The organism is Novosphingobium sp. BAM6 (assembly GCF_057784955.1).
Genome location: NZ_JBYNTR010000002.1, coordinates 113221 through 341498 on the forward strand (window position 1 = coordinate 113221; position 228278 = coordinate 341498).

The following is a 228278-nucleotide window of genomic DNA, read 5'->3' on the forward strand; positions in this document are numbered from 1 at the left end:
CGACGATCAGGATGCCGGGATGATCCCGCGCGGCACCCGCCACCGCCAGCACGTTGTCGATCGACATCGACACGTCGGCAAGCGCCACGGAGAACACTGCGGCGCCGAAACTCCTGGATGCGGGAAGGCCGGAATGCTCGTCGCCCTCCACTTCGGGAGAGCCTGCCGAGCCCTGCGCACGGGTTTCGCGATACATCTTCCAGGCAACCCACAGCAGCAGCAGGCCCCCTGCGAAGACCAGCCCAACGATACCGAGCAACCAGGTGACGATCAGGGCAAAGCCGATGCGCATCACCAGCGCGGCGAGCACCCCGATGGTGATGACCTTGCGGCGCTGGTCGGCAGGAAGGCCCGCCGCAAGGGCACCGACGACGATCGCATTGTCGCCCGCCAGCACCACGTCGATCATCAGCACCTGCACGAAGGCAGACAGCGCGGCGGGCGATCCAAGGTTCGAGAAATCGCTGACGATATGCTGCCAGATCTCCGCCGGGCCACCCATCGCGGGGGCCGAGGCGGAAGCTGTTGCTGCCAGTAACGTCAGGATGCTCATGTCCGGGATCGCCCCCTTTTTCTGGTTCCGGCGACGAACCCTTACTGGTTCATCGTCGAGAAGAAGTCCTCGTTGGTCTTGGAGTCCTTCATCTTGTCGAGCAGGAACTCCATCGCATCGACGGTGCCCATCTGCATGAGAATGCGGCGCAGCACCCACATCTTGGTGAGCTGGTCCTTCGGGACGAGCAACTCTTCCTTGCGGGTGCCCGACTTGCCGACGTCGAGCGCCGGGAAGATGCGCTTGTCCGCCACCTTGCGGTCAAGGACGATTTCCGAGTTACCGGTGCCCTTGAACTCTTCGAAAATGACCTCGTCCATGCGGCTGCCGGTGTCGATCAGGGCCGTGGCGATGATCGAGAGCGAACCGCCCTCCTCAATGTTGCGCGCCGCACCGAAGAAGCGCTTGGGGCGCTGCAGGGCGTTGGCGTCGACACCGCCGGTCAGCACCTTGCCCGACGAGGGGACGACAGTGTTGTAGGCGCGGCCCAGACGGGTGATCGAGTCGAGCAGGATCACCACGTCGCGCTTGTGCTCGACAAGGCGCTTGGCCTTCTCGATCACCATTTCGGCGACCTGGACGTGACGCTGCGCAGGCTCGTCGAAGGTCGAGGAAATGACCTCGCCCTTCACGCTGCGCTGCATGTCGGTGACTTCCTCGGGGCGTTCGTCGACCAGCAGGACGAGCAGGAACACCTCGGGGTGATTGTCGGTGATCGCCTTGGCGATGTTCTGGAGCAGAACCGTTTTACCGGTGCGCGGCGGCGCGACGATCAACGCGCGCTGGCCCTTGCCTTGCGGCGAGATGAGATCGATCACGCGGCTCGACTTGTCCTTGACCGTGGGGTCGAGGTTGTCGAGCTTGAGGCGCTGATCGGGATAGAGCGGCGTCAGGTTGTCGAAGTTGACACGGTGGCGCACCGCATCGGGATCATCGAAGTTGACGCTCTGCAGCTTGGTGATGGCAAAGTAGCGCTCGCCCTCCTTGGGGGCGCGGATCTCGCCTTCCACGGTATCGCCGGTGCGCAGGCCCCATTTGCGGACCTGGTTGGGTGAGACATAGATGTCATCGGGACCGGCGAGATAGTTCGCTTCCGGGTTGCGCAGGAAGCCGAAGCCATCGGTCAGCACTTCGATCGTGCCCTGCCCGATGATTTCCTCGCCGTCCTCGGCCACTTCCTTGAGGATCGCGAAAATCAGATCCTGACGGCGCAGCGTCGAGGCGCTTTCGACGCCCATGTCTTCGGCCATTTCGACCAGTTCGGCCGACGACTTCTTCTTGAGTTCTTTGAGATGCATTGTTCGTGTGTCTTGTTTTTATTCCGGGATGGAAGAGGTTTCGGCCGACAATTTTTGAAAAGCGGATTTTCGTAAAACGCGAAGGATCGAAAGGCTTGGGGAAAGCGGATCCGGGTGGCGTTCCGGGTTCCCGTGGAACCCATTGCCGGACATGCTCCAGATAGGCGTGCCGGTGCCTTTGGTCAACGGATGATCTTCGGACGGAGGCCGGACCGGGACAGGGTGAGTCTGCCTGACCACGCAGCCCGAACAGGGTCACAGAGTTCCAGATACGAAAAGGCGCGCGGAAGGCCAGCTCCCCCCGCGCGCCTTTTCTCGGCCCTTATCTCGGCAAAGTCGCTTGTTCAGAAAGGTTTGACGACCACCAGCACGACGATCAGCACCGCCGCGATGCTCGGCACTTCGTTCAGCATGCGCAGCGCCTTGCCCGACAGCGGACGCTCGCCGCGCGCCAGCTTCTTCGCATAGCCGACCAGCCAGCCATGATAGCCCGAGAGCAGCAGCACCAGCAGGAGCTTGGCGTGGAGCCACGGCGCCATCCAGAATCCCATCGCGGTTGCCAGCAGCACCCCGAACACCCAGACCGCGATCAGCGAAGGCGTCAGGATGATCGTGCGCAGCTTGGCCTCGCGATCGATCCAACGCGCTTCCTCGGGCGAACCGGGCTCGGCCTCCTGATGGTAGACGAAATAGCGCGGCAGCATGAACAGGCCCGCCATCCAGAAGATCACGAAGATGATGTGACCCGCCTTCAGCCACGGGTAGATCGACTGCAGAAACTCCATGAAACATCCCTTGGGCGCGGCCGCGCCTCTCTGGTCCAGCCCTTTTCGGGCCCCTTACGTCCTGTAACCCTGACCTTTCCTGAACGTTGCCGCTCGGGTCAAGGCGCATTCAATCCACGCTGCGCACCACATCGAGCAACCGCTGAACGTGCTCGATCGGGGTGAACTGGCCGATGCCATGGCCCAGATTGAACACGTGGGGACGATCGGCGAAGGCATCGAGCACGCGGCGGGCTTCCAGCTCCAGCGACGCGCCGCCCGCCAGCAGCACCAGCGGATCGAGATTGCCCTGCACGGGAAGGCCTTGGGGCAGTTCGCGTGCGGCCCACACCGGGTCTATCGTCTCGTCGATCCCTACGGCATCGACTCCGGTCTCGCGGGCATAGGCGAGGAGTTTCTCGCCCGCACCCTTGGGGAAGCCGATTACTGGCACGCCGGGATGGCGGCGGTGAATCTCGGCGGCGATCCGCGCGTTGGGGGCGATGACCCAGCGCTCGAATTCGGACGGCGCGAGAGTCCCGGCCCAGCTGTCGAACAGTTGCACCGCTTCGGCGCCTGCGGCGATCTGGCCGGAGAGATACTCGATCGTTACCTCGGTGATGGCATCGATGATCGCCTGGAACGCCTGCGGATCGCGCCAGGCCATCGCCCGCGTTTCTGCCTGATCCCGACTCCCTTCGCCTGCGACCATATACGTCGCGACCGTCCAGGGACTTCCCGCAAAGCCCAGCATCGTCACCCCACCCGGAAGGTTGGCGACGACGCGCTTCACGGTGTCATAGATCGGAGAGAGTCTCTCGGGCACGGCGGTCAGCGAGGACAGCGCGTGATCGACCAGCTTGGGCGAGAGCTTGGGGCCTTCACCGGCGAGGAATTCCAGCCCCTGCCCCATCGCATAAGGCACGATCAGGATGTCGGAAAACAGGATCGCGCCGTCAAAGCCGAAACGGCGGATCGGCTGCAGGGTGATTTCGGCGGCGGCGGCTGAATCATAGACCAGCGCCAGGAAGCCGCCCTTCTCGGCCCGAAGCGCGCGATATTCGGGCAGATAGCGCCCTGCCTGACGCATGAGCCACACCGGGCGGCGGCGGATATTTTCGCCGCGCAGGGCGTTCAGGAGAGGTCCGGGCATCGCGTTTCGGGTCCGATCAAAAAAAATAAGAGATTCTTGAATTAAGGATTCAGGAGTTGTTGGGCCTGTGGAAATCGGGGATTGCCGGTCCTTGCCCGATTTGTCCCGGAATGAACAGGCTGACTCCGTTTTGCGACTCTCCATGGAGTCAGAGTCAAAGCAAAGTTATGAGTCTTATCCCCAGCCTGTGGGGAGAGTCCTGGGCCTGTCCAAAAGCCGTCGGGGGAATCGGTGGGTACGGGGATGGAATCGTGGTTGCGAGTTGTCACCGGTTCTATCCCGTGGTTTATGCCGCCCTCTATCCACAGCCCTTCCCACAGCACCCGGTACTCCCTGACACATGGCGCGTTTTCACCTGCATCTGCTTTCGGACTCCACTGGCGAGACGCTGGAAATGATCGCCAAGGCGGCGCTGGCGCAGTTCGATGACAGCGATGTCCTGCGCCATTTCTGGCCGATGGTGCGCTCGCAGCAGCACCTCGATCGGATCATGGGCGAGATCGCCGCGAACCCCGGCCTCGTGTTCTTCACGCTGGTCAACGAGGAGACGCGCGGGCGGCTGGAGGCGCGCTGTCAGGCGCTGGGCCTGCCCGCCATCGCCGTGCTCGATGGCGTGACCGATGCGCTGGAGGCCCTGCTCGGGCAGGAAGCCAAGGGTCGCCCCGGTCGCCAGCACCAGCTGGACGAGGCCTATTTCGCGCGCGTCGATGCAATCCAGTTCACCATCGCCCATGACGACGGCATCGCGTGGGAAGACTGGGAGGAGTGCGACATCGTGCTCGCGGGCGTTTCGCGCACGTCCAAGACGCCGACCTCGATCTATCTTGCCAATCGCGGGTACAAGGTCGCGAACATTCCCATCGTGGTGGAAAGTCCGCCGCCGCCTTCGCTGTTCGGGCTGAAACGCCCGCTCGTCGTCGGGCTGACCACCGCGTCGGAGCGGCTGATCCAGATCCGTCGCAACCGCCTGCTCTCGCTCAGCCAGTCGCCCGATACCGACTATGTGCAGGTCGAGATGGTCGAGCAGGAACTGAAGTACGCGCGGCGCATGTTCGCGGACAATTCCTGGCCGGTGATCGACGTCTCGCGCCGCTCCATCGAGGAGACGGCGGCGGCGATCATCAACCTCTATAACGAGCGCCGCGCGGCGGGTGCGCAGGGCCAGACCGGCCCGAAACCGATTTGAGGGAGGCAATGACTATGCTGATCCTTGCCTCGCAAAGCGCCTCGCGCCGCGCCATGCTCGAAGCCGCCGGTATCGCGCACGAGCCGATCCCTGCGCATATCGACGAACGCGCGCTGGAGGCCGGCCTCGGCGATGCGCCGCCCGAAGAGATCGCCCTCGCCCTCGCCCGCGCCAAGGCGCAGGCGATCAGCGCGCAAGCTGAGGGCCGCCTCGTGCTCGGCAGCGACAGTCTGGTCGAATGCGAAGGCCGCCGTTTCGACAAGCCGGGCAGCCGCGAAGGCGCCGCCGAGCATCTGCGCTTCTTCTCCGGCAAGGTCATGCGCCTGCACAGCGCGGCGGCGCTGGTGCGCGACGGCAATGTGGTGTGGGAAGCGCCCGCGCGCGCCGACCTGCATGTCGCGCCGCTGAGCGAGGCGTTCATCGAGAGCTATCTCGATGCCGAATGGCCCGCCATTTCCGGGTGCGTCGGCTGTTTCCGCATCGAGGCGCGCGGCGTGCAGCTGTTCGAGCGCATCGAAGGCGACTATTTCACGATCCTGGGCATGCCGCTGCTTAAAGTGCAGGCGGCGTTGCGCCAGCTGGGAGATCTCGACGCGTGACCGATACCGCCACCATTCCTTATGCAGAAGTGATCGGCGATCCGATCGCGCAGTCGAAATCGCCCGCGATCCACAATTTCTGGCTGGGCAAGCTTGGCCTCGAAGGGCGCTACGACCACTGCCTCGTCCATGTCGACGATCTGGGCGACTATATCGCGCGCCGCCGGGCCGATCCGCTGTGGCGCGGGTGCAATGTAACGATGCCGCACAAGCAGCTGGTGCTGCCGATGATGGACCGGCTCGATCCGCTGGCCGAGCGTATCGGCGCGGTGAACACCGTGGTGCGCGAGGCCGACGGCTCGCTGACCGGCTACAACACCGACGCTTCGGGGTTTCTGGAGCCGCTGCGGCCCCGGCTGGCCGAGACGCACCTGTTCCGCATGGCGCGGGTGATCGGCACCGGCGGCGCCGCACGGGCGATCGTTGCGGGACTGACGGCGGAGGGCTTCGTCGTGGTGCTGGCGGGGCGCGAGGCCGAGCGCGCGCAGGAACTGCTCGCCGAGGTCGCGCTGGGTGACGACCACCACGCCATCGCCACCGAACATTTCGCCACGCCCACCGATTTCGCCTTCGACGACCGCGAGCAATTGTTCGATCTGGTGGTGAACGCCAGCGCGCTGGGCATGACCGGCCAGCCGCCGCTGCCGTTCGACTTCAGCCACGCGCCGCCGAACAGCGTCGTCTACGACATCGTCACCAGCCCGCTCGACACCCAGTTCCTGAAGGCCGCGCGGGCGGCCGGGTTCGAGACGATCGACGGCCTCTCGATGCTGATCGGGCAGGCGGACGAGGCCTTCGCGCGCTTCTTCGGCGCTCGCCCGCCGCGCGAGCACGACGCCGACCTGCGCCGCCTGATCCTGTCGTAAGGAGGCGGGCGTGCCGCAAAAGCGCCCCGTGATTTTGGGCCTGACCGGCTCGATCGGCATGGGCAAGTCGACCGTGGCGAGGATGCTGCGCGAGCTTGGCGTGCCGGTGTTCGATGCCGATGCAGCCGTGCATGTCCTGCAAGGACCGGGCGGCGCGCTGCTGCCCGCCATCGAGGCGGCGTTTCCCGGCACCACCGGACCCGATGGGCTCGACCGCGCGAAGATGGGCACGGCGGTGTTCGGCGATCCGCAGGCGATGGCGCGGCTGGAGGGGATCGTCCATCCCGCCGTGGCGACCTTGCGCGCGGCCTTCCTGCGCGATCATGCCGAAGCGCCGCTGGTGGTGATGGATATCCCGCTGCTCTATGAAAAGGGCTACGAAAAGACGCTCGATGCGGTCGCGGTGGTCTCTGCCCCCGCCCAGATGCAGCGCGCCCGCGTGCTGGCTCGCCCCGGCATGAGCGAGGCGAAATTCGAGGCGATTCTGGCACTTCAGGTGCCCGACGCGGAAAAGCGCGCGCGCGCCGACCATGTGATCGATACCGGCACCACGCTTGAGCAGACCCGCGATCAGGTGGATGCCATCGTGAAGAGGATAAGCGGAGATTATTAATCCCCGTCCGGCCCTTGCACGAAAGCGTCATGAGGCAGATATGAAGAGGAATGCGAGAGATTATCTTTGACACCGAGACGACTGGATTCGACCCCAAGAGCGGGGACCGGATGGTCGAGATCGGCTGTATCGAGATGATCAACCGGGTGCCCTCGGGCGCCACCTATCACGCCTATTTCAACCCCGAACGCGGCATGCCGGCAGAGGCCGAGGCGGTGCACGGCCTGTCCGATGCCTTCCTGGCCGACAAGCCGCTGTTTTCGGCCTGCGCGCAGGATTTCCTCGATTTCATCGGCGATGCGCCGATGGTCGCGCACAACGCCGGGTTCGATTTCAACTTCATCAATGCCGAGCTGGCGCTCTGCGGTCTCGAGGCGGTCTCGCGCGACCGTATGGTCGATACCGTGGCGCTGGCCAAGCAGCGCCATCCCGGCGCCAAGCTGTCGCTCGATGCGCTGTGTACGCGCTACGGCATCGATCGCAGCCACCGCACCAAGCACGGCGCGCTGCTCGACGCCGAACTGCTCGCGCAGGTCTATGTCGAGCTGCGCGGCGGGCGCCAGATCGGCCTTGGCCTTGTGGCCGAGGCACACGAAATCGTGGCGGAAACCAAGGTCCTCGTCCGAAAGGACCGTCCCTTCCGCCAGCCGCGTCCCCACGCGGCCACTGCCGAGGAACTCGCCACCCATGCGGCGTTTCTGAAGACAGTCGATGCCCCGCTCTGGGGTGAGGGATAACGCCAAGAAGAGGAGCAATTGCCCATGGATATCCGCGTTTCCGGTCATCAGGTCGAAACTGGCGAGGCCCTGCAGGTCTACGCAAGCGAACGTCTCGATGCGATTATCGCGAAGTATTTCAACCGGGCCCTCTCGTCGCACGTCACCTTCGGGCGTGCGCCGGCCGGCGCATTTCGATGCGACATCATCATGCACGTGATGCAGAACCTGGTGCTCAAGGCCACCGGTTCCGCGCAGGACGCGCACCCCGCGCTCGATCAGGCGGCGGAAAAGATCGACAAGCAGCTGCGCCGCTACAAGCGCCGCCTCAAGGACCGCAGCGAGCAGGCTCAACACGCCGCCGCAGTGGAGGAAGCCGCCTACATCATCTTCGAGGAACAGCAGCACCACGAGAACGACGACGAGCCGGAGCAGGAAGCGCCGGTGGTGATCGCCGAAACCCGCGTGGATATCCCCGAAGCCACCGTTTCGGACGCGGTGATGATGCTCGACCTGCGGCACACCAATGCGCTGTTCTTCAAAAACGCTGGAACGGGACGCCATAATATGGTTTACCGCCGCGGCGACGGTTCGATCGGCTGGGTGGAGCCGCACTGACGCTGAGCGTGCGCCATCGGCCCTGCCTCCAGGGTTGATACTTCAACGGCGGACAACGCAGGAGCCCCGGTTCAGCCGGGGCTCATCTGCATTTGACCACGGGGGCGGTCACGGACCAGATCAGTACTTATACAATGAACCATCTTTTCACCCTGCTGCCCGAAGCCGTGACCACGGTAAGCGCGGACAGCAAGCCGATCATTCTGGGGCGCCTCGCCGATCTTTTCGCGCAGGTCTACGATCTCGACCGCGAGACCGTGCTGGCCCACCTGTTCGAGCGCGAGGCGCTGGGCAGCACCGGCTTCGGCCGCCGAATCGCCATTCCCCACGCCCGCATTCCCGGCCTCCAGCGTCCGGTTGCCGGGTTCGTCCGTCTGGAAGCTGCCGTCGATTTCGAGGCGGCGGACGGCCAGCCGGTCGATCTGGTGTTCGGCCTGCTCTCGCCCGATGGCGCTGGCGCCGTCCACCTCCACGCCCTCGCGGCGATCTCGCGCATGATGCGTGACGAGCGCATGCACGAAACCCTGATGGCGGCGCCCAGCGCGGAAGCTGTCTACAGCCTGCTGAGCAACGTCATCGAGCGCGATGCAGCCTGACGACAGTATCGCGAGCCCTTTGTCCAGCAAGGGGGCATCCAGCGGGGCGCAGACACATTGGCGGGCGCTGGAAGCGCTCTATCACTCGGCCCCGATCAACCGCCTGTTCCGCTCTTCGCTGGCGATCCACGAAGAAGGCGAGGCGACGATCTCGTTCGAGGTCGGCCCCGAGGTGTTCCATGCCGCAGGCGCCGCGCACGGCACCATCTATTTCAAGATGCTCGACGATGCGGCGTTCTATGCCGCCAATACCCTCGTCACCGACCGTTTCCTGCTGACCACTTCGTTCAACCTGCACTTCTCCGCTCCGGTGCGTGAGGGGCGGGTGACGGCGCATGGCCGCTGGATCAGTGGGCGCCGCCGTGTGCTGGTGGCGGAATCGCGGCTGGTCGATGCAAGCGGTGAGGAGATCGGGCGCGGCACCGGCACGTTCATGCGTTCGCGCATGGCGCTTTCGGGGCTGGCCGGATACGGCTCGCCCGCGTCCGTTCCCGCCTCCGTACCCGACGAAGGGTAACGCATCCGCCATGGACCAGCGTCTGCCCGCCCATCTCGAAGTCGCTGCACTGATTCGCCGCACGCAGGCCGCCGGGGGATTCGCGATGGTGCTCGCCAAGGGTGAGGCGGACGCCGGAACAATTCTCGTGACGATACAGGAACGTGGCGGTCCGGCCCGTCTCTACGAACGGATGCCGCGCCTCGATGGCACCCGTGGATGGGACTGTTCGCGGGTGCAGGACGCTGAGAACCCATTCGAATTTACCGAGTACCTCGACCGGCGAAAGGCGCAGGATCGCGACCTGTGGATCGTCGAACTGGATGTCGCAGGGGGCGAACGACTCCTCGTGGAAGGCTGACCCGGTGGGTTGACTTGGCTTTCGCGGGCTGGCAACGGCGCGCTCTCGTTGAAGCGAATGCGGCTTTCGGGGCAGATCGGCCCGGTGAGTTAGCACGCAGACGGGGGATCGTCGGCAGGCCGAACGGGTCATATGCTTTCCGCGGGGGGAGCATCCGTTCCAGGGCCTGTGTCTGACCGGTTCACCGCTCTTGAACAAGGCTCGATGAAGAGCAAACTGGTTTGGGCGGGCGCATGTGCCCGTTCCGCGATGGTCCTTGTGACCCTCCTGAGCGCCCTGGGATCGGGCGCGGTAGCCTCGGTGGTGGCACCCGGGCAGACCGAACAGAATCCCGTGGCCTTCGTGTCGCAGCCTGTCGTCCAGCCGCTTCCCAATGCCGAAGCGAGTGCCGGGCCTGACGCCGCAGACGACGATGCAGACATCGGGGCCGACCCTGTTTCTACCGATGCTTCGGACCAGAGCGCTTCCTCGCTCTCCGAACTGGTGTCCGACGTTGCCGACAATGCGGGCAAGATCGACCGCAACATGAAGTGCCTGGCAGGCGCCGTCTATTTCGAGGCGCGCGGCGAGACGCTGGAAGGTCAGCTGGCCGTGGCCCGTGTTATCGTAAACCGCACCAGCTCGGGTCGGTTCCCGACAAGTTACTGCGGCGTGGTGCTCCAGCCCTCGCAGTTCTCGTTCGTGCGCCACCACAGCCTGCCGCATATCGACACGTCGTCGGACACCTGGAGCCGCGCTGTCGCCATCGCGCGCATCGCCGATCAGGGCACCTGGAAGAGCGCCGCCAAGGGCGCGCTGTTCTTCCACGCGACCAGCGTTTCGCCGCGCTGGGGCCTGACGAAGCTGGCCCAGGTCGACAACCACATCTTCTATCGCTGAGATAACTGGCGCTGAAATAGAAGCGGGCGCGATAAAAAGGGCGCGGACGGTTTCAAAGCCGATCCGCGCCCTTTCGTGTTTCTTTCAATCCCGCAGTTCCACCCAGACCGGCGTGTGATCGCTGGACTTCTCTCGCCCGCGGTATTCCTTGTCGACGCCGCAGGCGACCAGCCGGTCGGCCAGTTCGGGTGACAGCAGGGCGTGATCGATGCGGAAGCCGTGATCGCGCTGCCAGGCCCCGGCCTGATAGTCCCAGAACGTCCACACCCCGCCCTGCGGCGCATGGGTGGCCACCGCATCGGTCCAGCCATCGCCGAGCAGGCGGTAATAGGCATCGCGCGATTCCGGCTGCATCAGCGCGTCCGAGGCCATCGCGGCGGGTGCCCACACATCGGCATCGGTCGGGATCACGTTGTAGTCGCCGGTGACGATCGCGGGCACTTCTTCGGCCGCGATCTCGGCCATGCGCGCGCGCAGCCGCTCCATCCAGCGCAGCTTGTAGTCGAACTTCGGCCCCGGCACCGGATTGCCGTTGGGCAGGTAGATGCACGCGACGCGAACCCCGAACACGTCCGCCTCCAGATAGCGCGAATGCAGATCCTCGGGGTCACCCTCCAGCCCGCGCCGCACTTCGACCGGCTGTTCGCCGTCGGCCAGGATCGCGACGCCGTTGAAGCCCTTCTGGCCGTGCCACAGCGCCTTGTAGCCGAGCTTCTCGAACTCCTCGATCGGGAAGCCCTCGTCCTGCGTCTTGATCTCCTGCAGGCAGGCGACGGAAGGGCGGGTTTCCTCCAGCCATTCGAGCAGGCGGGGCAGACGGGCCTTGATCCCGTTGATGTTGAATGTGGCAATCTTCATGATGCGCCTTGTCGGGAGTGAGCCCCCCTGTCGTCAAGAGCGCGGCCCTGTCCCCTGCACGCTTTCGTCTCGACATATCCCGTCGCCACAGATACCAATATCGGATCAATCAAATACCAATGACGGGGGCGAGTGGCATTATGCGAAAGTCGGGATCGTTTCGAACGAAGAGTCTGCTGGCAACCGGCGCTGCGGCGCTGCTGATCGCAGTCCCAGCGCTTGCTGCACCGGCGACCGCACCGGGCCTGTTCCCCACCCCGCAATCGCTGCGCCTGACCGGGCCGGACATCGCGTTGGGTGACAGCGTGACGATCGTCGCGCCCAAGGGCACCGATGCCTCCAGCCTCGATCTCGTGCGGCAGGTGCTGACGCAGGCGGGCGTGGCGCATGTCCGCATCGCCGCCGGCATGGGCAAGAGCGTACGGGGCGTGCAGGTCGTGCTCGGCACGGCGGACACGCCGCTGGTCGCCCATGCGCTTGCCCGGACCGGCGCCAGCGTGCCCGACCACGCCGAAGCCTATGCCCTCGCCAGCAAGGCCGATGAGAGCGGCGCGCTGATCGTGCTGGCGGGCAAGGATACAGACGGCCTCTATCACGCGGCGCAGAGCTTGCGGCAGCTGGTGGCGAAAGACAGCATCGCCTCGCTGACCATTGCGGACTACCCCGCCATGCCGGTGCGCGGCACCATCGAGGGCTTCTATGGCAAGCCGTGGACCATGGCGCAGCGCGAGGCGCACATCGCCTTCCTCGCCCGGTTCAAGGCCAATACTTATATCTACAGCCCGAAGGACGACACTTACGCCCGCGATCACTGGCGCGATCCCTACCCCGCCGAAACGCTCGATGCGCTTTCCAAGGTGGTCGACGTTGCCAACCGCGAGCATGTGAACTTCGTCTACGCGATCTCGCCCGGCCCTTCGGTGTGTTACAGCGATCCGGCGGACCTCGCCGCGATCCGCACCAAGTTCGGCGCGCTGCGGGCACGCGGCGTGCGCAGCTTCTACGTCGCCTTCGACGATATCGAATACACCAAGTGGAACTGCAAGGGCGACGAGGCGAAGTTCGGTGCGCCGGGCGAAGCGGCTGCGGGCAAGGCGCAGGCCAGCCTGCTGAACGCGGTGCAGGCGGACATCACCGCAGATGATACGCATACCGGCCGCCACGGCGCGCTGATCATGGTGCCGACCGAATACTACAACGCCACTGTCTCGCCCTACAAGACGGCGCTGGGCGAAGCGCTCGATCCGCGCGTGGTGGTGCAGTGGACGGGGACCGACGTGGTGCCCTCCTCGATCTCGGTGTCCGATGCCAAGGCCGCGACCAAGGCCTTCGGGCGCAAGACGCTGCTCTGGGACAACTATCCGGTGAACGACTATGGCGAATCCGCCGGCCGTCTGCTGATGGCGCCCTACGATCGCCGACAGGCGGGGCTCTCCAGCGAACTGGAAGGCGTTGTCGCCAACCCGATGAATCAGGAAGTGTCGAGCCGTCCCGCCGTCGCGGGGCTGCTGGCTTTCGCCTGGAACGACAGTGCCTACGATGCGCAGCGCACCTGGCGCGCCGCCGCACGCGACATGGCGAGCGGCGATGCTGCGACCACGCAGGCGCTGCTGACCTTCTTCGACACCCAGCACCTCGCACCGACCTTCGGGCACCAGCCCTGGCAGCCGCAGGCGCCGGTGCTCGCTGCGAAGGTCGATGCGGTGCGCGATGCGCTGGCGAGCGGTGACGTGGCTGCGGCGCGCGCGGCGCTCGCCCGTCTCGGCAAGGCCGCCGATGCCCTTGCGGCGGCACCCGATCGCATCCGTGCCGGCGTTCCCGGCGAGACCGGGCGCGGGTTCGTGGCGGAAGCTGCGCCCTGGCTCGATGCGACGGCGCTCTGGGGCCGTTCGCTGCGCCTGACGGTCGATGGCCTGAATGCCGCGTTGGAGGACAGCGAGGCCGCGCCGCGTGACTTTGCAGAGGCGAAGGCGCTGGCGGACAAGGCCGCCGCGATCCAGTCGATCCCCGGCGCGACGCGTATCGGCGGGCCGATCAAGGTCGCCGATGGGGTGCTCGATACCTTTGTGGCCGATGCGCCGGGGCTGGTCTGGCAAGGCCCGGCACCAGCGACAAAGCCCTGAGGCACAAACGAAAAGGGCCGGAAGACGAACTTCCGGCCCTTCTCGTATTCAGCGCTATTCTGCTGGCGATCAGATCGCGAAGCTCGATCCGCAGCCGCACCCGGCAGAGGCATTCGGATTCTCGACCCGGAATGCCGCGCCGCCCAGCGATTCGACGTAATCGACCACGCAGCCGCTCACCAGATCGAGGCTGACCTGATCGACCACCAGCGAGACGCCATCGGTTTGCGTCACCGAATCGTCGGCATCGGCGGCGTCCGCCAGCCCGAAGCGGTACTGGAAGCCCGAGCAGCCGCCCCCTTCGACGGCAAGGCGCAGGATCGCGGGCTTGCCCTGCTTCGCGGCGATGGCGGCAACCCGCGCGGCGGCAGAGGGGCTGAGCGTGAGAGCGGTGGTATCCATGATCCGAATGTAGGCGCGCCGCCCTTCTGCGACAAGGTGGAGGAAGGGCGCGCGCGGATAATCAGGAGGTCTGGATATAGGAGCGCATCGCCTCGGCTTCGGATTCCACTTTCTCGATGCGGTACTTCACCAGATCGCCGATCGACACGAAGGCGACCATGGTTCCGCCCTCCACCACCGGCAGATGGCGGATGCGCCGCCGCGTCATCAGCGCCAGCGCGCTCATCACCGGGGTATCGGGCTCGGCAGTGACGGGTGGCGCGGTCATCACATCGCCCACGCGCATTGCCAGCATCGAAGGGCCGAATTCGCGCAGGCGATAGATCACGTCGCGTTCGGAGAAGATGCCGACAAGCTCGTCGCCGTCCATCACCGGCAAGGCGCCGATGCGCCGCTCGGCCAGAAGCCCGGCGGCTTCGCTGACAGGGGTGGATACATCGCAGCGCACGACATCGCCGCGTCCTTCGATCAGACGTCCGATCGTCATTTCGACTCTCCCTCTTTTGTGTGTTGGAGGCTTTGCTCGTTGGGGGGAGGGTATCAAAGCGCAAAGCCGCCGTCACGCGGGGTTTATCCGGCTCTAGCCCCCCTCTAGCCTCTTCTAGCCCCTCTCTAGCCTGCCTTTGCCTCCTCTCTGTCGGCACGGGGGACTTGCGCGATCGCTTGCAAGCGCACAGATGATTTCACGTGAAACATCGCTCGTCCCTGCTCCGGAATCCCCAGAAGGCGGCGCTCGCCTGGGCGCGCTATCGTCGGGTCATGGCGTGGATGATGGCCGTCACGGTGCTGCTGGTGATCGGCATGATCGTCCATCTTTGGCGCGGTAACGGACTGATTTCCGTGCATTTCTATATCGCGGCAGCGCTGGGACTGGGCCTGTCGATGCTGCTCGCCTCGGCCCTGATGGGGCTGGCGTTCCTGTCCAGCAGCAGCGGTCATGACGATGTGGCAGGCGGTACGCAAACCGGCGAGGACGCGGTCACGCCTCCGGAGGAGTAAGCCGGAAATCCGCGACCGGCTCGCCGCCGATCAGGTGCTCCTGAATGATACGCTCCAGCACGGTTTCGGTGCAGGAATGATACCAGACATTGTCGGGCCAGACGACCGCGACAGGCCCCGCAGCGCAGATCCGCAGGCAGTCCGCCTTGGTGCGCGCGACCCCGCCCTTCCCGTCCAGCTTGAGCTGTTTCAGGCGCTTTTTCAGGTACTTCCACGATGCTGCACCAGTCGCGGGAGAGCAGCACTCGCCCTTCTGCGGCTCGGCACAGATAAAGATCTGCCGCTGGACAGTCGGCCCGCCGATCTTCGCGAAAGCGGCCTGCGCCTTTTCGACCTGACGATCCCCGACCGACATCGACAACCCTTCCCGTCAGCCCTTCTTGCCAACGATCCGCGCGATTTCGGCAGCAACGAGTCGCTCGACCAGCGGCGGCAGGTTCTTGTCGAGCCATTCCGCCAGCATCGGGCGCAGCAGGTCGCGCGTGAGCCCTTCCAGCGAGGTTTCGCCCGAGCGCACGATCTGCGGCGACGCGCCGGGTTCCGCCAGCATGGCCAGCGCCGCCAGCGACTCGCGCATCGATGCCCGCGCACCGGGAGGAATCAGGCCGTTTTCCGTCGCTTCATCATCCTCGTCATCGGAGATGAACGCGGCACTGGCGGCAAGATCCAGCACGTCTTCGGGATCGGGCACAACGGGAGCGGACTGCGCCGGGGCCGTTGTTGCAGGCGCTTCCGGGGTGAACGGTTCGCTGCGCGACCGGGTCGAGCGTGTACCGGTGCGATTGTCGCGGGCGATCACCTGCTTGATCGATTCGAGAATATCCTCGACGCTGGGTTCACCCGGCTGACGCATCGTTACCTAAATCCCCTGAGACAGGCACAATCCCGCCCACAGCCCCAATTGTGACTGACCTGAAGCGGGAGCGCAAGGCCGGAAGGGCTCAGTGCGGCCCCATGGTCGTATCGTTGCCGTCGGGATTGTCGGCATCGAGATCGTAGGCCTGCGCCCTCTCTGCCGAGATGTTGCCGTCCTGGATCGGGGTATCGACCGTGCGGGTGGACTGCGCCTCGGGCGCGGGATCGTTGCCCCAGTCGGACATCTTGGCCTTTACCCGCCGATAATTGATCTCGGGATCATAGAGCACGCCGCCATCCAGATTCAGATCGCGTGCCTCCGCATGGCCCATGGCCGCCAGCAGGGTGAAGCCTGCGACGTAGGCATCGCGCCGCGCGGTGACCAGCGAGACCTGTGCGTTCAGGTACTCCTGCTCGGCATTCAGGATATCCAGGATCGTGCGGTTGCCCACGCTGTTTTCGGCCCGCACGCCTTCAAGGCTGAGCTTGGCGGCGTCGACCGCGACTTGCGACGTGCCGATAAGGTCGTTCGCAGCCTTCCACGAGGAATAGGCGGAGCGGACCTGTGCGATGACTTGGCGCTCTGCAGCGATTTCGGTTTCCATCGTCTCCTGCGCCGTGGCCTGCGCCTGTCGTCGCTTGGCGGCGGGAAGGCCGCCCTGGAAGATCGGCAGGTTGATCTGCACGCCTGCCTGTGCGCTCGTCTCGGTCTGTGAATAGAGACTGGGCAGCGCACCGCCGAGAGTGCCGAAATAGTCGTTGTATCCCCCTTGCGCGAACAGGTTCACCGTCGGCAGGCGTCCCGCTCCGGCGACGTCGATGTCTTTTTCGGATGCCTTGGTACGCTCGCGCGCGGCAATGAGATCAGGGTTGTCGTCGAGCGCGATGCGCACGGCATCGTCGGGCGAGGTCGGAAGACCGGGAAGCGGCGGCGGGGGCACGAGATCGACCGGCGCCTTGCCGACCAGCTGGATATAGCTCTCGCGCGCATTGGTAAGTGTTGCCTCGGCATTGCGGACCTCGCCCTGCGCCTGTGCAAGGCGCGATTGCGACTGGGCAACGTCGGTGCGGGTCAGATCGCCGATCTGGAAACGATCGCTGGTGGCGTTGAGGTTCACTTCCAGAACGTGGACATTCTGCCGGTTGAGCGCGACCACGGCCTCACCCCGGATCACGTCCATGTAGGCCGAGACCACATTGGAAAACAGTGAGCTTTCACTGCCGCGCAAGTCCGCCTGCCCGGCATCGACACGGATCTTCGCCGCCTTGACGCTGTTCTTCACCGCGCCGCCCGAATAGATCGGCTGGCCGATCGTTCCGGTTGCTGCCAACGCGCGTTCCGGGCTGGTATAGGAATTGGCGCTGCGCTTGACGAACTCGGTGTAGGTTGCCGTCGCGCTGGCGTTGGGCAGGCCCGAGGAGCGGGCGATGGGAACATTCTCATCCACTCCGCGCTGTTGGGCGCGGGCGGATTCGAGCGTGGGGTTTGTCTGGTAGGCCGTCACGAGCGCATCGCGCAGGGTATCGGCTCTTGCCGCTGAAATACCGGCAAGCCCCGTCAGACATCCCCCCACGATGAGCCCGGCGCGCCATGCGAACCGGGCCATAAACTTAGAAACTCCAGCGCTTGGGTGCAGCAAATTCGGGAAGAGTGGGAATCCCCATTTCCGCCAGTTGCTGCAGGGAAACCACGCCGTTGACCTTGGTGCCGGTGGCGATACGGCTGACGCCGCGCACCATCAGGCCGCAGGATACACGGCCACCTTCGGCGATATGTGCGGTGAGTACGTCGGGCAGCACTTCGATGGCGCCATCAATGACGACGAGCGTGAAGTCAGCCGGGCCAGCGATCGAGGCCAGAGCGTCAGGCGCGACAACATCAAGCGAGCCCACCAGCGGACGCAGCAGCGCCGCAAGATAACCATTGGCATCGCCGATAAGGAGAGCCTTGTCGGCCTTCGTCGGTCGGCCATCGGCGATCAGGCGGGCATGGACCAGCGGGGCGGCAAGCATGCGACCGTTACCGAGCGGCAAGGCGCGATCGATATAGGCGACATTGCGCAGGTCTGCCGGGACGAAATCCTCGCGTGCGACCGAGGCCATCGCCTCCAGCACCCAGGGCTCGTTCACGCCGCTGGTACGCAGCTGACTGACGATCATCGCGCGGCGGGCGGTATCGGATGCGGTGGACCGGGTTTCGGTCAGGGTCATGGTGGAAACTTCCTTCCAGGCTTACGTACCCGGGAGCCCCTATCTCCGGCTTTGCAGTTCATCGGGGCTCGCGCACGTTCGGACGAGAATATAGGCCGCCTTCTATGCCAAGCGGAGGACAAGGCCAAGGGGTTTGCCGCGACGCTTGTCGATGCCGGTCAGCGGTTTGCCGATCCTGCAAGCGCAGTTGTGTTCGGCACACGAAGGACTGCGAAAATGCGATTTTGCGCTGGGCAGCAAGTGCCCCTAAGGGGAGGCGTGGCAAGAGACGCAAAATTGCGCAAAGGGAGCCCCGTCCATGACCGAAATGGTGACCATCCGCGAAAGCGACCTGATCGAGAGCGTTGCCGACGCGCTCCAGTACATCAGCTACTTCCATCCGATGGATTATATCCGCGCACTCGGCGACGCTTATGAGGCCGAACAGGGCCCCGCCGCGCGCGATGCCATCGCCCAGATCCTGACCAACAGCCGGATGTGCGCCGAGGGGCACCGTCCGCTCTGTCAGGACACCGGCATCGTCAATGTGTTCATCGAATGGGGCCAGAACTGCCGCCTTGAATCCGATCGCTCGCTTCAGGAAGTGGTCGATGAAGGCGTGCGCCGCGCTTATGGCAATGCCGAGAACAAGCTGCGTGCCTCCGTGCTGGCCGACCCGGCGTTCACGCGTCGCAACACCAAGGACAACACGCCCTCGGTGCTGTCGGTCACGATGGTTCCGGGCTCGAAGATCTCGGTCGACGTTGCGGCCAAGGGCGGCGGCAGCGAGGCCAAGTCGAAGTTCAAGATGATGAATCCCAGCGATTCGATCGTCGACTGGGTGATCGAGATGCTGCCGCAGATGGGCGCCGGCTGGTGTCCGCCGGGCATGCTGGGCATCGGCATCGGTGGCACGGCCGAGCACTGCGTCAAGCTGGCCAAGCAGAGCCTGATGGAGCCGATCGACATGGCCCAGTTGAAGGCCCGTGGTCCGCAGAACGACATCGAGGCGCTGCGTATCGAGATCTTCGACAAGGTCAACGCGATGGGCATCGGCGCGCAGGGTCTTGGCGGCCTTGCCACGATCCTCGACGTCAAGATCCTCGACTGGCCGTGCCATGCCGCGAACAAGCCGGTGGCGATGATCCCGAACTGCGCGGCAACCCGCCACGCGCACTTCACGCTGGATGGTTCGGGCCCGAGCTACCTCGAAACGCCGAAGCTGGACGAGTGGCCCAAGGTCGAATGGAAGCCCAGCAAGGAAGCGATCCGTGTCGATCTCGATACGCTGTCGCCCGAGCAGGTGCAGGGCTGGAAGCAGGGCGATCGCCTGCTGCTGAACGGCAAGATGCTGACCGGCCGCGATGCTGCGCACAAGCGTATCCAGGACATGCTGGCCAAGGGCGAGGAACTGCCCGTCGATTTCAAGGGCCGCGTGATCTATTACGTTGGCCCGGTCGATCCGGTGCGTGATGAGGTCGTAGGCCCTGCAGGTCCGACCACCGCGACGCGCATGGACAAGTTCTCGGACACGATGCTTGACCTTGGCCTGCTGGCCAGCATCGGCAAGTCCGAGCGCGGACCGGCGGCGACGGAATCGATTGCCAAGCACAAGTCGGCTTATCTGATGGCCGTGGGCGGTGCTGCCTATCTGGTCAGCCGCGCGATCAAGGAAGCCAAGGTCCTTGCCTTCGAGGATCTGGGCATGGAGGCCATCTACGAGTTCACGGTGGAAGATATGCCGGTGACAGTGGCGGTCGATTCCGAGGGCCAGAACGTCCACCAGCTCGCGCCGCTGGTGTGGAAGGAAAAGATCGCCAAGGAGCATCTGCTTCCGGCCTGATCTGCTCAACGGACAGATTCAAAAAGGCGCCGCGCGGCAAGGTTCGCGCGGCGCCTTTTTCGTGGCGCATTCGATGGGTGTCGTCCTGCTTCGACGAGCGTGCTGGCCTTCACCGCAAGGCACGCTAGTCTGTCATCAATGAGATCATCCCTTCTGCAACCGCGCGTTCCGGCGCGGGCCGTTCTTGGATCGCTGGCTGCGCTCTGGGCCTGCTACTTCGTGCTGGCGACCGCGCGCGGCGCGCTGGTCGGCCTTGATCTCGACTGGCCGATCGTGTCGCGACGGCTGACGATCTGCATCCTTTCGGCGATGGTCATGGCGGTGTCCTGGCCGCTGCTCCAGATGATCGAACGGCGTTCATGGACATTCCGGCTGACGGCAGTGCTGGCAGGTGCGCTGCCGCTCTCTTTCGCGCTGGCGCTGATCAACGACACGATCTTCTCCGATCTCGAAACGATAACGGAGCCTCCTGCCGGGACGGTGAGCGTCGGTGAGGACGGCAAGATTCGCATCACGCGAGATGATGGCGGGAACATCCTTGTCGATATTCCCGAAGCTACTCCGCCAGCCCCTCCGGCACCTCCCGCTCCGGTTCCGGGGGCGGAGCCCACCGCCATGCCTGCCTCGCCCCAGGCGCCACAAATCACCATTCATTCGGGCGGGGGTGAAGACGAGAAGGCGCGGATCGGTCGCGCCGTTTCGCTGGTGGACACCTCGCTGGGACGATACTTTCTGATCCTCGCCTGGGCAGCGCTCTATTTCGCGCTGGCCAAGGCCGAGGAAGCCCGCGCGGCGGAACGGCGCGAAGGGGAGTATCGCAGAGCTGCCGAGGCGGCGGAACTGCGGAGTTTACGCTATCAGGTCAATCCGCATTTCCTGTTCAACACACTCAATTCCCTGTCTGCGCTGGTAATGACCGGGCGGCATGAGGATGCGGAGACGATGATCCAGTCGCTCTCCAGCTTCTACCGGCATACGCTTTCCGGCGATCCCACCGGTGATATTTCGCTCAGCGAGGAGATCGAACTGCAACAGCTTTATCTGAAGATCGAGGGGGTTCGTTTTCCCAACCGCCTGCGCGCGGCGATTGCGGTTGACGCTGAAGCGGCAGGCGTAAAAGTGCCGGGCATGATCCTGCAACCGCTGGTCGAGAACTCGGTGAAGTATGGCGTTGCCGCGACGCAGCGTCCGGTCACGATCAGCATCCGTGCGCAGCGAAAGGGCGATATGCTCGAAGTGGTGGTTGAGGATGACGGTCCGGACAAGAGCGAGACGACGCCTGTGCTGGGCGTGGCGGGCTGCGGGATCGGTCTTGCCAACGTGCGTGACCGGCTGCGGGCGCGGTTTGGCGGACGCGCCAGTCTGTCTCACGGCGACCGTGCCGGGGGTGGCTATGCCACGATCTTGACGATACCCATGGGCGATGCTGGCAGTGACGCAGGATGGCTGTCGCTGGATGGGGGGAGAGCATGAGCGATATCGAAGGAAACGCGCCGCTGCGTACATTGATCGTCGATGACGAACCTTTGGCGGTGGAGCGTATGCAGGTGATCTGCTCGCGCCTTCCGGCTCTGGCGGTGGTTGGCACGGCCAGCGATGGGGAAGCTGCATTGCGGCTGATCGATGCGCTGGGGCCTGATCTGGTGCTTCTGGACCTGACGATGCCCGAGACCGACGGACTGACCGTAGCGCGTCGTCTGGCCGACCGAGTGGCTTCGCCCGCGGTCATCTTCGTGACGGCACACGATGAGTTCGCGGTGGAGGCCTTCGATCTCGATGCGGTGGACTATGTGCTCAAGCCCGTGGCGCCGGATCGTCTGGAGCGAGCTGTGGGGCGGGTGCGAGGCCGCCGGATCGAGCGCCCTGCCCTCGTCGATGCCTGGCTTTCGGAGTTCTGGGTGCCGCATCGCTCGGAACTGGTCCGCATTCCGGTTAGCGATGTGGTGCGGATCGACGCCGAGCGCGATTACGTCAAGCTCCATGTTCGGGACCAGAGCTATCTGCTGCTCCAGACGATCACCAGTATAGAGCAGCGGCTGGATCCGGAGCGGTTCATCCGCATCCACCGCAGCTGCATTCTGCGCCGGGATTGTGTGACAGGGCTGGTCCACGAAGGTCTGGGCGTCTGGTCCGTGGAAACGGCCGATGGCGAAACCCTGAGGATTGGCCGGACCTATCTTCCTGCCGTCAAAAAAATGGCGGGTCGCTGATCCGGTTTCCCGGTCGGCGCCCGCCAGTCGGTCACGCTTTTCTCTTTTGGGACGCGGGTGAAGGGAGTCATCCGCCGAGGCGGGTATCGCTGACGATGGCGGCCATCTGGTCTTTCGCCTTGGAGCGGGCGTCGTGATAGCACTGGACCGCACCGGGTGCGCGAAGGATCGTGCCAGTCACGACCTTATTGTAGTCGCAGGCCTTGCGGGCAGCGGCATTCAGGCGCTTTTCCAACGCGACCTGCCCTTGCTGGGTCGAAAGGTCGAGGTCGCTATAGTGTACGAGCACCTGCTCGGCATGGGCGCTTGAGGAGGCAGCGAAAAGACCGCCGGTCAGGGCAAGGCTGAGAGCGGCGGCGGCGAACTGGGTCTTGAACATCGGGCTTCTCCTTGAGGGAGCCGTCTGTTTCCGGACCCTTTTGTCCGCAGCGGCTCGATGAGGTTGTTCTGCAACGACCCGCGATTCGATTCATCCGAAGGTCGACTTGCGCGCACGGTGGATCGACGAAGGAAAAGCGCTGCCGACGAGCGACATCTGCCATCGACGAACAGCGTCGGTTGCCATCGACGGAGCGAGGTGCTCATGTTCGAGAAAACGATATAAGGCTGGCTTGGTCCGATGATCCTGATGCTCGTGTTCTGTCTTGGCATCGTCAATTTCGCGGCCCACAAGGCCGTGATCGAAAGTGGTCATCCGATGATTGCGCAGGCTCCATGGTATTTTCAGCCGTTGGGCGGCAAGCTCAGCCTGCTGGTCGAGTTCGCAATGCTGTGGGGAGCCATGGTCATGGCGGTGAGCGGATCGGTTGGCTGGGCTCTTGTATACCTCGGATACTCGGGGATGAATGCCGTGGCCGCCTGGTTACTCGTCAGCGGGCGGCTCTGATGGGGAACCCTGTGGCATGCCCCCGGTTGTTCCGGGCAGCGACAATTGGATGACGGCGAAAGGAGAAGGCGGCGTGGGGGGCACCCGGGTCTGGCTGGTTTGTAATCCGGATAGCGGCAGCAATGACGAGGCGGCGATCGAACAGCTTTGCGAGGACTTTGCTGCCGCAGGGTTCCACGTGGAACGTCTGGTGCGGTTTCCGGTCGAGGATGCACCCTCACCTTCGCAACTGGACGATGCCGATGTGGATCTGCTGGCCGTATTTACCGGTGACGGTACGATTCATGCTGCCGTCGCTGCGGCTTCGGGCTGGTCCGGCGCTGTACTGGTGTTGCCCGGCGGCACAATGAATATGCTGTCCAAGCGCCAGCATGGCGATGTCGATGCGAAGACGATCCTTTCACGCCTCCGCCCCGGTGATGTCACCTGTACCCGGCCCAGTGTGATCCGCTCGCGACATGGCGTGGCGCTTACCGGCGTGCTGGCAGGGCCGGGAACGGTCTGGAACGAAGTGCGCGAGGCCATGCGTGCGAAGGATTTCGTCGAGTTTCTGTCCACGACCAGGCAGGCGATCAGTTGGTCGGCAAACGGGCCGAAAGTTCGCTGCGCCGAGGTCGACGGCGGGCGTGAGGAAGGCTATGCCGCCATCACCGTGGCGCCGCAGGACGAAGGCTTGCAGGCCAACGGCTATTATGCGGAATCGCTTGCGGACTATGCAGGACAGGGCATCGCCCTGCTCAATCGCGATTTCCGTGACGGTCCGCATGACGATCTGGGCACGCACCGGCGTGTCCGTCTGACCTGCCCCGATGGCGAGCCTATGGGCCTGTTGCTGGATGGGGAGCCGTTCGACGGTGCCGCCGAAGAGGAATTCGAGATGACTGCCTGTGACGTCGATCTGGTGATGACCAAGGATGGTTGAGATGCCCTCCCCCCCGATCCGACTGTTTCATATCAGCGATATTCACTTCGGCCTTGAAGATACCCGCGCGCTGGCGTTCGTCGAGAAGGCGATCGCGCGCGAGAAGCCCGATGCGGTGGCGATAACCGGCGATCTCACCATGCGCGCACGCCATCGCGAATTTCGCGATGCAACGGCGTGGATCGGTTCGCTCGACGTGCCGGTGACGGTCGAGGTGGGCAACCACGACATTCCCTACTTCAATTTGTACGAGCGTTTCTTCGATCCCTACAAGCGCTTCCATGCGATCGAGCGGATGTTGGAAGTGCAGCTCGATCTTCCGGGCCTAGCCATCGTGCCGCTCAAGACCACGACGCGGGCGCAATGGCAGCGCTTTCCCTGGTCGAACGGTTGCGTGACCGACAAGGCTCTTGCCGAGACGCTGGCGGCGATCGATGCACTACCCAAGGGTACGCGCGTACTGGTTGCCGCGCACCATCCTCTACCCGAACGGCGCAAGCGTGATGGCAAGCTGCTGACGATCAACGGGACCAAGGCGATGGAAGCGCTCGCCTCGCGCAAGGTCATGGGGATTATGACAGGGCACATTCACGACCCCTTCGACCTTGTCGAACAGACCCTCGCGGGCCCCTTGCGCATGATTGGTGCCGGCACGCTGTCGAAACGTATCCGCTCGACGCCGCCCAGCTTCAACGAGATCGTGATTGAGGGCGATGCGATCCGGGTGATCGTGCGCAATCTTGAGGATGTGGATACGCGTGCGATGCAGATCGACGACGTGCCCGAGAACGCCTTGCCCCCGCGCGAACCAGGAGAACCGGTTTCGGGCGTGGCGACGGTGCCGCTGGTCGATCCGCCGGTACACTGACCAGCGGATGCGTCGCTTTCAGGCGCGGTCCATCTTGGCGGCGTAAATCAGGCGACCCTCGCCCAGATGGGCGAATGCCTGCGCGATCTGGCTGTCACCCACGGCAAGGCAGCCCTCGCTGCGCCCCAGCTTGCCATGCGTGTCGATCATGTCCGGTTCGGCATACCAGGCGCCATGCACCACGATTGCGCGCGACAAGGCATTGCTGTTGGTCGGATCGAGCCCGATCAGGCGCTGCGAATGGCCGTGCTGTCCGGAATAATAGGCCCCTGTCAGGTAGGCGCCTTCGCTGCTGGCATTGGAACCGGGCTGGTTCGAGAAGCGTTGAAGCCATCCGGAGTGTGCAGGATCCGAGCCGGAGCCGTGCGAGACCAGAAGCGAGGTCGTGGTGCCTGCTTCAAGGTCGACCAGATGGAAGCGCGGATCGGACGAGGATGAGGCGAAGTCTACAACGCCGATTCGGTCGCGCTTGAATGTGTCGCCATGCCGGTCGAGTGCGCCAAGCGCGGCGGACATCAGCATCGGGCGAATGCCCGAGGCGCGGATGGCGTCGGCATGCTCGATCGCCTGTGCCTTCACCGCCGGTGTCGGTACGGGACGGCGGCGGGTCGACAGGGCCTGGACAGCGCTGGAGGAACTCGCGGCCATGACCGTGGCCGCGACGATGAAATTGCGTCGGGTAAGAATCATATGGCGTCCCTAATGCCACGAGTGATCGACAAGGTCTTGGCCAATCGCGCCCATCCGACCACAAGCTGTTGACGTGCGGCGAACTGCGCGCATGTCGGGAAGGAGGATCGCAGAGCAGCGATGACGATCACGCGAAACCGTCCGGCCAATGCCGATACCTATCGCGGCGCCGTATCTTCGGCGGTGCGCGCCCTGCAACGCACGCACGGATTGTCGGACGGTGAATTTGCCGAGCGGATCGGTTGTTCGCCGGGTACGATTCGCAACGTTCGTTCCGAGCAGACCAGCCTCGATCCTGTGCTGCTGCTGCGGCTGGAGCAGGAGTTTGGCCCCGGCGCCATCGATCCGGTGCTTCGTCTGGCGCAAGTGCGGGCCTATCCCCTGCCCACTTCGATGACCAAGCAGGACCCGGTGCTGGCCGTTGTCGAGGCGCTGCACCGGATCATCGAAGTCCACGCGATCGATGGTAACAGCAAGGCGCGGATCACCCCTGCGGAACTGCGCCGCATCATAGTCGAACTGCGCCATGGTCGCGCTGCGCTGGATACGCTGATCGCGCGGGCAGACGGGAGCGGCAGCGGATGATACCTTCGCTTCTTTCGCTTCCCCGGCCGGGCGATGCTGCCAGAGCCTTGCTGGTGCGCCGGGTGCGCGCGGTGTTTAACGATGCTGCGCGCGGGGAAACGCCGGTAGTACCCTCACCCGATGCGCTGTTCGCGGAAGGAACGCCGATCCGGCAGGTTCATGGCGATGTCGTGGCGATGATGGTGGGCGGCATGTCTGCGCTCCTGCTTCAGATGCTTCATCCGGCGGCATTGCAGGGTGTGCTCGATCATTCCGATTTTCGCCATGACATGGCCGGGCGGCTGCGTCGCACCGCGCGGTTTATCGCGCAGACGACCTATGGCCCACGCGAAGAAGCCGAGCAGGCCATTGCCCGCGTCAATCTGATTCACCAACGGATTCAAGGTACTTTGCCGGATGGGCGTTCTTATTCCGCTACGCAGCCGCGCGTACTGGCGTGGGTTCACTTGGCCGAGGCGACGAGTTTCCTGGCCGCCTACCGCCGCTATGCCGATCCCGAAATGAGCGGGGTGGCACAGGACAGCTACCTTGCCCAGTTCGCCGAAGTGGCGCGTCGTCTGGGCGCCGATCCGGTGCCGGACAGCCGCACCGAGGCGGCGGTTCTGCTCACCGAGATGCGCGGCGATCTGGTGGGCAGCGCACAGGCGCAGGAGGTGGCGCAATTCGTATTGCAGGGATCGCGCCGGACAGTTGGCGGTGCGGTTCAGAATCTGTTGGGCGCGGCAGCCATCGACCTGCTGCCACCCTTTGCCGCACCGATGCTCGGGCTCAGTTCAGGGGGGGCTCGTCGCTTGCCGGCCCTTGCTGTGACACAGGCTATGGCGGAGACTGTGCGCTGGGCTTTTGCCGGAGCACGCAGAGCCGGAACGTGAGAAAGGCCGCCTCCTCTTATGAGGGAAGCGGCCTTTTCATTGGCTCGTCCTGGGGTCAGTAGTCGTGATCGACCGAGCCGAGGCCGTTGATCTGCGTGCGCAGCGTGGTGGGCTTGCGGGTAAGCCGCAGCGAGCCAACACCGTTGATCTCGACATCGACGAGGTTGCTGGCGCCGACGGCGACGTCCCCTGCCCCCGACATGCGGATCACCGCGTCCTCGCTGTCGACACCTTCCAGATCGAGATCGCCTGCGCCGTTCGAGGTCACATACATCTGGCGAACCTTGCCGCTGGCATCGAGGTCGATCGCGCCGTTGGCCTTGAGGTCGAGGCGATCCTGATCGAGGCCGTGGAGGGTGACATCACCCGGCGCTTCGAGATCGAGACCGGCAATCTGCGGCGCGGTGATCGTCACCTTGATGCCGTGGTGGAAGTGGCGGGCGTTGTCGGTGCCATCGGTCTTTAGGCGACCGTTGTCCCACACGAGGTGATCGACGAGCGAGGCCGGGCCGCTGACGGTCATCTGTGCCTTGTCGCCGCGAACGAAGTGCAGTTCCACAGGCACTTCCATGGCGATCTGCTGACCGGGCTGGACCGCGAAAGTGCGGACGTGCTGCGGGCCGTGGTCTGCCTTGTCGTCGTCATCGAAGTTGAAGTGCCAGCCCTTCCCGTCCTGAAAGGCCTGGCGAACCTCCTTGCCGCCGATGATCCAGGCGCTGCCAATGGCGAGGATCGAGAGGATCACGCCGCTGACGAAGACGATGAGCAGTTTCCTGAGCATGGTATGTCTCCTTGTTCCGTCGTTCTTACGCGTCGGCGTGAATGGCGGGCTCGATCACCCGGTAGTGCAGGCGACCGAACCACATGAGGGCATTGACGATCCAGATGCTGACCAGCGTGAGCAGCGCACCGGCTGCCACCGCCGCGCTCATCAGGCCAAGCCCGAAGAGGATCGCGGTGAAGATGCCGCCGGGAAAGCCGCTGAACGGCCCGGCGATCATGATGAAGCCCCCGGCGATGAAGATCGCGACGGTTGCCACGAACAGGCCGAACATAACGCCGATCACCGGCAGCACGATCGGCAGCAGGATCAGGATGTCGATCGTGGCCAGGCCCATGAAGGCGATGATCGCGGTCCAGGCGGAAGACGGCGTGCGTCCGGCTTCCCAGTTCCGAATACCCGCTTCCAGACGCAGTTCGCGGGCGAGGCGCGAGGGATTGCCCAGTGCTTCGGCGACTTCCGCTTCGGAGCGCCCATCGGCGTTGCCCGCCTCGAAATGCGCTTCGTAGTCGGCGACGATCTCGGCGATGTCCTCGGAAGGCATGCCCTTGAGGCCCGCCTTCAGGCGCTTGATGAACTCGTTACGCGTCATGGCTGTCCTCCCCTGAACTGGCGGTCGCGGGCATGGGCTCTGCCTCGGCGGCGAGCAGGCTTTCGACGGCGGCGGTGAACCCGCGCCATTCGCTGACCTGTTCGTCGAGGCGGACCCGGCCGGTCTCGGTGATGCGATAGTACTTACGAGGCGGGCCCGAAGGCGATTCCTCAAGGTACGTGACCACGAGGCCCTCGGATTGCATGCGGCGCATCAGCGGGTAGATGGTGCCCTCCCCCATGTCGACCGCGGCAGCCATGCGGCTGGCGATCTCGTAGGCGTAGCTGTCACCCCGCGAAAGCAGCGCGAGCACGCAAAGCCCGAGCACCCCTTTCTTAAGCTGGATTTCGATTTCCGACATCGATCTGTCTCCTGTCGATGGCGACTGTCTATAACAAGCTACTGTGTGTTGCAAGATACCTTGTTTAAGAAAGTACATTGCCATCACAGGTAGCTTGCATTGATCTATCAATGCCCATGGTTTTCAGGTGCTTGCCGTTGACAGATGTGTCGCTTGGGGCACTTATGAAAATTGAATACGCAAAGCGTGGGGGCGGAGAGCGACCAGATGGACGACAGCGAAAGCGCTTTATCTCGCCGATTCGGCAACTTCTCCGGTGTCGAGTCGCGACTGACGCTTAGTCTTTCGGGGACGAATCTGGAGCGGGCAGGCGATTATAATCAGCGCATCGTCCTGCAAGCGATCCGTCTGGCGGGGGAGACGACCCGCGTGGAACTCGCCGGGATAACCGGACTTACGGCGCCGACGATTGCCAATATCACCCGCCGACTGGCCGAGACGGGCCTCGTGCGACCCGGGGGACGCCTCCAAGGGAAACGTGGCCAACCCGCCAAGCGGATCGTCATCGTTCCGGAAGGGGCTTTTGCGATCGGTCTCAATATCGATCGCGACCATATTTCGTTGGCGGCGGTCGATCTGGCGGGACAGGTCAGGTTTCGCCATACGCTGGAAATCCCGTTCGCCCTCCCCGATGCTGTGGCAGCGCATGTGGCCGCAGTGCTGCCGGAGCTGATGATGTCCGCAGGCATCGCCTCAGAACGCGTTCTGGGCGTGGGTATCGCCCTGCCCGACGATCTCGGGCGCATTGCCCTGCCCCATCGTCCACAAGGGTATGAAGCGTGGGATGGACTCGATCTTCAGGCGCTGTTCGCACAGGCGCTTCCCTGGCCGCTCTATCTCGACAACGATGCTGCTGCCGCTGCGCTGGGAGAATTGCATCTGGGCGACGGCATCGCCCTGCCCGGTTTCTTCTATCTGCTGATCAGTGCAGGTCTTGGCGGTGGTCTGGTGATCGACAAGAGCTATGTGCGCGGTGCGGATTCACGCTCGGGCGAGATCTGGGCGATGCCCGATACCTCGGCTGGTCCTGATGCCGTCGTGCAGGACACCGTTTCCCTGCTGGCTCTCTACGAGCGACTGGAGGCCGCAGGGTTTCCGGTGGACCATCCTGCGGCGCTTGCTGTGATCTCGGCGGAAGCGGAGCCGGTGATCGAAAAGTGGCTGGACGATGCTGCGCGTGTGCTCACCGCACCGCTGATCGCTGTGAACTGCCTCATAAACCCGTCTGCGGTATTGATCGGGGGGAGGCTGCCGGGGGTCTTGGCGGACGGGCTGGTAGAGCGTTTGTCGGCAGGTCTTGTCGATGCCAGAATTCCAGCGGTGGCCCCGGTCCAACGTGCGCGGATGGCGGATGATGCACCCGCCGTCGGTGCTGCCATGATCCCGTTTCTGGATCAGCTGCTCGCTTCGGAATCGATCCTGATGCAAGCCGGGCGCTGACGGGCGGGCAAGCCAGAGGCCTTCTGTCCGCCCGTTTGTGCCGGTGATCAGATCATCGTTTCGGGGCGCACGGCGCGATCGAAGGTTGCTTCGTCAACGTAACCCAGTTCCAGCGCTGCCTCGCGCAGGGTCTGTCCCGTCTCGTGGGCATGCTTGGCGATCTTGGCGGCCTTGTCGTAGCCGATCTCGGGTGCCAAGGCCGTCACCAGCATCAGCGATCGCTCGACCAGTTCGGCGATGCGCTTGCGGTTTGGTTCGATGCCATCGACGCAGCGCGTGGCGAAGCTGTCCATGCCGGTTGCCAGCAGGTGGATCGAGCGGATCACCGCTGCGCCGATCAGCGGCTTGAAGACGTTAAGCTCGAACGCGCCCTGAAGCCCGCCTACGGTCGCGGCCTGATGGTTGCCGATCACTTGCGCTGCAACCATCGTCAGCATCTCGCACTGGGTGGGATTGACCTTGCCCGGCATGATCGAACTGCCCGGCTCGTTGGCAGGCAGGTCCAGTTCGCCAAGGCCGGAGCGCGGCCCGGAGCCCAGCAGGCGGACGTCGTTGGCGATCTTGGTCAGGGAGACGGCCAGCGTTGCCAGAGTTCCGGCCAGTTGGACCAGCGCATCGTTGCTGGCGAGGGCCTCGAACTTGTTGGGCGCTGTCTCGAACGGGAGGCCGGTCTGCTCGGCTAGATGTTTGGCCGTAGCTTCGGCAAAGCCGGGCGATGCGTTGAGCCCGGTGCCGACCGCCGTACCGCCCTGCGCAAGCTTCAGCACGCCTTTACGCGCATCGAGCAGGCGTTCGTGCGCATAGTCCAACTGCTGGACGTAGCCCGAGAACTCTTGCGCCAGCGTCAGCGGCGTTGCGTCCTGAAGGTGCGTGCGACCGATCTTGACGATATCGCCCCACGCCTCGACCTTGCGCTGCAATGAGGCGCGCAGAACATCGAGTGCAGGGATCAGGATACGGTCGATCTCGACGGCGGCGGCGACATGCAGCGCGGTCGGGAAGCTGTCGTTCGAGGACTGGCCCTTGTTGACGTGATCGTTGGGGTGGACCGGGCTCTTGCCGCCGCGGGTGCCCGAAAGGATTTCGTTGGCGCGGCCTGCGATCACCTCGTTGACGTTCATGTTGCTCTGGGTGCCGCTGCCGGTCTGCCAGATGACGAGCGGGAACTGATCGTCGAGCGTGCCGTCGATCACTTCGCCTGCGGCCTGCTCGATGGCGCCTGCCAGACTGGGATCGAGGCCGTGCTCGCGGTTCACCCAGGCAGCGGCGCGCTTCACGTGGGCAAGGGCGTGGACGATGGCGATTGGCATGCGCTCGGTATCGCCGAAGGGAAAGTTCTCGATGCTGCGCTGGGTCTGTGCGCCCCAGTAGGCGGTGGCGGGAACGTCGATTTCGCCGATGCTGTCCGATTCGCGGCGGGTCTGCATGATCTGGTGTGCCTTTCTCTCCGGTTTGAGAGAACACATGGGGCATTGGCCGGATGATGCAAGCTTATTGAGATTGAGTTGCAGTTGAAAAATATGCCCCGGACCTTGCGATCCGGGGCAGTCGGGAGAAGCCGTCGGGAAACGAGCAGGAAGGGAGTGCGATCAGAAGACCGTGCGTACGACCATGGCGACGCGGCGATCGGTCTCGGTCCAGCTGTAGCGCGGCTTGAGATCGGGATCGCCCACGCGCAGGTATGTCTTCGAGGCGAGCAGGTTGGTGCCTTGCAGACCGATCTTGAAGTGCTTGCCGACCGAGACGAGGAATGAGGCGTCCAACTGGCCGTAAGCGTCCGACCACACCGGATAATTGATGTTCGCTGCTGAGGTCGTAAGCAGGTAGGACGAGCGCCAGTTGTAGGCGAGGCGCGCCGAAACACCGTATTTTTCGTAAATACCGGCAAGGTTGTACGAATACTTGGACATGCCTTCGAGTGGCAGCGTGAGCCCGGCATTCGTGGTCTGGTTCGAATCGAACACGTTGACGGCGGTGTTCTTGCCGCCGGTCGAATCGACGTAAGTGAAGTTGCCCGAGAAACCGAGGCCACTCAGCGCGCCGGGCAGGAAATCGAAGAACTGGGTATAGGCCAGTTCGCCACCCTTGATCGAACCGTGCGAACCGTTGGTCTGCTGCGTAACGTCGAACGTCAGCGTCTGGCCGTTGCTGGTGTACTGCTGCTCCACCAGACCGGAATAGATGTAGTCCTTGATGCCCTTGTAGAACAGGCCGAGCGTCAGGCTGTTCGAGCGTCCGTAGTAATACTCGAAGCTGAGATCGACCTGGTTGGCGCGGGTCGGCTTGAGGTTGGGATTGCCTGCCGTGCCGGTGAACGCCGTGGAGCGTCCGCCAATGCCGGTGCCGTTGGGCGTGCCGGTCTCGTCGAACGAGAAGTTCAGCGTGGTGTAAGGGTTCAGCTGGGTGAAGCTGGGGCGGGAAATCGCCTTGGACAAGGCGAGGCGGATCTGCAGGTTGTCGCTGGCGAAATAGCGCAGGTTCAGGCTGGGCAGAACGTCGGTATAAGATGTGCCGCCTGTTGTCTGAAGATCGCCGAGCGAGCCCGACGCGAAGGCCACAGCAGCGTTGTAGTCCGAGCAGTCGGTCGCCGTGCAGGTCGTGGTGATCGCGCCGATCGCGGCAGCGGAGCCGAGCGACTTCGCTTCGGTATGGACCACGCGCACGCCCAGATTACCGTCGAACCGCCCGATCGGGCTCTTGTCCGCACCGAAGCGGAGCAGCGCGTATCCGGCCCAGGTCTTTTGCGACTGGTCGTTGATGCCGCCGCCCGATGCCGCCGACTGGCTGAGATCGGAGCTGAGAGGCGACCAGCCCCAGCCGTTCGTCTCCGTGCCGCCCAGCTGCTGATAGGCATAGGCCGTGCCCTGCGTCACCAGCGAGGCAGCGGGGAACCACAGGCCGCTGGTGGGATTGGCGACGTTGCCACGGAAGAAGTTGTTGTAGGTGATGAACGAGGACATGTTGGGCAGATTGGCATTCTGCGTGCCGCCCGCAGGCCCCGTCTGGTTCAGATAGACCTCATTGCCCGGCAGCCAGTACTGCGCGGACAGGATGCTCCAGTTGTAGCCGGTCTGGCGAGTGACGGCGCTTTGGTCGGTCCAGCGCGCGCCGACTTTGAAGGATTTGAAGAAACCACCGTCGTCGAACTTGTATTCGATATCGGCGCGGCCCGAATATTCGTGGGCCTCGTTGTCCTCAAGGTGATCCATGGCCGCCGCCCACCAGTTTGCCGACTTGTCGGCAAAGCTCTGCGAGGCATCGGTGGGCGTGATCGAGAGGTACGGGTTGTTGCCCGAGAAATCGAAGTCGAACGTCGCCGGCACCGAAACGCCGGTGAACACAGTCATCGAATAGACCTTTGCGGTCGATTTGATGTAATCGAGATCGGCGCTGACGGTCCAGTGGTCGTCGGCCTCCCACTTGGCGTTCAGCGAATAGTCCTGCGTCTTCTTGGTCTGGCTGCCTGCGCGGGTGTCCATGTTGAGTTGACGATTCTCGACTGTGCCCGAGACCAGTTCACCGGCCGAGCCGAACTGATAGCTGGAATTGTCGGTTTCCGGCTGGGAGAAATCGCCGACGGCATATTCCAGATCGTGCGGCGTGGCCTTCGAGATCAGGGCTTCGCCGGTCAGCGTCAGGTTGCTGGCGGGTTTCCACTGCACCGAGGCGTCGAATGCGGTGCGTTTCTGCTGCCAGTCGATCCGGCGATAGCCCATCGAATTGGGAATATAGACGGTGTCGCCCGCAGAAAGGCCATCCTGAGCGGCGCCCAGCGTTTCCGGCACATAGCGCCCGGCCGAAATGGAGTCGGTGCGGTTGCCGATGTTGCTGATCGAGTACGACACCAGCACGCCGATTTCGCCGAGCGGCGTATCCCAGCGATCGCTGAGCAGCGCGTTGCCCGACTTGAAGCTCTTCTTGTAGAGGTCGGCATAGTTGATATCGCCCGAGAAGGCGGCGACGAAGCCGGGAGCGTCGAAGGGTTTGCGGGTACGCAGGTTGATGGTGCCGCCGATACCGCCTTCGATCATGTCCGCCGAGGGGTTCTTGTAGACGTCCACGCCCGAAAGCAGGTCGGCCGAGATGTCCTCGAACGAAAGCGCGCGGCCATTCGCAGCGGAGAAGACGTCGCGCCCGTTCAGCTCCGAGCGCACGAAGGACAGGCCGCGAATGAACACGCCGCCGCCTTCACCTGACAAGCGCGCGGGATCGCGGTTGTCGCTAGTGCGCTGGAGCGTGACGCCGGGTACGCGCTGGAGCGCTTCGGAAACCGAACGGTCGGGCAGGGCGCCGATGTCCTGCGCGGTGATCGAATCGACCACCACCTCGGCATCGCGCTTGCGGGCGCGGGCGCCTTGCAGCGAAGCGCGGATACCGGTGACGACGATCGCGCCATTGGTATCCATGGCGGTATCGGAATCGGGCAGGACGCCGTCCGTGGCAGTGGCGCCGGTCTGTACGCTTGCTGCGACATCGGCGGCGGGCGCCGCAGCAGATGCGCCGGTCGGCGTTGTCGTGGTTTGCGCCCAGCCAGTGCCGGGCAGCGCGCAGGCGATCAATGCCGATGCAGAAACGCCTGCACGCAGCAGATCGCGATTTTCAAGTCCCGCGAATCCACGGCACGCACGATGGAAAAAGCTCATGTCATCCCCTCCTCAAACGGTCGCTTTTGCAACGCACAATTTTGATAGCGCTATCACAAAAGAACCTGCGTTTCCTGGGCCTGATGCTTACAAAAGTGCCCAAGTCAACGAACGGAGCCCTAACATCCCGTCAGGTCGTCTGCAACACGATTTGTAATGCGCTAACATTATTAGCGCCATTGCGTTGTCAATGTAACGTCTGCGTTGCGTGCAGGCGCATGTGAAGAGGGGCTGATCGACGGATCAAGGCTGGCGGGAAAGCGCGGTTTCGATGGCGGCCTGAACGATCGGCACCATGCGTGCATAGCCTGCGGAAAGCGGGTGTACGCCGTCGCGCGTGAGGCCTTGCTGCATCAGCCCGTCGGGGGCGGCGAGGGCGGGGACGTAGTCTGCAAAGGCATAGCCGCGTGTCTTTGCCAGCGCTGCGAGTCGGGCGTTGATAGCGCGCAGTTCGGCTGGCTTTCGCTGCGCAACATTGTCGCGTTGCGTGGCGGTGTCGGTGACGGGTAGGATCGAGCACAGCACAACCGCGATGCCATGCGCGCGGGCAATGTCGGCCATCGCCGCGATGTTCGAGACGATACCGTCCGTGCTCTCCACCTGCAGGAATCCGGTCACATCGTTCACGCCGCCCAGGATTACGACGGCGTGGGGACGCAGGGCGACTACATCCTGCGTGAAGCGGACCAGCATCTGGGCCGTCACCTGGCTGCCGATGCCCCGGTTGATGTAAGGCTTGCCGGGGAAGAAACGCGCAAGATCCCAAAGGTCGGTGATAGAATCGCCGATGAAGACCACCCGCTGTTCACCCTTGGAGGGTGGGGGCAGGGCGGCATCGGCGGCCGCGTAGATATAGCGTTCGCCGAAGTCCTGCATCATCGAGGGAACCAGTTTCTGGCGAAACGGACCGAGCCAGGGACCCCATTCGCGGTCTTCCTGTACGGTGCGCCGTTCAGGGCTCGACTGATAAGGGGCAGGCGTCTGCGCGCGGGCGGGAACGGTGGTAAAGGCCACTGCGGTTGCCAGTAGCACGACCGCAGAGACTTTCGCCGCGCGCAGACGAGGCTTCATGCCGCGAAGATTCCGTGGCGTTTGCCGAAGGCATGGAACAGGTCGGGCCAGATCGAGGCGGGCACATCCTTGCCAAGCCTTGCACCGAAGCCATGGCCGCCCTTGTCGAAGCCATGGAACTCGGCGGAGCGCTGTGTGGCGAGAAGGGCACTGTACATCGCCAGGCTGTTGCCGATAGGGACAAGGCCATCGTCGCTCGAGGCGGTGAGGAAGACGGGAGGCGTATCGGCCGTCACCCGGTTCTCGACCGACCCCATGTCGCGCAGCGCTTTGCCCGCGCCCTTGCCTAGCAGCGCGTCGCGAGATCCGATGTGAGTGAACGGTGCAGAGAGGCTGACCACCGGATAGATCATGCCCGCCAGATCGGGTCGGGCCGAGAGCGTGTCGGCAGCGTCGACGGGGGCATAGACCTTCTCGTCGAAACGCGTGGCGATGCTGCCCGCCAGATGCCCGCCTGCGGAGAATCCCAGCACCGAAATGCGCTTGGGATCGAGGCCGAAATCGGTGGCCTTGCTGCGCACCAGCCTGACTGCGCGCTGGGCATCCTGCAAAGGCACCGTCGCGCGATTGGCCCAGCCTTCGCCGGGCAGGCGGTACGAAAGGATGAAGCAGGTGACGCCGCGCTCGGTCAGCCAGCGGGCCTGCTCTTCGCCCTCGTTGTCCCAGGCGAGAAACTCATAACCGCCGCCCGGTAGCAGGATCACTGCCGAGCCGTCGCGATAGGCGGGCTGGCGCACCGCGAGCGCAGGCGTGGTCACGCCGGTCAGCCAGCGATCGTCGAAATCGGCGTTCTTTGACTGCTGGTGCCATTGGAGGGGCGGCATCGTGGCAGGCGCGCCGGGGGCCTTGCCGGGCCAGAGCGGCAGGGTTGGCCCGGATGTCGAGATCGCGGTGGGGCCAGCCTTGGCCGCTTGCGTGCGCAGGGTCGCGGCAAGGCCGAGCGCGGTGATGCCGCCCAGCAGCGTGCGGCGCGAGGTTGTCGTGTCGGTCATGGTTTTTCCCCTCAGTCAGGGCAGACGGCGCCGGCAGGATCGGTGCCGAGTTTCAGATCGGAAATGACGATGGCATAGCGCCCTTGCGCGGTCAGCGTGAAGGGGCGGCTGATTCCGGCAAGGTCGGTGCCATGCGCGGCAAAGCACTTGAGTGGCACTTTCAGGTGCGCCCAGGTTCCCGGCTTTGCCGTTACTCCGTCTATCCGAACCGCGCCCGAGCCCAGCGCGAGCGTGACCGGACCGGTAGCGGCTTCGTCCACGCGATAGGTCAGATCGACGTTGAGATCGGCATTCGCCTCGCGCTGGAGCATGAGCGTCGGGCCGTAGACTTCGGCCTTGCCCGCGCCGCTCCACGTCAATTGGACGGCGCCTTCCTGCCTGCTGGGGCTGTCGACAAGGCGCTGCGAGACCGTGTCGGACGTCTGCAGCGTGAAGGGCTTGGCGGCGCTGCCATTGGCGATGAACACGCTGGTGTTGGTGGCGCTGGCGTCGATCCCGGCGACTTCGCTGAGCGTCCCGACATGCGCACCCTCGGCATAAGTCAGGCCGTAGCCCAGCGGAAACAGCGGATCGTATCCGGTCATGCCTTTGTTGAGCACGAATTGCGCTGCCGTCTTTGGCCACGAGAAGGAGAGCGTGCCGTGGAAATCGGTCTTGCCGCCAATCAGCATGTCGGCCACGCCTTCGCCTTCCGAACCGGGGAACCATGCCGCGACGAAAGCGTCGGACTGGTTCAGTTCCGGGTTCACCCAAAGCGGACGACCGGAGAGGAACACCGAGACGGTAGGAATTCCTTGGTCCTTCAACTTCTTGAGAAGCGCCAGCGCCTTCTTGTCACCGGGCTGGAATTCCAGCGTGCGCACGTCGCCGCGCAGTTCGGCATAAGGCTCTTCCCCGAAGACCACGATCGCGACGTCGGGCTTTGCCGTGAAGCTGCCATCGGGGGACAGCACGGCCTTGCCGCCGCCTGCTTTCAGCGCGCTGGCGATTCCGGCGTAGATCGAGGTAGCGCCGGGGAAGTCGGCATTGGTGTTGCCGTCACCCTGCCACGACAGCGTCCACCCTCCGGACTGGCGACCGATATCGTCCGCCGCATCGCCTGCGACGAGTACGGTGGCGCTGGTCTTGATTGGCAGAACGCCTTCGTTCTTGAGCAGCACGAGGCTCTCGCGCACCGCCTGCCGGGCGATGGTGCGGTGCTGCGCTGAACCCATTTCCTGCGGTTTGTCCTCAAAGGGACGTGCCTTGTCGAAGAGGCCGAGCTTGAACTTCACGCGCAGGATGCGGCGCACGGCATCGTCGATGCGCGTCATCGGAATCTTGCCCGATTGTGCATCGGCCAGCGTCGAATCGAAAAGCCCCTTCCAGCTGTCGGGCGCCATTGCCATGTCGAGTCCGGCGTTGAATGTCGCGGCGCAGTCGGTCGCGGTGCAGCCGGGCACTTGTGCATGGCCGTTCCAGTCGCCGACGACGAAGCCGTCGAAGTGCATCCGGCCCTTCAGCACGTCGGTGAGCAACGCCTTGTTGCCGTGCATCTTCACGCCGTTCCAGCTGGAGAACGAGGCCATCACGGTCATCGTCCCGGCATCGACGGCAGCGGGGTAGCCCGCATCGTGAATACGGATCAGCGTGGCCTCGTTGACACGGGTGTCACCCTGATCGATGCCGTCATGCGTGCCGCCATCGCCAAGGAAGTGCTTGACGCTGGCGGCGACGTGCCCCGCCTGCACCGTGGTCTTGCTGCCGGGTGTGCCCTGCAGACCCTCGACCATCGGCCCGGCGTAGCTGGCGACAAGCGCAGGGTCTTCGGAATAGCCCTCATAGGCGCGGCCCCAGCGTTCGTCCTGAGGCACGGCGAGGGTCGGGCCGAAAGCCCAGTCGATGCCCGAAGCCGCAGTTTCCGCGCCCGTCGCGGCACCGATCTGGCGCATCAGCGCCGGATCGTGCATCGCGCCAAGGCCGACATTGTGCGGGAAGAGCGTGGCGCCCACCACATTGCTGTTGCCGTGGACGGCATCAATGCCGAACATCATCGGAATCGCGACATGCCCGGCGCGCGGCTCCATCGCCACGGCATTGAAGGCGCGCGCCGTCTTCACCCAGGCGGCTGCGGGCGAGCGATCCGGCGCATTGAGCGGGGGGGAATTGCCGCCTGCAAGGATCGAGCCGAGCGGATAAGTGCGCAGGTCATCGGGCTTGATCGAGGCGGTATCGGCCTGGATCATCTGGCCGATCTTTTCGCGAAGGCTCATGCGCTTCATCAGCGCGGTGATCTTTGCCTCGGTCGCAGGGTCGACAAGGCCGGGGCTTTTGGCGATGGGCCAGAGTTGGGGATGAACGGGTGTTGCATCCAGTACAGCGGCAGGTGTATCGAGGGTGTTCTGGGCCATGGCGACGCTGGCGCATCCGCACAGCGCGGCCACCGAGATCACGCGGGAAATCCGCTTCATTCAATCCTCCCCTTTATTCTTGTCGTACAATAGGCCATTACAAATGGTGGCGCTACCATAAATTGTCGTGCGATGTGTCGGCACCGCTATTCGCAAGGCTGGCGGTCATGCTAGGGTTGCGGGATGCCCGATACCCTCCGTAAGCCCAGAACAAGTCGCTCCCGCCAGACTGGCGCGCCCACCATCAGCGATGTGGCGGCGCTGGCAGGCGTGTCGATGATGACGGTATCGCGGGTGATCAATGCCGACGCCAAGGTGCGCCAGTCCACGCGAGAGAAGGTGAACGCGGCGATCGCCGAGTTGAACTATGCCCCCAACCGCGCGGCGCGCAGTCTGGCAGGCGCGGCGCAGATGCGGATCGGACTGCTCTATTCCAACCCGTCCGAGGCGTTCCTGAGTGCTTTCATCGTCGGTTCGCTGGAAGAGGCGAGCCGTTCGGATGCGCAGATCGTCGTGCGCAAGCTGGAGGACGGCGAAGATCCCGGCCATGCCACCGAGCGGATGATCGCGGGCGGTGTCGACGGGGTGGTGCTGCCGCCGCCGCTATGCGAAGCGCCCGAGGTACTGGTGGTGCTGCGCAAGGCGGGCGTACCGACGGTTGCCGTTACCACCGCGCGGCCGGAGGATGGCGTGGCGGCGGTTATGATCGACGATCACACCGCTGCGCGCGAAATGACGGCACACCTCATCGGCCTTGGCCATCAGCGCATCGGTTTCATCCTTGGCCACCCGGATCTGACTGCCAGCGGCGAGCGTCTAATCGGCTATCGCGAAGCGCTGGAATCGGCCGGCATCGCGTTTGATGAGGCGCTGGTTGCACAGGGGTACTTCACATATCGCTCGGGGCTGGATGCCGCCGAAGCGTTGCTTTCGCTGGACAATGCGCCGTCCGCGATCTTCGCCAGCAACGATGACATGGCTGCCGCCACTGTCGCCATCGCCCATCGCCGCGGGCTCGACGTTCCGGGCGACCTTACCGTCTGCGGTTTCGACGATGTGGCGCTGGCCACGACGATCTGGCCGGAGTTGACCACAATCCAGCAGCCGATCGCAGAAATGAGCCGTTGTGCGGTGGAACTGCTGGTCTCCCTGCTGCGCAACAAGCGGACTTCGGAGATCGGCACACACCGGATCAAACTCGATCACACGCTGGTGCGTCGCCAGTCCGATGCCGCGCCACGTCGTCGCCCCTCGCTGCGCGTGCCGGGATAGGCTTTCAGGCCGCGCGAATCCGCATCGTGATCGTCAGCGTCTCACCTGGCGCGAGCGGGGCAGGGGGCTGGCGATTGACCGCATCGGGCATGGTTGTCTGCGGCTCGGCGCAGAAGAAGTCGCGTCCGGGTGGGACGAACAGGTGCAGAAAGGGCGTGCCTTCGCCTTCGAGGATCAGGTCGCCATCGTCGCGCTGGATGATGAGCGTGCCATCCCAGCCCGCATAACAGTGGTCGACCAGATCGGGACGTTCGAGCTCGGCACCGGCCTGCCAGTCACCCAGGGCATCGGCGGGAGCAGGATCGGTCGGCAGCATTTCATCGTCGGAGAGCCAGACCTGCCCTGCGGCGAAGCGGATGCCGTTTACGTCGTTGCGGTCGAACCATGGGTGGAATCCCAGCGCGGCGGGCATGGTGTGGCGATCAGTATTGGTGATCGCGAGGCACGCTTCCAGCCCGTCGTCCAGCAACGTGAATGTCTGCGTCAGTGCGAATGACCAGCCCCACTGGGCATCGGCTTCATGGACATGGTGCAGCGTGATCGAGGATTCGTTCTGCGCGCCCAGCGTCCAGTTGTGCAGCCATGCCGTGCCATGGAGCGGATGCGCGTGATCGGGATGGTTCGGGGCGAGGTGATAGGCCGCCCCGTTCCACGTGAAACGTCCATGGGCAATGCGGTTAACGTACGGGGCGAGCGGAATGCAGGCGCTGTCGAGCGGTTCGGTACTGCCTTGCGGCATCGCGCGCAGCACCGGTCGGTCACGCTGCTCCAGCGCGCGGATCATGCCGCCGTGCCGGGTATCGACGTCCAGCAACCACTCACCCCGTGTCAGTTTCATGGTTATCCCTGCATCTCTTCGAGTTCGCGACCGCGCGTTTCTGTCACGAAGGCGCGGACGAAGACAAATGAAACCGCTGCCGACAGGGCATAGAACACATAGGTCGGCGCAAGACCGGGGCTGACGGCGAGGATCGGGAAGCTGACCGAGATCGCTGCGTTGGCGATCCACTGTGCAAAGCCTGCAACGGCAAGAGCAGAGCCCCGGATCTGGTTGGGGAACATCTCACCCAGCATGACCCACATCACCGGGCCCCAGCTCATGTTGAAGAACACGACATAGAGGTTGGCCGCGATCAGCGCGATCAGGCCTACATGGCCGGGTAGCGAGACGGCACCGGCGGCATCGGTGACAGCGGTTGAGAAAGCCCAGGCGACCGTGCCCAGCGTCACCGCCATGCCCGCCGAGCCGATCAGCAGCAGCGGGCGACGGCCCACCTTGTCCACCAGCGCGACCGTCAGCAGACAGGCGCCGATGGAAAGCGCGCCCGACAGGATGTTGATCTGGAGGGCATAGTCCTCGGTAAAGCCCACGGCCTGCCACAGCGTTGCGCCATAGTAGAACACCACGTTGATGCCGACGAACTGCTGGAACACCGCAAGGCCGATACCGACCCACACGATCGGGCGAATGCGGCCTTTCGTGCGGTCGATCAGGTCGGACAGGCGCGGGCGATGGTGGTCTGCGGCCAGCGAGGCGCGGATTTCAGCTACCTTGCGGGTGGCTTCCTCCGGGCCGAACAGGCGGGTGAGGACGCCATGGGCCTGCTCCTCGTGGCGTCGGGCGACGAGGTAGCGCGGGCTTTCGGGAATGGTCAGCAGCGCGAGGAAGTAGATCGCCGCCGGGATCGCCTGAAGCCAGAACATCCAGCGCCACGCGGGCAGGTTCAGCCACAAAGCGGCGGTCGAACTACCGGCGGTATGTGCCAGCACGTAGTTGGCCAGGAACGCACCGGTCAACCCGGTGATGATCATGACCTGCTGGATCGAGGACAGCCGCCCGCGAATACCGGCGGGCACCATCTCGGAAATGTAGACCGGCGACGTCACGCTGGCCGCGCCGACGCCAAGGCCACCGACGATGCGGGCAAGGATGAACACAACCGAACTTCCGGCAGCACCCGCAACCAGCGCGGAGATCAGGAACAGCACGGCGGCCAGCATCATCGTGCCGCGTCGCCCGATCACGTCGGACAGGCGCCCGGCCCCGAAGGCGCCGATCGAGGAGCCGACAAGGATTGCGCCGACATTGATGCCGACGCCCAGCGCGCCAAGATCGAAGGCGGACTCCAGCCCCTTCTGCGTGCCGTTGATAACGCCCGAATCGTATCCGAACATGAAGCCGCCGATGGTCGCGACGGCCACCACCAGTGCGATCAGGCGCATGTTGATCGCAGCGCTTCGGTCGAGCGCGAAGTCGTGGGGGGAGGCCACCTGAAACGTGGGCATTCCTGACATCCTTTCCTGGCGGGCGGGGATTGTCGTTGATGGTTCCCCCGCTCCGCACGTTCATGAGTTGCCCGGTTCGGACCCCGGCGCCGGGTCTGGTCGGTAATCAGGTATTGGCAGGCGTCACGGGCTGGCCGGGAATCGCGACCGGGAAGGTGAAGAGATCGCCTGCCAGCGGCTGCGCGGCAAGTTCCGCGTCCGAGAGGCCCTGTCGCGCGGTCGTGGCATAGGCTGTACGCCGTTCTGCCCCGCCCAGAGCGATCTTGGTCACGTTCGCCACCGGCAGGCGGACTTCGTCCGTCAGCGCACCATCGGCATCGAAGCGCCGCGCGGCCCAACCTCCGTAAAAGCCCAGCCAGACCCCGCCTTCGGCATCGCAGGTGGCGCCGTCGGGCCAGCCCCAGTCGGCTCTGTCCTCCCCGTTGAAGTCGAGGAAAACCACGCCTTCACCGATGTTTCCGTCGTCGCTCACGGCATAGCGGATCACCTGTTTGCCCAGCGTGTCGACGTGGTAGAGCCATGTCCCGCAAGGCGAGATCGCAGGTCCGTTGGTGATGGCAACGGGCGTGATCCCGCTCTCGCGGACCTCGCCCTTGTCGAGCACGTAGACCCGGCCGGTCTCGCCGCCTTCCAGATTGTCCATGGTGCCGAACCACAGACGCCCTTCAGGATCGGTCGCGGCATCGTTGAGGCGGTTGTCGGGCAGGTCCACATCGACCTTGCCGATCGGTTCGAAGCTGCGGGCTTCCGGGCGGAAGCGATGCGGGCCGCTCTTGAGCCCCGCGATCAGCCCTTCGCCAGTACTGGGTAGCACCCAGCCGATATGTTCGGGCGCGGCCCAGTCCTCAAGCGCACCGCTGACCGGGTCGAGGCGGAACACCGTCTGGCGCTTGATGTCGACGAACCACAGCGCATCCTCGATCCAGACCGGGCCTTCGCCCAGTTCCATGCCGAGCGCGCGGAGATGTTGTGCGTCCATCAGCGCCACCCCGCATCGACGAACCAGTCGTGCCCTGTACACAGGCGCGCGCCGTCGGAGCTGAGGAACAGCACCAGCGCGGCGACGTCCGCCGGTACGAGGCGCCCTGGAAGGCACTGGGCGGCCACGATTTCCGCTTCGCCTTCGGGGGTGTACCACTTTTCCTGTCGCGGGGTCTTCACGTTGCCCGGCACCACCGTATTGACGCGGATGTTGTCGCGCCCGAGATCGCGGGCAAGGCTGCGGGTGAGGCCCGAGATCGCCGCCTTGGCCGTCTGGTAAAGCACCAGTTCGGGCAGCGCGAGGTGCCAGCTGATCGAGCCGAAATTGACGATCACGCCGCCGCCGGCCTCGCGCATGGCCGGGACGACGGCTTGCGATGCGAAGAACTGGTGGCGCAGGTTCACGTTCATGCGCTCTTCCCAGAACGCGGGCGTGACCTCTTCCACGGTGTGGCGATCGTCGTTGGCGGCGTTGTTCACCAGCACGTCGATCCCGCCTAGGTCCGCAATGATCGACTGGAGCGCGCCGGTGAGCGCGTCCACATCGGTCAGGTCAAGCCGGTGATATACCGGGGCATGGCGTGCGCCCGGTGAAAGGCGCTGCACAAGATCGGCACCTTCCTCGTCCTGAATGTCGACGAAGGCGACACGCGAACCCTGCGCGATGAAGCCCTCGACAAGGCCCGCACCGATGCCGGTGGCGCCGCCGGTCACGATCACGCGGCGGTCCTGAAGGTCGGGATAGATCGCAGCCAGCGGCGCGGTGGATGTGCTCTGGAGCATGGTCTGGGGTATTCCGGTCACGCCGGGAGAAGGCCGCGGCGTGCAAGGTTGGCGAAAAGGGCGGAGAGGCCGAACGTCCAGGCGGGCGCGTCCTTCGAGGTTGCGACCGTGTTGGTCAGCGTGCCGAGGCGCTGGCTGGAAATGGTGACGACATCGCCCGGCTTGTGGGTGAAACCACGGCCCGGCTCGTCGCGGTCCTGCGTGGGCGCGAACAGGGTGCCGCAGAACAGCGCGAAACCGTCAGGGTACTGGTGCTCGCTCATCGTCTGGCGCAGCAGATCCTCGGGATCGCGGCTGATTTCGCGCATCGTGCTGGCGCCTTCGAGACGATAGCCGTCGGTGCCTGCGACCGTCATGGCGACGTCCGCCGAGCGCACATCGTCCATCGTGTAGCCTGTGTCGAACAGGCGGATGAACGGGCCGAGCGAGCAGGACGCGTTGTTGTCCTTGGCCTTGCCCAGCAACAGCGCCGAGCGCCCTTCGAAATCGCGCAGGTTCACGTCATTGCCCAGCGTCGCACCGACCGCGCGGCCATCCGGCCCGGCGATCAGCACCACTTCGGGCTCGGGGTTGTTCCAGGTGGAGTCCGAACGCACGCCGATCATGGCGCCCTGGCCGACAGTGGAAAGCACCGGAGACTTGGTGAAGACTTCGGCATCTGGCCCGATCGCGACTTCGAGATACTGCGACCACAGGCCTTCCTCGATCAGCGTGTCCTTCAGCGCCTGCGCCTCGGGCGAGCCGGGAACCACCGAGCGCACGGAGCCGCCGAGCGCTTCCTCGATCCGGGTGCGCAGTTCTGCGGCCTTCGTGTAATCGCCGCGCGCGCGTTCCTCGATCACGCGTTCGAGCGCGGAGACGGCGAACGTCACGCCACAGGCCTTGACGCATTGCAGATCGACAGGGCTGAGCAGGCGGGCGGGATCGAGGACGTCGATCTCTCCCAGCAGCGTACCGCCGGAGATCGTGCCGAGCGCTACCAGCGCGGCAATGGTAGGCGCCACATGCGCCATGTCGTGGACGAGGCCATCGCGAATCAGGATCGGAGAGGGGCCTTCATCGCTTTCATAGCGCCCCAGAAATGTCCCCTGCCGCCAGTCTTCGGGCAGGCCCAGAACGGCGCCCGGATTATTTTTTGTCACTGCTATTCCCCTCCACAGGTGTTAGCGTTATCTCTCGGCTTCGACACGGCGTCAAGATACGACTCATCAAGAGACGATCAACGCTTGCGGGCATGGGCAGAGGGGGAAAGTGCGAATGGCGCGCTGGCGGGATACCGCGAGAGGGATGCAAAGGCCGGTCGGGCTGGCGTTGATGGCGCTTGCCACCGCTTTGTTGCCGATGCCTGTCCTGGCGGATGCCGTTCCCTATACCTGGTCGAACGTGCGCGTAGGTGGTGGCGGCTTCACGCCGGGGGTAATTTTCAGCCCGGTCAAGAAGGGACTGGCCTATCTGCGTAGCGATATGGGCGGGGCCTATCGCTGGGATGCGCGGGGCCAGCGCTGGATACCGTTACAGGACGGCGTCGCCATCGGCAGCTACATGGGCATCGAGAGCATCGCCGCCGATCCGGTCGATGTCGGAACCGTCTATCTGGCGGCGGGTATGGGTGTGGGTCAGCCTGCCGCGATCTTTCGTTCTACCGACTACGGCACGCACTGGCGCGTGACGCCGGTGCCGTTTCGCATGGGCGGCAACGAGAATGGGCGCGGCCTTGGCGAGCGGTTGGCGATTGACCCGCATGACCACGCGCACCTGCTGTTCGGCTCACGCCATCAGGGGCTCTGGGAAAGCCGCGATGCGGGGGCACACTGGGAAGAAGTGCCGGCGTTTCCGCTGAAAGGGCTTGGTTTGCCGACACGGCGCAGGGAAACCCATGGCGGGTTGTCGTTCGTAATATTCGACCCGCAGGTGAAAGGGCGGATCTTCGTCGGCAATGCCGATCCTGGCGGACATCATCTCTATCGCTCTGATGATGGCGGAGCGCATTGGCGCGCCGTCACCGGAGGCCCTGATGCGGGGTTGCTGGCCGCCAAAGCGGCACTTGGCCGCGATGGGGTGCTGACAGTGACATTGTGCGACGGCATCGGCCCGAACGGGATCAGCCGTGGCGCGGTCTGGCGTTACGACCCGCGAGGGAACCGATGGCGCGATGTCACCCCGATCAAGGGCGCAAATGCTCCCAAGGGGGGCTATATGGGCGTGTCTGTCGCCGCCTCCGACCCCGCGACCATCGCAGTCAGCACGGTTGATCGCGGCGATCCGGTGGATACCGTCTGGCTCAGCCATGACGCAGGCGTGCATTGGGACGAACTGTGGCGCCGCTCGGAACGCGATGTCTCGGTAACGCCCTTCCTCGATTTCGACGGCAAGGCCAATTTCGGGCACTGGATCGCAGGGTTTGCCATCGACCCGTTCGATGCGAACCACGCCGCCTATGTGACCGGGGCGACGGTTTACGCGACAAACGAATTGCAGCACGGCGGCACCCTGCACTGGGCGCCGTGGACGCAAGGGATCGAGCAGACTGCGGTCATCACGCTAGTCAGCCCTGCGGGTGGAGCGCATCTGGTCTCCGGCTTCGGGGATATCGGCGGTTTCCGGCACGACGACTTTGCAAAGTCGCCGCCGCACATGCATCTGAACCCGTTCCTCGCGAACACCAACACGCTGGACTATGCAGGGCGAGCGCCGCTGGTGATGGTGCGCAGCGGGAATATCCATGCGCCGGTGGTCCCCGATACCTCGCTGGCATGGTCTGCCGATGGCGGCGGTTCGTGGACCCCGCTGCATGTGCCTCTCGGGCGCTCGCATGCCGATGGCTCGCCGCTGCCCGAGCAGACCGGCGATGCCGCGATTACGGTTTCCGCGGATGGATCGACGTTCCTTGTCGAACGCGATGTGCCGCAACTGACCCGTGATCGCGGCAACCACTGGCAGGCGATATCGGGCCTGCCGAGCCGCGCCCGCGTTACGGCCGACAAGCAGGACGCCGCGCGTTTCTATGCGCTGGACTTTGCAGCGAATCGGGTAGTGCGCAGCGATGATGGCGGGGCGCATTTCCACCCACTGGCCTCGGGTGGGTTGCCGTCCGATCTGTCTCCCGCGCACCAGCCCAATCGCGAGGCGCCACCGCCTATTCTCGCCGAGCCAGGACGGGCGGGCGCCCTGTGGCTGCTGCTGGATGGTGTGCTGTGGCACTCGACCAACTTCGGCGAGAGCTGGGTACGAACCGGCGGTGCGCTCACGGTCGAGCGCTACGGCTTGGGCAAAGCGTCTGCGGGCGCGCAAGGCCCTGCACTTTACGCGCTGGGTACGCTGGACGGCCTACGCGGGGTCTGGCGATCGCTGGACGGGGGCGCGACATGGCAGCGCATCAACGATGACGATCACCAGTGGGGCTTGCGCATCCGCATGCTGACCGGCGATCCGCGCCTGTTCGGACGGGTCTACATCGCAACGGACGGGCGGGGAATCGTAGCTGGCGATCCGAAGGGAGAGGGGCAATGAAGTTTCGGCATGTCGCCTGTTCGGCGGCACTCATGGTGCTTGCGCAGCCTGCGCTGGCGGACACGCAAATCCCGCGCATCGAGACGCGCGCCGATGGTCACCATGCGCTGATCGTCGATGGCAAGCCGTTCTTGATGCTGGGCGCTCAGGCGAATAATTCCAGCAACTATCCCGCGATGCTGAATGCGGTGTGGCCGGTGCTGGACGCGATCCACGCGAACACGCTGGAGATCCCCATCGCCTGGGAGCAGGTTGAGCCGGTCGAGGGGCAGTTCGATTTCGCCTATCTCCAGACCCTGCTCGATGCGGCGCGGGCGCATGACAAGCGTGTGGTGCTGCTGTGGTTCGGCACCTGGAAGAACACCAGCCCCAGCTATACGCCGGCCTGGGTCAAGCTGGACAACAAACGCTTCCCGCGCATGAAGGCGCCCGATGGTTCGGACCATTATGTGCTGAGCCCGCTGTCCGACGAGACACTGGCGGCGGACAGTCGCGCGTTCGTGAAGGTGATGGAATATCTGCGCGATCACGATCCGCAGAACACCGTCATCATGGTCCAGCCCGAGAACGAGACCGGATCGTACCGTGTGCCGCGCGACTATTCGGCCAAGGGCAACGCGCTGTTCGCGCAGGCGATTCCCGCAGCGCTTGCGAAGAAGACCGGCAAGTCGGGCACCTGGGAACAGGCGTTCGGCAAGCAGGCGCCGCGCGCATTCAACACTTGGTACGTCGCGCGCTTCGTCGATCAGGTGGCGGCAGCGGGCAAGGCGGTGAAGCCGCTGCCGATGTATGTGAATGCGGCGCTGGCCGGTCCCTCCAACGTGCCAGACCCCACCGGCGTCGCCAGCGGCGGTCCACAGTGGGACGTGCTCGACATCTGGAAGACTGCGGCGCCCTCGATCGACCTTGCCGCGCCCGACATCTATGACCGCACCTCCGGCAACGTCGTCCAGTATCTGGACAAGTATGACCGCCCCGACAATGCGCTGATGGTGCCGGAGATCGGCAACGCGCGTGAGTTCGCGCGGTTCTTCTGGCCCACCATCGGGCGCGGCGGCATTGGTTTCTCACCCTTCGGCATGGATGACACCGGCTATTTCAACTATCCGCTGGGGGCGACGGCGCTCGACAAGGAGACGCTTGACGCTTTCGCGCTGCCCTATGCCACACTCGCCTCGATCCTGCCCGACTGGGGGCGGATCGCCGCCAGTCGCCCGACTTGGGGCGCGGCGAAGCCCGATGACGGTTCACCGCAATCGGTGACGCTGGGCAAGTGGACTATCACCGCAAGCTGGGGCCAGTGGCAGTTCGGCGAGAAGGACTGGACCTGGATCAAGTCCGAGCCGCCGCCATGGGCGAGCCAGCCGATTGGCGGCGTCGCCGTCGCGCAGCTTTCGGACAACCAGTACCTCGTCATGGGCGATCATGTGCGCGTCAATTTCTCGGCAACGAAGGGTGAGAAGAATGGCATGGTCGTCGCGGTCGAGGAAGGCACCTTCCGCGATGGCCGCTGGGTGACGAGCCGCGTGTGGAACGGCGATCAGACCGACTACGGCATCAACCTAATCGACCGCCCGCAGGTGCTGCGGATCACCACGGGTTTCTATTCGGGCAACAGGCCCTGAACGGGCAGGGGATACAGACAACATGAAACATATCGCAATTGCGGTCCTGATGGCGGGCAGTGCGCTGACGGCAACACCGGCGCTGGCGGCTCCGGCAGGGGTGAGCAAGGTTCCCGGCGGCGTAGTCGTCACGCCGGCAAGCGGACCTTCCGATCGCGTCGAGGTGACGCTGCACGGCGACGGCATCTTCCACGTCGTTGCTCACCCGCGCGGGCTTGCCGTGCCGGAGCAGAACGCCAGCCTGATGGCGCCCAATCCGCCGCAGGCCGGGGCCTATACCGTGCGCGAGGCTGCAGGCTTGGTGACGATCCGCGCGGCGAGGGCCAGTGCCGTGATCGACACCAAGACCGGGCAGGTTCGTTTCCTCGATGCGGCAGGCAAGCCGATGCTGGCGGAATCCGCGCCCACTGCGTTCACGGCCACAAAGGCGGACGGTACGCCTTACGTCACTGTCTCGCAGCAGTTCAACCGTGGGACGGACGAGGGGCTCTACGGCCTCGGTCAGCACCAGCAGGCGGTGATGGACTATAACGGGCAGGACGTGCAGCTCGCCCAGCACAACATGGATATCGGCCTGCCGTTCCTCGTCTCCACCCGTAATTACGGGCTGCTCTGGGATAACGAGAGCATCACCCGCTTCGGCAATCCGGCGCCCTACAAGCTGGTGGGCGACACCGGCGGGATGACCGTCACCAGCGGTGGAAAGCCGGGCTTCACAGCGCAGTATTTCCTCGATGGCAAGGAGGTTGTGAACCGTCAGGAAGCGACGATCGACTACCAGTTCCTGGACGATCAGGCGAAATGGCCGGAGGCCGCCAAGGCCCGTACCGAGGCCTCCAGTCAGGGCCAGAACACCGCGGGCAACGCCGTGCAGACGCAGGCGGTGGAATGGAACGGCGATCTGCACCCGGACAAGACTGGGGTGCACAAGTTCCAGCTTTACGGGTCGAGCTATTACAAGGTCTATGTCGATGGCAAGCTGGTGCTCGATCGCTGGCGGCAGAACTGGAACCCGTGGTACGCCGATTTCGACGTGCCGATGGTGGCGGGCAAGCCCGTCCATCTGAAGATCGAATGGGACCCCAACGCCGGTTACATGGCGCTGCTCCACAACGATCCGCTACCCGAGGCGGATCGCCATTCGGTGTGGTTCACCAGCGATGTCGCGCGCGACAAGGACTACTGGTTCGTCGCCGCAAAAGATATGGACGGGGTTGTCGCAGGCTATCGCCAGCTGACCGGCAAGGCCGAGATGATGCCCAAGTGGGTCTATGGCTTCTGGCAGTCGCGCCAGCGCTACGACACACAGGCCGAACTGCTGAACGTCGTCTCCGAGTATCGCAAGCGGGACTATCCGCTCGACAACATCGTGCTCGACTGGCGCTACTGGAAGGACGATTCCTGGGGCAGCCACGAATTCGACAAGAGCCGTTTCCCCGATGCCGCTGCAATGGTGAAGCAGGTGCATGACGAACACGCCGAGATCATGATCTCGGTCTGGCCCAAGTTCTATCCCACCACCGACAACTTCAAGGAGTTGGACGCTGCGGGCGCGATCTTTCACGGCAACCTGCGTCAGGGCAACAAGGACTGGGTGGGAGAGGGCTTCCTCAACACCTTCTACGACCCCTATTCGGTCAAGGGGCGCGAAATCTTCTGGAATCAGATTGAGGACAGGTTGGGCAAAAAGGGCTTCGATGCCTGGTGGGCCGATGCCAGCGAGCCCGACATGCATTCCAACCTTTCGATTACCAAGCGGATCGACACCATGGGGCCGACCGCGATTGGCCCCGCGGCGGAGTTCTTCAACTCGTTCCCGCTGGAAAACGCGCGCGCCTTCTACGAAGGCTGGAGCCGGTTCAAGCCTGACGTGCGCCCGTTCCTGCTGACCCGCTCGGGCTTCGGCGGCCTTCAGCGCTATGGCGCGGCGGTATGGTCGGGCGACGTGGCGACGCGCTGGTACGATCTGCACGCGCAGATTTCGGCGGGCGTGAACACGGCGATGTCGGGGCTGCCCAACTGGACGCACGATATCGGCGGCTTCTCGGTCGAACTGCGGTTTGCCGAGACGAGCCCGAAGCCCGAAGACCTAGCAGAATGGCGTGAGCTCAATCTGCGCTGGTTCCAGTTCGGGGCGTTCAGTCCGATTTTCCGCAGTCACGGTGAGCAGCCCTGGCGTGAGATTTACGAGATCGCGCCCGAAGGTTCGCCCATGCTTGCCTCGATGGTGTGGTACGACAAGCTGCGCTATCGCCTGATGCCCTACATCTACACGCTGGGCGCGGACGCTTACGAGAAGGACGGCTCGATCATGCGCGGGCTGGTGATGGACTTCCCGCAGGACGCCAGAGCCCGCACCGCCAATGACGAGTACCTGTTCGGCAAGGCTTTCCTCGTCGCCCCGGTCAGCACCTACAAGGCGCGCGAGCGTTCGGTCTGGCTGCCGGGCAAGGGTGTGACCTGGTACGATTTCGAGAGCGGCAAGACCTATGCGGGCGGTCAGGATGTGACCGTGGTAGCGCCCGCCGAGCGGATGCCGCTGTTCGTACGGGCAGGCTCGATCGTACCGATGGGGCCGGTGATGCAGTACACCGACGAGAAGCTCGACGCGCCGGTGACGCTGGTGATCTATACCGGCGCGAGTGGAGCGACCTCGCTCTACGAGGACGATGGCCGTTCGGAAGCTTACAAGTCCGGCGCGTTCAGCCGGATGCCGATCGCTTATGACGATGTCAGCGGCACGGTCACGCTCGGTACGCGTGAAGGCAAGGGCTATGCCGGGATGCCGGCGACCCGCACCGTGCGGGTGAAGTGGCTGCGGCCCGGTCAGTCGGTGGCCGAAGAGACCAGCTTTGATACCGAAGCGGTGTGGAATGGCCAGTCGCTGACGATCCGGCGTCTCGCTAAGTAGGTACGACAGACGGATTGCCCTGCCCGACCGATGGGCGGGGCAACCTGCCGCGCTCCCGCTGCGTTGCGTTGACAAGACAACGCACGGTCCCGACATCGTCGTCGAGGGGCCTTGGGATGAGGCGGAAGAGATACGATGGATAACAAGGCCCCGAGCCTATCTGTGGGGGTGAAGCCGAAACGGGGCACGCAACTGTCCGGTTCGATCGCCATTTCCCGCGTCATCTGCATTCTCGGCATCGTCTACGTTCACGCCTGGACCGGGCTGTATGGCTGGCAGCTGGAAAGCCTCAACCATTCCTCTCAAGGCTTCCTGCGGTGGGGGCTGATTGACCTTCTGGGGCGCAGCTCGGTGCCCTTGCTCAGCGTGATCTCCGGCTGGCTGGTCGGGCCTTCGTTCGCCCGTAGAGGCCTGCGTACGTTCTATGCAGGCAAGGCGCGCGCGATTGTCCTGCCGATGGTGGCGTGGAATGCGCTGGCGATCGTATTCGTATCGGGCGCGGCCGCGCTCCATCTGATCGAAGCACCGCTGCCGACCACAGTTCTATGGACTCTCAACGAGCTTCTATGCCTGTTCAAGCCGTCTGACATCAACGTGCAGATGCCTTTTTTGCGCGATCTGTTTCTGTGCATGTTGGCTGTGCCGTTGCTTTCGCGACTGCCGGACCGTGTGCTGATCGGCATCGCAGTGGTTGTCGCGGCATGGAGTATTTCGACTATTTCCATACCCCTGCTGCTGCGCCCCTCGATCCTGATGTTCTTCATCATCGGGCTGTTGATCCGCCGCCACGATCTGGCGGAACGGATCGCGCGCGCGCCGGTCGTGTTCGCGGCAGGCGGCTATCTGGTGATGGCCGCGACGGAACTCTGGCTGGAAATGGCAGGTTCCGGCACGTTCATGAGCCGTCCGGCACCGTCCGCCGCGCTCGACCTGATGATGCGCGTGGCCACTGCAAACATGTTCTGGGTTCTGGCCTGGAGGCTGGCAGGTAGCCGTTTCGCACCCGTCCTGCTACGGATCGAGCCCTACATGTTCCTGCTGTTTTGCGCGCATCTTATCATGATCTGGCTGGGCGGCCCCTTGATTGGCAAGCTGACCGGGCCGATGGGCTCGCCGCTCTATCCGGTCCTGTTGCTGGCCCAACCCCTGATCGTGCTGGGCGCAAGCGTGATCCTGGGCAAGGCGTTGCTGGGGGTGTCTCCGGCAGCGGCAAGACTGCTGAGCGGAGGGCGGCTGCATCGCGAACGACAGCCGCGCCTCCGCGAGCAGGCGGCCTGATTACACCAGGCCGGGGCCTTCGATCTTTACGACCGGAACGATCCCTAGCCCCTGTGGCAGATGCAGCGTCAACCCGGCGTTGGTGCGGTGATGCGGCACCGGCGCACCCGTCATCAGCGAGACGTGGCGAACCTCGCCTTGCGCGCGATTCTGACCGAGCGAAGCGATAGTGATCGGTCCTGCAGGCGGCTTCAGGAAGAAGGCGTAAAGCGCGCCGTCATGCGTGGTGAAGCGCACATCCTGTGAGGAGAAGCCTTTGAAGCTGCCCTCGCTCATCATGCCGCTGGGCATGGCAGTCGGCCCTTCGCCGTAGACGCGCCAGGGGCGCGAACCGAAGACAGCCTCGCCATTCAGCGCCATCCACGCGGTGATTTCGTCGAGTATTTTCTCCTCCTCGGCATCGTGGGTGCCGTCGCCCCGCAGCGGGACCGAAAGCAGCAGGTTGCCGTTTTTGGAGATCACGTCGGCCAGTCGCTGGAGTACGGCTTCGGCACCCACATAGCTTTTCTGGGTAAAGCGGGCGCGGTTGTAGAACCAGTCGCCGATGCAGGTGTCGGTCTGCCAGGGTTCGTCCCAGAGATGGTCGGTAAAGCCGCGCTCGACATCCTGCACGAGACCGAACCGGGCCTCCGGCTTCAACTGCTTGGCGGTGAGCACCACGTCGATCTTGCCATGCCATTCGAGCGAGCGGTTGTAGTAGTCCGCCGCTGCGGCAAGGCCATAGTTGCCGAAGGGTAGCCCGACATCGTCGAAATAGCAGAAGTCCGGCTTGTACTTCGAAACGAGGTCCATCTGGCGCAGCAGCCACTGGCGAGCGAAGCGCTCGTCGCCGGGCGGGGCGGTTTCGATCCACTGGCCGTCGTTCTTGTCATGCCACTGGCCCATCGCCGCCATTGTCTCGATGCCTTCGGGGGCGACCATGTGTGGGCCGGTATAGAGTTCCTGCGGGTCGAGGCCTTCCCACCACTTGCCCTTGCCGTCAGCTTTGGTCAGCCGGAATGCGTCGTAGCGTTCGCCTTTGCGCGGACCTTCCGGATCGTAGCCATAGGCGGTCTGATACCAGTGCCAACTGTGCGAGATATGGTTGGATACGCCGAACCGAAGCCCGGCATTGCGCGCGACCTTCTCCCAGGTGCCGACGATATCTCGGCCCGGGCCTACCCGCATGGCATTCCAGGCATGGTGCGAGGAATCGAAGCAGTCGAGATTGTCGTGGTGGCAGGCAAGGCTGACGAAATACTTGGCGCCCGCTTTCACATAGCGCTGCATCAGGCTGGCCGGGTCCCAGTTTTCGGCCTTCCAGGTGTTCTGGATGTCCATCATCCCGGTGTCTGCCGGGTGGCCGTAATGCTTCAGGTGATGATCGTAGACCGGATGCCCCTGCATGTAGAGGAAGCGGCCGTACCAGTCGCCCTGCTCCGGCTGTGCCTGTGGGCCCCAGTGCGCCCAGATGCCGAACTTGGCATCGCGGAACCAGTCCGGATAGCGATAGTTGGCGACAAGCGAATTCCAGGTCGGCTCGACCGGGCCAGTGGTGACCACCGGGTTTTGGCGATTTTCCGCAAAGGCTTTCGCGGAAAGACCGGAGGCCACGGCGCCTGTCATCGTGCGCCCCATGAACTGCCGCCGGCTACCTGCATGAAAGACCATTGCTGTCGTCCTCACCCCTGTTATGGTATCGCTATCACTAGCCGTGGGAAAGTCGGCAGGCAAGGGAGGGAATGATGGGGCATTCGCGTCGTCAGGCAATCGGAATCGGACTTGCTGGCTTGGGCACAGTTGCGCTGCCGACAGAAGTTTCCGCAAAGCGCGTGGCCGATGGGGCATCTGGCTTGACGACTTGCGCCGCTCCACCAGTCCAATGGGCCAAAGGCTTCGAGGGGCAGCGCCGTGCCGATCTTGGCAATGGCACTTACCTCAATCCGATTTTGTCCGGAGATCGTCCGGATCCCAACATCCTGAAGGATGGCGAAGACTACTACGCCACCTTTTCCAGTTTCCTGTGGTATCCTGCTGTCGTCATCTGGCATTCGCGCGATCTGGTGAACTGGGTGCCGATCGGTCCGGCGCTGGAAAAGCCGATCGGATCTGTCTGGGCACTGGACATAGCCAAACACGATGACCGCTATTTCATATATATTCCGACGCTTGGCGCGCCGGATGGCAAGGGCAATCCGTTTCGGATTCATGTCATCCACGCTGAGTCGATGCATGGCCCCTGGAGCGATCCAGTTGATCTCGGGATCGAAGGCTTTGCCATTGATCCGGGGCATGTGGTCGGCGAGGATGGGAAACGCTATCTGTTTGTGAATGGTGGCAGGCGCGTGGCGCTGACGGCGGATGGACTGGCGACGGTGGGGCCGCTGGAACAGGTCTACGATGGCTGGCCGATCCCGGACGACTGGGTGATCGAGGCTACCGCGCTGGAAGGCCCCAAGCTGTTGCGCCGGGACGGCTGGTTTTACATGTTCTCGGGTGAGGGCGGCACGGCGGGACCGCCGACCAGTCACATGGTCATCGTTGCGCGCTCACGGTCCATAGATGGACCATGGGAAAATTGCCCCCACAATCCGATCGTGCGCACGGCCTCGCGTGAGGAGCCATGGTGGTCGCGCGGGCATGCGACCGCTGTGGAGGGGCCGGACGGGCGCTGGTGGCTGGTGTATCACGGCTATGAGCACGGCTTTCGCACGCTCGGGCGACAGATGCTGCTCGAACCGATGGAGTGGACTGTCGATGGCTGGCCGCGTGCGCTGGGTGGCACACTCGACCGTGCCCTTTCCAAGCCGCTTTCCGTTGGCGCCGGGGCATCGGCCCTGCCGCTTTCGACCGATTTCGCGCATCCCGAATTCGGCGCCCGGCTGACCTTCTTCGACCCGCAGCCGGGATATCTGGATCGGGTTTTCTTGGGGGACGGCCTGACGCTGCGGGGACAGGGTAAAGGCCCCGCCGACAGTTCGCCGCTTGGCCTGATCGCTGGCGAACGCAGCTATGAAATGATCGTGGACATCGAATTGCTCGACGAGGCGCAAGGCGGTGTTCTGCTGTTTTACGACAGCAAACTGTTCTGCGGTATCGGGGCCGAAGGCGACATACTCCATGCCTACAAGCACGGTGTGGTTCAGGAGTATCCTTCAGCGGGTGCGGGCGTGGGGCGCAGGCTTTCCCTGAAGCTGCAGAACGATGAAAATGTCGTGACGTTCTGGATCAGCCCGGATCGCAAGACCTGGCGCAAGATCGTCAGCTATGAAGTCTCGGGTTACAATCACAATATGGGCGACGGTTTTTTCAGTCTCCGCCCTGCCCTGTTCGCGAGCGGCGAAGGTCGCGTGCGGTTTCGCGACCTTGCTTTTCGTGCCGTTGATATGGGTTAGGCGCCGAAGAACTTCTCGAACTTGAGGTCGATGCGCAGGCCGAGCACGACGGTCGAGGGGACATTCTTCGTCGACTTGGGGGCATAGATCGGGTCTGGGTTCAGAACCCACTGCAGGTTGGGCATGATCCGCAGGCCGGGAAGTGCCGCGAAGCCGTAGTTGATTTCGCCCACGATCTCGTCGGCATGGGGAGCGCCTGTGCCGCCGGCCTTGGCGCGCACGTCGCGCAGGTGGTCGATCTCCTGATCGCTGAAATGCGTGTTGGAAACGAGGAAGTCGATGGTGTCCTCGTCTCGACCGATGAAGGTGCCGGTCTTGACGAGGCCGGCGGAGGCGAACCAGTCGATCTGCTGGATATTGCCCACGTTCCAGTACGCGCGGGCGAAGACCGCAAGGTTGCGCTTGCTGTTGCCTGCCGCGCGCGAAACCGTCTGATCCACAAGCCCGTAGATGCCTACGCGATTTCCGCCGAGCTTCTTCGCAGCCGTGCCGGTCCCCGTGTAGGATTCGCCTTGTGCATTGTAGTAGGGGCTGCTGCCACCATCGGTGTTGAGGTAGAAGCCGACCTTGTAGTTGTGCGGCAGGCGTTCGTCCTTGAACGTCGTTTCATGACCGACCTCGCCACCGATCAGCCAGCCGGAGCCTTTGCCGAGAGAGAAGTCGAGCCCATCCTTGCCCTTGAGGTTCAGATCGTTGTTGTACTCGAAGGCACCAGCCTCGACATAGCCGTGCGCGCCGATCTTGTACTTGGCACGCGCCCCCCACGATGAGTTGGGATAGGCGGTGATGCCGATATCGCTGATCGGCCCGTAGGTGGTCAGGCAACTGGCATTGGTCATGAAGTTGCAGTTGAGCGATGAGTTATTGAAGTAGCTGTTGAGCGCCATACGGCCCGCAGCGATGTTCAGGCGGCCGAAGTCATGCTCGATGTTGAACTGCGTCAGTCGCGGGCCGGAGACCGGGCGCCATGTCTGCTGGAAGCTGATCGAGTTGCCGACCACGTCGCGGGCCAGATTCTCGCCGGTGAACCAGGCACCCTGAATATGCAGCTTGGTGTTCGACCAGCCAACCAGCTTGTCGAGGTCGAGGTCCGCACCGCCGCTGACCCAGTGCGATTCGCGAAAGCCCTGACGTTCGCCGCCCACCGGATTGCCCGCGAGATTCTCGACGATGTTGAGGTTCAGCGCCACACCATCGGCCTTGAGATCGCGCAGGGCCTTGCCGATGGCGTTATGCTTGCGCCAGTCCGCCAGCGGATCGTTCGAGGACGCGGTGGTGACTGTCGGCGTCGGCTTCTGGACAGGGGGCTGGGCCGGGGGGGCAACCTGCGCGGCGGTGTCGGAAGCGGCAGCGGTAATGGCGACCTGTGCGGTCGGCACCGCGAGCGGAAGGCTCATCGGCATGGGGGACTCTCCTTGGGGGGCTTCGCCTCGACGGACGAAAGCTCGTGGTGGGAGGCCGGGATTTGCGGCGCCCGGCCTCTGGTCATGTCAAATCAGATATTGGGTTCAGGCGATGCCGAGACGGGCGCGAAGGCCCTTCGTGCCGACAGCCTCGGCAAGGACGCGCTCGTCCAGCTTGCCTTCCCACTTGGCGATCACGATCGTCGCCAGCGCATTGCCTACGAGATTCACGAACGTCAGGCCCTCGGCGAGGATACGGTGGATGCCAAGGATCAGGGCAATGCTGGCCACGGGGATGGCCCCGGTCGTGCTGAGCGTCGCTGCGAGGACCACGAATGCGGCTCCCGCTACGCCGGCAGCACCCTTGGACGTGATCAGCAGCACGGCGATCAGACCGAGTTCGTGCCAGAAGGTCAGGTGCGTATTGGTCGCCTGCGCCAGGAATACGGCGACGGTGGTGAGATAGAGGCATGTGCCGTCGAGGTTGAAGGAGTAACCGGCAGGCACGACAAAACCGACGACGCTTTCCTCGCAGCCCAGCGCACGCATCTTCTGGATTACACGCGGCAACACGGTCTCGGTCGAGGTGGTCGCGGCAACGATGACGATCTCGTCCCAGATGTAGCCGAGCAGGCGCCACAGGCTGACCCCGCACCACCAGGCGACGGCACCGAAGACAACGGCGGTAAACGCCGCGCAGACCACGAAGAATTCAAGAATAAGCTCGCCCAGCGACAGCAGCGAAGCCGCGCCGAACTGGCCGATGGTGAAAGCGATCGCACCGAATGCACCAAGCGGCGCGAAATACATGATGTAGCCGATGATGCGGAACAGCGCCTGCGACGCGCTTTCGATCACATCGACAACCGGCTTCGAGCGCTGGCCTCCTGCAGCCAGCGCGATGCCGAACAGGACCGAGATGAACAGCACTTGCAAGACGTGCCCGTCAGTAAAGGAGCTGGCGAAGGTCTTGGGGATGATGCTCATCAGGTAGCCCGAGACCGATTCGGAATGGGCGGTGCTGACGTAGGACTTGATCGAGGCGGTATCGATGGTGCTGGCATCGATGTTCATGCCGGCACCGGGCTGCCAGAGGTCGACGCCGATCAGGCCGACGATCAACGCGAGGATCGTGATGGCCTCGAAATAGATCAGCGACTTGAGTGCGACACGACCGACGCTGCGCATGTCGTTCATGCCGGCCACGCCGTGAACCACTGTCACGAAGATGATCGGCCCGATCATCATGCGGATGAGGTTGATAAAGGCATCGCCCAGCGGTTTCATCGAGACTGCGACATGCGGGGCGATAAGGCCGAGCACGATCCCGATCACGGTTCCGGCAAGAACCTGGAACCACAACTGCCCGAATATGCCGAAACGGCGGGTTGCAGTTGGGCTGGTGGAAATGCCCGAGGGCGAAGTGCCTGTCATCTTGCTCCTGTCCCGTATGGATGAGGAACCGCGGGCTGCCTCACCGGTTTCACGCCTTCGAAAATGTGTGGCGTTTGTCGTATTTCGTTCAGAAAAACGGATTGATAGCCGGAACAGCGCGCAGCCCGGCAACTTGCGCTGTCGGGAACCTTTCCTGTCCTCAATCCCGGTACGACCCGTGGACTCGCGGTGCGTTTTGCGCGCCGTCGGCTAGGATCCGTGATCCTTTGATTGTCCGTAGACCTGCGCAGACATGATTAAGCAAAGTGGTTTTGGGTACAGCCTATAAGCTAAGGCGAAATGTGCATTTGCACACTTTGACTTGGCGCAGGGTTATAGAAGCCTTTGGACAAACAAAAAACGGGCCCGCAATTGCGAGCCCGCTTCTTGAATTTCCGACAGTTCCGATCAGCCGACGAAGGCGCGCTCGATCACGAAATCGCCGGGCTTGGCGTTCGATCCCTCGACGAAGCCCATCTTTTCCAGATCGGCGGAGAGGTCGCGAATCATGTCCATGCTGCCGCACAGCATGATGCGGTCGGTAGCTGGATCGAGCTTCGCTTCACCGTCGAGTCCCTCGAACAGGCGACCGCTCTCGATCAGGGCGCCGATACGACCCGAGGTGTGGAATTCCTCACGCGTGACGGTGGGCACGTAGCGAAGCTGCTGGGCTGCTTCCTCGCTGACCAGCGGATCTTCCGAAAGACGGCCTTCCAGATCTTCGCGATAGGCAAGGTCGCTGACGCGGCGCACGCAGTGAACGATCACTACCTGCTCGAAGTATTCGTACACGTCCGGATCGCGTGCCAGCGACATCCATGGCGCCAAGCCCGTGCCGGTGCCGAGCATGAACAGGCGCTTGCCCGGCAGCAGGGCGTCGGTGACGAGCGTGCCGGTGGGCTTACGGCCGAGGTACATCTGGTCGCCCGGCTGGATTTTCTGCAGGCGCGAGGTCAGCGGGCCGTCCTCGACCTTGATCGAGAGGAACTCCAGTTCCTCGGCCCAGGCCGGGCTGGCGATCGAGTAGGCGCGCAGCAGGGGCTTCTTGCCACCTTCGCCGGGCAGGCCGATCATCACGAACTCGCCCGAGCGGAAACGGAACGAGGCCGGGCGCGAAATCTTGAAGCTGAAGAGATGTTCGTTCCAGTGCGTGACCGAAAGCACTTCTTCGACCGACAGCGCGGTGGTGGGTTCGAGACCGGTTACGGCTGCGGTCTCCTGCTGTTCACTCATGACAAACCATTCCTCAGAAAAATCGCGGGGGCAGCGTTTCATCCTCATCCGGCCGATGCGTGAAGCACTGACTGGATGCGGTGATCGTCCGGACGGGCGCAAGGCTGGAAAAATACCGCGCCGCACGAACGGACCCGGGTTCAAGCCCGGACTTTATCGCAGTGTCCCTTGGCCGAACTCGCGCCGCAGGGCAAGCGACTGTGCGCTTACGCGACCGATACATTTGCTTTCGAGGGGTAAAATACGACTTGAGAATGGTTCGCGATAACCTTGTGGGCTATTGTCGAATCGGGGAAGACAGGCGGCCCATGATCGCGGCAACATAGGCCCGGGTTTCGGCGATGTTCGGTACGCCGCCAGCCTGCTGAACCCGCCCCGGACCGGCATTGTAGGCCGCCAATGCCTTTTCGACGTTGCCGTGAAAGCGATCGAGCTGGAGGCGCAGATAGCGCGCACCGCCTTCGAGATTGGCCGCAGGATCGTTCGCATCGATGCCCATCTGCCGTGCGGTGCCGGGCATCAGCTGGGCAAGTCCGCGTGCGCCGACACGGGAGACGGCGCTCTCGTTCCAGCGGCTTTCCTGCCAGACGACAGCTTCGAGAAGGCTGGGGCTGATGTCGTACTTGACGGCGAGTTGGGCAATGCGCTGATGCCAGCGCGTCGGGCCGACCGGATCGCCAGCGATGGTCAGAGATTCCGTGTTAAGCGGAACCTCGTCTGCGAAATTGAGGCTATCGTCCACTTCGGCGATGCCGTTGCCGTCCTGATCGATTGGCGGCTCGGCCGTGCCGGACGGGGCTCCGGCGATCCAGGTATAGCCCGCGGGACCGATCTGCATCACGTCGGCCTGCGCCGAAATAGGGCACAGCGCGATGAGGGGCAGCGATAGCCCCAGCGATGTCGATCCCATTCTCAACGCAGGTCCCCCCGGATGCCCGTATGTGCGCTTTTATCGTATCGCATCACTGTGCTCAATTGTGAGTCGTCCACAGCGCAAGCGCCTCAGTCCAGCTTGAGAGCGGTGGTGATTGATCGCCAGGGCACCAGCTTGAAATTCTGCGCATCGGGCGCATTGTCACCGTCCTGTGCGACAAACACGCCGCCGGGAAATCCGGGGCCGAAATCTCCGGCCATGGCCTCGATGCCGTCGGTGTCGCTGGTGCCGTCGATTGGCCCACCGTTAATCCGGAACCGACCGGCGAGGTGGCCAGTCTTTGCATCGAACACCGCGTAGGCGTTATCGCCCTGACTGGAGGCCAGCAGCCATGTTCGCGGTCCCTCGTGGACGATGGCGAGACCTTCGACGTCTGCAGCCAGTTCGTCCACCGGTCCGACCTTTGCGAAAGCTCTGGGTGAGAGCGTATTGGCCTTCAGATTCACTTGCCAGATGCCCACATCCTCTTCGGCGAGGTAAAGGGTATGAGTGGTATCGTCGATTACGCAGCCTTCGGATTGCGTGGCCACCTTCACGCTGCGCAGGTATTCTGGAACGATCCGCCCGGCCTTCTCGATCAGCCGGTTTTCGGCAACTTCCCCGCTCTTCAGCACGACATAGGCACGGGCAAGTTCGTCTGGCGCCAATGCGCTGCCCATGCAGAAGCCATACGCTTCTGCCGGTCCATGGCTGGGTGGAAGGAAGGGTTCGCTGCCAAGTGCGGTCAGTTTCGCGCGGAGGCCATCCAGCGCGAACAGCGCGACGCGCGGGTTGGCCTTGTCCGTGCGATCGCTGGCGGCGGCCAGAATCAGGTTCGAGCCATCGACGCGGCGCACGGTGCGAAGATCGACGTTGTTCAGAGCACCTGCTGCGATGAAGTCATGGACCGCACCGTCGAGGCCGTAGACGTAAAGGCCTGCCTTCTTGTCAGTGCCGAGGATCAGGCTTTTTGCCGGATCGGTCGGGTTGCGCCAGATCGCCGGATCGTCGGCGGCATCGGTGTTGGGGGTGCCTACGGGGCTGGTTTCGATCGTCGCTGCCACGTCTGCCGCAGGATAGCGAGGGGCGGGGAGCGTCCCGGTCGTGGCGCAACCGCCAAGCAGGAGGACGGCAGGAAGAAGGGCCGGGAGCATTGCTCCCGACCCCTGCTTCAGACCTCCGACGATCATCGCGAGAGGCGCCTTCATCAGAACGTCGCCCGCACGCCGACCTTGTAGGTCGGGCCGTACTTCTCGAACTGCAGCAGACGCTGGCCGCCCGCGTAGTTCTGGTAGGCGAAGTATTTGGCGTTGTTGATGTTGATGACGTCGAAAGTCAGGCGCACGCCCTTGGTCACTTCGATCTTGCCCGAGAAATCGAGCTGGAAATGATTGTCGACCATGCGGTCTTCCTCGGCGCTGTCGCCCACCTCGTCGAGGTATTTGTCGCGATAGGTGCCGGCGAGACGCAGATCGAGCGGCCCCTTGTCGTAGCCGAGCACGACATTGAAGGTGTTGCGGGCCGACGAAGGCAGGGTGATGTTGCGCGCAACGCCATCATCGTCGAACAGCGTGCCCTTCGAGTAGGTGTAGGTGTAGTTCAACTGGGTCAGAAAGCCATCGAACGGAGCCGGAAGCATCGTATAGGCCTGGCTGTAGCTGGCCTCGAAGCCCGCCACGGTCGCCTTGCTGGCGTTCTCCGGGATACGAAGCTCTTCATAGCTCACACCATCGACCACGGCTTCGTCGCCGGTGTAGTAGCGAGTGACGATGTAGTCATCGATCGACTTGTAGAAGCCCGAGAAGGTCAGCGCGCCGTTGCCGGTGAAGTACCATTCGATGCCTGCGTCGAGGTTCCACGCCTGATAGGGCTTGAGGTAGGGGTTGCCGAATTCGGCTTCGCGATCTTCGTTGACGGTGTAGCGCGGCGCCAGGTCCGAAAGGTTCGGACGCATCAGGCTTTTGTAGCCCGCGAGACGCGCGACGATGTTGCCTTGCGGGGAATAGCGGATCGTCAGGCTGGGCAGCCAGTTGGTATAGTTGCGGGTGTAGCGGACCTGTTCGATCGGCGGCAGATCGTAACTGTCGTCATCGGTGACGAGGTTGCCGGTCAATTCGTTGTGGGTGCGCTCCATGCGCAGGCCGCCGATGACGCGAAGCGCGTCGGAGTCCCAGCGGGCGAGGGCATAGGCAGCGGTGATGTTCTCGACCGCGCTGTAATCGCTCGAATTCGAATCGACGGTCGAGCCGTACTCGTCGATTTCCAGCGTATCGCCGTAAGCTGTCATGAAGTCGCGACCGGCGGACTTTGCCAGAACCGGACCGAGGCTGATGCCGTTCAGGCGATAGGTCTGCGTGCCGAGGTAGTCCTCCATGGTGTAATCGACATCGCCAGCCTCATACGTGGTGATGGTCGCATCGTAGGATTTCTTGCGCCAGCGCTGCTTGGCACCGACCTGGATGGTGAAATCGCCCTTGTCGGTCGCAAACGTGCGGCCAAGGTCGGCCTTCAGGGCATATTCGCGATCCCGGCTGTCCGACAGGGTGGTGACGTCGGTCTTGTCGAACGTGTAGTTTGCGGGGTTGTTGACCGCATCCGCGCCGCTGGTGAGCGTATAGGTCGGGATACGGCGGTTGGCGTAATCCCAGTTTACGGCAACACCGTCGTTCTCGAACTTGCTTTCGAAGGCGATGGGATCGATCGAACCGTGCTCTTCCTCGCTCGACTTGCTGTAGCTGGCGAGCCATTTGAAGGTCCACACACCGGTATCGGTGTCGCCACCCAGCACGTAGGACTGAATACGCTGGCGCTCGAAGCGGTCCTTGAGGTCGCGCGTCACCTTGATCTCGCCGTCGGCATCGTCGAACAGGGCGGAGGTGTCGGTGCCGCTGGTCGGTGCCTCGTCGAACTCGAAAGAGGTGCGACGGCGATACTCATGATCGTCGAACTGCGCCCAGTTGCCGCGCAGGTATACCTTGGTGGTGTCGCTGGCACGCCAGTCGAACGAAAGCGCGCCGTTGATGCGCGTGCGCTCCACGTCGTAGTCACGATATTCGACGGTTGGGGTGTAGGCGACGCCGTCGTTGCTGACATCCCAGTTGTCGGCCTCGATATTGTCGGTCTCGAACTTGCGCTTGTAGTAGCTGACCGAACCGGCAACGCCGAAGTTATCGCCGAGCTTCTTGGTGAAGTCCAGGCTGCCCTTGGGTGTGATCTTGCCCGAATAGTCGTTGTAGCTGCCCTCAAGATTGACCGAGTAGGTGTCTTTCTTGCGATCGAAGGCGCTGACGGTCTTGATCTCAACCGAGCCGCCTATGGCGTCTGCGTCCATGTCGGGAGTGAGCGACTTCTTCACCTCGATTGATTCGATGGTGTCCGACGAGACGACGTCGAGGGCAACCGACCGTACGTCCGATTCGGGGGCAGGCACCCGCACGCCGTTCAGCGAGGTCGAGTTCAGGCTGGGATCTAGGCCACGGATCGAGACGAAGCGGCCTTCGCCCTGATCGTTGAGAATATTGACGCCGGGCAGTCGGCGCAGTGATTCGGCAACGTTCTGGTCGGGAAATTCGCCGACGGCATCGCGGGTGAGCACATCGGAAACGCCGTCCGCCGCCTTCTTGCGCGACAGCGAGCTTGCCTGCGTGGCAGCCTGGCCGACGACGAGAATGTCCGCATTGCCAATGCCGGTGAGCGACAGGCTGGCGTCGACCTTGCCGGTCTGCGGAACGGTGATCGTGCGGGTGATAGGTTCTGCGCCGACGTAAGTGGCCTGCAACGTATAGGTTCCGGCCGGAACCTCACCGAAAATGAAATGACCGGCGCGGTCGGTCTGGGCGGAGCGATCGAGTTCGACGATGCGGACGGTGGCGGCTTCGAGCGGACGGGTGCCGGTCGAATCGGCGATGTTGCCAGCAACCTCTCCGGCATGAGCGATAGTGGCGAACGATGCGCTGGCCATCAGGCCCGCGAGAAGGCGGAGAGAGGTTTTCATGCTTGCAGCCCCTGTTGCAACAATGCGGTTGGGGGCGCCTTAGGTGGAATGTGTGACGGTAAATCGTGACTTTGATGTCAATTCAATGACGATGCGAGTGTGCAACAGTTTCGGTATCCGCCTGACGCTATGGAGTTCTCCATCGGAAAAGCTGTGCAATTCCGTTATATTCTTATGCGTTCCGAGAAAATCAAAAGAGCGTCATCCGGCTTGATGGGGGCACAGGAGCCCTGTCATGGCGTTGATAATATGTCATGAAATCGGGCGAAACTTCGGTCGCACGCAACAAGATCCGCTCAGGTGCGAAAATCACCTGATCGTTACCAAATCACCAAGTCTGGAAGAGAGATGGTGCTGCTGGGGAGGATTGAACTCCCGACCTCACCCTTACCAAGGGTGCGCTCTACCACTGAGCTACAGCAGCGTCCGGCGGGGGACCGTTTGGTGCCCGGGACAGGGGCGCGCTAATGTCTGCGTCCGAGGGGATTGTCAAGGGCGGGTTGCACATTGTTTTGCATCGCGCCACATCGGGCAAGCCATGACCGATGAAAACCCCGCTCAAGAACCCCTTTCAAGATCGACGCGCGTGCCCGAAAGTCGCGAGGATCGCCTCGCCGCCAAGCTTCGCGAAAATCTTCGCCGTCGCAAGGTGCAGGCACGCGCCTTGCAGACCGAACCGGCATCGGGCGATGCGTCTGGTGCGACACAGGGCGCCGAACAAAGCGAATCGGGCGCTCTTTCCAAACCGGCCGTCTAAAGCTAGGGCCTGTCGCTCGGCGCGGTTTCTTCGCGTCGGCAACGTATCATGACCGTCCCGCGCGCCTCCATCGGGACATCGCGCGGCCCAATCTGCAGGAGTCCGTCGCCTTGCCACGCCTGATCCTCGTTCGCCACGGCCAGAGCCAGTGGAACCTCGAGAACCGCTTCACCGGCTGGTGGGATGTCGACCTTACGGAAAAGGGCGAGGCGGAAGCCCGCGCGGCGGGTGAACTGCTAAAGGCGAAGGGCATCGCGCCGACGGTGGCGTTCACCTCGCTCCAGACCCGCGCGATCAAGACGCTGCACCTGGCGCTGGAAGCGGCCGGTCTGCTGTGGATTCCGGAAACCAAGGACTGGCGCCTGAACGAGCGTCACTATGGTGGGCTTACCGGCCTCGACAAGGCGGAAACCGCCGCCAAGCACGGCGACGAGCAGGTCAAGATCTGGCGTCGCAGCTTCGACACCCCGCCGCCGGTCATGGAAGCGGGCAGCACCTTCGATCTCTCCACCGATCCGCGCTACGAAGGCATCGACGTGCCGATGACGGAAAGCCTCAAGGACACCATCGCGCGCGTTCTGCCGTATTACGAAGGCTCGATCGTGCCGCACCTGAAGGCAGGCGCTACGGTGCTGGTTGCGGCGCACGGCAATTCGCTGCGCGCGCTGGTGAAGCACCTTTCGGGAATCTCGGATGACGAGATCACCGGCCTCGAAATCCCGACCGGCCAGCCGATCGTCTACGATCTCGACAGCGATCTGGCCGTGCTCGACCGCTACTATCTCTCGGAGCGTTGATCTCGTGACCACTCCCGTTGTCCCCCCGGTTGCCATCATCATGGGCAGCCAGTCGGACTGGCCGACGATGCAGCGTGCGGCCCACATGCTCGATGGGCTTGGCATCGCCTATGACGCGCGCATCGTCTCGGCCCACCGCACGCCCGACCGTCTGGTCGAGTTCGCCAAGGGCGCCGATGCGGAAGGCTTCAAGGTCATCATCGCCGGTGCCGGTGGCGCGGCGCACCTACCGGGCATGGTCGCGGCGATGACGCACCTGCCGGTGCTGGGTGTGCCGGTGCAGAGCAAGGCGCTGTCCGGTCAGGACAGTCTGCTGTCCATTGTCCAGATGCCTGCGGGAATTCCTGTTGGCACGCTGGCGATCGGTGAAGCGGGCGCCGCCAATGCCGGTCTGCTCGCCGCCGCCATCCTTGCGACCAGCGATGCTGATCTGGCGGAGCGCCTGAAGGCGTTTCGCGAAGAGCAGACCGCCAGCGTTGCCCAGCGTCCCTCCTGATCTGAAAAGCGCCTCGAACCTGACATGATTGCTCCCGGCGAAACCATCGGCATTCTCGGCGGCGGCCAGCTTGGCCGGATGATCGCGATAGCTGCCGCCCGTCTCGGCTATCGCTGCCACATCTATGCGCCAGAGCCCGATTCCATCGCGGCCGAAGTCAGCGCTGCCTTCACCTGTGCCGCTTGGGACGATGCCGAGGCGCTGGCGAAGTTCGCAGCGGATTGTGCAGTCGTAACCTACGAGTTCGAGAATGTGCCGGTGGCGCCGCTCGCCGCGCTGGGCGATGTGCCGCTGCTGCCGAATACCCGAGCGCTGGAAACCGCGCAGGACCGCTTGTCGGAAAAGCGTTTCGTCACCGAACTGGGCGGTACGCCCGCGCCGTTCGTGCCGGTCGATTCGCAGGCAGAGTTGATGTCGGCGATTGCCACGATTGGCGCGCCGGGTATCCTAAAGACCCGGCGGGACGGCTATGATGGCAAGGGCCAGTGGCGGATCATGGCGCCGGGCGATGCCGAGGGGCTCGATCTGCCGGATCAAGCGCTGATCTATGAAGGCTTCGTCACCTTCTTCGCCGAGTTTTCGGTGATCGTGTGCCGTGCGGCGGATGGCGAGGTGCGGTTCTACGAATCGGCGCTCAACGTTCATGAGCAGGGCATTCTGGCGACCAGCACGGTGCCGACGCCGCAGGATATCCTCTGGCAGATTCCCGAAGCGCGCGCTCTCGCTGCCAAGGTGGCCGAAGCGCTCGATTATGTTGGTGTCCTCACGCTCGAATTCTTCGCGACCGAGAATGGTCCGGTGTTCAACGAGATGGCGCCGCGCGTCCACAATGCGGGGCACTGGACCATCGAAGGGGCGCTGTCTTGCCAGTTCGAGAACCACGTCCGCGCGATCTGCGGCCTGCCGCTCGGCGATCCGGGGCTGGTCACGCGCGGTGCCGTGATGCGCAACCTGATCGGCGACGACGCGCATGACTGGGCAGCGATCCTGTCCGACCCGGCGAACCATCTGCATCTCTATGGCAAGGCGGCAGCGCGCCCCGGTCGCAAGATGGGGCACGTCACCCGGCTGGTGCTGGACTAATTTTTCTTATCCACAGCAGCTCAACATAATGGCAACAGTTTTAGCATCTAGTGTGGCTAAACTGACTCTTGCTTTGGGCCCATGTCAGGATTCTAAGTGAACAATGGCTCCTAGATCGCCTCATAGTTTGACATCAATCGTTGCCGTTGGCCTCAACGGTGAAATTGGCGTGCAGAATCGTTTGCCCTGGCGCTTGCGATCCGACCTGAGATTTTTCAAGAAAACCACTCTAGATAACATCGTGATTATGGGGAGGAAAACATTTGCCTCTGTCGGAGGATGCTTCAAAGGACGAGAAAATATCGTCCTTTCCCATCAAGATCATCTCTTCGATGAGCATGCTGGTTGTCATCAGGCTTGGAGTATTGAAGACGCTCTGAAATTGCGAAAAGGCATTGGTGATAAAGAGGCATTTGTCATTGGTGGCGCGCAAACTTATTTGGCGTTTTCACCATATGTTGATCGCTATCTGGTTACGATCGTTAACGGTGATTTTCCACAGGCTGATGCGTTCTTCGACCCGAGCGTCATAGGTCAACTGGAAGATTGGGACCTACGTGAAATTTGCGTTGATAGGGTTGAGGCAGAGGGGGCTGACGAGTTCGATTTTAAGGTCATCGAATTGCGCCACAAGCGGCCTTGTGAGATCGCTAAGAATCGAAGCTGCGTGGTTGGTGATCGCAAGGTGGGCAGTGCCCAATGGCCACACCAAGGCGGCACTAGATCAGCGCTGGACCAGATTCTTACTTTGGCTTAGCGCCTTTTTTTGTGATTCGCCTCGATAACCGCCAGCCCGTCTCCCATGCCCTTCACGGTGCCGTTCTGGCGCTGGGTAATTTCGACGGGTTCCATGCCGGGCATCAGGCGGTGGTGGGTGAGGCGGTGCGCTGGGCGCGCGAGCTTGGCCGTCCGGCCATTGTCGCCACTTTCGATCCACATCCCGTCCGCCTGTTCCAACCCGATGCGCCGCCGTTTCGCCTGACCACGCTGGAGCAGCGGCAGGACATGTTCCTGGCGGCGGGCGCCACCGCGATGCTCGTGCTCCATTTCGACCGTGCGATGGCGGGAATGGCTGCCGAAGAGTGGGTTCGCGAACTTCTTGGCAAGCAGCTTGGCGCGGTCGGCGTGGTGACGGGGGAGGATTTCACCTTCGGGCGTGGCCGCACCGGCAGTCCTGCGCTGCTTCAGAGCGTCGGCGCCGAGTTCGGTCTGTCCGCCCGCACGGTCGGCCCGGTGCGCGACGAGGAGGGCGTGATCTCCTCCAGCCGCGTGCGCCATGCGCTTCAGTTGGGAGACTGCCAGGCGGCGATGCGTCTGCTGACCCGGCCTTTTGCGGTGCGCGGCGTCGTGCAGCACGGGGCCAAGCTCGGGCGCTCGATCGGCTTCCCGACGGCCAACCTTGAAATGGAGCGCTACCTGCGTCCGCGCTACGGCATCTATGCGGTCAAGGGACGCCTGCCCGATGGGCGGGTGCTGCCCGGCGCGGCGAATCTCGGGATTCGTCCCACTATCGAGCCGCCCATCGAACTGCTGGAACCCTACTTCTTCGATTTCTCCGGCGATCTCTATGGGCAGGAGATCGAGGTGGAGTTCCACCACTTCCTGCGCCCCGAAGCCAAGTTCGATTCGCTCGATGCCCTGATCGCGCAGATCGGGCGGGACTGCGAACAGGCGCGCGACCTGCTGGGCCTGGCGCGGCCGGTCTCGGGTTTCTGACCGAAAACCGGCGATGCGGACGCTGCGAGGACGCTAAGCGCTCTTCCAACAGTCCCGCAATTGCTCTAGTGCCCGCCGGTCATGACCGAGCAGCGCGATTTCAGACCGACCGTCTTCCTTCCGAAGACCGATTTCCCCATGAAGGCCGGGCTTCCCCAGAAGGAGCCGGGTATTCTGGCGCGCTGGCAGGCGGACGACATTTACGCCAAGACGCGTGAGGCCCGCGCCGGTCGCGAACAGTTCATCCTTCATGATGGCCCGCCCTACGCCAATGGCGACATGCACATCGGCCATGCGCTGAACCACATCCTCAAGGACATGGTCGCCCGCACGCAGACGCTGCTGGGCAAGGATGCGCCCTACGTTCCCGGCTGGGACTGCCACGGCCTGCCCATCGAGTGGAAGGTCGAGGAAGAGTACCGCAAGAAGAAGCGCAACAAGGACGAGGTTCCGGCCGAGGAATTCCGCGCCGAATGCCGCGCCTATGCCGCGAACTGGGTGAACGTCCAGCGCGAGCAGTTGAAGCGCCTCGGCGTCAACGGCAACTGGGACAAGCCGTACCTGACGATGGACCCGGAAGCGGAAGGCACCATCGTTGGCGAACTGCTGAAATTCGCCGAAAGCGGCCAGCTCTATCGCGGCGCCAAGCCGGTGATGTGGTCGCCGGTCGAGAAGACCGCGCTGGCCGAGGCCGAAGTCGAGTATGAGGACATCACCTCGACCCAGATCGACGTGGCGTTCGAGATCGTTGAATCGGCCGTGCCCGAACTGGTCGGCGCCCATGCGGTGATCTGGACGACGACGCCTTGGACGATCCCGACCAATCAGGCGCTCGCCTATGGGCCTGACGTTGAGTACGTCTTGGTAAACTGCGGCGGAGACCGTGCCAAGTATCTGGTCGCTCGGGATCTGGCTGATGCGTTTGTCGCAAGAACGGCTCAGCAGCTTCCTGGCGATTATTTTTACAGGGATGAGGCTGAAGTCACGATACATGGCTCCGACCTTGCCGGAACCATCGCTCGCCATCCGATGCACGCACTCGGCGGGTTCTTCGCCGAGCCGCGTCCGCTGCTCGCTGGCGATTTCGTCACCACCGACAGCGGCACCGGCCTCGTCCACATGGCGCCCGACCATGGCGAGGACGATTTCGAACTGTGCAAGGCCAACGGCATCGGCCCCAAGTTCGTGGTCGAGGCGGACGGCAAGTACCGCGAGGACTGGCTGTGGCTGGCGGGGCAGGGCTCGGTCATCAACCCCAAGTTCAACGCGCCTGACGGCCCGATCTGCTCGGACCTGCGTGAAACCGGCGCGCTGCTGGCGGCTTCGGCGGACTACAAGCATTCCTATCCGCACTCGTGGCGCTCCAAGGCCAAGGTGATCTATCGCTGCACGCCGCAGTGGTTCGTGCCGATGGACAAGGACATCGCGGGCCAGACCCTGCGCGGCAAGGCGATGACTGCCATCGCCGAGACGCGCTTCGTCCCCGAAAAGGGCCGCAACCGCATCGGCGCGATGGTCGAAGGGCGTCCCGACTGGGTGCTTTCGCGCCAGCGCGCATGGGGCGTGCCGATCACGCTGTTCGTCGATCGCAAGTCGGGCGAGTACCTCGTCGACAAGGCGGTGAACGCCCGGATCGTCGCGGCGGTGCGTGAAGGCGGCGTCGATGCCTGGTCCGATGCCCGCGCGCAGGAATATCTCGGCGAGGCTTACGATGCCGAGCAATTCGAACGCGTTACCGACATTCTCGACGTGTGGTTCGATTCCGGTTCGACCCATGCCTTCGTGCTCGAATCGGGCAAGTGGCCCGAACTGCTGCGCCCCGAAGGCTATGAAGGCCCGCACGCGGATCTCTATCTCGAAGGGTCCGACCAGCATCGCGGCTGGTTCCAGTCCTCGCTGCTGGAAGCCTGCGCGACGCGTGGACATGCGCCGTACAAGGCGGTGCTGACCCACGGCTTCACCATGGATTCCAAGGGCATGAAGATGTCCAAGTCGCTGGGGAACACCATCAGCCCGCTGAAGGTGATGGAGACCAACGGCGCCGACATCATCCGCCTCTGGGCGCTCTCGGTGGACTTCACCGAAGATCACCGCATCGGCGACGAGATTTTGAAAGGCGTTGCGGATCAATACCGTAAGCTGCGCAACACGTTCCGCTACCTCTTGGGCGCGCTGGACGGGTACAACGCGACGGAGACGGTACAGAACGCAGCCGAGATGCCCGAACTGGAGCGCTACGTGCTCTCGCTGCTGGGCAAGCTCGACGCGACGCTGAAGGCGGCGGTCGCCGACTACGATTTCAACACCTACGTCCGCGCGCTGCTCGATTTCTGCAACGAGGATCTCTCGGCGTTCTTCTTCGATATCCGCAAGGACTGCCTCTACTGCGACGCGCCCGGCGATCCGACGCGCCGAGCCTATCGCACCGTGCTGGACATTCTGTTCCAGGCACTGGTGCGTTATGCTGCACCGGTGATCGTGTTCACCGCCGAGGAAGTCTGGCAGAGCCGTTACCCCGATGCCGAGAGCGTTCACCTGCTTGAATGGCCGGAAGTCCCGGCGGTCGAGGCTGAAACTGCATGCTGGGATGCCCTGCGCGCGCTGCGCCAGCAGGCGACCGAGGCGATCGAGCCGCTGCGCCGCGAGAAGACCGTTCGCTCCAGTCTGGAAGCCGAAGTCACCGTGCCGGAGGCCGCCATTCCGGCAGGCTTCGACGAGGCGCAACTGGCCGAACTGTTCATCACCGCGAAAGTCCATCGTGGGCAGGGCGAGGCCGTGACTGTCACCCCCTCGCATGACCACAAGTGCGGCCGCTGCTGGCGCCACCTCCCCGAAGTTTCGGAAGATGGTACGCTGTGCGGCCGCTGCGAGGATGCCGTGGCGCTGTTCGACGGTGAGGTTCAAGCGTGAGTACGGTTCGCAATCCCTGGCCACGCCGCCTGATCGGACTGGCCTTTGCCGCCGTGGTCTTTGCCGCCGATCAGGGGCTGAAAGGCTGGCTGGTTAATGGCCTGCAGCTGCGCGAAAAGGGCGTGATCGATCTTTTGCCGATCTTCGACTTCCGTTTCACGCAGAATCCCGGCGTCTCGCTGGGGCTGTTCACGGCAGGTTCGATGGAAGGACGTTGGGCGCTGGTGGCGATGACTGCCGCTATCGCCGGCTTCGTGTTCATCTGGCTGCTGCGTGAAAAGCGTCTGTTCGAGATTCTGGCACTGGGCGGCGTGCTTGGCGGCGCGCTGGGTAATATCCGCGACCGTTTCACGCTGGGCTACGTCATCGATTATGCTGACCTGCACTTTGGCGAGTGGCGCCCGTTCCTGATCTTCAACCTTGCCGACGTCGCGATCACGCTCGGTGTCCTGTTTATCCTTGCCCGATCCCTTCTTTCGCGCGACAAGCCCGAAGATGTCGCGGTCGATCCCGCCCCGGAGAGTTGATTTGATGCCGATGAAGAAAGTCGTTGCCCTCCTCGCCGTCGCTGGCGGTGCGTTGCTCGTGTCGGGCTGCGGCAACACCAGCATGTTCAACCACGCCGGACCTGACGAATTTGCCGTGCAGCGCCAGGCGCCGCTGGTGATTCCGCCTGATTTCGCAATCGCACCGCCGAAGCAGGGCCAGCCTCGCCCTGCCGATGATTCGGTGCAGCAGCAGACGCTGAATGCGCTGTTCGGCGGTTCGCAGCCGCGCAGTTCGATCGAATCCAATGCGCTGAGCATGGCCGGTTCCGCCGATCCGGCGATCCGTTCGACGGTGGGCGATCCCAACACCTACACGGTTGCCAAGGACCGCGTAACTCAGCAGATTCTCGCGGCGCCGGAAGGCGATGGCCGTGATGCGCAGACTGCCGTGGGTGGCTGATAGACAGCCGTTCATGTGCTGACAGAGATGAAAAGGCCGGGGCATCGCTCCGGCCTTTTTCGTTATTGATGACGAGGCTCACGGCCTAATCATAACAATATGGTATGGACTGGCCAGTTACTGGCGCTTCGCTGCCGCGCCGCAGAAGCGTATCCTGTTTTCCGAACCAACCGGAAGGCGAGCCATGTCCAGCGTTTCTCTATCGACAGCCCCCACCAATGCCGTTGCCACGGTGTCGCTGAGCGGCACGTTGCAACAGAAGCTCGAGGCCGCTGCTGCTGCCGGGTACGATGGCGTCGAGATCTTCGAGAACGACCTGATCGCCGCGCCGCAGCGCCCCGCCGAGATCAAACGCATGCTCGACGATCTTGGCCTTGCCTGCATGCTCTACCAGCCGTTCCGTGATTTCGAGGGTATGCCGGGTGACATGCGCGCCCGCGCGTTCGACCGCGCAGAGCGCAAGTTCGACCTGATGGGCGAACTCGACTGCGACCGTATCCTCGTCTGCTCAAACTGTTCGCCGCATTCTTCAGGTGACGTGAACCAGATCGTCGCCGACTTTCGCGAACTGGGCGAACGCGCGCAGGCACGCGGCATTCGCGTGGGTTACGAGGCGCTGGCCTGGGGGCGGCACATCAACGATCACCGGCAGGTCTGGGACATCGTGAGCCAGGTCGATCACCCGGCGATCGGCATCATTCTCGACAGCTTCCACTCGCTGTCGCGCCGCATCCCGAGCGAGAGCATCGCGCAGATCCGCGGCGACAAGATCGTCTTCGTCCAGCTGGCCGACGCGCCGGTGCTGGACATGGACCTGCTCTACTGGAGCCGCCATTTCCGCAATCTGCCGGGGCAGGGCGGGCTCGACGTCACCACTTTCGTCGCCGAAATCCTCAAGACCGGCTACGACGGCCCACTCTCGCTGGAAATCTTCAACGACCGCTTCCGTTCGGCTTCGACGCGCATGGTGGCGCAGGACGGGCATCGCTCGCTGGAATATATCCGTGACGCGGCGCTGCGCCTCAATGGCCAGCCGACGACGATGCCCGCTCCTCAGGCTCCGCTGAAGGCGGAGTTCGTCGAATTCGCGGTGGCGCCCGCCGACAGCGCACGGCTTGGCGATACGCTGGGCTCGCTGGGGTTCCGCCATGCCGGGACGCACCGCACCAAGAAGGTCACGCGCTGGAAGCAGGGCAACGTCAATCTCGTCGTCAATGCCGAAGAGAAGGGCTTTGCGCGCTCCTACCGCATTGTCCACGGTCCTTCGATCTGCGCGATCGGCGTTCGGGTGGCGGATGCGCAGGCCGTGATGGACCGGGCGGCGGCGCTCGGGATCAAGGCCTACAGCCCCGAAGGACGCCCCGGCAGGATGGCAATGCCTGCGCTGCGAGGTGTTGGCGGGAGCCTTGTCTATCTGGTCGAGGACAGCGGCGCGGAAGCGCTGTGGGCCCACGAGTTTGCGGCAGTGGCAGAGGCAGGCGATCTGTCTGCGCCCGATGCCGTGCGCGAAATCGACCATCTGGGTGCGGTGGTCCACGGCGATGAGTTCCTGTCGTGGCAGCTCTATTGGCGCGCGCTGTTCGGGTTGGAAGGCCGCGACGCGCAGGACGTGATCGATCCTTCGGGCCTTGTCAGCAGCCAGGCCTTCCAGTCGCCCGATGGCGCCTTCCGCGTCACCATCAACGGCACCGATGCCCGTGAGACGCTTTCGGCGCGGTTCCTGGCGCAGGGCATGGGCGGCGGCTTCCAGCATGTCGCCTTCGCGTGCGAAGACATCGCGGCAGCCTCGGCAGCGATGCGGGACAAGGCGGCGTCGCTGCTGGAGATTCCGGCGAACTACTATGGCGATCTGGTGGCGCGCTTCGGTTTCGACGATGCGAAGATCGAGACCATGGTCGAGGGCAATCTCCTCTACGACGAGGATGCTGCGGGAGCGCCCTATCGCCAGTTCTACAGCCGCGCTTTCGACAAGCTGTTCTTCTTCGAGTTCGTCGAGCGCGAGAACGGCTATGGCGGCTACGGCGCGCCCAATGCGGGTATTCGTCTGGCGGCCCAGACCCGGCACCGCGACCCGGAGCCGATCAGGGACTGAGCTGCGTTTCAGCCGAACAATGAAAAAAGGCCCGACGCCATCGCGTCGGGCCTTTTTTCATTGGGTTGGAGAGGTGGCCTGCGTGTTAGCTGCGCCTGGTGGCTGTCACCAGCGCGCAGCAGATGCCGGACGCTACGGCAGGCACGGCAAAGACCGCGAAGATCGTCGCGAGAGGCACCTTCTCGGCCAGCATGTAGCCGCCCAGCATCGGGCCGATTACGGCACCGATACGACCGATGCCCATCGCCCAGCCAAGGCCGGTGCTGCGGACCTGTGCGGGGTAGAACTGGGCCGCGAGCGGGTAGACGCCGTTGAAACCGCCCTGCACGAACACGCCGATCAGGAAGGCGATGAAGAGCGTCTCGGCCAGCGGCATCGAATAGGCGCCGAACACCACCAATGCGCCTGCGGAACACAGCAGGTAGCCGAAGATCGAGCGGCCGAGGTCCAGCTTCGAGCCGACGAGACCGATCGAGGTGATGCCCAGGAACGCGCCGACGTTGTAGATCGCACCGGCATAGATCGCTTGCGTTTCGGGCAGGCCCGCCTCGATCGCCAGCTTGGGAATCCAGCTGATGACGAAATAGAGCGTCATGAAGCCGAAGATCGTCGCTGCCCACAGCAGCGAGGTGCCGAGCATGCGGCCTTCGCCCACGACGCCACGTAGGCCCGCACTCCCCTTGGTGGCAGTCTTGCGCTCTGGCAGGGCGTCCAGCGGCGCGCCGCCGATGCGGGTCAGGATCGCGTTGGCCTGCTCCAGCGCGCCCTTGGGCTGGCGGGCCAGCAGGAAGTCGAGCGATTCGGGCAGGAAGAAGATCACCAGCGGCAGCGAGCACAGGCACAGGGCAGCAGCGCCCAGCAGCATCGCCTGCCAGCCGTGCGTGGCCAGCTGTCCGGCAACGATGAACCCGGTGAGCGTCGCGCCGATCGGATAGCCGGCCTGCAGGAAGCCGACCGCAAACGTGCGGTGCTTGGCAGGGGCATATTCGGCGGTGAGCGCGGCCATGCTGGCCAGCACCGTGCCGATGCCGACGCCCACCACGAAGCGCGAGACGATCAGTTCGGTGATCGATCCGGCGATTGCGGAGCCGAACATCGCGATGGTCATCGTCAGCATCGCGGCAAGAATCAGGCGGCGGCGGCCGAACTTGTCGGCCAGCGGCGCGATCAGCAACCCGCCCGCGGCCATCCCGGCGAGGCTGGCGCTGAACACCACGCCGAGCCGGTCGGGCGTGACCTGCCAGTCCTTGGAGAGCGCAGGCGCGATATAGGACAGGATCAGCACGTCCATGCCGTCTAGCATGTTGAGAATGAAGCAGATCGCCACGACCAGAATCTGGAGGCGCGACCAGCCGTCGGTACGTTGCTGCGCGGCCTCGTCGACCGTCACATAAGGCCGCACCGATACGGTGCCGGCTGGGGAATAAGTGGCCATGTCACGCCTCTCCAGTATCGCGCGTGTTCGCGTCCGTTCGCCCGGGACCCTCCGGGAATGCTGTAAGGTTCCGTACCGGATGGTTCATTTCCAGCCCTTCCGGGGCGCTTATGCATACCGTTAAGTTATGGCAACCCTGTTCCAGCCCGCATTTCGGTCCGTGGACGTGGCACGTTGAGCAATATTGTACGCGCAATTTCCTCGAAGGTCTCCCCAATCATCGGCCGTGCCGCGTCGAGATTGCGCGAGATGTAGACCGGCAACGACTGGGTTTGGGCCTGCGGCTGCGGCTGCGACTGCGGCTGGGCGATCTCGAGGAAGCGCACATCGGCGGCATGGCCCTGCATCGCGGTGAAGCTGTCTACCAGCGCGATGCCCATACCGTTGGCGACGAAAGCCACGGCTGTTTCGGCAAAGCGTACGTATGTCGCCACATCGAGCGTCTCGCCTGCCGCCTCGTACATCGCAGCGATGATCTGGCCGTGGGGCGTGTCCTGCCGGAACGACTGGATGCGTTCGCCCCGCAGGTCTGCCAGTTCGACGACCTGTCGGTCCGCCAACGGGTGATCGGATGGCACCGCGCAGACCATGCGGCCATGGCCGATCCGGCTCGACAGGATGCTGGGGTGATCGATGGGAAACACCGTCAGCGCATAGTCGCCGCGCTGGAGCACCAGCCAGTCGTGCGCCTGCTCTACCGAGAGGATGTCGAACTGGATTTGCAGTGCAGGGTAGTTCGCGGTCAGACGCGCGAGCATGCGCGGAAGCACCGAGTGCCCGAGCGAGGGCGAGGCGCCCACCCGGAACGTGCGGTCCGCGCCTTTTCCCAGCCGGGAAATCACATGGTCGAGATCGCTAATGCCTTTGTAGACATGCTCGATTTCCTCGAACAGCACACTGGCCTCGCGGGTTGGGACGATGCGGCCACGGGTGCGGTCAAACAGGCGGAACTGGAGGCGGTCTTCCATATGCGCGAGCATGCGGCTGAGGCCGGGCTGCGATGTGCCCAGCATCTTGGCAGCGCCGCTGATGGTCTTGGCGATCATCACCGCGCGGAAGATTTCGATCTGTCGGATCGTCAGCATGGTTCCGGCTAGCACTTCGTGAGGCATGCGCCAATCGGCCGGTTTGCCCAGTCTGGCAGGGGTGGGTTAGGAGGCCTCTATCCGGCAGTTAGAGATGGGTTAGACATGCGCGAGATTTCAGTGGCCATTGCCGGGTTCGGGCGGGTCGGACGGCAGATCGGCGAACTGTTGCTGGCCCGTCGCGAACGCTATCGGGCGGTATATGGCGCGGATGTCCGGCTGGTCGCAGCCTGCGGATCGCGGGCGGGTCTGACCTCTTCAGAGGGGCTGGAAGTAGCCGATTTCGGTCGTTTCGAGGCTGGGCGGCACGGACCCGATTTTCTTCTGTCCGCTGGTCCCGATGTGTTGATCGAGGCTGGGCCGAGCGATTTCGTGACGGGCGGTCCGGCACTGGAATACCTTGAGGTGGCTCTGACGGCGGGGGTGGATGCGGTGGTCGTCTCGAAAGGTGCGCTGGTTCATTCCGGCCCGCAGTTACGCGCGATTTCAGAAAGTTCCGGCGCTTGCCTGAAGATCAGCGGAGCGACGGCGGCAGCCTTGCCGACGATCGACCTGATCGAGACCGGATTGCTCGGCTGCCGGGTTCTGGCGCTGGAGGGGGTACTCAACGCAACCACGAACTATCTGCTCAACGCCATGATTTCGCGGGGAATCGAGTATGCCGAGGCCTTGGCGGAGGCACAGGCGGGTGGCTTTGCCGAGGCCGACCCCGCCCGCGATGTCGAGGGGTGGGATACGGCCTGCAAGCTGCTGATTCTGGGCAACTTCGGCCTCGGAGCAGAGCTTGCGATGCGCGATATCGACGTTTCCGGTATCCAGCACGTGACGGCGGCGCAGGTACGGGAGTGGCGCGATTCCGGGCTCGTCCCGCGTCTTGTGGGCATGTTGAAGACGACAGAGACGGGGTACAAGGCGACTGTAGGCGTCAGAACCTACGCCAATGACGATCCGTTCGCGCATATCGCCGGAAAGACCAAGGCGCTGCGCGTCACCACCGATGCCATGGGCGAGATCGTCACCATGGGAGGGGGCGTCGAACCGATGGCGACGGCCAGCGCCGCGCTCAAGGACCTGGAACTGTTGCTGGCTCGTCCGCGCTTCTGAGGGCGTTTGCGGGACGCTCGCTTATCTGGCAGATTGGTCAGCGCGTGAGGTGTTTCTCTGGCAACACGAGGGGGCTGATCCGGCGTTGCCTTAAGTGTGACGAAACGCGTGGATTGCGTGACAATTTGCTACAGGGTCGAAATCCGCGGGCTACACCGCTCCGTCAGCTTGGCGAAGATGGTGTGCCACAGTTCAGGATTCCCCGCGCCCCGATGGAATTGCATCGATGGGCTCCACACCCGGCTTTTGCCGGTGGCGTCAGCGATCTTCCCGTCCTCCTTGTGCCGGTCGGCCCCGTGGCTGCTGGAATTCCGGGTTCCGGGTAGCCTGCCTGCCTCCGTGCGCGAGCCTGCGGCATGAGCGCGTCGCGTGCCCTGCTATATGCTCGTACCGGGGTGCTGGCCTTGTGCTGTGCCAGCTTGTGCGCCGCAGGCGGCCGGTGGGCGGTGGAGAACCCCGATGGCATGGGGGCGCCGGTTCTCAAGGTTCTGGCTAAGGTGCCGGGATTCGTCGTCGACACGATCGGCGATCTGCTTCGCAATCCCTTCGATGAATCGCTGACGCCCGATGCCTTCGCGGGCAGGCATGACTATGATCCCGTGCCCGACCATACGGGCCACGGGATCGATGGTCTGGTCATGCGTCGCGATCTTTCCGGCCCCACGCCACTGCCGGGCTGGCGCCTGCTTATCGGTATTTTCGAGATGCAGGGCAAACCGGGATACGCCGTGCTGGCGGTTTCGCCGCAGATGGCGATAGAGCGGGTCTGGCCGATCGACGGGGCGATGCTGGTCAAGCGCCACCTTTCGGTGGGGCAGGCGCCGTTCCCGCATGGCTTTGCGGTTTTGTCCGACGGTTCGATGGTGCTCGGTTTCGACAGCCAGTTGCTGCCGGTGCGCTTCAATGCCTGCGGCCAGTCCATGTGGATCGGTGACGAGCGCCTTACCCATGCGATCAACCCGACCGACGACAATCGCTTCGCCTGGAGCATCGGTGCGGAGGACGACATCCGCAAGATCGACCTCGCTACCGGGCATACCGTGCGCGACATCACGGTGGAGGCGATCCGCAAGGCGAACCCAGATCTCACCGTGTTCGAGATGCGCCGGGTCGATGATAACGCGCTGGGACAGAACCCGCGCGGTGATGCCGGTCGCTATTACCACGACGCGTTCCACACCAACGATGCCGAGCCGTTGCCCGCTGCCTATGCCAAGGCTTTCCCCGGGTTCCGGGCGGGCGATCTGCTGGTCAGCATGCGTTCGCTCAATCTGGTGATGGTGGTCGATCCGGCGACGTTGAAAGTGAAATGGCACGCCAATGACGTGACCTTGCGCCAGCACGATCCGGACTGGGAGCCCGACGGCACGATCACCGTGTTCGACAACCAGAACGGTCGCCAGTCGACCCGGATCGTCCGTTTCGATCCGCGCAATCCTGACAGCGATCACAATTATGCGGTGGCGCTGGCCGGTGGTCCGCTCGATTTCTATTCGCGCATTCGCGGCAAGCACCAGAGCCTGCCCGATGGCGGCATGCTGATCACCAGTTCCGAACAGGGCCGGATCTTCGAGACCGATGCGCAAAGGCGCATTGCAATGGAGATGCTGGTTCACGATCCCGAACAGCCGGGCCAGAACTTCGTGGTTTCCGAAGCCCGCTGGTTCCCGACCGATTCTCCCATCTTGCACAAGGTGCTGTCATGTCCCGCGAAACCTTCTTCCGCTTCGTAGTTCCCGGCCTTCTCGCAGCGTCGCTGATCGCCAGTCCGGCGCAGGCCTATGTCGGCCCCGGATCGGGGCTGGGTGCCATCGGCGTGGTGTTCGGCGTGATTGGCACGGTGTTCCTCAGCCTCGTCTCGCTGGTGTGGTATCCGCTCAAGCGCGGTTATCGCCGGGTGCGCGGCGCGCTTTCGCGGATTCGCGGCGCGGCCGAGTGAGCGCGCTAGCGACGATCGATACAACCGCCTGGTTGATCGCGGCAGGGCTGTGCTGCGTGGCAAGCGAGGTGTTTTCCCGCCTGCCGATCCTGCCGGTGACGATGGGCATGGCCGGGCATGGGCGCGCGGCGGGAAAGATGCTGCTCTCGCGCCGGATTTCCGAGCACTGGAAAGAGCGCATGGCACCTGTCTACGCGCGCCGGATGGGCGCTTCCACACTGGTTCTGGCGGGCTGGTTCGTGCTCTTCGCAGCGCTTATCTCGCTGATACTGCTGGCAGGCGAGTGGCTGCATCCCGGCCTGACCATGCGGCTGGAGAGCGGCGTGGGCCTGCTTTTCGCGCTGGCCGTCTCCAGTCTTTATCTGCTTGTCCGCAAGTACGTCTCGCGATGAAGGATAGCGCTGCGTGAACCCCGGTGTCGATTACAGCCTTGCCGATCGCCCTGCTCCACCGCATGGCGCTGGGCGTCCCGGCACTGGCGGAACTGACCTTCGACCTTGACCAGAAGCTGTCGGGCGGCGCGGAAAAGGCGAAGCGCGCGCAACTGGGCGAGCATGTGTTCGTGACCGGCCTTGCCCGCGCGGGGACCACGGTGCTGATGCGCGCGATCCATCAGGGGGGGGGCTTCCGGTCGCTGACCTATCGTGACATGCCGTTCCCGCTGGCACCCAACCTGTGGGCGAAAGTCTCGGCGCGCTGGCGGCAGGAACAGGTCGGTGCGCCCCCGCGCGAGCGCGCCCACGGCGATCGTATCCTGACCGGTGTGGACAGCCCCGAAGCGCTGGATGAGGTGTTCTGGCGCATGGAGTGCGGCAGCGACTATATTCGCCGCGATGCGCTGGTTCCCCATCGGGTCGAGCAGCGCACGATCGAGCGGTTTCGGGCCTATGTCGCAGCCGTGATCGCATCGGGCAGCGAGGGGCAGCATCGCTATCTGTCGAAGAACAACAACAATGTCCTGCGCCTGCCGGTCCTGATCGAGGCGTTTCCCCGCGCCAGCGTGGTCATTCCGTTCCGCGATCCCGCTAGCCACGCCGCCTCACTGTGGCGACAGCACCGGCACTTTACCGCGATGCAGGCCGAGAATCCTTTCGTGCGTCGCTACATGAACTGGCTGGTCCACCGTGAGTTCGGCAGTGGGCACCGTCCTTTCCGCTTTGGCGATCGACTGCCCGAAGATCTTACGCCTGATCAGCCAGACTACTGGCTGGAGATATGGATGCGAGTCCATGCGGCCCTGGTCGAACAGGCGAGCGGGCAGATGGTCTTCGTCTGTTACGAGGATCTCTGCAGCGATCCGGCGGTGTGGCAGGGCATTTCGCAGCGGCTGGGACTCGGGACGGGACGGCCTGACTTCTCGGTGAGCACGGTGCCGGTCGATCTGCTGTTCGATCCGGCACGTCTGGCCAGGGCCTGCGCGCTCTATGCCGATATGCGCGAGTGGGTGGTCTGATTCAGTCGCTGCGGCGCGCGCTGGTGATGGCGCTGCCTGCCGAGCCCGCCATGATGAGCGCGATTGCCAGCCATTGGAGGGGGCGCAGCACTTCGCCCAGCACCACGAAGCCGACCAGAGCGGCAACGGCAGGCGCGGTTGAAAGCAGGATGCCCACGACATGCGCGGGCAGGCGGTGCAGTGCCTCGATCTCCAGCGAATAGGGCACGGCGCTCGACAATACGGCAACGCCAAGCGCCACGGCGAGAATCCACGGCGCGAACAGCAGTGGACCTGCGGTCGCCAAGGCCAGCGGCATGGCCATCAGTGTGGCGACCACCATGCCCCAGGCCACAGCATCGCCGCGCAGTGTGCTCGACACGCGCTTGCCGAAGACGATGTAGAGCGCCCAAGATGTGGCAGCACCCAGAGCGAACAGGACGCCCAGCGGATCGAGTCGGGCATCGGTGTGCAGGGGCAGCAACAATACGAGCCCGCCGCCTGCCGCGATCAGCCACAGCACGTCGCGCATCGAGCGCGACCGGCTCAGCACCACGGCCAGCGGGCCGAGCACTTCGAGGCCCACGGCGATGCCGATGGGAAGCCGGGCAATGGCCTGATAGATCAGCACGTTCATGCCGCCCAGCATCACGCCGTAGCCGAGCAATGCGGGCAGGATCGCGCGCGGTGGCGGCCGTCGCCAGGGACGGCGCAGCGCCATCAGCACGATCAGGGCGAGCAGGGCGCGAAGGCCCGTCGCACCGAAGGCGCCGATGGCTGGAAACAGATGCTTGGCAAAGGCCGCACCGGCATTCTGCGCGGTTAGCGAGAGCATGATCGCGCCCGCCCCGATCATCGTGGTACGGGTATGGGAGATTTCGGGGCGGGCAGGGTCGGTCATCGCCGCCCCGCTTACAATGCGGCGAGGTTGCGGGATATGGAGATTTCAGGCGTCAGCGGTCCGACAGCCCCTTGAACTCGGCCAAGCGGATGGCTTGGCCGTTCGTCGGAGTCATCGTCACGCGGATCTGGGTGACGGTGCGGGCCGGGAAAGTCAGGCGCGTGACGCCGTTCGCCAGTGGGGTCGCCTTGCCAAGCGGGTGCCAGGCGCCGTTCTTGGCATCGCGATACTCCAGCGAGGCATCGGCAGGTGCGGCATAGCCCTTGCCATCGTCGAAGAAGGCGAGTTCGGCCGCCGACAGCGTAACCCGCTTGCCGAAGTCTACCGCATACCATTGTGGCGCGGTGCCGGGGGCGGAGTTCCAGCCATTGGGCAGTTCGGGGAAGAACCAGAGCCGCCCGTCGATGGCATCGTGCAGGTTCTCAGGCTCGGTGCCGCTCGATGCGCTGGCGAGAGGATACTGGCCGCGCACCAGTTGCACGGCGCGGTCGATCTCGCCTGCCACTGGCGGGGCAGCCTTGCGGGCGAGCGGGACTTCGATCCGGGCCAGCGCATCGCGGTGCGCGACCTCGCGACCGTCGACAGTCACGGTCAGGCCCTTGCGGCCATAGTGACCGCCGTCAGCATCCCAGGCTACACCTACCAGATGGCCGTGATAGGGTACATCGATCACCCGGAACCAGCCGAGAGCCTGCGGATCGGTGGCGTCGGGCAGCAGCGGATTCACCTCCAGCACATCGTCGGCGCGCGGGCGGATGCCGACAAGGCCGGACAGGATCAGGTCGTTGTAGCCGGAGTGAAAATAGTGATGGCTGCGCGCAAGACCGACGATGGGCTTGCCGGTGGCCGGATCGTAGTCCTCCTCCAGATCCAGCCGGTCGCCCTGATAGTGCAGCGCGGTGTACTGGCGCAGCAGGTCCATGAACGTGCTGCGCGTGACCGGGCCGTGGTCATGATAGTGGTCGAGCAGATTGATCATGCCCTCCAGCACCTGCGTCGTCTGATAGGGCCAGACCGGGCCGTTCCACTGGCATTCGCGGTCCGGCCCGTCGTAGCGGTACTGGCGCATGTAGTATTCGTAATTGGCTTCTGCCGTGCGCATGCCGTGCTCGCCCGCCAGAGATTTCGGGTCGAGCAGATGGCTCCAGGCGGCGGCGTGCGTAGCATCGTCGGGCGCGAGGTCGAACATCCACGGCAGATAGCCGACCAGTTCACGGTTGCGGATGAAGTCCCAGTAATGGACGTGTGCGTTGTCCACCTGAAACCGGTCGGTGTAATGGCCGAACCTGGGGTTCCACAGGTCCGCATTCATGCGCGCGGCGAGGCCCCTGGCCTCGGCGTCGTACTGTTTTTCGAGCGCAGGCTTTCCCGCGAGCGCCGCGATCTGGGCAATCGCGCGGGCATTGGCAGCCATGTAGCTGTTGATCGAGGGGCGGAACGCCTGCCCGCCGGTAAAACCGTCCTTGCCGCCCGAAGTGTCGATCGAGGAGACAGTATATTCGGTCGCATCGAGCAGTGGCTCGACCCAGTAGAGCCGCTTGGACCAGTCGTAGTGATCCTCCCAGAGCCCCTGAATATGGCGCATCACGGCAAGGTGCTGCGTGACAGCCGCCTTGTCGCCATCGACGAGGTACTTCTGCCAGACCGAATCGGCCATGTAGTCCGAGAAGTGGCGGTCGTTGCCGCCTTCGTACATGAAATCGACGTAGTTGCTCACGAAGCGGCGATCGCGCAGCCAGCGGCCTTCGGTGATGTGAAAGCCGCTCGCATCATTGAGGCTGGCATAAGGCTCGCGCTGCCAGGGCACATCGTCGGCGAACTCGGTGGTGACATAGCCCTTCTCGCCCAGATCGCGCTGGTGGGCGCGATAGATCTGCCAGCGATAGTAATAGACCGCGTCGATTTTCGGGTCGGCGGATTCGAAGAAGGGGATGCGGTTCACATACCACGCGGCGTCGTTGCCGAAGCGTTCGCGGGCGATCTTTTGGATATCGAGGCCGGGCGCCGTGGTGATCGCCAGCGAAGCAGTCGTTCTGGCAGCATCGGCAGTAAGCGTCGTGAAAGCGCCGATCAGCGCGGAACCGGCCAGCAGCAGGGCCAGGGTGGGGCGGATCATCGGCGTCTCTCTCCTCGCGATCGGAGCGCGCTGGCGAGGCCGCGCCTCCTCTTCTTGAAACAGGGCGGCGGCCGCTCTCGTCCGGGCCCCAGGTCGACACAGTCGATACCCGAAGCGAGAGCGGCCGCCGGTGCCGCCATCCCATCCTGACGACGGGAGGCAGCGGGGTCATGTCCTAGGCGATCAAGTGCCTGATTGTATTTCACTCCGACAAATAAACTGTCGTTTTCAAGTGTGGATGGTCGCTGTCCTTTCGATCAGTGGCCCATCCGTCACTGGAACGTAAAGCGTGCGCCGATGGCGAAGGTGCGCGGGACCAGCGTGTTGCCGAGGTTCGTGGTGTCCTGGCTGCCCGCATCGCCGAACTTGTAGTAGCTCTGCTGCTTGGTCTTGGTCAGGTTCACCGCATCGAAGGTGATCGCGACATCCTTGATGACGTTATAGGTCAGCTGGAAGTCGAGATTGCCGGTCGAGCGATACCACACGCCGATCGGGTTCGCGAACAGGCGCGCCTCGTTGTTGTGCAGGAAGCCCTTGCGCCAGACATAGGAGAGGCGGGCGCTGATCGGGCCGTGATCGTAGGCCAGCGTCGCATTGTAGGAGAACTTCGAGACGTTGAAGAACTGCGAGTGCGAGTAGGACGTCGGAGTGCCGTTCTCGTCGAAAGTGTCGGGGATCGTCTGGTCCGAATCGAGCACCGTCGCACTGCCCTGGAAGCCGAGGCCATCGAGCAGACCGGGCAGATAGGTCGGGAAGTAGGTCAGGCCCACTTCGACGCCCTTGAGCCAGCCGCTCGACGCGTTGGCCGGACGGGTGATCGAGAAGTAGTCCGTCTCGCCGGCCTTGATGCCGTTGTCGGGGATGTATTCGAACGAGGTGATCGGCACCACCAGCCCGGAGATGTTGCGCTTGAAGCCGGTGACAGTGATTGCGCTGTTGCGGTCGAAGTACCATTCCAGCGCCACGTCGAAGTTCTTCGAGTGCGTGGGCTGCAGGTTCGCCGTACCTGCCGAACCGCTGCCGTAGCCCACGTTGGTGAGATCGCCGGTCAGCGAATAGGTCGGGTTCACGTCGCCGAAGTTCGGGCGGCGTAGCGTCTCGCCGTAATTGAAGCGCAGGCGTAGGTTCGGCATGATCTCGTAGCGCGCCGTGAAGCTGGGCAGGAACTTGCTCGACCCGCGCGACACGCCGGTATGGGCATAGTTGTCGTACCGGTTATAGAAGTCGTAGTCGGTATCGATATCGACGTAGCGGACACCGGCTTCCAGATCGAGCGGACGCCCGAAGATCGTCAGCTGCGCGTCGGCCAGCAGGTAGGCCGACATCGTGATCTCTTCGATGTTGAAGGTCTTGTTCAAGGCGAGGCTACCCGAGGTGGGCAGGCCGTAAAGACCACGTACCATGTCGGCGTTCTTGTAGAGCCAGTTGCCATCCACGTTGATCCAGCTGCGCGGCAGGTCGCCCTCGCCCTTGAAGTAGCCGGAGTTGGTGAACGTCGCTTCATCGGGAAGGCCCGAAAGGCTGGTGGCGACAAGCGGTGCGTTCGCATCGCCGGTACGCATGTAGCTTGCAGCCTTGCGGTCATCGACGCGCAGCCCCGCCTTGATGCGGCGCAGGAAGCCTTCGTCCCAGCCGTAATAACCGTCGAGCGTGCCTGTCAGCGCATTGCCCTTGTCGCGGTTGGCGTTGTCGTAAAGCTGCGCGACGTTCCAGGTGCTGGCCTGGGTCAGCAGCGAATCGTCGTTGAAGTGCCACGAGGGGATGCCGCCGCCGTTGTTGAAATCAACATTGATCTGGTCGGCTACGCGGTCGGTGCGCATGGCGATGAACGAGGAACTGACCGTGCTGGTCTGGTAGGCGAGATCGGCAGTGATCTTGCCCTGACCGCCGCCCACGTCCCACTGGCCGTTCAGGCCGTAGACCCAGCTGTCGGTCTTCGTCTTGGTGAAGTCAGCCGAGTTGAAGCCATAGACGTCGTTCGCCGTGCGCGACTTCACAATGTTGGTGCCATCATACAGCTCGACCGGCTGAGGGTCGGCCCAGTAGTCGACGAAGCTGAAGCTCATGTCGTTGTAGGTCTGGCCACGGAAGCCGGTGTAGAACGCCTCAGCGGTGTAGACCGAGCTGGAATTCGGTGCCCATTGCAGCGCCACGTTGAAAGCCGGGCGCGTGCGCTTGCCATAAAGGTCGTTCGCGAACACGGCATCGCGCGACAGGTAATACGGGGTATCGACGCCTTGGAGATCGAGCGTGGAGCCCGGTGCGCTGGGAAGGCCTGCATTGAGGCCCGGCGACCAGTTCTCGTTATTGTTGCCGGGGAAGATGCGCTCCAGTGGCGCGTAAGGCGAACCGGCCGGAGGAGTCTCGGTAGCGAATGGCACCAGTGCGCCAGCGGTGGCGCTTTCGGTGCGGTACTTGGTACGGGCGTAGCTGCCGTTCACGAGAATACCGATATCGCCGATGGGGGTTTCCCAGCGATCCGAGACGAGCAGCGCGACGTTCGGGTTGTAGGTGTCGGCCACCTCGTCATAGATGCCGCGTACGAGACCCGAGATGGCGAGGCCCTTGAAGTCGAACGGGCGACGGGTCTTGACGTCGATCTGGCCGGCAAGGCCGGTTTCGAGCTGGTCTGCGGAGCGGGTCTTGTAGACGTCGACCTGCTTGACGAGGTTCGCGGAGATGTCCTGCAGCGCAAAGCTCTGACCGGTCGAGGTGAAGATGTTGCGGCCGTTCATCGTCGTCACCGCATCGGGCAGACCGCGAATGGTGACGGTCGCCGCCTCGCCGCTGGCGCGGTCGGTGATCTGGATGCCGGTCACGCGCTGGAGCGCTTCGACGACGTTGTTGTCGGGCAGCTTGCCGACGTCCTCGGCGACGACCGAATCGACGATCTGGATCGAGTTCTTGCGCACGTTGAGCGCGCCCACGATCGAGGCGCGAACGCCGGTGACGATGATCTCGCCCGCCTGCTCGGCCTGTGCCGAAGTCGCCTGAACGTTGCCGGTGGCGGCAGCGTCGGTATCGGAACTGGCCGGTGTGGCGGCGGTGTCCTGCGCGTGCGCAACGCCCGCGAGGCTGAGTGCAATGACCGATGCGGTGCAGAATGCAAATGGCTTGAGCGCCATGGTCCAACCCTCCCAAGTTTTGGGGCTGGCCGATACCATGCCCCTCGTGATTACTCCGGCTAATTATTTGTCGGAGTTATTTCACGCAAGAGGAAATGTACGCTGGACTGCAAAAAGCTCTCAGCTTTGTTGCAGGAAAGTCGCAAACTGCGATTTCCTGCAACAATTGTCAGACATATTCGCGGTTAATCGGCCTGCCACTGCGCTGCCGGGCTGTTCGCCGCCGCCAGTGTGACGCCGGTCTTGCTCGCGGCCAGCGCGAGTCCTTCGTGCCCTTCGCAGACGAATCGCACTGCGTTTCTGCCGTTCCCGGCAACCCGACGGAAGCGCCCTGCTGCCGGATTGGCGGCGACGCTGGCGAGCGGAACGAGCTTCACCGCGCCACCGACGTCTGCGGCCAGAACATGGTCGCGCAGCAGGATCGGCGAGAGATGGACGGTGCCGTCCCCTGCATCGAGGCTGCGGAACTGGGTGTTGGGCAGTGGCGCCGCACCGACGATCAGATCGGTGCCCTGATGCGCGAGGTAAGCGCCCCCTCTACCGCTTGCGCCGCTGGCTGAAAGGAAGCGTTCGGGCATCGGGCCGTTGCCGACCGGTACACCGAAATCAGGCATGCCATCGGGCTTGAAATAGAGCCGCTGGACGCGGGTGTGGCGGTTGGGATCGAACAGCGGATCGCCTTCGATCTTTTCATAGTCGCGCCCGTGGTAGACGAGCATGGTGCGGCCTTCGAGATCGGTGGTGAAACTGTTGTGCCCGGGGCCGTAGACGCCGGTTTCCGGGCAGGTGACGAAGACCGGCTCGGGCGATTTTGTCCAGTTGGCAGCGTCCATCAGGTTCGCGTCCGCCTGTGCCCAGAGCAGACCGAGGCAATAGCGCGCATCGGTGGCGGAGGCGGAATAGCTGATGAAGACCCGCCCCTGATGTTCGAGGAAGGATGGTGCCTCGTTCACCTTGTAGCCCCGGATTTCCCAGGGCAGCGTCGGCACTGTCAGGCGAACCGGCTTGGCGGCCAGCGTCAGGGCAGAGGCCATGGGCGCAAGATAGAGGTTGGAGTTCGTCTCGATCCCCGGTTCGCGCTGGGCCCAGCAGAAATAGCGGGTGCCGCGATGGACGAAGCTGGTCGAATCGAGGTTGAAGCTGTCCCACGGCGCCTTGAACTCGCCCAGAACCGACCAGTTGCCGGTCATCGGGTCCGGTCCGTCGCAGATCACTGCATAGGTGCGGATGCGGAACACGTCCTCGCCGCCGCCGCTCGGGCCCGCTGCGAAATACATCGTCCAGTGCCCGTCGACGAGGTGAAGTTCGGGCGCCCAGATGAAGCCCGACATCGGCCCGCTGGCGGCATGGCGCCACAGCACGCGCTCTTCGGCGTCGTACAGGCCTTCGAGCGTGCGGGCACGGCGCAGCACGAGGCGGTCGTATTCGGGGACCGAGCCGGTGAGGTAGTACCAGCCGTCGGTATGGCGGAAGACCTGCGCATCGGCCCGGTTCTTCACCACCGGGTTGTCGATGTCGGGGGCAGCCAGTGCGGGCTGGTGGGCTGGTCCGGTGCTGCCGATGACTGTCTTGCCGCTTCCCGTGCAGGCGATGGGCAGCAGGGCGGTGCCGGCGGCGAAATGGCGGCGCGTCAGGGTGAATGCCATGTTTCGTCCTCTTCCATGTCGGGAGTGCCTGCCGGTGCTTGGGGGCAGGTCGTAAGCCAAAAAGGACGCATCACCCGCTTCGGGGGAACCGGGCGATGCGCCGTCAGGTGGGTTCGGTAATGAGGTCAGTATTGGGCGACAGGCCAGCCGTCGGCGCCCCAGATCAGCGGCGCGATGCGCAGCGTGGGAGCGCCCTCGTGCTGCTTGTCGTAGGCGTGATAGACGAGGTAGGTCGTGCCGTCGGTATCGGTGAAAGCGCCGGGATGGCCGGGGCCGCGAAAGCGCCCCTTCTCCTTCAGGTCGGCGCGGACGAGCACGGTGCCGCCGCCTTCCTGCGCCTTGCTGCCATCCTTGCCAAGGTACGGCCCGGTGATGCTGCGCGAGCGCGAGATCACTGTGTAATAAGTGCTGTTCACGCCCTTGCAGCAGTAATCGAACGAGGTCAGCAGGTAGTACCAGCCGCCGTGCGGGAGGATGAACGGGGCCTCGATCGCGTCGGGCGCGCCTGCGGGAACCGGGCGGCGCGCCAGCGAGATCGGCTTGGCACCTGGTGCGGGCTTACCGGTCTTCGGATCGAGCCTGAACAGCTTGATCCCGGTCCAGAAGCTGCCGAGGGTCAGCCACTGGCCGCCTTGCGCATCCTTGACGAAGTTCGGGTCGATGGCGTTGAAATCGTCTGTCTCGGTCGACATCACGACAAGGCCGTGGTCGGTCCAGTGATAGTTCGCGGCTGACCGGTCGAGCGTCGGGCTGGTGGCAAGGCCCACGGCCGAGCGGTTCGAACCAAAGGTCGAGACCGCGTAGTACAGCCGGTATTCGCCGTTCTCGTAGGAGATGTCGGGCGCCCAGATGCCTTCGGTGCCGGGCACGGCCTTGGTCGCCCAGTCGGGCAGCGTGTCGAACACCGGCCCCGCATCGACCCAGTGGACGAGATCGGTCGAGGTCTTCTCGCCGATGTAGCGCCCGATGGTGTTGTAGACGTGGTAGGTCTGGCCTTCGCGGATGATGACCGGATCGTGGACCGGGGTGATCGCGCCGGTCAGCCGGTCGTTCAGCGTGGCCGTGCCCTCGGGGGCCTGCGCGCCGCCCGACGCGGGAAGCGCCAACGCGATCAGGGCTGCGGTGCAGACGGCCCGCAGTGTATTCCTACCGATCATGATCATTCTCTCCCTGAAGCGTGGCTTCGTCAGCTGGCCGACCAGGCTGCAACCAGCGCAGCGGCGCGTTCTCCGACCACCTCGGCGCTGTCACCCGGCTTGTAGAGGCTGCCCCCTACGCCGATACCGAACACGCCTGCCGCGCGGAACTCGGCGACATTGGCCGGACCGACGCCGCCGACCGCCCAGACGCGGCAGTCACGCGGCAGCACTTCGCGCACCGCCTTCACATAGCCGCTGCCCAGTACCGAGCCGGGAAACAGCTTGAGATCGCGCGCGCCCGCGCCGACAGCCGCGAAGGCCTCGGTCGGGGTGAGGAAGCCGGGCAACACGTCCATGCCGCGCTCTAGCGAGCGGGCGATGACGGCGGGATCGGTATTGGGCGAAACCATGAAGGTGCCGCCTGCATCGGCCAGTTCGTCGGCCAGCGTCGGGCTGGTCACGGTGCCACCGCCGATCGCCGCGCGGTCTCCCAGCGCAGCGACCATCGCGGCGATCGAGCCCGCTGGATCGGGCGAATTGAACGGCACCTCGATCAGCCGCACGCCTGCGGCGACCAGTGCCTCGCCAATGGCAACGGCCTCTTCGGTACGCACGCCGCGCAGGATGGCGACCACGGGGACGGCGCCTTGTGCCAGAACCTCGTTGACGGTCAGGGCCTTGGTCATTGGGAATCTCCTGAAACGGTGTTGCGGGCCTCGTTTTGAGCCGCATGCGCCTGCGCGATGCGAAGGCCTGCAAGAACGGCGGCATCGCCCTCGATGGTAGTTGCGCCCAATCCCTGCGCCGCCAGCGCGCGCTCGTAAAGCCCGGTGAGTTTCGGATCGCCGATCAGCACCATATCGGCAGCGCTTCCGGTCTGGCTGGCGATCTCGCCGCCGATCAGGACGCCGGAAAGATAGCCGCGCGACCATTCGCTCGACCGGCCATCGAGCATGCGCGCGGCGCGCGCCTCGAACAGCGCGCCGATCGCCGGTTCGGCGGCGCGTTCCAGCCCGCGCGCAAAGCCCTCGTCGAACGAGCCGCTGCCCGCATCGTCACCGCCCATCGTCGAATGACCGGAGAGCAGCGCGAAGGTCTCGCCGGTAGGGCAGGTGCGATAGCCGGTGATAGTGCCATCGACCAGTTCCACCCACTTGGTGTGCGTGCCCGGCAGCACGATCAGGTGGCGGCCCTTGCCGAGTTCGGGGGCAAGCGCGATGGCGCCGAAGACCTGCGTCTCCTCGCCGCGCATGACTTCGGGCACGCCTTGCGCCGAACGCCACGAAAGGCCGGGTAGAACCGCCACCGGCATGCCCGCCACATCGAGTTCGGTGCGCGAGGCGAGCCAGCCGTCCAGATCCACCGGACAGGGTGCATAGCCCGCCGCGACGAGTGCGCGCGGGGTGCCTGCCATGCCGCAGATCAGCACGTCCGAGATCGGCGCTTGCGCCGCCCAGACAGAGAGCCGCTCGGCCAGCGCGGCGCGCGCACTGGCCGGATCGAGCGTGCCGACGCCGGGGCCGTCCACCCGCGCCACCACCTCTCCTGCCGTATCGAGGCGGAAGAGACGCAGGCGGGTGGTGCCCCAATCGCCGACAACAGCGGTAGCGGGGGCAGTAGCAGGCAGCGTGCTCATCGCAGCGTCAGCACCACGACCGACTTCGCAGGCAGCGTAACCACCAGCTTGCCGCCCTCAAGGCGCGCGCCCGAGAACGCGGCGGGCTTGATCGCCTCGGGCGCCTCGAAGGTATTGTGCGCGTTCATCGCGGCGGCGGTCAGGATCGTGCCGTCGACGCCGCTGGCGTTCACGCCATCCAGCGCGATCGTCACGGTGTTGGGCTGGTTGGGATCAAGGTTCGACAGCGCGACGTGGATCAGGCCGTCCTTGGCCTTCACCGCCGAGCCGCTGACGGCAGGCATCGTGAACTTGCCGGCGGCATAGTTCGGCCCATCGATCTTGATCGGCAGCACGGTCGCGTCCTGCCACGGCTTGTACATGTCATAGACCCAGTAGGTCGGGGTCTTCACCATTTTCGAGCCGTCGGTCAGGATCATCGCCTGCAGCACGTTCACCATCTGGGCGATGGCGCTCATGCGCACGCGGTCGGCGTGCTTGGCGAACACGTCGAGCGTGGTGGAGGCGACCAGTGCGTCACGCAGGGTGTTCTGCTGGCGCAGGAAGCCGGGATGCGTGCCCGGATCCTGTGCGAACCAGGTGCCCCATTCGTCCACTGCCAGCATCACGCGCTTGGCGGGGTCGTACTTGTCCATGATCGCCGAGTGCTTGGCGATCAGTTCGTCGATGTGCTCGGCGTTCCACAGGGTGTCGGCCCAGTCCGCTTCGGTGAAGTTGATCGGGTCGGCATGCGGCGGCCAGCCGCCACCGGGCAGCGTGTAATAGTGCAGCGAAAGCCCGTCGACCTTGTCGCCGGCGATCCGCATCATCGTGTCGGTCCAGTTGTAGTCGTCGACATTGGCGCCGGACGCGATCTTGAGCGTCTTGGTGCCGTCCGGAACCTTGACGAAAGTAGCGTAGCGGCGCGTCTCGTCGGCGGCGAATTCAGGACGCATGCTGCCGCCGCAGCCCCACAGTTCGTTGCCGATGCCGAAATAGGCGAGTTTGTACGGCGCCTTGTGGCCGTTCTTGCCGCGCTCGTCCGCCAGCGATCCGGCAGGCGCGGTCATGTATTCCACCCATTCGGCCATTTCGCGCGGGGCGGCATCGCCGACGTTGCCCGAGACATAGGCGTCCGCGCCGACCTGACGCAGCAGCTCGAAGTATTCGTCGGTGCCCACGGTGTTGGGTTCGGTCACGCCGCCCCAGTGGGTGTTGACCTTGACCGGACGGGTGTTCTGCGGGCCGACGCCTTCACGCCAGTGGTACTCGTCGGCGAAGCAGCCGCCGGGCCAGCGGATCACCGGCACCTGCAGTTCGCGCAGCGCCGAGACGACATCGTTGCGGAAGCCGTTGGTGTTGGGGATCTTGCTGCCCTTGCCGACCCACAGGCCGCCGTAGATGCCGTTGCCGAGATGCTCGGCGAACTGCGTGAAGATCTCCTTGTGGTACTCCGGCCCCGGATGCGCGGCGTCGAGCGTCGCGGTCGTCGGCGTGTCGCCGGTATCAGCCTGGATCGGCGCCGCCAGCGCCGATCCGGCCATGAGCAGCGCGAGGCCGGCGCGGCGCAGGTTGCGGGTGATTGTCGTCATTGTCTGCCCCCTCCCAGGGAATTGTGTGCTGGGGTACGTCGTGTTCAGTCGTGGAATTCTTCCACCGCGATCCGCTTGCCGCGCAGGAATGCATCGGCGACGAGGCGGAACGGGTCGAGGTCGACATCGCTGCGGCCACCCCGGATCAGGTTGGCAAAGCGCGCGTAGAGGCCCGGATATTCCAGATCCTCGGCATGCTGCACACCCGAAGGCAGGGTCAGCACCGCGCCGCCATTGGCGAGCTTAAGCAGCCCGGCGTCGGTCTCCACCTCGATGTCCCACGATTGCGGGCCGGTCTGGCGCCAGTCGAGGTCCATGTGGATCGGCGCACCGGCGGTGTCGCGGAAGTGGATGTCGGCAGCGATCGGTGCGGCACGGTTGGCAGGCAGGCTGAGCGTTGCCGACTGCAGGAACACCGGGCGCGGCATGATGTGCGTCAGGATCGAGAGCGCATTGATGCCCGGATCGAACACGCCGAGACCACCCGGCTCCCAGATCCAGTCCTGCCCCGGATGCCACACGCGCACGTCCTCGCGCCAGGCGATCCGCACCGTGTCGATGCGGCGCTCGGCCAGCCAGGCCTTGGCAGGCGCGACACCGGCGGCAAAGCGCGAGTGCCACGAGGCGAACAGGGTGACGCCGGTCTTTTCGGCGAGGGCGTTCAGCGCCATCACTTCGGAGAGCGTGGCGCCCGGGGGCTTTTCCAGGAACGTGTGGACGCCTGCGCGCAGCGCCTGCGCGGCCAGATCGTAGCGGACCTGCGGCGGCGTGCAGAGCGCCACCGCATCGAACGCCGGACCTTCGGCCAGCAGCGTGTCGAAGTCCTTGAAGTGTGCGACCGTGCCGGGGCCCGGATCGCGCGGGCTGACCGTGGCGGCCAGCGAGAAGGCCGAATTACCGGCGATCGCGGGCAGATGCTGGTCGCGCGCGATCTTGCCGATGCCAACGACGGCGATGCGGATCGGATCCATGGCTCAGAGCGCCTTCACGACGACGGTGTGCTCTGCGGCACGGGCCAGCGGGCTGGCGAGCGGTAGGGTGAAGGGCGCAGCCGAAATCTCGAACACGTCGCCTTCCTGCGTTGCGATGCCGTCGCTGAACGAGAGAGTGGCCGTGCCGAAGAAGTGGACATGGACGTCACCGGCGCGGCGGAACAGGTCGTACTTGAAGTGATGATGTTCCAGGTTGGCGAAGGTGTGCGACATGTTCGCCTCGCCCGACAGAAACGGCTTTTTCCACAGCGTCTCGCCGTTGCGGACGATCTTGCTGGTACCCTCGATGGCGGCAGGCGGTGTGCCGATCAGCAGCTCGGGGCCAAGCGCGGCCTGACGCAGCTTCGAGTGGGCGAGCCAGAGGTAGTTGTGGCGCTCGGTCACATGGTCCGAGAACTCGTTGGCGAGCGCGAGGCCGAGGCGATAGGGGGTGCCGTCTTCGCCGATCAGGTAGATACCGGCCAGTTCCGGCTCCTCGCCGCCGTCCTTGGCGAACGCAGGCATGGTGAGCGTCTCGCCGGGGCCGACGAGCTGCGAGCCGTCGCCCTTGTAGAACCATTCCGGCTGCTGGCCGACTTCGCCGGATGCGGGCTTGCCGCCTTCGAGACCTTCGAGGAACATGCGCATCGAATCGGTGACATGGGCACCGGTTTCGGCAGCCGAAGCGGCGGCCTTGTGCATCTTGTCGCGACCTTCGGCCGAGCCGAGGTGGGTCAGGCCGGTGCCGGTCAGCAGCACGTGGGCCGCGTCAGCATGGTCGATGGGAGCGAGCAGGTTGCCTGCGGCCAGCTCGGCGGCAATGTCGACCGCCTCGCCTGCTTCGCAAGCCGAAGCCGCTTCGGCCAGGGTCTGCCCAGCAGCGATGGCGGCAAGCGCCAGTTCGCGGATCGAGGCAGGGGCCTTGAGGAAGCGGGCGCTCGGCCCTTGTGCGAAGATCACGGAACGCGAGCCATCCGGCGCGCGATGCTGCAGCAGGCGAAGGTCAGTCATCAATCTCTCCCGGACGCGGCGCGCTTCTGTTTTGATGGGAGCGCGCCGCGGGATTTTACGAAGTTAAGAGTTACAGGGTCAGGATGCCGTCGATGAGGCGCGGAGCGCCGTCACCCTTGGCGCCGTCGCGCAGTTCGGGCGGAAGCACGCCGTCGCTCAGGTTCTGGTAGCTGACGGGGCGCAGGTAGCGGTCGATCGCCATGCTGCCGACCGAAGTCGTGCGCGGATCGGAGGTCGACGGGAAGGGGCCGCCGTGTACCATCGCGTGGCTCACTTCGACGCCAGTCGGCCAGCCGTTGGCGAGGATACGGCCCACCTTGCGCTCCAGCACCGGCAGGACGCGGGCGACGATTGCCTCGTCGGCAGCGTCCATGTGGAGCGTGGCGGTCAGCTGGCCTTCGAGGCCCTTGAGCAGTTCGACCATCTCGGCCTCGTCCTTGCAGACGACGAGGATCGAAGAGGCGCCGAACACTTCGTGGCCCATCGCCTTGTCCGCCAGGAACTTGGTGGCGGTGGTGCGGAACACGATCGCGCCACCCGTGGTGGTCGAACCGTCGGCCCCCTTGCCGACAAGATCGACGCCGGGGTTGCCTTTGAGCGCTTCGACGCCCTTGGCATAGGCTGCGGCGATGCCGGTGGTCAGCATGGTCTGCGGCTGGGCTTGCGTGACGCCAGCCTCGGCAGCGGTGACGAAGGCGTCGAGACCTTCACCCTCGATCGCCAGGATCAGGCCGGGGTTGGTGCAGAACTGGCCTGCGCCCATCGTCAGCGAGCCGATATAGGCGGTGCCGAGCGCTTCGCCGCGTGCCTTGAGCGCTTCGGGAAGCAGCAGGACAGGGTTGATGCTCGACATTTCGGCATAGACCGGGATCGGCACTTCGCGGGCCGCCGCCAGCTTGGCGAGGGCGAGGCCGCCGCCGCGCGAGCCGGTGAAGCCCACGGCCATGATGCGCGGGTCCTGCACCAGCGCCGAGCCCAGCTCATTCGAGGGGCCGACGAGGTGCTGGAACACGCCTTCGGGAAGGCCGGCATCGGCAACCGCCTTGCTGATCGCCTGAGCAACGAGCGCGCCGGTGATCGGGTGGGCCGGGTGACCCTTGACGACGACCGGGCAACCGGCGGCGAGTGCCGAGGCGGTATCACCACCGGCGGTCGAGAAGGCGAGCGGGAAGTTGGAGGCGCCGAACACTGCAACCGGGCCGACCGGGATCATGCGCAGGCGCAGGTCCGGGCGGGGCAGCGGGGCACGGTCGGGCAGTGCGGGATCGATGCGCAGCTGCTGCCAAAGGCCCTTGCGGACATATTCGGCAAACATCTTGAGCTGGCCGCATGTACGGCCACGCTCACCTTCGCCGCGACCGCGGGGAAGGCCGCTCTCGGCGATGTAGGCTTCGATCAGCGGCTCGCCGATCGCCATGATCTCATCCGCGATTCGCTCAAGGAAAGCGGCGCGGGTTTCGCGGTCCGTGGCACGGTACTCGTCGAACGCGGCATCGGCCTTGGCGCAGGCTTCTGCCACATCGGCCGGTCCGTGGACGGCAAAGGCGTCGCCCTGCGGCTCGCCGGTTGCAGCCACTACGGAACGAAATTCAGTCATCGGGACTCTCCTATTTACTCCGACATATTCGGGTCGCGCGGGAAACGCAATGTTTGTCGTTCCTTCATGCGCAAGGCACTGGTACGGTAGCCTTAGAGGTGAACATTAACGTGACAACGGCGAAGTTGAAGACCGGTATCGAGACGGGGCGATCAAATGAGGAGCAGCGCGGTCCCGGACGGCGCCTGCACGGTGCGATCGCGCACAAGCTCGGCACCGAAATCTTGTCGGGCAAATATGCTCCGGGTGACATTCTTTCGGGCGAGGTGGCCTTCGCCGAGGAGCTGCAGGTTTCGCGCAGTGCCTATCGCGAGGCGATCCAGGTGCTTGCTGCCAAGGGGCTGGTCGCCAGCCGCCCAAAGGCGGGCACGCGGGTGCTTCCGCGCGAGCGCTGGAACCTGCTCGATCCCGATGTGCTGGGCTGGGCCTTCGCAGGCGAGCCCGATGTGGAGTTCGTGCGCAGCCTGTTCGAACTGCGCGCCGTGGTCGAACCTGCCGCCGCGCGCTTTGCGGCGCAACGGCGCGACAAGGCCGATCTCAAGGTGATGAAGGATGCGCTGGCGGCGATGCGTCGTCACACGCTGACCACCGAGGCAGGACGCGCTGCCGACCGCGATTTCCATAACGCCATCCTTCAGGCCACGCGAAACCCGGCGTTGATCGTACTGAGCGCCAGTATCGGCGCGGCGGTCAACTGGACGACCCAGTTCAAGCAGCGCGCCCGTGCCCTGCCGCGCAATCCGATCCCCGATCACGTCAAGGTCTACGATGCCATTGCCGAAGGTGATGCCGATGCGGCGGCGGAGGCGATGAACGTGCTGGTCGATCTGGCGCTGGAAGATACCCGCAGCTCGATGATCGTCAGCGACTGATCTTTCTCCGTCGCAGGTATGAAAAAGGCCCGGAAAGTCGCAGTGACTTTCCGGGCCTTTTCGTGTCCGTGTGGTGCGTGCGGCGTGCTTACTCTGCAGCTTCCACGGCCTGCTGTTCCGGCAGCGCATGCGTGGTCTTAGAGCCCCACAGCGCATAAAACAGGACGTAGAGTTCGCAGGCCGCCGTCAGCAGGAACGAGGTCTGCAGGCCATAGGCATCGGCGATCCAGCCCTGCACGGCAACCAGCGCGCCACCGGCAATGGCCATGACCAACAGGCCCGAGGCTTCCTCGGTCAGCGGGCCGAGGCCCTTGATACCCAGCGTGAAGATTGTCGGGAACATGATCGAGTGGAACAAGCCGACGAGGATCAGCGACCACATCGCCACCGGGCCATGCGCGAAGACCGTGACCAGCATCACCACGAAGGCGCCGATCGAGAAGAATGCCAGCACCTTGCCCGCGTCGATGCGCTGCATGATCGCCGAGCCGGCGAAACGGCCCACCATCATGCCGCCCCACAGCAGCGAGAGGTACTTGCCCGCCATCTCGTGCGTCATGTTGCCGATGTCGGGACGGCTGACGAAGTTGATGAACAGGTTGGCGACGCCGATCTCGGCGATCAGATAGATGAAGATCGCGGGGATGCCGAAAACCAGATTGCGGTGCTTGAACAGCTCAGGGTTCAGCAGGCCCTTCTTCTTCTCGCCATGTGCCTTGGATGAGACCATGGCGGGCAGCGGGAAGCGGGCGATCACTATGGCGAGCACGACCAGCACGATTGCAACGAGCGCATAAGGCAGGATCACTGCATGAGCGTCGGCAAGGCGGTCGGCCTTGCTCAGCACGGCATCGGCAGCGGCGGTGCCGCTCTTGGACCGGCCGAGGATCAGGTAGGCGCCGAAGGCAGGTGCGAGCATCGTACCGGCCGAGTTCATCGCCTGCACCAGATTGAGGCGCGAAGAGGCCGTCTCAGGCTTGCCGACGACAGCGACGTAAGGGTTCGCAGCTACCTGCAGCAGGGTGATGCCGCTGGCGATCACGAACAGCATGACCAGCGTGACGCCGTAGGAAGGGATGCTGGCGGCCACCATCATGCCGACCGCGCCGCCCGCCATGATCAGCAGGCCCGTCACCAGCGACTTCTTGTAGCCGATCCGCTCGATCAGCAGCGCCGAGGGAATCGAGGCGAAGAAGTAGGCGATGAACCACACCGATTCGATCAGTGCCGCCTGAAAATACGTCAGTTCGAACACGCTGCGCAGGTGTGGCAGCAGCGTGTTGTTGATGACGGTGATGAAGCCCCACATGAAGAACAGGCTGGCAAGCAATGTCAGCGCCGGGCCATAGCGTACGCCGGGCATTGTGCCCGTGGAGCCCTGGCTCTGGACGTCAGACGACGAGATCACTGGCGGCATGTCGATCCTCTCGCATTAGCGCTGCCCCGGTTTCGTATGGCCCGAATTCGGGCGAACCGGCTTGCGCTCTTTCTATTTGTCGGACTATATGGGCGGCGCGGACACGTCAATGCTTCGCGAACGAAATGGACGAACGAAAAGGACTGGGCGGGATGAAGAGGATGCTTCAGGGAACGGCGGCAACGGCCGTCGCGCTGGCTCTGGTATTGGCTGCGGCGCCGGGCGCGCAGGCGGCCGAGGCCACGCAGGCGAGCGCGGGCAAGCTCTCCGACGGCACCGATGTGCAGGCGATCACGCTCAAGGCGGACAACGGCGTTTCGGCGACGATCCTGACCTTCGGCGCCACCTTGTGGAAGATGATGGCGCCCGATCGCAACGGCAAGACCGCCGACATCCTGCTCGGTTACGACGATCTTCACAGCTACGAGACCAAGCCCAACTTCTGGGGCTCGACCATCGGCCGCTATGCCAACCGCATCGCCAATGGCCAGTTCACGCTCGACGGCAAGACCTACCAGCTGCCGCAGAACGACCATGGCCAGTCGCTGCACGGCGGCGGCAAGGGCTTCGACATGCAGAACTGGAAGGTGGAGCAGGTGAAGTCCGGCCCGACGGCCAGCGTTGTGCTTTCGCTCGTCAGCCCGGATGGCGATTCGGGCTATCCCGGCACGGTGAAGGCCAAGGTAACGTACACCCTCGACGAGAAGGGGGCGCTGACCATCCAGTTCGATGCCACTACCGACAAGCCCACGGTCATCAACATGACCAACCACGCGATCTTCAACATGGGCGGCGAGGGGGCCTCCGAGGGCGCGATGGACGAAGTCCTGACCGTTCCCGCCGGCCATTACACCCCGGTCAACGATCACCTGATCCCGACCGGCGAGCTGCGCGACGTCACCGGCACCGTGTTCGACTTCCGCAAGGGCCGTCGTTTCAATGACGGCATCCGCGATGGCAACGACGAGCAGATCGTCAAGGGCCACGGCTACGACCACAACTTCGCGCTCGACAAGGGCCTGACCAAGACGCCCGAACTGGCCGCCAAGCTGGAAGATCCCGCTTCGGGCCGCGTGCTCGAAGTGCTGACAACCGAGCCCGGCGTGCAGGTCTACACCGGCAACTTCCTCGACGGAACGTATCTGGGCAAGCATGGCCACCTCTATCGCATGGGGGACGGCATTGCGCTTGAGCCGCAGAAGTTCCCCGATTCTCCCAACCATCCCAACTTCGTCTCGGCCCGCGTCGATCCCGGCAAGCCCTATCGGCATGTCATGATCTACCGCGTTTCCGTTGACCGCTGACCTGAGGCCCCTTCTGTGACCGAAACTGCCAAGCCCAAGCTGCGCTCACGCGCCTGGTTCGACAACCCCGACAATATCGACATGACCTCGCTCTATCTGGAGCGGTATCTGAACTTCGGCCTCAGTCTGGAGGAACTGCGCTCGGGCAAGCCGATCATCGGCATCGCCCAGTCCGGCAGCGACCTCTCGCCCTGCAACCGCCACCACCTGGTGCTGGCGGAGCGCATCCGCGAAGGTATCCGCGAGGCAGGCGGCATCGCCATCGAGTTCCCGGTCCACCCGATCCAGGAAACCGGCAAGCGTCCGACGGCGGGGCTTGATCGCAACCTCTCGTACCTTGGCCTCGTCGAAGCGCTTTACGGCTATCCGCTCGACGGCGTGGTGCTGACCACCGGATGCGACAAGACCACCCCGGCGATGCTGATGGCTGCGGCGACGGTGAACATCCCGGCGATCGCGCTGTCGGTCGGCCCGATGCTCAACGGCTGGCACAAGGGCGAGCGTACCGGTTCGGGCACCATCGTGTGGAAGGGTCGCCAGATGATGGCGGCGGGCGAACTGGATGCGGACGGCTTCATCAAGCTCGTCGCCTCCTCGGCACCCTCGACTGGCTATTGCAACACGATGGGCACGGCGACGACGATGAACTCGCTGGCCGAAGCGCTGGGCATGATGCTGCCCGGCTCGGCCGCGATTCCGGCGCCGTATCGCGATCGTCAGGAATGCGCTTATTATACCGGCAAGCGCATCGTCGACATGGTGCACGAGGACCTGAAGCCCTCGGACATCATGACGCTGGAGGCTTTCCACAACGCCATCGTCATCAACGCCGCGATCGGCGGATCGACCAACGCGCCGATCCACCTTGCCGCCATCGCTCGCCATATCGGCGTGGAACTGCCGCTCAAGGATTGGGAGCGCCTCGGCCACAAGATCCCGCTGCTGGTGAACCTGCAGCCTGCGGGCGAGTACCTCGGTGAGGATTACTACCGTGCAGGCGGCGTGCCAGCGGTAGTGGCACAGTTGATCAAGCAGGGCCTCATCAACGAGGGCGCCTTGACCGTCAACGGCAAGACCATGGGCGACAACTGCCGCGATGCCACGATCGAGGACGATCGCGTCATCAAGACCTTCGACCAGCCGCTGGTCGAGGAAGCGGGCTTCCTGGTGCTGTCGGGCAACCTGTTCGATGCCGCGATCATGAAGACCAGCGTGATCTCCAAGGAGTTCCGCGACCGCTATCTGTCGAACCCGGAAGACCCGGAGGCTTTCGAGGGCCCGGCAGTCGTGTTCGACGGTCCCGAGGACTACCATCACCGGATCGACGATCCCGCAGTCGGCATCACGCCCGAGACGCTGATGTTCATGCGCGGCGCGGGGCCGATCGGCTATCCCGGTGCGGCCGAGGTCGTGAACATGCGTCCTCCGGCCTACCTCATCACCGAAGGCGTGACGGCGCTGCCGTGCATCGGTGACGGGCGCCAGTCGGGCACCTCGGGCAGCCCCTCGATCCTCAACGCCTCGCCCGAAGCGGCGGCGATGGGCGGGCTGGCCCTGCTGGAAACCGGCGATCGCGTGCGCATGGACCTGAAGAAGGGCGTCGTGAACGTGCTGGTCTCGGACGAAGTTCTGGCCGAGCGCCGCGCGGCTCTGGAAGCCAGGGGCGGCTATGCCTACCCGGCCTCGCAGACGCCGTGGCAGGAGATCCAGCGTTCGGTCGTCGGCCAGATGGACACCGGCGCGATCCTGGAGGGGGCTGAGAAGTACCAGCGCATTGCCCAGACCATGGGGCTGCCGCGCGACAATCACTAAAAGGTGCGGTCCTGAGGACTGCATGTAGGCGCCGGCCCGCTTCTCCCTCCAGTATCCGCCCTTTTCGGGTGAAGGCTGGACCGGAGAGCGGGCCGGACGCATGTTGGAGAGGAAGGGTTTGAAACGATGACGTTGTGGCGCAAGATCGAACGTGATGTCCGCGATACTCTGGGCGAAGGCGCGATGTGGTGCGCCCGCGATAACGCTTTCTACTGGGTGGATATTCTCGCCCCCGCGCTGAACCGTCTTTCGCTCGCGGACGACAGCATCGCGCGCTGGGACATGCCTGCGCCGCTCGGCTGGGTGGCCTCGCGCGAGACTGGCGGGCTGATCGGCGGCTTCCGCGATGGTGTGGCCGAAATCGGGCTCGATCCGGTCAGCGTGGCGGATCGCCGCGATCCCGAACCGCACCTGCCCGGCAATCGCATGAACGATGGCAAAGCGGACCGCCATGGCGCGATCTGGTTCGGCACCATGGACATGGCGGAAGAGGCCGATTCGGGCGCGCTCTATCGCCTCTCGCCCTCGGGCGAATGGCAGGTGATCGACAGCGGCTATCGCGTGCCCAACGGCCCCGCTTTCTCGCTCTGCGGGGACTGGCTCTATCACAGCGACACCGCGCGCCGTACCGTGTTCCGCTTCCGGCTGGAGGCCGACGGCGCTGTCGATCGCGAGGAATTCATTCGCTTTTCCGATGCCGATGGCTACCCTGACGGGATGACTGTCGATGCCGAAGGGTGCCTGTGGATCGCCCACTGGGGCGGTGCGCGGATCAGCCGATTCGATACGGACGGCAAGCACATGCGCTCGATCGCACTGCCCGCACAGCAGATCACCAATATGGCGTTCTGTGGCCCCGATCATGACCGTCTGTTCGTCACCAGCGCCGCCATCGGCCTGCCTGAAAGCGAGTACGATGGCGCGCTGTTCGAGGTTGACTGCGGAGTTCGGGGGCTTCCTGCGGGCACTTATAAAGGTTAACCCGCGAGGTAGGACAAAACGCCGCAAGTCCTTGTGCCGATGTTACTTGAGCGGGACTTGCGGCGCTGGTAATCCTTTATCATGTCCTCCTGTGACCTTTGCGTCGTCCGTAATCGGGCGATCTGCGCCGCACTTCATCCCGTCGAACTTGAGGCGCTCAACACCATCGGGCGCACGCGGCGGCTGGAGGCGGGCGAGTCGCTGATGTGGGAGGGTGAGGATTCGGTCCTCGTCGCCAATGTCATCGACGGCGTGCTCAAGCTCTCGACCAACACCGAGGATGGCCGCGAACAGATCGTCGGCGTCGTCTATCCCTCTGACTTCATTGGGCGACCTTTCGGCGGGACGACCGGTCATGGTGTGACCGCGCTGACCGACGCCACCGTCTGCGTGTTCGCACGGCGCGATTTCGATGCCTTTGCGCGCCAGCACCCTGCGCTGGAGCACCGCCTGCTGGAGCGCACGCTGGGCGAACTGGACCGCACCCGCCGCTGGATGCTGCTGCTGGGCCGCAAATCCGCCTCGGAGAAGCTGGCGAGCTTCCTGCTGGAGATGGTGGAGCGGCTCGGACCCAAGGGCTGCGCTGCCCATGCCGGGCCCGGCAGCAGCGGGCCGCTGGTCGACCTGCCGTTTTCGCGCCAACAGATCGCCGATGTGCTCGGCCTCACTATCGAAACGGTCAGTCGTCAGTTTACGCGCCTGAAAAACGAGGGAATTATCGATCTGCCTTCGCGTCGCGAAGTGCGCGTGGTCGATCTAGACGCGCTGACCGCCGAGGCGGGCTAAAACGTACATAGAGGGGGTAAAGACGGGGGTTAAAGGGGGGCTAAGAACGCTTCAGGCGTTTTAGACGGCCCTTTTCAGCCGTCGCTGCATTCCGCGCAGGTGCCGCGCAGTTCGACCACCGGGCGCACATCGGCAAACCCTGCATTCTTCGCCGCCGCGATCAGCGATCCCGTGAGCTTGTCGTCGTCGATATGGACGGCGCGTCCGCAGGCATCGCAGATCAGGAAAATGCAGTCATGCCGACAGCCGGGGTGGCTGTTGGCAAGGTAGGCGTTCGCGCTCTCCACCCGGCGCGCGAGGTTGGTGCGCACGAACAGGTCGAGGATGCGGTAGACCGAGTTGGGCGCGACCCGCTTGCCGCGCAACGCAGAGACGCTTTCGGCAAGGTCGTAGGCAGAAGCGGGAACCTGCCGTTCGGCAAGGGCGGCGAACACGTCGGCGCGCATGTCGGTCCACTGCTCGCCCGCTTCGACGAGTGCGGCGTGGGCGGCCTTGGTCAGGCTGTCGCCGGAATGTTCGTGGTGGCTGTGCTGGGTCGCGGACATGGACCCCATATGGCCCCTGTCCGCTGTTGCCGCAATGGGTGGTGTGGGGCCGGGTTTGGCCGGGAAATCAGCGCTGGATGGCGGGCGCGGCTTCGGCGGCGGGGACGATCCCGTCCGACAGCGACGTGGCGCGCTCGAGACCCAGTCCGCCCAGCACCAGCAGCGCGCCACCGGCGAAGCCGAGCGCGAGGAAGCGGTAGAAGTCGGCCTTGAAGAGTCCCATTATTCGTGTCCAGATGGTTGCATGTGCGAGCGTGCACCGTGGTGCGCTCGCGGCCCATTTGGACTTTCGACCCTTTCAGTCCAGTGAATTATCGGCACGTGGAGTTGCGCTTGCGTCGAAATGTTTGTGCGGTGCGGCAAGATGAAGGAACCTGTCGGCGAACCGTCATCAACAAGTCCTAGAGGACGCAGCCTTTTTGCCTCTTACGCCGAAATCCAGCGCATCAGGCCCCCAAATACAGCGGCGACCACCAGCAGGGCCAGCGGTACGCCGAGGCAGATAAAAGGCAGGGCCGCCGCCGCGATCATACGGCGGCGCGAACGCAGGCGCCCCGAACGCAGGAGCACGGCGGCGCTCATCAGTCCGGCCAGAAAGGCCAGTGCGAGCAGTCCGCCGAGTCCCGATACGTCCATGCTGTCCCCTGAATTTCCTGTCAGGGGCTTTGGGCCCCGCGCTGTCCGATCAGTGCTTGAAGTGGCGCATGCCGGTGAAGACCATCGCCAGACCGGCCTCGTCGGCAGCGGCGATGACTTCATCGTCGCGGATCGAGCCGCCCGGCTGGATCACGGCGGTGGCGCCCGCCTCGGCAGCGGCCAGCAGGCCATCGGCGAAGGGGAAGAACGCGTCCGACGCCACGGCCGAGCCGACCGTGCGGGCCTGTGCCCAGCCGAACTTCCCGGCAGCTTCGGCAGCCTTCATCGCGGCGATGCGCGAGCTGTCGCGGCGGTTCATCTGGCCCGCGCCGATCCCGGCGGTGACGCCGTCCTTGGCATAGACGATCGCGTTCGACTTGACGTGGCGGGCCACGGTCCAGGCGAACAGGCAGTCGCGCAGTTCGGCGTCGGTCGGCGCGCGCTTGGTCACGACCTTGAGATCGTCGAAGCCGATGGCGCCATTGTCGCGGCCCTGCACCAGCAGCCCGCCGGTGATCGGCTTGACGGTCAGGCCGCCACGGCGCGGATCGGGCAGTTCGCCGGTGAGCAGCAGGCGCAGGTTCTTCTTCCTGGCGAAGAACTCGCGCGCCTCCTCATCGGCGTCGGGCGCGACGACGACTTCGGTGAAGATCTTGCAGATCGCTTCCGCCGTGGGGCCGTCGAGCGTCTGGTTCACCGCGACGATGCCGCCGAAGGCCGAAACGTCGTCACAGGCCAGCGCGCCTTCCCAGGCGTCGAGCAGGCTGTCGCCCTGCGCCACGCCGCAGGGGTTGGCGTGCTTGACGATGACCACGGCAGGCTTCTGGCCACGGAACTCGGCGGCCAGTTCGAAGGCGGCGTCGGCATCGTTGTAGTTGTTGTAGGACAGCTCCTTGCCCTGGATCTGCTCGCCTTGGGCCAGACCCTTGGTGAAGGGGCCGACGGGGGTGTAGAGCGCGGCCTTCTGGTGCGGGTTCTCGCCATAGCGCAGCGTGGTCGACAGGCGACCGTTGACGCTGAGCATCTCGGGGAATTCAAGACCCTGATCGGCAAAGGCAAACCACTGCGAGATCATCGAATCGTAGGCGGCAGTCTGTGCGAAGGCGCGCGCGGCCATCAGCTTGCGGAACGCCAGCGTGGTGCCGCCGTCGGTCGCTTCCAGCTCGACCAGCAGGCCTTCGTAGTCGACCGGGTCGGTGACGATGGTAACGTAAGCGTGGTTCTTCGCCGCAGACCGCACCATCGAGGGGCCGCCGATGTCGATATTCTCGATAATCGTGTCGCGGTCCGCGCCCTTGGCGACAGTCGCCTCGAAGGGGTAGAGGTTGACGATCACCAGATCGATCGCGCCGATGGCGTGGTCGGCCATGGCCTTGGCATGTTCGGGATTGTCGCGCACCGCCAGCAGGCCGCCGTGGACCTTGGGGTGCAGCGTCTTGACGCGGCCGTCCATCATCTCGGGGAAGTCGGTGATTTCGGAGATGTCCTTCACCGTCAGCCCGGCATCGCGCAGCGCCTTGGCGGTGCCGCCGGTCGAGACCAGCTCAACCCCGCGATCGCTGAGCGCCTTGCCGAGCGTGGCAAGCCCGGTCTTGTCGGAAACCGAAAGCAGGGCGCGGCGGATCTGGACGGTATCGGTCATGCGGGAAGAGGCCTTTTCGAATGCGAAGGGCGTGTTCCACCGGGATCGTCCTGCACGACGAAACCTCTGGGAACGACGGAACGGGCTTTTGGGGGCGCTTTATGCGGTGGGCAACATTCGGGCAACCCCGAGTCGCGCGCAAAAGCGTCCCACCGTGGCGGTTGTGGTGCGATGCGATGCATCGGGGCAACGGGGGGCTTGGCAATAAGGCTTCATCCCAGCGTAGACTGGGATCGCTCGAAAGATTGTACTGCGCTCACGACGATCCCGGCCTGCGCCGGGATGACGGATTTGGGAGGGGCGATTTTGCGGCTTCTATCGCTTGAAGAAGAGAAGCGACGCTGCGGGCACCGCAAGCAACACGCCCAGCATACCGATCCATGCACAGACCAGAACGTAGACCATTATCGCGGCATCGCTGAGAACCGTCGCGCAAGGATAGGCGAGGGCCGCCATCGTCAGCGACAGTATGAAGCAGCATGTGCCGGTCGCGAGCAGCTTTTTCGGGGCAATTCTGCCCTGAACCAGCCACGCGATCGCGGCCACAACCAGTATTCCGATATAGAGGACATGCATCGAGGGCATGCCCTCTCAGCCCACCTTCTTGAACAGCCAGCCGAACGAGCCGCCGCCGCGCGAGACCATGCCTTCGATCACCAGCTGTTGCGTGGCCTGCGGGCGGCCCTGCCCGTCGACCCACAGCGAATCCTCGATGGCGACTTCGCCCACGCCGCTGCCGATGCGGAACATCCACAGGCTGCCGTCGGGCAGTTGCAGGCTGGCGCCCTGCTTGTCCTCGACCGGGGCCACGGTGACGCCGGCGCCCAGATGGAAGCGGATGGCGAAGCCGATGCGGCCGCGCTTGCCCTTGCGGGCGGCGGGCACCAGCAGGTCTTCGCCGCGCAGTTCGCTGCCATCGTCACGCAGGATCAGGATGCGCTTGTGGGTGAGGCCATAGCGCGCGGCATAGCCGTTGTGGCTGGCTTCCAGCCGGGTCGCGTTTCCGCCGCTCTCGGCCTGTAGCGTCTTGCGGTCGATATCGACCATGCTGACGCCCTGACCGATTACGCCGTTGATCAGGACGGCGGTGGAATTGGCATCGTCGAGCGTCAGGGTCGAGTGCGCGGCGGTGGCGCGCAGGCCCTGCTCCAGCCGCACGGGGACGAGCCCGCCGCCGCTGGCCGCGCCGCCGCAGTTGACGATGATCCGCTCGCCGCTGTGCGACAGCTCGAAGGCGAGGGTGGAGGCACAGCCCGACCGTGCCTGCCCCGGCATCGGCGGCGGGGCGGTGTCGAACTGGAGGATCGTGCGGTGCGCGGCCACGCGCTGGTAGCCCCACTGGCGCACTTCGCGTAAGGGGCGGGTGCGCACGCCGCTGGCCTTGACCAGCGCGTCCACCTCGGCGCCGCTGACGGCCCAGCCGCCATGCCAGCTGCCCAGCGAACCATCGCCGTGGCACAGTGCCAGCAGCGGCGGCACCAGCAGGGCGATGACGTTCTCCATCGCCTCGGGCGGATCGCGGCGGGTGGCCTGATAGCAGTTGCGTAGGCGCACCAGCAGCGCGATCGCCTCCATCTGCGCGAGCGGGCTGCGCGAGAGCACGCCGCCATCGTCGCCGATGGTTTCGCCCAGCGCCTTCATCAGCCCGGCCTCGCCATAGAGGCGGCGTGGGGTGCCTTCGGGCAGCAGCAGGCCAGCGGCGACGATGCCGCACCAGCCGGCGACTTCGCCAAGCGAATCCTCGGCCTTGCCGACATTGCGGTCGAGCCAGCGCGCGGTCTCGGCAATGGCGGCGAGCGCGCGCGAGCGGAAGGCCTTGTCGCCCGAGAGGATCAGCGGCGCGAAGCTCAGCCAGTTGAGCAGGCGCATGCCCGTGTTGCCCACGCTCCATGCGGGGCCTTTGCCGGGGCGGCCCGGCGCCTTGGGGTTGGCCTGAAGCCAGGCGCCGAGAATGCGCTCTGCCACCGGCGCGGTCTGTTCGCGCGCACCGCAGGCGTCGAGATCGGCGAGCCAGGCGAAGCTGTGGACGCAGCGTTCCAGCGGCGGGGCGACGCGCTGGGCGCCCGCGAAGTCGATCTGGGCAATCGCCGTGCGCGCGCCGTGGATCACGAAGTGTCCGGCGCGAAGGGCCGTGCCTGCGGCGGCATTGCCGGGGACGGCGTTGATGACGGTGGCCGTGACGCGCGGCTTCTTGCTGCGCCCCAGCGGATTGCTCAGCAGCGCGGCGGGCAGGCCGAGGCGATAGGCCATGCGCAGCAGCCGTTCGCCCGGCGCAACCATCGGCGGCCCGAAGTCGGCAAGCGCCAGCGCCCGACCGGGCTCCAGCCCGTCGAGCGCGACCGGTTCAACCGGGGGCAGCTTGGTGAGGCGCGGGTCCGCCGGGTTACGGGTCAGGTCATCCTCCGCAGTCACGTCGAGGGGCGAAACCGGCGAACTCGCCTCCTGGTTCCGCCTGACGGCGCGCGAGAGGATGCCCGAAGCCACGCTTACGCGAGGCCTTTAAGGGTGCGGATATTGCTGGCGTAGCAGTCCGGCCCGCCCTTGAAAGTGGCCGAGCCTGCGACCAGCACATCGGCACCGGCGGAAACGCAAAGCGGCGCGGTCTTCGCATCGACGCCGCCATCGACTTCGAGGCGGATATCGCGGCCCGACTTGTCGATCATCTTGCGCACCGCCTCGATCTTGCGAAGCTGGCTGGAGATGAAGCTCTGCCCGCCGAAGCCGGGGTTCACGCTCATGATCAGCACCAGATCGATATCGTCGATAAGGTAGTCGAGCATCTTGGCAGGCGTGCCGGGGTTCAGCGAGACGCCGGCCTTCTTGCCCAGATTGCGGATCGTCTGCACCGTGCGGTGGATATGCGGACCGGCCTCGGGGTGAACCGTGATGTAGTCGGCCCCGGCCTCGGCGAAGGCCTCAAGGTAGGTGTCCACCGGCGAGATCATCAGGTGCACGTCGAAGGGCTTGGCCGAGTGCGGACGCAGCGCCTTCACCACGGCAGGGCCGATGGTGATGTTGGGTACGAAGTGGCCGTCCATCACGTCGATGTGGACCCAGTCGGCCCCGGCTTCGTCGATGGCGCGCACTTCCTCGCCCAGCCTGGCAAAATCGGCGGACAGGATCGACGGGGAAATCAGGGGTACGGACATGGAAAAGGCAGTCTCCTCGAAGATCGACGATAGGCCGCAACATCTGGGGGCGGCAAGCGGCCGGAGCGCCGTTTTCCACACGCCATGTAGTGTCGCGCGCGGCCCTGCGATCCGCTCTGGGACACCTGTCGGACACCTTGCGGCAAAATTCAGTGCCTATTCACCGCCTTTCGGGCACAAGGCGGCCCCTATGGAGAGCCGGGCAGGCGCCCGGTCGAAGCACGAGACCAAAAAGGCTGCGATGACGCGAACGATGTACAAGACCGCGCTGGTGTTCGGCGTGACCACGCTTGGCCTTGCGGGCGGCTTTGTCGCCACCGCAGAGGCGGCGGGCGATCATCAGGAAATCCGCAACGAAATGAGCCGCTGCAATGCGGGGTCCGGCCCCGCGCTGATGGTGACGGTGGACGGCGTGACGTCGTCCGAAGGCAAGCTGCGCATCCAGAGCTATCGCGATACGGCGGATGACTGGCTCAAGCCCGGCAAGTGGATCAACCGGATCGAGGTGCCCGCGCGTGCCGGGACGATGACCTTCTGCCTGCCGATGCCGGGGCCGGGGACCTATGCCGTCGCCGTGCGTCATGACGTGAACGGCAACGGCAAGACCGATATCTCGACCGATGGCGGGGCGATGTCGAACAACCCCTCGATCAATATCTTCAATCTCGGCAAGCCGAGCTACACCAAGGTTGGCGTGCCGGTAGGGCCGGGCGTGAAGTCGATCCGGGTGACGATGAAGTATATGTGAGGAGGATGAGCCAGCCCGATCGGCCAACCTGAAGCGGGCAGCCTGAATGGGAAGGCTCGTTCCTTTACAGGCGCTTGCGGGCCCGTGCCGCGCGGGCGGCCATGATCGCGCGGGCATCGACGAGGTCGGAAGGCTTGTCGACGTCGACGGCCGCAAGGCCATCGCGCGCAGCGACCAGACGCGCTTCCACGCCGACGCGGTGGCCCAGCCGCTCCAGCATCGCCGCCAGCGTCAGGCGGCCTGCCTTGTAGCTGAAAAGCGTGCCGAGCCCGAGGCGGAAGGCGATCCGCCAGGGGCGCTTGCGGTCGGCCTCCACCTGTTGCCAGGTGTCGATCGCGTGCTGCGCGGCATCGGAGTTCAGCAGGAACAGGTTGCAGCCCGACCAGTCGCCATCGGCGAACTTGAGGTAGGTGCGCTTCGCACCGGGCATGGCCTCCTCGACCGCATCCTTGCGCGCCAGCAGCACGGCAACATCGGCATCCTGCGGCGCGTCGGCCAGAAAATCGAGCACCCATTCCGGGCGCAGCAGCGCGTGATCGGCGGTGGTGACGAGCAGGGGCGCGCCCATCGTCGCGAAAGCGGAGGCCACGCTGGCGCTCGGCCCGGCTTCGGCAGCGAGCAGTTCGCAGCCGAGGCGCTCGGCCATCAGGCGCACGCCGGGATCGTTGGCGGCCACGGCGATGCGTGCGATCCCCGCCTCGCGCAGCGCGGTGACGACGTGCGAAAGCATCGGGCGCCCTTCGAGCAGCGCCAGCGCCTTGCTGGAAATCCCTTCGGCCACGGCCACCGGATCGGGCTTGCCGGGGCGCTGCCCGGCCAGGATCAGCGCGCCGGGGAGCGACTGCGATGTCGCTGCGGTTTCGGCATCAGTGTCGATCTCGGAAGGCATCTGGTCGGGGGTCATCTCGGGCACGGGAAAGTCACCCGCGATGCCGGGCGCGCCACACCTGCCAGAGCACACCGGGGGCTGCAAGGACGGGATGCTTTTCGCGCCATGGGGTGATGTGGATCGGTACGCCGGTATGGCGCTCGATCTTCCAGGCGGCATAGCGCGCGGCGCCCTCGAACGTGGTCGAGGCGCGGACCAGCCGGACGGCGTTGTAGCCCTTGCCGATACGGCGACGCTTGCGCCACCAGCGCAGGGTGGCGACGCGCTCGGGCGTGCCCATCAGCGGGCGCATCAGGGCATCGTGATGGCCATCCTCCCCGGCATCGGCAACACCGATCCCGGCATCGAGCAGGGCGATGCGCAGCAGGCCGTCGAAATGCTCGCGATTGACCGAGAGGATCGAATCCTCGCGCCCTGGCTTTTCGACGCGAAATTCCGCAGCATAGGTCGCGCGGAACAGCGCGCGCCAGTAATCCTCGGGTGTGCCGACTTCGGGGCCGAGGGCCACCGCCAGACGGCCAGCGGTGCGCGCCGCGCCGGCGACGGCCTGGGCGATCTCGGCGCCGTCGCGCTCGCTGCGCGCCCAGGCAAGGCCGGAAGGCTGGACGAAGCGCGCCCAGATCGTGGTGTCGAGCAGGTTGCCGCCCGCCGCCTCGCGGAAAGTGGCCAGCGTCATCGTCGCGACCTTGGCGCGCAGGGTCTGCTCGCCGATGTTCCATTCGTGGTAGCTGACGCGCGGCCAGATGCCGCTTTCCACCGGCCCATCGGTGAGCACGTAGAAATCGAGCACGCCGTCGAGCGAGCCGGTGCGCAGGTTCGAGCCGTAGAACAGCACGCCTGCGGCAGGGCCTTCGGTCGCGGTCTGGCCTGCAAGTCGGCCCGCGAAGGCGCGCACGTCAGGCAGGATGGACCGGTTCAGGCCGATCGCGATGCGTCCGACGAGATCCTCGCTCATGATAGTAGTGCCCCGTAAGAACCGTTGCCCGTGTATGCCGCCTGCGTGCTCAGGGCACCACGAACGTCAGCTGCGGACCTTCCTCCAGCGCATAGCGCCCGGCGGGGAACGCCTCGCCATCGAGGATGAAGCTGCCGCCAAGGTCCATGTCCATGCCGCGCGTGCTGAAGCGGTGCAGGCCGGCCTTCTCGAAAGCCTTGGCAAAAAAGCCGGTCAGCAGCAGCGGCAGGAGCGCCATGATCCAGCGACGCGGCGAATCCATCACCGCCATCTTCAGGCCGGGTGCCGGGTTCGGGCCGAACGGGCGCACCTTCATCGGGAAGCGCTCGAACGTGGTGGCGACCGTCATGTAGCGATCGGTCCAGCGGCCATTGCCGCGATAGGACACGTCGCGACCGGTATCGCGATCGACCATGCGGGTGCGCACGCTGGAGCGCCAGGGATTGCCGGCACCGCCGAACAGAGCCTGGACGATGCCCCACAGGATCGTCAGGCCCACCGCGAAGCTGTTGAACATGCCGCGGCGATGCGCTTCCTGTCCGGCTTCGGTGCCCACGGCGATCGCGCCGGTGCCCATGAAGAAGCCCTGCACGCAGGCCGGGCGACCGTCACGCGTGGTCATGCGCAGCGGGCGGCGGGTAAGCGTGTTGCCCTTGTGTGCAGCGGCCATCGCTTCGGCCAGCGACCAGTGCGTGGGCAGGCCGAGGTCGACCGCCAGTGCATTCGTCTTGCCCTTGGGCAGGATGATCAGCGTCGGCCAGTCGTCGCCATAGACGCTGGCGCCGCAGGTCAGAACGTCGCGAACGGTGCCGTCACCGCCATCGACAACCAGATAATCGATGCCGCGACGCGCGAAGCGGGTGAGGCTGTCACGCAGGTCTTCGCGTTCACGCGGGGTCTCGGTAAGGATGTTCGAGCAGTCTTCCATCTCGGGCGCGAGGCCCTTGTTGCGGTGACTGCGAGGATTGCGGATGATGCCGACGAGCGGCACGGCACGACCGCGCAGAGGCCGCCGGACGGTTCCGGGCAGGCTGCGCAGCAGCGGCTCACCGAAAGACGGCAGCGCTTCGAACTCGTAAATGTTCCCGTGCATGCGTACCATGTAGTACGCTTTTCGCCGAAAACCACCCATATTTGCCTCTAGCGAACATTTGTTACAGCCCCGTGGCTTTTGAACAAGGGGAAATGCGAAGGTGTTCCCATTGCAAGTGGCGGAAATCGTTGGTTGCGATTTTTTTCCGTGACTCCCGGTGCGACCTTGATTGCGTAATTTGCACTTCCATATCGCCCGGCGCTCGCGATTGCCTCGCGCCAGTCCGTGGATTAGGGCCGGGGGATGACGCAGGAATTTGGCGAAATCGCGGCATGGACGGTAGGCGACAACACCGTCCGGCTCTGGGGTATGACGATCGAGGAGCGCAATGCGCGAATCGCACGGGCGAGCGGCATCGCGGTGGGCCGCGAGGCGGGGCCGGGCGCCAGCGTGCTCTCGAACGCGGCGTATGCTTTCGATCCGGCATGGTGGCGGCATGTGCTGGCGAACCCCGGCATGATGCTGTGTCTGGGCGGTGTGCCGGTGCTCGCCCATGCCCGGACGCCTGACGAGGCCGCGCGAATCGCGAAATCGATGGAAAGCGCCTCGCCGATGGGGCCGCTGGCGCTTGATGGCGAAGGTGCCTTCACCCTGCTGCGCTACGAGGATGGCCCGACCATCGAGAACAAGTCGCTGCGCAAGCGCGAGACGCCGTTCGTCCTGCCGCTGCGCGCCGATACCGTGCGCCAGATCGAGCGGGCGAGCTATTTCGGCGCCTACAAGGGCGTCACCGATATTCTCACCAAGTACCTCTGGCCCGAATGGGCGCTGGTGCTGACGCGCGTCTGTGCCGCTCTGCGGATCACGCCGAACATGGTGACGAGCGTTGGCGCGGTGTTCTGCGTGATCGCCACCGTGCTGTTCGCGCAGGGGCACTACTGGTGGGGCATGGCGACCGGCCTGGTGTTCATGGTGCTCGATACCGTGGACGGCAAGCTGGCGCGCTGCACGATCACCTCCTCGGCCTGGGGCAATGTGTTCGACCATGGCATGGATCTGGTCCATCCGCCGTTCTGGTGGTGGTTCTGGGCGACAGGCCTTGCCGCGTGGAACCTGTCCTATGACAGCGCCACGTTCTGGTGGGTACAGGCCGCGATCCAGCTGGGCTATTGGGTACAGCGCGCGATCGAGGGCGTGTTCATGCGCCAGAACGGCGGGATGCATATCCACGTCTGGCGCCGTTTCGACAGCCGGTTCCGGCTTATCACCGCGCGGCGCAATCCGAACATGGTGATCCTGTTCGTCGCGACTGCACTCCAGCGCCCCGACATCGGCCTGATCGTGGTGGCGTGGTGGACGGTGCTGTCCTGCGCGATTCACGCGGTGCGGCTGGTGCAGGCCTGGGTCTTGCGCGCGCGGGGCGGCAGGATCGTCTCGTGGCTGTCCGATGAAGGCGAAAAGATGGAGAAGGCGGCATGAACGCGACGCTCGAAAAGTTCGGCTATCCGCAGACGCTGGTGGCCGAGTTCGATCACTGGGTGGTGCTGGCGCGCCCTGCGCAGCCCACGCTGGGTGCGCTGGTGCTGGCGGCAAGGTCGGACGTCACGGCCTTCGGTGATCTGCCGCTCGAAGCCCATGCCGAACTCAAGACGGTCACGACCGCGATCGAGGCCGCGCTGCGCGAGGCTGTCGACTACGCGAAGCTCAACTACCTGATGCTGATGATGGTGGACCCGCACGTCCACTTCCACGTCATCCCGCGCTACGAAGGCGCGCGCGAATGGCAGGGACGCGCGTTCGTCGATGCCGGCTGGCCGAAAGTCCCCGATCTGGGGCAGGCGATTGCACTGGAAGGTGAGGGTCTTGCCGCGCTGGTCGCGTGGCTGAAGGCGCGCTTCTAGATCAGAACGGCAACGGCGCGCGGGCGAGGATCACCGCTGCCGCGCAGGCAACCACCAGCGCACAGCGCAGCGCATCGGCGGGGGCCGAGAGCGGTTGCGGGCGCACCAGTGTGCGGCTGAGGGCGATGACCTTTGCCATGCCCGTCGTTCTGCCCGGCCAGACCTTACCAAAATGCTAAGATCGGCCATTGCGGCGTGTCATTGGAACGGCAGGGCGCATAATAGGGAGAGCCGTTTTCCGACTCTCCCGCCTGACATCTTAGTCTTGCATCACTGACGGCATCTGCTGGCTGGAGCAGTGGAACGAGCCACCGCCCGCCAGCACCGCATCGGCCAGCACGCCCACCGTCTCGCGATCGGGGAACAGTTCGGCAATCGCGGCGACGCCATCGGCATCGTGCTTCGTGCCATAGATCGGCACCACCACCAGCTTCGAGGTGATCGCGAAGTTCATGTAGCTGGCAGGCTCGATCCGGCCCCCATTCTCACTGGCACTCTCGACCCGGCCGGGGGAGGGGACTTCGCGCACGGTCACGCCATAGGCCTCGGCGCGGGCCTTGGCATCGGCATAGATCGTCGCGTTGGGATCGTTGGCACCGGTCGCGCGCGGCAGGGCGAGCGTGTTGGGTGCCACGAACCGGGCAAGGTTGTCGACATGCCCGTCGGTATGGTCGTTGATGAGGCCATCGCCCAGCCACAGCACCCGGTCGTAGCCGAGATCGCGCTGGAGGCGGGTCTCCAGATCGGTGCGGGTGAGCGAGGGGTTGCGGTTGGGATTGAGGAAGACCTGTTCGGTCACCGCCACAAGGCCGGTGCCGTCGCCATCGATTGCGCCGCCTTCGAGAATCCAGTCCGCCACCTCGACGTCGAGCCCGGCATCGCGCGCCAGTTCGGCGCCGATCTCCTGATCGCCGTCCATCAGGTACTTGCCGCCCCAGCCGTTGAAGCCGAAGCGCTTGGCCTTGCGGTTGCCCTGCCCGTCCGTGACCACCAGCGGCCCGGTATCGCGCAGCCAGACATCGCCATAGCGGCGCACTTCGAGCGAGACTTTCGACGATACGAGCGCGGCGGCGTGCGCCCGGTTGGCCTCGTCGCGCACGACCAGCCTTACCGGCTGGCCACTTTCGGCGACGGCGCTGGCGAAGGCGGCCATCTGCACTTGTGCGTCCTCCAGAAAGCCCGGCCATTCGACCGGATCGTGGGGGAAGCCGATCCACAGCCAGTCCTGCGGGTGCCATTCGGGCGGCAGCACCCAGTTACCGGAGGGGCTTGCGGTATTCACGGTATCGCTCGTCACGTCAGATGATCTCACTTGTGGCATTTTTACGGGTGGCAGCTTTACGGGTGACAGCCGCCCGTGGCAGCCGCACAGGCCTTGTCGCGGATGGCGCGGAATTCGTCACCTGTGCGCCAGTTCGGCCACCAGTCGCTGTCGGCCATGGCGCGGCCGAGCGCATAGTACATTTCGGCGTCTTCCTGAATGCCTGCCCAGTTCCAGCTGTCCGAATATTCGTCGGACGGGGCGTGGTAATGGTGCTGGTTGTAATCCTCGCCGATCTTCTCGCCCGCTGCGACGCCGCCGTCGAACAGGTCCGGACTGCGGGAAATGTCGAACATCGGCACACCGCGCTTGGCGAAGCTGAAGTGGTCCGAACGATAATAGCCGCCGCGCTCGGAATGGTCCTCGGGCACTTCGGACAGGCCCTTGTCGGCCAGCACGTCGCGGAACAGGTCGGTCAGGTCCGACTTGTCGCCGCCGGTCATGGAGTACGAGCGCGAGCGCGGCGCGGGCAGCAGCGCATCCATGTTGACGCCGCCCACCGTGTGGTCGAGCGGATAGACCGGGTTCTGCGCATAGTATTCCGAGCCGAGCAGCCCCGATTCCTCCAGCGTCAGCGCGATGAACACCTGACTGCGCGCGGCAGGCCCTGCCTTGACGTTGGCAGCGGCGAGCGCGGTCAGCGCGGCGACGCCGGTGGCGTTGTCGACCGCGCCGTTGCAGATGCCGTCACCCGTCGCATCGGGCGTGCAGTGGCCAAGGTGATCCCAGTGCGCCGAATAGAGCACCACCTCGTCCGGGCGCTGTGAGCCCGGCAGAATGCCGATCACGTTGTGCGAACTGGAGCGGCGGATGGTGCTGTCGAAGCCATAGCTGATCTTGAGGCCCAGCGGCACCGCGTGGAAGCCCTTGACCTTGGCGGCGGCGGACAGCGCGGCGAAGTCCTTGCCCGCATCCTTGAAGATCGCCTGCGCGACCGGCAACTGCACCCAGCCGTTGGCCATGGTCTGGTCCATGCCGTCGTTGGCCTTCTGCACCGAATACTGCGAGCCGGTCCAGCTGGAGTTGACGACGTTCCAGCCATAGGCGGCGGGGAAGGTGTCATGCACGATGATCGCGGCAGTGGCACCCTGCCTCGCGGCTTCCTCGAACTTGTAGGTCCAGCGCCCGTAATAGGTCATGCGGCGGCCCTTGAACGGGCCGGTCTCGTCCTTGGCCTCGTAATCGGGATCGTTGACCAGGATCACCGCCGTCTTGCCGTGCATGTCGATACCGGCATAGTCGTTCCAGCCGAGTTCCGGGGCGTTGATGCCGTAGCCGACGAACACCAGATCGCTGTTCTCGATCCGGGTGTGCGGCGTCACCCGCCAGCTCGCGGCCACGAAGTCCGAGCCGACCTTGAACGACAGCGGCGTCTTGCCGCCGGTCACGGTCATCGGGGTGAAGTTCCCGGCGGTCATTTCCACCGTGGGGACTTCCTGCAGCCACTGGCCGTGGTTGCCCGGCTGGAGCCCGGCGGCCTTGAACTGCGCGATGATGTAGTCGAGCACCTTGGGCTCGACCGCCGTGCTGGGGCCGCGCCCTTCGAAATCGTCTGCCGAAAGCCGCTTGGTCACGGCCTTCATCGTGTCCACCGAGATGGCGGGCGCGACGTCCGCATCGTCCTTGGGCGGGGCGAGCGCGGTGCCCTTGGGCAGCGGGCCATCGTACTTGCTCTTCTGGGCCAGCGCGGGCGTGGTGCCGATCAGCGCCAGCGCGGCAGCGCCCGCCAGTGCCCGGCCGACAAAGGAGGCGGCGGCCAGCGAAGGAGAGGAGACATGCTTCATCGTGAGAAGAACCCGTGCTTGAGGCCCGGCAGGCGCGCGACTGGAATGCGGCCCGGCGAGAGCACGGGCAGCGGATGCGGGACCGCAGCACACAACGCATGGGACGACAAGAGTTGAGTGCGCAAGGAGCCGTGCTTTTCCGCCGCCGCGTAGTTGTCCGGGGCGAAGGCGTTGTCAGGCCGAAGGCGCGTTGTCAGGTTGAAGGTACGGCGGCTCTGGCGGAGGCCGCGATCAGGTCCGCGCCGGGAAGCCGGGCCAGATCGAAGCGCTGCCAGTAGGGCTGCGTCACCATCGCGCGGCACAGGTCCGCCCAGAATGCCTGACGTCCCGCGCGCTGCGGCCATGCGCGGCGCAGCAGGGCATCGGCTTCCTTGGCGTGGCCGGACAGCATCAGTTCGACGAGCGTTTGCACGGTGACGGGCGTGCCGAAGGAGGGGCCGGGATAGAGGCTTTGCGTTTCCGGCGTGCCGTGCGCCCACTGGGTGAGTTCGTGGGCGACCGCCCGTTCGCGTCGGTCGAGATCGGCGGGGCGCAAGGCGCGCCTGGTCAGCGCTTTGGGATCGAGCGCGAAGTCGCCATCCTGCCACACCAGCGGCAGCGGGACGAGCGCAGCGCCTGCATGGGGCGCGCCGTTGAACAATTCGATATCGAAGATCAGCGCGACATGTGGCCCGGTGGGAGAGGGTGTGACCGAGACTATATTCATCCGTTCGCCCTCCAGGCGTTTGACGACAGGCGCGGCGCCATTGGGGAAGGTCACGGCCAGCAGATCGCCGTTACCGCCCGATCCGCCGCCGTCGCCCAGCACGATGACATCCGGTCCCGTCCCGCCGGGAGGCCGGCTCCAGAGCACGCGGGTGGTCATATAGCCTGCACCGATCTGCGATTCCTGTCCTGCATGGCGCAGCGCGATGGCCTTGCAGGTCTCGTCGATATCGCCACCCGGTGGGCAGGCGGTGGTCAGCAGCGCATCGCTGCCGTGCTGCCAGAGCACCTGTGCCGTCGGCGGCGTGGTGGCGGAGGCGGATGCTGCAAGCAGGGCAAGGGGCATGACGACGCGGTACGCGGACATGATCGACTCCGGGCGTTCGGGGAACCCGATGAACGCTACGCCCGATCGGGGATCGGCGTAAGCTATCGCGCGAAAAATTCCGGCCCGCCCGCGAGGAAATGGAGGTGTTTGCGGAAGTCCGTTTGCAAACCGGCGCGAAGCGGGCAGGACTGCGGTCATGACTGCCGCTGATACTGCCGACTGGGCCGGAGCCCTAGCGCGGGCGAAAGCCCATGCCCCCTACCTTGCCACCAGGCTGGAACGTCTGCCCGCGCTGGCCGGATTGCTCGCGCAGGGGGATTGGAACGGTGCGCTGGCGCTGGCCCGTGCGGCAGGCGAAGGCGCTTCCGATGTCGGCGTTGCCCTGAGGCGGGAGCGGCGGGCGCTGTCGCTGGCGCTGGCCATCGGCGACCTTGCGGGGGCCTTGCCGTTGCTGGAGGTAACGGGCGCGCTGTCCGACATGGCCGACCGTTCGCTCGACATGGCCATCGCCGATGCCATCCGCCGCCGCGCGCCCGACAGCGAGCCTGCGGGCTTCCTCGCGCTGGCGCTGGGCAAGCACGGCGCGCGCGAGCTGAACTTCAGCTCCGATATCGATCCGATCCTGCTCTACGATCCCGCGCTGCTGCCCCGGCGCGAGCGCGACGATCCCGGCGAGGCAGCGCAGCGCGTCGCCCGCAGCGTGGTCGAGACGCTCTCGCGCGTGACCGAGGAAGGCTATGTCTTCCGGGTCGACCTGCGGTTGCGCCCGGCGTCCGAAGTCAGCCCCTTGGCGATCCCGGTCGCAGGCGCGCTCAGCCACTACGAAAGCTCGGCGCTGGCGTGGGAACGGGCAGCGTTCATCCGGGCGCGGGCCTGCGCCGGAGACGTGCCTGCGGGCGAGGCGTTCCTGACGGCGATCCGGCCTTTCGTGTGGCGTCGCAGCCTCGACTTCGGGGCGATTGCCGAGATCGGGCGGCTGACCCGCCAGATCCGCGCCAGCGCGCGTGGGCCGGAGCGGGTCGGCCCCGGCTTCAACCTCAAGAAAGGGCGCGGCGGCATCCGCGAGATCGAGTTCTACGCGCAGGTCCATCAGCTGATCCACGGCGGTCGCAACCCGGCGCTGCGCCTGCGCGAGACGCGCGAGACGCTCGATGCGCTGGCCGATGCGGGCCTGCTCCCGGCCAGCGAGGCGCAGCTTCTGGGCGAAAGCTATGATCGCCTGCGGGTGATCGAACATCGCCTGCAGATGGTCCACGACCAGCAGACCCATGCCTTGCCCGAGAAGGCCGAGGCGCTCGATGCCGTGGCGCGGCTCGATGGTCTGGCGGACGGCGCTGCGCTGCTGGCGGAAGTGGAGGCGATCACCTCCGAAGTCGGCGCGCGCTACGATGCGCTGATCGCCCAGAGCGCGCCGGTAGCGCCCGGTGTTTCCGTGCCGCTGGCGATGCCCGACCAGAGCGATCTGGACGAGGCCAGCACCGCACTCGGCTTCAGCGATGCCGATGCGCTGGCGAAGCGGCTGCAAAGCTGGGAATCGGGCAAGATGCGCGCGCTGCGCAGCGATGCCGCACGCGGCGCCTTCGCGGCGATCCGTCCGGCGCTGATCGCCGCGCTGGCCGCTGCGCCCGAGCCCGAGCGTGCGCTCGCCCGCTGGGAGCGGTTGCTCGACAACCTGCCCAGCGCGATAAACCTGTTCCGCCTGCTCGAAGCGCGCCCGGCGCTGCTGGATATGCTCGCGCACATCCTCTCGATCGCGCCGCCGCTGGCCGATGCCCTCGCGCGCCGCGCCGACCTGCTCGATCCGCTGATCGATGCCAGCGCCTTCGAGCTGCCCGGCGAGGTCGATGAACTGGTCGCCGACTTTGCGCGGCGCGAGGCGGGAGACGATTACGAGGCGATGCTGGGGCGCGTCCGCCGCCGGGTGGGCGAGCTTCGCTTCGTGCTCGGCGTCCAGCTGATCGAGGGGCGCAACGATCCGCTCGATGTCGGCGCGGCGCTCTCGCGCATTGCCGAGGCGGCGATCCGTGTGCTGATCGATGCGGCTCGCGCCGAGTTCGAGGCGCGCCATGGCGCCGTGCCGGGGGGAGAGCTGATCCTGTTGGGTCTCGGACGGCTGGGCGGAGGCATTCTCACGCATGCCTCCGATCTCGACGTGGTGTTCCTGTTCACCGGCGAGCATACGCGCGAATCGCAAGGTGAGCGTCCGTTGGGGGCCACGCTCTACTTCAACCGACTGGCCCAGCGCGCGATCGCAGCGCTCTCGGTGCCAACGGCGGAGGGCGCGCTTTACGAGGTCGATACCCGCTTACGCCCCTCGGGAGAGCAGGGGCCGCCTGCCGCCAGTCTCGACAGTTTCGTGCGCTATCAGGCCGAGCAGGCGTGGACCTGGGAGCATATGGCGCTGTGCCGGGCGCGTACGCTCTACGGTTCGGCGGAGGGGCGCGCTGCGCTCGATGCGGCCGTGCAGGACGTGCTCACCAGTCCGCGCGACCTCGCGAAACTGCGCACCGACGTGATCGAGATGCGCGCGCGCATGGCGCAGCACAAACCGGGCAAGGGGGCGCTCGACGTGAAGCTGGCGCGCGGCGGTCTGGTCGATCTGGAGTTTCTTGTCCATCACGCCCAGCTGGCGAGCGGAAAAGGCCTCGACCCGCGCATGGGCTCGGCGATCGCGGCTCTGGTGGAGGCGGGGCAGCTGCCTGCCGATCTGGTGCAGGCTTACGGTGTGCTTGCACGGTTTCTTGTTGCGGCAAGGCTGCTGGCACCCGATTCGCTCGACCCGCCCGAGGCGGCGCGGCTGGCCCTTGTGCGAAGCTGCGGCTATGGCGGCTGGGACGAACTGACCGCCGCGCTGCGGCAGGCGCGCCGGCAGGTCGCTGCGGCCTGGCAGGCAGCCTTTGGCGAGACCTTGGAGATCGATTGACATGACCAGCTTCCCCGGCGTCGGCGACGCCATGCCCGACATCGCACTGGAAACCACCGATGGCGGGCAGATCCGCGTTTCGGATTTCAAGGGCCGCAAGCTGGTGCTGTTCTTCTATCCCAAGGATTCGACGCCGGGCTGCACGACAGAGAACATCGACTTCTCGGCGCTTGCGAGCGCGTTCGAGGCGGCGAACACTGCGCTGCTCGGCGTCAGCAAGGATTCGGCGAAGAAGCACCTGAACTTCATCGCCAAGAACGATCTCAAGGCCCCGCTCGCGACCGATGCGGAAGAAGGCGGCCTGTCCGATGCGCTCGGCATCTGGACCGAGAAGCAGAACTATGGCCGCACCTACATGGGCATGGTGCGCACGACCTATCTGGTCGATGCCGAAGGGAAGATCGCGCAGGTCTGGAACAAGGTGAAGGTCAAGGACCACGCCGCGCAGGTGCTGGAAGCCGCAAAGGCGCTCTGATCCCGTATGCGTGATGCCCTACCCAGCGTTGCGGTCGCGATCCGCGCGGCGCTGCTCGAAACCGATCCGCATGCCAAGGCGATGAAGACCCGTGCGGTGGCACGCGACTGGCGGCTCGGGCGGCTGGCGCATCGCTTCGACGTGGCGATGCCGGACGAGCCGGGGCGGCCCGAGCGCCCCGAACTGCTTCCGCCCGGCCAGATGCCCCGGCGCGGTAAGGCAGGTGGCGGCCGCATCGCGCTGTGGCACGCGTTCGCGCATATCGAGTTCGTGGCGATCGACCTTGCGCTGGATATGGCCGGGCGGTTTGGCGAGGAGATGGGCGATCCTGCTTTCGTCAGCGACTTTCTGGCGGTCGCGGCGGACGAAGCGATGCATTTCGCGCTGATCGACCGGCATCTGCGCACGATGGGTAGTCAGTACGGCGCTTTGCCTGCGCATGGCGGCCTGTGGGAGTCCGCGAGCGCCACGCGCGCCGATGTGGCCGGGCGACTGGCGGTGGTGCCGATGGTGCTGGAGGCGCGGGCGCTTGATGTCACGCCGTCGACACTCGAACGCGTGCGGGCAGGCGGAGACGAACGCGGTGCGCGCATTCTCGAACGAATCCTTGACGACGAGATCCGGCACGTCCGTTTCGGCGCAAATCATTTCGGCGCAGTGGCGACGAAGCGTGGCGAAACGCCTTCGATTCTCTGGAAAACTCTCGTGAATCATTACTTCCGGGGTAAGGTTAAGCCGCCGTTCAACGACTCGGCGCGGGCCGCAGCCGGTTTGTCGCTGGAATTTTATGGCGATCTTGCGCCTGATTTTTGACAGCGCATAACTTCCAACCTCAAGAGACGGCGGGGGGTTCCGACCATCTCAGATATTTTTCGCGATGTCGAAACGGCGTCGCGGCAGACAGCACGCGCCGGTCGGCTGCGGAACTTCCTTCCGCGCAGATCGCCGGAAAACAAGGTATTGCGAGTGGTCGTAACGAAGAATTTCGCCAAGCTCCCCGCATTTACGGGCAAGTTGGCTATTGTCGGCGCGGCAGGCATGCTTCTGGCAGCGCATCCCGCTCTGGCGAACAGCAGCGCGGCAGACATTTCGGCGCCGATCCGTGCCAGCCAGCAGGCAGCACAGTCGGCCAGCGGCGGCGAGGACACCCAGTTCCGCCGCCTTTTCAGTTCCTGGCAGAACTACGAGGAGACCGGCTTCGTTGCCGTGAAGCCCAAGGCCGAGGTCGCCGGTATCGGTTCGCTCCAGCAGGTGGCGATCCCCTCGCTGGTTCCGGTCGATTACGTTCGTGAAAGCAGCGGCTTCGGTCTGCGTGACCACCCGATCCTGGGCGGCATTCGCGCGCACAAGGGCCTCGATCTCGCGGCGCCTACCGGCACCCCGATCCATGCGACCGCCGATGGCGTTGTCGGCCGCGCCCAGTGGGTCAGCGGCTATGGCCTGCTTGTCCAGCTTGAGCATGGCGGCGATCTGGAAACCCGTTACGGTCATATGTCGCGCATCGCCGTCGCCGATGGCCAGTTCGTCCACAAGGGCGATGTGATCGGTTATGTCGGCCAGACCGGCTATGCCACCGGCCCGCACTTGCACTACGAAGTCCGCGTCGATGGCGTTGCCGTCGATCCGACCCCCTACATGCAGGTCAGCCTCGCCTCGTTCGAGCAGAGCCAGGGCGAAGCCAAGGGCGGCTGATCGTTACCAGTTTTCCGGTTAGGAGAGGGGAAGGGCGGCCACTGGCCGCCTTTTCTTTGTGTGCCTCGCGCCGATGTCGGCGTGGCCCCCACTCCCCCGCGCGAAAAGCGGGGCGGCATGGGGGTGGGCCATGCCGCCCAAGGTAGGGAGAAGCGGACAGGCAGGGCGCTCGGGTAGGAAACACCTGCGCTGCCGGCGATCTGCTTGTGCCCGTCCCCGGAAGCCGGGGCATTGATCGCGGTCAAACCGCTGAGCTGAAACGCCTTGCCGATTCCCGGCGATAGGGATCGAAGCAGGCGGCGATGGCGCGGGCATAGGGCAGGCCGGCAGGCGGGATCACCAGATCGCCCCGGTCGATCTCGCAGACACCCGCCAGCAGGAACGGTGCCAGCAGCGTAGCCGCTTCATGGGCGATGGCTTGCGGCATCGCGCTGCGTCCCTGACAGAGCAGGGCCTCTATAACCTCGCCCCGCGTGCGGTCCTGGGGGCTTCGCAGAAGCCCGCGCGTGGCGGGAAGGCGATCTTCGGCCAGCAGTGTGCGGTATCGCCCGGCGTTCTTTTCGTTCTGGGCCAGCAGGTTCGGAAAGCCGGAGATCGCCGAGGCGCCAAGGCCGATCAGCACCGGCGCGCTGTCCTCGGTAAAGCCCTGAAAATTGCGGTGCAGCTTTCCGGTGAGCGCAGCCTGCGCGAGGGCATCGCCGGGCCTTGCGAAATGGTCGAACCCCACCGGGATGTAGCCCTTGCCGGTCAGGTATTCGTAGCCGAACGCGGCCATGGCGAACCGGGCGGCGGCATCGGGCAAGGCGCTGCCGTCGATCCGGCGCTGGCGCGGCACGATATGCGGGACATGGGCATAACCGAACAGCGCGATCCTGTCGGCCCCGAGCGCGACGCTGCGGGCAAGGCTGTCCTCCAGATCGTCCATGGTCTGGCCGGGCAATCCGTACATCAGGTCGAAGTTGATCGAGGTGACGCCCGATGCCCGCAGCATGGCGCAGGACGCCTCGATCAGTTCGCCCGGCTGAATGCGGCCGATCGCCCGCTGAAGCTGGGGAGAGAATGTCTGCACGCCAAGACTGGCACGGGTGAAGCCGATCGAGCCCAGAACGGCGGCCCATTCCCGACGCAGAGAGCGCGGGTCCAGTTCGATCGAGAGCACCGGGCGTTCGGCGGTCTTGGCAGGAATCGCGAAGTGCAGCAGCAGCGCATCCATCAGCCGCACGAAATCGACCGGGGCAATGCCGTTGGGACTGCCGCCACCGAAGGCGATTCGCCCGATTCGCGCCGAGGTCGGCAATCTTTCCGCCACCAGCGCGATCTCGCGATGGAGCGCATCGAGATAGCGCGCGACCCGTTCGGCGCGGTTGGCGGCGCCGGTATTGCAGCCGCAGTACCAGCAGATCGCCTCGCAATAGGGAATATGGACGTAGAGCGAGACCTCGCCGTCGATGCCCTCGATGGCGTGAGCGAGCGGGGCCGAGAGATCGGTCTCGGTGAACTCGGCGGCGGTGGGAAAGCTGGTGTAGCGCGGCACCGGCACGGCGAGCAGATCGGGATGATAGGTCCACATGCGGCATTGTGTCTCATGGCGAGGCCCTGGCTCGCATTGCGCTCGATCAAGTGGGCGGCGCCAAAACATCGCAAGTTTGCGGCGTATCAATTTCAGCGCGTTGCAAAAGGCGCAAAGGCCTTCGGGACAGCCGCTTTACAGGGGGGAGACGCACGGTGCGGCCCCGGCGACTGCCACAGACAGTTCGGAAAAGAGAAGGACTATGCGCAAGATCACTCTGCTGGCCGCGCTTGCCGCCGCGACGACTTTGACGGCCCCTGCCCATGCGGGCAGCCCGGATGGCAAGATCCAGGTGAAGGTGCTGGGCAGCGCGGTGTTGCCGGACGGCGGGATCTCGAAGATCGAGACGCTCGATACCTCGACGACGCTGGGCAGCACGCTGGCGGGTATGGGCTCGGTCGGCACCAAGGCGAACAACAACGTCGTTCCCACGGTCGCCATCGAGTACTTCTTCACACCCGCGATCTCGGTCGAGACGATCTGCTGCTTCACCCAGCACCACGTCAGCGGCACCAAGGCGCTGGCGGGCACCGATCTGGTCGATCACGTGCTGATCCTGCCCGCCACGGTGACGCTGAAGGCGCATCTGGTGAACAAGACGCCATTCAAGCCCTATGTCGGCGTCGGCCCTGCCTGGTTCTTCGTGTTCGACGAAAAGCCCGGCGATACGGCGCAGGCACTGGGTATCGACAAGGTACACATGACCAACAAGGTGGGCTTCGCGCTTCAGGGCGGTGTGGACGTCGCGCTGGGGCAGAGCGGGTTCGGCCTGTCGCTCGATGCCAAGAAGTACTGGGTGAAGCCCACCGCCTCTTTTTATGACGAGGACGGCACGCTGGCACTGCGCACACGCCACGATCTGGACCCCTGGGTGCTCAGCGCGGGCGTGACCTATCGGTTCTGACGCGACGGATGTGAAAACGGCTCCGGGTTCTGGTGAACCGGAGCCGGGCAAAGAAAAAGGGGGAGCCCGATGGGCTCCCCCTTTTCGTGTCGGGATGGACCGTCTCGCTCAGTTCTTGCTGGCGAGGGTCTTGTTCCACCACAGCGCGATCAGCGTGGCGACCGCGCCAGAGAGCAGGTAGGCGCCCGAGGCCCAGAGGCCGAAGTGGGTCGCCAGCGCCAGCGCCAGCAGCGGTGCGAAACCGGCGCCGACCAGCCAGGCCAGATCGCTCGTCAGGGCCGAACCGGTGTAGCGGTGCTCGGGCGTGAAGCCCGAGGCCACGACACCCGACGACTGGCCGAAGGCGAGGCCGAGCAGCGCGAAGCCGATGAACAGGAACAGCGACTCGCCGCCCGCACCGGCATTCAGAGCCAGCGGCGCGAGGATCGCGAAGATCGCGATAGCCACCGAACAGCTGCCCAGCAGCGTGCGGCGGCCCAGCTTGTCGGCCAGCACGCCCGAAAAAATGACAGCGACGAGGCCAACGGCAGCTGCTGCCGATTCGAGCAGCAGGAAGTGGGTGGGCTCTTCGCGCGTGAACAGGAACGTCCACGAAAGCGGGAAGACCGAGACCATGTGGAACAGCGCGAAGCTGGCGAGCGGTGCCAGCGCACCGGCAACGACCGTGCGCCAGTTGTTCGACAGCATTTCGGCAACCGGCTCGGGCTGGAGGTCACGCGATTCGAACAGGTTCTCGAACTCGGGCGTGACGACCATGCGCAGGCGCGCGAACAGCGCGACGACGTTGATCGCGAGCGCCACGAAGAACGGATAGCGCCAGCCCCAGTCGAGGAAGTCGGCGGCAGGCAGTTCGGCGATCATGTAGGCGAACAGCAGGCTGGCGATCAGCAGGCCGAACGGCGCGCCGATCTGCGGGATCATCGCGTACCAGCCACGCTTGCCTTCCGGCGCGTTGAGCGCGAGCAGCGAGGCGAGGCCGTCCCAGGTGCCGCCGAGCGCGAAGCCCTGCAGCAGGCGGAACACCGCCAGCAGGACTGCGGCATTGCTGCCGATCGTCTCATAGGTCGGGACGAAGGCGATCGCGGCGGTCGATCCGCCCAGCAGGAACAGCGCGACGGTCAGCTTGACGCCGCGACCGGCTGCGCGATCCAGCGCCATGAACGCGATCGAGCCGAAGGGGCGGGCGATGAACGCCAGCGCGAAGATGCCGAACGAGTAAAGCGTGCCGGTCAGCGGGTCCACATTCGGGAAAATGACCGAGGGGAACACCAGCACCGAAGCGATGGCATAGACGAAGAAGTCGAAGAACTCGGAGGTGCGGCCGATGATGACACCGATCGAGATTTCTCCCGGCGAGATGTCGTGGCTCGACTTGTGTTCCTCCAGCCCTAGGGCTTCGCGGGGTGTCTGGGCGGTGGTCGTCATCGTTGTTGCGGACCTTGAGTGGCAAATATCGAAAGGTACGAATCGAGGCGCGTATCGTCAAAAGACGAGCGCCGACATCGTGGCCCTATCGGCATTGACGAAGGGCAAGGGGATTGGACAAAATGTCCTATGTTCGCACCCGCAGCACCGGCGTAGCCGACCGCCATGCGCACTTCAGACTCGAGCAGGGGCAGTCGCGCCCTGCGATCCTTCCGCCTGCAGCCGCTGTTTGCGACCCTGGTCGCAACGTCCGCCCTCGCCCTGGGCGGATGTAACACGGTGGTTCTGCATCCCGCGGGCGATGTCGCCCAGCAGCAGGGCGACATGGTGGTCATCTCCACCCTGTTGATGTTGATCATCATTCTTCCGGTGATCGCGCTGACGGTTCTGTTCGCCTGGCGCTATCGCGCCTCGAACAAGACTGCCAAGTACGATCCCCACTGGGAGCACTCGACCCAGCTCGAACTGGTGATCTGGGCTGCGCCGCTGCTCATCATCATCTGCCTCGGCGCCCTGACCTGGGTCGGCTCGCACATGCTCGACCCCTACCGCAAGCTCGGCCGCATCGACGAATCGACCCCGGTCGCCGCGAACGCTAAGCCGCTTGAGGTGGATGTCGTCGCGCTCGACTGGAAGTGGCTGTTCATCTATCCCGAGCAGGGCATCGCCACGGTGAACGAACTGGTCGTTCCCGAAGGGCGCGAGATCGCGTTCCGCATCACCGCCTCGAACGTGATGAACTCCTTCTATATTCCTGCCCTTGCCGGCCAGATCTACGCGATGCCGGGCATGGAGACGCAGCTGCACGGCGCGTTCAACCGCACCGGCACGTTCGAGGGCTTCTCGGCCAACTACTCGGGCGCGGGCTTCCCCTACATGCGCTTCAAGACGCACTCGGTTTCGGATGCGGACTTCCAGTCGTGGGCCAAGGGCGTGCAGGGGCAGTCGCTTGACCGCACCGCCTATATCGATCTCGCCAAGCCGAGCGAGAAGGTGCCCGTGATCCATTACGGCAAGGTCGAAGCCGACCTCTACAACGCGATCGTCAACAGGTGCGTCGAGCCCGGCAAGATGTGCGAGAGCGAGATGATGATGATCGACCAGCGCGGTGGCCTCGGCAAGGCGGGCGTTCATAACGTCGCGATGCTGAACCACGAGCGCGCCGGTGCCAACGATCCCGCCACGCTCGCCAAGGCGCAGCAGGAGCTCGCCTGGGTGCGCGCCCTGTGCAAGGACAAGCCGGGCGAAGTGGCCGACAATTCGGTCGCCGCACCTGCCAGCCTGCGCCCCCTTACCGGTGCCGGTCTGTCGGTGCCCGGCCAGTCGCTGCGTAGCGCCGCCGCCGAACGCCGTTCCGAGACCGCCATGGCCGAGTCTGCAAAGACCGACGCCGCGGCAGCCTCGCGCAATCCTTCCTGACCTGACCCAGGACCGTATTCATGGAAACCGTAGTACATAATCACTGGAGCCCGTTACTGGGCCGCCTATGGTGGGATGCCCTTCCCACCGAGGCGATTGTCCAGGTCACCTTCATGGTTGTCGCGCTGGGCGGCATCGCGCTTGTCGCGGCCGTGACCTATTTCAAGCTGTGGAGCTATCTCTGGAAAGAGTGGCTCACCAGCATCGATCACAAGAAGATCGGCATCATGTACATCATCCTCGGATTGGTGATGTTCCTGCGCGGCTTCTCCGATGCGATCATGATGCGTCTCCAGCAGGCGATCGCGTTCAACGGTTCGGAAGGCTATCTGCCGGCCTACCACTACGATCAGGTCTTCACGGCGCACGGCGTCATCATGATCTTCTTCGCGGCGATGCCGTTCGTGACGGGCCTGATGAACTATGTGGTGCCGCTCCAGATCGGTGCGCGCGACGTCTCGTTCCCGTTCCTGAACAACTTCAGCTTCTGGATGACGACGGCCGGTGCGGTTCTGGTGATGGCTTCGCTGTTCATCGGTGAATTCGCGATGACCGGCTGGCTGGCCTATCCGCCGCTGTCGAACCTCGCCTACAGCCCGTGGGTCGGCGTGGACTACTGGATCTGGTCGCTGCAGATCGCGGGCATCGGTACGCTGCTGTCCGGCGTCAACCTGATCGCCACCATCATCAAGATGCGCGCGCCGGGCATGACCCTGATGCGCATGCCGGTCTTCACCTGGACCGCGCTTTGCACCAACATCCTGATCGTCGCTGCGTTCCCGGTCCTGACCGCGGTGCTGGCGATGCTGACGCTCGATCGTTACGCCGGTTTCGACTTCTTCACGAACGACTTCGGCGGCAACCCGATGATGTACGTGAACCTGATCTGGATCTGGGGCCACCCCGAGGTCTACATCCTCATCCTGCCGCTGTTCGGCGTGTTCTCGGAAGTTACCTCGACGTTCTCGGGCAAGCGCCTGTTCGGCTACTCGTCGATGGTCTACGCAACCGTCGTCATCATGCTGCTGTCCTACCTCGTGTGGCTGCACCACTTCTTCACCATGGGTTCGGGCGCGAGCGTCAACTCGTTCTTCGGCATCACCACGATGGTGATCTCGATCCCGACCGGCGCGAAGCTCTTCAACTGGCTGTTCACGATGTATCGTGGCCGCATCCGTTTCGAGCTGCCGATGCTGTGGACCGTGGCGTTCATGATCACCTTCACCATCGGTGGCATGACCGGCGTTCTCCTTGCCGTTCCGCCTGCCGACTTCGTGCTCCACAACTCGCTGTTCCTGATCGCGCACTTCCATAACGTGATCATTGGCGGCGTGGTGTTCGGTGTGTTCGCCGGTATCAACTTCTGGTGGCCGAAGGCCTTCGGGTTCAAGCTCAACAAGTTTTGGGGCCTTGTCAGCTTCTGGTGCTGGGTTGTCGGCTTCTACCTGGCGTTCATGCCGCTCTATGTCCTGGGCCTGATGGGCGTCACCCGCCGCATGCGCGTGTTCGACGATCCGTCGCTGCAGATCTGGTTCGTCGTCGCCGCCATCGGTGCCTTCGTGATCGCGGCCGGTATCGCTGCCATGATCATCCAGTTCGCCGTGTCGATCTGGAAGCGCGAGGAACTCAAGGATGTCAGTGGCGATCCCTGGGGCGGTCGCACGCTCGAGTGGTCGACCAGTTCGCCGCCGCCTGCCTACAACTTCGCGTTCACCCCGATCGTTCACGATCGTGACGCGTGGGACGACATGAAGCGCAATGGCGTGGCGCGTCCGACCTCGGGCTACCTGCCGATCCACATGCCCAAGAACACGGGCGCCGGGATCATTCTGGCCGGTTTCGCCACGGTGTTCGGTTTCGCGATGATCTGGTTCATCTGGTGGCTGGCTGCGGTCTCGTTCGCTGCTGCCATCGGTTACGCGATCTTCCACACCTTCAACTACAACCGGGACTACCATATCCCGGCCAGCGAGGTCGAAGAGACCGAGCAGGCACGTGACCGCCAGCTGGCGGCGCTGGGAGCTTGAGCACCATGAGCACTGCAACCCAGATGAACCCGCATGCGGGCCTCGATCCGGCGCAGCTGACGGCTGCCTACTACGAGCTGGAAGAGCATCACCACGAAGAGGGCGCCAGCACGTCGCTCGGCTTCTGGCTCTACCTGATGAGCGACTGTCTCATCTTCGCGATGCTCTTTGCAGCTTACGGCGTTCTCGGCGGCAACTATGCCGCCGGGCCCGGCCCGCACGATCTGTTCGAACTGCCGCTCGTGGCGATCAACACCACGATGCTGCTGCTTTCGTCGATCACCTACGGCTTCGCCATGCTCGCCATGGAGAAGGACAAGCAGGGCCAGACGCTGGCCTGGCTGGCGATCACCGGCCTGTTCGGTGCCTCGTTCGTCGGCATCGAGCTGCACGAGTTCGCAGGGCTGATCCACGAAGGCGCGACGCCCGAGCGTTCGGCCTTCCTGACCTCGTTCTTCTCGCTGGTGGGTACCCACGGCCTTCACGTCACCTGCGGCCTCGTCTGGCTGTGCACGCTGATGGTCCAGGTCGTGAAGAAGGGCCTGATCCCCGCAAACAAGCGCCGCCTGATGTGCCTGAGCATGTTCTGGCACTTCCTCGACGTCATCTGGATCGGCGTCTTCACCTTTGTCTATCTGATGGGAATGCTGCGATGAGCGCGCACCACGACTCGCACGACCATGGCCACGGCCATGGTCACGACGATCACCACGGCGGTGCCAGCCACGGGACTTTCGGGTCCTACATGATCGGCTTCGTCCTTTCGGTGATCCTTACCGCCATTCCGTTCTGGCTGGTGGGCAGTGGGGCGATCTCGAACCACACCACGACGGCGCTGGTCATCACCGCCTTCGCCGTGGTGCAGATCGTCGTTCACATGATCTACTTCCTGCACATGAACACCAAGTCGGAAGGCGGCTGGACGTTCATGGCGATGATCTTCACGGTGGTGATCGTGGCGATTGCGCTGTCGGGTTCGCTGTGGGTCATGTGGCACCTGAACACCAACATGATGCCGTCGATGGCGGACATGGCGAAGCAGGCCCAGAACCTGCCCTGATCGGGCGGGTTCCTACCGACCAAGTTCGCAACAATGACCACTCCAACACGCAGGCGGCCCTGGGGCCTTACGGTCCTTCTGCTGCTGGCCGCCTGCGTTTTCGTCGCCCTGGGTATCTGGCAGGTTCACCGGCTCGCCTGGAAGGAAGCCCTGATCGCCCGGGTCGACGCCCGCGTTCATGCTGCCCCTGTCGCCCTGCCGCCCAGCGTGGCTCTCGATGCGGCAGCAGCCAGCAATGATAGCGACAGCATCGACTATCTTCGCGTTCGCTTTTCCGGGATCTATGACGCGTCAGGCACCGCGCTGGCGCTTGCCTCCACCGATCTGGGGCGCGGATACTGGGTGATGACGCCGATGCTGCTCGACGGTGGGCGCAAAATCTACGTCAATCGCGGGTTCGTCCCCGACGGCACCAAACCGGACAGCCCGTTGCTCGCCGTGCCGAACGGTAAAGTCGAGGTCGTAGGGCTGCTCCGCTCGAACGAGCCCAAGGGCAGCCTGCTGCAATCCAACCGTCCGGCGCAGGACCGCTGGTATTCGCGCGATGTTCTGGCGATGGCGATCGCCCACAAGGTCGGCGCGGTCGATCCGGCCTTCGTCGATGCGCAGACGCCGGTTCCCGCCAAGGGCGCAAGTCCGGTCCCCGGTCTGACCGTGATTTCATTCCCCAACAGCCATCTTTCCTACCTGCTCACGTGGTTTGCCATGGCTGCGCTTTCGCTCGCCGGCATTGTCGTGATCTGGCGCCGGCGTGAGCCGTGGTCCGCCTGACGCGGCCTTTTCGCGCGGCGCGCAGCGAAGCGCTGAGCTGGAGCAACGTCGAACTCCTGATGTGGCTGCGCTGGCTGGCCGTGGCGGGGCAGCTCGTCACGATCCTGCTCGTGGAGATCGTGCTCGACGTTCGGCTGCCGCTGGTGCCGCTGCTGGCGGCGCCGGTGGTGTTGATCCTCGTCAACCTGGGCAGCATCGCGCTGCTCAATCGCCGCCACCGGTTCTCGCAAGGGGAACTCTATGCCGCGCTGACCATCGATGTCGAGGCGCTGTGCTGGCAACTTTATCATTCCGGCGGCGCGACGAACCCTTTTACCACGTTGTTCCTGCTGCAGATCGTCATCGGCGCGATCATTCTGGAGGCGCGCTGGTCGGTCCTGGTGGCCGTGAACACCAGCCTGTGCATGCTGCTGCTGCTCTTCGCGCACGTACCGCTGGATTTCCCGGCGACGCATGCAAACGAGCCGTTCGGGCTCTATCTTGTCGGCAGCTTGCTGTGCTTCCTGCTGTCAGCCGTCTTGCTGGTCGTGTTCGTGGGCCAGCTCAATCGCAATCGCCGGACCAGCGAGCGCGAACTGTCGAAGCTGCGCCAGCAGGCGACCGAGGAGGCGCATATCGTGCGCATGGGCCTGCTCGCTTCGGGCGCGGCGCATGAACTGGGCACGCCGCTGTCCTCGCTCTCGGTCGTGCTCGGCGACTGGAGCCGCATTCCCGCCATCGCCCAGGAGCCGGACCTTCTGGCCGACATCGCCGACATGCAGCGCGAACTCCAGCGCTGCAAGGCGGTGGTCGGCAGCATCCTGATGTCGGCCGGTGAGCTTCGCGGCGAAGACCCGCAGGTTGAGGGATTGCGCGCCCTGCTGGGCGATATCGTCACGGAATGGCGCCCGCGCGCCGGTGGCATCTTCCTGTACGAGGATGGCCTTGGCGAGGATCTCGATGTGATTTCCGATCCTGGCCTTCAGCAGGTGATCGGCAACGTGCTCGACAACGCGCTGGAGGCCTCGCCTGCCTACGTGCGGATGGCGGCGGTGCGCGAAGGGGCCGAAGGGCTGGGCGATCTGGTGATCACGGTCGAGGATCGCGGACCGGGCTTTTCGGCATCGGTGATCGGGCGAATCGGCCAGCCTTACATCTCGACCAAGGGATCGGAGGGACGCGGCGTGGGCCTGTTCCTGACGGCCAACGTCCTGCGCACGCTCGGTGGCCGGCTTGCGGTTGCAAATCGTGCAGAGGGTGGTGCGCAAGTACGGCTCACGATTCCGCTTGAGGCCATTGCATGGCAACCCGCAGAGGCGCAGAGGCGCAAGACATGACCGACGACAAACCCCGCCTTCTCATCATCGAGGACGACGCCACGCTGGCGCGGACTCTGGCGCGCTCCTTCGAGCGGCGCGGATACGTGGTCTCCACGGCGGCCAGCCCGGACGAGGCGGCGCGGCTGCTGGAAACCGGCAGCTTCGATTTCGCCGTGGTCGATCTCAAGCTGGGCGCCGCGTCGGGCCTCACCTGTGTCGAGATGCTGCATGCCCATGACCCGGAAACGCGCATCGTCGTGCTGACCGGCTTTGCCAGCATCGCCACCGCCGTCGAAGCGATCAAACTCGGGGCCTCGCACTATCTGGCGAAGCCCTCGAACACCGATGATATCGAACAGGCCTTCGGTATGCGGGAGGGCAACACCGCCGTCCCGGTCGAAGGGCGGCGCAGCTCGATCAAGACGCTGGAATGGGAATATATCCACCAGGTCCTGGCCGAGTGCGACTTCAACATTTCCGAGGCGGCGCGCCGCCTCGGGATGCATCGCCGCACGCTGGCCAGGAAACTGGAAAAGCGGCAGGTCTAGCGCTTTTACGCCAAAGCCTTGCGCATGCGGATAAGCGGGACGGGCGCTCCGCCGCGCGCATCCTCGATATGCTCGATGGCTTCGTAGCCGCTGACTTTGTAGAGCGGAATGCCCGCCGCCGTTCCCATCAATTCGCACGAGGTGAAGCCCTCGGCCTTGGCTGCGGCTTCGCAGTGCGCGAGCAGAGCGCTACCGATACCGCGCCGGACCCATGCCGGATCGGTGTACATCGCCCGCACACGCGCGGCTTCGGTTGCCGGGTCGAGCAGGCGCGGTTCGCGAAGGCCCGCCGAGTGATCGCCGCCATAAAGAGTCGCGCGACGGCTCCAGCCGCCGCAGCCGACGATCTTCCCGTCGATCTCCGCTGCGAAATAGGTCCGGTCCTCCACCAGCTGGCGGTCGAGGCCCATGACGGCCTTGCTCGATTCGATCTGTTCGGGCGACAGGAAATCGCCTTGCAGATGCGCGATAGCGGCATCCATGATCTGCGAAAGGCGGGGCAGGTCTTCGGGCAGGGCGGTACGGATGATAGGCGGTGTCTTGGAAGGGGCCACGGAACTTTCCTCAGGTCTTGCGGGATGCCGCCATGTCATAATCGACACCGCCCAGCCAAGCGTGTAAGGCCGCTGGATGGCTGAAAAACCGGCAACCCCGCTGCTCGATACCGTTGATACCCCGGATGACCTGCGCAGGCTCAAGCCCGCACAATTGCGCCAGCTCGCCGATGAACTGCGTGCAGAGACGATCTCTGCCGTCGGGCATACCGGCGGCCACCTGGGCTCGGGCCTTGGCGTGGTCGAGCTGACCGTTGCCATCCATTACGTTTTCAACACGCCCGCAGACCGGCTGATCTGGGACGTTGGCCATCAGGCTTATCCGCACAAGATCCTGACCGGTCGCCGTGACCGTATCCGCACGCTGCGTCAGGGCGGGGGGCTTTCGGGCTTCACCAAGCGTTCGGAAAGCGAATACGATCCCTTCGGCACCGCGCACAGTTCCACGTCGATTTCGGCAGCGCTGGGCTTTGCCGTGGCGAACAAGATCGCGGGCAAGCCGGGGCGCGGCATCGCCGTGATCGGCGACGGCGCGATGAGCGCAGGCATGGCCTACGAGGCGATGAACAACGCCGAGGCCGCCGGAAACCGCCTTGTCGTGATCCTCAACGATAACGACATGTCGATCGCGCCGCCGGTGGGCGGGCTTTCGTCCTACCTCGCGCGTCTGGTGTCTTCGGGCAAGTTCCTGGGCCTGCGCGAACTCGCGCGCAAGTTTGCCCGCCGCCTGCCGCGCCCGTTGCACACGGCGGCGCGCAAGACCGAATCGTTCGCGCGCGGTATGGCCATGGGCGGCACGCTGTTCGAGGAACTGGGCTTCTACTACGTCGGCCCGATCGACGGCCATGACCTCGATTCGCTGGTGCCCGTGCTCGAAAACGTGCGCGATGCCGGCGAGGGCCCGATCCTCGTCCATGTCGTGACGCAGAAGGGCAAGGGCTATGGCCCGGCCGAGCAGGCAGCGGACAAGTATCACGGCGTCCAGAAGTTCGATGTCATCACCGGCGAGCAGGCCAAGGCGCCTGCCGGTCCGCCCAGCTATACCGGCACCTTCGCCAAGGCGCTGCTGGCCGAAGCCATGGTCGATCCGACGATCTGCGCGATCACCGCGGCGATGCCGTCCGGCACCGGGCTCGACAAGTTCGCGCAGACCTTCCCCGATCGCAGCTTCGATGTCGGCATTGCCGAACAGCACGCGGTGACGTTCGCGGCAGGTCTTGCGGCGCAAGGAATGCGCCCGTTCTGCGCGATCTACTCGACCTTCCTGCAGCGTGCCTTCGATCAGGTGGTGCACGACGTGGCGCTCCAGAACCTGCCGGTGCGCTTCGCGATCGACCGTGCGGGCCTTGTCGGTGCCGATGGCGCGACCCATGCCGGTTCGTTCGACGTGACCTACCTCGCCACGCTGCCCAACATGGTGGTGATGGCCGCTGCCGACGAGGCGGAACTGGTCCACATGGTCCATACCGCTGCGAAGCACGACAGCGGCCCGATCGCCTTCCGCTATCCGCGCGGCAACGGCGTGGGCGTGGCGCTTCCCGAGGTTCCCGAACAGCTGGAGATCGGCAAGGGCCGCGTGGTCCGCGAAGGCTCCAAGGTGGCGATCCTCTCGCTCGGCACGCGTCTGGCCGAAGCGCTCAAGGCCGCCGATACGCTCGATGCCAAGGGGCTTTCGACGACGGTTGCGGACATGCGCTTCGCCAAGCCGCTCGATACCGACCTGATCCGCCGCCTGATGCTGAGCCATGAGGTGGTCATCACGATCGAGGAAGGCTCGGTCGGTGGTCTCGGCGCCCATGTCCTCACCATGGCGAGCGACGAGGGGCTGACCGATGCGGGCCTCAGGATCCGCACGATGCGTCTGCCGGACGTGTTCCAGGACCACGACAAGCCCGATGTGCAGTACGACGAGGCGGGGCTCAACGCGCCGAACATCGTCGATACCGTGCTCAAGGCGCTGCGCCACAACAGCACCGGCGTTGCCGAGGCGCGCGCCTGAGATCGGCGGTCAGTGCCTGCCGGTCAGGCAGGCTCTTCGGGAATGAAGCGCAGGATGCCGGCGAGCCGCGCTGGCTTGCCGGTGTCCCTTGTGTGGTTGATGCCATCCGTCACCGGCACTTCGGCAAAGTCGAAGGGGCTCATGCCGTCGAGGCAGGCGACATTCACGCCGAACTGGTTGGGGTTCGAGCGACGCTGATGATGCGTGTAGATGCCGCAGCGCGAGCAGAAGAAGTGCTCAGCTTCCCGCGTGTTGAAGCGGTAGCTCGTCAGCACGTCTTCGCCTTCTATGATGCGCACGCCGCCCATCTCGGTCGAGACGGCGACTGCACCGCGCATCCGGCAATAGGAACAGGTGCAGCGGCGGATGGAGCGGAAGCCATCGCTCAAGGTCGCTTCGAACCGGACTGCGCCGCAGTGGCATTGCCCCCCATGCGTGTCCGGTGCCTGCGTGTCCGGTGTCTGCGCGCCCTGTCGATTGTCGGATGTCATTGTTCGCTCTCCCGTTTTCCTGCTGGGACAGGAGTATGACGGGCTGCGTTCATGGCGCCAAGAGCCTGTGCGGCTGACAGCAAAAGGCCCGGAAGATCGTCTGATCCTCCGGGCCTTTTGCTGTGTCAGTGCTTCGTCACCGGATGCATGCCTGCCTCGCTGGCCTCCAGCCCGGCTTCCGCCGCGCCGAGCAGCGGTTCGTCGGGCTGACCGGCGCCCAGTGTGCCAAGGTGCATCCAGCGCCGTACCAGCAGCGAGAGGGCAAGGACGACCACGGCAATGCCGATCGTTACCCAGCCGATGCGGGTATAGACGTGAAGCGTGACGGCCTTGCTCATCTCACCGCCCGAGCCGCTCGTCGCCTCGCCGATCTTGCCGGCGATGAAGTTGCCCGCAGCGGTCATGTAGAACCAGGCGCCCATCACGAAGCTGCCCAGATGCAGCGGCGAGAGGCGCGTCATGGCGGAAAGGCCGACCGGCGAAAGGCACAGTTCGCCGGTGGTGTGCAGCAGGTAGATCAGGAACACGAAGACCACCGAGGTCATCACCGCCGGATTGTCGGTGCCTGCGCCCCACACGAAAACGAGGAAGCCGAGGCCGACCTGGATCAGCGCATAGCCGAACTTGGCAGGCGCCGAAGGCTCCCACCCGCGCTTGGCGAGCCATTGCCACAGCCCTGCGAAGATCGGACCGAACAGCACGATGTAGATCGGGTTGATCGACTGGAACAGGCTGGTCGGCACCCCGCCGCGATCGACGAACTTGTCGGTATAGAGGCTGAGTGAGCCGCCTGCCTGCTCGTACAGGCCCCAGAAGATCGGATTGAGGGCGATCAGGAACAGGATCGCAAAGATGCGCTCACGCGGTTCCTTGGGCAGCTTGAAGGCTTCGTAGAAAGTATAGGCCAGCATCGCGATACCGCAGACGATCAGCGCGGTCTGGATCACGTCGAGGTACTGGATCAGCAGCCAGATCACGCCGACAGAGGCGATGCCGATGCCATAGAGCATCCATTCGCGCGCCTTGGCGAGCGGGACGGGCGGCTCGCCGTTGCCGCGCAGGGCAGGCTTGCCGAAGGCGAAGATCACCATGCCCAGCACCATGCCGATGCCCGCAAGGCCGAAGCCCCATGACCAGCCGATGGTTTCGCCCAGATAGCCGACCAGGATCGTGCCGAGCGCCGAGCCGGTGTTGATGCCCATGTAGAAGATCGTATAGGCGCTGTCGCGGCGGATGTCGGTGATCTTGTAGAGCTGGCCGACGATGACCGAGATGTTGGCCTTCAGGAAGCCCGAGCCGACGATGATCAGTGCCAGCGCCAGCCAGAACACGTTGATCGCCGGGTCCGCCTGCTTGGTGGCCGGATCGGTTATCCCGTGCAGGCCCTCATAGGCCATCGCCAGATGGCCGAGCGCGAGGACGATGCCGCCGAACAGGACCGCCTTGCGCTGCCCCAGCCAGCGGTCGGCGAGATAGCCGCCCAGCACCGGGGTGATGTAGACGAGGCTGGTATAGCCGCCGTAGATCAGGCTGGCATGGCCATCGTCGAACAGCCAGAACTTGGTGAGGTAGAGGATCAGCAGCGCGCGCATGCCGTAATAGGAAAAGCGCTCCCACATTTCCGCATAGAACAGCACGAACAGGCCGCGCGGGTGGCCTGCGAATTCCTCGCTGCGGCGTGCGGCGATCAGCCCGCCCACCATCAGCACCACGAAAAGGGCGACGGCGGCAATCGCGCCGATCCAGTCACCCTCGTTCCACATTTCCATCGGCTTCATGCGAAGTCCCACCATCCCTGTAGCACGTCGGCGGTTCGCCGATCCGAAACGGGGAGGTTATCAACCCGTGCGACGGTGTAAATGGGAGCCAAATACCATCTCGAACGTTCCCGTGGTGGTACAGGTATGAGAAATCAGGCCAATACCTTACCCATTGCGTGACTGAGGGTCCGGTGGCAACTTAACTGTGCGAATGCTGCTGCGCTCACGCAAGATAATGATTCGCGTGGCTTTGAAACTTTTTTGGGGGTGACACCGATGATCCGTTCGGAATTGCTGCATGTGCTGGCAAAGGAAAATCCGGAACTGCGCATCGAGGATGTGGAGCGCGCACTCGATACTTTCTTCGAAGAGATCACCCAGCGACTGGCCGATGGCGGTCGTGTCGAACTGCGTGGCTTCGGCGCGTTTTCCACGCGGGAGCGCGAAGGCCGTACCGGCCGTAACCCGCGCACGGGCGACAGCGTCGAAGTGCCTGCCAAGCGCGTGCCCTATTTCAAGCCCGGCAAGGAAATCCGCGAGCGCCTCAACGCCGAATGATGCGTCGGGCGATTTTCCATGCTTTGGGGGCAAGGCTTTGGAAAATTGCATAAAGTGCGTGATTTTGACGGATTCTCCGTGAACGCGTTTGCGGTCTGCGCAGACGCTGGTATGGGCTGTCAGCCGTACCTAGGATAGGGCGGGCAATCACCGGGCGGGCGTGGCGGAATGGTAGACGCAGCGGACTTAAAATCCGTTTGGGCTTCCCAGTGCGGGTTCGAGTCCCGCCGCCCGTACCAGTGGTTTTTCAACCCCTTGGGCAAGTTCTTGCAGCTGCGCTGCGCAATGCTCCTGCAAATATTAATACTTTTTAAATGCGCGATACTGTAAAACACGGGCTGCGGCATCAGCATGTAGTTTCAAAGAATCGGGTGGCCATGCGTTAGTGGACCGTTTTTTCGTCCGCACCGCTGTGCGGATGGGCAAAGGGGGTATGGCAAGGTCATGGAGCACGTCGGTGGTTTCGATCCGGTTTACCCGGCCGAAGTCGCGCCCAGCGGTGCGGAGCTTCGCGAGCGGCCGCGCTTTGCGCTCTTGCTGCGTAGCGCGAAGCTGATAGGCGATCAGGGCGAGTTCCTGTGTATTGTGCGCGACGTATCCGAAAGCGGCGTGCGTCTGAAACTGTTCAACGACCTCTCCCGTATGACGAGCCTTTCGCTGGAAATGGCGACCGGCGATCTTTTCGCCCTCGACATGGTATGGGCCCGCGATGGCGAAGCCGGGTTCCGCTTTCTCGATCCTATCGACATTCAGCGCTTTATCGGTGAGGGAGGCCCTTATCCCAAGCGCCCGATCCGCCTGCGCTTGCGTCATCCGGCCCGGTTGATGATAGCCGGAGAACCGCACGTGGCGATGATCGTTGACCTGTCGCGACAGGGCGCCGGGGTCGAGACCCAGCGCCATCTCGCCATCGGTCAGCGCATGCGGCTGGAAGCGGAAGGCCTGCCGCCATTCGACGCCACCGTCTGCTGGCGCCGTCATCCGGGTTATGGGCTCGTTTTCACTCAATTGATGAGCCTGGAGGAACTGGCCGAGCGTTCGGCTCGCGTGCAGGCGATGAGCTTTACCGAGGCGCCTTGATACCGTGGGGCTCGGGTTCAGTCCGGAGTGAAGATCATCGCTGCGCCGTTCATGCAATAACGCTTGCCGGTTGGTGGTGGCCCGTCGTCGAAAACGTGGCCCAGATGGCCGCCGCAGCGCGAACATCGCACTTCGGTTCGCACCATGCCGAAAGTCCGGTCGGTCGCCGTTAGTGTTGTGCCGGGCAGGGGTTTCCAGAAGCTGGGCCACCCGGTGTGGCTGTCGAACTTGGTCTTTGATGAAAACAGCGGATTGCGATCCGCGACGCAGACGAAAGTGCCTGGTCTGTGCTCGCTGTTGAGCGGCGAGGAATAGGCGCGCTCGGTGCCGCCCTTTCGCAGGATGGCAAATTGCACCGGCGTCAGGCGCTGGCGCCATTGGTCTTCGGAATAGCTGACGGGATAGCTGCGCGCCTTTGCCGGAACTGCGATGGCGAGTGCACTGGCGGAGCCCATGGCTGCAAGCAAGGTGCGGCGGGACAGCGATATTTGATCGAACGATCGGGGCATGGCGCGATCTCCTCATCACAGGAGATCGCGCCATGCGGCGTGAAGTCAATGGGGCGCAGGTTTTTTACTGGCGGAGCGCCCGACCATCATGCGCAAAATACGTGCGGTATGGCTCTTTCGGACAGGTGCCGGGCCTGACTTCATGACTCTCTTGCGGAACAGGCGCGCGCCGAACCGGATCAGGACGATCACCCAGGCGATCTGCCATGCGATGGCGAGCAGATGCGGCCAGAGCCTGGGATCCTGCGCTGCCCGGGCGAGCATCGCATAGGGAGAACTGAACGGGAAGAGGCAGATGGCGATCTCGCCGGGGCTGCCGGGCACGGTGACCGCAAAGGTCGCCAGAAAGAAGATCACCAGTTGCATCATCGATGCGGGCATCGACAGCGTCTGCACTTCGCGCACCGTTGTCGCCATCGAGCCTATGGCAAGGAATACCGATCCCAGCAGCAGGTAGGCCAGCATGAAATAGATGGCGCCAAGCGCGAAGAGAGCGGGCCAGCCCACCGCAGGAGTAGGCAGTGTCAGCGAGACATGGCCGCCGATCAGGATCGCGCCGGCCAACGATCCCCAGCAGGCAATGCCGACCAGCGATATTCCCAGCATGGCAAACAGCTTGCCCATGAAGACCGCATCCATCGGAATGGCGGCGGCCAGAACTTCGATGATCTTGTTTCCTTTTTCCTCCACCAGGTTGGAGAGGACCATGCCCGCCAGCAGCATCGTCAACAGGAACAGAAGGGTTTGTGCGCCTTTCGCGGTTGCCAGTTCTCCGGCGTGCTGGCTGGCGCCCGATGTCGTGGTCGTCACCAGCGTAACCGACGGGTAACGGGCATCTGGCCCGGTTTTTGCAGCCTGTGCCAGCAGCGCCGTTGGACCACGCCAGTTTTCGAGACGCCCCTGCGTGCCGGTCAGGCGCGGGGCAGACGGTGTGCCCGAGAGGATCGCGGCGATCTCGCCCTTGCCGCTGCGCAGCGCGGTGCCGGGATCGAAATGTTGCCCCGGCGCCAGCCGCTGCACCACTGTCAGATCCGGCAGGATGGCAGCGAATTCGGGCTTCAGGCGATCGTATGCGCCCAGTACGGCGTCCACGTCGGCAGACTGCATGGCAATGCCCAGCTGAGGTGGTGCCACGGTCTTTTCCGCATGCGAGCCCAGTCCATGGGCGAGGGCGAAGATAACAACCGGGAACAACGGTCCACACAGGAACCAGAGGAAACTGCGGCTGAGCAGGATCGCGAAGAAGTCGCGCCGCGCAACTACGAAGGCGGCGGAGAGGATCGGCAGGCGGCCCTTCATGCGGCGTCTCCTTCGGTGGTGGATTGTGTGAGCGCACGCGCGGCGGCCTCTCCGGCGATGGAGACGAAGGCATCGTGCAGCCCGGCACGCTCGATCGATAGCGAGAGGATACCGGCATCGCCTTCGATCAGGGCACGCAGCAGCGGTTCGATGCCGCTCTCGGGCAGGGCGAAGAGGTGATAGCGCCCCTCGCGCCGGGTATCGGCGGGCAGGACGTGGCGCCAGGGGCCTTCGGGATCGCGGGTTTCCAGCCGCACGCGGGGGCGGATACGGTCGCGCGCGACGTCGACCGGTCCGGCGAAGGGAACGCGACCGCCCGCAATGATCGCAACATCGTCGCACAGGCGCTCGGCATGGGCGATGACGTGGGTGGAGAAGATCACGGTCGTGCCGGCTGCGGCGAGCGCGCGCATGGTCTCTTCGAGCCGCCCCTGATTGATCGCATCGAGGCCGGAGAAAGGCTCGTCGAAGATGACCAGACGAGGATGATGGACCAAGGTGCCCAGAATCTGCACCTGCTGCGCCATGCCCTTGGAAAGCTGGCGAATCTGCCGGTCGGCGGCATGGCCAAGGCCGTGTTCCTCCAGCAGGGCCCGGCCGCGCTCACGCCCGATTTTCAGGGGCAGGCCGCGCAGTGCGCCCAGAAAAGCGATCGCCTCCACGGCTTTCATGGCGGGATAGAGGCCGCGCTCTTCGGGAAGGTAGCCGATCAGTCGGGCGACATCCTGTGGGTTCGCGGCGCCCAGTACGCGGCGGGTGCCCTCGTCCGGGTCGATGATGCCCAGCAGCATCCGCAGCGTCGTGGTCTTGCCCGCGCCATTGGGGCCGAGAATGCCGTAGAGCGCCCCTTCGGGTACGGAAATGTCGACACCGTTGACGGCAGTGGTGCCCTCGAAGCGCTTGATCAGGCCCCGTGCTTCTATCGCGAGCGGTCGATCGGAGGGGGGCGTTTCTGCCAGCATCGCATTGCCCGGCTCATCTGCTACGTTGTCGCTCACCGTACTATCTCCTATGGGCCGCCGCCGGGTGCCCGATGAGACGGTGCCCTGTGAAAGGAGCCCTTGCAAGCGTGACGACTACCGCGCTCGAATTGCTGACGAAAGACCTGGAGGCAGAGGCGCGTGCGCTGGGCTTCGCGGCTTTCGGTATCGCGTCGGCGCGCGAGGACGAGGTGCGGGCGTCGCGACTGGAAGAATGGCTGGCAGAAGGCGCCTATGGCTCGATGGAGTGGATGGCTGATCGTCTCCACCACCGTCGCTCGCCGCAGGGCCTGTGGCCGCAGGCGCGCAGCGTCATCGCGCTGGGGATGAGTTATGCCCCGGCGCTCGATCCGCTGCGGCTGGAGGCTGAGCCGCAGGTCGGGCGCATCTCGGTCTATGCGCAGGGTGCCGATTATCACGATGTCGTGAAGAAGGCGCTCAAGCATCTGGCGCGCTGGCTGGTGGGCGAAGCGGCGAAGCGGGGTATTCCGGATGCCGAGGTGAAGGTGTTCACCGATACCGCGCCGGTGATGGAAAAGCCGCTGGGGCAGGCCGCCGGGCTGGGCTGGCAGGGCAAGCACACCAATCTGGTCAGCCGCGAGGAAGGCTCGTGGCTGTTTCTGGGCGAGATCTACACCAGCCTCGATCTACCTCTGTCAACGCCGGGTCGCGATCGCTGTGGATCGTGCAGCGCCTGTCAGGATGCCTGCCCGACGGCGGCGTTCCCAGCCCCCTACCGGCTCGATGCGCGGCGCTGCATCAGCTATCTGACGATCGAGCACAAGGGGCCGGTGCCCGAAGAGTTCCGGGCGGCGCTGGGCAATCGTATCTATGGCTGCGACGATTGTCTGGCGGTCTGCCCGTGGAACAAGTTTGCCGATACCGCGCATCGCATCAAGGCGTTCCTGCCGCGTGCCGAACTAACCGCGCCCGAGCTTGCCGATCTGCTGACGCTGGACGATGCGGGTTTCCGCAAGCTGTTCTCGGGCTCGCCGATCAAGCGGGTAGGGCGCAACCGGTTCGTGCGCAACTGCCTCTATGCGGCAGGTAACAGCGGGTTGCGCAAACTGCTCCCGTTGGTGGAAGCGCTGCTTGGCGACGAGGACGAAGCGGTCGCCGATGCAGCGAAGTGGGCATTGGAGAGATTGCAGGCGGGGCAGGAGGCCTGAGAGTCCGTTTGAAAATTCGCATGCGCGAATTTTCAAACGGACTCTGAGCTTCCCGCCGATCCGTTACATCAGATCCTTGAGGTTGGTCTCGATATCGGCGAGGGCATCGGGATCGACTTTCGTGCCCGCCTCGATCAGCTTGCGGCCCTGCACGTAGTCCTTCACCCGGTTGACCGCATCGATGGCGAGCACGCGGCCGTCTTTCAGGTAGACCACCGAGAACGCGCGTGTCGCCGGATCGCCGCGCAGAACGGCGGTGTCGTGGCCCGCACCGATCCCGGCGGTCTGCAGCTTGAGATCGTACTGGTTTGACCAGAACCACGGGAAGGCCTTGTAGGCTTTCGGCTCCTCCGCCTCGCCTTCGGTCTGCGCGGCACAGATCGCCTTGGCCACGCTGGTCGCCATGTCGTTGGCGTTCTGCACCGATTCCACGCGCATCACGCGCCCGCCGGCAAAGTCGCAGGCGAAGGCCGCGCAGTCGCCGATCGCATAGATGTCCGGCAGCGAGGTGCGGCAGAACTCGTCGACATCGACGCCGTTCGCCCCGCTCGCGCCTGCCAGGATCAGCGGGCCGACCGCAGGCACGATGCCGATCCCCACTATCACCGCGTCGGCGGGCAGCACCTCGCCGTCGGCCAGCCGCACGCCGGTGACGCGCTTCCCGTCGCCTTCGAGGCCCTCGACCGCCGCGCCGATCCGCAGATCGACGCCGTGGGCGCGGTGCTCGTCCTGATAAAAGGTCGAAAGCGCCTCTCCGGCGACGCGCGCCAGCACCCGGTCGAGGGCTTCGAGCAGCGTCACCTCAAGGCCCAGCTTGGCCATCACAGCTGCCGCCTCCAGCCCGATATAGCCGCCACCGATGACGACGATCTTCCTCGCACCCGCATCGACCTCGGCCATCAGCGTGTCGCAGTCCTCGCGAGTGCGCACGGCGTGGATGCCTGCCAGTTCCGAGCCCGAACATGAGAGGCGACGCGGGTCGCCACCGGTCGCCCAGACGAGCGTGCCGTAGGTCATCGCAGAACCATCGGAGAGCGCCACCGAATGCGCCGCCGCATCGACCTTCACGACTTCGGTGCCGAGGCGGAAAGTCACGTCCTTCTCGGCCCAGAACGTGGGCGGGCGGATATAGAGCCGGTCAAAGGTCTTCTCGCGCGCAAAGTATTCCTTCGAGAGCGGCGGTCGCTCGTAAGGATACTCCGGCTCGCGACCGATCACGCTCACGGTCCCAGAAAAGCCGTTCTGCCGAAGCGCAATGGCGCACTGCGCACCGCCATGCCCTGCGCCTACGATAATTACGTCCGAATGCGTCATGGCAGGCGTGTTGGCCGCAAATCGGACTATCGGTCAATGCCCGTATTGCGAACGGGCAGTTTCAACTGTGTTTCAGTGCATCCATTGTCAATTCCAGCGAGCGGATCTGGGCTTGTGGATCGTAGGTCGCGCAGGCGCAGATCACCTCGTCGGCACCGGTGCGTTCGACGAAGGCCTCGATGCTTTCCCGCACGTCCTGCGGGGTGCCGACGGCGCGCACGGAGCGGACCTGCTCCAGCATGGCATTCGCGGCGGCAGGCAGGCTGGCGCGATAGTCGCGGACCGGCGGTGGCAGGCGCAGCGGCTGGCCCGAGCGCAGGGCAACGAAGCTCTGGTCGGTGGAAGAGGCGAGATATTCGGCTTCTTCGCGGGTGTCGGCAGCCAGAACGTTGATCGCGGCCATGAAGTGCGGCTTGTCGAGCATGGCCGAGGGCTGGAACCGCTCGCGATAGATGCGCGCGGCTTCGTCGAGGTGCGTCGGCGCGAAGTGCGAGGCGAAGGCATAGGGCAGGCCGAGCACGGCGGCGAGCTGCGCGCCGAACAGGCTGGAGCCGAGCACCCAGATCGCCACATCCGCGCCCGAGGCCTGCGGCGAGGCGACGCCGCCCACCGCCTGCCCACCGAAGCGGGCCTGCAGTTCGACGATATCGTTGGGGAAGCGCTCCGCCGCGCCGACGATATCCTTGCGCAAGGCCTGTGCAAGGCGACCGTCCGCACCTGCCGCGCGCCCGAGGCCGAGGTCGATACGGCCCGGAAACAGGGCATCGAGCGTGCCGAACTGTTCGGCGATCAGATATGGCGTGTGGTTGGGCAGCATAATGCCGCCCGCGCCGATGCGGATCGTGCTGGTCGCATTGCCAAGGTGTGCGAGCACGACCGAAGTCGCCCCTCCCGCGATCCCGTCCATTCCGTGATGCTCGGCCACCCAGAAGCGCGAGTAACCGGCTTTCTCGGCAGCCTGCGCGGTCGCGGTGGTTGCCGCGAGGGCCGAGGAGATGCTCTCGCCCTCACGGACGGGAACGAGATCGAGCAGGGAGAGGGGAATGGTCATTTCGGTTTCGCGGGCGTCCCTTGCTGGGCAGGAGCGGCGGTCTTGGCGGGAGCGGTGCCGGAAGCGGCAGGCCCTTGCGCATCGATCTGGTCCAGCTGGCTGAGGTAATCGCGGGCGGTCTGCGCCTCGTCGCTGTCGGGATCGGCCTGGATCACCGATTGCCAGCTCTTGCGGGCGGCATCCTCGTGCTTGGAGAGCATGGCGATGGCGCCTGCCTCAAGCCCGACAGCGGCGCCGTAAGGCGATTTTGGCGGGGAAAGCGCACCGGCCTTCTCGATCTGGGTCTGGGCTTCTGCAAGGTTGCCGAGACGGCGAGAAAGCGTGGCCGAGAGCAGCCAGACTTGTGCGTTGTTCGGATCGGCCTGGCGACGCTCCGCCAATACGACACCGGCCTGTACAGGCTGCCCAAGGGCGACCAATGCGCGGGCACGGTCGAGATCAATCGAGGTGACGAGGCTGCCGTCGCTGCCTGCCTTGGCGTCGGTTTCGGCATCGCCGAGAAGGGAGAGCGCAACGGTGGGGTCGTTGGCGGCGAGCGCCGCGTTGCCCGCCATTGCGCCAAGCCGGGCGCGGCTGGCGTGGTCACCGGCATCGGCCGCATCGCGCGCCTGAGTGAAAGCGCGCTGCGCGTCAGGCCACTGGTCGAGCGCGGTGTAAGCCTGGCCCAGGCACATCCCGGCGCGGACACGGACGGCGCCAGTCGCGCTGGACATCGCCTTTTCGGCAACGTCAACGGCCTGCTCGGGATCGGCATCGACCGCGTCGATACAGCCTGACGCCGCTTTGGGCTGCGGCAAAAGTGGCGCCGAAGCGGCGGCATCGGCAGCGTCCTGCTCGCGCTTGCGGGCCTGATTGGCCTTCTTCTCGATGATCTCTTCGGGCAGCGCCGAAGGGCCGGTCTGCATGCCGGTGATCGGATCGACCTGAAGCATCATCAGCGGCGCGAGGAGCAGGGGAAACGGCATGGCGGGCAGATCTTTCGGGTCAGGTCGCTGCCGGTTCGTGCGTCAGGATCAGGTGCGCAACGGTGCCGAGCAGCAGGCGGATGTCGGATTCGCGCGAGAGGCGATGATCGCCGTCCTTGATCAGCGTGACCTGCACCTCGGATGAACGCAGGTGCTCGGCCAGGCGCAGGGAAATGTCGAAGGGCACGTCGGTATCGCGCTGGCCGTGGAGCAGGCGCACCGGGCCGTCGAAGGCGATTTCGCGATCGAGCATGAGGTTGGCCTGACCGTCCGCCCAGAAGCCGGGATGCGTCGGCGTGGGCTCGGGGCCGTAGGGGTTCTCTTCCCAGAGCGTGGCACCCTCGGCGAGCAGTGCCTTGTCCATCTGCGCGATGCCCCATTCGGTGAAGTCCGGCGCGGCGGCTATGCCGACCAGACCGCGCACTCGCTCGGGCAGCGCTGAGGCGACCATCAGCATCAGCCAGCCGCCCATCGATGAGCCGACGAGGACGACCTCGCCCAGTTCCAGCGCCTCGATCAGCGCGATCACCTCGTCGCGCCAGCGCGAGAGGGTGCCATTGGCGAACTCGCCGCCGCTTTCGCCACAGCCCGAATAGTCGAGCAGCAGGCAGGCGCGCCCGTTCGCCTGGGCCATCGCGAAGAGGGCCAGCGCTTTCGAGCCGGTCATGTCGGAAAGGTATCCGGGCAGGAACACGATGGCGGGGCCGGCGCCGGCCGTGAAGCGGTAGGCAATGCGGCGCCCGTCGGCGAGGGTGAGGTATTGCGGCGGGAAGGGAACGACAGTCTCGGTCATGGCCCGCCATCTGGGGATGCGCGGCGGCGAGGGCAAGTCTCGAAAGGTAAGCGATTGTACGGTCGGATCAGATGTGTTCGGCGTCCTCACGCAGGAAGATCGCCTCGATGGCGAGGTCGAACAGGTCGGCGATGCGGAAGGCCAGCGGTAGCGAGGGATCGTATTTGCCCGTTTCGATCGCGTTCACGCTCTGGCGGCTGACGCCCAGCTGCTCGGCGAGATCCTGCTGGCTCCAGCCGCGTTCGGCGCGCAGGACCTTGAGGCGGTTCTTCACTGGGTGCCTCCGCGCGCGCGCCAGGCGTTGGCCGCCATACCGGCGAACAGGCAGACCGCCCAGAGCGGAAAGACGAAGAACAGCGGCAGGCGCGGTACGTTGGTATAGATTTCCAGAATGCCCCAGACGCTGCAGATCGCAAGGGTCAGGCCGGTCGCGATCATCGCCTTGCGCACTTCGAGCATGCGCAGATATTCGTCGTCGAGCTCAAGGAACAGCCGCGCGATCGACCAGAGCATGCCCAGCACCGCAAGGCCGGGCAGCAGCGCGATGGCAATCGTGCCGACCGAGGTCGTGCTGTGCTTGTGCAGCAGCGCCGATGCCGTGGCGATGGCGCCGGTATAGAGCACGGCGCTGACGGCCATACGGCGCGCATAGCGTTTGTAGGCGGGATTCTTGGGCTGGGTGAAAGGATTGCAGGATGTCATGACAAGCCTCCTTGCCTGTTGGTAAAGGAAACTTGTCATTTCAAGACTGTTTTGTCAAGTATCATTGACATAAAGCGAAGGCCTTGGCTGTGCTCATACCAACATCCTTGGATTCCTTCCGCATTGGCGCTACATCGCCCGGCATGACGCAGGCGCGCCCTACCCAGACGACGACTACCACCCGGTGCCACCGGGCACGGTCGGTCGCGGTCTGAAGTCGCCGCGCTGCCGTCGCCCGGAATTTCGGGCGGGGCTGGCGTCTCTCTCCCGAAACGAAGCCGTTTTAGACGACGCTGCACCTTCACCCGGCGGCGTGCCTGTGCCATGGCGCGCTGCAAAGCCCGGTTCTCAAGAGTCCGGGTCCATGACGCTTTGACGCCCACATGCCGTTGGTATGGCATGGGGCAAACGAAAGATGAGTTCGCACATGTCCGAGATGTTCAAGATCAGCCTGCCCGACGGTTCCGTTCGCGAGATGCCCGAAGGCTCGACCCCGGCAGACGTCGCCGCTGCCATCGGCCCCGGCCTTGCCAAGGCGGCCATTGCCGCGCGGATCGATGGGGAACTGGTCGATCTCACCCGGCCCTTTGCGGGCGATGCGAACCTTGCTCTCGTGACCTCGCGCGATGAGGCCGAAGCGCTCGAGCTGGCACGGCACGACTATGCGCACGTTCTGGCCGAGGCGGTGCAGGCGCTGTTCCCCGGCACGCAGATCACTTTCGGCCCGGCGACCGACGACGGTTTCTATTACGACGTGATGGCGCCCGAAAGCCGCGAGCCGTTCTCGATGGACGATCTTCCGGCGATCGAGGAGAAGATGCGCGAGATCATCAAGGCCGACAAGCCGCTGGTCCGCGAAGTCTGGAGCCGCCAGCAGCTGATCGAGCGCTGGACCTCGGAAGGCGAACGCTTCAAGGCCGAGTGGGCTGCCGAACTGCCCGAGGGCGAGGAACTGACGGTCTACTGGTCGGGCCAGCCCGGCTCGCAGGGGGCGTGGCTCGACATGTGCCGCGGTCCGCACCTGCCCTCGACCGGCAAGCTCGATCCCGCCGCCTTCAAGCTGACGCGTGTCTCGGGTGCCTACTGGCGCGGCGACCAGAAGAACGCGCAGCTGACGCGCATCTACGGCACCGGCTGGCTCAACAAGAAGCAGCTGAACGAGCACCTGACGCGCCTTGAAGAGGCTGCCAAGCGCGATCACCGCCGTCTGGGTCAGGAGATGGACCTGTTCCACCTCCAGTCCGAAGCGCATGGTTCGGTGTTCTGGCACCCCAAGGGCTATGTGATCTGGCGCGAGCTGGAAGCCTACATGCGCCGCGCCATCGACGGTGCCGGTTACAAGGAGGTGAAGACCCCGCAGGTCATGGACGCGCGCCAGTGGGAGCAGTCCGGCCACTGGGGCAAGTATCGCGAGAACATGTTCGTCATCCCCGACGAAGTGCCCAACGTCGAGGACGAAGGCCCGATCGTCTCGGACGAGGCCGAGTGGATGGCGCTCAAGCCGATGAACTGCCCGGCGCACCTGCTGATCTTCCGTCAGGGCATCAAGTCGTACCGCGAACTGCCGCTGCGCATCTACGAGAACGGCTGCTGTCACCGCAACGAGCCGCACGGCGCGCTCCACGGCCTGATGCGCGTGCGCCAGTTCACGCAGGACGATGCCCATATCTTCTGCCGCGAAGACCAGATCGTCGCCGAAGTGCGCGCGTTCTGCGAACTGGCGGACCGCGTCTACAAGGACTTCGGCTTCACGTACGCGATCAAGCTGGCGCTGCGCCCCGAAAAGCGCTTCGGCACCGAAGAGATGTGGGACATGGCCGAAACGGAGCTGCGCAATGCGGTGTCCGACGCCGGCCTTGCGACGGCGGAATACGGCTGGGAAGAGCTGCCGGGTGAAGGCGCGTTCTATGCGCCCAAGCTGGAATGGCACCTGACCGACGCGATCGGTCGCACCTGGCAGGTCGGCACGATCCAGTCCGACCGCGTTCTGCCCGAGCGTCTCGATGCCTCGTATATCGGCGAGGACGGCGACCGTCACCGCCCGATCATGCTCCACCGCGCGATCTTCGGTTCCTACGAGCGCTTCATCGGCATCCTGATCGAGCACTTCGCGGGCAAGCTGCCGGTCTGGCTCGCCCCGGTGCAGGCGGTGGTCGCCACGATCGTCTCAGACGCCGATCCCTATGCCTACGAGGTGATGGAAAAGCTGAAGGCGGCGGGCGTTCGCGTCGAGACCGATCTTCGCAACGAGAAGATCAACTACAAGGTGCGCGAGCATTCGCTGAAGAAGGTTCCGCACCTGCTGGTCGTCGGCAAGCGCGAGGCCGAGGAAGGCACCGTCGCCCTGCGCACGCTGGGCGCCGAGCACCAGAAGGTCATGTCGCTGGACGAGGCGATTGCCCTGCTCAAGGCCGAGGCGACCGCGCCTGACCTGCGTGGGAAGGACGCCTGACATGATCCAGCGCGAACTCCTCGACGCGGCCTGGGTGCCGGGTGGTGAAAAGCTCGAACTGTTCCGGCACGACAAGGACTTCATGATCGTGCTGGGGCACAACGAACTGATGAGTTCGCGCCAGTGGGGCTCGGAAGAGGCGCTGGCGGTGCAGTCGATCGAACGCATCGCCCACGCCAAGCGTCCGCATATCCTGATCGGTGGCTACGGCATGGGCTTCACGCTGCGCGCAGCGTTGAAGCTGCTGCCTGCCGACGCGAAAATAACGCTGGTCGAACTCGTGCCAGAGATCATCAAATGGGCGCGCGGCCCGATGGCGGACCTCGCTGCCGGGTGCCTCGACGATCCGCGCGTGAACCTCGTGATGAGCGATGTCGCGCAGATGATCGACGGTGCGCGCGGCGAATACGATGCGATCCTCCTCGATGTCGACAACGGCCCGGACGGCCTCGTGCGCGAGGACAACAACGTGATCTATTCCAAGGCAGGGCTGCGCGCCGCGCGCGCGGCACTGACGCCCGGCGGGGTGCTGTCGATCTGGTCGGCAGGCCCGGACCCGGCGTTCGCGCGCCGTCTGGAGCGCAACGGCTTCACAGTCGAGGAACGCCGCGTCCACGCCCGCAGCAACGGCAAGGGCGCCAAGCACACGATCTGGTTCTCGAAAGCCGCCTGACGGGAGGGGCTGAGGTCGACTTCTACCAGGGCACGGTCTTGCCGAAGCGATCGAGATATTCGAGGCCGGGACGCTGGCGCTTGGTCTCGATGATATCGGCCAGGATCGGCAGCGAGTCTTCCAGCGTATAAGGCGCATCAGCGCCGCCGAGATCGGTGCGAATCCAGCCGGGCGCCAGCGTCAGCAGCGCGCGAGAGGCATCCTTCTCGCGCGCCGCGAAGCTGCGCATCGCCATGTTGAGAGCCGCCTTCGAGCAGCGATAGACTTCGCGCAGGCCCACTTCGTTGTTGGCGATGCTGCCCTGTCCGGACGACATGACACCGATGAGGCCGCTTGCCGGGACAAGGTGCTGCAACGCCTCGATCACTCGCATCGGTGCGAAAGCGTTGGTGAGCATCACGTGCTGGAAAGTCTCGGCTGTGGCCAATCCGACCGGCGTGTCGGGTTCTTCGTTGGTCGTGCCCGCATTGACGAACAGCATGTCGAGCGTCTGGCTGCCCAGCCGATCGCGCAGAGCCGCGGTTTCATCAGCGGAGTTGATGTCCAAGGTCTCGACGATCAGGCGTCCGGCGCAAGTCTCGGCCAGATCGTGCAGGGGTGTGCGCGAACCGCTGCGCACGGTGCCGATCACGCGCCAGCCGCGCGCCAGAAATTCACCGGCAAGGCCGAGGCCAAGACCGCGTGAGGCGCCGACGATAAGCAGGGTGGGTTCGGTCATGGCAGGCTCCTGTTTCCAAGGTTGCCTGCTATCTGGGGACGGTTACCACCGCCCGCCAGTGCCGTTTCCCAACTCCCTAAGTTACTTACAGCCAGCTGTCGGTGAGCTTCGTCGCCACTTCGATGTCGTTGAGGAAGTCCACTTCGCCCCAGCCGAGGCCCTCGATCGAGACGGTGCCGACCTGCATCGTCGGGGCGATCCAGTCGATCACTTTCAGATACCAGTGCTGGACGCCCTCGGGCGTGCGCATGACCTTGCGGACGGTTTCGCGGAACAGGTCCACGCCCTCGCCCCGGAAGGCGAGAAAGCCGATCGATTCGGCGTTGGACTGTGCGGCGGTCAGCGTCTTGCCGATGTGGACGAGGCGGCCATCGGCCTGGCGTTCCACTTTCATGTCGTCGCTGTCGTAGCCGTCGGCCTTCACGTCCACGGTGACGGTGATCGGCCAGGGCTTGCCGTCCGGCGCCAGCGCGCCTTCCTGCACTTTGGCGACGATCTCTTCCGATACCAGCGTGTCGCCGTTCAGGATCACGAAGTCGCCCTGCATGCGGTGGCGCACGATCCAGCACGAACCGAGGTTGTCGGCCACCTTGAAGAATGGGTTGTAGAAGGTCTTGATCTCGACGCCGGGGATCTCGATCGCGGCGAGATGCTCGTCGAGCATGTCGGTCATGAAGCCGGTGACGATGTCGATCCGCTTGAAGCCGCCGCGCGCCAGCATCTCGATCTGCCATGCGATCAGCGATTTGCCGGAGAAGTCGATCATGCACTTGGGCCGCTCGGCGGTGAGCGGAAGCAGGCGCGAGCCCTGCCCAGCACTGAGGAGAATGGCGTGTTCGATCATAAACGGATGCCTCGGCAGAGAACCTTGCGCCACAGCGCCGGTGCTCGGGGAAAATCGGGTGATATGTTGCAGCCCTCTAACGCTTGATGTTCCGTGAGGAAAGGCCGGGGCGGTGTACCGAAGCAGGTCAACGGGCGATCAGGAGGCAAAAGGCGCGGCTTGCCTCTGCCGGTTCGCTCGTCCACATGCCGGGTCATGACTGCCACTCGCGAAGCCGACGCGGAATCGACTCCGCTGCGCCGGATCCTCAAGAACACCGCATGGCTGCTGGGCGGCAAGGGCTTTGGTGCCGTGTGCGGGCTTGCCTATCTGGCGATCCTGACGCGCACGCTGGGGCTCAAGGACTTCGGGCACTTCTCGCTGATCTTCGGCACCGCGCAGGCGCTGATCGCCATCGCGGGATTCCAGACCTGGCGCGTGGTGGTGCGCTACGGCAGCGATCACGTCCATAACAGGGACTGGGGGCGCTTCGGGCGGCTGGCGATGCTGTGCGGCATGCTGGACCTTGTCGGCGCGGTGATCGGCTGCGGCATCGCGGCCATCGTGATCTACGGCTTTTCGCGGCAGCTCTCGCTCAACCCCGAATATATCGACACGGCATTCTGGTTCAGCTGCGCCTCGCTCTGGGCGCTGGTGTCGGCGCCGACCGGCATCGTGCGCGCGCTCGACCGGTTCGACCGTTCGGTCTACGTCGAGGCGGTCGTGCCGGTGGGGCGCCTGCTGGCCGCGCTGGTGATCTGGGCGAGTGGCCCTTCGGTGCAGCGCTACCTGCTGGCCTGGGCGGTGATCGATCTGATCGAGGCGGCGCTGTACTGGATTACGGCCAGACGGCTGTGCCCCGAGGCGATCAACCTTGCCAACCTGTGGCGCTGGCGTGAGGCGCTGCGCGAGAATGATCGGGTGGGGCATTTCTTCTTCGTGACCTTTTGGGGCTCGACCGTCGATGCCCTGACCCGCAACGGGCCGTTGCTGGCGGTCGGTGCCTTCGTCTCGACCAAGGCGGCGGGTCTCTATCGTCTGGCCTCGCAGATTTCGCAGGCGTTGAGCAAGCTCTCCAGCCTGCTGACGCGCACCGTCTATTCCGAAGTCGCACGGGTTCACGCAGGTGCCGATCTTCGCCAGTTCCGCCGCCTTGCCTTGCAGACCAGCCTCTATGCGGGGCTCGCAGGCCTTGTCGTCGTCGGCGTCGCGCTGGCAGCGGGGCGCTCGCTCCTCGAACTGATCGCGGGCGAGGCGTTCGAGGGCGGCGCGGCAATTCTCGTGCCGCTGACGCTAGCCTCCAGCTTCGATCTGGCGAGTGTGGTGTTCGAACCTGTGCTCCACTCGACCGGCAATGCGCGCCTTTCGCTGACCGCACGGGTGATCGCGCTGGGTGCGCTGGGCGTTGGACTCTACCTGTTCCTGCCGATGGGCGCGGTGGGGGCGGCCTGGGCCGTGGCTCTGGCCGGGTTCGTCTCGTACCTCGCGATGGGCGTGATGGCGTGGAATACGCTGCGGGGGATGGCGCGGCGAGCGATACCGGCTTCGGCGGACTGACACGCGGCTGCGCGGCCCCCTCGACAGTCGGCCTTTGAGGGGTATCATGCCCGGCATGAACGCCCCCGTCACCGATCTCGCCTCTCCCTCGCTGCTCGCCGACGCACAGGCGCTGGCGCCCGACATCGTGGCGCTGCGCCGCGCGATCCATGCCGAACCCGAACTGGGGCTCCACACGCCCAGGACGCGTGACAAGGTGCGCGAGGCGCTGGCCGATCTGCCGCTCGAATGGGTCGAAGGCCCCTCGACCACAGGCCTCGTTGCCACGCTGAAGGGCCATGCCGGTGACGGCCCCTGTGTGCTGCTGCGCGGCGATATGGACGCGCTGGCGATGCCCGAGGAAACCGGGCTGGACTTCGCCTCGACCCTGCCGGGCAAGATGCACGCCTGCGGGCACGATGCCCACACGGCCATGCTGGCGGGCGCGGCGCGCGTGCTGTGCGGTCGCGCCGATACGCTGGCGGGCGAGGTCCGCTTCATGTTCCAGCCGGGCGAGGAAGGCTATCACGGCGCGCGCTTCATGCTGGAGGATGGACTGCTGGGTGGGGAGGGCACGGACCGCGCGCTGCCCGATGCCGCTTTCGCCTTCCACGTCATGCCCAACGCGCCGCACGGCTCGATCTCCGGACGTGCCGGGCCGCTGATGGCAGCGGCGGACGAGATCGGTATCGAGGTGTTGGGCGCGGGCGGCCATGCCTCTACGCCCCATCTCACGCAGGACCCGGTGCCGGTGGCCTGCGAGATCGTCGCCGCGATCCAGACGATGGTGGCGCGGCGCTATCCGGTGTTCGATCCCGTGGTGGTGACGATCGCCAGGATCGAGGCGGGCAGCGCGCATAACGTCATTCCCGACAGTGCAAAGCTGGTCGGCACCATGCGCACGCTCTCGCCTGCCAATCGTGCGCGGCTCAAGGCCGAGCTTCCCAGACTGGCGGAGGGGATCGCCGCCGCGCACGGCCTGAGCGCGAAAGTCATCATCAAGGATGGCTTCCCGGTCACGATGTGCGATGCGCGCGCGGTCGATTTCGCCCAAGGGCTGGCGGGCACGATGTTCGGTGCGGACTGCTTCCGTCGCCTGCCCGATTCGATCATGTGGGCGGAAGACTTCTCCTATGTGCTGGAGAAAGTCCCCGGCGCGATGTTCTTCCTCGGCGTGGCGAAAGAGGATGCGGACTGGAGCGCGGCCAGCGGCATCCATTCCACCCGCATGATGGTGGACGAGACCGTGCTGCCCCGTGGCTCGGCATTCCTGGCAGGCCTCGCCGAAACGTTCCTCGCCAACGGCGGGTTCTGATGGCAGATCAGGCCTTCACGTCGTCCCATTCGGGATGGCGTTTGAACATCGCGGCCACATAAGAACACATCGGCGCGATGCGGAAATGGTTCTCGCGCGCGTCGGCCACCAGCGCCTCGACCAGTCTGGCCGCCACGCCGCGCCCGCCGATCTCGGTCGGGACCAGCGTGTGATCGGCGTAGTGAACGCCCTCGCGCTCGGTCCAGGTGAGCAGGCCGAGGGCATCGCTGTCGGCCACATGGGCGCGGTATTCGCCGCCGCCGGGCTTTTCGTGCTTGGTGATCGTCACGCCGACCATGGGCAGGATCCTTGATTTTGTTGCTGCAATACCGTGCTGCACTGCAACCGGACGCTTGACGGCGCCGCAGCACTGCCTAACCCATATGGCCATGCAGTTCCTTTCCGACAACGCCGCGCGAGTTCATCCCAAGGTCTGGGAGGCGATGCTGGCCGCCGACGCGCCGCAGCCGCCTTACGATAACGATGCCTTGAGCCGCGAGTTCGATGCACGCTTCTCGGCGCTGTTCGGGCGCGAATGCGCGGCGATCTGGGTGGCGAGCGGGACGGCGGCCAACTGCATCGCGCTGTCGACCATGGTTGCACCGCATGGCGGGGTGGTCTGTCATGCCGACGCGCATATCGAGAACGACGAAGGCGGTGCGCCGGGCTTCTATCTTCACGGGGCCAAGCTGCTGCTGGGTGGTGGTGAAAACGCCAAGCTGACACCCGATTCGGTGCGCGCGGTGATCGGTGCGATCAATCCCAGCGTCCACCAGGTCCAACCCCACGCGATCTCGATCACGCAGGCGAGCGAGGCCGGCTGCGTCTACACCCCCGCCGAACTCGCCGCGCTGACCGGTCTGGCTCGTGAACGCGGCCTCAAGTTCCATGTCGATGGCGCACGCTTCGCCAATGCCGTCGCCTCGTTGGGCGTTTCACCCGCCGAGACGGTGGGCGATGCCGATGCGCTGAGCTTCGGTTTCGTCAAGAACGGCGGGTTCTGTTCCGAAGCGATCGTGTTCTTCGACACCGGGCTTGTCGAAGTCGCCCGCTATCGCCGCAAGCGCGCAGGGCATCTGCAATCGAAAGGTCGGTTCCTTGCCGCGCAGATCCTGGCGATGCTCGACAACGATCTGTGGCTCGACAACGCCCGCGCGTCGAACGCCGCGGCAGCGGAAATTGCCGTCTCGGCGAGCGGGCGTCTGGTCAATCCGGTCGAGGCGAACGAGGTGTTCCTGCGTCTCGATGCCGATGAGCGGGCGATCTTACGCGGACAGGGCTTCTCGTTCTATGACTGGGACGAGATGACCGCCCGGATCGTGACCGCGTGGGACACCGTTCCCGAACATGCGACGGCGCTCGCGCGCGCCATCGCTGCGCTCTAGGGGGCTTGCGATAATGCGCGAGGAGGGGGCCTCGCTGCTGCGGCCACAGGTGGCGCTGCCGTTCCTGCTGGTCTGCATGATCTGGGGATCGACCTGGTGGGTCATCACCGGGCAACTGGGGCAGGTGCCTTCGGCGTGGTCGGTGACGTATCGCTTCGCGATGGCGACGCCTGCGATGTTTGCAGTGGCGCTGATCATGCGCAAGTCGCTGTCGCTCGGCATGGCCGGGCACCGGCTGGCGCTGATGATGGGCGCGCTGCAGTTCTGCGGGAACTACAACTTCGTCTATCTGGCAGAGGAGCATCTGACCTCGGGCATCGTCGCGGTGATGATCTCGCTGATGCTGGTGCCCAATGCGGTGCTGGCGCGGCTGTGGCTGGGGCAACCCGTGACGAGGCGCTTCCTGCAAGGCAGCGCCATCGCCATCGCCGGGATCGCGCTGCTGCTGATCCACGAGGCGCGCGATGCGCCGATGGGGGGCGGCGTGATCTCGGGCATCGTCTTCGCGGTGATCGCGATGCTCTGCGCCTCGTTCGCCAACGTGATGCAGGCGAACGAGACCGGGCGCTCGCTGCCGATGGTCAGCCTGCTGGCCTGGGCGATGCTCTATGGCACGTTGATCGACGCGGTGCTGGCGTCCGTGACGGTCGGTGCGCCGGTAATCCCGCAAGGCTCAACCTTCTGGTGGGGGACAGCCTACCTTGCCTTTGCAGGCTCGGTCGTGACCTTCCCGCTCTATTACACGCTGGTGCGCCAGTTGGGGCCGGGCCGTGCGGCCTATAACGGTGTGGCGGTCGTCGTCGTCGCCATGCTGATCTCGACGGTGTTCGAGGGCTATCGCTGGACGCTGCTCGCCGGGCTTGGCGCCGCGCTGGCGACGGTCGGGCTGGTCGTGGCGCTCAGCGCGCGCAGGCCTGCCGCGAAATCGGGATAGCGCGGCCGCCAGCCGAGCACGCGCCGGGCCTTGCCGTTGGCGACGCGGCGGTTCTCGGCATAGAACGCTTGCGCCATGAGAGACAGGTCAGCCTCCTGCAGTGACAGCATCGGCGGCGGCGCGATGCCGAGCAATCGGCAGGCTTCCTCGACCACGCGGTTCTGCGGGCAGGGCGCATCGTCGGCGAGGTTGTACGCCCCTGAAGGCGCGGCAAACCCGGCCACGACGCCGCATGCGATATCATCGACATGGACCCGGCTGAACACCTGATCGGGCAGATCGATGCGATGCACGCGGCCTTGCGCTGCCCGCTCCAGCATGTTGCGTTCCGGGCCATAGATGCCCGGCAGGCGGTAGACCCGCGCGCCCAGCGCCAGCCATGCCGCATCCGCCTCGCTACGGGCAGAGCGCCGCCCGCCGCCCGTGGGCGCGCTTTCGTCCACCCAGGCGCCGCCGGTGTCGCCGTAGACGCCGGTGGAGGAGAGGTAGCTCAGCGCCTTGCCCGCCAGCGCCGCGCCGTAGCGCTCCAGCACCGGATCGAGCGGTTCGCCCCGTCCCTCGCGTCCTGGTGGCACAGAAGAAAGCACATGGTCCGCATCTGCCAGCGCCAGCCGCACACTGCCTTCGTCATCGAAGGAAAGCGTACCTTCTCGCCCTGTCGAGACCACTTCCCACCCTTGCGCGGTCGCATCGCGAGCGATCCGCGTGGCGGTATAGCCGAGGCCGAAGATGAACAGGCGGGGGCGTGGAGAGGGTACAGGCATGACGTCGCCCATGTCCCCGCAGGCGAGCCCTTCCGTCAAGTCACGACTGGCAATCGTGTGGCGATGGCCTAAGTACGAGGCATGGATATCGCCAGCAGACCCTCGCAGCCCGAAGATACTCAGGTCGCGGACGCCGCTCCGCCGCCGCAGACCCCGGCCGTGATCCGGCGCGAGGACTATCAGCCGCCCGCGTGGCTGGTGCCCGAGATCGCGCTCGATTTCGCGCTGGGCCTCGATGCGACGAGGGTCATCGCGAAGCTTTCGGTCCAGCGCAACCCCGCTGGAAACGGCACCTCGACGCTGCGCCTCAACGGCGACCAGATCGTGCCGGTGGCCGTCTCCGTCGATGGCGAGGCGGTGAACGACTGGCGCCTCGATGGCGATGATCTGCTCGTCGAGCTGAGCGGCGATGCCCATGAAATCACCGTGGAAACCGCGCTCAATCCGGCGGCGAACAGCCAGCTGATGGGGCTCTATGCCTCGAACGGGATGCTCTGCACCCAGTGCGAGGCGGAGGGCTTCCGCCGCATCACCTTCTTCCCCGATCGCCCCGACGTGCTCTCCACCTATACGGTGCGGATGAGCGGCGACAAGGCGACGTTCCCGATCCTGCTGGCCAACGGCAACTGCACCGCCAGCGGCGAGGGCGAGGACGGTATGCACTGGGCCGAGTGGCACGATCCCTGGCCCAAGCCGAGCTACCTTTTCGCGCTGGTGGCGGGCGACCTGATCGCCAACCACACGACGTTCCAGACGATGGGCGGGCGCACGGTGGACCTTAACGTCTGGGTCCGTCCCGGCGATGAGGGACGCACCGACCATGCCCTCGAATCGCTGGTCAACTCCCTGAAATGGGACGAGGAAACCTTTGGTCGCGAGTACGATCTCGACCTGTTCAACATCGTTGCCGTGTCGGATTTCAACATGGGCGCGATGGAGAACAAAGGCCTCAACGTCTTCAACACGCGCTATGTTCTGGCCGATCCGGACACTGCGACCGATAGCGACTACGATGCCGTCGAAGGCGTGATCGGGCACGAATACTTCCACAACTGGTCGGGTAACCGCGTGACCTGTCGCGACTGGTTCCAGCTTTCGCTGAAGGAGGGCTTCACCGTCCTGCGCGACCAGCTGTTCAGCGCCGACATGGGCAGCGAGGCGGTCAAGCGGATCGAGGATGTGCGCATCCTGCGCAGTGCCCAGTTCCCCGAGGATTCCGGCCCGCTCGCCCATCCGATTCGCCCCGATTCCTATCAGGAAATCAGCAACTTCTACACCGCGACCGTCTATAACAAGGGCGCTGAGGTGATCCGCATGATGCGCACCATGGCGGGCGCAGAGCGGTTCCGCAAAGGCACCGATCTCTACTTCGATCGGCACGACGGCGAGGCTGCGACCTGCGAGGATTTTGTCAAGGCGATCGAGGATGGTGCCGGGCTGGACCTGACGCAGTTCCGCCTGTGGTATTCGCAGGCCGGCACGCCGCAGGTGCGGGTTGAACAGGTGCAGAACGGGACAGAGACGGTCCTGAAGCTGACACAGACGGTGCCGGCGACGCCCGGCCAGCCCGAAAAGCAGCCGATGCCGATCCCGCTGCGCGTCGCCCTGTTCGACCGCGCGACCGGCACCCATTCGGGCGAGCAGCTGATCGTGCTGACCAAGGCCGAGGACAGCTTCGCGTTTTCCGGTTTCGAGGCGGCGCCGGTCGTCTCGATCAACCGCGGTTACTCGGCGCCCGTCGCCATCGAGATGGATCGTGATCCGGCGGACCTCGTGTTCCTTGCCGCGCACGATGACGATCCTTTCGCGCGTTATGAAGCGATGCAGAGCCTTGTCGTCCGCCACCTTGTGGCCGCCGTCGATGGGGCACTGTCCGACGACGCGCGCGAAGCCGGGCAACAGGCGATCGGTGCGGCCTTCGCGGCGGTACTCGCCGATGAGGTGCTTGACGATCTGATGCGTGGCGAGCTGATGATCCTGCCTTCGGTCGCCTATCTGGCCGAGCAGATCCTCGTCAGCGATCCGTCGGCGATCCATGCCGAGCGCGAGGCGCTGAAGGTGTGGCTGGGCCGGACCTGCGCCGAGGCGCTCGCCGCGATGCACGATCGTGCCAGCGCCGTACCCTATTCTCGCGATGCGGCGGCGCGCGGCGCGCGCAAGGTGAAAACGCAGGCGCTGGTCTATCTCGCGGCAGGTCAGCCGCAGGAAACGGCATCGCGCGCCATGGCGCAGTACCGCGCGGCAGACAACATGACCGACCGTCAGGGCGCGCTGATGGTGCTCGCGGGGCTCGATGCACCCGAGCGCGAGGAGGCGCTGGCCGATTTCTATGCGCGCTATGCCGACAATGCGCTGGTGGTGGACAAGTGGTTCTCGCTTCAGGCCGGATCGCTGCATCCGCGGGTGCTTGAGCATGTCCGCGAACTGGCGAAGCATCCCGCCTTCACCATGGGCAATCCGAACCGCGTGCGCGCGCTCTACATGGCGCTGGCGGTCAATCCCGGCGCTTTCCACGATGCCAGCGGCGAGGGCTATCGCACCATCGGCGACCTGATCCGCCGCCTCGATCCGGTGAACCCGCAGACGGCAGCGCGCTTCGTGCCCGCGCTGGGGCGCTGGCGCCGGATCGAGCCGGTCCGCGCCGCGCTGATGCGCGAGGAGCTGGAAAAGATCGTCGCGCAGGCGGGCCTGTCGCGCGATGTCTTTGAGCAGGCGAGCAAGAGCCTTGGCTGAGACCTCTTCCGCCATGAACGACATCGACGTGTCCGGCCCGGTGCTGGTCTTTCAGGCGCCGTGCCTTGAAGGTGTGCCGCATGGCTTCCTCGGGCGCCGGGGCGGGGTGAGCAGTGGTGAGATCGCCGGGCTCAACTGCGGCCTCGGAGCTAACGATGATCCGGCGCTGGTGGCCGAAAACCGCGACCGGGCGGTGATGGCCGTGGCGCCCTGGGCGCGGCTGCTGGGCGTCTACCAGATCCATTCCGCGGACTGCGTGATGGTGGGCGACAAGCCGTGGAACGAAGTGCAGCGCCCCAAGGCCGACGCGCTGGTGGTCGATCGTCCCGGTATCGTGCTGGGTATCCTGACCGCCGATTGTGCCCCGGTACTGTTCGCCGACCGCGAGGCAGGCGTCGTCGGGGCGGCCCATGCCGGATGGAAAGGCGCCTTCGCCGGGATCACCGATTCGACCATCGCAGCAATGGAAGCGCGCGGGGCAAAGCGTGAGCGGATCGTTGCCGCCGTGGGCCCATGCATCGCGCAGGCCTCCTACGAGGTCGACAGCGGTTTCCGCGACCAATTCCTGCGCCGCGATCCTGCCACCGAAACGTTCTTCGTGGCCGGGCGCGAGGCGCACTATCAGTTTGATCTCGAAGGTTTTGTTGCATCGCAACTAAAACGCGCCGGGATTGCACGGGTGGAAGGCCTGGGGCTGGATACTTATGCCGATCCCCAGGCATTCTACTCGTATCGCCGCGCCACACATCTTGGTGAGGCCGACTATGGCCGCCAGATCTCGCTGATCGCCCTGCCGCAGGACTGACCGAGTTTACCGTGCCAACTGGTGCCTCCGAACTCGAATATTTGGGGGCAAAAAGCCGGTTGGCACTTTAGTCTTTCCCGTATAACCATAGGGCCAAGGTCTCCTCGGCTGATCGCACGAATGTGCGGTCAGGTGAAAGGAAGACCAAGATTTTTGGGAGCAACCGGGCTATCGGGTCGTCATTGGCCCCAAGGCTCGGCTGTGTTCCGGGAGTGGGCTGTCTGGAACAGGACAAGGCAACCATGGCAGAACAGGGCGGCGTGCGGCGGCGCGATTTCCTCAACGTGGCAGCGGTCAGCGCGGCCGGTGTCGGAGGGCTGAGCCTGCTGGTGCCCTTGGTTGGCCAGATGTCCGCCTCTGCCGATGTGCGCGCCGCCTCTTCCACCGAAGTCGATATTTCCGCGATCAAGCCGGGGCAGGCGATCAAGGCGGTGTTCCGCAAGCAGCCGGTCTTCGTGCGCAATCTGACCCCGCACGAGATCCAGATGGCCAATGCGGTGCCGCTCTCGTCGCTTCGCGATCCCGAGACGCTGGCGCAGCGCACCAAGCCCGGACACACCAACTGGCTGATCACCATGGGCGTGTGCACGCACCTGGGCTGCGTGCCGCTGGGGGCGGGCGAGGGCGAGCCGCGCGGCGAGTTCGGCGGCTATTTCTGCCCGTGCCACGGCTCCAGCTACGATACCGCCGCGCGCATTCGCAAAGGTCCGGCGCCGCTCAACCTGCAGGTGCCGGACTATCAGTTCGCTTCGGCGCATGTGGTGAAGATCGGCTGAGGGTGGGGAAGGTGAAGGACATGAGGAGCAGGCTGCCATGAGCTTTCCCTGGGCCAAGCACTACGAACCCAAGCACCCCGCGATGAAGTGGCTGGACGAGCGCCTGCCGCTGCCGCGCCTTGTCTACAATGCGGTGGGCGGTGGCTATCCGGTGCCGCGCAACCTCAACTACTGGTGGAACTTCGGCTTTCTGGCGGGCCTGTGCCTGATGATCCAGATCGTGACCGGCGTGGTCATGGCGATGCACTATGCCGCCAATACGCAGGTCGCGTTCGACAGCGTCGAGATGACGGTGCGCGACGTGAATTGGGGCTGGGCGTTCCGCTATGCCCACGCCAACGGCGCCTCGGCGTTCTTCGTGGTGATGTATATCCATATCTTCCGGGGCTTCTTCTACGGATCGTACAAGGCCCCGCGCGAGATGGTGTGGCTGCTGGGCGTGGTCATCTTCCTGCTGACGATGGCGACGGCGTTCATGGGCTATGTCCTGCCCTGGGGGCAGATGAGCTACTGGGGCGCCAAGGTTATCACCGGGCTGTTTTCCGCGATACCGCTGGTCGGCGATCCGCTGCAGCAGTGGCTGCTGGGCGGCTATGCGCCGGACAACGCCGCGCTCAACCGCTTCTTCTCGCTGCATTATCTGCTGCCCTTCGTGATCGTGGGCGTGGTGATCCTGCATATCTGGGCGCTGCATATTCCCGGCTCGTCGAACCCCACCGGGGTTGAGGTGAAGCAGGAGAGCGACACGGTGCCGTTCTACCCGTTCTACATCGCCAAGGACGGCTGGGCGATCGGCGTCTTCGCGATCATCTTTTCGGTCTTCGTGTTCTTCGCGCCCAACATGCTCGGCCACCCGGACAACTACATTCCGGCCAACCCGATGAGCACGCCTGCGCACATCGTGCCCGAATGGTACTTCTGGCCGTTCTACGCGATCCTGCGCGCCTTCACCTCGAACTTCTTCTTCATTCCCGCCAAGCTGATGGGCGTGCTGGCGATGTTCAGCGCGATCCTCGTCTGGTTCTTCCTGCCCTGGCTGGACCGCTCGCCGGTGCGCTCGGGCAAGTATCGCCCGGTGTTCAAGTGGTTCTTCGCGGTGCTGGTGGTGGACGTGCTGGTGCTGGGCTGGTGCGGCGGTGCCCCTGCGGCAGAGCCCTATGTGATGATCAGCCAGCTGGCGGCGATCTACTACTTCGCGCACTTTCTGATCGTGCTGCCGCTGGTCTCGCTGCTGGAGCGCCCCGATCCGCTGCCGTTCTCGATCACTGAATCGGTGCTGGGCAAGGATCATGAGGTGCCGCCGGTTTTGCCGCCGGCCCCACCGCCTGCTTCAGCGGGCGAGGAGGCAACGGCATGATCCGCCTCGTTTCGATCCTCGTCGGGCTGTTCTTTGCCGCAGGGCTCGGCTGGTCGTTCTACAACGGGGCGATGACTGCCATCGAAGACCCGGCGGCGCAGACGGTGGAGCAAGCCTATCACCGTGAGCCGAAGGAGATTCATTTCGCCAGCGACGGGCCGCTGGGACGGTTCGACAACCAGCAGCTCCAGCGCGGCTTTCAGGTCTATCGCGAGGTTTGCTCGGCCTGCCATTCGCTCAGCCATGTGGCGTTCCGCGACCTTTCGCAGATCGGCTATTCCGAGGCCGAGGTGAAGGCCATCGCGGCGGGCATGCAGGTTCCCGGCATCGATCCGGTGACCGGCGAGGCGAACATGCGCCCCGGCACGCCGACCGACTACTTCCCCAAGCCCTTCGCCAACGATGTGGCGGCGCGCGCGGCGAACAACAACGCGATCCCGCCCGACCTCTCGCTGATCGTCAAGGCGCGCGAGGGCGGGGCGGCCTATGTCCACTCGCTGCTCACCGGCTTCCGCGCCCAGCCTGCCTCGCTGCTGCGCCGCTTCCCCGATGCGAAGACGCCGCAGGGCCTGCACTACAATCCCTATTTCGCGAACCTCAACCTCGCGATGGCGCCGCCGCTGGTGGCCGACGGGCAGGTGCAGTACGGGCCGGGCAATCCGAAACCGACGGTGGACCAGATGGCCACCGACGTCGCCGCCTTTCTGATCTGGACGGCGGAGCCCAAGATGGACAAGCGCAAGCAGACCGGCTGGGTCGTGCTCGGCTTCCTGCTGTTCGCCACCAGCATGGGCTATCTTTCATACCGCCAGATCTGGTCCGGCACGAAGCACTAGGGCCTATCGACATTCAGCCCTGACGGCTTGCAAATCGCGCTTTCCCGAGCTTCCGGTGCTCACGTACAGGAAGTACGCTGCGCTCCGGGTCTCGAAAAATCACCATTTTCGGCTCGCCATCATCTGAATGTCGATAGGCCCTAAGGGGAGGGCGTCTCGGCCTGCCGATAACGCCTTGACCCTCGCCGGAGCGGGGGCCATCCGGCCCGCATGACCCAGACTGACATGACCCTCAATCCTATGACTCCCAGTGGCATGACGGAAGCGGATCTCAAGGCGCTCATCCGCACGATCCCGGACTTCCCCAAGCCCGGCATCCTGTTCCGCGACGTGACCACGCTGATCGGCGACGGTCCCGGCTTTGCTGCCGCCGTGGCCGCGATGGCCGAGCTTGCACGCGCGGCCGGTGCGGAGGCGATTGCCGGGATCGAGGCGCGTGGCTTCATCTTTGGTGCGGCAATGGCTGCGACAATGGGCCTGCCCTTCATTCCCGTGCGCAAGCCCGGCAAGCTGCCCGTGGCGGTGCTCGCCATCGACTATGCGCTGGAATACGGGACCGATACGCTGGAAGTCGATCCGGGTGCCGTGGGCGAAGGACGCCGCGTGGTGCTGGTCGACGATCTGCTGGCCACGGGCGGCACCGCGATGGCTGCGGCGGAACTGCTGCGCCGCGCGGGCGGGGTCGTGGAAGAGGCGCTGTTTGCGGTCGAACTGCCCGAACTCGGCGGTCGCGCGCGACTGGCAGGGACGAATATCGCCTGCCGTACGCTGATGACGTTCGACGGGCACTGACCGGCGGGCTTGTAAACGGGGGGCGTGCAAAACTGCCTCCCGGTGCGCAAAGCGGATTGACTACGCGCCTGCTCCCGTGGCAAGCGCTGCTTCCCGATATGCAGGCGACAGCCTCCATGCGGCATGAGCGGGTATAGCTTAGTGGTAAAGCTCCAGCCTTCCAAGCTGGCTATGCGGGTTCGATTCCCGCTACCCGCTCCAGCCGTCCTTCCAAAATCACTCTGAAAATGGTATAAAACCCGCAGAAAACCTGGACTTTGGTGTCTTGGTTCGTCCGGGTATGACCACCTAAATCCACCCCCATCCGCCCCATATGGGGGCCAAACGGGGGCATGGCATTTTCCGGGCGATTAGTGTGGCCCCCAAGCGGGGGCCACGCCGCGGAAAAGGCAACGAATCATGGCACTTACCGATATCGCTATCCGGAACGCCAAGCCACGGGCCAAGCCATACAAGATGGGAGATGCACTGGGCCTGTTTCTGCTTGTCCAGCCGACCGGCGGCAAGCTTTGGCGCTTCAAATACAGGATTCATGGCAAGGAGCGTAAGCTCGCTCTTGGCATCTATCCGGAGACCGGGCTCGCCGACGCAAGGCGCAAGCGCGATGAAGCGCGCGACGTCGTCGCCTCCGGCAAGGATCCTTCGATCGAGAAGCGCCGCGCCAAGGTACGTGCGCGCTACCAAGCCGAGATGACCTTCTCCGCGCTGGCAGCCGAGTACTGCGAGAAGCGCAGGAGCGATGGCGCGGGCGGGTGGGCGCCGAGCACCGCGACACGGTGCGAATACCTTCTGTCACTGCTCAAGGGTTCGATCGGAGGAATGCCCATCACCGATATCGAGCCGGTGGACGTTCTGGCGGCCGTGCGCAGGATCGAGACCAAGGGCAAACTGGAAAGCGCGCGCCGGACAATGCAGCTGGCCGGGTCAGTGTTTCGCTATGCCGTTGCCACCGCGAGACTGACATCCGATCCCACGCGCGACCTGCGCGGGGCCCTGACGACGCCGACGGTCACGCATTACGGTGCAATCATCGAACCTGACCGCGTCGGCGAATTGCTGAGGGCCATAGACGGCTACGATGGTCAGCCGATCTCGAAACTGGCGATGCAGTTGGCTCCGCATGTCTTCGTCCGCCCCGGTGAATTGCGGCATGCGGATTGGGGCGAGTTCGACCTCGAAGGCAGGCTGTGGACGATCCCTGCTGTGAAGACGAAGATGCGCAAGGACCATCTCGTCCCCTTGTCGACGCAGGCCGTGGCGATCCTTAGCGACGCAAAGGCGATCACCGGCCCCAAAGGGTTCGTGTTCCCATCTATCCGCAGCCGTACCCGACCGATGAGCGACAATACGATCAATGCCGGATTGCGACGGCTCGGCTACACCGGTGACGAGATGACCGCCCACGGTTTTCGCGCCATGGCTTCCACATTGCTGAACGAAAGCGGCAAGTGGCATCCCGATGCGATCGAGCGAGCGTTAGCTCATGGTGACAGCGACAAGGTGCGTGCCGCCTATCACCGCGGAGCGCACTGGAATGAGCGCGTGGAAATGGCGCAATGGTGGAGCGATCACCTCGACGAATTGCGCCAAGGGGCCGAAGTGCTCCGACCGATGTTTCGGCAGGCGCGGGGATGAGCTGGGTGCGCTATGCCTACGCCGCAGAAAGTGGATCAGCCCAGGCTTTCAATCGCCGCAGCTGTAGAGGGTGGCCTCGTTGTCGCGATCATCGATGACTAGCGACCACCTTGAAAATGCGGCCCACGCGGTAGGTGGCGAACAAGCCATTCCAGAGGCGAGACTGAAGGTCAGACTGCCGTGCCTATTATCCGTTGCTTGCATGAAAACTTCCTGACCCACGACAGCAATCAGCGGCGGTCGGAATGTCGTCGTGAACCGGTTGCCTGCAAGAGATGTCCGGTCGATCTTGATGGAAACGGGGGGCAGTGCGACGACAGGCTCGTAATTGTCGGCTTCCGAAAAGAATATCCCGTGCCGGTCTGGGCGGTCGAACACGACGTCCCATTTTTGAGGCTCACGTTGGTCGTCGGCGCGGCCGACGCGGAAGCATAACCGCGTCCCACCATCGCCGTTGCTTCGCAGGTAAAAGAGTCCTGGTTTGATATCATCTGGTGCCACGACACCCGATATTCCGCGCAGTTCCATGTGTAGCTCCCCTTACCGGCTTTGCAGTGGGAGGATGAACATCTCCCACAGATATTCGGCGGCGCCTTCGAACGTAAGCTTGGGCTCGGACCGCCTGCCCATGCTCATCATCGGACGCAGGAAGCACGACTGATCGTCGGCATCGACGGTGATGCTCTCGTTGCAGCTGTTGCTGTCGGTGGTCTCTCCGTGGAGAAAATTGATCCCCCGACCCAGCATACCGCCCATGAAGATCGTGCATCGGGTGACGGCCTTACCTTCGCGATACACCGTGCCGAAGAAACGGTTTGCATCGCCCCTGCGAAAAGCGCCCTCGATCCCGGGATTGCGTGCTGCGATTTCCGTCAGCGAGTTTTCGAAGAACGAGGCGACATAGTCGAATGCCTCGTGCAGGAATGCGTCCTTGTCACGATCGGTGAAGCGCTTCGCCAGGGCAAGATTGCTGGAGCGTGGGGGCGCGGCGCTTGCCACTGCTGCCGCGCCTGGTGATGTAAGCCGGGCAGAAGATCGTGCGGGCATGCTCTTGGTCTCGATCGGACCGAGCTTTTCGACCGCAGCCCGCACTGACCGGACGACGTCCAGAAACGCTTCGTCCCGGTCCGGCCATTGCGTGACGGGGCGGCCATCGGTCGGCGTTGCCATCAGCTTTCCGAACGGGGCCCCGTGCCAATCGCAGGGACGCAGAATGACGGGGATGACGATTGCTTGTCCGGCTTGATGCCGTTCCATCGCTCGCTTCATTTCGACCTCGTAGCAGTAGTCGGACGCGAGGAAGTCCGGGCTGACCAGCAGGAGGATGACGTCGTCATTCTCCACATGCGTGCTGATGGCATGGTCCAGGTTCTCGCCGGCGGTGATCCGGCGATCGTGCCATGTCTCGATCACGCCTTGGCGCTTGAGCATAGAGAGTTGCGTCTGAAGCTGGTCGCGCAGCGCTTCGTCTTTGTGAGAATAGGAAAAGAACAGCGTAGCCAAAATGTTGCTCCTCCGAATGCCCCCGACATAGCGTTCCATGTCTGTTCCGACAAGTTGGTCGGCCGTGAAGTTGTGGGAAGGGACAGTTGAACGATGTGCTGCCCCGCGCTGCTGGCGCGGTCGCGCTCTATCTCCGCTTTGCTCCGACCGAGCCTCCTGCGGCGTCTCGTCCCATGCGGGCTACGATCGCTGGCAGGCGCCGGCCCGCTGCGCGATCCTGATGCGGACAGCGCGCTTACGCGCGCAGGCGTTGCTTTTTGACCTGCCGGGCAGGCGGTGTGGGCGTCACTCACCTCTAGGCCCGCCGCGGCGGCGCGCAACCTGGGCTCTCGCCCAGGTCCTCCACTTCGTTTCGGCCTTTCAGGTGCGCCCCGCCTCTGACGGCGGGCCTGCCGGATCGCTCCTGTCGCCCACCCCGCCCTCCGGCCGGTCAACGCGCGCGATGAGAAGGAGTGAAGGATCATGGAACTCAAGCACATCGACATTACCCGTCTGTCGGTTTCCAGCCTCAACATGCGGGGTACGAGGAAGACCTGCGACATCGCCAATATCCTGCCCTCGGTCCGGGCGCGGGGCGTGCTGGTGCCGCTTATCGTTCGCGAGATGATTGGGGCTGGCAGTGCAGTGTTCGAGGCCGGTTTGGCGACCGGCGAGCATGCTCCGACCTACGAGATTCTGGCAGGCAAGCGCAGGTTCCATGCGGCGCTGGCCGTGGTCGAAGAAGGCGGCGGCATCGAAGACCTGCCCTGCGCGGTGATCGAGCCCGGCGACGATGCGGCGGCGCTGGAAGCCTCGCTGATTGAGAACATCGCCCGGCTCGATCCCGACGAGATGACACGCTGCGAAACCTTCACCCGGTTGGTGCGCGAGGGACGCGACGTGGACGGCATTGCCCTGACCTTCGGCCTGACGGCCCTGCAGGTGAAGCGCACGCTGGCGCTGGGCAACCTGATCCCGCGTCTGCGCAATCTCTATCGGGCAGACGGCATCGATGCGGTGTCGCTTCGGCACCTGACCATGGCGTCCAAGGCGAAGCAGAAGGAGTGGCTGGCGCTCCATGATGACGAGCGGGCAACGGCGCCAACGGGGGCGTGGCTCAAGGCATGGCTGTTCGGCGGCGCATCGATCCCGGTCGGCGCGGCGCTGTTCGATCCGGCCGATTACAAGATTGAAATCATCGCCGATTTGTTCGGAAACGAGGCCTATTTTGCCTCTTCGGAGGCCTTTTGGGGCCTTCAGATGCCTGAAGTGGAAAATCGGGCCGAGGCGCTACGTGATGCCGGATGGGGTGAAGTGGTCGTCATGCCCAAGGGCGAGACGTTCCATTCGTGGGAGTACGCTGCGTGTTCCAAGGCCAAGGGCGGCAGGGTCTATGTTGCTATCGGCCATCGCGGTGATGTCACCTTTCACGAAGGCTATGTTACCGCCAGGGAGGCCCGGCAGCTGGAGCGCGGCGAGACGCTGGAGAAGGCGGTGCGGCCCGAAGTGACGAGCACCCTCAATGCCTATATCGACCTGCACCGCCATGCCGCCGTGCGGGCCAAGCTGGTGGAAGATACCAGCCTGTCGCTGCGGGTAATGGTGGCCCATGCCATCATCGGTTCTGGGCTGTGGACGGTGCGGATCGAACCGCAGAAGGCGCCGAGCGATGCGGTGGGCGAGAGCGTCGAGGGCTGCCTGTCGGAAAGCCTGTTCGATGCGCGGCGGCGCAAGGCGCTGGCCCTGTTCGGACTGGATGCCGAGACGGCGACCGTGACCGGCAGCGATGCCGATGGGCAGGGCATCTGTGGCCTGGTTCGGCAGCTGATCGCGCTGGACGATGCCGATGTCATGCGCGTCCTCGCCGTGGTCATGGGCGAAACCCTCGATGTGGGCACTGGCCTGATCGAACTCCTCGGCCAGCACATGGGTGTTGCCATGGCCGATGTCTGGCAGGCCGACGATGCCCTGCTCGACGCCGTGCGCGACCGCGAAGTCATGGGTGATCTACTGGCCGACGTGGCGGGCGATAGCGTTGCTGCCGAGAACGCCAAGGCAACCACCAAGGTGCAGCGGGGCATCATCCGCGACTGCCTGACCGGGACCAACGGCAGGCCCAAGCGCGAGAGCTGGGTGCCGCGCTGGATGGCTTTCCCGGCCGGTGCCTACACCAAGAGGAGCGGGGTCGGCAGCGCCGAGCGGGCGGCACGGATCGCAGCTGCCGAGGAGCCTGTGGCAGAAACGGAAGATGCGGACGCCGAAGGCGACGAAGCCGAAGCGAACGTGGACGCGGACACCGATCACGCCTTGCCCGAGGCGGCATGACGAGGGATAGGGCCGGTCCCAAGTGGGACCGGCCTGCCACTTTGTACTTGGCAACACTCAGGATAACGGCGAGTCTAGCCTCATGAAAACCGACCTCGATCATCTGCCTGCGAGCAAGCAGCGGGACCTGGACCGCGTGGTCCAGATACTGTTCGAGGAGTTTGCCGCCGCCCACGAGAACGCCACGGCGCGCCGTCGCCGGGGGCGCATTCTCAAGGTCATTCTCTACGGCAGCCATGCGCGCGGCGGCTGGGTCGACGAGCCGCATACCGCCAAGGGCTACGTCTCGGACTTCGACCTGCTGGTGATCGTCAACCAGAAGGAGCTGACCGACCGCGCCGCGCACTGGACTGCTGCCGATCAGCGCCTGATCGAGGAGAAGCTGGCCGGGCGACTGCGTACGCCTGCGAACTTCGTGGTCCATACGTGGCAGGAAGTCGGCGACGGTCTGGCCCACGGACGCTACTTCTTCATGGACATCGCCCGTGACGGCGTCGTGCTGTTCGAGGCCGACGACAGGCCGCTGCCAGAACCCAAGCCCAAGACGCCGGAGCAGGCGCTGGCGATGGCGCAGGAATACTTCGACGAGTGGTTTCCGTCGGCGATGAAGCGGTTTGAAAGTGCCCACTTTTTGATAGGTAAGGACTACACAAAACAGGCCGCTTTCGATCTCCATCAGACCGCCGAGAGCCTCTATCATTGCGTTCTGTTGGTCAGCACCTTTTACACGCCGCACAACCATAACCTCGCCTTCCTGCGCACGCAGGCCGAGGGTCTTGATATGCGCCTTGTCGATGCGTGGCCCCGTGATACCCGGCGTGAACGAGCACTCTTCGAGAAGCTGAAGGACGCCTACGTGAAGGCGCGCTACTCCAAGCACTACCGCATCTCGAAAGAAGACCTGTCGTGGCTTGCCGCACGGGTCGAAACGCTCGGACAGCTCGTGCAAGAAGTCTGCCAGCAGCGCCTAGCGCTGCTCGCCTCGGAAGTCCGCGAAGCAGGCTGACCCCTGTTTTACAGGGGGGCGGACACCTTTCTGGCGCCCACCGATCATCGGCTTGATCGCCTTCCTGGCCCCCTTCAGGCCTCTTCCCGCACCTCGATGTCGAGCGTGAGCTGCAGGACGTCCTCGCTCTCATCGAGGGCGTCCGGCTGCAGCGTCTGCGCGCCGCAGGCCAGCGTGATCCAGTCGAAATCCCAGTCCAGTTCGAGCGCATCGCCAAGCCCGTGACGGGTGATCCTGGCCATCGCCGCGCCCTCGCTGGCGATCCCGAAACGGCAGGCATTGCCGCCCGGAATGCACGTGCCCTGGACCAGCGTTCCATCCGAAAACGCCAGCGAAAACCCCTCCGCAATCCCGCGCGCCGGGACATCGAGAACGGTCTCGATGTCCCCTGTCAGGTGCAGGCGGTGTCCTGCTTCGGCTTCGATCCGCACGCCCATGCTCTGTCCTTCATCGCGACTCATGTGATGGCGCATGTATAGAACATATAGTGAACATCACGAAGGGCGATGATGATGATGGGCCGGGGTTTAAGGGGAATTTGGGAGAAAAGGAGCTATGGCAAGTTAAAGGCCCCTGTCTCACGAATTCGACTAAGTGGCTGTCTGCACGTCTTTTTCTTAAGAGATAGGGAGGGCCCGAGCCCAGCCTAAGCCTCCACTCATGGAGCAGATCGCGAAGAAATGCTGGCTTTGCAGGCGCTTATCGGGAGGCATCGGTGGAGGCCCTTGCCGCCGCGCGTGCGCGTCCCCTGATTGCTGGTTCCGACAGGCATCGAAAGCAACAAGGAGGCGGCAATGGACGACGGGTTCGACGTGTGGCTGGGCCATATCGGAAAGGAGCGGCCCATGCGCCACGCCCTGCGCCGCGCCGTCAACCAGGCGGGCGGACCGCGGCTGTCGAAGGGGCAGGGCAAGCCGCGCTTCACCGGCGCGCGGACCGGGCGCGGTGTGGCGGCCGCACGGATGCTCGGCGATGGGCTCCGTCACGGCGGATCAGGGACGCGCCGGGTGGTGGTGAAGGCGCGCTTCGTGAAGCTTGCGGGCAAGGGCGCCAAGGGCGCCGCCGCCCACCTCAGCTACCTGCAGCGCGATGGCACCACCCGCGAGGGCGAGCGCGGCACGCTCTACGGCCCGGACAACGACCGCGCCGACGGCAAGGCCTTCCTCGAGCGGGGCGCCGGGGACCGGCACCAGTTCCGCTTCATCGTCGCGCCCGAGGACGGCGAGCAGTACGCCGATCTGCGGCCGGTGACCCGCAGGCTCATGCAGCAGGTGGAAAAGGACCTGGGCACGTCGCTCGAATGGGTCGCGGTCGATCACTTCAACACCGGCCATCCCCATACCCACATCGTCGTGCGCGGCGTGGACGATACGGGGCAGAATCTCGTCATCGCCCGCGACTACATCAGCCAGGGCATGGCTGCGCGGGCCTGCGAGATCGTCAGCCGCGATCTGGGGCCGCGTACCGAACGGGAGATCGCCGCAGCCAACGAGCGCGAAGTGACGCAGGAGCGCTTCACCAGGATCGACCGGCGCCTGCTAAGCGATCTGGGCGACAGGGGGCTGGCCTCGGTATGGCATGCCGATCCGGCGGAGCAGGCGTTGCGGGCAGCCCGCCTTGGCACGCTACGCTCGATGGGGCTCGCCGAAGAGGAAGGTAAAGAGAGGGGACGCTACCGTCTCGATCCCGAACTCGAGACGAAGCTGCGCACCATGGGCAGGCGCGGCGACATCATCGCCACCATGCACGAACGCCTGCGCAGCCATCCCGAGGTGCTGCCCGAGGACTATGCGATTCATGAGCCTGTGCAAGCCAAGCCCTTCGTCGGCCGCGTGCTCGACCGGGGCCTCAGCGACGAGCACGCCGATCGTCATTACCTGATCGTCGAGGCGACCGATGGCCGCACTCTCTTTGTCGATCTGGGAGAGGACATCGCCGAGGGGGCAAGGCGCGGCGGGCTGGTCAGGGTGTCGCCCTCCGACTTCGGTCTGCGCAAGGCCGACCCGGTGATCGCCGAGGTCGCTGCAGCGAGCAACGGACGCTATACCATCAACCTTCACCTCGCTCACGATCCTTACGCTTCGGAACGCTTCGCTGAGGCCCATGTGCGCAGGCTCGAGGCGCTGCGGCGCGACGGGGCATTGGTGGACCGCGAGCCCAACGGCACGTGGATCGTTGGCCCGGATTATCTGGGCGAAGCGCAGCGCTACGAGGAGCGCCAGGCCCAGCGTCGGCCGGTGATCGTCAACATACTGGCCGACCGGCCGCTGGAGCAGATCGTCCGCCACGACGGCCCGACATGGCTCGACCGCCAGTGCGTCGAAGGCCCGCAGGAGCGCCTGCACGGGCGCATGGGCGGCGAGGTTACGGCGGCGCTGCGTCAGCGGCAGCAGTGGCTCGTGGAGCAGGGGCTAGCCGAGCAGGACGGCAACACCTTCCGCTACCGCAGCGATCTTATCGCCACGCTGCGCGGGCGTGAGCTTCGCCGCGTCGGCGCGCAGCTCTCCGGCGAGCTTGGTCTTGCCTTCACGCCGATGGAAGGCGGCCGGGTCGAGGGCGTCTATCGGAAGGCCGTGAACGTGGGCGGCGAGAAGTATGCCGTGATCCAGAAATCCCGGGAGTTCACCCTGGTGCCCTGGCAGCCGGTGCTGGAGAAGCAGCTCGGCCGCAGCGTTGCAGGCGCCATCGAGCGAAGCGGCGGCATCAACTGGACCTTCGGTCGCCAACGCTCGGGGCCCCAAATCGGATAAAGCTGGGCTGATGATCCCGAGCATACCCCTTGGGATACCGGAGAGACCCTGTCGCGTATCGTAAGCCTTGCTCATCATGGCTCCCATGCAAACGCGCAAGACCCGCCACCAGTTCTACCTTCCCGACCACCTCTCGGCCCGGCTCGACGCCATGGCCGCAGAGCCGGGCGCATCGAAGACGACGATCCTGAGCGAGGCCCTCGCGGCTTGGGTCCAGCGCACCGACGACGAGCAGGCGGGCGCGCAGTTCGGCAGGGTGCTGGCCCGGCAAGTCCGCGCGGCCGAGCGGCTCGACCAGCGGGTCGATCACCTGACTGAAGTGCTCGGCCTGTTCGTGCGCTACTATCTGACCTTCACCGCGCATCACCCGGCCTTCGACGAGGAGACCCGCAGCCTGGGCCTGCGTCGCTACGAGAACTTCCTCAGGCAGGCGGGAGAGCTGGCGGCGAAAAAGACCAGAGACAAGCCAAGAGCTGCCCCATCTTCGCCGGAGGAGGACGAGACATGAGCAGTCCATCCGATCGCGCCGCGCCAGGTACCTGCAGGACCGAGCCGCTGACGGTCCGCATTTCCGAGGCCTGCCGGTTGACCGGCATCGGCCGCTCCAAGCTCTACGAGCTCATTGCCGACGGCAGTATCGAGATCGTCAAGGTCGGGGCGATGACGCTGGTGTCTTACGAGAGCCTCAAACGGCTGATTGCCGATGCCCGCGAAAGGGGAGAGGCATGAGCATCCACCACATCCTTCTGCGCGCCATGCTGACGGCGGTTGTGGCGGAGGTCACGAACGAGCAGCGCGAGGCGCTTTGTTCTGCAGATGACAGTGTCAGGATTGCAGCCGAGGACCGGCTTGTGAGCAGCATTATGGTCGCGATGGCGCGCGTAGATGGCAGGATCGGTGAGGCGGGGGCTTCGCTCGCTTGTCATCAACGCGAAGACCATCGGTAATTTCTGCGTCTACCTTTTCCAGCGGCATCTGATTTTCGTATCAGGTGCCGACAGCCTGCTCTTCCGGTCGGAAGCGACCACAATGCGCCGTTCGTCGGCTGCGCCTCGAGCGGTAGCTTTTCCTAAAATCCGACGCCCAGCACTTATCCAACTGGTCATCGCGGAGCGCCCGGGAATGGGCTGTTTGCCGATATGCCGCTTTCAACTGCGGGAGGCGAAAAGCGGCTGTTCGGGGGTGTCACAACCGCTCGGTTATGACACAATCCACTTCACCATACTTGGTGCATCGTGACCTAGCCACTTACGAGCGCTTAAGCAGCGTACGTAGGACCATTGTGCACGACTAGTTCGGGCCGACACCGAACTTCGTGATGCTAACAGACTCCATCCTGCTTGCGATGTCAAACACACGCCTGCACAAGGGTTTGCTGCGCGGATCAACCGCGGCCGAAGTTGGGGGGCGAGGTTGCAGGAGACGCTGAACGGGGGGCACTCACACGGGGAAAGCGCGATGGATGGAGCTACGACGGACGACAGTTTCAGTTTCGTTCGAAACGGCGATCACGGAACGCAGCGGCTCGACTGGGACAAAGGGCCTGAGCAGGTCAGGAAGGTACTGGGAGAGGCGCTCGGCGCGAGAAACATCGCGTTTCTCCTTGGTGCAGGATGCTCTTCCATGACCGTCGATGGCGCCGAAGTTGGCATCTCGACAATGAAGCCCTTGGCCGAGGAGTTCTGCGCGGCTGACGATCTTGACGCGGCATGGGGATTTGACGCTGCGGACCGGAGCTGCCTTGCCGGGCACGGGCTTTCTCTGACGGGCGAGTACACCTCCAACCTTGAGCGGCTCATGGAGACGTTGCACGCGCTCCGGTTCGTACTGACCCGCAGCGACGACGCCGGCGAGGGGGAGGAGTTGGCGCGGGTTGAAGGCATGATTGCCAAGATACAGTCCTTCCTCTGGGAACGCTGCACCACTGGTTACTTTGCAAAGGGCGACGACACCGTCCTCTCGCTCTACGAATCGTTCTATCGCCGGCTGGTGCTGCGCGACCGGTCGCTCCCGCGGCCGTGGATCTTCACGACGAACTACGACCTATTCAGCGAACGGGCGATGGATCGCCTGGGGCTGCCATACGCCAACGGATTCTCGGGTGTGGTCGAGCGGCGATTTAATCCCGCCACGTTCCGCTACGCCCTTGCCGAGCAGCTCGACATCTCGAACCGCAAGTGGTCCGCCGTTGATGGCTTCGTCTACCTGTGCAAGCTGCACGGCTCGATCAGCTGGACGGAGGACGATCACGGTCTCTACCCGATCCGCGAGACATGGCCGCAGACTGCCCCGTCGAAGGTGATGATCTTCCCGACACCCGCGAAGCAAAACTCCAGCCTGGGCTCGCCCTATGCCGATCTGTTCCGTGAATTTCAGTCGCGCATCGTCCGTGAGCAGAGCGTCCTTGTCACGATGGGCTACGCCTTTGGGGACGAGCACATCAACAACATCATCTACCAGGCGCTGACCATCCCAACCTTCCGGCTCGTCGTCTTTGCCGCTCCGGACTCGGCGGGCGAGATCGGCAAACTCCGCGCGCTCGGCGATCCGAGAATATGGATCATCGGGGGAAATGGTCCGCCAGGCGGCGCGCCTGCCCACTACTTCTCCACGATTGTCGAGCACCTGCTTCCAAGGCAGCCCTCGGACCGCATCGACGAGGCGGTCAAGCAGGTCCTGCGGGCCATGGCTCCAGCCTCCACCAGCATCGGGGACGGCCAGGATGCCAACTGACGACCGGCGTCGCGCGATAGGATCGGTGGTCGCCGTCTCCGCAGATCGTTTTGTCATCGAGATGCACAGCGGCACCGACAGCTTCACCGTCGTCGGCTTCGACGACGTCCACTACGTCGCTCGACTGGGCTCCTTCGTGATCATACCCGCGCAGGCGGAATACGTGGTTGCCGAGATCGTCGGGTTGCGAGAGCGCGACGCGGGTGCCGGCGGCGAGATCGACAAGGCCGCGTCCGCCAAGTTCCTCGACGTGGTGCCCGTCGGCATGCTGCCAATCGAGGGCGGACGCTTCCGCTTCGGGGTATCCGTGTTTCCCTCCCTCTACGCCGACGCCCTCTACGCGCTCGACGGGGAGCTAGACCGAATCTTCGACACCAGCCCGGCATCGGAGCGATCGTCGGGTCCCGATGGGGCGGACTCCGTGCCGGCCGAGGCGACGCGGTTGCGCATTCTGGAGATCGGTAGGTCCGTCGTTTTCGAGGATTACGACGTGAAGATCCGTATTGACGAGTTCTTCGGCGGCCACGCTGCGGTGCTCGGAAACACGGGCAGCGGAAAGTCGTGCACAATTGCGTCGATCATGCAGGAGCTGTTCGACAAGCCCGATGAGCATCATGCCCGCGGCGCGACATTCGTGGTGCTCGACGTAAACGGTGAATACCACCAAGCTTTCGAGGACCTGTCCACGACTGGCGTCATTGGGGTCGGCCGGCTCATCCTCGACGGCACCGCCACCGCTGGCAGGTTTCGGATTCCCCACTGGTTCCTCGACCTATCGGAATGGGAGCTGCTGCTCCAGGCAAGCGAGCGCACTCAGGTCCCGATCCTCCGCATGGCGCTTGGGCTCGCTACGCTCTTCGGCGGAACGACGAACAGCCAGCTGACCGAGATCCGAAACCACATTCTCGCCAAGTGCATCACCCAGATACTGTCGGACGAAAGCCCGCCCGGAGCAAAGGAAACGCGCATTCTAGGTATCCTGCAGCGTTTCCGCACCGCCGAGATCAACTCGGGAACGGTCGGGGACGCCATCGCCGTCAAATACGGCAACATGGACAACATTGAGGACGCGTTCGAGTACCTGCAGGGGGCCGACGGCGAAGGCGGCTTCGTGCTGTCCGACTTCAAGCTGCCCGACTACACCAACAGCCCCTTCGACTTCGCAGCCCTCGGCGACGCGATCGACCTCGCGCTTCTATACGAGGAATCCCACGGCAACCGGCAGATCCGCGACTATTGCTCTCAGATGGTCACGCGCTTCAAGGCGCTGCTCGAGCGACGTGACTATGCGTTTCTTCGCCACAGCGCCGTGGACGCCGCGGCGGATGCCGGACCTTTCCTGGCACGCCTGCTCGGTCTTCAACCCATGGGGGGTGGCTTCGCCAAGTCCGCGCAGATCGTCATCATTGATATGAATGCCGTCGAGGACGAGGTGGTCGAGCTCGTCAGTGCCGTGGTCGCGCGGATGATATTCCGCCTTCTTCGGCAGGCGAATCCACGAAACCGCTTCCCCGTCCATCTTCTGCTAGAGGAGGCGCACCGCTACGTATCGGCGACGCCGTCCCGCTACGCGCTGGACGCCGGTCGCGTATTCGAGCGGATCGCAAAGGAAGGCCGCAAGTACGGTTTATTTCTGATGGTGGCGTCGCAGCGGCCGAGCGAGCTTTCCAAAACTGTTCTCTCGCAGTGCTCGAACTTCGTCGTGCACCGCATCCAGAACCCCGACGACCTGTCGCAGATCAGGCAGATGTCGCCATCGATCTCTGAGGGGGTGCTCCGACGACTTCCCAGCCTCCCCAAGCAGCATGCGCTCGTCTTCGGCAACGCGGTCAACCTGCCGACCACCTTCCGTGTCCGGCCGGCAGACCCGCTGCCCGCGAGCGACGACGCGAAGATCGTCAATCTATGGTTTCACGAAGCCGGTCGAAAGGCGGGGATCAGCTTGGCTCCGGCTCCAGCTGATCTTGCCGATGGCGATGTGGACGATCTGGTTTAGTCCCGATGAGGTGCGCCGCTAGCCATTCCCGCTGAGCGAGGCGAAGTCTCCGCGCGCGAACGCGACCTCCGCGACGTCATACCAGCGTTCCAGGTTGGCTCTGGGATCTCGACCGTGTGCCGCCTCCTCGGCTAGGTGCTGGAGCACGGTCCAGTTAACCGCCGCGGTTCGACCGGACGTGTCGATCCTCTCATAGTCCGGCATGACCGAATGCTGGCTCATTGCCGGCAGCAGGAGGTCCGCAAGCGGCCGCAGATCCTCGCGTATTGGCGAGTCGTCCCGCCTGCTCATCTCGGACAGGACCTTGGCCAGTCCGCCCGCCACGATGTCGGCGATCTGCAGCCCGGGGTGGTTGCGGCTATCGCCGAACCCGACCGGTCCAGACAGGGTGAACCCGTTCCGCTGCCGATCCGGAAGAAGCTCGGCAGCACGTCCCTGGGCGAAGGCGAGCATTTCGCCCACGAAGTTGCCCGCTTGGGCACGCAGCGGCTTGCTGTCATCGCAGATCACCTGAAGCGGACGCCTCTCCGCACCAAAGTCGTCGAGCAAGCTCCACAAGGACGAGATCGCGAGATCGAGTAGCCACTTCCCGCGATCGGGCGAATGTTCCTCCGCCTCCCGGTTGTCGGAGACGATAATGTCGCGGCATGCGCGCGAGAAGGTCAGCACCATGGCGAAGGGATCACCCTCCTCGTCAGGCCTGACGAACGGTGGGTCAAACAGCAGTGGCGCCTCCTCAGGGCGTAGCGTCCGCATGTATCGCTCGAACTGTCGCAGCGCCTGCTCGCCCCGAACGTCGTCTTCGGTGAAGAACATATAGCAATACATGGCAACGAACCGGTGGAGGTCCTTGCGATAGACGATGCCTGGGTCGTGCTGCAGCACCGGCTCGTAAACGTACTCGAAGAGCTTTCCGGCAAGTGCGAGGACCTTGTCGTAGGCGACGGCGCGGAACCGACCGACCGAACGCTCGAGCACGAACTGCATCAATGCCAGGCCCGCCGGGGATTTCAGCAGCGCGCCGGCCTTGAGCTCGGGCATCTGCACCGGATGGGCAGCTCGCGCGTCGCGGAGGATCTCGAAAGCTTCGGCGTCGTCGATGGCCACCGCCGAGAACGTGAAGATGCGTTGCATCGGATCGAGCAGACGAGGACCCGTGTGACCCGACTCGTCGCAGAAGATGGGAAGAGGTGTTTCCATCGAGTTTAGGTGGCGATTGAGGACGGCCACATCAACGCTTGCCGTTAAGTCCGCTCGGTTTCACAACCGGTCGGTTATGACACCTAGAAACTACCCGTGACGGACAGCGCCAAGTTCGTACTCCGTTGGTGTCCGGCCTCCACGTTCAGCTTCATGGCCTTGATATCCGCTAACGCTTTTGCGGAGAGTTTGAGACTTTGTTCCAACTCGACGGACAGGGCGAATTCTCTCCGGCTGCCCTGCAGGCGAGCCTCAGCCAATGCCTGCCAAGACGGTTCACGATGAAACCACATTAAGTTGTTCGGTAGGGCTGGTTCCCTGCCATCGGAGGTCCCGCTGCGCTCGAAGCGTCGCTTGCGGGACCTAGTCAATTCAGTTTCAAGCCCTCCGCTTGCAACGCGTTTAACTTTCGCAGATGCGGTGTTCTGCGAGCTATCGCTATCCTGATAACTGACCTTATAATGTTTTGCGCCGAGCGAGTTGAGCAAACGCTCAAGCTCGCTGAGCTTATGGTCCACCATATCGTCGTTGTAAGACCCGATCTGATAATAAATCATGTCGCTGACCGGATTAGCGGCATAGACCTGTCCCACTTCGGCCGAACCAGTACGAAACGTAAGCTCGGTCGCTTGCTGCATGGTGACTGGGATTACCGATTCTGACGCCGGGTGCGGTTTGCTCCCACGGTTCGCTGTATAAATCCCAGCAGCGAATGACGTTAAGGCCAGTCCTCCCCGTAAGAGGAGGCCGCCAGGTACGAACGCCGAGGCGACCATCCCGAGTACCGGCCATACTGATCCGACACTTCCATCCGGCTCCGGGGGCACCATCCGCTTGTCGAAGTCCTCATTGCTCACCACAGCTATGTATCGTCTTTGTTCGAATGGTAGTTCGACTAGCGTTTTTGGCCTCGCGTCCGTCATAGTTGCTCCTCGCTACCCTGCCTTGATGACGCCCCACACGCCATAAAGTCTAGTCACTCTTTGCCCAAGCTATTCACCTTGGTCTATTTTTGGTGTCACAACAGGACGGTTCTGACACCACGCGCAAATGCACGGTTCTCCGCGACTTCACTGGTGTCAGAAGCTCGTGTCAGAACGATGGTTCGTGTACTTCGATGGCAAATTTGGTGGCGGAGCTGCCAAGCCCACCAAGTGGCAGGTTTTGGCGAGAGCAGCCGTTGGACACGGCATGCGGCATCGGCCGGAAAGTCCCACGACCTTCCGGCGACTGCCGACCAGGATGCGCCGTTCAGGATTGTATTTGCCAAGGTTAGCATATGACAGAAGCTGCCATCTGGCTCAGGAGGTTTGCCCCATCAGTCGAGGCCAAAACTCGGCACTTTCCAAGCACGCGTATGTCTAGAGATTATTCCGCATTGTGGATTAGGAACTGGCGCTACCAGCAGCAAAGCGATGGCGGTACGCTGCGGGGTTAACGCCCACGACGCGCTTGAACCGTGCCCGGAACGTCACCGGTGATTCAAAGCCTGCATCGGCTGCGATCTGCTCGATCGGTGCATCGCTCGACTCAAGCAGTTCTTGAGCGCGACGTACCCGTGCGGTCAGGAGCCACTGGATCGGGGTTGCGCCAGTCTGCTCCCGAAACCGGCGGGCGAACGTTCGCGGGCTGGCGCATGCGCGCGCGGCCAGGGTTTCGATGTCGAGGCGCTCATCCAGATGGGCCAGCATCCAGTCGGTCAGCGGCGCCAGGCTTGTCGCAACGACGGTCGGCGCCTGCCGCACGAACTGCGCCTGTCCACCATCGCGGTGCAGCGGCGCTACCGCAAGCCGCGCCGCGTCAGCCGCCACCGCCTGCCCGTAATCGCGGCCGACTAGGTGGAGGCACATGTCGATCCCCGCAGACGCGCCGGCGGATGTGACGATACGGCCTTCGTCGACAAACAGGACGTTGGGCTCGACCATGATCGACGGAAAGCGTTGCGCCAGTTCGGTCGCGGCGCGCCAATGTGTCGTTGCCCGCTGCCCGTCGAGGAGGCCGGTCGCCGCTAGGACGAACGCGCCTGTACATATCGACGCGAGCCGTGCGCCTCCCGTCCAGGCCGATCGGAGGGCCTCCGTCACAGGGCGCGGCACGAGGCGCCCGGGATCTGCAATACCCGCGACGATGATCGTATCGGCGTCGGCCAGGCCCGAGAGGGTGCAAGGCGGCGTGAACACGAACGCGCCCGCGTTGATCCGGCGGGATTCCCCGCAGACCCTGACGCGATACGGAGAGGAGCCGTCGGCCAGACGAACGTGGCTGAACACCTCGCACGCAATGCCGAGATCGAAAGGCAGCACCCCATTGAGCGCGAGGATCGCGATCTCATGCTTCTTATCCTCCTTCAAACGCATTCCATCTCCACGTCACGCTGCCCAGAATGGCAGGATATAATCGATGATTGTCATTACTGCCACTCACCAACAGTTCGTGCGGAGGATATTAAGGCGCTGCACCAAGGAGTCCCGCCATATGTCTGCGCAAATGCCCGCTCTTTCCGACCAGCCCCTAAAGGTGGGAATAGTGCTGTTCCCAGGCCTCACCTTGCTCGATCTGGCTGGGCCACAGGCAGCACTGGGCATGCATGCGCAGACCCTGCTGTTCTGGAAGACCTCGGACCCGGTGCCGACCGACAGAGGCGTCTCATTGAATCCGACCCATAGCTTTGACGATGCGCCCGACCAGTTGGACATACTGTTCGTGCCTGGCGGGTTCGGCACGAACGATGCGATGGCGGACGACGAGATCATCGATTTCCTGGCCAAGACCGGTCCCAAGGCGCGCTACATCACCTCTGTCTGCTCAGGAGCGCTTCTGCTCGGCATGGCAGGATTGCTCGAAGGCTACCGTGCCGCAACGCACTGGGCCATGTACGATGTGCTCGAGGCGCTGGGCGTGGAAGCAGGCCGCGAGCGCGTCGTTGCAGACCGCAACCGATTCACCGGTGGCGGAGTAACCGCCGGGATCGACTTCGGGCTGACCCTGCTTGCCGAACTGCGGGGCGAGCAAGTGGCGAAAGTCACCCAGCTCATGATGGAATACGATCCGCAACCGCCGTTCAGTACCGGGCACCCGCGCGTTGCCGGGCCGGAGCTGACGAAGGTTGCGCTGGACGGCATGGGCCAGGCGGAAATTCAACGAGGCCTCGAAATCGCCAAAAGTCGACGCTCCACGCAGCCGGCGGGCGATCTGTCCCCAAGCACCACCGACAAGTAGATCATGCCTGCAACCTTCTTTGCGGAGGCCACTGTCCCGCAACTCATCCTTCCCATGCTGGTGGCGTTCGTCATGATCGGGCTGATCTCTGTGCTGACGGAGCCCGCCAGGCAGAAGTTCAGCGCCGTGTTTCTCGCAGGAGCGGGAGCAGCCTACCTGAGCGGCGGTTTCGGCCTTTGGGAGTTTGCCTTTTGCGCCGTCATGACGGGGCTCGCCTATGCCGGGCTGTCGAACTACCGCGCAATCGCGGCCGGATGGTTGGCCCACACGGTGTGGGACTATCTTCATCATCTCTACGGCAATCCGATCATCTTGTTCGTGCCGATCTCGTCGTTCGGCTGCGCGATCTGCGACCCGGTGCTCGCACTCTGGTACGCCATGGGTGCGCCATCGGTGCCGGCGATGGTCGATCGAATTCGCGGTTCATTGCGAGGGGCGAGCAATGCAGGCTCCTGAGCCGGCTGTGATCGTCGCTGCCGCCGAGGATGGCGCCCTGATCCGCAGATTGCGGCTCTCCTCTCTCATAGAGGCCAGCACACTCCTGATCCTGCTTTTCATAGCGGTGCCGCTCAAGCACGTCCTGGGATACCCGGAGGCGGCCCGGATCATGGGGCCGATACATGGGGCCGCGTTCGTGGCCTACGCCTGGACCGTCGTCGTCGTTGCAACGGGAGGCGGCGACTGGTCGCGGGGCGAGATTGCGAGGCTGATAGCGGCAGCATTCGTCCCGTTCGGTGGCTTTGCCAATGTCGGACTGCTGCAACGGAAGGCGGCCGCGCTCCCTCGACATTCGGTGGAGCCTTGACGGAATATCTGTGGCTGAAAGCCGTTCATGTCGCCGCCGTGCTGATCTTCAGTGGCGGGCTTTTCGTGCAAGCATTTGGCGTCGCCGCGGGGCAACGCGGCGGAGAGGAGACGGTCCGGCTCATCTCCCGATGGGATCAGAAGGTGACGTTGCCCGCGATGCTGGCGGCGTGGCTATCGGGCGCTATGCTGGCCTCCAGCGGTGGTTGGTTCTCGAGCCACTGGCTTTGGGCGAAGCTCGGGCTGGTCGTCGCCCTGAGCGGGCTGCACGGGGTTCAGTCGGGCCGTCTGCGAAGGCTGGAGCGCGGCGACCTGGGCGCGCCAGGGGCAACGCCTCTAATCCGCCCAACCGCGATTGCGATTTCAGTCTCGGCCATCGCGCTTCTCGTGGTGAGCAAGCCATTTTGATCGGAGCGCGCGTCCGGTGACCTTCGACCCGGCGTTTCAGACGACGACAAGCCGATCTTGGGCTCCGACGTCTGCGACCGGCGGCGTTCCAAACATCCCCTTATATTCGCGGCTGAACTGCGGGGCACTGAGATAGCCGACCGCATAGGCAACCTTCGCTACGCTGAGGTTGCCGGAGACGAGCAGCCGCCGCGCTTCCAGAAGGCGCATCTGTCTCTGGAACACCAGGGGACTGTGACCAGTGACGGCCTTGAAGTGCCGGTGAAACGAGGTCAGGCTCATCCCGACCGACGCCGCCAGTTCGGCCATCACCACTGGCTTGTCATGATGGGTACTGAGCCAATCCGCCGCAGTCTTGATGCGCTGGGTGCGCTCGTCTCGCTGTGCAACCTGTCGCAAGGTTGCAGCCATGGGGCCTTTCAGGAAGCGATAGTAGAGCTCGCGCTCATAAGCGTGTGCGAGCACGGCCCTGTCCTCGTCGTCTTCAAGTAGGCCGATGTAGCGGGCAAACGCGTCGCCAACTCGCCCCTTCAGCTCGGTGCCTGCCGTGGAACACGCACATGGACCATCCTGACTGGGTCTATCGAGCATGACGCCGTTAAGAACATCGGCGTCGAGATCGACGCTGATCGCTATGTAGGGCGTCGTTATCGAGGCCTCGGTCAACTCCCCTACATAAGGCACGCCGAAGGCTGAAGCCGCCCAGTCACCCGGGCCAAGCGTGTAGTTGTTGCCGCCCACCGTCACGGCCTTCGCGCCTTGAAGCACGACGTAAAACAGCGCTTTCAAGACCCCCGGGACCGCCGGGGTGGTCTGTGTGCTCGACCACACCGTTACGCGCGGTAGCGGCGTTTCGCGGCCAAACGCACCATCCCGCAGCGTCACGAACGGGGTCACGCTCTGACGGAGCTGATCGATGATCGGAAACGGGACAGTCATCCCATCGCAAAAGCATATTTGGCAGGATCAGGCAAGCCTCTGGAGTGATCGGGAATGGCTTCAGGCGCCCCGCTGCCTATGTTCCAGTCAACAGCAAGGAGGCTGATATGACTGAGAAAAGAGTAGCCCTGGTTACCGGTGCCAATAAGGGTATCGGACGTGAAATTGCCCGGCAGTTGGGCAAGCTGAACCACACGGTCTGGATTGGAGCGCGCGATGAAGCTCGCGGTCGCGAGGCCGAGGAGGAATTGCGCGCCGAGGGCATAGACGCCCATTTCGTCCAGCTCGACATCACCGACGATGAGAGCGTCCGGGCCGCCGTCAGCACGATCGAAGCGGCGACGCCCCATCTCGACGTGCTGGTGAACAATGTCGGCATTGGCATCGACTATGCGTCCCCGCCGAGCGAGGAGAAGATCGACGACCTTCGTCGCGCCTTCGACACGAATTTCTCCGGGACAGTTCGCGTGACCCAGGGCTTCGTTCCGCTGCTTCGCAAGTCGGCCATGGCCCGCATTGTCAACATGAGCAGCGGCATCGGTTCCGTCACCCTCACCGGTGATTTCACGCAGCCGATCTGGGGTATGGCGGCGCTGGGTTACGCAGCATCGAAAACCGCTTTGAACATGTTCACGGTCAAGCTCGCCAAGGAACTCGCAGCCAACGGTATCAAGGTCAATGCGGCGTGCCCCGGTGCGACCGACACCGAGATGTCGGAAATCAAGTTCCCCGGCCTCCGGTCTGTCGAACAAGCCGCCCGTGTGCCTGTCAAGCTCGCCACGCTTCCTCCGATGGGCCCCACCGGCGGGTTCTTCCATGATGGCGGCCTGTTCGGAGACCCTGACGATACCTCCATCGGTGCTTATCCCTGGTAACGGGACCGTTCACCAACCTTTATGAAACGACGCTCTGGATGACTGCTTCGGACCGAAGCAGTCATCCAGAGGGTGACATGCGAGTAGCGGCTTTGTCCCACGACTTTCCGGAAGCAGTCGACCACAATGCGCCGTTTAACCCAAAGGGGCGCGGAGGCTGCTTCTCCCGGAACCTGCTGTCATGCTCAATTGCCGCCTTTCGTTCTCAGCCGCTCAAATCACCTTTTGGTAAGCCCGCAAAGGTGGCCAGGTAGTCCTTGTCGCTGCCGTAAAGCTGGGTGTCTGACTTCTGATACATCTGGAAATTGTAGCCTTCTACCTCAAGCAAGCCCGCATCCTTCTGGCTGATCGGATAACGCTCTCTGCTGGCTGAGAGGATCATGGCTCGTCGAGGTGTCAATGGATAGAAAAGTTCAACCTCTGGGTCGCTCAAGCCGAGCAAATTGATGACTGGCTGATCGCCAGTGATGAAGGGTTTGTCAGTCCGATTGTCGATGATCACAATTTCGTATTCATGGCGTTGGGCGTAGAGGCTTGTTCCCAGATTGGTCGCGTAGATGAAGGCTTCAATCGGCCACGTCCTATCGCGATCATGCGGGAGGTCGAGCGGAATGGCTCGGTATCCATTCCGGATTTTCGCTGTTCGAAAGTACTGATAGCTGATGAACTGGATGAAGGTCATCTGCTGCTGATCATCGTTCATGTAAAAGCTGGAATCGCCCGCCCGAAGACTGTCGAGCATTGGCTTGCCTTGTTCCTCCATCGTGCCGTGATATTGCTCGCCAAACGTCTTTCCCGTTTCATCCAGCAGCTTTTCGACCTGAGCCTTGCTCTCATCTGAAAGTGGGAAGTTCGCCAGCATCCTTCGGAGAGTGAATGGCGTTTGGAGGGAATCCACCCAGCCGCGATTGAGCTTGCGGAGGCTCTCATCCTTAGACTGGTTGATGATGTATTCGAGATACTGCTCGTCAGGCTCAGAAAGTTCCTGAAACTCGTAGAAGAAGCGTTCGCTGCCAACATTGCGGGTGTGGCTGATGAAAGGCGCAGGCTTGCCTTTCTGGAGGCACCAGACCTGATCCTTTTTGTTGGCCCATGCCTTGAGATGGTATTGCCAGACGTGATGCTGATTGGCGGTCAAGTTCGACACGGGTACGCCCTGCCTGGAGGTTTGTCATCAAGCCCTTGATCTGAATTCATCGCCAGTTCGCAGGTTCGTTGCGCTTGTATATGGTCCTTCTACCAGCCCATTGAAGTGCCCGAGCGGCTGAATGTGAAGGTCATTCGCCCTCCGGGACAGCGTACATGTCGATCGCCGGTGCAAATATCCAGCCTTCTGACAACTGTTCAGTCAGCGGGTCACGGTAGATCACCAGCCGCCATTTGCCGCGGCTTTCCTTGACCGCTATCTCCATCCCGGCGTCTCCGCGCATCAGGATTGGTGCCTTACCTTGCGGGTCCCGGCGGATCGGCGCGATGCGCTTCAGTTCGCCGCGCGGGTGCATCTCGATATAAGCCTGATTCGCGGCGTCGTCGGCCGCAAGTATCTCATCGAGCTTCTCTTCTATCGTGTTCATGCGACCGACCACCTCGACATGGGCCTGTTGTTCCGCCGGGGTCAGATCCTGCGGAGTGACCTCCTTGTAAATTGTCTGGAAATTCAACAGGAGCCCGAGGAGTGCGAGAGCGCCTAGCTTGCGCAGTTCCTTCACGGTGTTCTCACCGAACATCGAGAACATCGCGCTCATCAAAGTGATGAATGCCACTACCAGATCGGTCGCTTGCGTCGGATCGTCCGTATGGCCGATCGCATCAACAATCCGCTGCGCCTCGATCACCTGCTCGGCCATCGCGACCGCGCTGCTAGACGCCACCGCCCCCGCGGTCGCGCGGAGGGTCATCATGTCGATCATGCGCGCGCGGTCGGCCGCCAGCTTCAGGATGCCGAGCTGAGGACTGAGTGCCTCGCTCATCGCCCTGAATTGCGAACCGATGCTCGGGACAGCCATCAGCTTACCGATCAGCGACCGATTTGTGCCGACCAAGTCGCCCAGCTTTGCCAAGTCGGCGACCGTCGAGCCGACCAGAGCATGCTGCTTTGCGAGAATGCCGGTAGGGTCCCGATTGATGGCGAAGCCGGTCTTTTGCAGCGCCATCATCCAGTTGGGCGTCGCATAGGGTTTCAGCACCGAGAGTCTGCTCAGTCGCAGAGCCTCGCTCGCCGCCATCACCTCTCCGATGCGCGTGCCCCGCATCAAAGCGGCGGCCTTGAGGATGCCACCGCGTTCGGCGGCCTCGATCGCGGCAAGGCCGGTCGGAAGTTTGCGCGTCAGTTCTTGAATCACAAAGCTCGGGCCGAGGGCCCGCTTCATCAGATCCGACTGCTCGCGCTGGCGCTTCATCATGTCATCGAGGGGGCTTGTCACCCCGAAAGGGAATTTGTTCGTCATGGCGCTGCTTTTGGCAGAAGCAGCGACGGTCTTCGAGGCTGTTTTGGTTCACCACAGAGAACCAGGAGAGTGTGTTCCCACTTTCCTGCGCGGAGCGAAGACGGCAGAAGGAGAGCATGTTCACCGTACATCCCGACGAGCTCAAGAATCTCGATGGCCTGCAGCTGGTCGAGCTTCTGCGCATGCTCGTCCATGCCGAGGCCCGCAAATCCGACATCCCGATGCGAAATGTCGATGTGCCGCTCCAGATCACGGTCGCCGATGGCGGACGTGACGCTACCGTACAGTGGCAGGGCGGCAAGGCTTCGACCGATTATTTCCCGGGCCGCGACACCGTCTTCCAGTGCAAGGCCAGCGACGGCGGCGATGCCGCCTGGACCAAGGAAGTTTGGACAAAGGCGTCCCAGCGCAAAAAGAAGAAGGTTCTCAACCCCGCGATCGCGGCAATGCTCGCGGCGGGCGGCGCCTACGTCGGCGCGACCGCGACCGCGCTCGTTGGTACCAAGCCCGACGATCGCGCCGAGGCGATCCGCAAGGGCATCCGGGAAGCAGGCGGCGATCCCGCCAAGCTCGCCTCGGTCCAGCTCTATGACGGTAACAAGCTGGCCATGTGGGCGACCAGCCATCCGGCGGTCGCGCTCTGGGTCAAGGAGCGTCAGGCTGGCTATGCACTCTCCGGCTTCGCGACGCTCGACCAATGGGGGAAGCGCGCCGAGATCAGCACGCCGCCATACGTGGCGAGCGAGGCGCGGCGCTTCGCGCTCAGCGCCGACTCGTTCGATGAACTGGGCTTTGATCAGCTCGCTGCGCGCGTGGTCGACCACCTCTCCGAACCGGGGGCGGTCGCGCGGGTCTGGGGCGCATCGGGCATCGGCAAGACGCGCGCGCTTCATCAGGCGCTCAGCATCAGCACCGGCGAACTGCGCGAGCTCACAGCCGCGAACTTCATTTTCTGCGATTATCCTGAAGTCTCAGGCGAAATCTGGAACGTCGCCAATCAAATCAAGAATGCCGGACTTGCCGCCGTGTTGGTGATCGATTCCTGCCCATGGGAGGAGGCCAAGCGCCTCAATCAGCTGGCCCGCGCCGAAGACAGTGCACTGCGCGTCATCACGCTTGGCGCCGACGGGCAAGACCAGGTTGAGGACTGCCTGATGATCCGACCGCTAAAGGCCGATCACGACACGATCCGCGGCATTCTCACCCAAGCGATCAAGGCGCGCGCCGACGAGATTGATTTCGTCGCGGCTCAGTGCGATGGCTTTCCGCGCATCGCTGTGCTCGCCGCCAAGGCGTTCGGCAGCGCCGCCAGCATCCGCAAATCGACAAATGAGGTCGCCGAGCAGATCCTGAATGCGGCCGGCGTCGGCGAGGAGACGGTCCGCGCGCTCGAATTGCTCTCGCTGTTCGACCATCTCGAGCCCGACGCCACGCCCGAAAGGTTCGACCAGTTGGCCGAGCTGCTCGTCCATATGAAGGGCGAGCTTGCCTATGAGCATCTCGTCCGCGCCGCCGAGCAGCATCTGGTTGAGCGCAGCCACGGACGCATGACCGCGCAGCCGCTGCCGATCGCCAATTATCTGGCCCTTCGGCGCTTCTCCTATCTGCGCCCCTCAACGATCACCGCCTTTCTCGCCGATGCCGAGCCCGATCGTCGCAACGCCATGCTCGCGCGCTGGGGCGCGTTTCGCGAGCGTTCAGACACGCTCGCCGAGGTGGTCCGCCGCGTCGTCAATCGTGGCTGGCTTCGCGACGACGCCACGCTGCTCGGGCCCGACGCCGCACCCTATCTCGCCGCATTCGTCCATGCCGATCCAGACACGATGATGCGCGCGCTGCATTTCGCGCTGATCCGGACCTCGCTCGACGATCTGGCGGCACTCGACATTTCACAGGAACTGCTCGACGCGCTGCGCCTTCTCGCGGTGCGCAGCAGCACGTTCCGCCCGACCGCCGCCTTGATGCTGCGGCTGACCGCCGTCACCGAATATGCCGACAACTCACCGGTCGTGCAGCTGCTGCGCCAGCTCTATCAAGTCGCGCTTGCCGGCACCGAAGCCGATGACAAAGACCGGCGCGACAGCCTGCTAAAGGCGCTCGAAGAGGAGGATTCGCGCATCCACCGCTCGGTGGTCGAGGCGCTGGGCGCGATGCTCACCACCCATATGACCCGCTTCGGCGCCTTCGACCAGATCGCCGGCGAGGACTTCCGCACCGAATGGTCGCCGGCAACGCACGAGATCGCAGTCGACTATTTCCGCTGGGCGCTTGAGCGGCTGCGCGAGCTCTGGCGCGACAATCCCGATTTCCGGCAGCGGATCGAGGCGATCGTCGCCAGCGATTTGCGCACACTGCTCGATTTCGACCTGCTCGACGTCGTCGAGGCGTTCGTCCGCGACGTGGTCAAGGCGGGCGGTCATTGGGCGCAGGCGACCAAGGGCATCGGCGACTGGCTCTATTTCGACCGGCCCGCCAAGGATGATGACGGCGCGCGCGCGATGCGCACGCTCTACGATGCGACGCTTCCCACCGACCCCGTCGACCTAGCTGTGCTCTATAGCCGCTTCTGGGGCGCCGACCTGCGCAATCCGGACAAGCGCTACTCCGCTGATGGCATCGACGATGACGACCATGAATATTCGGGCCGGGCGGCGCAAGCGTTCGCCAAAGGCATCGCGCGGAATCCCGCGCAGCTGGAACGCGCAGTCGCGGCCTTCGCCAGCCAAGAGCTTAATGCGCCCTGGCCGTTCGCGCAGACGCTGGCGCAGGAGGTCGGGGACCCTCTCGCGGTCTTCGCCGCCGCGACCAATGCGCTCGACGCCAGTGGCACGAGGGCCGGCGTCCAGTTCGTCCGCGCGCTGCTCGGCGGCTTCGATCGCCGGCTGGCTGGCGATGCTGACCAACAAAAGGCGCTGGTCGCGCTCGCCGAAGGTTCGGCGACGCTCTCCGAACGGCCGATGGACATCTACGGCGCGCTCGACATGACCGATGCGCGGGTCGTGGAGATTGCCGTACAGGTCCGCGCCGGCACGGTCGATGTCGGCTCGGTCGTGCCCATCTCCTACGGGCGCGGGCTTGCTAACGTCCCGGTGCCGGTCCTGGGCGAGCTGATCGAGGCGCTAGTCGACCGCGCTAGGGACGGCGGTGCCTGGGCGGCGATCGAGATCCTCAACATGGTCACCTACGGCATGAAGACGGTCGCGCCGGATCTGGCGGCGCTGTGCACGCTCGCCTTGCTGTCGCCGGCGATCGCCGAAGGCAGCACGATCAATCCCTCCCATGCCGAGCATGGCTTCGACCGACTTATCAAGCTGCTCGGCGCCTCCGGCGCAATCGACGGTGTCTTCGGCACCGGCTTTGCCCAGCTGATCGAGCGCGCCTGCCGATCGGTCGGCGGCTATCACAGCCGCCCGACCGAGGCATTGCGCGCCGGTCTCCCGATCGTCGTCGACCACGCGCCGCTCGAGGTCTGGGCCGTTCTCACCGGCTTCTACGACGTGGCGACGCGCGCCGAACGCGAACGCCTCAACATGATCACCGCCTCGACCAAGATGTTCGCGTTCAACAATGGCGACCGCACCGGGGCCGGCGCTCTGTTCAACGTGCCCGAGCCCGCCATCCTCGACTGGGTCGCGGACGATCCCGCCAACCGCGTCGCCTATCCGATGAGCTTCTATCCGATGCTCGGCCAGGACGGCGAAAGCTGGCACTGGCACCCCGCGACCGAAAAGCTTGCAAACCTATACGGGATGCTCAAGCCCTTTCGCGCAGCGCTGCGCGCCCGCATCCTGCCCAGTTCGTATAGCGGATCGCTCGAAGATCATCTCCGGCGTTTCCTAGAGCCACTGGGAGCTTGGGCCACGCATCCGATGCTCGGCAGTTGGGCGACCAGCCTGCTCGGCGACCTGAAGGGCTGGCTCGTTGATGAGACCCGTCGGCGCTGACGTCGGCGAATCCAGAATCAACGGGAGAGATCCCGGGCGCGTTCGTTCGTAATTTGGTGTGTAGAAGCTGCCAGTCCCCAACCGGCCTATCTTCTGTCGACCTGCGATGCCGGCCGCGCAACCGCTGAATGCCCGTTCTTGGCGAAAGCTGCCGTTCGAACTATCGCTCTGGAACGGCAGGATTGTCCCACAACGCGGTGTTCGCTTCCGACGAAACCGACCCTTGTCGGTCGTTCAGCCGTCGAATTTCAACCCCCAGGTGCGGCCCGTCCGCTAACCCATCCTAGACGCCCAAGATTGGGCCGATTGCGGAATGGCGGCTTACCGGTTGAAAGGGGCAGATAGCTTCCCGTCGCCTTCGGTGGGACGCATCATCGACCAGAGAGATTTTCTGCCGGTCGGCAAACGCCCCGTTGCGGACATTGGCCGGGGCGGTAATCTGCTATCATGGCGCTCTGGCAGTTCACTCTCGATCTCATTCCTGAATCGGCCGCGTGTGTTGAGGGAGTCGCAGCGATCCGGCTAAGCCGCGACCAACTCGATGCCATCAAAATAGAGATGCCGGACGGTGATACGCCGAGATTGTTAGGTTGGCTCGATGCCCTGTTCCCCGAAAAGAAATCATGGAGTGAAAGCCTCCGTATTTGGGGCGATGAAAAGACGGAGGATGTACAGGTCTACTTCGACGATGGCCGCATCGAATTTGTACAATTTCGGATAAACGCTGGTGACTTATCCATCTCATTGGTCAGCCGCATTTGCTCCATTGCTCGAAACCTTGGATGCGTTTTTGCGAGCCGCGAAGGTGCTATCGTCCAGCCTACGACCGAAGCCGTCGTGCGAGCGATATTACAGTCGCCCGCCACTCGTTTCGTGCGAGACCCCAAAGCGTTTTTAGAAGCGGCGGTGCTTATTGATGGCGGTAGCGACTGAACGACCGCTTCCCATCTGTGGACGCCCTCACGAACGCAAGCGGTATTTAGGAGATCAGGCACGTAGTCGGATGCTGCTATCTGTCCGGCCTCTGATGCAGCACCAGAGGCTGCGGGCCCGTATGGGAGTTCGCGGACTGGAACCATATCACCCTAAGCGTGCTCGCGGCACGGTGGGAAGCCCTGGTTTTTCCAGCCCCGTCTCGCCGACTGTTGTGCCATACCCTCCTTCGACCGACTACGTCCTCCGACGACCTCTGGTCCGCTTTGGCTTACGCCGCAGCTGCGACCGGAGCTGTGTAATCTTCTTCTTTCATGAGCAACGCCCAAATGATCCGCGCAGTCTTGTTGGCAAGCGCAACGGTCACCAACATGCGCGGCTTCCTGGCCAGCATCTGTTCGAGCCATGATCCTGCAGGCGCACCTCGTTTGCTAGCATGCAGCACGACAGCACTACTGCCTATGATGAGCAGTCGTCGAAGCGTTCGCTCGCCCATCTTCGTGATCGAGCCCAGCTTCTGTTTGCCTCCTGTCGACAACTGCCGTGGCGCCAAGCCGAGCCATGCGGCAAAATCCCGGCCCTTGGCGAAGGTCTCGGCCGGCGGCGCCAGTGCGGCAATGGCCGTGGCCGTAATCGGCCCGACCCCGGGTATCGTCATGAGCCGCCTGGCAATTGCATCCTCGCGTGCCCGCCTGGCGATCTCCTTGTCCAGATCACCGATCCTGTCGTTCAGTTCCTCCAAAAGATCCAGCATAGTACGAAACATCGCCTTAGCTGCCTCAGGAAGCGAAGCGCCAATCTCGTCTTCGAGCAGGTCACCAAGCATCGCAACGTACGACGGCCCCTTTGGCGCCACCCAGCCACACTCAGTGAGGTGCCCCCGGATCGCATTGATCAGTTGCGTACGCTGACGCACCAACAGATCGCGGGTCCGGAACACCAGCCCGGATGCCTGCTGCTCTTCGCTTTTGATCGCCACGAAGCGCATGTTCGGTCGCTGTGCCGCCTCGCAGATCGCCTCGGCATCTACCGCATCATTTTTATGCCGCTTCACGAACGGCTTTACGTACGCTGGCGGGATCAGCTTCACGTCATGCCCCAGCCCCGTGAGTTCGCGGCCCCAGTGATGCGCGCCTCCGCAGGCCTCGAGCGCTACCGTGCATCGCGGCTGCCGGGCAAAGAATTCCAGCAGCTTGGTGCGGCTGATTTTGCAACTGAACAACGCTCGCCCACTCGCATCCGGGCCATGCGCGTGGAAAACATTCTTGGCGATATCCAAACCGATTGTGGTAACTTCCGACACGGATGCCTCCTCAAGTGGTGTTCAACACCTCCACTATGGCACATCAATGCCGCCGGGGGGCGTCCACCCCATCACCCATCTTCGTCGCTGACGTACCTTCCAGGCAGAGGACACCGGACCGGCAGGAGTCGGGAACGTGAAATCAGCCCTCGAACGGCCGACTAGGGCGCGTCTCGGCCGATTCCGGAGCCGACCCTTTTCGGCCGTTTAGCCGACGATATCGAACGCCCATAACCGGGCGGTCCGCTTAGCGGACTGCTCAACGTCATAAGCCTTTCCGAAAATAAAGGCAGTTCGATAGCCGCGTAGGCAGGACTTGAATAACCAACGCATTGCAGAAAAACCAGAAATTGTCTGTCCAATGGGATGTGCAAGCCTGCCGTTTGCGCTAACGAACTGACGTTATGACAGACCCGAAAAAAGCCCTCTTTGATTTCGAAACCGCCGCAGACAAACTGATTGCGTCAATTTCAATCGCGGCAGTGCCCGCCCGGGCTATTTGGGCGCACTATCATTTTTTGATCTTTGTCCTGTATTACATCCTTGGCGCACGTGACCCATCCGCAAGGCGAAGCGCAGAAGCAACCACGTATAGGCTGAGCTATATCCTTAACTGGATTGCCAAACGATCTTCGGACGGTGAAACGATGAGGTCAGCCAACGCCGACGCGCTGTTTCGCCAAACTGACCCCGGGGCTCTCGGCGCAGGTGCGCTCGACGCCTATGCCCACTTCTCAGAGGTACTACCCGACGTAAGGCGGGATCGATTGTCGGTATGTCGGATCCAGGGCGGATTTCGCATTCAACACCATTCCAAAGAATCTGCAAGGGAAGATGCCGCCGACATTCTTATTAGCGCCCTTGCAATGCCACATATTGCAAATCGTATCCCGCAGAACATTAGTTCTGCAGTCAAAGCAATTGCCCAACGAACTCCGACAGACTGGACTTCCGTAATAGCCGAAGCGGCTAATCGCCTAGCGAAATATCATTCCAACATTCGGGAAGACCCTGTCGTCTCTGATGCAGCAATGACCACTATATTTGGTTTCTCAGGCCCTCGATTTCGTGAAATTCAAGCCGCGACTTTCGCGTTGGCAGAAGTTTGCCAAGAACTTGCCCTAACGACATATATGAATACAGCAGATGCAGATGGTGATCCGTCTGATGAAACTCTTGAGCAAGTTTCAATCAGCAGGCCGGAAGCTGAGATTGTGAGCTGGCTGTTGCAACTCGCGGGTGGGAATCAGGGCGATGTTGAGACGTTTGTGGACACTTTCACGTTTGATGCGACAGCTAAGAAACTCCGTGGCGGTGAAGGATACACGCCACCCTTCGTACGCATCGGTGCACAACTTTGCTTCTCCCCGGACCTCGTTTTCCGCTTTGTTCAGCCGCGGAACGCCATCCAAGATCTCATGAGAATTGATAAAAAGAAATTCGACAATCTAGTGTCAAGCACACTGGAACCAACATTGGTCGACGCAGTTTTAAATGAACTGACAGCGTTTCCAAATACAAAATACGCGACGTCTGTGAAATATGATCGCCGTGGAGAAATAGATCTCATGATTGTCGATCCCTCTTCAGGGGACGTCGTTATTATAGAAGTCAAAGGTCCGCTTCCTCCCCAAGGGTCGCGAGCAACAGAACGTCTTGCCGGGCGCGTTCGCGAAGGCGTCAGCCAGCTTGTACGCTTCCAAAACCTCACCAAACAGGAAAAACTGCAGATAGTAGAGAGCGGCACGAACCTGCGTTTAGCAGAAGCGAAATTTCACTATGTAGTCATGGCTCGTGCCTGCCTTGGGGCATGCGAATTATGGAGCCCTTCCTCTCCAATCACGCCAGCGACACTACCGCTCGTACGGCTGGCGCTGCAATCTATGCGGAAGCGTCGCGCCAACATCGCCGCTGACCTGACCAACGAGATCAGGACTATTACCGCGGAAATTATGAAACAAAGTAAGTGGCACTGGAGCAGTGGTAAGATGATACTATTTGGCAAAAAAATCTTTACTCCGCAATTGAGATATAACGATGCGGTCGTCGATGTATGGCGTCGCAGAGCAGCCGGGGAAACGATCTAATCTCCTTAGCCTTCAGAGGGGATGAGGCCGACCCTTCCCGGTCACTCAGCGCTACAATTTCACTCCCCAGATGCGGACCGGCAGCTATCCCGGTAGCTCGCGACCACACCCGACCGCTGATCGGAAGCTTTGAACTTGGTAGCTGCCCGAAGCAGTCGATCCTGCAGGCTAAGGGGAACTAGCTAGACGCCCTAATTCCGGCCATCCAAGGGTGGCGGCAGTGCACCTGAAGGCAGCCTAAGCCCCCCCCTCCTCCCCCCCCCGCCCCGCCGGCCAGGCGTCGCACGGTTGCATGTGCCGAATGGGCGGATGACCTTGCCTACCCCGGCTGCACTGGGCATTGTACAGCGAAAGACGAGGTGCTGATATGGAGCTAGGGGGCGAAGATCGTGGAGGCGGGGGGGACACTGCCGTTACATCAATCGGCCAGCGTGAGCCTGGTTCGCGCTATCGCGACGCGCTTAGGCTCCTGTTCATCCTCACCCAAGGTAGCGAGCCAACCGAAGATCCTAAGGAGGGCGCGGTCGGCATTTTCAAGGCCGAGAAGCGCCTGATGGCCATGGATTTTCTCGTTCGGTATCCGGACTATCTCGCCGATGCCCTACTCGATCTCTACGATCAAACCAGCGACCAGGAGTTGCTGGAAGCAGTTCGGCAAATATTTCTCAATGACGAACCATCCGTTCGGTTGGTGCGTATGATTAGGTGGCGGCACGGCGCCTATCAAAACGTTGACGATGCGCTGTCGATGCTGAGTTATTACGGGTTGGTTAGGCCGATGCAGTTATCCGATGGCGACGGGAAAGTCAGGCGATATGAGTATCTAATTTCCGGCAAGGCTTTTGCATTTCTCGAGAATACCGTGCGAGAGCATCCTGAATTGGCTTGGTATCGGGATCGATTGGCACTGGTCATGCGCGTTGCGCACGGAAAGAGCGGTTCCGCACTCAAAGAGTGGCAATATGAACATCCCGAATATGGAAACACGATGCACGGCGACATCATCGCGAGTATCAGTTCGCAGGTCCAAAGGCGGCTCGCCAGGATCGATGAGGCGAACGCATGAAAAAGACAGCTGCCGTTGAAATGACCGAGCCTGGCTGGGTTAAGGCGATTGCCGATCAGTGCAACCTCGATATCGCCGACGTTCGTCGTGTTCTACTCAAATACGGCATCCGCGCGCAGGCCACCCCACCGCGCTCGAAGAGCCTACGCTTTGAAAGCATAGTGTTCAGCGGGATACGCTCGGAATCGACCCCCGCCGGACCATTCAGCCTGTCATGGCTGGATCTTGATGCTGGTGTCTACGCAGTGATGTCGGAGCGGAATCTCCGCGGCAAATCGTCAATCCTGAATATCCTGAACGCCGCGATCCGCGGTGATTTTCCTGGCCGGATCAAATCCGATATCTGGAAATGGCTGAACGCGCTTGAGGTTCGGTTTCGTATAGATAACGTGCTCCACCGCTTGGAGCTCGAGAAAGACGCTGGCGAGGAGAAGGCCGCACAGGGCCGTGCTCGCCTTAGCCGCAGCGATGACGGGTGTCTGTGGGTGACTCTTTACAGCGGTGACGCTGCAGAGGGCTTGAAGGCGCAAACCGAACAGTTGATGATGGAGGAACTCGATTTCCCCGTCATCTATGCCCATAATAAGAATACCGGTGGCCATCCGCATGGCTGGCCGCTGATATCGTCTGCCTTCTATCTGTCCAGTTCGGTCGAGCCGAAGGCGCTGTTCGGCGATCTACCGATCGACGGCATTCCGCTGCGTCTTCTCCAACTCTTCATCGGGCTCCCTTGGGTATCGACATACAGCGCAGCGCTGACAGCGCAAAAACAGATCGAGCAGGGGATTGCTAATCGCCCGAACCAGGCTGGAACGGCCACGGTTCTCAAAACTAGGCTGCTCGAGGTGGAAGAACAGCTCGCGGAAGCCAAAAAGTCGCGCGGTCCCGACAATCGAAGCGCCCTCAGGCTGCAACTCGCGCGGCTTGACGAGACTATTGCTTCGGATCGCAGACAGGCCCGTGACGCCAATAACGTCATGGAGGCGGATCATTTTAGCCTCGGCGCCATATCAGAGAGCTTCGAAACCGCCAGGCGGCGGCTTAAGCTCCTCGAGGAAGAGCGATCCGCAGGATATTCATTTCGGCAATTGAGCCCGTCTTGCTGCCCTGCCTGCGAGGGCCGCTTCGAGATTGAAGCGACGGCGGAGCCGTCGTCGGACGCCAGCTGCGCATTATGCAAGAGCGCGCTTGCCGCCGACGGCGCCGAAGCAGACGATGACCGCATCACCGATGCGACAGATTTGGTCGCCGAGCTCAAGCGATCCGTCGAGTTGGCGAAAGCTAGGCAGAAGCTATCCGAAACCGATGCACTCGCAAAGAGCGAAAGGCTTCGTCTCAACATGGCTGAAGCACGTCGGGTGCAGGACAAGCTGTCGGCCTTGCCGATCGATCCCGACAACCGGGTGATCGAGCTGGAAGCACAGGCCAAACAGTTGCAGGAGCTGCTCATCTCGTTGGAACTGCCCTCAGCCGAAGATGGGGAAGTGCAAGCCGAGCTTCAAATCCTCCGCGCTGCTAGCGAGATCAGTAGAGCATTGATGACCGCCATGCAGGAGGACATTCTGGGGGAGATCACCGGCGCCGTCATGAGCCTCGCGACAAAGTTCGGCGTTTCTCATCTGACGAGCATGCACCTCGACAATGGCGGCAGGCTGAAGGTTCGCCAGGGTGGCGCCGATACGTTCTTCACCGGCCTAACCATGGGCGAGAAGCTGCGCATCAAGATCGCGATCGCGTTGGCCGCCGTCGAGGTTGCCAAGCGTCGCGGGCATGGGCGCCATCCCGGTCTGATGATCATCGATTCACCAGCTTCAGAAGAGGTGGTGAGCAAAGATTTCGAGCAGATGCTCGATAGTGTTGCGGCGGCGGCGCGAAACATCGGTGGCATTCAGATCATCATAGGCACAATCGCGCGCAGGGCAGTGGAAGCCGTGGTGCCCGACACGCACCGGTTGCACGCTAAAGGAGAGGCATATCTCTTCTGAGCCATCGCCCGTCGACGATATCTTCATCTTGGGCACTCCACTTGGAGATCGGATTCTCGATCCGGGAGCCGCGTCAGAATCGGCCTTGCTACAGGCGGTAGATGGACTGCTCGACAACGTAGCGCGCGCCGATGCTTTCCTTTGGCTTGCGCGATGGGCAGACGCAACATCCGTCCAGACCGCGCTCGTTCGCCTGCTTGAGCACGAAGACGATGCCACGTCGTTGGCCGAGATGATTGACGGTCTGGAGAGCCTTGCGGCCATTCCTTCGGCATTGGGCGAACGGATATGGGGTGTGCTGCGACCGCGCTTCGAGGCCCGGTCGCAGCATCGATGGATGCGTTGCCATGCGCTGCGCGGCGGCCTTCTCGCGGTACAGACCAGCCCCAACCTGATCCGACGTTTGCAGGCTTATGTCCTCGAAGTAGACCCGCAGGATGACGGTACTTATCTACGCCATGTTGCTAAAGTCACTGGCGTTATCCTGCGGCGATATCCAGACGACGATTTCAGGGCGGTCCTTCTTGCCCTAGCGGAGGTTGATGCCTCGGCTGATGAGGCGGCGCTAGAATTGGGCCTAGACCAGCTTCGGAAAAGTTTGATGGCTCAAACCGAAGCCGGCGTGTCGTCGGCTCTGGCCTGCGCGCAGGAGTGGTTCGGACGCTCACTGGCGTCCAGCGAAAATCGGCCGGATGCCCAACTCTATGAAGCCTGTGCATCTGTTCTGTTGGCGACGCAGGCCACCGGCTTGAACGATGCGCTGGATCAGCGATTGCCCGAGTTGCGCCGATATGCCTTCGAGTACTCCGCTTATGCCGCGGCATCGCATGGCGCGACATCGTGGCTCAGGGGGGATCCGCAGGAGCGATTCCATTGGCTGTCGATGGCTTCAAAATTGGCATCACTGGGCCGGACCTTCACGAAGGACATTTGGCTTCATGCCAATCTCGTGATCGAGGAGGAGCTCCTGGCAATCTTCTTCGTCGGTGAGCGCATATTTGGACGGTCGGATTCCGGTGGTATGAACCTCTTGGCTCGCAACGCCCTTGTTACCGCGTTGCGGCGTCGAAGCTTCTACCTCGAAGCGATCGACCAGTGGCTAGCGGAAAATGCCGATAGCCCTCTCGCGGCGTCGGTGGCTCAGATACGGCATACGGTGCGTCAGTCTGTCGTCGATGGGATTCATCGTCGCCCTTTTGATGAAGCGGCGGAGGTCCGCATCGCCGATATGCTGATGAAGTCCGGAGTCGACGCAGCGACCGCCATGATGACGGCGGCGCAGATCGAAACTGGGATCGACCGCAACCAGCAGGTGGCGCCGATATGGCAGAGACTGATGAGCGACCTGTCCGGATGCGCAGACATCGACCGCAGCAACGCAAAAGTGTTGCTAGAGACGATGTGTACACTGATTACGCGTTTCCTGGAGTTCCGCGCCAAGGTCGGCACCGCGACCGACCCATCCAGCGAATATGTCTTTCGCCGCGGTAGCAATCTACCGGTCGAGCACGATCTCCAGCTTGATTTCCTCAAATTCCTATCATCGACTGACACTCCGTCCATGCAGGCGGAAGCCCGCGACATGGGTGGCGGGCGATCTGACATCGCTATTGCATTTCGCGGCCTCACGACGATCGTAGAGGTCAAGAAAGACGACAATGTTCCCGACAACAAGACGCTGGCACAGCGATATGCAGGACAAGCGAGCGGCTATCTGACGACCGGTGTCCGTTTCGGCTTCCTACTCGTCCTCGACCTCACCGATCGGGCGGGGCATCAGCCTCATATTTCCGAGCAGATTAGCGTCGAGCGCAAGACGCCCACCGGCTCCCATGTCGAATATCATGTGATCACGGCGCGGATTCAAGGGAAGCGAAAGACGCCACACGAACTTCGCTAGCACGCCGTTCGCCGAAGGCACGCGCGAACGAGCGCTGTCCCAGGTCAGGTTCCCGGAAGCTGCCTGCCGTCAATCGGCCAGATTGTCGCGGGCAAGACGGCAAGAAAATCCCGCGCTCGAACGTCGGGTTCTCGCAAACGCAATCGGGAGATTGCAGGATCCGGATCAGCTACCGCAAGAAGGGTGCGGATCGCGTCGAGCGCGGTTGCCTCATTTAGAAGCTGGAGACCCGCAAAAACCTCGATGGTCTGCCGCTCAAACTCCGATCCACGTGAACAGAGCAGAATCGCATGGTGAACAGACCGGGCTCAAATTGCCGTCCGGTGATCATCTCAACTCCGGCACGGGGGTTTTTGCGGGTGTCCAGCTTCATCATGCGGACTTGCGCAGTCCGACAGAAGTCCGTCAACGTCTTCCCTTACCGCTCGCAGACCGGAGCAACAGACAGGGCTGGAGGAACCATGCGACACGATGAAATCAAAGAGGATCTGCGGCCGCTCGTTTTCGAATTCTTCTTTTGGTTCTCGCGGTTCGAGTCGGCGCTCAAAGAGAATGGCTGGCTTCAGTCCAAAGCTGTCGGGGCTCCCGCCCGCCCGGACTGGCAGGGCTTCGTTCTGGCCTGCGCCGGGGACTATTCTCCGTCGAATGCGGCCCGGCAGCTTGTCGCGGCAAATCCGCTGAAGCAGGTCATTGGCGAGCACAGCCTTACGTTCGCAGAAGTCGTATTCGCTGAGGCGGCGCCCCAGCTTGAGCGCGTCACTGTCCTGCTCAAAACGGTACGCAATAATCTGTTTCACGGCGGTAAGCAGGGCAGTGCCTATTGGGACGATCCCGACAGAATGCGACTCCTGCTTCCATTGTCGGTGACGGTGCTTGGCGAACTGGTCGCGCTCGGTGGCCTCGAAGCCGATTACACTGGTTATTACTGATGGGGAGGCCTCCTGAGAACGGCTTCGGGTTTCCCTGGAAAGCTGAAGACCCCTGCCCATGCGGGAGCGGAGCGCAGTTTTCCGGCTGCTGTCTCGGAAGAGACGGACGTCCGTGCGCGGCTGTTGATAGCCTCATGCCGCCTGCGCCCGTGACCAAGCATGCGCAGAGCGGCTGCTACATGGCAGCGACGGCAGACTGCGGCGGCGGGTTGAGCCGCGAGCATTATATCTCACGTGGCCTAATCAGCGGTCCGGAGCTTCGGGTGCGAGGAATGCCTTGGCAGCAGGAAGAGGTCGCGCGTTATTCGCCCGACAACCTCGTTGCCCGTATTCTCTGCCGGCGCCACAACAGCGCGATGTCACCCCTCGACGCACATGCGATCCGCTTCTTCCTGGCAGTTGAGGCCGCGTTGCAGCATGCACAGCGCCGCTCATTATCGCGGAAAAGCCAGTTCCATATGACGTCGGGCGATGGGCTCGAGCTCTGGGCAATGAAGACGCTGGCCAGCCTGTACGCATCTGGGATCGGGTTCATAACGCCGGAACATAGGTTTCGCGATTTCGAGCCGCCGATGGAGCGGATCGTATCCGAGCTGTCATCTCCAAACCCGCGCAGCATCATGACCCTCAGTCTACCTCTTATGCAGGAAGCGCATGAGGAGCAGATAGGGCGCCGCGCAGTTTTGATCGGGCCGATCGTTGACGATGAAGCCGGGGAGCTATCGGGTCTGCTTGTCCGAATGCATGGCATCGCCCTGGTCTTCAACATCGACCTTCCCGATGAGGACGCTCTTCCCGAAACGGAGATCGCCCGGCCCGATATGATCGACCTGATCGGGATGGACCGGACCTCTCGCATATTCCTCTCCCGTGCAAAGCGGCGCCGCGAAGCTCGGATCGTCCAGATAAGGCTCAGTCACCCGCGTAAGGATCGTCCCGTCAGACGGCCCGATCGCGGCTGGAAACGGCAGCCCCTACGGAAGTGACGGAACGCAGGCAAAAACCTCGGGAGTATCCGGTCAACGTCAGCAGCCGTGCAAGCCAGTCGTTCCTAAATTCCAGTAGGCTGCATCACTCAGACAGATCGACCTATGTAAGGTTTTAGCGACCAGCTCGAGCGCGGCGAGTGGAGCCTTTGTCGGCGGGAGCTGACATCAATTCGCGGAGTCAGTCCGATCTGGAACGCTCCGAAGCGGACTGAGCGCAAAGTCCCAAACCCAGCCAATCGGATCGGCATGTAATCCAGCTCTGCCAACGAAAGTTCCAAAAATCCTCCCAGTCAGGCCAGCAATTGGAGATAGCGATTCTCAAATGATCTCAGTAGCTGACTTGGCATGAACATTTGCAGGGAACGAATCATCTCGATTCCCTATCCATGGCAGTCCAACTGCATCTGCAAATTCCCAGGTCCTGTTTGGGGGCCACATCTATGGCTGTCGTGAATAAATATCCGAAATTATTGTTTTAATTGTCCTTAATTATATTCCCGCTACCGCTCCACCTTCATAGCATGGCTGCGTAGAGAAATTCGTCGTCGCGATGGCTGCCGACCATGAAGAAGATATCGGCGACCTTTTCGCAGCCGTAGCGTTCGTAGAAACGGTGCGCGCCGGTATTTTCGCTGTAAACGGAAATCTGCATCTCGCGAGCCTCGCGTGAGCGGGCAAGGTCGAGGGCCCATTCCATGAGGCGCCCGCCAATGCCCCTGCCGACCGCCTCGGGGTCGGTATAGAGCTGTTTGAGTTCCACCACGCGCGACGGATCGACGCGGGCATGTTCGGGCCACCCGCAGGCGAGCTTTACCTTGCAGTAGCCCATTAGCACATTGTCCTCGACGGCGAGGCGGGTCTTGGTTGCGGGGTCCAGGATTTCGTGCTCGATCTTCGCCTCGTCGTACATCTCTGCAAGGAAGTTCGAGAGGTTTTCCGGGCTGTAGAGGTGCCCGAACTTGGCCACGAAACTGCGGCGCCCAAGGTCCGCCAGCGCGGTGGTATCGTCAGGGGTAGCGTCGCGATAGTCCATCACAGAATCCGGGTCATGCAGAAAGAAAAGTCATCGGGAAGATAGTTCCCGAATGGCGGGCATTCGGCAAAGCCATGCTTGCGGTAGAGCGCATGGGCGGCATGGAACGGCGCAGGGCGGCCTGTCTCCAGGCTTACCCGCGTGCAGCCGCGCACGCGGGCCTCTTGCAATAGATGCAGAAGGATAGCTTCTCCCACCCCTTGCCGGAGGAAGCGCGGATCGACGCGCATGGATTTCAGTTCGGCGTGGTCCGGCGCGATCATGCGGATCGCCCCGCAGCCTGTCAGATCCTCGGCGGTCCAGGCTGAGAAAAAGTCCACATCCGCAGCCCGCAGCATTTCGGCGGGCATGGCGTGGACGCTTTCCGGCGGCGACCAGCGGTGCATCTGGTCGAGATGGAATTGCAGGAGGGAGAGGATTTGCGCGCCGGTCAGATCGTCACGCTCGATGCGCAGGGAAGGTAAGATCATGAAATATCCGAATACTTGTCCGCCTTGCGTTGCCCCATACGCATCCCCGTTTCCAGCCGTGCGCGAAGCTGGAGGTAATAATCCTCGAGAAACGCGCGCTCATCGCCCCAGCCGTCCTGACGCTGAATCTTGCCGGCGATGGTCTCATAGACCGAGTCGAGCGCCTTGTCCCTAGATTCGCGCAGAACACGTTCCAGCGTCTGCAATTCGAATTCGCCATAGACCGCCAGTTCGGCGCTCGTGAAGTCGTAGCGGCGGCGTTCGGGCGCGGGCGCCTCCTCTGCTTCCGATGGCGCTGTCACGGCGCCGCCGAGCACCGGTTGCAGCCGGTGGCGCGGGCGTTCGAGCACCCAGGTTCCCGCCACCACGTCTCCCGCGCGCAGGGCATCGCGATTGAAGAAGGGAAACAGCATGAAGATCGCGAACCAGCCGGTTGCCGCCAGCCACGCCGCGCCACTTTCCACGCCCGCAGACGCGACCAGCAGCACTGGCAGGAACAGCTCGATATCGCGCAGGAGATTGCGCGCGATTACCATCTCGGCGCTCAGGCGCCCACCATCGCGCGCGGCGATGCGGATACCGGCGATGCGCTTGCCCGGTGTCGCTCCTCGCGCACCCAGTTCGAAGAACAGGAAATAGGCGTTTCGCAACAGGAACATGAAGACGATCCAGACGATGAAGATCAGCATCATCGCCTTGCCCAAAAGCGAGCCGTCCTTCATCCGGTCTGCCGCGACGCCTGCCCCGCCTATCAAGGACATCAGGGCAAAACTGACGCCCGCCATGATCAGGCCGATGAACAGCAGGTCGAGTGCCAGCGCCCCCATCCGCGCGCCGCGGGTCGCCACTTTCACCGGTAGGGAAATACCCTCCGGCGTCACCAGCACACGGTCCCGCGTCTTTGGAGATGCCGGCTGACGCGGCTTGCGTCGCAGGCGAAAGGGCGGCCGCAGCGGCATCAGGCCTGCCTTCCGTAACCGCGCCGGAACAGGTAGAAGTAGCTCGTCCACAGTGCCAGCATAAAACCGCCGATCGCATAGCGCCCCGCCGTCTCGTCGACCATCTGTCGGGCGAAACCTTCGAGCAGGGCAGCGCAGACCAGCATCAGCACGACGCCCGCCATCACCACCGCGGCACGTCTTCCCGCTTCGGCAGCGGCCTGCAAAACGGGGCGCTCTCCGGGGAACGCCATGGCCCGCCCGATGTGCAGCCCGGCGGCGCCTGCCAGCAGGATCGCGAAGATCTCGGTCGTGCCGTGGACCGCGATCCAGCCCATGAAATCAACCGTCAGCCCGGCGCCGTGATAGAGCCACAGCAGGGCACCCAGCAGCGCCATGTTCTGCACCAGCAGCAGCAGCGTGGGCACGCCGAAGGCAAAACCGAAGGCAAAGGCAAGGATCGACACTTGCGCGTTGTTGCTGAACAGCTGTGCTGCAAACACGCTCAAGCCGTTCTCCTTCGACTGCCCGAACAGCGAGCCGTGCAGCGCCTCACGCGTCGCGCCGGGCACGCGGACCTCGCCGTCGCCGCCGGGCATCAGCGCATAGAACCAGGATGGATCGTGCGCGACCAGCAGCCAGCCGACCGCGACACCTGCCACCATCACTGCCAGCGCGATCAGGGTATCCTTCCAGATCGAACGCACAGCCGCGCTCCAGCCGCCGCCGAGGAAACCTGTCAGCCACTCCCACAACGATGTGCGCGGGCCATAGACGACATACCAGGCGCGTTGCACCAGCGATTCGAGGTACGCCAGCGTGGCCGCATCGAGCGAGGTCTCGCGCGCAATCGAAAGGCTGGAGGCGACCGCGCGGTAGAGACCGGGAAGCGCCAGAAGGTCCTCATCGGGGAGCTTCTTCCAGCGCCCCTTTTCGACCCGCACGACGATCTTTTCCAGCCGGGCCCAGTCTCCCTCGCGCTCCAGTCGGAAGCGGTCCGAACGTAGGACGGCGCGTTCGACCGCGGCGTCACGGATGAGAGTATCTGTCATCCGATCACTCCCGAACGCTTGATGGCAAGATAGGCGTCGATCAGCCGGGTGCCGACCCGATCCCACGGCGCCTCGATCACGTCGACACCGATCTGGCGCAAGCGCCGGGTAACGGCCATGCGCTGGCGCAGCAGCGTGTCTGCCGAGACGGCCATCGCCAGCGTGTCGAGGTCTTCCGGCTCGGCAGACGCCATCGTCTCCAGTTCCTCGTCCACGAGAGACACGAACAGCACGACATGGTGGTTCACCAGCCGCCCGACGCTTTCGATCATCAGTTCGGCACCGGTGGGATCGGAGAAATCGGAGAATACCACCACCAGCGACCGGCGCTGAAGCCGCCCGGCGAGCGTGGCCAGTGCGAGCGTGAAATTCGGTTCCTCGCTGCGATATTCGAGACCGGCAGCGGCGCGCTGCAGGCGATGGAATTCAGAAGAGGATGTGACGAAGGGGCTCGACACCTCGGGCCGTGAGGCGAAGCCGAACAGCGCCACCCGATCTCCGCCGCGCAGCGCGACGTAGGATGTCGCCAGCGCCGCAGAGATTGCCTGGTCGAGCCGGGGCATGCCGTGGACCGGCTCGCACATCGCCTGCCCGCAGTCGAAGGCGAAGACGATCTGGTTGTTACGCTCGGTCTCGTATTCCTTGGCATAGAGGTGGACATGGCGGGCCGAGGCTTTCCAGTCGATCCGTCGCCGGTCCATGCCCGGTTCGTACTCGGCCAGCGCCTCGAACTGCGCGCCTTCGCCCCGGATGCGGCGGGCGATAACGCCATACTGGGCATCGCGCAGATAGGTCTGGAACGCGGGCGAGCGGATTGCGGCGACATTGGGCCACACGCGCACCGCGCGGGCGATCGCGCCGCGTGTCTGGCGCGATGCGAGGCCCAGCGGCCCGGTCCAGCGCAGCCACAGGCCGTCGATGCTGCCGGTGCCACGACGCAGCGCGGCGAAACGTGCCTCGCCGCGCCACAGGCCGTCTTGCTGCCGCAGGGGAAAGGTCATCCGCCCGCCATCGGCCAGGCGTGGGTCGCAGCCGAGCGTCCCCTCCATGCGCGAGATGCGACGGCCTGACAGCTCTGCGTGGACAGCGATCACGGCGGGCAGGCCAACCTCGACATCGTCGGGCACGGTCACCCGCAGATCGGCGAGCCGCCCTGCAATCAGCGCGTCGGCAAGAATTGCGCCCAGCACACACAGCCCCAGCACCGGCGCGGCCAGCCATGCCCCCGGCGCCAGCGCGCCGATCAGCACCGCCAGCGGCGCGGCGACGGCCAGCAGCGTGACCGCGCGCGTCGTCGGCACGATCATCGCAGCAGAAGCGGCTAGCATCGCCGCAGAAGGGGGAGGCGTGGCAGGCACGGAAGCTCGGTTTCCCTGCCTCAGCGCGGCGCTGCGGTCTGTTCGACCAGCCGGGCGACGATATCCTCGACCTGACGCCCCTCGATCTCGGCAGCCGGGCTCAGCGTCAGACGATGGCGCAGCACGGCGCCCGCCAGCGCCTTCACATCGTCGGGCACCACGTAATCACGGCCATCGAGCGCGGCGCGGGCGCGCGCTGCTGCGGCCAGCAGCACGGCGGAGCGCGGGCTGGCGCCAACGACCAGATCCGCGCTCTCGCGGGTTGCGCGCACCAGCCGCACCACGTAATCGGTCACGCTGTCCGCCAGCGTCACCGACGAAACCGCGCGCGTGGCGGCATCGAGCAGCGCCGGAGTGACGACGCTCCGGATGCCGAGTTCGGCAGGCGTGGGCGCGCCGCGATTCTCGCTGTAGCGCGCGACGATCCGCGCTTCTTCCTCCAGCGAGGGGTAGGGCACGGCCAGCTTGAACAGGAAACGGTCCAGTTGGGCCTCGGGCAGCGGATAGACGCCCTGGCTCTCGATCGGGTTCTGCGTGGCGACGACGAGGAAGTGCTCGGGCAGCGCGTGGCGTTCGCCGTCCAGCGTGACGCGGCGCTCCTGCATGGCTTCGAGCAGCGCGGCCTGTGTCTTGGGCGGCGTGCGGTTGATCTCGTCGGCCAGCAGCAGGTCGCAGAAGATCGGCCCGCGCGTCAGCGTGAACTGGCTGGTCTGGAAGTTGAACAGGTTGGAGCCGAGAATATCGCCCGGCATCAGGTCCGGCGTGAACTGGATGCGCCCGAAATCGAGGCCCAGCGTGGCTGCGAAGCACTGCGACAGGAAGGTCTTGGCGGTGCCCGGTGGCCCTTCGAGCAGCACGTGCCCGCGTGCCATCAGCGCGATCAGCAGGTGTTCGACGACATCCGCCTGCCCGATCACGCCCTTGGCGATTTCGGAGCGGATCGCATCGGCAAGGCGCGCCACGTCCGGCAGCGAAAAAGCATCGGGCAGCGGGGAAGTGTCGGTCTCGGTCATCGCAGGATCGTCCTTTCGAGCGCGTGGATCGCGCGCGCGGCGCTGAGGATGGCATGATCGCCGCGCGCACCTTCAAGGTGGGCTACGGCGTCGGAAAAGGGCGTGTCGGAGGTCTGCCCGTCGTCTGCAGCGCCTTTCGCGACCAGCGCGGCATCGATCATCGCATCGGTCGTGGCGGGATCGGAGAGGCGCAGGCCAAGGTCGTTGGCAAGGCGGCGGCGCATCCGCTCGGCATAAGGCCTGCCCAGCAGGTGCAGGCGGCGCGAGCGGCGGATCATCCCTGCCGTATTCACCACCAGCGCCCGTTTGCCGAACGCGAGCGGGCGCGTGGCGGTCAGCGGCGGGCCGAAGCGCAACAGCGCGCGCCAGCCGATCAACCCGGCCGCCATCAGCAGGCAGAGCGTGGCGGCGAGGAACGGCGGCTCGAACGCCAGTGTCAGCAGGTTCTGCGTGCGCCCATAACCGTTGAGCGTCATGTCGAACGTGACTGTACCGCCCGGCGCTACCCCGCTGGCCTGCACCAGCGCTTCGGCCAGTTGGGCGTTCTGGACATGCGCAAAGCCGTAATTGTCGAGCAGGTCCGGCTCGAACACGAGCAAGACGGGTTGCAGGTCTTTCGCCTCGCCCGAATGCAGCACGCGGTCGAGCGCCATGGCTTCGAGGCCGGGCCAGGAGCCGCCATCGTCCATGAAACCTGCCAGCGTGTACCGATCACCGGCGCCGGCAACCAGCCGAACGAGGCCCGTGCCGGCGCCCGATTCCACGATACGAGGGGCGGCAAGCGGTGCGGAAAGGTTCTTCGCGCTCCAGCGTGCGCCGGGCCTTGCCGGGTTCAGTTCGACCCCGATCTGGTCGAGGAAGCCGTCCCACTGCGGCAGGCCGAAACCGCCCAGGCGGACCCAGCCGCGCTTGACGCGCCAGCCGCCCTGCATCTTGCGCGCCTCCATCGCCTGCCACTTGGGTGCAATGATCAGCGTGGGGCCGATATGACGGCGCTGCGCGACGATCTTGTCGATGTCCTTGCCCTTGGCATCGGCGGGCGGGGTCAGCACCAGCAGGCCGGGCTTTGCAAGGTTGCCCTTGTTCTGGCTGCGCACCACGGTGTAGCCGCGCGCTTCCAGATATTGCGCCATCGCCGCATAGCCGTTGAGCCCGCGCCCTTCGACGTGCGCCTGCCCATCGTTGGTCGAGCCCGAGCCAAGCCCTGTCCCGACCAGCCAGAGCAGCAGCACGAACAGCGCGGTGCCGAGCCCCAGCAGCAGAAATACCGCGCGGCGCGAGAAGGGATCGGCGCCCACCGGAACCGGCGCGGCGTGAAGCGCATCGCTTCTCATGATGCCCCCATCATGACGGCAATCCTACACGCGCGAAATCGGCATAGGCGGCGCGGGCCGCCTGCCAGTCATCATCGCTCAGATCGCGCAGGGCATAACGGCTGCGTTCCACCCGCCGCGCGATTTCGCCGAAAGCGCGGCGACCGCCCTCGGGCAGCATCGGCAGCGCGGCGATCTCGCGCGCGGTGCTGGCAGGGGCGATCCATTTGGGGCGACTGCGCGCGATCTGCTGGACGCTGCGGCGCAGGAGAAGATGCACGGCCTCGGCGAAGCGCCCCTCGGTGGCCAGTTTCTCGGCATCGGAGAGCAGCGCCTCGGCTTCCGCCTGATCCGGCGTCCAGACATCGGCCTCAGGTGCGGTTCCCTTGCGGCGGCGCTCGAAGATGCCCCTGGCGATCTGCCACAGGATGAAGGCGGCGAGCAGCGCGGCAAGCCCGATCAGCAGCCACTTGAACGCGGGCCAGGACATGCCGAGAAGCCGGGCAAGGGGAGCGAATATCGCTTCGATCAGCCGACCGATCGGCGCGAACAGGCTCTCCAGCTGCCGCATCAGCCACTCCAGCGTGTGGTGCTGGGTCTTCGCGATGGGCGGGAGCGGGGTGAATTGCAGGTCCGTGTTGTCGCGCACGGATTGCCATGCACGGGCGGCATCGCCTGCCGCCTGTTGTCCCGAAATCTGGCCCCCGCTTATCGTCACACAAGGGTGATTGCACGGCCCGCGACAGGGCGCAAGCCGCTGCGATCATGACAATTCCGTCACCCTCTCCGCTGGGAGATCATCGCCAGGAGAAGAGGCGGCGATCAGCCCCGGACGCGTGCCTGCGGGTACGTGCCCAGAATGCGCAGATCCTTGCAGTGGAACGCCAGTTCCTCCAGCGCCAGATCGACGGCAGCCTCGCCCGGCGCGCCGACGATATCGGCATAGAACCGCGTCGCAGAGAAGCTCGCGCCCTTCTGGTAGCTTTCCAGCTTTGTCATGTTGATGCCGTTGGTCGCCATGCCGCCCAGCGCCTTGTAAAGCGCGGCGGGCACGTTGCGCACCTCGAAGACCAGCGTGGTCATTGCGGGAACACCCACCAGTTCGGCGGCATCGAGCGGCTTGTTGGCCAGCGCGACGAAGCGCGTGGTGTTGTCCGCCGCGTCCTCGATCCCCTCGTCGAGGATCTTGAGGCCATAGAGTTCGGCGGCGATGCGCGGCGAGATCGCGCAGGCCTTGAGATCGCCCATCTCCTTGACGTAGGCGGCAGCGCCCGCGGTATCGGCATAGGCCATCGGCACGATCCCGCGATTGCGCAGATAGTGCCGCGTCTGGCCCAGCGCCTGCGGGTGGCTGTAGGCCGCCGAGAACGGCCCGTCCGACAGCGCCATCAGCGCATAGGAGATCGGCAGGAAGTATTCGCCGGTAATATAGAGCCCGCTTTCGGGCAGCAGGAAGTGGATATCGGCCACCCGCCCGTGCTGCGAATTCTCGATCGGGATCAGCGCGCGCGCGGCACGGCCTTCCTTCACGGCATCCAGCGCATCCTCGAAGCTGAAGCACGGCAGCGGGAGGCACTGCGGATCGTATTCGAGCGCAGCGCGATGGCCGTTGCAACCGGGCGCGCCCTGCAGCGCCATGGCGCGGGCGGGATCGGTAGCGGCGGCGGCTTCCATGTCGGCGACGAGCGCCAGAGCGGGCTGAGGATAGGAATGCATGACGAATGCGCGCTTAATGCCCCGCCGTTCCCGGCGCAATCTCTCTTGCACGCCTGACCGCCCCCCCCTACACCCTTGCCAACGGAGAGGAATAACTGAACAGGCGGGGTTCTGATGGACGACCGTTTCAACACCATTGCGGGATGGACGCTGCTCGCCGGAATCGTCGGGCTGGGTCTCAACGCCGTGAGCGATCGCTATTTCCATGCCGACAAGCCCGAACGGCCCAAAGTGATGGGCTATGCGATCGCGGGCGTCGTCGAGGAAGGCGAAGGCGCGGCGGAAGTACCGCTGGCAACGCTGCTCGCCGCTGCTGATCCCGCCAAGGGGCAGGCGACCTTTGCCAAATGCGCCTCGTGCCACACGATCACGCCCGGCGGCGGCAACAGCATCGGCCCCAACCTGCACGGCGTGGTGGGCGAGGCGATCGGTCAGGGCGTGGGCGGCTTTGCCTTTTCCGATGCGATCAAGAAGGTCGGCGGCACCTGGACGTTCGACAAGCTCAACGACTGGCTGAAAAGCCCCAAGGCCTTCGCGCCCGGCACCAAGATGACCTTCGCAGGGCTTTCCAGCGCTGAAGATCGCGCGAACGTGATCGTCTACCTCAATTCACAAGGCTCCAATCTGCCGCTCCCGCCGCCGCCCAAGGAAGGCGCGAAAGCGGATGCAGGAGCCGTCGGGGCTACGAGCGATGCGCCTTCGGACGGAGCCAGCGATGCAGCGGAGGCCAAGCCGGAGGCGAGCAGGCCGTGATGCGGCGGCGTTTCAGGGGATAGGTTGGCTGTTTCTCGCATCGCGCCTCATGCGGGGTCGTATCAGCACTGGCTGGACGAGGCGCAGTGCGCGATAAACCAGGATGGCTCCGGCCGAAACGGCGGTCGAAGTTGCCACCACATCCAGCATTTCCCAGCCGACCAACAAGTACCAACTGGCACAGACGATCAGCGGTCCGGCAATAGCGAAGACTAGAACATGAGCGTCCAGCCATCGCCCTGCCCGCCAGATAACCAACAGCAATACGCTCAGCCACGGCAGGGACAGCATCGTGCCGATCAAAAAGGCAGCGCCCGCTGCGAGCAGGTCTACACCATGCGCACCGATCATCCCGACGGCCAGCAATCCGAGACCATGCGCAAGCAATGACTGCTTCAGCAGCCTGTATCGGGACGGGGGGTATTGCGCCATCGCCCAATACTGAGGCTTTCCGGTTTTTCTGACAACTCGAATAGCGTGGGGCCCGACAAAGGCCCGGATTCCCACAAACAGCCCTCAGATCCCTGTGACAAAACGCTCCAGCAGGGCCCGGCCTTGCGGCCAGTCACCCAGCGCGCTGTCGGCGTTGATGTGGCCGAGCGTACCCGCATCGACGAACTCGGCACCCCAGTGCCCCGCCCGCTCGTGGGCATGGTCGAGCGAGGCGTAAGGATCGTCACGGCTGGCGAGCAGCATTGCCGGGAATCCCAACGGCAGGTCGGGCGCGCCCTTGAACTCGGCAGCCTCTGCCGGAAAGCGCGGTCCCGTTGTATCCGGCGGCGCGACCAGAAACGCGCCCGCCACCGGCGCGTGCGGGCGCTGGCTCCAGTGTGCGACGAGCGGACAGGCAAGGCTGTGCGCAATCAGCAGGCAGGGCCGCTCGAACCCGGCAACCGCCTCGTCGAGTGCGACAATCCATTCCTCCAGCTTCGGCGCATCCCAACTGGGCGGCGCAAAGCGACGGATCGCCGGGTCCAGCTTCTGCCAGTGCGATTGCCAGTGGGCCGGACCGGACCCGCCATAGCCGGGCAACACCAGCAGCGGCAGATCGGGAAAGTCCGGCAGCAGACTCACGCCGCGCGGCCCTTGAAGCCCTTCGCGATCACGTACCATTCCGAGGAGTCCTTGCGGCTCGCAGGCGGCTTGGCGTGCTTCACGCTGGCGAAGTTGCGCTTCAGGATGTTCAGCAGTTCGGTATCGGTGCCACCGGCAAAGACCTTGGCAACGAACGTGCCGCCGGGTGCCAGGTACTGGATCGCGAAATCCGCCGCCGTCTCGACCAGCCCCATCGTGCGCAAGTGGTCGGTCTGCTTGTGGCCCACCGTGTTCGCTGCCATGTCCGACAGCACAAGGTCGGGCGGGCCATCCAGCGCGCCTTCGAGGGCTGCGGGGGCCTCGTCCGCCATGAAGTCCATCTCGAAGATGGTGACGCCCTCGATCGGGTCGGTCGGCAGCAGATCGATGCCCACGACTTTCGCCTTGGGGCTCTTCATGCGCACGACCTGACTCCAGCCCCCCGGCGCGATGCCGAGATCGACCACGCGTTCGCAGCCTTTCAGCAGGCCGAACTTCTCGTCCAGTTCGACCAGCTTGTAGGCCGCGCGGCTGCGATAGCCGTCGGCCTTGGCCTGCTTGACGTAGGGGTCGTTCAGCTGGCGGGTGAGCCAGCGGGCCGAACTGGTGGTGCGCTTCTTGGCCGTGCGCAACCGCTCCTTGGGATCGCGGCCGGACCGGGTCATGACTTGCTCATCGGGGCCGATGCCTCCTGTGAAATGTTCGGGGCGCCTGCCGAAAGGGAAGCGCCGTAGTCGGTGCCGGGACCATGCGCGGCCATCAGACTGCGCAGGATGCCCTCGCGAATGCCGCGATCCGCCACGCCCAGCCTTGCGGCGGGCCAGAGGTCGAGGATGGTATCAAGGATCGCGCAGCCCGCCACCACCAGATCGGCGCGCTCGCGACCGATGCAGTTCAACTCGCGCCGCTCCTCGATGGGCATGGTCGACAGGCGCGAGCAGATCGCCCGCATCGATTCGGCCGGAACCACCAGCCCATCGACCATGCGGCGATCGTACTGCGCCAGTTCCAGATGCAGGCTGGCGAGCGTCGTCACCGTCCCACTGGTGCCGAGCAGGCGCAACGGCCCGTCTTCGGCAGCCCCTTCCCGGGCTGGCGCGATGCGGCGATTGAAGCCCGAGAAACTTTCGGTCACGATTTCACGCATGCGGGTATAGCGACGCAGGCGGTCTTCGGCGGTCTGCCCCTCGCCCTCGCAGCTTTCGGTCAGCGAGACGACGCCCCAGGGGACCGACTGCCAATCGAGGATGCGCGGCACGGTATCGGTGCTCTCGATCAGCACTAGCTCCGTCGAGCCGCCGCCGATATCGAAGATCATCGCGGGCCCCATGCCTTCTTCCAGCAGGACATGGCAGCCCAACACGGCAAGGCGTGCTTCCTCGCGTGCGCTGATGATGTCGAGATGGATGCCGGTCTCGGCGCGCACGCGCTCGATGAAGGCGCGCCCGTTGCTCGCACGGCGACACGCCTCGGTCGCGACCGAGCGGGCGAGATAGACGTTGCGCCGCATCAGCTTGTCGGCACAGACCTTGAGCGCGGCCAGCGTGCGATCCATCGCCGCTTCGGACAGTTCGCCGCTTTGGGCCAGCCCCTCGCCTAGTCTGACGACCCGGCTGAAAGCGTCGATCACCGTGAAGTTCTCGCCCGAAGGACGCGCGATCAGCAGGCGGCAGTTGTTGGTGCCAAGATCGATGGCGGCATAGGCCTGTCGCCCGCCGCCGCCCGGTACGCGCGGTGGAGGGGAGGCGGCAGGCACCAAAGCTTCTTGCCTGACGGCTTCCGACCTGCCGCCGCGACGTGAAGGAGAAGATCGGCCTTCGCCCGCTCGTCCGCGCTTTGTACGACCACCGGACTCGCCACCACTGGATTCACGCGCCCCGGATTCATGGGCGCCCTCCCGGCCTGCGTCACGCGGAGGCCGTCTGCGATTTCCTGCCTTGTCTTCGCGCGGCTCGGCGTTGGTCTTGCGGGATCGGCTAGCACGCGCGGTGTCTCCTTGCGGAGTTTCGCGGGCTTCCTGCGCTGAAATACCTTGCGGTTCCGCGTCGGAAACTGGCTTGCCTGGGCCTGCGGTGCGTGTTGCGCCCCTGCGGCCTCTACCCTTGCGCGCCCGGCGACGCTTGGAACTGCGTCCGGACACATCGACTTTCGCTGCCGGCGGATCGTGCTCCGCCATCGTATCAATCTCGTCTGTAATCGTGACCGCCTCGCGGGCGGATAATGTGAGACGATGCTAGACGGCTGCGGGACATCGCGCAAGTTCATCGCCAGAATATGAAAAAGACGGCTTGACCCGAATCGAGAGCCCGCCTAGAGGGCGGCCCTCCGATGCCCCGTCGTCTAATGGTAAGACTACGGATTCTGATTCCGTCTATCGAGGTTCGAATCCTCGCGGGGCATCCAGTTTTCCTGATATCGCTGATAAAAAGCTATGACGCCTCGCCTGAAGGTTGTTCGTCAGGCGTGGACATGCACGGTTCCGCACAAGGTTATCGCGTCGCGTTCGGGCCGGGGCCTGCGTTTGGCTCAGAACCACTTCAGCTTGCGCAGGATCGCCAGTTCCAGACCGAGCAGCGCCATGCACAGCCCGCAGATCACCCAGAACCCGTGATCGCCCTCGTGCGCCAGCGGGATGTCGCTGACGTTGATGCCGAGCAGGCCGGTGAGGAAGCTCAGTGGCAGGAAGATGCCCGCCATGATTGCCAGCAGATACTGCGTCTTTTGTGAGTTGGCGGCGGCGCGGGCGCGGATGTCGTCCTGCAGCACGACGGCGCTTTCCTTGCTGATGTCCAGATCGTCGAGATAGCGGCGCAGGCGGGCGATGGTCTCGGCGATCTCGCGCCGGTCATGCTGCTCGAACCACGCGGGCGCGCCGTTGGCGATCGCCTGAAGCGCCTCGTGCTGGGGCGACATGTGGCGCTTGAGCGCAAGGCAGTTGCGCCGGATGCTGGCGATCTTGTCGAGCAGCCCATCGGTATCCTGATCGACCGGGGTATCTTCCATCTCGTCGATCACCTCGTTCATGTCGATGATCGAGTGGCTCATGCGGTCCACCAGATGCTCGGTCAGCTGGGTGACGAGCGCGCCCGCATCGACCGCACCGCGTCCGGCATCGAGATCGTTGCAGGCCATGCGCGGGGTCTGAAGCGGCAGGCGGCGCAGCGTGACCACGCGCTTGCCATCGCTCCACAGCTGCATCGAGAGCATGTCCTCCGGCTCGGCGCCGGGGTTGAAGTTGATGCCCCGCAGCGTTGCCACCAGCGCATCGCCTTCGCGAAAGGCGCGCGGGCGCGTCGAATCGCTGGTGAGCAGTTCGGCGGTCGGCTCCGAAACGCCCAGCGTGTGCTCCAGCCAGTGGGCGACGCCGGGATGCGTGCGCAGCAGGTGAATCCACAAGGTCTCGCCCTCCACGCCGGGGCGCCAGTGCTGGACCTCTTCCCAGTTCAGTGGACGCGCGCCGCCTTCGCCATCGAGCACGCGCCCGAACAGCAGGGGCAGGGCGCCATGGTCGTCGTCAGCAAGAGTCATGTCGAACATGCGCCCGCCATGCCGCAAATTGCGCGCCTCCTCAATCAATCGTGCTTCAAACCGTCACGCCAAGCGCCTATAGGGGGCGCATGTCATCCGTACGTCCCTGGCGCGATATCGAGCGCCGCAAGAGCCGCCAGATCATGGTCGGCAGCGTTCCCGTCGGCGGGGATGCCCCGATCACGGTCCAGACCATGACCAACACGCCCACCACCGATGCGGTGGCGACGATCGACCAGATCCGCCGCTGCGAGGATGCGGGCGCGGACCTGATCCGCGTCTCATGCCCGGACGTGGAGAGCACCACTGCCTTTCGCCAGATCGTCAAGGCGGCGCGGGTGCCGCTGATCGCGGACATCCATTTCCACTACAAGCGCGCGCTCGAAGCGGCGGACGCGGGCGCGGCGTGCCTGCGCATCAATCCCGGCAACATCGGCTCGGCCGAGCGCGTGGCCGAAGTGGTGCGCGCGGCCAAGGCCAACGGCTGTGCGATCCGCATCGGCGTGAACGCGGGCAGCCTTGAGCGCGACCTGCTCGAAAAGTATGGCGAGCCCTGCCCCGAGGCGCTGGTCGAATCGGCGCTCGATCATATCAAACTGTTGCAGGATCACGATTTCCACGAGTTCAAGGTGGCGGTGAAGGCCTCCGACGTGTTTCTCGCGGTCGCGGCCTATCAGGGTCTGGCGGACGCGGTGGACTGCCCGCTGCATCTGGGCATCACCGAAGCGGGGGGACTGATCGGCGGCACCGTGAAGTCCTCGATCGGCATGGGCATGCTGCTGTGGTCTGGCATCGGCGACACCTTGCGCGTCTCGCTTTCGGCAGAGCCGGAAGAGGAAGTGCGCGTCGGCTTCGAGATGCTCAAGACGCTGGGCCTGCGCACGCGCGGCGTTCGCGTCGTCTCGTGCCCCAGCTGCGCGCGGCAGGGCTTCGACGTGATCCGCACGGTGGAAGCGCTCGAATCGCGGCTCCAGCACATCAAGACGCCGATCTCGCTCTCGGTGCTCGGCTGCGTGGTCAACGGCCCCGGCGAGGCGCGCGAGACCGACATCGGGCTCACCGGCGGCGGCAACGGCAAGCACATGGTGTACCTGTCGGGCGTGACCGACCACACCGTGAACGACGAAGCCATGCTGGAGCACATCGTCTCGCTGGTGGAGACCAAGGCCGCCGAGATGGAAGCCGCTGAAGAAGCCGCCGCGCTGGCGAGCGCACAGGCGGCGGAGTAGGGGGCATCGCAGGGTGTGGCGGTGATCCCGACCTGTCGGGAATACTGCCGCCGCCCCGGACAGGCTGATATTGCACAAGCCGCTTGGCGGCGTCATGCTGTCGCCAAGGAGACGGTGATGCGGCGTGCGGGATGGGTTCTGGGCAGTGTGCTGGTCGCCAGCGTTTGCATGGCGTCCGTTGCGGCTTCAGAGCCGTTTCCGCTCAATATCAAGCTCGATGATCCGGCACGCGCCACCTTGAATGCCGCGCAGATTGAAAGCCATATATCGGGAAAGCGGCTGCTGCTCGATGAGTCGGCTATCGCGCCCGATGTCCAGCTGAATCCCACGTATGTAGGCGGGTGCGCGCCCGAAGAGCGCTTTTATCCCGACGGCAGCTGGGAGGAAGGGATCTGTGCGCGAGCCTACCGGGTATATCATGGGCACTGGCGCATTCAGGGTAATGGTTCTTCGGCGCAATTGTGCACCACGCCGGAGGGGCACGAGGAATATTGCCGTCTCGTCTGGCTTCGCGCCGAACCGGATCGCCTGATCCTGAGTGTTCAGCCAGAACGTAGTAGAGGCGGTGATGCCTACAACCTGTATCGAACCGCGCCGCTAACTTCGGCGAAAACCGCCAGATAGCCTCCTTCCTCGGTTTACCGCCGCTTAAACCCTCGCGCGTAGCCTTGCGGGCATGCGTATTGCCCCCATCCTCGTACTGGTCGCCAGTCTTGGCGTGATCGTCTGGCTGGCGCCCGGGCTCAAGGGCGGCGCGAGCGCGCCTGAGGCCTTGCCGAGCGCTTCCTCAACATCGGACCTCGCGACTACGCAGCCACCCGCTCAGGCGGCCTCCGGGTGGGGCGGCGAGGGCACCACGCTCACCCGTGCGCCCGATGGGCATTTCTACGCCGATGCGACGCTCAACGGGCAGCCGGTGCATATGCTGGTCGATACCGGCGCCAGCGTGGTGGCGCTGACCGGGGACGATGCGCGCGGGCTTGGACTGTCGTGGAGCGACAGCGATGTGCGGGCGATCGGCAAGGGTGCCAGCGGCACGGTCTATGGCGTGCCGGTCACGCTCGACCGGGTGGAATTGGGTGAAGTCTCGGCGCAGGGGATTGGAGCGGTGATCGTGCCCGAAGGCCTGCCGGTCTCGCTGCTTGGGCAGTCGGCGCTGGAGAAGCTGGGCAACGTGCATATTGACGGCGACCGCATGGAACTGGGCGGCAATTGACCGGCATTTCCGAAGCTTCCAGATACGAAAAAGCCCCGCCGGATCGCTCCGGCGGGGCTTTTTGTTGGTTTCCCGTCAGGGGAGACGATGCAGCTTACTCGGCTGCGTCGTCGTCGCCCTTCAGCAGGTAGTCACCGGCATCGGCGTCGGTGCCGTGGGTGGCGCCTTCGACCGAGGCGAGCGGGTCGTTGCCGAGAGCGGCTTCGGGGCCCTGCGCCAGTTCAGCGGCATGCTCTTCTTCCGCTGTGTTGGCGGCGATGAGTGCCTCCTGCATGCGGCGGGTAGCCGCGCGCAGTGCCGCGTCGCGGCTGGAGGCGGCCACGCGGACGCGGTTCATGCCCGCGCCGGTGCCGGCGGGGATGAGGCGACCGACGATGACGTTCTCCTTGAGACCGATCAGCGAGTCCTTCTTGCCTTCCACGGCCGCCTGCGTGAGCACGCGGGTGGTCTCCTGGAACGAGGCTGCCGAGATGAACGAGCGGGTCTGCAGCGAGGCCTTGGTGATGCCCAGCAGCACCGGCTTGCCTTCCGCGGGAACCTTGCCCTCGGGAAGCTTGCTGTTGATCTCGTTCATTTCCTCGTAGTCGACCTGCTCGCCCGGCAGCAGCGTGGTGTCGCCACCCGCCGTGATCTCGACCTTCTGCAGCATCTGACGAACGATCGTCTCGATGTGCTTGTCGTTGATCTTCACGCCCTGCAAGCGGTAGACTTCCTGGATTTCCGCGACGAGGTATTCCGCCAGGGCCTCGACGCCGAGGACCTCCAGAATGTCATGCGGATCGGGCGAACCCGAGATCAGGTTGTCACCCTTC

General features: G+C 64.3%; 208 protein-coding genes and 4 tRNA genes (2 of these 212 only partly in view). 107 read left to right on the forward strand and 105 right to left on the reverse strand.

Going from position 1 to position 228278, the window contains the following annotated elements; all coding sequences use genetic code 11:
* From AC3EC3_RS09205 to hemE, 4 genes are all read right to left on the reverse strand, one after another.
* A protein-coding gene (locus AC3EC3_RS09205; RefSeq protein ID WP_488489331.1) for a TerC family protein crosses the window boundary here: on the reverse strand, positions 1-553 show its 5' portion. 176 nt of this gene lie to the left of the window's left edge; only the first 553 of its 729 coding nucleotides appear in the window; the start codon lies at positions 551-553; the stop codon falls past the left edge of the window.
* Between the two features lie 41 nt (positions 554-594).
* A complete protein-coding gene (gene rho / locus AC3EC3_RS09210; protein ID WP_260926072.1) occupies positions 595-1851 on the reverse strand; it encodes a transcription termination factor Rho in 1257 nt (418 codons plus the stop codon).
* Positions 1852-2195: 344 nt separating this feature from the next.
* The gene (locus AC3EC3_RS09215) at positions 2196-2636 is read right to left on the reverse strand and encodes a CopD family protein (protein ID WP_488489332.1); all 441 of its coding nucleotides are present in this window, start codon (positions 2634-2636) and stop codon (positions 2196-2198) included.
* Positions 2637-2745: 109 nt separating this feature from the next.
* A complete protein-coding gene (gene hemE, locus AC3EC3_RS09220) occupies positions 2746-3768 on the reverse strand; it encodes a uroporphyrinogen decarboxylase (RefSeq protein ID WP_488489333.1) in 1023 nt (340 codons plus the stop codon).
* A 340-nt stretch (positions 3769-4108) separates the two neighbouring features.
* Here hemE and AC3EC3_RS09225 point away from each other — a divergent pair, with 340 nt between their 5' ends.
* The 10 genes from AC3EC3_RS09225 to AC3EC3_RS09270 all read left to right on the forward strand — a co-directional run bounded on the left by AC3EC3_RS09225 (position 4109) and on the right by AC3EC3_RS09270 (position 10698).
* Positions 4109-4954, forward strand: coding sequence for a pyruvate, water dikinase regulatory protein (locus AC3EC3_RS09225; RefSeq protein ID WP_488489334.1), 846 nt, complete (start codon positions 4109-4111; stop codon positions 4952-4954).
* A gap of 14 nt (positions 4955-4968) precedes the next feature.
* Positions 4969-5553, forward strand: a complete 585-nt coding sequence (locus AC3EC3_RS09230) for a Maf family protein (RefSeq protein WP_488489832.1) — start codon at positions 4969-4971, stop codon at positions 5551-5553.
* Positions 5550-6419, forward strand: a complete 870-nt coding sequence (locus tag AC3EC3_RS09235; RefSeq protein ID WP_488489335.1) for a shikimate dehydrogenase family protein — start codon at positions 5550-5552, stop codon at positions 6417-6419. The genes AC3EC3_RS09230 and AC3EC3_RS09235 overlap by 4 nt, the downstream gene beginning before the upstream one ends.
* A gap of 10 nt (positions 6420-6429) precedes the next feature.
* On the forward strand, positions 6430-7032 hold the full coding sequence (coaE, locus tag AC3EC3_RS09240; protein WP_488489336.1) for a dephospho-CoA kinase: 603 nt from the start codon (positions 6430-6432) through the stop codon (positions 7030-7032).
* Positions 7033-7082: 50 nt separating this feature from the next.
* Positions 7083-7769: a DNA polymerase III subunit epsilon gene (gene dnaQ / locus AC3EC3_RS09245; protein ID WP_488489337.1), complete on the forward strand. Its 687-nt coding sequence runs from the start codon at positions 7083-7085 to the stop codon at positions 7767-7769.
* 24 nt (positions 7770-7793) lie between these two features.
* Positions 7794-8366 (forward strand): ribosome hibernation-promoting factor, HPF/YfiA family, encoded by a 573-nt coding sequence (gene hpf / locus AC3EC3_RS09250; protein WP_488489338.1) that lies wholly within the window; start codon positions 7794-7796, stop codon positions 8364-8366.
* Positions 8367-8500: 134 nt separating this feature from the next.
* Positions 8501-8962: a PTS sugar transporter subunit IIA gene (locus tag AC3EC3_RS09255; protein ID WP_488489339.1), complete on the forward strand. Its 462-nt coding sequence runs from the start codon at positions 8501-8503 to the stop codon at positions 8960-8962.
* On the forward strand, positions 8952-9479 hold the full coding sequence (locus tag AC3EC3_RS09260; RefSeq protein WP_488489340.1) for a PaaI family thioesterase: 528 nt from the start codon (positions 8952-8954) through the stop codon (positions 9477-9479). Before AC3EC3_RS09255 ends, AC3EC3_RS09260 begins: the two co-directional genes overlap by 11 nt.
* Before the next feature lie 10 nt (positions 9480-9489).
* Positions 9490-9819: a DUF1491 family protein gene (locus AC3EC3_RS09265; RefSeq protein WP_488489341.1), complete on the forward strand. Its 330-nt coding sequence runs from the start codon at positions 9490-9492 to the stop codon at positions 9817-9819.
* Positions 9820-10023: 204 nt separating this feature from the next.
* The gene (locus tag AC3EC3_RS09270) at positions 10024-10698 is read left to right on the forward strand and encodes a cell wall hydrolase (protein ID WP_488489342.1); all 675 of its coding nucleotides are present in this window, start codon (positions 10024-10026) and stop codon (positions 10696-10698) included.
* A gap of 84 nt (positions 10699-10782) precedes the next feature.
* On the opposite strand, the gene xth is transcribed toward AC3EC3_RS09270, so the two are convergent.
* Positions 10783-11556: an exodeoxyribonuclease III gene (gene xth / locus AC3EC3_RS09275; protein WP_488489343.1), complete on the reverse strand. Its 774-nt coding sequence runs from the start codon at positions 11554-11556 to the stop codon at positions 10783-10785.
* 140 nt (positions 11557-11696) lie between these two features.
* Between xth and AC3EC3_RS09280 the strand changes: the two genes are divergently transcribed.
* Positions 11697-13679, forward strand: coding sequence for a glycoside hydrolase family 84 protein (locus tag AC3EC3_RS09280; RefSeq protein ID WP_488489344.1), 1983 nt, complete (start codon positions 11697-11699; stop codon positions 13677-13679).
* 69 nt (positions 13680-13748) lie between these two features.
* Here AC3EC3_RS09280 and AC3EC3_RS09285 read toward each other — a convergent pair whose 3' ends face one another.
* Entirely contained in the window at positions 13749-14081 is a 333-nt protein-coding gene (locus tag AC3EC3_RS09285) for a HesB/IscA family protein (RefSeq protein ID WP_488489345.1), read from the reverse strand.
* Between the two features lie 61 nt (positions 14082-14142).
* Positions 14143-14568, reverse strand: a complete 426-nt coding sequence (locus AC3EC3_RS09290) for a CBS domain-containing protein (protein ID WP_488489346.1) — start codon at positions 14566-14568, stop codon at positions 14143-14145.
* 200 nt (positions 14569-14768) lie between these two features.
* Between AC3EC3_RS09290 and AC3EC3_RS09295 the strand changes: the two genes are divergently transcribed.
* Positions 14769-15080 (forward strand): hypothetical protein, encoded by a 312-nt coding sequence (locus tag AC3EC3_RS09295; RefSeq protein WP_488489347.1) that lies wholly within the window; start codon positions 14769-14771, stop codon positions 15078-15080.
* Here the strand turns inward: AC3EC3_RS09295 and AC3EC3_RS09300 are convergent.
* The 4 genes from AC3EC3_RS09300 to AC3EC3_RS09315 all read right to left on the reverse strand — a co-directional run bounded on the left by AC3EC3_RS09300 (position 15061) and on the right by AC3EC3_RS09315 (position 18146).
* Complete coding sequence (locus AC3EC3_RS09300) at positions 15061-15435, reverse strand: (2Fe-2S) ferredoxin domain-containing protein (RefSeq protein WP_488489348.1); 375 nt, start codon at positions 15433-15435, stop codon at positions 15061-15063. The two genes, AC3EC3_RS09295 and AC3EC3_RS09300, sit on opposite strands and share 20 nt — an antisense overlap.
* Before the next feature lie 15 nt (positions 15436-15450).
* Positions 15451-15933, reverse strand: a complete 483-nt coding sequence (locus AC3EC3_RS09305; RefSeq protein ID WP_488489349.1) for a DUF2497 domain-containing protein — start codon at positions 15931-15933, stop codon at positions 15451-15453.
* Between the two features lie 88 nt (positions 15934-16021).
* The gene (locus tag AC3EC3_RS09310; RefSeq protein WP_488489350.1) at positions 16022-17542 is read right to left on the reverse strand and encodes a TolC family outer membrane protein; all 1521 of its coding nucleotides are present in this window, start codon (positions 17540-17542) and stop codon (positions 16022-16024) included.
* 4 nt (positions 17543-17546) lie between these two features.
* A complete protein-coding gene (locus AC3EC3_RS09315) occupies positions 17547-18146 on the reverse strand; it encodes a protein-L-isoaspartate O-methyltransferase family protein (protein ID WP_488489351.1) in 600 nt (199 codons plus the stop codon).
* Positions 18147-18444: 298 nt separating this feature from the next.
* Here AC3EC3_RS09315 and AC3EC3_RS09320 point away from each other — a divergent pair, with 298 nt between their 5' ends.
* The 3 genes from AC3EC3_RS09320 (at position 18445) to AC3EC3_RS09330 (ending at position 22178) form a co-directional block, all read left to right on the forward strand.
* Positions 18445-19968, forward strand: a complete 1524-nt coding sequence (locus AC3EC3_RS09320; protein WP_488489352.1) for a fumarate hydratase — start codon at positions 18445-18447, stop codon at positions 19966-19968.
* Positions 19969-20106: 138 nt separating this feature from the next.
* On the forward strand, positions 20107-21441 hold the full coding sequence (locus AC3EC3_RS09325; RefSeq protein WP_488489353.1) for a sensor histidine kinase: 1335 nt from the start codon (positions 20107-20109) through the stop codon (positions 21439-21441).
* A complete protein-coding gene (locus AC3EC3_RS09330; RefSeq protein ID WP_488489354.1) occupies positions 21438-22178 on the forward strand; it encodes a LytR/AlgR family response regulator transcription factor in 741 nt (246 codons plus the stop codon). Before AC3EC3_RS09325 ends, AC3EC3_RS09330 begins: the two co-directional genes overlap by 4 nt.
* 67 nt (positions 22179-22245) lie before the next feature.
* Here AC3EC3_RS09330 and AC3EC3_RS09335 read toward each other — a convergent pair whose 3' ends face one another.
* Positions 22246-22557 (reverse strand): UrcA family protein, encoded by a 312-nt coding sequence (locus AC3EC3_RS09335; protein WP_488489355.1) that lies wholly within the window; start codon positions 22555-22557, stop codon positions 22246-22248.
* Positions 22558-22797: 240 nt separating this feature from the next.
* Between AC3EC3_RS09335 and AC3EC3_RS09340 the strand changes: the two genes are divergently transcribed.
* From AC3EC3_RS09340 to AC3EC3_RS09350, 3 genes are all read left to right on the forward strand, one after another.
* Entirely contained in the window at positions 22798-23064 is a 267-nt protein-coding gene (locus tag AC3EC3_RS09340) for a hypothetical protein (RefSeq protein ID WP_488489356.1), read from the forward strand.
* 73 nt (positions 23065-23137) lie between these two features.
* Positions 23138-23986 carry a diacylglycerol kinase family protein gene (locus AC3EC3_RS09345; RefSeq protein ID WP_488489357.1) on the forward strand — a complete coding sequence of 283 codons (849 nt, stop codon included), beginning with the start codon at positions 23138-23140 and terminating at the stop codon, positions 23984-23986.
* Position 23987: 1 nt separating this feature from the next.
* Positions 23988-24854 carry a metallophosphoesterase family protein gene (locus AC3EC3_RS09350; RefSeq protein WP_488489358.1) on the forward strand — a complete coding sequence of 289 codons (867 nt, stop codon included), beginning with the start codon at positions 23988-23990 and terminating at the stop codon, positions 24852-24854.
* Between the two features lie 18 nt (positions 24855-24872).
* Here AC3EC3_RS09350 and AC3EC3_RS09355 read toward each other — a convergent pair whose 3' ends face one another.
* Positions 24873-25544 carry a murein L,D-transpeptidase catalytic domain family protein gene (locus tag AC3EC3_RS09355; RefSeq protein ID WP_488489359.1) on the reverse strand — a complete coding sequence of 224 codons (672 nt, stop codon included), beginning with the start codon at positions 25542-25544 and terminating at the stop codon, positions 24873-24875.
* Between the two features lie 120 nt (positions 25545-25664).
* On the opposite strand from AC3EC3_RS09355, the gene AC3EC3_RS09360 reads away from it, so the two are divergent.
* The gene (locus tag AC3EC3_RS09360; protein WP_488489360.1) at positions 25665-26129 is read left to right on the forward strand and encodes an XRE family transcriptional regulator; all 465 of its coding nucleotides are present in this window, start codon (positions 25665-25667) and stop codon (positions 26127-26129) included.
* Positions 26126-27001, forward strand: a complete 876-nt coding sequence (locus AC3EC3_RS09365; protein ID WP_488489361.1) for an oxygenase MpaB family protein — start codon at positions 26126-26128, stop codon at positions 26999-27001. The genes AC3EC3_RS09360 and AC3EC3_RS09365 overlap by 4 nt, the downstream gene beginning before the upstream one ends.
* A 55-nt stretch (positions 27002-27056) precedes the next feature.
* Here the strand turns inward: AC3EC3_RS09365 and AC3EC3_RS09370 are convergent, their stop codons facing one another.
* The 3 genes from AC3EC3_RS09370 to AC3EC3_RS09380 are packed head-to-tail and all read right to left on the reverse strand — an operon-like array spanning position 27057 to position 28735.
* On the reverse strand, positions 27057-27782 hold the full coding sequence (locus AC3EC3_RS09370) for a GIN domain-containing protein (RefSeq protein WP_488489362.1): 726 nt from the start codon (positions 27780-27782) through the stop codon (positions 27057-27059).
* 25 nt (positions 27783-27807) lie between these two features.
* Positions 27808-28374 carry a DUF1700 domain-containing protein gene (locus tag AC3EC3_RS09375; RefSeq protein ID WP_260925961.1) on the reverse strand — a complete coding sequence of 189 codons (567 nt, stop codon included), beginning with the start codon at positions 28372-28374 and terminating at the stop codon, positions 27808-27810.
* The gene (locus AC3EC3_RS09380; RefSeq protein ID WP_488489363.1) at positions 28364-28735 is read right to left on the reverse strand and encodes a PadR family transcriptional regulator; all 372 of its coding nucleotides are present in this window, start codon (positions 28733-28735) and stop codon (positions 28364-28366) included. Before AC3EC3_RS09380 ends, AC3EC3_RS09375 begins: the two co-directional genes overlap by 11 nt.
* 207 nt (positions 28736-28942) lie before the next feature.
* On the opposite strand from AC3EC3_RS09380, the gene AC3EC3_RS09385 reads away from it, so the two are divergent.
* Positions 28943-30175: an ROK family transcriptional regulator gene (locus AC3EC3_RS09385; RefSeq protein WP_488489364.1), complete on the forward strand. Its 1233-nt coding sequence runs from the start codon at positions 28943-28945 to the stop codon at positions 30173-30175.
* Between the two features lie 47 nt (positions 30176-30222).
* On the opposite strand, the gene fumC is transcribed toward AC3EC3_RS09385, so the two are convergent.
* From fumC to AC3EC3_RS09410, 5 genes are all read right to left on the reverse strand, one after another.
* Entirely contained in the window at positions 30223-31602 is a 1380-nt protein-coding gene (gene fumC / locus AC3EC3_RS09390; RefSeq protein ID WP_488489365.1) for a class II fumarate hydratase, read from the reverse strand.
* A gap of 162 nt (positions 31603-31764) precedes the next feature.
* Positions 31765-34818, reverse strand: a complete 3054-nt coding sequence (locus tag AC3EC3_RS09395) for a TonB-dependent receptor (protein ID WP_488489366.1) — start codon at positions 34816-34818, stop codon at positions 31765-31767.
* Positions 34819-35061: 243 nt separating this feature from the next.
* On the reverse strand, positions 35062-35889 hold the full coding sequence (locus AC3EC3_RS09400) for a GDSL-type esterase/lipase family protein (RefSeq protein WP_488489367.1): 828 nt from the start codon (positions 35887-35889) through the stop codon (positions 35062-35064).
* Positions 35886-36881, reverse strand: a complete 996-nt coding sequence (locus AC3EC3_RS09405) for an alpha/beta hydrolase (protein ID WP_488489368.1) — start codon at positions 36879-36881, stop codon at positions 35886-35888. Before AC3EC3_RS09405 ends, AC3EC3_RS09400 begins: the two co-directional genes overlap by 4 nt.
* An 11-nt stretch (positions 36882-36892) precedes the next feature.
* Entirely contained in the window at positions 36893-39331 is a 2439-nt protein-coding gene (locus AC3EC3_RS09410) for a glycoside hydrolase family 3 protein (RefSeq protein WP_488489369.1), read from the reverse strand.
* 123 nt (positions 39332-39454) lie between these two features.
* On the opposite strand from AC3EC3_RS09410, the gene AC3EC3_RS09415 reads away from it, so the two are divergent.
* On the forward strand, positions 39455-40543 hold the full coding sequence (locus AC3EC3_RS09415; RefSeq protein ID WP_488489370.1) for a LacI family DNA-binding transcriptional regulator: 1089 nt from the start codon (positions 39455-39457) through the stop codon (positions 40541-40543).
* 4 nt (positions 40544-40547) lie between these two features.
* On the opposite strand, the gene AC3EC3_RS09420 is transcribed toward AC3EC3_RS09415, so the two are convergent.
* From AC3EC3_RS09420 to AC3EC3_RS09440, 5 genes are all read right to left on the reverse strand, one after another.
* Entirely contained in the window at positions 40548-41381 is an 834-nt protein-coding gene (locus tag AC3EC3_RS09420) for an aldose 1-epimerase (RefSeq protein WP_488489371.1), read from the reverse strand.
* A 2-nt stretch (positions 41382-41383) separates the two neighbouring features.
* Complete coding sequence (locus tag AC3EC3_RS09425) at positions 41384-42829, reverse strand: sugar porter family MFS transporter (RefSeq protein WP_488489372.1); 1446 nt, start codon at positions 42827-42829, stop codon at positions 41384-41386.
* Positions 42830-42935: 106 nt separating this feature from the next.
* Positions 42936-43808 carry an SMP-30/gluconolactonase/LRE family protein gene (locus AC3EC3_RS09430; protein ID WP_488489373.1) on the reverse strand — a complete coding sequence of 291 codons (873 nt, stop codon included), beginning with the start codon at positions 43806-43808 and terminating at the stop codon, positions 42936-42938.
* Positions 43808-44593 (reverse strand): D-xylose 1-dehydrogenase, encoded by a 786-nt coding sequence (gene xylB / locus AC3EC3_RS09435; RefSeq protein ID WP_488489833.1) that lies wholly within the window; start codon positions 44591-44593, stop codon positions 43808-43810. The genes AC3EC3_RS09430 and xylB overlap by 1 nt, the downstream gene beginning before the upstream one ends.
* A gap of 17 nt (positions 44594-44610) precedes the next feature.
* The gene (locus tag AC3EC3_RS09440; protein WP_488489374.1) at positions 44611-45735 is read right to left on the reverse strand and encodes a fumarylacetoacetate hydrolase family protein; all 1125 of its coding nucleotides are present in this window, start codon (positions 45733-45735) and stop codon (positions 44611-44613) included.
* Positions 45736-45850: 115 nt separating this feature from the next.
* On the opposite strand from AC3EC3_RS09440, the gene AC3EC3_RS09445 reads away from it, so the two are divergent.
* The 4 genes from AC3EC3_RS09445 to AC3EC3_RS09460 all read left to right on the forward strand — a co-directional run bounded on the left by AC3EC3_RS09445 (position 45851) and on the right by AC3EC3_RS09460 (position 53917).
* Entirely contained in the window at positions 45851-48103 is a 2253-nt protein-coding gene (locus AC3EC3_RS09445) for a WD40/YVTN/BNR-like repeat-containing protein (protein ID WP_488489375.1), read from the forward strand.
* Positions 48100-49728, forward strand: coding sequence for a DUF5597 domain-containing protein (locus AC3EC3_RS09450; protein ID WP_488489376.1), 1629 nt, complete (start codon positions 48100-48102; stop codon positions 49726-49728). Before AC3EC3_RS09445 ends, AC3EC3_RS09450 begins: the two co-directional genes overlap by 4 nt.
* Before the next feature lie 22 nt (positions 49729-49750).
* Positions 49751-52639, forward strand: a complete 2889-nt coding sequence (locus AC3EC3_RS09455; protein WP_488489377.1) for a TIM-barrel domain-containing protein — start codon at positions 49751-49753, stop codon at positions 52637-52639.
* A 135-nt stretch (positions 52640-52774) separates the two neighbouring features.
* Entirely contained in the window at positions 52775-53917 is a 1143-nt protein-coding gene (locus AC3EC3_RS09460) for an acyltransferase family protein (protein ID WP_488489378.1), read from the forward strand.
* On the opposite strand, the gene AC3EC3_RS09465 is transcribed toward AC3EC3_RS09460, so the two are convergent.
* Positions 53918-55522 (reverse strand): alpha-L-fucosidase, encoded by a 1605-nt coding sequence (locus AC3EC3_RS09465; RefSeq protein WP_488489379.1) that lies wholly within the window; start codon positions 55520-55522, stop codon positions 53918-53920.
* 227 nt (positions 55523-55749) lie between these two features.
* On the opposite strand from AC3EC3_RS09465, the gene AC3EC3_RS09470 reads away from it, so the two are divergent.
* Positions 55750-57291 (forward strand): family 43 glycosylhydrolase, encoded by a 1542-nt coding sequence (locus AC3EC3_RS09470; RefSeq protein WP_488489380.1) that lies wholly within the window; start codon positions 55750-55752, stop codon positions 57289-57291.
* Here AC3EC3_RS09470 and AC3EC3_RS09475 read toward each other — a convergent pair.
* The 7 genes from AC3EC3_RS09475 to AC3EC3_RS09505 all read right to left on the reverse strand — a co-directional run bounded on the left by AC3EC3_RS09475 (position 57288) and on the right by AC3EC3_RS09505 (position 66692).
* On the reverse strand, positions 57288-58688 hold the full coding sequence (locus AC3EC3_RS09475) for a carbohydrate porin (protein ID WP_488489381.1): 1401 nt from the start codon (positions 58686-58688) through the stop codon (positions 57288-57290). The genes AC3EC3_RS09470 and AC3EC3_RS09475 overlap by 4 nt on opposite strands.
* 111 nt (positions 58689-58799) lie before the next feature.
* A complete protein-coding gene (gene dctA, locus AC3EC3_RS09480; RefSeq protein ID WP_488489382.1) occupies positions 58800-60128 on the reverse strand; it encodes a C4-dicarboxylate transporter DctA in 1329 nt (442 codons plus the stop codon).
* Between the two features lie 408 nt (positions 60129-60536).
* On the reverse strand, positions 60537-61361 hold the full coding sequence (locus AC3EC3_RS09485) for a ferredoxin--NADP reductase (protein ID WP_488489383.1): 825 nt from the start codon (positions 61359-61361) through the stop codon (positions 60537-60539).
* 277 nt (positions 61362-61638) lie between these two features.
* A complete protein-coding gene (locus tag AC3EC3_RS09490) occupies positions 61639-62271 on the reverse strand; it encodes a lytic transglycosylase domain-containing protein (protein ID WP_488489384.1) in 633 nt (210 codons plus the stop codon).
* A 92-nt stretch (positions 62272-62363) separates the two neighbouring features.
* Positions 62364-63482 (reverse strand): phytase, encoded by a 1119-nt coding sequence (locus AC3EC3_RS09495; protein WP_488489385.1) that lies wholly within the window; start codon positions 63480-63482, stop codon positions 62364-62366.
* Positions 63482-66268: a TonB-dependent receptor gene (locus tag AC3EC3_RS09500; RefSeq protein WP_488489386.1), complete on the reverse strand. Its 2787-nt coding sequence runs from the start codon at positions 66266-66268 to the stop codon at positions 63482-63484. The genes AC3EC3_RS09495 and AC3EC3_RS09500 overlap by 1 nt, the downstream gene beginning before the upstream one ends.
* A gap of 349 nt (positions 66269-66617) precedes the next feature.
* A tRNA-Thr gene (locus AC3EC3_RS09505) sits at positions 66618-66692 on the reverse strand.
* A 162-nt stretch (positions 66693-66854) separates the two neighbouring features.
* Between AC3EC3_RS09505 and AC3EC3_RS09510 the strand changes: the two genes are divergently transcribed.
* The 10 genes from AC3EC3_RS09510 (at position 66855) to AC3EC3_RS09555 (ending at position 77067) form a co-directional block, all read left to right on the forward strand.
* Positions 66855-67025, forward strand: coding sequence for a hypothetical protein (locus AC3EC3_RS09510; RefSeq protein WP_488489387.1), 171 nt, complete (start codon positions 66855-66857; stop codon positions 67023-67025).
* A gap of 110 nt (positions 67026-67135) precedes the next feature.
* On the forward strand, positions 67136-67822 hold the full coding sequence (gpmA, locus tag AC3EC3_RS09515; protein ID WP_260925869.1) for a 2,3-diphosphoglycerate-dependent phosphoglycerate mutase: 687 nt from the start codon (positions 67136-67138) through the stop codon (positions 67820-67822).
* 40 nt (positions 67823-67862) lie between these two features.
* Positions 67863-68318, forward strand: coding sequence for a 5-(carboxyamino)imidazole ribonucleotide mutase (gene purE / locus AC3EC3_RS09520; RefSeq protein WP_488489834.1), 456 nt, complete (start codon positions 67863-67865; stop codon positions 68316-68318).
* 24 nt (positions 68319-68342) lie between these two features.
* Positions 68343-69401, forward strand: a complete 1059-nt coding sequence (locus AC3EC3_RS09525) for a 5-(carboxyamino)imidazole ribonucleotide synthase (protein WP_488489388.1) — start codon at positions 68343-68345, stop codon at positions 69399-69401.
* Between the two features lie 127 nt (positions 69402-69528).
* On the forward strand, positions 69529-70158 hold the full coding sequence (locus AC3EC3_RS09530) for a dihydrofolate reductase (protein ID WP_488489389.1): 630 nt from the start codon (positions 69529-69531) through the stop codon (positions 70156-70158).
* An 11-nt stretch (positions 70159-70169) separates the two neighbouring features.
* Entirely contained in the window at positions 70170-71117 is a 948-nt protein-coding gene (locus tag AC3EC3_RS09535) for a bifunctional riboflavin kinase/FAD synthetase (RefSeq protein ID WP_488489390.1), read from the forward strand.
* Between the two features lie 81 nt (positions 71118-71198).
* A complete protein-coding gene (gene ileS, locus AC3EC3_RS09540; RefSeq protein ID WP_488489391.1) occupies positions 71199-74027 on the forward strand; it encodes an isoleucine--tRNA ligase in 2829 nt (942 codons plus the stop codon).
* Positions 74024-74554: a signal peptidase II gene (gene lspA / locus AC3EC3_RS09545; RefSeq protein WP_488489392.1), complete on the forward strand. Its 531-nt coding sequence runs from the start codon at positions 74024-74026 to the stop codon at positions 74552-74554. Before ileS ends, lspA begins: the two co-directional genes overlap by 4 nt.
* 4 nt (positions 74555-74558) lie before the next feature.
* The gene (locus AC3EC3_RS09550; RefSeq protein ID WP_260925832.1) at positions 74559-74975 is read left to right on the forward strand and encodes a DUF3035 domain-containing protein; all 417 of its coding nucleotides are present in this window, start codon (positions 74559-74561) and stop codon (positions 74973-74975) included.
* 184 nt (positions 74976-75159) lie between these two features.
* Positions 75160-77067: a bifunctional sugar phosphate isomerase/epimerase/4-hydroxyphenylpyruvate dioxygenase family protein gene (locus AC3EC3_RS09555; protein WP_488489393.1), complete on the forward strand. Its 1908-nt coding sequence runs from the start codon at positions 75160-75162 to the stop codon at positions 77065-77067.
* A gap of 85 nt (positions 77068-77152) precedes the next feature.
* Here the strand turns inward: AC3EC3_RS09555 and AC3EC3_RS09560 are convergent, their stop codons facing one another.
* Together AC3EC3_RS09560 and AC3EC3_RS09565 are read right to left on the reverse strand one after the other, a co-directional pair.
* Positions 77153-78502, reverse strand: coding sequence for an MFS transporter (locus AC3EC3_RS09560; protein ID WP_488489394.1), 1350 nt, complete (start codon positions 78500-78502; stop codon positions 77153-77155).
* A gap of 125 nt (positions 78503-78627) precedes the next feature.
* Entirely contained in the window at positions 78628-79587 is a 960-nt protein-coding gene (locus AC3EC3_RS09565) for a LysR family transcriptional regulator (protein WP_488489395.1), read from the reverse strand.
* A 105-nt stretch (positions 79588-79692) separates the two neighbouring features.
* Here AC3EC3_RS09565 and AC3EC3_RS09570 point away from each other — a divergent pair, with 105 nt between their 5' ends.
* From AC3EC3_RS09570 to AC3EC3_RS09590, 5 genes are all read left to right on the forward strand, one after another.
* Positions 79693-80691, forward strand: a complete 999-nt coding sequence (locus AC3EC3_RS09570) for a homoserine dehydrogenase (RefSeq protein WP_488489396.1) — start codon at positions 79693-79695, stop codon at positions 80689-80691.
* Between the two features lie 356 nt (positions 80692-81047).
* Complete coding sequence (locus tag AC3EC3_RS09575; RefSeq protein ID WP_488489397.1) at positions 81048-82424, forward strand: arylsulfotransferase family protein; 1377 nt, start codon at positions 81048-81050, stop codon at positions 82422-82424.
* The gene (locus AC3EC3_RS09580; RefSeq protein ID WP_488489398.1) at positions 82394-82630 is read left to right on the forward strand and encodes a hypothetical protein; all 237 of its coding nucleotides are present in this window, start codon (positions 82394-82396) and stop codon (positions 82628-82630) included. The genes AC3EC3_RS09575 and AC3EC3_RS09580 overlap by 31 nt, the downstream gene beginning before the upstream one ends.
* On the forward strand, positions 82627-83022 hold the full coding sequence (locus AC3EC3_RS09585; RefSeq protein WP_488489399.1) for a hypothetical protein: 396 nt from the start codon (positions 82627-82629) through the stop codon (positions 83020-83022). Before AC3EC3_RS09580 ends, AC3EC3_RS09585 begins: the two co-directional genes overlap by 4 nt.
* A 23-nt stretch (positions 83023-83045) precedes the next feature.
* Positions 83046-84083 (forward strand): sulfotransferase, encoded by a 1038-nt coding sequence (locus tag AC3EC3_RS09590; RefSeq protein WP_488489400.1) that lies wholly within the window; start codon positions 83046-83048, stop codon positions 84081-84083.
* Between the two features lies 1 nt (position 84084).
* On the opposite strand, the gene AC3EC3_RS09595 is transcribed toward AC3EC3_RS09590, so the two are convergent.
* The 11 genes from AC3EC3_RS09595 to AC3EC3_RS09645 all read right to left on the reverse strand — a co-directional run bounded on the left by AC3EC3_RS09595 (position 84085) and on the right by AC3EC3_RS09645 (position 99775).
* A complete protein-coding gene (locus AC3EC3_RS09595; protein ID WP_488489401.1) occupies positions 84085-84963 on the reverse strand; it encodes an EamA family transporter in 879 nt (292 codons plus the stop codon).
* A gap of 52 nt (positions 84964-85015) precedes the next feature.
* A complete protein-coding gene (locus AC3EC3_RS09600) occupies positions 85016-87079 on the reverse strand; it encodes an MGH1-like glycoside hydrolase domain-containing protein (protein ID WP_488489402.1) in 2064 nt (687 codons plus the stop codon).
* 272 nt (positions 87080-87351) lie between these two features.
* Positions 87352-90243 carry a TonB-dependent receptor gene (locus AC3EC3_RS09605; protein ID WP_488489403.1) on the reverse strand — a complete coding sequence of 964 codons (2892 nt, stop codon included), beginning with the start codon at positions 90241-90243 and terminating at the stop codon, positions 87352-87354.
* 146 nt (positions 90244-90389) lie between these two features.
* Positions 90390-91850: a glycoside hydrolase family 43 protein gene (locus AC3EC3_RS09610; RefSeq protein WP_488489404.1), complete on the reverse strand. Its 1461-nt coding sequence runs from the start codon at positions 91848-91850 to the stop codon at positions 90390-90392.
* A gap of 125 nt (positions 91851-91975) precedes the next feature.
* Complete coding sequence (locus AC3EC3_RS09615; RefSeq protein ID WP_488489405.1) at positions 91976-93007, reverse strand: arabinan endo-1,5-alpha-L-arabinosidase; 1032 nt, start codon at positions 93005-93007, stop codon at positions 91976-91978.
* A gap of 29 nt (positions 93008-93036) precedes the next feature.
* Positions 93037-93675: a 2-dehydro-3-deoxy-6-phosphogalactonate aldolase gene (locus AC3EC3_RS09620; RefSeq protein ID WP_488489406.1), complete on the reverse strand. Its 639-nt coding sequence runs from the start codon at positions 93673-93675 to the stop codon at positions 93037-93039.
* A complete protein-coding gene (locus tag AC3EC3_RS09625) occupies positions 93672-94625 on the reverse strand; it encodes a 2-dehydro-3-deoxygalactonokinase (protein WP_488489407.1) in 954 nt (317 codons plus the stop codon). The genes AC3EC3_RS09620 and AC3EC3_RS09625 overlap by 4 nt, the downstream gene beginning before the upstream one ends.
* Complete coding sequence (locus AC3EC3_RS09630) at positions 94622-96187, reverse strand: alpha-N-arabinofuranosidase (RefSeq protein WP_488489835.1); 1566 nt, start codon at positions 96185-96187, stop codon at positions 94622-94624. Before AC3EC3_RS09630 ends, AC3EC3_RS09625 begins: the two co-directional genes overlap by 4 nt.
* Before the next feature lie 53 nt (positions 96188-96240).
* Positions 96241-97167: a Gfo/Idh/MocA family protein gene (locus tag AC3EC3_RS09635; protein ID WP_488489408.1), complete on the reverse strand. Its 927-nt coding sequence runs from the start codon at positions 97165-97167 to the stop codon at positions 96241-96243.
* Between the two features lie 3 nt (positions 97168-97170).
* On the reverse strand, positions 97171-98178 hold the full coding sequence (gene araD1 / locus AC3EC3_RS09640) for an AraD1 family protein (protein WP_488489409.1): 1008 nt from the start codon (positions 98176-98178) through the stop codon (positions 97171-97173).
* A 70-nt stretch (positions 98179-98248) separates the two neighbouring features.
* Positions 98249-99775: an aldehyde dehydrogenase (NADP(+)) gene (locus tag AC3EC3_RS09645; RefSeq protein ID WP_488489410.1), complete on the reverse strand. Its 1527-nt coding sequence runs from the start codon at positions 99773-99775 to the stop codon at positions 98249-98251.
* 110 nt (positions 99776-99885) lie between these two features.
* On the opposite strand from AC3EC3_RS09645, the gene AC3EC3_RS09650 reads away from it, so the two are divergent.
* Positions 99886-100647, forward strand: coding sequence for a FadR/GntR family transcriptional regulator (locus tag AC3EC3_RS09650; protein WP_260925767.1), 762 nt, complete (start codon positions 99886-99888; stop codon positions 100645-100647).
* 88 nt (positions 100648-100735) lie between these two features.
* Here AC3EC3_RS09650 and AC3EC3_RS09655 read toward each other — a convergent pair whose 3' ends face one another.
* Positions 100736-102064 carry a sugar MFS transporter gene (locus tag AC3EC3_RS09655; RefSeq protein ID WP_488489411.1) on the reverse strand — a complete coding sequence of 443 codons (1329 nt, stop codon included), beginning with the start codon at positions 102062-102064 and terminating at the stop codon, positions 100736-100738.
* A 152-nt stretch (positions 102065-102216) separates the two neighbouring features.
* Between AC3EC3_RS09655 and AC3EC3_RS09660 the strand changes: the two genes are divergently transcribed.
* The 4 genes from AC3EC3_RS09660 (at position 102217) to AC3EC3_RS09675 (ending at position 106947) form a co-directional block, all read left to right on the forward strand.
* Complete coding sequence (locus AC3EC3_RS09660; RefSeq protein ID WP_488489412.1) at positions 102217-103368, forward strand: aldose epimerase family protein; 1152 nt, start codon at positions 102217-102219, stop codon at positions 103366-103368.
* Between the two features lie 15 nt (positions 103369-103383).
* A complete protein-coding gene (locus tag AC3EC3_RS09665) occupies positions 103384-105180 on the forward strand; it encodes an IlvD/Edd family dehydratase (protein WP_488489413.1) in 1797 nt (598 codons plus the stop codon).
* A 126-nt stretch (positions 105181-105306) separates the two neighbouring features.
* Positions 105307-106161 (forward strand): SMP-30/gluconolactonase/LRE family protein, encoded by an 855-nt coding sequence (locus tag AC3EC3_RS09670; protein WP_488489414.1) that lies wholly within the window; start codon positions 105307-105309, stop codon positions 106159-106161.
* 81 nt (positions 106162-106242) lie between these two features.
* Complete coding sequence (locus tag AC3EC3_RS09675; RefSeq protein WP_488489415.1) at positions 106243-106947, forward strand: Crp/Fnr family transcriptional regulator; 705 nt, start codon at positions 106243-106245, stop codon at positions 106945-106947.
* A 74-nt stretch (positions 106948-107021) separates the two neighbouring features.
* Here the strand turns inward: AC3EC3_RS09675 and AC3EC3_RS09680 are convergent, their stop codons facing one another.
* From AC3EC3_RS09680 to rpe, 7 genes are all read right to left on the reverse strand, one after another.
* Entirely contained in the window at positions 107022-107501 is a 480-nt protein-coding gene (locus tag AC3EC3_RS09680; RefSeq protein ID WP_488489416.1) for a Fur family transcriptional regulator, read from the reverse strand.
* Positions 107502-107559: 58 nt separating this feature from the next.
* Positions 107560-107715, reverse strand: coding sequence for a hypothetical protein (locus AC3EC3_RS09685; RefSeq protein ID WP_488489417.1), 156 nt, complete (start codon positions 107713-107715; stop codon positions 107560-107562).
* A gap of 203 nt (positions 107716-107918) precedes the next feature.
* Positions 107919-108128, reverse strand: coding sequence for a hypothetical protein (locus AC3EC3_RS09690; RefSeq protein WP_260925753.1), 210 nt, complete (start codon positions 108126-108128; stop codon positions 107919-107921).
* Positions 108129-108177: 49 nt separating this feature from the next.
* Positions 108178-109770, reverse strand: a complete 1593-nt coding sequence (purH, locus tag AC3EC3_RS09695) for a bifunctional phosphoribosylaminoimidazolecarboxamide formyltransferase/IMP cyclohydrolase (RefSeq protein ID WP_488489418.1) — start codon at positions 109768-109770, stop codon at positions 108178-108180.
* Between the two features lie 315 nt (positions 109771-110085).
* Positions 110086-110355, reverse strand: a complete 270-nt coding sequence (locus AC3EC3_RS09700) for a hypothetical protein (protein WP_488489419.1) — start codon at positions 110353-110355, stop codon at positions 110086-110088.
* A gap of 6 nt (positions 110356-110361) precedes the next feature.
* A complete protein-coding gene (locus tag AC3EC3_RS09705) occupies positions 110362-112254 on the reverse strand; it encodes a heparinase II/III family protein (RefSeq protein ID WP_488489420.1) in 1893 nt (630 codons plus the stop codon).
* Between the two features lie 2 nt (positions 112255-112256).
* Positions 112257-112919, reverse strand: coding sequence for a ribulose-phosphate 3-epimerase (gene rpe, locus AC3EC3_RS09710; protein WP_488489421.1), 663 nt, complete (start codon positions 112917-112919; stop codon positions 112257-112259).
* 241 nt (positions 112920-113160) lie between these two features.
* Here rpe and AC3EC3_RS09715 point away from each other — a divergent pair, with 241 nt between their 5' ends.
* Positions 113161-113667: a DUF2141 domain-containing protein gene (locus AC3EC3_RS09715; RefSeq protein ID WP_488489422.1), complete on the forward strand. Its 507-nt coding sequence runs from the start codon at positions 113161-113163 to the stop codon at positions 113665-113667.
* A gap of 64 nt (positions 113668-113731) precedes the next feature.
* Here AC3EC3_RS09715 and AC3EC3_RS09720 read toward each other — a convergent pair whose 3' ends face one another.
* The 3 genes from AC3EC3_RS09720 to AC3EC3_RS09730 are packed head-to-tail and all read right to left on the reverse strand — an operon-like array spanning position 113732 to position 116604.
* Positions 113732-114556: a nucleotidyltransferase family protein gene (locus AC3EC3_RS09720; RefSeq protein WP_488489836.1), complete on the reverse strand. Its 825-nt coding sequence runs from the start codon at positions 114554-114556 to the stop codon at positions 113732-113734.
* A gap of 31 nt (positions 114557-114587) precedes the next feature.
* Positions 114588-115511: a hypothetical protein gene (locus AC3EC3_RS09725; RefSeq protein ID WP_488489423.1), complete on the reverse strand. Its 924-nt coding sequence runs from the start codon at positions 115509-115511 to the stop codon at positions 114588-114590.
* Positions 115512-115560: 49 nt separating this feature from the next.
* Positions 115561-116604 carry a diacylglycerol/lipid kinase family protein gene (locus tag AC3EC3_RS09730; protein WP_260925744.1) on the reverse strand — a complete coding sequence of 348 codons (1044 nt, stop codon included), beginning with the start codon at positions 116602-116604 and terminating at the stop codon, positions 115561-115563.
* 243 nt (positions 116605-116847) lie between these two features.
* On the opposite strand from AC3EC3_RS09730, the gene AC3EC3_RS09735 reads away from it, so the two are divergent.
* Complete coding sequence (locus tag AC3EC3_RS09735) at positions 116848-118023, forward strand: CDP-alcohol phosphatidyltransferase family protein (RefSeq protein WP_488489424.1); 1176 nt, start codon at positions 116848-116850, stop codon at positions 118021-118023.
* Positions 118020-118445: an HIT family protein gene (locus AC3EC3_RS09740; protein ID WP_488489425.1), complete on the forward strand. Its 426-nt coding sequence runs from the start codon at positions 118020-118022 to the stop codon at positions 118443-118445. The genes AC3EC3_RS09735 and AC3EC3_RS09740 overlap by 4 nt, the downstream gene beginning before the upstream one ends.
* A 1-nt stretch (position 118446) precedes the next feature.
* Here the strand turns inward: AC3EC3_RS09740 and AC3EC3_RS09745 are convergent, their stop codons facing one another.
* The 4 genes from AC3EC3_RS09745 to AC3EC3_RS09760 form a co-directional block, all read right to left on the reverse strand.
* Positions 118447-118584, reverse strand: a complete 138-nt coding sequence (locus AC3EC3_RS09745; RefSeq protein ID WP_488489426.1) for a hypothetical protein — start codon at positions 118582-118584, stop codon at positions 118447-118449.
* Between the two features lie 120 nt (positions 118585-118704).
* Positions 118705-119742, reverse strand: coding sequence for an agmatine deiminase family protein (locus AC3EC3_RS09750; protein WP_488489427.1), 1038 nt, complete (start codon positions 119740-119742; stop codon positions 118705-118707).
* A 41-nt stretch (positions 119743-119783) separates the two neighbouring features.
* Positions 119784-121550, reverse strand: coding sequence for a M28 family metallopeptidase (locus tag AC3EC3_RS09755; RefSeq protein WP_488489428.1), 1767 nt, complete (start codon positions 121548-121550; stop codon positions 119784-119786).
* A 193-nt stretch (positions 121551-121743) separates the two neighbouring features.
* A complete protein-coding gene (locus tag AC3EC3_RS09760) occupies positions 121744-122622 on the reverse strand; it encodes a hypothetical protein (RefSeq protein ID WP_488489429.1) in 879 nt (292 codons plus the stop codon).
* 157 nt (positions 122623-122779) lie between these two features.
* Between AC3EC3_RS09760 and AC3EC3_RS09765 the strand changes: the two genes are divergently transcribed.
* The 4 genes from AC3EC3_RS09765 to AC3EC3_RS09780 all read left to right on the forward strand — a co-directional run bounded on the left by AC3EC3_RS09765 (position 122780) and on the right by AC3EC3_RS09780 (position 127673).
* Complete coding sequence (locus AC3EC3_RS09765; RefSeq protein ID WP_488489430.1) at positions 122780-125506, forward strand: bifunctional [glutamine synthetase] adenylyltransferase/[glutamine synthetase]-adenylyl-L-tyrosine phosphorylase; 2727 nt, start codon at positions 122780-122782, stop codon at positions 125504-125506.
* 1 nt (position 125507) lies between these two features.
* Complete coding sequence (locus tag AC3EC3_RS09770; protein ID WP_488489431.1) at positions 125508-125981, forward strand: peroxiredoxin; 474 nt, start codon at positions 125508-125510, stop codon at positions 125979-125981.
* Between the two features lie 6 nt (positions 125982-125987).
* Positions 125988-126794 carry a ferritin-like domain-containing protein gene (locus AC3EC3_RS09775; RefSeq protein ID WP_488489432.1) on the forward strand — a complete coding sequence of 269 codons (807 nt, stop codon included), beginning with the start codon at positions 125988-125990 and terminating at the stop codon, positions 126792-126794.
* A gap of 153 nt (positions 126795-126947) precedes the next feature.
* Positions 126948-127673, forward strand: coding sequence for a M23 family metallopeptidase (locus AC3EC3_RS09780; RefSeq protein WP_488489433.1), 726 nt, complete (start codon positions 126948-126950; stop codon positions 127671-127673).
* A gap of 241 nt (positions 127674-127914) precedes the next feature.
* On the opposite strand, the gene AC3EC3_RS09785 is transcribed toward AC3EC3_RS09780, so the two are convergent.
* Entirely contained in the window at positions 127915-129243 is a 1329-nt protein-coding gene (locus tag AC3EC3_RS09785; RefSeq protein WP_488489434.1) for a radical SAM protein, read from the reverse strand.
* Between the two features lie 202 nt (positions 129244-129445).
* On the opposite strand from AC3EC3_RS09785, the gene AC3EC3_RS09790 reads away from it, so the two are divergent.
* Entirely contained in the window at positions 129446-130147 is a 702-nt protein-coding gene (locus tag AC3EC3_RS09790; RefSeq protein ID WP_488489435.1) for an OmpW/AlkL family protein, read from the forward strand.
* Positions 130148-130255: 108 nt separating this feature from the next.
* Here the strand turns inward: AC3EC3_RS09790 and AC3EC3_RS09795 are convergent, their stop codons facing one another.
* Entirely contained in the window at positions 130256-131572 is a 1317-nt protein-coding gene (locus AC3EC3_RS09795) for an MFS transporter (RefSeq protein ID WP_488489436.1), read from the reverse strand.
* Positions 131573-131737: 165 nt separating this feature from the next.
* Between AC3EC3_RS09795 and cyoA the strand changes: the two genes are divergently transcribed.
* Genes cyoA through AC3EC3_RS09830 form a run of 7 tightly spaced genes read left to right on the forward strand, consistent with a single transcriptional unit; the run spans position 131738 to position 138695 of the window.
* Positions 131738-132991 (forward strand): ubiquinol oxidase subunit II, encoded by a 1254-nt coding sequence (cyoA, locus tag AC3EC3_RS09800; RefSeq protein WP_488489437.1) that lies wholly within the window; start codon positions 131738-131740, stop codon positions 132989-132991.
* Positions 132992-133011: 20 nt separating this feature from the next.
* Entirely contained in the window at positions 133012-135018 is a 2007-nt protein-coding gene (gene cyoB / locus AC3EC3_RS09805) for a cytochrome o ubiquinol oxidase subunit I (RefSeq protein ID WP_488489438.1), read from the forward strand.
* A 23-nt stretch (positions 135019-135041) separates the two neighbouring features.
* The gene (cyoC, locus tag AC3EC3_RS09810; RefSeq protein WP_488489837.1) at positions 135042-135674 is read left to right on the forward strand and encodes a cytochrome o ubiquinol oxidase subunit III; all 633 of its coding nucleotides are present in this window, start codon (positions 135042-135044) and stop codon (positions 135672-135674) included.
* Entirely contained in the window at positions 135671-136078 is a 408-nt protein-coding gene (cyoD, locus tag AC3EC3_RS09815) for a cytochrome o ubiquinol oxidase subunit IV (protein WP_260925711.1), read from the forward strand. The genes cyoC and cyoD overlap by 4 nt, the downstream gene beginning before the upstream one ends.
* Before the next feature lie 33 nt (positions 136079-136111).
* Positions 136112-136849: an SURF1 family protein gene (locus tag AC3EC3_RS09820; protein WP_488489439.1), complete on the forward strand. Its 738-nt coding sequence runs from the start codon at positions 136112-136114 to the stop codon at positions 136847-136849.
* Positions 136837-138165 carry an ATP-binding protein gene (locus AC3EC3_RS09825; RefSeq protein WP_488489440.1) on the forward strand — a complete coding sequence of 443 codons (1329 nt, stop codon included), beginning with the start codon at positions 136837-136839 and terminating at the stop codon, positions 138163-138165. The genes AC3EC3_RS09820 and AC3EC3_RS09825 overlap by 13 nt, the downstream gene beginning before the upstream one ends.
* Positions 138162-138695 (forward strand): response regulator transcription factor, encoded by a 534-nt coding sequence (locus tag AC3EC3_RS09830; RefSeq protein WP_260925704.1) that lies wholly within the window; start codon positions 138162-138164, stop codon positions 138693-138695. Before AC3EC3_RS09825 ends, AC3EC3_RS09830 begins: the two co-directional genes overlap by 4 nt.
* Before the next feature lie 5 nt (positions 138696-138700).
* Here the strand turns inward: AC3EC3_RS09830 and AC3EC3_RS09835 are convergent, their stop codons facing one another.
* Positions 138701-139177 (reverse strand): GNAT family N-acetyltransferase, encoded by a 477-nt coding sequence (locus tag AC3EC3_RS09835; RefSeq protein WP_488489838.1) that lies wholly within the window; start codon positions 139175-139177, stop codon positions 138701-138703.
* A 148-nt stretch (positions 139178-139325) separates the two neighbouring features.
* Between AC3EC3_RS09835 and dxs the strand changes: the two genes are divergently transcribed.
* Positions 139326-141248, forward strand: a complete 1923-nt coding sequence (dxs, locus tag AC3EC3_RS09840) for a 1-deoxy-D-xylulose-5-phosphate synthase (protein ID WP_488489441.1) — start codon at positions 139326-139328, stop codon at positions 141246-141248.
* Positions 141249-141271: 23 nt separating this feature from the next.
* Here dxs and AC3EC3_RS09845 read toward each other — a convergent pair whose 3' ends face one another.
* Positions 141272-141739 (reverse strand): GFA family protein, encoded by a 468-nt coding sequence (locus AC3EC3_RS09845; RefSeq protein ID WP_488489442.1) that lies wholly within the window; start codon positions 141737-141739, stop codon positions 141272-141274.
* A 125-nt stretch (positions 141740-141864) separates the two neighbouring features.
* The gene (locus tag AC3EC3_RS09850) at positions 141865-143517 is read right to left on the reverse strand and encodes a peptide MFS transporter (protein ID WP_488489443.1); all 1653 of its coding nucleotides are present in this window, start codon (positions 143515-143517) and stop codon (positions 141865-141867) included.
* A gap of 258 nt (positions 143518-143775) precedes the next feature.
* Here AC3EC3_RS09850 and AC3EC3_RS09855 point away from each other — a divergent pair, with 258 nt between their 5' ends.
* From AC3EC3_RS09855 to AC3EC3_RS09865, 3 genes are all read left to right on the forward strand, one after another.
* Positions 143776-144057 (forward strand): integration host factor subunit beta, encoded by a 282-nt coding sequence (locus AC3EC3_RS09855; protein ID WP_260927710.1) that lies wholly within the window; start codon positions 143776-143778, stop codon positions 144055-144057.
* A 154-nt stretch (positions 144058-144211) separates the two neighbouring features.
* Positions 144212-144296, forward strand: a tRNA-Leu gene (locus AC3EC3_RS09860).
* Between the two features lie 205 nt (positions 144297-144501).
* Positions 144502-145137 carry a PilZ domain-containing protein gene (locus tag AC3EC3_RS09865; protein ID WP_488489444.1) on the forward strand — a complete coding sequence of 212 codons (636 nt, stop codon included), beginning with the start codon at positions 144502-144504 and terminating at the stop codon, positions 145135-145137.
* A gap of 17 nt (positions 145138-145154) precedes the next feature.
* On the opposite strand, the gene msrB is transcribed toward AC3EC3_RS09865, so the two are convergent.
* The 3 genes from msrB to AC3EC3_RS09880 are packed head-to-tail and all read right to left on the reverse strand — an operon-like array spanning position 145155 to position 147907.
* Entirely contained in the window at positions 145155-145646 is a 492-nt protein-coding gene (gene msrB / locus AC3EC3_RS09870; RefSeq protein ID WP_488489445.1) for a peptide-methionine (R)-S-oxide reductase MsrB, read from the reverse strand.
* A gap of 45 nt (positions 145647-145691) precedes the next feature.
* Positions 145692-146945 carry an ABC transporter permease gene (locus tag AC3EC3_RS09875; RefSeq protein WP_488489446.1) on the reverse strand — a complete coding sequence of 418 codons (1254 nt, stop codon included), beginning with the start codon at positions 146943-146945 and terminating at the stop codon, positions 145692-145694.
* Positions 146942-147907, reverse strand: coding sequence for an ABC transporter ATP-binding protein (locus tag AC3EC3_RS09880; protein ID WP_488489839.1), 966 nt, complete (start codon positions 147905-147907; stop codon positions 146942-146944). The genes AC3EC3_RS09875 and AC3EC3_RS09880 overlap by 4 nt, the downstream gene beginning before the upstream one ends.
* A gap of 107 nt (positions 147908-148014) precedes the next feature.
* Between AC3EC3_RS09880 and queG the strand changes: the two genes are divergently transcribed.
* Positions 148015-149094 (forward strand): tRNA epoxyqueuosine(34) reductase QueG, encoded by a 1080-nt coding sequence (gene queG / locus AC3EC3_RS09885; protein ID WP_488489447.1) that lies wholly within the window; start codon positions 148015-148017, stop codon positions 149092-149094.
* Positions 149095-149157: 63 nt separating this feature from the next.
* On the opposite strand, the gene AC3EC3_RS09890 is transcribed toward queG, so the two are convergent.
* The 6 genes from AC3EC3_RS09890 to AC3EC3_RS09915 all read right to left on the reverse strand — a co-directional run bounded on the left by AC3EC3_RS09890 (position 149158) and on the right by AC3EC3_RS09915 (position 153919).
* On the reverse strand, positions 149158-150408 hold the full coding sequence (locus AC3EC3_RS09890) for an NAD(P)/FAD-dependent oxidoreductase (RefSeq protein ID WP_488489448.1): 1251 nt from the start codon (positions 150406-150408) through the stop codon (positions 149158-149160).
* Positions 150409-150469: 61 nt separating this feature from the next.
* On the reverse strand, positions 150470-151459 hold the full coding sequence (locus AC3EC3_RS09895; RefSeq protein ID WP_488489449.1) for an LLM class flavin-dependent oxidoreductase: 990 nt from the start codon (positions 151457-151459) through the stop codon (positions 150470-150472).
* Positions 151456-152424 (reverse strand): tetratricopeptide repeat protein, encoded by a 969-nt coding sequence (locus AC3EC3_RS09900; RefSeq protein WP_488489450.1) that lies wholly within the window; start codon positions 152422-152424, stop codon positions 151456-151458. The genes AC3EC3_RS09895 and AC3EC3_RS09900 overlap by 4 nt, the downstream gene beginning before the upstream one ends.
* A 19-nt stretch (positions 152425-152443) precedes the next feature.
* The gene (locus tag AC3EC3_RS09905) at positions 152444-153217 is read right to left on the reverse strand and encodes an alpha/beta fold hydrolase (protein ID WP_488489451.1); all 774 of its coding nucleotides are present in this window, start codon (positions 153215-153217) and stop codon (positions 152444-152446) included.
* 67 nt (positions 153218-153284) lie between these two features.
* On the reverse strand, positions 153285-153491 hold the full coding sequence (locus AC3EC3_RS09910) for a helix-turn-helix transcriptional regulator (RefSeq protein ID WP_488489452.1): 207 nt from the start codon (positions 153489-153491) through the stop codon (positions 153285-153287).
* Positions 153488-153919: a hypothetical protein gene (locus AC3EC3_RS09915; RefSeq protein WP_488489453.1), complete on the reverse strand. Its 432-nt coding sequence runs from the start codon at positions 153917-153919 to the stop codon at positions 153488-153490. The genes AC3EC3_RS09910 and AC3EC3_RS09915 overlap by 4 nt, the downstream gene beginning before the upstream one ends.
* A gap of 427 nt (positions 153920-154346) precedes the next feature.
* On the opposite strand from AC3EC3_RS09915, the gene thrS reads away from it, so the two are divergent.
* Both thrS and AC3EC3_RS09925 read left to right on the forward strand, forming a co-directional pair.
* Positions 154347-156371, forward strand: a complete 2025-nt coding sequence (gene thrS / locus AC3EC3_RS09920; protein WP_488489454.1) for a threonine--tRNA ligase — start codon at positions 154347-154349, stop codon at positions 156369-156371.
* Between the two features lies 1 nt (position 156372).
* Positions 156373-157044 carry a spermine/spermidine synthase domain-containing protein gene (locus tag AC3EC3_RS09925; protein ID WP_488489455.1) on the forward strand — a complete coding sequence of 224 codons (672 nt, stop codon included), beginning with the start codon at positions 156373-156375 and terminating at the stop codon, positions 157042-157044.
* Positions 157045-157066: 22 nt separating this feature from the next.
* Here the strand turns inward: AC3EC3_RS09925 and AC3EC3_RS09930 are convergent, their stop codons facing one another.
* Together AC3EC3_RS09930 and AC3EC3_RS09935 are read right to left on the reverse strand one after the other, a co-directional pair.
* Positions 157067-157762 carry an SDR family NAD(P)-dependent oxidoreductase gene (locus AC3EC3_RS09930; RefSeq protein ID WP_488489456.1) on the reverse strand — a complete coding sequence of 232 codons (696 nt, stop codon included), beginning with the start codon at positions 157760-157762 and terminating at the stop codon, positions 157067-157069.
* A gap of 85 nt (positions 157763-157847) precedes the next feature.
* A complete protein-coding gene (locus AC3EC3_RS09935; protein ID WP_488489457.1) occupies positions 157848-158606 on the reverse strand; it encodes a phosphocholine cytidylyltransferase family protein in 759 nt (252 codons plus the stop codon).
* A gap of 195 nt (positions 158607-158801) precedes the next feature.
* Between AC3EC3_RS09935 and AC3EC3_RS09940 the strand changes: the two genes are divergently transcribed.
* Positions 158802-160142, forward strand: coding sequence for a lipopolysaccharide biosynthesis protein (locus AC3EC3_RS09940; RefSeq protein WP_488489458.1), 1341 nt, complete (start codon positions 158802-158804; stop codon positions 160140-160142).
* A 55-nt stretch (positions 160143-160197) separates the two neighbouring features.
* Entirely contained in the window at positions 160198-161436 is a 1239-nt protein-coding gene (locus AC3EC3_RS09945; protein ID WP_488489459.1) for a M20 metallopeptidase family protein, read from the forward strand.
* Positions 161437-161443: 7 nt separating this feature from the next.
* Here AC3EC3_RS09945 and AC3EC3_RS09950 read toward each other — a convergent pair whose 3' ends face one another.
* Entirely contained in the window at positions 161444-161734 is a 291-nt protein-coding gene (locus tag AC3EC3_RS09950) for a GNAT family N-acetyltransferase (protein ID WP_488489460.1), read from the reverse strand.
* Positions 161735-161825: 91 nt separating this feature from the next.
* On the opposite strand from AC3EC3_RS09950, the gene AC3EC3_RS09955 reads away from it, so the two are divergent.
* Both AC3EC3_RS09955 and AC3EC3_RS09960 read left to right on the forward strand, forming a co-directional pair.
* The gene (locus tag AC3EC3_RS09955) at positions 161826-162821 is read left to right on the forward strand and encodes a threonine aldolase family protein (RefSeq protein WP_488489461.1); all 996 of its coding nucleotides are present in this window, start codon (positions 161826-161828) and stop codon (positions 162819-162821) included.
* Between the two features lie 13 nt (positions 162822-162834).
* Positions 162835-163755, forward strand: a complete 921-nt coding sequence (locus AC3EC3_RS09960) for a DMT family transporter (RefSeq protein ID WP_488489462.1) — start codon at positions 162835-162837, stop codon at positions 163753-163755.
* On the opposite strand, the gene AC3EC3_RS09965 is transcribed toward AC3EC3_RS09960, so the two are convergent.
* The gene (locus tag AC3EC3_RS09965) at positions 163656-164531 is read right to left on the reverse strand and encodes a Rossmann-fold NAD(P)-binding domain-containing protein (RefSeq protein WP_488489463.1); all 876 of its coding nucleotides are present in this window, start codon (positions 164529-164531) and stop codon (positions 163656-163658) included. The genes AC3EC3_RS09960 and AC3EC3_RS09965 overlap by 100 nt on opposite strands.
* Positions 164532-164600: 69 nt before the next feature.
* Between AC3EC3_RS09965 and pepN the strand changes: the two genes are divergently transcribed.
* The 8 genes from pepN (at position 164601) to AC3EC3_RS10005 (ending at position 173453) form a co-directional block, all read left to right on the forward strand.
* The gene (pepN, locus tag AC3EC3_RS09970; RefSeq protein ID WP_488489464.1) at positions 164601-167252 is read left to right on the forward strand and encodes an aminopeptidase N; all 2652 of its coding nucleotides are present in this window, start codon (positions 164601-164603) and stop codon (positions 167250-167252) included.
* 13 nt (positions 167253-167265) lie between these two features.
* Entirely contained in the window at positions 167266-168057 is a 792-nt protein-coding gene (gene pgeF / locus AC3EC3_RS09975) for a peptidoglycan editing factor PgeF (protein WP_488489465.1), read from the forward strand.
* Positions 168058-168299: 242 nt separating this feature from the next.
* Positions 168300-168833: a ubiquinol-cytochrome c reductase iron-sulfur subunit gene (gene petA / locus AC3EC3_RS09980; RefSeq protein WP_260925627.1), complete on the forward strand. Its 534-nt coding sequence runs from the start codon at positions 168300-168302 to the stop codon at positions 168831-168833.
* A 37-nt stretch (positions 168834-168870) separates the two neighbouring features.
* On the forward strand, positions 168871-170190 hold the full coding sequence (locus AC3EC3_RS09985) for a cytochrome b (protein WP_488489466.1): 1320 nt from the start codon (positions 168871-168873) through the stop codon (positions 170188-170190).
* The gene (locus AC3EC3_RS09990) at positions 170187-171026 is read left to right on the forward strand and encodes a cytochrome c1 (protein ID WP_488489467.1); all 840 of its coding nucleotides are present in this window, start codon (positions 170187-170189) and stop codon (positions 171024-171026) included. The genes AC3EC3_RS09985 and AC3EC3_RS09990 overlap by 4 nt, the downstream gene beginning before the upstream one ends.
* Positions 171027-171281: 255 nt before the next feature.
* Positions 171282-171818 carry an adenine phosphoribosyltransferase gene (locus AC3EC3_RS09995; protein WP_488489840.1) on the forward strand — a complete coding sequence of 179 codons (537 nt, stop codon included), beginning with the start codon at positions 171282-171284 and terminating at the stop codon, positions 171816-171818.
* 127 nt (positions 171819-171945) lie between these two features.
* Positions 171946-172019, forward strand: a tRNA-Gly gene (locus AC3EC3_RS10000).
* 198 nt (positions 172020-172217) lie between these two features.
* Complete coding sequence (locus tag AC3EC3_RS10005) at positions 172218-173453, forward strand: tyrosine-type recombinase/integrase (protein WP_488489468.1); 1236 nt, start codon at positions 172218-172220, stop codon at positions 173451-173453.
* Positions 173454-173501: 48 nt separating this feature from the next.
* Here the strand turns inward: AC3EC3_RS10005 and AC3EC3_RS10010 are convergent, their stop codons facing one another.
* Together AC3EC3_RS10010 and AC3EC3_RS10015 are read right to left on the reverse strand one after the other, a co-directional pair.
* On the reverse strand, positions 173502-173981 hold the full coding sequence (locus AC3EC3_RS10010) for a hypothetical protein (RefSeq protein ID WP_488489469.1): 480 nt from the start codon (positions 173979-173981) through the stop codon (positions 173502-173504).
* 12 nt (positions 173982-173993) lie between these two features.
* Positions 173994-174956, reverse strand: a complete 963-nt coding sequence (locus AC3EC3_RS10015) for a toll/interleukin-1 receptor domain-containing protein (protein WP_488489470.1) — start codon at positions 174954-174956, stop codon at positions 173994-173996.
* Between the two features lie 462 nt (positions 174957-175418).
* Here AC3EC3_RS10015 and AC3EC3_RS10020 point away from each other — a divergent pair, with 462 nt between their 5' ends.
* Entirely contained in the window at positions 175419-177260 is a 1842-nt protein-coding gene (locus AC3EC3_RS10020; RefSeq protein WP_488489471.1) for a ParB/RepB/Spo0J family partition protein, read from the forward strand.
* Positions 177261-177342: 82 nt separating this feature from the next.
* Positions 177343-178266, forward strand: coding sequence for a HEPN domain-containing protein (locus AC3EC3_RS10025; protein ID WP_488489472.1), 924 nt, complete (start codon positions 177343-177345; stop codon positions 178264-178266).
* A gap of 74 nt (positions 178267-178340) precedes the next feature.
* On the opposite strand, the gene AC3EC3_RS10030 is transcribed toward AC3EC3_RS10025, so the two are convergent.
* Positions 178341-178727, reverse strand: a complete 387-nt coding sequence (locus tag AC3EC3_RS10030; RefSeq protein WP_488489473.1) for a hypothetical protein — start codon at positions 178725-178727, stop codon at positions 178341-178343.
* 291 nt (positions 178728-179018) lie between these two features.
* Between AC3EC3_RS10030 and rlxS the strand changes: the two genes are divergently transcribed.
* The 6 genes from rlxS (at position 179019) to AC3EC3_RS10060 (ending at position 185745) form a co-directional block, all read left to right on the forward strand.
* A complete protein-coding gene (gene rlxS / locus AC3EC3_RS10035) occupies positions 179019-181016 on the forward strand; it encodes a relaxase/mobilization nuclease RlxS (RefSeq protein WP_488489474.1) in 1998 nt (665 codons plus the stop codon).
* An 85-nt stretch (positions 181017-181101) separates the two neighbouring features.
* Positions 181102-181524, forward strand: coding sequence for a CopG family transcriptional regulator (locus AC3EC3_RS10040; RefSeq protein WP_488489475.1), 423 nt, complete (start codon positions 181102-181104; stop codon positions 181522-181524).
* On the forward strand, positions 181521-181745 hold the full coding sequence (locus AC3EC3_RS10045; protein WP_488489476.1) for a helix-turn-helix domain-containing protein: 225 nt from the start codon (positions 181521-181523) through the stop codon (positions 181743-181745). The genes AC3EC3_RS10040 and AC3EC3_RS10045 overlap by 4 nt, the downstream gene beginning before the upstream one ends.
* Positions 181742-181963, forward strand: a complete 222-nt coding sequence (locus AC3EC3_RS10050; protein ID WP_488489477.1) for a hypothetical protein — start codon at positions 181742-181744, stop codon at positions 181961-181963. The genes AC3EC3_RS10045 and AC3EC3_RS10050 overlap by 4 nt, the downstream gene beginning before the upstream one ends.
* A 676-nt stretch (positions 181964-182639) precedes the next feature.
* Positions 182640-183749 (forward strand): SIR2 family protein, encoded by a 1110-nt coding sequence (locus AC3EC3_RS10055; protein WP_488489478.1) that lies wholly within the window; start codon positions 182640-182642, stop codon positions 183747-183749.
* A complete protein-coding gene (locus tag AC3EC3_RS10060; RefSeq protein ID WP_488489479.1) occupies positions 183739-185745 on the forward strand; it encodes an ATP-binding protein in 2007 nt (668 codons plus the stop codon). The genes AC3EC3_RS10055 and AC3EC3_RS10060 overlap by 11 nt, the downstream gene beginning before the upstream one ends.
* A gap of 18 nt (positions 185746-185763) precedes the next feature.
* Here AC3EC3_RS10060 and AC3EC3_RS10065 read toward each other — a convergent pair whose 3' ends face one another.
* The 3 genes from AC3EC3_RS10065 to AC3EC3_RS10075 all read right to left on the reverse strand — a co-directional run bounded on the left by AC3EC3_RS10065 (position 185764) and on the right by AC3EC3_RS10075 (position 189302).
* Positions 185764-186945 carry a DUF3800 domain-containing protein gene (locus AC3EC3_RS10065; RefSeq protein ID WP_488489480.1) on the reverse strand — a complete coding sequence of 394 codons (1182 nt, stop codon included), beginning with the start codon at positions 186943-186945 and terminating at the stop codon, positions 185764-185766.
* Positions 186946-187028: 83 nt separating this feature from the next.
* Positions 187029-187583, reverse strand: coding sequence for a hypothetical protein (locus AC3EC3_RS10070; RefSeq protein WP_488489481.1), 555 nt, complete (start codon positions 187581-187583; stop codon positions 187029-187031).
* A 747-nt stretch (positions 187584-188330) separates the two neighbouring features.
* Complete coding sequence (locus AC3EC3_RS10075) at positions 188331-189302, reverse strand: GlxA family transcriptional regulator (RefSeq protein ID WP_488489482.1); 972 nt, start codon at positions 189300-189302, stop codon at positions 188331-188333.
* A gap of 43 nt (positions 189303-189345) precedes the next feature.
* Here AC3EC3_RS10075 and AC3EC3_RS10080 point away from each other — a divergent pair, with 43 nt between their 5' ends.
* From AC3EC3_RS10080 to AC3EC3_RS10095, 4 genes are read left to right on the forward strand one after another with little or no spacing between them, the layout of a single operon-like run.
* Complete coding sequence (locus AC3EC3_RS10080; RefSeq protein WP_488489483.1) at positions 189346-190164, forward strand: DJ-1/PfpI family protein; 819 nt, start codon at positions 189346-189348, stop codon at positions 190162-190164.
* Positions 190165-190167: 3 nt separating this feature from the next.
* Positions 190168-190620, forward strand: coding sequence for a DUF6010 family protein (locus AC3EC3_RS10085; RefSeq protein ID WP_488489484.1), 453 nt, complete (start codon positions 190168-190170; stop codon positions 190618-190620).
* Between the two features lie 7 nt (positions 190621-190627).
* Entirely contained in the window at positions 190628-190969 is a 342-nt protein-coding gene (locus tag AC3EC3_RS10090; protein WP_488489485.1) for a DUF3817 domain-containing protein, read from the forward strand.
* Positions 190966-191376, forward strand: a complete 411-nt coding sequence (locus tag AC3EC3_RS10095; RefSeq protein WP_488489486.1) for a CopD family protein — start codon at positions 190966-190968, stop codon at positions 191374-191376. Before AC3EC3_RS10090 ends, AC3EC3_RS10095 begins: the two co-directional genes overlap by 4 nt.
* Positions 191377-191412: 36 nt before the next feature.
* Here the strand turns inward: AC3EC3_RS10095 and AC3EC3_RS10100 are convergent, their stop codons facing one another.
* Positions 191413-192315 (reverse strand): AraC family transcriptional regulator, encoded by a 903-nt coding sequence (locus AC3EC3_RS10100; RefSeq protein WP_488489487.1) that lies wholly within the window; start codon positions 192313-192315, stop codon positions 191413-191415.
* Positions 192316-192422: 107 nt separating this feature from the next.
* Here AC3EC3_RS10100 and AC3EC3_RS10105 point away from each other — a divergent pair, with 107 nt between their 5' ends.
* On the forward strand, positions 192423-193190 hold the full coding sequence (locus tag AC3EC3_RS10105; protein ID WP_488489488.1) for an SDR family NAD(P)-dependent oxidoreductase: 768 nt from the start codon (positions 192423-192425) through the stop codon (positions 193188-193190).
* Between the two features lie 205 nt (positions 193191-193395).
* On the opposite strand, the gene AC3EC3_RS10110 is transcribed toward AC3EC3_RS10105, so the two are convergent.
* On the reverse strand, positions 193396-194328 hold the full coding sequence (locus AC3EC3_RS10110) for a DUF4238 domain-containing protein (protein WP_488489489.1): 933 nt from the start codon (positions 194326-194328) through the stop codon (positions 193396-193398).
* A 139-nt stretch (positions 194329-194467) separates the two neighbouring features.
* Positions 194468-195637: an SH3 domain-containing protein gene (locus tag AC3EC3_RS10115; RefSeq protein WP_488489490.1), complete on the reverse strand. Its 1170-nt coding sequence runs from the start codon at positions 195635-195637 to the stop codon at positions 194468-194470.
* Here AC3EC3_RS10115 and AC3EC3_RS10120 point away from each other — a divergent pair.
* Complete coding sequence (locus tag AC3EC3_RS10120) at positions 195607-199581, forward strand: hypothetical protein (protein WP_488489491.1); 3975 nt, start codon at positions 195607-195609, stop codon at positions 199579-199581. The genes AC3EC3_RS10115 and AC3EC3_RS10120 overlap by 31 nt on opposite strands.
* 447 nt (positions 199582-200028) lie before the next feature.
* Positions 200029-200514 (forward strand): hypothetical protein, encoded by a 486-nt coding sequence (locus AC3EC3_RS10125; RefSeq protein WP_488489492.1) that lies wholly within the window; start codon positions 200029-200031, stop codon positions 200512-200514.
* A 271-nt stretch (positions 200515-200785) separates the two neighbouring features.
* Here the strand turns inward: AC3EC3_RS10125 and AC3EC3_RS10130 are convergent, their stop codons facing one another.
* Positions 200786-201817, reverse strand: a complete 1032-nt coding sequence (locus AC3EC3_RS10130; protein ID WP_488489493.1) for an IS110 family RNA-guided transposase — start codon at positions 201815-201817, stop codon at positions 200786-200788.
* Positions 201818-202221: 404 nt separating this feature from the next.
* On the opposite strand from AC3EC3_RS10130, the gene AC3EC3_RS10135 reads away from it, so the two are divergent.
* The 6 genes from AC3EC3_RS10135 to AC3EC3_RS10160 all read left to right on the forward strand — a co-directional run bounded on the left by AC3EC3_RS10135 (position 202222) and on the right by AC3EC3_RS10160 (position 210770).
* On the forward strand, positions 202222-203904 hold the full coding sequence (locus AC3EC3_RS10135; protein ID WP_488489494.1) for a hypothetical protein: 1683 nt from the start codon (positions 202222-202224) through the stop codon (positions 203902-203904).
* A gap of 367 nt (positions 203905-204271) precedes the next feature.
* Positions 204272-204970, forward strand: a complete 699-nt coding sequence (locus AC3EC3_RS10140) for a hypothetical protein (protein ID WP_488489495.1) — start codon at positions 204272-204274, stop codon at positions 204968-204970.
* Positions 204967-206955 carry a P-loop NTPase family protein gene (locus AC3EC3_RS10145; RefSeq protein WP_488489496.1) on the forward strand — a complete coding sequence of 663 codons (1989 nt, stop codon included), beginning with the start codon at positions 204967-204969 and terminating at the stop codon, positions 206953-206955. Before AC3EC3_RS10140 ends, AC3EC3_RS10145 begins: the two co-directional genes overlap by 4 nt.
* A 28-nt stretch (positions 206956-206983) precedes the next feature.
* Complete coding sequence (locus AC3EC3_RS10150; RefSeq protein ID WP_488489497.1) at positions 206984-208855, forward strand: hypothetical protein; 1872 nt, start codon at positions 206984-206986, stop codon at positions 208853-208855.
* Positions 208856-209316: 461 nt separating this feature from the next.
* Positions 209317-209784 (forward strand): hypothetical protein, encoded by a 468-nt coding sequence (locus AC3EC3_RS10155; RefSeq protein WP_488489498.1) that lies wholly within the window; start codon positions 209317-209319, stop codon positions 209782-209784.
* Positions 209785-209933: 149 nt separating this feature from the next.
* On the forward strand, positions 209934-210770 hold the full coding sequence (locus AC3EC3_RS10160) for a hypothetical protein (protein WP_488489499.1): 837 nt from the start codon (positions 209934-209936) through the stop codon (positions 210768-210770).
* Between the two features lie 517 nt (positions 210771-211287).
* Here AC3EC3_RS10160 and AC3EC3_RS10165 read toward each other — a convergent pair.
* From AC3EC3_RS10165 to AC3EC3_RS10205, 9 genes are all read right to left on the reverse strand, one after another.
* On the reverse strand, positions 211288-211806 hold the full coding sequence (locus AC3EC3_RS10165) for a GNAT family N-acetyltransferase (RefSeq protein WP_488489500.1): 519 nt from the start codon (positions 211804-211806) through the stop codon (positions 211288-211290).
* Positions 211806-212276 carry a GNAT family N-acetyltransferase gene (locus AC3EC3_RS10170; RefSeq protein ID WP_488489501.1) on the reverse strand — a complete coding sequence of 157 codons (471 nt, stop codon included), beginning with the start codon at positions 212274-212276 and terminating at the stop codon, positions 211806-211808. Before AC3EC3_RS10170 ends, AC3EC3_RS10165 begins: the two co-directional genes overlap by 1 nt.
* On the reverse strand, positions 212273-213235 hold the full coding sequence (locus AC3EC3_RS10175) for an RDD family protein (protein ID WP_488489502.1): 963 nt from the start codon (positions 213233-213235) through the stop codon (positions 212273-212275). The genes AC3EC3_RS10170 and AC3EC3_RS10175 overlap by 4 nt, the downstream gene beginning before the upstream one ends.
* Positions 213235-214266, reverse strand: coding sequence for a stage II sporulation protein M (locus AC3EC3_RS10180; protein ID WP_488489503.1), 1032 nt, complete (start codon positions 214264-214266; stop codon positions 213235-213237). The genes AC3EC3_RS10175 and AC3EC3_RS10180 overlap by 1 nt, the downstream gene beginning before the upstream one ends.
* On the reverse strand, positions 214263-215594 hold the full coding sequence (locus AC3EC3_RS10185) for a DUF58 domain-containing protein (RefSeq protein ID WP_488489504.1): 1332 nt from the start codon (positions 215592-215594) through the stop codon (positions 214263-214265). Before AC3EC3_RS10185 ends, AC3EC3_RS10180 begins: the two co-directional genes overlap by 4 nt.
* A 50-nt stretch (positions 215595-215644) precedes the next feature.
* Entirely contained in the window at positions 215645-216637 is a 993-nt protein-coding gene (locus AC3EC3_RS10190; protein ID WP_488489505.1) for an AAA family ATPase, read from the reverse strand.
* Positions 216634-217971, reverse strand: coding sequence for a DUF4350 domain-containing protein (locus AC3EC3_RS10195; protein WP_488489506.1), 1338 nt, complete (start codon positions 217969-217971; stop codon positions 216634-216636). The genes AC3EC3_RS10190 and AC3EC3_RS10195 overlap by 4 nt, the downstream gene beginning before the upstream one ends.
* A gap of 10 nt (positions 217972-217981) precedes the next feature.
* Complete coding sequence (locus tag AC3EC3_RS10200; protein WP_488489507.1) at positions 217982-218668, reverse strand: hypothetical protein; 687 nt, start codon at positions 218666-218668, stop codon at positions 217982-217984.
* A gap of 104 nt (positions 218669-218772) precedes the next feature.
* Positions 218773-219666 (reverse strand): prephenate dehydratase, encoded by an 894-nt coding sequence (locus AC3EC3_RS10205; RefSeq protein ID WP_488489508.1) that lies wholly within the window; start codon positions 219664-219666, stop codon positions 218773-218775.
* 114 nt (positions 219667-219780) lie between these two features.
* Here AC3EC3_RS10205 and AC3EC3_RS10210 point away from each other — a divergent pair, with 114 nt between their 5' ends.
* The gene (locus AC3EC3_RS10210; RefSeq protein WP_488489509.1) at positions 219781-220419 is read left to right on the forward strand and encodes a c-type cytochrome; all 639 of its coding nucleotides are present in this window, start codon (positions 219781-219783) and stop codon (positions 220417-220419) included.
* A 12-nt stretch (positions 220420-220431) separates the two neighbouring features.
* On the opposite strand, the gene AC3EC3_RS10215 is transcribed toward AC3EC3_RS10210, so the two are convergent.
* The 4 genes from AC3EC3_RS10215 to AC3EC3_RS10230 all read right to left on the reverse strand — a co-directional run bounded on the left by AC3EC3_RS10215 (position 220432) and on the right by AC3EC3_RS10230 (position 223249).
* On the reverse strand, positions 220432-220851 hold the full coding sequence (locus AC3EC3_RS10215) for a hypothetical protein (RefSeq protein WP_488489510.1): 420 nt from the start codon (positions 220849-220851) through the stop codon (positions 220432-220434).
* An 84-nt stretch (positions 220852-220935) separates the two neighbouring features.
* Positions 220936-221532: an RBBP9/YdeN family alpha/beta hydrolase gene (locus AC3EC3_RS10220; RefSeq protein ID WP_488489511.1), complete on the reverse strand. Its 597-nt coding sequence runs from the start codon at positions 221530-221532 to the stop codon at positions 220936-220938.
* The gene (locus AC3EC3_RS10225) at positions 221490-222158 is read right to left on the reverse strand and encodes an RlmE family RNA methyltransferase (RefSeq protein WP_488489512.1); all 669 of its coding nucleotides are present in this window, start codon (positions 222156-222158) and stop codon (positions 221490-221492) included. The genes AC3EC3_RS10220 and AC3EC3_RS10225 overlap by 43 nt, the downstream gene beginning before the upstream one ends.
* Positions 222155-223249 (reverse strand): Ppx/GppA phosphatase family protein, encoded by a 1095-nt coding sequence (locus tag AC3EC3_RS10230; RefSeq protein WP_488489513.1) that lies wholly within the window; start codon positions 223247-223249, stop codon positions 222155-222157. The genes AC3EC3_RS10225 and AC3EC3_RS10230 overlap by 4 nt, the downstream gene beginning before the upstream one ends.
* A 573-nt stretch (positions 223250-223822) precedes the next feature.
* On the opposite strand from AC3EC3_RS10230, the gene AC3EC3_RS10235 reads away from it, so the two are divergent.
* A tRNA-Gln gene (locus AC3EC3_RS10235) sits at positions 223823-223896 on the forward strand.
* A gap of 123 nt (positions 223897-224019) precedes the next feature.
* On the opposite strand, the gene AC3EC3_RS10240 is transcribed toward AC3EC3_RS10235, so the two are convergent.
* Positions 224020-225021, reverse strand: coding sequence for a zinc transporter ZntB (locus AC3EC3_RS10240; RefSeq protein WP_488489514.1), 1002 nt, complete (start codon positions 225019-225021; stop codon positions 224020-224022).
* Between the two features lie 89 nt (positions 225022-225110).
* On the opposite strand from AC3EC3_RS10240, the gene ispG reads away from it, so the two are divergent.
* The 3 genes from ispG to AC3EC3_RS10255 all read left to right on the forward strand — a co-directional run bounded on the left by ispG (position 225111) and on the right by AC3EC3_RS10255 (position 227466).
* On the forward strand, positions 225111-226250 hold the full coding sequence (gene ispG / locus AC3EC3_RS10245; protein WP_488489515.1) for a flavodoxin-dependent (E)-4-hydroxy-3-methylbut-2-enyl-diphosphate synthase: 1140 nt from the start codon (positions 225111-225113) through the stop codon (positions 226248-226250).
* Positions 226251-226367: 117 nt separating this feature from the next.
* Positions 226368-226874, forward strand: a complete 507-nt coding sequence (locus AC3EC3_RS10250; RefSeq protein WP_488489516.1) for a hypothetical protein — start codon at positions 226368-226370, stop codon at positions 226872-226874.
* Between the two features lie 52 nt (positions 226875-226926).
* A complete protein-coding gene (locus AC3EC3_RS10255) occupies positions 226927-227466 on the forward strand; it encodes a retropepsin-like aspartic protease family protein (protein WP_488489517.1) in 540 nt (179 codons plus the stop codon).
* A gap of 94 nt (positions 227467-227560) precedes the next feature.
* On the opposite strand, the gene rpoC is transcribed toward AC3EC3_RS10255, so the two are convergent.
* Positions 227561-228278, reverse strand: the 3' portion of a protein-coding gene (gene rpoC, locus AC3EC3_RS10260) for a DNA-directed RNA polymerase subunit beta' (protein ID WP_488489518.1). It continues 3572 nt past the right edge of the window; only the last 718 of its 4290 coding nucleotides appear in the window; the start codon falls outside the window, past its right edge — the gene reads right to left on this strand; the stop codon is at positions 227561-227563.

Coding starts and splice junctions, on each gene's coding strand:
- pepN (WP_488489464.1), top strand. CDS start 164,601: ATGGATATCGCCAGCAGACCCTCGCAGCCCGAAGATACTCAGGTCGCG.
- hpf (WP_488489338.1), top strand. CDS start 7,794: ATGGATATCCGCGTTTCCGGTCATCAGGTCGAAACTGGCGAGGCCCTG.
- AC3EC3_RS10170 (WP_488489501.1), bottom strand. CDS start 212,276: ATGATCTTACCTTCCCTGCGCATCGAGCGTGACGATCTGACCGGCGCG.
- AC3EC3_RS10115 (WP_488489490.1), bottom strand. CDS start 195,637: ATGACGAACAAATTCCCTTTCGGGGTGACAAGCCCCCTCGATGACATG.
- AC3EC3_RS09555 (WP_488489393.1), top strand. CDS start 75,160: ATGTCCAGCGTTTCTCTATCGACAGCCCCCACCAATGCCGTTGCCACG.
- AC3EC3_RS09375 (WP_260925961.1), bottom strand. CDS start 28,374: ATGACGCGTAACGAGTTCATCAAGCGCCTGAAGGCGGGCCTCAAGGGC.
- AC3EC3_RS09525 (WP_488489388.1), top strand. CDS start 68,343: ATGATTGCTCCCGGCGAAACCATCGGCATTCTCGGCGGCGGCCAGCTT.
- ispG (WP_488489515.1), top strand. CDS start 225,111: ATGTCATCCGTACGTCCCTGGCGCGATATCGAGCGCCGCAAGAGCCGC.
- AC3EC3_RS09270 (WP_488489342.1), top strand. CDS start 10,024: ATGAAGAGCAAACTGGTTTGGGCGGGCGCATGTGCCCGTTCCGCGATG.
- AC3EC3_RS09720 (WP_488489836.1), bottom strand. CDS start 114,556: ATGCCTTCCGAGATCGACACTGATGCCGAAACCGCAGCGACATCGCAG.
- msrB (WP_488489445.1), bottom strand. CDS start 145,646: ATGCCCCGATCGTTCGATCAAATATCGCTGTCCCGCCGCACCTTGCTT.
- AC3EC3_RS09755 (WP_488489428.1), bottom strand. CDS start 121,550: ATGAAGCATGTCTCCTCTCCTTCGCTGGCCGCCGCCTCCTTTGTCGGC.
- hemE (WP_488489333.1), bottom strand. CDS start 3,768: ATGCCCGGACCTCTCCTGAACGCCCTGCGCGGCGAAAATATCCGCCGC.
- AC3EC3_RS09775 (WP_488489432.1), top strand. CDS start 125,988: ATGCGTGATGCCCTACCCAGCGTTGCGGTCGCGATCCGCGCGGCGCTG.
- AC3EC3_RS09305 (WP_488489349.1), bottom strand. CDS start 15,933: ATGCGTCAGCCGGGTGAACCCAGCGTCGAGGATATTCTCGAATCGATC.
- AC3EC3_RS10065 (WP_488489480.1), bottom strand. CDS start 186,945: ATGGAAACACCTCTTCCCATCTTCTGCGACGAGTCGGGTCACACGGGT.
- AC3EC3_RS09985 (WP_488489466.1), top strand. CDS start 168,871: ATGAGCTTTCCCTGGGCCAAGCACTACGAACCCAAGCACCCCGCGATG.
- AC3EC3_RS09795 (WP_488489436.1), bottom strand. CDS start 131,572: ATGACGACCACCGCCCAGACACCCCGCGAAGCCCTAGGGCTGGAGGAA.
- AC3EC3_RS09410 (WP_488489369.1), bottom strand. CDS start 39,331: ATGAAGCGGATTTCCCGCGTGATCTCGGTGGCCGCGCTGTGCGGATGC.
- AC3EC3_RS09905 (WP_488489451.1), bottom strand. CDS start 153,217: ATGACCGAGACTGTCGTTCCCTTCCCGCCGCAATACCTCACCCTCGCC.
- AC3EC3_RS09485 (WP_488489383.1), bottom strand. CDS start 61,361: ATGAGTGAACAGCAGGAGACCGCAGCCGTAACCGGTCTCGAACCCACC.
- AC3EC3_RS09575 (WP_488489397.1), top strand. CDS start 81,048: ATGAGCGCGTCGCGTGCCCTGCTATATGCTCGTACCGGGGTGCTGGCC.
- araD1 (WP_488489409.1), bottom strand. CDS start 98,178: ATGACTGACCTTCGCCTGCTGCAGCATCGCGCGCCGGATGGCTCGCGT.
- AC3EC3_RS09445 (WP_488489375.1), top strand. CDS start 45,851: ATGGCGCGCTGGCGGGATACCGCGAGAGGGATGCAAAGGCCGGTCGGG.
- AC3EC3_RS09865 (WP_488489444.1), top strand. CDS start 144,502: ATGGAGCACGTCGGTGGTTTCGATCCGGTTTACCCGGCCGAAGTCGCG.
- AC3EC3_RS10225 (WP_488489512.1), bottom strand. CDS start 222,158: ATGACCCGGTCCGGCCGCGATCCCAAGGAGCGGTTGCGCACGGCCAAG.
- petA (WP_260925627.1), top strand. CDS start 168,300: ATGGCAGAACAGGGCGGCGTGCGGCGGCGCGATTTCCTCAACGTGGCA.
- AC3EC3_RS09770 (WP_488489431.1), top strand. CDS start 125,508: ATGACCAGCTTCCCCGGCGTCGGCGACGCCATGCCCGACATCGCACTG.
- AC3EC3_RS09735 (WP_488489424.1), top strand. CDS start 116,848: ATGACGCAGGAATTTGGCGAAATCGCGGCATGGACGGTAGGCGACAAC.
- AC3EC3_RS09285 (WP_488489345.1), bottom strand. CDS start 14,081: ATGGATACCACCGCTCTCACGCTCAGCCCCTCTGCCGCCGCGCGGGTT.
- AC3EC3_RS10165 (WP_488489500.1), bottom strand. CDS start 211,806: ATGGACTATCGCGACGCTACCCCTGACGATACCACCGCGCTGGCGGAC.
- AC3EC3_RS09615 (WP_488489405.1), bottom strand. CDS start 93,007: ATGATCGGTAGGAATACACTGCGGGCCGTCTGCACCGCAGCCCTGATC.
- AC3EC3_RS09880 (WP_488489839.1), bottom strand. CDS start 147,907: ATGCTGGCAGAAACGCCCCCCTCCGATCGACCGCTCGCGATAGAAGCA.
- AC3EC3_RS09955 (WP_488489461.1), top strand. CDS start 161,826: ATGCAGTTCCTTTCCGACAACGCCGCGCGAGTTCATCCCAAGGTCTGG.
- AC3EC3_RS09855 (WP_260927710.1), top strand. CDS start 143,776: ATGATCCGTTCGGAATTGCTGCATGTGCTGGCAAAGGAAAATCCGGAA.
- AC3EC3_RS09960 (WP_488489462.1), top strand. CDS start 162,835: ATGCGCGAGGAGGGGGCCTCGCTGCTGCGGCCACAGGTGGCGCTGCCG.
- AC3EC3_RS09465 (WP_488489379.1), bottom strand. CDS start 55,522: ATGACAGGCGCCGTGGCCTCCGGTCTTTCCGCGAAAGCCTTTGCGGAA.
- purH (WP_488489418.1), bottom strand. CDS start 109,770: ATGACCGATACCGTCCAGATCCGCCGCGCCCTGCTTTCGGTTTCCGAC.
- fumC (WP_488489365.1), bottom strand. CDS start 31,602: ATGCAGACCCGCCGCGAATCGGACAGCATCGGCGAAATCGACGTTCCC.
- AC3EC3_RS10070 (WP_488489481.1), bottom strand. CDS start 187,583: ATGCAGCAAGCGACCGAGCTTACGTTTCGTACTGGTTCGGCCGAAGTG.
- AC3EC3_RS09660 (WP_488489412.1), top strand. CDS start 102,217: ATGAAGAGGATGCTTCAGGGAACGGCGGCAACGGCCGTCGCGCTGGCT.
- AC3EC3_RS09675 (WP_488489415.1), top strand. CDS start 106,243: ATGTCCTCCTGTGACCTTTGCGTCGTCCGTAATCGGGCGATCTGCGCC.
- AC3EC3_RS10195 (WP_488489506.1), bottom strand. CDS start 217,971: ATGAGAAGCGATGCGCTTCACGCCGCGCCGGTTCCGGTGGGCGCCGAT.
- AC3EC3_RS10080 (WP_488489483.1), top strand. CDS start 189,346: ATGATTGTCATTACTGCCACTCACCAACAGTTCGTGCGGAGGATATTA.
- AC3EC3_RS10145 (WP_488489496.1), top strand. CDS start 204,967: ATGAAAAAGACAGCTGCCGTTGAAATGACCGAGCCTGGCTGGGTTAAG.
- AC3EC3_RS09845 (WP_488489442.1), bottom strand. CDS start 141,739: ATGACATCCGACAATCGACAGGGCGCGCAGACACCGGACACGCAGGCA.
- AC3EC3_RS09230 (WP_488489832.1), top strand. CDS start 4,969: ATGCTGATCCTTGCCTCGCAAAGCGCCTCGCGCCGCGCCATGCTCGAA.
- AC3EC3_RS09680 (WP_488489416.1), bottom strand. CDS start 107,501: ATGGGGTCCATGTCCGCGACCCAGCACAGCCACCACGAACATTCCGGC.
- cyoB (WP_488489438.1), top strand. CDS start 133,012: ATGGAAACCGTAGTACATAATCACTGGAGCCCGTTACTGGGCCGCCTA.
- AC3EC3_RS10075 (WP_488489482.1), bottom strand. CDS start 189,302: ATGCGTTTGAAGGAGGATAAGAAGCATGAGATCGCGATCCTCGCGCTC.
- AC3EC3_RS09350 (WP_488489358.1), top strand. CDS start 23,988: ATGCCCTCCCCCCCGATCCGACTGTTTCATATCAGCGATATTCACTTC.
- cyoD (WP_260925711.1), top strand. CDS start 135,671: ATGAGCGCGCACCACGACTCGCACGACCATGGCCACGGCCATGGTCAC.
- AC3EC3_RS09600 (WP_488489402.1), bottom strand. CDS start 87,079: ATGATCCGCCCCACCCTGGCCCTGCTGCTGGCCGGTTCCGCGCTGATC.
- AC3EC3_RS09430 (WP_488489373.1), bottom strand. CDS start 43,808: ATGGACGCACAACATCTCCGCGCGCTCGGCATGGAACTGGGCGAAGGC.
- xylB (WP_488489833.1), bottom strand. CDS start 44,593: ATGCTCCAGAGCACATCCACCGCGCCGCTGGCTGCGATCTATCCCGAC.
- AC3EC3_RS09225 (WP_488489334.1), top strand. CDS start 4,109: ATGGCGCGTTTTCACCTGCATCTGCTTTCGGACTCCACTGGCGAGACG.
- xth (WP_488489343.1), bottom strand. CDS start 11,556: ATGAAGATTGCCACATTCAACATCAACGGGATCAAGGCCCGTCTGCCC.
- AC3EC3_RS09655 (WP_488489411.1), bottom strand. CDS start 102,064: ATGCCGCCAGTGATCTCGTCGTCTGACGTCCAGAGCCAGGGCTCCACG.
- AC3EC3_RS09300 (WP_488489348.1), bottom strand. CDS start 15,435: ATGTCGGTCGGGGATCGTCAGGTCGAAAAGGCGCAGGCCGCTTTCGCG.
- AC3EC3_RS09635 (WP_488489408.1), bottom strand. CDS start 97,167: ATGGATCCGATCCGCATCGCCGTCGTTGGCATCGGCAAGATCGCGCGC.
- AC3EC3_RS09550 (WP_260925832.1), top strand. CDS start 74,559: ATGCCGATGAAGAAAGTCGTTGCCCTCCTCGCCGTCGCTGGCGGTGCG.
- purE (WP_488489834.1), top strand. CDS start 67,863: ATGGGCAGCCAGTCGGACTGGCCGACGATGCAGCGTGCGGCCCACATG.
- AC3EC3_RS10175 (WP_488489502.1), bottom strand. CDS start 213,235: ATGCCGCTGCGGCCGCCCTTTCGCCTGCGACGCAAGCCGCGTCAGCCG.
- AC3EC3_RS09400 (WP_488489367.1), bottom strand. CDS start 35,889: ATGAAGCCTCGTCTGCGCGCGGCGAAAGTCTCTGCGGTCGTGCTACTG.
- AC3EC3_RS09335 (WP_488489355.1), bottom strand. CDS start 22,557: ATGTTCAAGACCCAGTTCGCCGCCGCCGCTCTCAGCCTTGCCCTGACC.
- AC3EC3_RS10185 (WP_488489504.1), bottom strand. CDS start 215,594: ATGCTAGCCGCTTCTGCTGCGATGATCGTGCCGACGACGCGCGCGGTC.
- AC3EC3_RS10135 (WP_488489494.1), top strand. CDS start 202,222: ATGACAGACCCGAAAAAAGCCCTCTTTGATTTCGAAACCGCCGCAGAC.
- AC3EC3_RS09740 (WP_488489425.1), top strand. CDS start 118,020: ATGAACGCGACGCTCGAAAAGTTCGGCTATCCGCAGACGCTGGTGGCC.
- AC3EC3_RS09490 (WP_488489384.1), bottom strand. CDS start 62,271: ATGGGATCGACATCGCTGGGGCTATCGCTGCCCCTCATCGCGCTGTGC.
- AC3EC3_RS09700 (WP_488489419.1), bottom strand. CDS start 110,355: ATGCCCTCGATGCATGTCCTCTATATCGGAATACTGGTTGTGGCCGCG.
- AC3EC3_RS09255 (WP_488489339.1), top strand. CDS start 8,501: ATGAACCATCTTTTCACCCTGCTGCCCGAAGCCGTGACCACGGTAAGC.
- AC3EC3_RS09995 (WP_488489840.1), top strand. CDS start 171,282: ATGACGGAAGCGGATCTCAAGGCGCTCATCCGCACGATCCCGGACTTC.
- AC3EC3_RS09620 (WP_488489406.1), bottom strand. CDS start 93,675: ATGACCAAGGCCCTGACCGTCAACGAGGTTCTGGCACAAGGCGCCGTC.
- AC3EC3_RS09915 (WP_488489453.1), bottom strand. CDS start 153,919: ATGACATCCTGCAATCCTTTCACCCAGCCCAAGAATCCCGCCTACAAA.
- AC3EC3_RS09790 (WP_488489435.1), top strand. CDS start 129,446: ATGCGCAAGATCACTCTGCTGGCCGCGCTTGCCGCCGCGACGACTTTG.
- AC3EC3_RS09850 (WP_488489443.1), bottom strand. CDS start 143,517: ATGAAGCCGATGGAAATGTGGAACGAGGGTGACTGGATCGGCGCGATT.
- AC3EC3_RS09385 (WP_488489364.1), top strand. CDS start 28,943: ATGGACGACAGCGAAAGCGCTTTATCTCGCCGATTCGGCAACTTCTCC.
- AC3EC3_RS09495 (WP_488489385.1), bottom strand. CDS start 63,482: ATGAAGGCGCCTCTCGCGATGATCGTCGGAGGTCTGAAGCAGGGGTCG.
- AC3EC3_RS09280 (WP_488489344.1), top strand. CDS start 11,697: ATGCGAAAGTCGGGATCGTTTCGAACGAAGAGTCTGCTGGCAACCGGC.
- dnaQ (WP_488489337.1), top strand. CDS start 7,083: ATGCGAGAGATTATCTTTGACACCGAGACGACTGGATTCGACCCCAAG.
- AC3EC3_RS10005 (WP_488489468.1), top strand. CDS start 172,218: ATGGCACTTACCGATATCGCTATCCGGAACGCCAAGCCACGGGCCAAG.
- AC3EC3_RS09595 (WP_488489401.1), bottom strand. CDS start 84,963: ATGACCGACCCTGCCCGCCCCGAAATCTCCCATACCCGTACCACGATG.
- AC3EC3_RS09820 (WP_488489439.1), top strand. CDS start 136,112: ATGACCACTCCAACACGCAGGCGGCCCTGGGGCCTTACGGTCCTTCTG.
- AC3EC3_RS09560 (WP_488489394.1), bottom strand. CDS start 78,502: ATGGCCACTTATTCCCCAGCCGGCACCGTATCGGTGCGGCCTTATGTG.
- rho (WP_260926072.1), bottom strand. CDS start 1,851: ATGCATCTCAAAGAACTCAAGAAGAAGTCGTCGGCCGAACTGGTCGAA.
- AC3EC3_RS09890 (WP_488489448.1), bottom strand. CDS start 150,408: ATGACGCATTCGGACGTAATTATCGTAGGCGCAGGGCATGGCGGTGCG.
- AC3EC3_RS09475 (WP_488489381.1), bottom strand. CDS start 58,688: ATGAGCCTTCCGCTCGCGGTGCCGACCGCACAGGTCGCCATTACCGCT.
- AC3EC3_RS09670 (WP_488489414.1), top strand. CDS start 105,307: ATGACGTTGTGGCGCAAGATCGAACGTGATGTCCGCGATACTCTGGGC.
- AC3EC3_RS09355 (WP_488489359.1), bottom strand. CDS start 25,544: ATGATTCTTACCCGACGCAATTTCATCGTCGCGGCCACGGTCATGGCC.
- AC3EC3_RS09450 (WP_488489376.1), top strand. CDS start 48,100: ATGAAGTTTCGGCATGTCGCCTGTTCGGCGGCACTCATGGTGCTTGCG.
- AC3EC3_RS09690 (WP_260925753.1), bottom strand. CDS start 108,128: ATGGACGTATCGGGACTCGGCGGACTGCTCGCACTGGCCTTTCTGGCC.
- AC3EC3_RS10060 (WP_488489479.1), top strand. CDS start 183,739: ATGCCAACTGACGACCGGCGTCGCGCGATAGGATCGGTGGTCGCCGTC.
- AC3EC3_RS10045 (WP_488489476.1), top strand. CDS start 181,521: ATGAGCAGTCCATCCGATCGCGCCGCGCCAGGTACCTGCAGGACCGAG.
- AC3EC3_RS09965 (WP_488489463.1), bottom strand. CDS start 164,531: ATGGGCGACGTCATGCCTGTACCCTCTCCACGCCCCCGCCTGTTCATC.
- AC3EC3_RS09500 (WP_488489386.1), bottom strand. CDS start 66,268: ATGAAAACCTCTCTCCGCCTTCTCGCGGGCCTGATGGCCAGCGCATCG.
- AC3EC3_RS09900 (WP_488489450.1), bottom strand. CDS start 152,424: ATGCCGTTTCCCCTGCTCCTCGCGCCGCTGATGATGCTTCAGGTCGAT.
- AC3EC3_RS09365 (WP_488489361.1), top strand. CDS start 26,126: ATGATACCTTCGCTTCTTTCGCTTCCCCGGCCGGGCGATGCTGCCAGA.
- AC3EC3_RS09830 (WP_260925704.1), top strand. CDS start 138,162: ATGACCGACGACAAACCCCGCCTTCTCATCATCGAGGACGACGCCACG.
- dctA (WP_488489382.1), bottom strand. CDS start 60,128: ATGACAGGCACTTCGCCCTCGGGCATTTCCACCAGCCCAACTGCAACC.
- AC3EC3_RS09565 (WP_488489395.1), bottom strand. CDS start 79,587: ATGCTGACGATCCGACAGATCGAAATCTTCCGCGCGGTGATGATCGCC.
- AC3EC3_RS10050 (WP_488489477.1), top strand. CDS start 181,742: ATGAGCATCCACCACATCCTTCTGCGCGCCATGCTGACGGCGGTTGTG.
- AC3EC3_RS10055 (WP_488489478.1), top strand. CDS start 182,640: ATGACCGTCGATGGCGCCGAAGTTGGCATCTCGACAATGAAGCCCTTG.
- AC3EC3_RS10010 (WP_488489469.1), bottom strand. CDS start 173,981: ATGGAACTGCGCGGAATATCGGGTGTCGTGGCACCAGATGATATCAAA.
- AC3EC3_RS09930 (WP_488489456.1), bottom strand. CDS start 157,762: ATGACCGAACCCACCCTGCTTATCGTCGGCGCCTCACGCGGTCTTGGC.
- dxs (WP_488489441.1), top strand. CDS start 139,326: ATGGCTGAAAAACCGGCAACCCCGCTGCTCGATACCGTTGATACCCCG.
- AC3EC3_RS10020 (WP_488489471.1), top strand. CDS start 175,419: ATGGAACTCAAGCACATCGACATTACCCGTCTGTCGGTTTCCAGCCTC.
- AC3EC3_RS09760 (WP_488489429.1), bottom strand. CDS start 122,622: ATGTCCGCGTACCGCGTCGTCATGCCCCTTGCCCTGCTTGCAGCATCC.
- AC3EC3_RS09460 (WP_488489378.1), top strand. CDS start 52,775: ATGGATAACAAGGCCCCGAGCCTATCTGTGGGGGTGAAGCCGAAACGG.
- AC3EC3_RS09310 (WP_488489350.1), bottom strand. CDS start 17,542: ATGGCCCGGTTCGCATGGCGCGCCGGGCTCATCGTGGGGGGATGTCTG.
- AC3EC3_RS09785 (WP_488489434.1), bottom strand. CDS start 129,243: ATGTGGACCTATCATCCCGATCTGCTCGCCGTGCCGGTGCCGCGCTAC.
- AC3EC3_RS10125 (WP_488489492.1), top strand. CDS start 200,029: ATGGCGCTCTGGCAGTTCACTCTCGATCTCATTCCTGAATCGGCCGCG.
- AC3EC3_RS09730 (WP_260925744.1), bottom strand. CDS start 116,604: ATGCACGGGAACATTTACGAGTTCGAAGCGCTGCCGTCTTTCGGTGAG.
- AC3EC3_RS10190 (WP_488489505.1), bottom strand. CDS start 216,637: ATGACCGAGACCGACACTTCCCCGCTGCCCGATGCTTTTTCGCTGCCG.
- AC3EC3_RS09405 (WP_488489368.1), bottom strand. CDS start 36,881: ATGACCGACACGACAACCTCGCGCCGCACGCTGCTGGGCGGCATCACC.
- AC3EC3_RS09380 (WP_488489363.1), bottom strand. CDS start 28,735: ATGTCGGAAATCGAAATCCAGCTTAAGAAAGGGGTGCTCGGGCTTTGC.
- AC3EC3_RS10220 (WP_488489511.1), bottom strand. CDS start 221,532: ATGGTACGTGATCGCGAAGGGCTTCAAGGGCCGCGCGGCGTGAGTCTG.
- AC3EC3_RS09895 (WP_488489449.1), bottom strand. CDS start 151,459: ATGACCATTCCCCTCTCCCTGCTCGATCTCGTTCCCGTCCGTGAGGGC.
- AC3EC3_RS09265 (WP_488489341.1), top strand. CDS start 9,490: ATGGACCAGCGTCTGCCCGCCCATCTCGAAGTCGCTGCACTGATTCGC.
- pgeF (WP_488489465.1), top strand. CDS start 167,266: ATGAACGACATCGACGTGTCCGGCCCGGTGCTGGTCTTTCAGGCGCCG.
- AC3EC3_RS09725 (WP_488489423.1), bottom strand. CDS start 115,511: ATGAGCGAGGATCTCGTCGGACGCATCGCGATCGGCCTGAACCGGTCC.
- AC3EC3_RS10085 (WP_488489484.1), top strand. CDS start 190,168: ATGCCTGCAACCTTCTTTGCGGAGGCCACTGTCCCGCAACTCATCCTT.
- thrS (WP_488489454.1), top strand. CDS start 154,347: ATGTCCGAGATGTTCAAGATCAGCCTGCCCGACGGTTCCGTTCGCGAG.
- AC3EC3_RS09325 (WP_488489353.1), top strand. CDS start 20,107: ATGAGATCATCCCTTCTGCAACCGCGCGTTCCGGCGCGGGCCGTTCTT.
- AC3EC3_RS09420 (WP_488489371.1), bottom strand. CDS start 41,381: ATGAAACTGACACGGGGTGAGTGGTTGCTGGACGTCGATACCCGGCAC.
- AC3EC3_RS10250 (WP_488489516.1), top strand. CDS start 226,368: ATGCGGCGTGCGGGATGGGTTCTGGGCAGTGTGCTGGTCGCCAGCGTT.
- AC3EC3_RS09260 (WP_488489340.1), top strand. CDS start 8,952: ATGCAGCCTGACGACAGTATCGCGAGCCCTTTGTCCAGCAAGGGGGCA.
- AC3EC3_RS09945 (WP_488489459.1), top strand. CDS start 160,198: ATGAACGCCCCCGTCACCGATCTCGCCTCTCCCTCGCTGCTCGCCGAC.
- AC3EC3_RS09950 (WP_488489460.1), bottom strand. CDS start 161,734: ATGGTCGGCGTGACGATCACCAAGCACGAAAAGCCCGGCGGCGGCGAA.
- AC3EC3_RS10025 (WP_488489472.1), top strand. CDS start 177,343: ATGAAAACCGACCTCGATCATCTGCCTGCGAGCAAGCAGCGGGACCTG.
- AC3EC3_RS09215 (WP_488489332.1), bottom strand. CDS start 2,636: ATGGAGTTTCTGCAGTCGATCTACCCGTGGCTGAAGGCGGGTCACATC.
- AC3EC3_RS09570 (WP_488489396.1), top strand. CDS start 79,693: ATGCGCGAGATTTCAGTGGCCATTGCCGGGTTCGGGCGGGTCGGACGG.
- cyoA (WP_488489437.1), top strand. CDS start 131,738: ATGCGCACTTCAGACTCGAGCAGGGGCAGTCGCGCCCTGCGATCCTTC.
- AC3EC3_RS09580 (WP_488489398.1), top strand. CDS start 82,394: ATGTCCCGCGAAACCTTCTTCCGCTTCGTAGTTCCCGGCCTTCTCGCA.
- AC3EC3_RS10180 (WP_488489503.1), bottom strand. CDS start 214,266: ATGACAGATACTCTCATCCGTGACGCCGCGGTCGAACGCGCCGTCCTA.
- AC3EC3_RS09715 (WP_488489422.1), top strand. CDS start 113,161: ATGACGCGAACGATGTACAAGACCGCGCTGGTGTTCGGCGTGACCACG.
- AC3EC3_RS10215 (WP_488489510.1), bottom strand. CDS start 220,851: ATGGCGCAATACCCCCCGTCCCGATACAGGCTGCTGAAGCAGTCATTG.
- AC3EC3_RS10240 (WP_488489514.1), bottom strand. CDS start 225,021: ATGACTCTTGCTGACGACGACCATGGCGCCCTGCCCCTGCTGTTCGGG.
- AC3EC3_RS09370 (WP_488489362.1), bottom strand. CDS start 27,782: ATGCTCAGGAAACTGCTCATCGTCTTCGTCAGCGGCGTGATCCTCTCG.
- AC3EC3_RS10205 (WP_488489508.1), bottom strand. CDS start 219,666: ATGCATTCCTATCCTCAGCCCGCTCTGGCGCTCGTCGCCGACATGGAA.
- AC3EC3_RS09645 (WP_488489410.1), bottom strand. CDS start 99,775: ATGACTGAATTTCGTTCCGTAGTGGCTGCAACCGGCGAGCCGCAGGGC.
- AC3EC3_RS09415 (WP_488489370.1), top strand. CDS start 39,455: ATGCCCGATACCCTCCGTAAGCCCAGAACAAGTCGCTCCCGCCAGACT.
- AC3EC3_RS09685 (WP_488489417.1), bottom strand. CDS start 107,715: ATGGGACTCTTCAAGGCCGACTTCTACCGCTTCCTCGCGCTCGGCTTC.
- AC3EC3_RS10100 (WP_488489487.1), bottom strand. CDS start 192,315: ATGACTGTCCCGTTTCCGATCATCGATCAGCTCCGTCAGAGCGTGACC.
- AC3EC3_RS10255 (WP_488489517.1), top strand. CDS start 226,927: ATGCGTATTGCCCCCATCCTCGTACTGGTCGCCAGTCTTGGCGTGATC.
- AC3EC3_RS09340 (WP_488489356.1), top strand. CDS start 22,798: ATGATCCTGATGCTCGTGTTCTGTCTTGGCATCGTCAATTTCGCGGCC.
- ileS (WP_488489391.1), top strand. CDS start 71,199: ATGACCGAGCAGCGCGATTTCAGACCGACCGTCTTCCTTCCGAAGACC.
- AC3EC3_RS09925 (WP_488489455.1), top strand. CDS start 156,373: ATGATCCAGCGCGAACTCCTCGACGCGGCCTGGGTGCCGGGTGGTGAA.
- AC3EC3_RS09835 (WP_488489838.1), bottom strand. CDS start 139,177: ATGGATGCCGCTATCGCGCATCTGCAAGGCGATTTCCTGTCGCCCGAA.
- AC3EC3_RS09330 (WP_488489354.1), top strand. CDS start 21,438: ATGAGCGATATCGAAGGAAACGCGCCGCTGCGTACATTGATCGTCGAT.
- AC3EC3_RS10040 (WP_488489475.1), top strand. CDS start 181,102: ATGCAAACGCGCAAGACCCGCCACCAGTTCTACCTTCCCGACCACCTC.
- AC3EC3_RS09425 (WP_488489372.1), bottom strand. CDS start 42,829: ATGCCCACGTTTCAGGTGGCCTCCCCCCACGACTTCGCGCTCGACCGA.
- AC3EC3_RS10210 (WP_488489509.1), top strand. CDS start 219,781: ATGGACGACCGTTTCAACACCATTGCGGGATGGACGCTGCTCGCCGGA.
- AC3EC3_RS09315 (WP_488489351.1), bottom strand. CDS start 18,146: ATGACCCTGACCGAAACCCGGTCCACCGCATCCGATACCGCCCGCCGC.
- AC3EC3_RS09320 (WP_488489352.1), top strand. CDS start 18,445: ATGACCGAAATGGTGACCATCCGCGAAAGCGACCTGATCGAGAGCGTT.
- AC3EC3_RS09455 (WP_488489377.1), top strand. CDS start 49,751: ATGAAACATATCGCAATTGCGGTCCTGATGGCGGGCAGTGCGCTGACG.
- AC3EC3_RS09610 (WP_488489404.1), bottom strand. CDS start 91,850: ATGGCATTCACCCTGACGCGCCGCCATTTCGCCGCCGGCACCGCCCTG.
- AC3EC3_RS10155 (WP_488489498.1), top strand. CDS start 209,317: ATGCGACACGATGAAATCAAAGAGGATCTGCGGCCGCTCGTTTTCGAA.
- AC3EC3_RS09990 (WP_488489467.1), top strand. CDS start 170,187: ATGATCCGCCTCGTTTCGATCCTCGTCGGGCTGTTCTTTGCCGCAGGG.
- AC3EC3_RS09360 (WP_488489360.1), top strand. CDS start 25,665: ATGACGATCACGCGAAACCGTCCGGCCAATGCCGATACCTATCGCGGC.
- AC3EC3_RS09395 (WP_488489366.1), bottom strand. CDS start 34,818: ATGAGCTTTTTCCATCGTGCGTGCCGTGGATTCGCGGGACTTGAAAAT.
- AC3EC3_RS09940 (WP_488489458.1), top strand. CDS start 158,802: ATGACTGCCACTCGCGAAGCCGACGCGGAATCGACTCCGCTGCGCCGG.
- AC3EC3_RS09765 (WP_488489430.1), top strand. CDS start 122,780: ATGACTGCCGCTGATACTGCCGACTGGGCCGGAGCCCTAGCGCGGGCG.
- AC3EC3_RS10105 (WP_488489488.1), top strand. CDS start 192,423: ATGACTGAGAAAAGAGTAGCCCTGGTTACCGGTGCCAATAAGGGTATC.
- cyoC (WP_488489837.1), top strand. CDS start 135,042: ATGAACCCGCATGCGGGCCTCGATCCGGCGCAGCTGACGGCTGCCTAC.
- AC3EC3_RS09625 (WP_488489407.1), bottom strand. CDS start 94,625: ATGAGCACGCTGCCTGCTACTGCCCCCGCTACCGCTGTTGTCGGCGAT.
- rpe (WP_488489421.1), bottom strand. CDS start 112,919: ATGTCCGTACCCCTGATTTCCCCGTCGATCCTGTCCGCCGATTTTGCC.
- AC3EC3_RS09935 (WP_488489457.1), bottom strand. CDS start 158,606: ATGATCGAACACGCCATTCTCCTCAGTGCTGGGCAGGGCTCGCGCCTG.
- AC3EC3_RS09605 (WP_488489403.1), bottom strand. CDS start 90,243: ATGGTATCGGCCAGCCCCAAAACTTGGGAGGGTTGGACCATGGCGCTC.
- AC3EC3_RS09745 (WP_488489426.1), bottom strand. CDS start 118,584: ATGGCAAAGGTCATCGCCCTCAGCCGCACACTGGTGCGCCCGCAACCG.
- AC3EC3_RS09290 (WP_488489346.1), bottom strand. CDS start 14,568: ATGACGATCGGACGTCTGATCGAAGGACGCGGCGATGTCGTGCGCTGC.
- AC3EC3_RS10140 (WP_488489495.1), top strand. CDS start 204,272: ATGGAGCTAGGGGGCGAAGATCGTGGAGGCGGGGGGGACACTGCCGTT.
- AC3EC3_RS09875 (WP_488489446.1), bottom strand. CDS start 146,945: ATGAAGGGCCGCCTGCCGATCCTCTCCGCCGCCTTCGTAGTTGCGCGG.
- AC3EC3_RS10030 (WP_488489473.1), bottom strand. CDS start 178,727: ATGAGTCGCGATGAAGGACAGAGCATGGGCGTGCGGATCGAAGCCGAA.